Origin of the sequence: Dyadobacter sp. Leaf189 (assembly GCF_001424405.1) — a bacterium.
Taxonomy (GTDB): Bacteria; Bacteroidota; Bacteroidia; order Cytophagales; family Spirosomataceae; genus Dyadobacter.
In genome coordinates this window covers 1-230,686 of the sequence record NZ_LMPS01000005.1, presented here as the reverse complement: position 1 = coordinate 230,686, position 230,686 = coordinate 1, and the positions used below count along the sequence as shown (strand labels likewise).

At 48.4% G+C, this 230,686-nt stretch carries 188 protein-coding genes, 1 pseudogene and 1 riboswitch (1 of these 190 cut by a window edge); of the genes and pseudogenes, 78 read left to right on the top strand and 111 right to left on the bottom strand.

Annotation, left to right across the window (positions count from 1 at the left end):
• Positions 1 to 349: the end of an AraC family transcriptional regulator gene (locus ASG33_RS15410; RefSeq protein WP_056287131.1), read on the top strand. It extends 602 nt beyond the left edge of the window; 349 of the gene's 951 nt are visible here — the last part of the coding sequence; the start codon falls outside the window, past its left edge; its stop codon occupies positions 347 to 349.
• 78 nt (positions 350 to 427) lie between these two features.
• Complete coding sequence (locus tag ASG33_RS15405; protein WP_056287129.1) at positions 428 to 1,180, top strand: SDR family NAD(P)-dependent oxidoreductase; 753 nt, start codon at positions 428 to 430, stop codon at positions 1,178 to 1,180.
• Positions 1,181 to 1,250: 70 nt separating this feature from the next.
• Here the strand turns inward: ASG33_RS15405 and ASG33_RS15400 are convergent, their stop codons facing one another.
• On the bottom strand, positions 1,251 to 2,849 hold the full coding sequence (locus ASG33_RS15400) for a family 43 glycosylhydrolase (RefSeq protein WP_056287126.1): 1,599 nt from the start codon (positions 2,847 to 2,849) through the stop codon (positions 1,251 to 1,253).
• A 258-nt stretch (positions 2,850 to 3,107) separates the two neighbouring features.
• Here ASG33_RS15400 and ASG33_RS15395 point away from each other — a divergent pair, with 258 nt between their 5' ends.
• Positions 3,108 to 3,662, top strand: a complete 555-nt coding sequence (locus tag ASG33_RS15395; protein ID WP_056287124.1) for an alpha/beta fold hydrolase — start codon at positions 3,108 to 3,110, stop codon at positions 3,660 to 3,662.
• On the opposite strand, the gene ASG33_RS15390 is transcribed toward ASG33_RS15395, so the two are convergent.
• Positions 3,640 to 4,914, bottom strand: a complete 1,275-nt coding sequence (locus ASG33_RS15390) for a PD40 domain-containing protein (RefSeq protein WP_082489248.1) — start codon at positions 4,912 to 4,914, stop codon at positions 3,640 to 3,642. The genes ASG33_RS15395 and ASG33_RS15390 overlap by 23 nt on opposite strands.
• 270 nt (positions 4,915 to 5,184) lie before the next feature.
• Between ASG33_RS15390 and ASG33_RS15385 the strand changes: the two genes are divergently transcribed.
• From ASG33_RS15385 to ASG33_RS15375, 3 genes are all read left to right on the top strand, one after another.
• Complete coding sequence (locus tag ASG33_RS15385) at positions 5,185 to 6,063, top strand: DUF808 domain-containing protein (protein WP_056288509.1); 879 nt, start codon at positions 5,185 to 5,187, stop codon at positions 6,061 to 6,063.
• Between the two features lie 134 nt (positions 6,064 to 6,197).
• Positions 6,198 to 6,533 (top strand): PadR family transcriptional regulator, encoded by a 336-nt coding sequence (locus ASG33_RS15380; protein ID WP_056287118.1) that lies wholly within the window; start codon positions 6,198 to 6,200, stop codon positions 6,531 to 6,533.
• Positions 6,530 to 9,154 (top strand): ABC transporter permease, encoded by a 2,625-nt coding sequence (locus ASG33_RS15375; protein WP_082489247.1) that lies wholly within the window; start codon positions 6,530 to 6,532, stop codon positions 9,152 to 9,154. Before ASG33_RS15380 ends, ASG33_RS15375 begins: the two co-directional genes overlap by 4 nt.
• A gap of 30 nt (positions 9,155 to 9,184) precedes the next feature.
• Here the strand turns inward: ASG33_RS15375 and ASG33_RS15370 are convergent, their stop codons facing one another.
• The 5 genes from ASG33_RS15370 to ASG33_RS15350 all read right to left on the bottom strand — a co-directional run bounded on the left by ASG33_RS15370 (position 9,185) and on the right by ASG33_RS15350 (position 17,800).
• On the bottom strand, positions 9,185 to 10,591 hold the full coding sequence (locus ASG33_RS15370) for a sulfatase (protein ID WP_056287117.1): 1,407 nt from the start codon (positions 10,589 to 10,591) through the stop codon (positions 9,185 to 9,187).
• Between the two features lie 26 nt (positions 10,592 to 10,617).
• The gene (locus ASG33_RS15365) at positions 10,618 to 12,177 is read right to left on the bottom strand and encodes a sulfatase (RefSeq protein WP_056287115.1); all 1,560 of its coding nucleotides are present in this window, start codon (positions 12,175 to 12,177) and stop codon (positions 10,618 to 10,620) included.
• Complete coding sequence (locus ASG33_RS15360; protein ID WP_056287112.1) at positions 12,161 to 13,591, bottom strand: RagB/SusD family nutrient uptake outer membrane protein; 1,431 nt, start codon at positions 13,589 to 13,591, stop codon at positions 12,161 to 12,163. Before ASG33_RS15360 ends, ASG33_RS15365 begins: the two co-directional genes overlap by 17 nt.
• Before the next feature lie 11 nt (positions 13,592 to 13,602).
• Positions 13,603 to 16,671: a TonB-dependent receptor gene (locus ASG33_RS15355; protein ID WP_082489246.1), complete on the bottom strand. Its 3,069-nt coding sequence runs from the start codon at positions 16,669 to 16,671 to the stop codon at positions 13,603 to 13,605.
• A 160-nt stretch (positions 16,672 to 16,831) separates the two neighbouring features.
• On the bottom strand, positions 16,832 to 17,800 hold the full coding sequence (locus ASG33_RS15350) for a c-type cytochrome (protein WP_056287106.1): 969 nt from the start codon (positions 17,798 to 17,800) through the stop codon (positions 16,832 to 16,834).
• A gap of 499 nt (positions 17,801 to 18,299) precedes the next feature.
• Here ASG33_RS15350 and ASG33_RS15345 point away from each other — a divergent pair, with 499 nt between their 5' ends.
• Both ASG33_RS15345 and ASG33_RS15340 read left to right on the top strand, forming a co-directional pair.
• The gene (locus ASG33_RS15345) at positions 18,300 to 21,290 is read left to right on the top strand and encodes a sensor histidine kinase (protein ID WP_162242748.1); all 2,991 of its coding nucleotides are present in this window, start codon (positions 18,300 to 18,302) and stop codon (positions 21,288 to 21,290) included.
• A 62-nt stretch (positions 21,291 to 21,352) separates the two neighbouring features.
• Positions 21,353 to 21,985: a response regulator transcription factor gene (locus ASG33_RS15340; RefSeq protein ID WP_056287098.1), complete on the top strand. Its 633-nt coding sequence runs from the start codon at positions 21,353 to 21,355 to the stop codon at positions 21,983 to 21,985.
• Positions 21,986 to 21,993: 8 nt separating this feature from the next.
• On the opposite strand, the gene ASG33_RS15335 is transcribed toward ASG33_RS15340, so the two are convergent.
• The 7 genes from ASG33_RS15335 to ASG33_RS15305 all read right to left on the bottom strand — a co-directional run bounded on the left by ASG33_RS15335 (position 21,994) and on the right by ASG33_RS15305 (position 30,120).
• Positions 21,994 to 23,448 carry a TolC family protein gene (locus ASG33_RS15335; protein ID WP_056287095.1) on the bottom strand — a complete coding sequence of 485 codons (1,455 nt, stop codon included), beginning with the start codon at positions 23,446 to 23,448 and terminating at the stop codon, positions 21,994 to 21,996.
• Between the two features lie 32 nt (positions 23,449 to 23,480).
• A complete protein-coding gene (locus ASG33_RS15330) occupies positions 23,481 to 24,833 on the bottom strand; it encodes an HlyD family secretion protein (RefSeq protein ID WP_056287092.1) in 1,353 nt (450 codons plus the stop codon).
• Positions 24,826 to 25,830: an ABC transporter gene (locus ASG33_RS15325; protein WP_056287088.1), complete on the bottom strand. Its 1,005-nt coding sequence runs from the start codon at positions 25,828 to 25,830 to the stop codon at positions 24,826 to 24,828. Before ASG33_RS15325 ends, ASG33_RS15330 begins: the two co-directional genes overlap by 8 nt.
• Before the next feature lie 421 nt (positions 25,831 to 26,251).
• Complete coding sequence (locus ASG33_RS15320; protein ID WP_056287086.1) at positions 26,252 to 27,091, bottom strand: SDR family NAD(P)-dependent oxidoreductase; 840 nt, start codon at positions 27,089 to 27,091, stop codon at positions 26,252 to 26,254.
• A gap of 87 nt (positions 27,092 to 27,178) precedes the next feature.
• Positions 27,179 to 28,123, bottom strand: coding sequence for an AraC family transcriptional regulator (locus ASG33_RS15315; RefSeq protein WP_056288504.1), 945 nt, complete (start codon positions 28,121 to 28,123; stop codon positions 27,179 to 27,181).
• A 74-nt stretch (positions 28,124 to 28,197) separates the two neighbouring features.
• Positions 28,198 to 29,007 carry an AraC family transcriptional regulator gene (locus ASG33_RS15310; RefSeq protein WP_056287083.1) on the bottom strand — a complete coding sequence of 270 codons (810 nt, stop codon included), beginning with the start codon at positions 29,005 to 29,007 and terminating at the stop codon, positions 28,198 to 28,200.
• Positions 29,008 to 29,085: 78 nt separating this feature from the next.
• Positions 29,086 to 30,120 (bottom strand): SDR family NAD(P)-dependent oxidoreductase, encoded by a 1,035-nt coding sequence (locus tag ASG33_RS15305; protein ID WP_056287079.1) that lies wholly within the window; start codon positions 30,118 to 30,120, stop codon positions 29,086 to 29,088.
• A gap of 182 nt (positions 30,121 to 30,302) precedes the next feature.
• Between ASG33_RS15305 and ASG33_RS15300 the strand changes: the two genes are divergently transcribed.
• Positions 30,303 to 31,301, top strand: coding sequence for a 2-hydroxyacid dehydrogenase (locus ASG33_RS15300; protein ID WP_056287076.1), 999 nt, complete (start codon positions 30,303 to 30,305; stop codon positions 31,299 to 31,301).
• Positions 31,302 to 31,321: 20 nt separating this feature from the next.
• Here ASG33_RS15300 and ASG33_RS15295 read toward each other — a convergent pair whose 3' ends face one another.
• Positions 31,322 to 31,819 carry a DUF1579 domain-containing protein gene (locus tag ASG33_RS15295; RefSeq protein WP_056287073.1) on the bottom strand — a complete coding sequence of 166 codons (498 nt, stop codon included), beginning with the start codon at positions 31,817 to 31,819 and terminating at the stop codon, positions 31,322 to 31,324.
• Between the two features lie 142 nt (positions 31,820 to 31,961).
• Between ASG33_RS15295 and ASG33_RS15290 the strand changes: the two genes are divergently transcribed.
• The 12 genes from ASG33_RS15290 to ASG33_RS15235 all read left to right on the top strand — a co-directional run bounded on the left by ASG33_RS15290 (position 31,962) and on the right by ASG33_RS15235 (position 49,529).
• On the top strand, positions 31,962 to 32,555 hold the full coding sequence (locus ASG33_RS15290; protein ID WP_056287070.1) for an RNA polymerase sigma factor: 594 nt from the start codon (positions 31,962 to 31,964) through the stop codon (positions 32,553 to 32,555).
• 69 nt (positions 32,556 to 32,624) lie between these two features.
• Complete coding sequence (locus ASG33_RS15285) at positions 32,625 to 33,809, top strand: FecR family protein (protein ID WP_082489245.1); 1,185 nt, start codon at positions 32,625 to 32,627, stop codon at positions 33,807 to 33,809.
• 47 nt (positions 33,810 to 33,856) lie between these two features.
• Positions 33,857 to 37,396 carry a TonB-dependent receptor gene (locus ASG33_RS15280; RefSeq protein WP_056287068.1) on the top strand — a complete coding sequence of 1,180 codons (3,540 nt, stop codon included), beginning with the start codon at positions 33,857 to 33,859 and terminating at the stop codon, positions 37,394 to 37,396.
• An 11-nt stretch (positions 37,397 to 37,407) separates the two neighbouring features.
• Positions 37,408 to 38,850, top strand: coding sequence for a RagB/SusD family nutrient uptake outer membrane protein (locus ASG33_RS15275; RefSeq protein WP_056287065.1), 1,443 nt, complete (start codon positions 37,408 to 37,410; stop codon positions 38,848 to 38,850).
• A gap of 13 nt (positions 38,851 to 38,863) precedes the next feature.
• Entirely contained in the window at positions 38,864 to 40,156 is a 1,293-nt protein-coding gene (locus ASG33_RS15270) for a M14-type cytosolic carboxypeptidase (protein WP_082489244.1), read from the top strand.
• Positions 40,153 to 41,658: a PQQ-dependent sugar dehydrogenase gene (locus tag ASG33_RS15265; RefSeq protein WP_056287063.1), complete on the top strand. Its 1,506-nt coding sequence runs from the start codon at positions 40,153 to 40,155 to the stop codon at positions 41,656 to 41,658. The genes ASG33_RS15270 and ASG33_RS15265 overlap by 4 nt, the downstream gene beginning before the upstream one ends.
• Positions 41,659 to 42,205: 547 nt before the next feature.
• On the top strand, positions 42,206 to 43,699 hold the full coding sequence (locus ASG33_RS15260; protein ID WP_056287060.1) for a T9SS type A sorting domain-containing protein: 1,494 nt from the start codon (positions 42,206 to 42,208) through the stop codon (positions 43,697 to 43,699).
• Positions 43,700 to 43,816: 117 nt separating this feature from the next.
• Positions 43,817 to 44,437, top strand: a complete 621-nt coding sequence (locus ASG33_RS15255) for a response regulator transcription factor (protein WP_056287057.1) — start codon at positions 43,817 to 43,819, stop codon at positions 44,435 to 44,437.
• Positions 44,438 to 44,561: 124 nt separating this feature from the next.
• On the top strand, positions 44,562 to 44,957 hold the full coding sequence (locus ASG33_RS15250) for a hypothetical protein (RefSeq protein WP_056287054.1): 396 nt from the start codon (positions 44,562 to 44,564) through the stop codon (positions 44,955 to 44,957).
• 102 nt (positions 44,958 to 45,059) lie between these two features.
• The gene (locus ASG33_RS15245) at positions 45,060 to 46,889 is read left to right on the top strand and encodes an alkaline phosphatase (protein ID WP_056288496.1); all 1,830 of its coding nucleotides are present in this window, start codon (positions 45,060 to 45,062) and stop codon (positions 46,887 to 46,889) included.
• 109 nt (positions 46,890 to 46,998) lie between these two features.
• On the top strand, positions 46,999 to 48,528 hold the full coding sequence (locus ASG33_RS15240; RefSeq protein ID WP_056287051.1) for a SulP family inorganic anion transporter: 1,530 nt from the start codon (positions 46,999 to 47,001) through the stop codon (positions 48,526 to 48,528).
• 65 nt (positions 48,529 to 48,593) lie between these two features.
• A complete protein-coding gene (locus ASG33_RS15235) occupies positions 48,594 to 49,529 on the top strand; it encodes a hypothetical protein (RefSeq protein ID WP_056287042.1) in 936 nt (311 codons plus the stop codon).
• Positions 49,530 to 49,562: 33 nt separating this feature from the next.
• On the opposite strand, the gene ASG33_RS15230 is transcribed toward ASG33_RS15235, so the two are convergent.
• The 7 genes from ASG33_RS15230 to ASG33_RS15200 all read right to left on the bottom strand — a co-directional run bounded on the left by ASG33_RS15230 (position 49,563) and on the right by ASG33_RS15200 (position 61,206).
• Positions 49,563 to 50,363 carry a glycerophosphodiester phosphodiesterase family protein gene (locus ASG33_RS15230; RefSeq protein WP_056287038.1) on the bottom strand — a complete coding sequence of 267 codons (801 nt, stop codon included), beginning with the start codon at positions 50,361 to 50,363 and terminating at the stop codon, positions 49,563 to 49,565.
• A gap of 3 nt (positions 50,364 to 50,366) precedes the next feature.
• Complete coding sequence (locus ASG33_RS15225; protein ID WP_056287035.1) at positions 50,367 to 52,724, bottom strand: ABC transporter permease; 2,358 nt, start codon at positions 52,722 to 52,724, stop codon at positions 50,367 to 50,369.
• A gap of 125 nt (positions 52,725 to 52,849) precedes the next feature.
• Positions 52,850 to 55,192 carry an alkaline phosphatase family protein gene (locus ASG33_RS15220; protein ID WP_082489242.1) on the bottom strand — a complete coding sequence of 781 codons (2,343 nt, stop codon included), beginning with the start codon at positions 55,190 to 55,192 and terminating at the stop codon, positions 52,850 to 52,852.
• Between the two features lie 39 nt (positions 55,193 to 55,231).
• The gene (locus ASG33_RS15215; protein ID WP_056287034.1) at positions 55,232 to 56,710 is read right to left on the bottom strand and encodes a SusD/RagB family nutrient-binding outer membrane lipoprotein; all 1,479 of its coding nucleotides are present in this window, start codon (positions 56,708 to 56,710) and stop codon (positions 55,232 to 55,234) included.
• Between the two features lie 12 nt (positions 56,711 to 56,722).
• Positions 56,723 to 59,908: a SusC/RagA family TonB-linked outer membrane protein gene (locus ASG33_RS15210; RefSeq protein WP_056287031.1), complete on the bottom strand. Its 3,186-nt coding sequence runs from the start codon at positions 59,906 to 59,908 to the stop codon at positions 56,723 to 56,725.
• A gap of 181 nt (positions 59,909 to 60,089) precedes the next feature.
• Positions 60,090 to 60,704, bottom strand: coding sequence for a hypothetical protein (locus ASG33_RS15205; RefSeq protein WP_056287028.1), 615 nt, complete (start codon positions 60,702 to 60,704; stop codon positions 60,090 to 60,092).
• Between the two features lie 10 nt (positions 60,705 to 60,714).
• Entirely contained in the window at positions 60,715 to 61,206 is a 492-nt protein-coding gene (locus ASG33_RS15200; RefSeq protein WP_056287025.1) for an RNA polymerase sigma factor, read from the bottom strand.
• 102 nt (positions 61,207 to 61,308) lie between these two features.
• Between ASG33_RS15200 and ASG33_RS15195 the strand changes: the two genes are divergently transcribed.
• The gene (locus tag ASG33_RS15195; protein WP_056287023.1) at positions 61,309 to 62,487 is read left to right on the top strand and encodes an AraC family transcriptional regulator; all 1,179 of its coding nucleotides are present in this window, start codon (positions 61,309 to 61,311) and stop codon (positions 62,485 to 62,487) included.
• Positions 62,488 to 62,499: 12 nt separating this feature from the next.
• On the opposite strand, the gene ASG33_RS15190 is transcribed toward ASG33_RS15195, so the two are convergent.
• The gene (locus tag ASG33_RS15190) at positions 62,500 to 64,866 is read right to left on the bottom strand and encodes a mechanosensitive ion channel family protein (protein WP_157474792.1); all 2,367 of its coding nucleotides are present in this window, start codon (positions 64,864 to 64,866) and stop codon (positions 62,500 to 62,502) included.
• Between the two features lie 145 nt (positions 64,867 to 65,011).
• Positions 65,012 to 66,049, bottom strand: coding sequence for a fatty acid desaturase (locus tag ASG33_RS15185; protein ID WP_056287012.1), 1,038 nt, complete (start codon positions 66,047 to 66,049; stop codon positions 65,012 to 65,014).
• A gap of 453 nt (positions 66,050 to 66,502) precedes the next feature.
• On the opposite strand from ASG33_RS15185, the gene ASG33_RS15180 reads away from it, so the two are divergent.
• From ASG33_RS15180 to ASG33_RS15170, 3 genes are read left to right on the top strand one after another with little or no spacing between them, the layout of a single operon-like run.
• Complete coding sequence (locus ASG33_RS15180) at positions 66,503 to 69,601, top strand: TonB-dependent receptor (protein ID WP_056287006.1); 3,099 nt, start codon at positions 66,503 to 66,505, stop codon at positions 69,599 to 69,601.
• Between the two features lie 22 nt (positions 69,602 to 69,623).
• Positions 69,624 to 71,219: a RagB/SusD family nutrient uptake outer membrane protein gene (locus tag ASG33_RS15175; RefSeq protein WP_056287004.1), complete on the top strand. Its 1,596-nt coding sequence runs from the start codon at positions 69,624 to 69,626 to the stop codon at positions 71,217 to 71,219.
• Between the two features lie 20 nt (positions 71,220 to 71,239).
• A complete protein-coding gene (locus ASG33_RS15170) occupies positions 71,240 to 72,679 on the top strand; it encodes a sulfatase (protein ID WP_056287000.1) in 1,440 nt (479 codons plus the stop codon).
• 17 nt (positions 72,680 to 72,696) lie between these two features.
• On the opposite strand, the gene ASG33_RS15165 is transcribed toward ASG33_RS15170, so the two are convergent.
• The gene (locus ASG33_RS15165; protein WP_409012529.1) at positions 72,697 to 74,193 is read right to left on the bottom strand and encodes an arylsulfatase; all 1,497 of its coding nucleotides are present in this window, start codon (positions 74,191 to 74,193) and stop codon (positions 72,697 to 72,699) included.
• A 574-nt stretch (positions 74,194 to 74,767) separates the two neighbouring features.
• Between ASG33_RS15165 and ASG33_RS15160 the strand changes: the two genes are divergently transcribed.
• Genes ASG33_RS15160 through ASG33_RS15150 form a run of 3 tightly spaced genes read left to right on the top strand, consistent with a single transcriptional unit; the run spans position 74,768 to position 80,518 of the window.
• Positions 74,768 to 77,962 (top strand): TonB-dependent receptor, encoded by a 3,195-nt coding sequence (locus ASG33_RS15160; protein ID WP_056286997.1) that lies wholly within the window; start codon positions 74,768 to 74,770, stop codon positions 77,960 to 77,962.
• Positions 77,963 to 77,973: 11 nt separating this feature from the next.
• Complete coding sequence (locus ASG33_RS15155; RefSeq protein ID WP_056286993.1) at positions 77,974 to 79,821, top strand: RagB/SusD family nutrient uptake outer membrane protein; 1,848 nt, start codon at positions 77,974 to 77,976, stop codon at positions 79,819 to 79,821.
• Positions 79,822 to 79,825: 4 nt separating this feature from the next.
• The gene (locus tag ASG33_RS15150) at positions 79,826 to 80,518 is read left to right on the top strand and encodes a DUF3823 domain-containing protein (RefSeq protein WP_056286987.1); all 693 of its coding nucleotides are present in this window, start codon (positions 79,826 to 79,828) and stop codon (positions 80,516 to 80,518) included.
• A gap of 262 nt (positions 80,519 to 80,780) precedes the next feature.
• Here the strand turns inward: ASG33_RS15150 and ASG33_RS15145 are convergent, their stop codons facing one another.
• Positions 80,781 to 81,290: a DinB family protein gene (locus ASG33_RS15145; protein WP_056286981.1), complete on the bottom strand. Its 510-nt coding sequence runs from the start codon at positions 81,288 to 81,290 to the stop codon at positions 80,781 to 80,783.
• Positions 81,291 to 81,348: 58 nt separating this feature from the next.
• Here ASG33_RS15145 and ASG33_RS15140 point away from each other — a divergent pair, with 58 nt between their 5' ends.
• Both ASG33_RS15140 and ASG33_RS15135 read left to right on the top strand, forming a co-directional pair.
• A complete protein-coding gene (locus ASG33_RS15140; protein WP_056288488.1) occupies positions 81,349 to 82,317 on the top strand; it encodes a hypothetical protein in 969 nt (322 codons plus the stop codon).
• Positions 82,318 to 82,421: 104 nt separating this feature from the next.
• Positions 82,422 to 82,823 carry a hypothetical protein gene (locus ASG33_RS15135; RefSeq protein ID WP_056286973.1) on the top strand — a complete coding sequence of 134 codons (402 nt, stop codon included), beginning with the start codon at positions 82,422 to 82,424 and terminating at the stop codon, positions 82,821 to 82,823.
• A gap of 196 nt (positions 82,824 to 83,019) precedes the next feature.
• Here the strand turns inward: ASG33_RS15135 and ASG33_RS15130 are convergent, their stop codons facing one another.
• A complete protein-coding gene (locus ASG33_RS15130) occupies positions 83,020 to 85,506 on the bottom strand; it encodes a M1 family aminopeptidase (protein WP_082489240.1) in 2,487 nt (828 codons plus the stop codon).
• 114 nt (positions 85,507 to 85,620) lie between these two features.
• On the opposite strand from ASG33_RS15130, the gene ASG33_RS25810 reads away from it, so the two are divergent.
• The 3 genes from ASG33_RS25810 to ASG33_RS15120 are packed head-to-tail and all read left to right on the top strand — an operon-like array spanning position 85,621 to position 88,469.
• Positions 85,621 to 85,773, top strand: a complete 153-nt coding sequence (locus ASG33_RS25810; protein WP_157474789.1) for a hypothetical protein — start codon at positions 85,621 to 85,623, stop codon at positions 85,771 to 85,773.
• Between the two features lie 2 nt (positions 85,774 to 85,775).
• Positions 85,776 to 86,069: a hypothetical protein gene (locus tag ASG33_RS15125; RefSeq protein WP_056286970.1), complete on the top strand. Its 294-nt coding sequence runs from the start codon at positions 85,776 to 85,778 to the stop codon at positions 86,067 to 86,069.
• Positions 86,070 to 86,096: 27 nt separating this feature from the next.
• On the top strand, positions 86,097 to 88,469 hold the full coding sequence (locus tag ASG33_RS15120) for a prolyl oligopeptidase family serine peptidase (protein WP_056286967.1): 2,373 nt from the start codon (positions 86,097 to 86,099) through the stop codon (positions 88,467 to 88,469).
• A 56-nt stretch (positions 88,470 to 88,525) separates the two neighbouring features.
• On the opposite strand, the gene ASG33_RS15115 is transcribed toward ASG33_RS15120, so the two are convergent.
• Positions 88,526 to 89,020: a hypothetical protein gene (locus tag ASG33_RS15115; protein WP_157474787.1), complete on the bottom strand. Its 495-nt coding sequence runs from the start codon at positions 89,018 to 89,020 to the stop codon at positions 88,526 to 88,528.
• Positions 89,021 to 89,304: 284 nt separating this feature from the next.
• Between ASG33_RS15115 and ASG33_RS15110 the strand changes: the two genes are divergently transcribed.
• The gene (locus tag ASG33_RS15110) at positions 89,305 to 90,063 is read left to right on the top strand and encodes a DUF1080 domain-containing protein (RefSeq protein WP_056288482.1); all 759 of its coding nucleotides are present in this window, start codon (positions 89,305 to 89,307) and stop codon (positions 90,061 to 90,063) included.
• A gap of 55 nt (positions 90,064 to 90,118) precedes the next feature.
• Here the strand turns inward: ASG33_RS15110 and ASG33_RS15105 are convergent, their stop codons facing one another.
• A complete protein-coding gene (locus ASG33_RS15105; protein ID WP_056286962.1) occupies positions 90,119 to 91,399 on the bottom strand; it encodes a sorbosone dehydrogenase family protein in 1,281 nt (426 codons plus the stop codon).
• Between the two features lie 219 nt (positions 91,400 to 91,618).
• On the opposite strand from ASG33_RS15105, the gene ASG33_RS15100 reads away from it, so the two are divergent.
• The 4 genes from ASG33_RS15100 (at position 91,619) to ASG33_RS15085 (ending at position 93,874) form a co-directional block, all read left to right on the top strand.
• A complete protein-coding gene (locus tag ASG33_RS15100; protein ID WP_056286959.1) occupies positions 91,619 to 91,948 on the top strand; it encodes a hypothetical protein in 330 nt (109 codons plus the stop codon).
• Positions 91,949 to 92,033: 85 nt separating this feature from the next.
• On the top strand, positions 92,034 to 92,216 hold the full coding sequence (locus ASG33_RS25885) for a hypothetical protein (protein ID WP_056286954.1): 183 nt from the start codon (positions 92,034 to 92,036) through the stop codon (positions 92,214 to 92,216).
• Entirely contained in the window at positions 92,200 to 92,634 is a 435-nt protein-coding gene (locus ASG33_RS15090; protein ID WP_056286951.1) for a type II toxin-antitoxin system VapC family toxin, read from the top strand. The genes ASG33_RS25885 and ASG33_RS15090 overlap by 17 nt, the downstream gene beginning before the upstream one ends.
• Before the next feature lie 61 nt (positions 92,635 to 92,695).
• On the top strand, positions 92,696 to 93,874 hold the full coding sequence (locus ASG33_RS15085; protein ID WP_056286948.1) for an AGE family epimerase/isomerase: 1,179 nt from the start codon (positions 92,696 to 92,698) through the stop codon (positions 93,872 to 93,874).
• 2 nt (positions 93,875 to 93,876) lie between these two features.
• On the opposite strand, the gene ASG33_RS15080 is transcribed toward ASG33_RS15085, so the two are convergent.
• The 3 genes from ASG33_RS15080 to ASG33_RS15070 form a co-directional block, all read right to left on the bottom strand.
• Positions 93,877 to 96,051: a c-type cytochrome domain-containing protein gene (locus tag ASG33_RS15080; RefSeq protein WP_056286945.1), complete on the bottom strand. Its 2,175-nt coding sequence runs from the start codon at positions 96,049 to 96,051 to the stop codon at positions 93,877 to 93,879.
• Positions 96,052 to 96,098: 47 nt separating this feature from the next.
• A complete protein-coding gene (locus ASG33_RS15075) occupies positions 96,099 to 97,553 on the bottom strand; it encodes a DUF1501 domain-containing protein (RefSeq protein WP_056286941.1) in 1,455 nt (484 codons plus the stop codon).
• Between the two features lie 223 nt (positions 97,554 to 97,776).
• The gene (locus ASG33_RS15070; RefSeq protein WP_056286939.1) at positions 97,777 to 100,098 is read right to left on the bottom strand and encodes a PSD1 and planctomycete cytochrome C domain-containing protein; all 2,322 of its coding nucleotides are present in this window, start codon (positions 100,096 to 100,098) and stop codon (positions 97,777 to 97,779) included.
• 282 nt (positions 100,099 to 100,380) lie between these two features.
• Between ASG33_RS15070 and ASG33_RS15065 the strand changes: the two genes are divergently transcribed.
• Positions 100,381 to 100,992, top strand: coding sequence for a class I SAM-dependent methyltransferase (locus tag ASG33_RS15065; RefSeq protein WP_056286936.1), 612 nt, complete (start codon positions 100,381 to 100,383; stop codon positions 100,990 to 100,992).
• Between the two features lie 17 nt (positions 100,993 to 101,009).
• Positions 101,010 to 101,948 (top strand): nucleoside hydrolase, encoded by a 939-nt coding sequence (locus ASG33_RS15060; protein WP_056286933.1) that lies wholly within the window; start codon positions 101,010 to 101,012, stop codon positions 101,946 to 101,948.
• A gap of 2 nt (positions 101,949 to 101,950) precedes the next feature.
• Here ASG33_RS15060 and ASG33_RS15055 read toward each other — a convergent pair whose 3' ends face one another.
• Positions 101,951 to 103,183 carry a multidrug effflux MFS transporter gene (locus ASG33_RS15055; protein ID WP_056286931.1) on the bottom strand — a complete coding sequence of 411 codons (1,233 nt, stop codon included), beginning with the start codon at positions 103,181 to 103,183 and terminating at the stop codon, positions 101,951 to 101,953.
• A gap of 202 nt (positions 103,184 to 103,385) precedes the next feature.
• Here ASG33_RS15055 and ASG33_RS15050 point away from each other — a divergent pair, with 202 nt between their 5' ends.
• Complete coding sequence (locus ASG33_RS15050; protein WP_056286928.1) at positions 103,386 to 104,243, top strand: dienelactone hydrolase family protein; 858 nt, start codon at positions 103,386 to 103,388, stop codon at positions 104,241 to 104,243.
• Positions 104,244 to 104,311: 68 nt separating this feature from the next.
• Here the strand turns inward: ASG33_RS15050 and ASG33_RS15045 are convergent, their stop codons facing one another.
• The 19 genes from ASG33_RS15045 to hutH all read right to left on the bottom strand — a co-directional run bounded on the left by ASG33_RS15045 (position 104,312) and on the right by hutH (position 120,335).
• Complete coding sequence (locus tag ASG33_RS15045; RefSeq protein ID WP_056286925.1) at positions 104,312 to 104,653, bottom strand: hypothetical protein; 342 nt, start codon at positions 104,651 to 104,653, stop codon at positions 104,312 to 104,314.
• 81 nt (positions 104,654 to 104,734) lie between these two features.
• Positions 104,735 to 104,947, bottom strand: coding sequence for a hypothetical protein (locus tag ASG33_RS15040; protein WP_056286923.1), 213 nt, complete (start codon positions 104,945 to 104,947; stop codon positions 104,735 to 104,737).
• Positions 104,948 to 105,076: 129 nt separating this feature from the next.
• Positions 105,077 to 107,308: a sodium-translocating pyrophosphatase gene (locus ASG33_RS15035; protein ID WP_056286920.1), complete on the bottom strand. Its 2,232-nt coding sequence runs from the start codon at positions 107,306 to 107,308 to the stop codon at positions 105,077 to 105,079.
• 181 nt (positions 107,309 to 107,489) lie between these two features.
• Entirely contained in the window at positions 107,490 to 108,671 is a 1,182-nt protein-coding gene (locus tag ASG33_RS15030; RefSeq protein ID WP_056286917.1) for a DUF2062 domain-containing protein, read from the bottom strand.
• 64 nt (positions 108,672 to 108,735) lie between these two features.
• On the bottom strand, positions 108,736 to 109,089 hold the full coding sequence (locus ASG33_RS15025) for a hypothetical protein (protein WP_056286914.1): 354 nt from the start codon (positions 109,087 to 109,089) through the stop codon (positions 108,736 to 108,738).
• Between the two features lie 15 nt (positions 109,090 to 109,104).
• Positions 109,105 to 109,737: an outer membrane lipoprotein carrier protein LolA gene (locus ASG33_RS15020; protein WP_056286910.1), complete on the bottom strand. Its 633-nt coding sequence runs from the start codon at positions 109,735 to 109,737 to the stop codon at positions 109,105 to 109,107.
• On the bottom strand, positions 109,730 to 110,494 hold the full coding sequence (locus ASG33_RS15015) for a polysaccharide deacetylase family protein (RefSeq protein ID WP_056286907.1): 765 nt from the start codon (positions 110,492 to 110,494) through the stop codon (positions 109,730 to 109,732). The genes ASG33_RS15020 and ASG33_RS15015 overlap by 8 nt, the downstream gene beginning before the upstream one ends.
• Positions 110,484 to 111,461 carry a beta-ketoacyl synthase chain length factor gene (locus tag ASG33_RS15010; RefSeq protein ID WP_056286905.1) on the bottom strand — a complete coding sequence of 326 codons (978 nt, stop codon included), beginning with the start codon at positions 111,459 to 111,461 and terminating at the stop codon, positions 110,484 to 110,486. The genes ASG33_RS15015 and ASG33_RS15010 overlap by 11 nt, the downstream gene beginning before the upstream one ends.
• Position 111,462: 1 nt before the next feature.
• The gene (locus tag ASG33_RS15005; protein ID WP_056286901.1) at positions 111,463 to 112,647 is read right to left on the bottom strand and encodes a beta-ketoacyl synthase; all 1,185 of its coding nucleotides are present in this window, start codon (positions 112,645 to 112,647) and stop codon (positions 111,463 to 111,465) included.
• A gap of 11 nt (positions 112,648 to 112,658) precedes the next feature.
• Entirely contained in the window at positions 112,659 to 112,916 is a 258-nt protein-coding gene (locus ASG33_RS15000; RefSeq protein ID WP_056286897.1) for a phosphopantetheine-binding protein, read from the bottom strand.
• Between the two features lie 42 nt (positions 112,917 to 112,958).
• Entirely contained in the window at positions 112,959 to 113,570 is a 612-nt protein-coding gene (locus tag ASG33_RS14995) for a hypothetical protein (protein WP_056286894.1), read from the bottom strand.
• The gene (locus ASG33_RS14990) at positions 113,567 to 114,649 is read right to left on the bottom strand and encodes a beta-ketoacyl synthase N-terminal-like domain-containing protein (protein WP_056286891.1); all 1,083 of its coding nucleotides are present in this window, start codon (positions 114,647 to 114,649) and stop codon (positions 113,567 to 113,569) included. The genes ASG33_RS14995 and ASG33_RS14990 overlap by 4 nt, the downstream gene beginning before the upstream one ends.
• A 26-nt stretch (positions 114,650 to 114,675) precedes the next feature.
• Positions 114,676 to 115,089, bottom strand: coding sequence for a thioesterase family protein (locus ASG33_RS14985; RefSeq protein ID WP_056286888.1), 414 nt, complete (start codon positions 115,087 to 115,089; stop codon positions 114,676 to 114,678).
• A 17-nt stretch (positions 115,090 to 115,106) separates the two neighbouring features.
• Positions 115,107 to 115,526, bottom strand: a complete 420-nt coding sequence (locus ASG33_RS14980) for a hypothetical protein (protein WP_056286886.1) — start codon at positions 115,524 to 115,526, stop codon at positions 115,107 to 115,109.
• Positions 115,523 to 116,392, bottom strand: coding sequence for a lipid A biosynthesis acyltransferase (locus tag ASG33_RS14975; protein WP_056286883.1), 870 nt, complete (start codon positions 116,390 to 116,392; stop codon positions 115,523 to 115,525). The genes ASG33_RS14980 and ASG33_RS14975 overlap by 4 nt, the downstream gene beginning before the upstream one ends.
• On the bottom strand, positions 116,393 to 116,659 hold the full coding sequence (locus ASG33_RS14970; RefSeq protein ID WP_082489239.1) for an acyl carrier protein: 267 nt from the start codon (positions 116,657 to 116,659) through the stop codon (positions 116,393 to 116,395).
• A 197-nt stretch (positions 116,660 to 116,856) separates the two neighbouring features.
• On the bottom strand, positions 116,857 to 118,074 hold the full coding sequence (locus ASG33_RS14965; protein ID WP_056286880.1) for a beta-ketoacyl synthase: 1,218 nt from the start codon (positions 118,072 to 118,074) through the stop codon (positions 116,857 to 116,859).
• Positions 118,075 to 118,077: 3 nt separating this feature from the next.
• Positions 118,078 to 118,809 (bottom strand): 3-oxoacyl-ACP reductase FabG, encoded by a 732-nt coding sequence (fabG, locus tag ASG33_RS14960; RefSeq protein ID WP_056286877.1) that lies wholly within the window; start codon positions 118,807 to 118,809, stop codon positions 118,078 to 118,080.
• The gene (gene hutH / locus ASG33_RS14955; RefSeq protein ID WP_056286875.1) at positions 118,806 to 120,335 is read right to left on the bottom strand and encodes a histidine ammonia-lyase; all 1,530 of its coding nucleotides are present in this window, start codon (positions 120,333 to 120,335) and stop codon (positions 118,806 to 118,808) included. Before hutH ends, fabG begins: the two co-directional genes overlap by 4 nt.
• A gap of 146 nt (positions 120,336 to 120,481) precedes the next feature.
• On the opposite strand from hutH, the gene ASG33_RS14950 reads away from it, so the two are divergent.
• From ASG33_RS14950 to ASG33_RS14940, 3 genes are read left to right on the top strand one after another with little or no spacing between them, the layout of a single operon-like run.
• A complete protein-coding gene (locus ASG33_RS14950; protein ID WP_056286872.1) occupies positions 120,482 to 124,327 on the top strand; it encodes a 1-acyl-sn-glycerol-3-phosphate acyltransferase in 3,846 nt (1,281 codons plus the stop codon).
• Positions 124,328 to 124,365: 38 nt separating this feature from the next.
• On the top strand, positions 124,366 to 125,895 hold the full coding sequence (locus ASG33_RS14945; RefSeq protein WP_056286870.1) for an NAD(P)/FAD-dependent oxidoreductase: 1,530 nt from the start codon (positions 124,366 to 124,368) through the stop codon (positions 125,893 to 125,895).
• 2 nt (positions 125,896 to 125,897) lie between these two features.
• Positions 125,898 to 127,145 carry an NAD(P)/FAD-dependent oxidoreductase gene (locus ASG33_RS14940; RefSeq protein WP_056286869.1) on the top strand — a complete coding sequence of 416 codons (1,248 nt, stop codon included), beginning with the start codon at positions 125,898 to 125,900 and terminating at the stop codon, positions 127,143 to 127,145.
• Here the strand turns inward: ASG33_RS14940 and ASG33_RS14935 are convergent.
• Both ASG33_RS14935 and ASG33_RS14930 read right to left on the bottom strand, forming a co-directional pair.
• Positions 127,131 to 128,177 (bottom strand): beta-ketoacyl synthase chain length factor, encoded by a 1,047-nt coding sequence (locus ASG33_RS14935; RefSeq protein WP_056286866.1) that lies wholly within the window; start codon positions 128,175 to 128,177, stop codon positions 127,131 to 127,133. The genes ASG33_RS14940 and ASG33_RS14935 overlap by 15 nt on opposite strands.
• A gap of 30 nt (positions 128,178 to 128,207) precedes the next feature.
• Entirely contained in the window at positions 128,208 to 129,845 is a 1,638-nt protein-coding gene (locus tag ASG33_RS14930; protein WP_056286862.1) for a glycerol-3-phosphate dehydrogenase/oxidase, read from the bottom strand.
• A gap of 185 nt (positions 129,846 to 130,030) precedes the next feature.
• Here ASG33_RS14930 and lysM point away from each other — a divergent pair, with 185 nt between their 5' ends.
• On the top strand, positions 130,031 to 130,489 hold the full coding sequence (gene lysM / locus ASG33_RS14925; protein WP_056286859.1) for a peptidoglycan-binding protein LysM: 459 nt from the start codon (positions 130,031 to 130,033) through the stop codon (positions 130,487 to 130,489).
• 193 nt (positions 130,490 to 130,682) lie between these two features.
• Here the strand turns inward: lysM and rplI are convergent, their stop codons facing one another.
• From rplI to ASG33_RS14905, 4 genes are all read right to left on the bottom strand, one after another.
• Entirely contained in the window at positions 130,683 to 131,129 is a 447-nt protein-coding gene (gene rplI, locus ASG33_RS14920) for a 50S ribosomal protein L9 (RefSeq protein ID WP_056286856.1), read from the bottom strand.
• 21 nt (positions 131,130 to 131,150) lie between these two features.
• The gene (gene rpsR / locus ASG33_RS14915; RefSeq protein WP_015811483.1) at positions 131,151 to 131,402 is read right to left on the bottom strand and encodes a 30S ribosomal protein S18; all 252 of its coding nucleotides are present in this window, start codon (positions 131,400 to 131,402) and stop codon (positions 131,151 to 131,153) included.
• Between the two features lie 3 nt (positions 131,403 to 131,405).
• Positions 131,406 to 131,786, bottom strand: a complete 381-nt coding sequence (gene rpsF, locus ASG33_RS14910) for a 30S ribosomal protein S6 (protein ID WP_031530093.1) — start codon at positions 131,784 to 131,786, stop codon at positions 131,406 to 131,408.
• A gap of 135 nt (positions 131,787 to 131,921) precedes the next feature.
• Complete coding sequence (locus ASG33_RS14905) at positions 131,922 to 132,863, bottom strand: hypothetical protein (protein ID WP_056286852.1); 942 nt, start codon at positions 132,861 to 132,863, stop codon at positions 131,922 to 131,924.
• 141 nt (positions 132,864 to 133,004) lie between these two features.
• Here ASG33_RS14905 and ASG33_RS14900 point away from each other — a divergent pair, with 141 nt between their 5' ends.
• Positions 133,005 to 133,679 carry a YggS family pyridoxal phosphate-dependent enzyme gene (locus tag ASG33_RS14900; RefSeq protein ID WP_056286849.1) on the top strand — a complete coding sequence of 225 codons (675 nt, stop codon included), beginning with the start codon at positions 133,005 to 133,007 and terminating at the stop codon, positions 133,677 to 133,679.
• Here ASG33_RS14900 and ASG33_RS14895 read toward each other — a convergent pair.
• Complete coding sequence (locus ASG33_RS14895; RefSeq protein ID WP_056288475.1) at positions 133,671 to 134,738, bottom strand: glycosyltransferase family 9 protein; 1,068 nt, start codon at positions 134,736 to 134,738, stop codon at positions 133,671 to 133,673. The two genes, ASG33_RS14900 and ASG33_RS14895, sit on opposite strands and share 9 nt — an antisense overlap.
• A gap of 137 nt (positions 134,739 to 134,875) precedes the next feature.
• Between ASG33_RS14895 and ASG33_RS14890 the strand changes: the two genes are divergently transcribed.
• Positions 134,876 to 135,253, top strand: coding sequence for a DUF423 domain-containing protein (locus ASG33_RS14890; protein WP_056286845.1), 378 nt, complete (start codon positions 134,876 to 134,878; stop codon positions 135,251 to 135,253).
• 115 nt (positions 135,254 to 135,368) lie between these two features.
• On the opposite strand, the gene rodA is transcribed toward ASG33_RS14890, so the two are convergent.
• The 7 genes from rodA to ASG33_RS14855 form a co-directional block, all read right to left on the bottom strand.
• Entirely contained in the window at positions 135,369 to 136,652 is a 1,284-nt protein-coding gene (gene rodA / locus ASG33_RS14885; RefSeq protein ID WP_056286843.1) for a rod shape-determining protein RodA, read from the bottom strand.
• Positions 136,653 to 136,692: 40 nt separating this feature from the next.
• Positions 136,693 to 138,603, bottom strand: a complete 1,911-nt coding sequence (gene mrdA / locus ASG33_RS14880; RefSeq protein ID WP_056286840.1) for a penicillin-binding protein 2 — start codon at positions 138,601 to 138,603, stop codon at positions 136,693 to 136,695.
• Positions 138,604 to 138,673: 70 nt separating this feature from the next.
• The gene (locus tag ASG33_RS14875; RefSeq protein ID WP_229238656.1) at positions 138,674 to 140,224 is read right to left on the bottom strand and encodes an NFACT RNA binding domain-containing protein; all 1,551 of its coding nucleotides are present in this window, start codon (positions 140,222 to 140,224) and stop codon (positions 138,674 to 138,676) included.
• A 239-nt stretch (positions 140,225 to 140,463) separates the two neighbouring features.
• On the bottom strand, positions 140,464 to 142,038 hold the full coding sequence (locus ASG33_RS14870; protein ID WP_056286836.1) for a DHA2 family efflux MFS transporter permease subunit: 1,575 nt from the start codon (positions 142,036 to 142,038) through the stop codon (positions 140,464 to 140,466).
• Positions 142,039 to 142,072: 34 nt separating this feature from the next.
• On the bottom strand, positions 142,073 to 143,164 hold the full coding sequence (locus tag ASG33_RS14865; RefSeq protein ID WP_056286833.1) for an HlyD family secretion protein: 1,092 nt from the start codon (positions 143,162 to 143,164) through the stop codon (positions 142,073 to 142,075).
• Positions 143,165 to 143,307: 143 nt separating this feature from the next.
• Positions 143,308 to 144,621: a TolC family protein gene (locus ASG33_RS14860; protein ID WP_056288472.1), complete on the bottom strand. Its 1,314-nt coding sequence runs from the start codon at positions 144,619 to 144,621 to the stop codon at positions 143,308 to 143,310.
• Between the two features lie 4 nt (positions 144,622 to 144,625).
• Positions 144,626 to 145,270: a TetR/AcrR family transcriptional regulator gene (locus tag ASG33_RS14855; RefSeq protein WP_056286831.1), complete on the bottom strand. Its 645-nt coding sequence runs from the start codon at positions 145,268 to 145,270 to the stop codon at positions 144,626 to 144,628.
• Between the two features lie 257 nt (positions 145,271 to 145,527).
• On the opposite strand from ASG33_RS14855, the gene ASG33_RS14850 reads away from it, so the two are divergent.
• Entirely contained in the window at positions 145,528 to 148,914 is a 3,387-nt protein-coding gene (locus tag ASG33_RS14850) for a M12 family metallo-peptidase (protein WP_056286828.1), read from the top strand.
• A gap of 2 nt (positions 148,915 to 148,916) precedes the next feature.
• Here ASG33_RS14850 and ruvC read toward each other — a convergent pair whose 3' ends face one another.
• The gene (gene ruvC / locus ASG33_RS14845; protein WP_056286825.1) at positions 148,917 to 149,510 is read right to left on the bottom strand and encodes a crossover junction endodeoxyribonuclease RuvC; all 594 of its coding nucleotides are present in this window, start codon (positions 149,508 to 149,510) and stop codon (positions 148,917 to 148,919) included.
• Between ruvC and ASG33_RS14840 the strand changes: the two genes are divergently transcribed.
• Positions 149,509 to 150,510 (top strand): lysylphosphatidylglycerol synthase domain-containing protein, encoded by a 1,002-nt coding sequence (locus ASG33_RS14840; RefSeq protein ID WP_056286822.1) that lies wholly within the window; start codon positions 149,509 to 149,511, stop codon positions 150,508 to 150,510. The two genes, ruvC and ASG33_RS14840, sit on opposite strands and share 2 nt — an antisense overlap.
• A gap of 12 nt (positions 150,511 to 150,522) precedes the next feature.
• Entirely contained in the window at positions 150,523 to 151,674 is a 1,152-nt protein-coding gene (locus tag ASG33_RS14835; protein ID WP_056288468.1) for a glycosyltransferase, read from the top strand.
• 68 nt (positions 151,675 to 151,742) lie between these two features.
• On the opposite strand, the gene ASG33_RS14830 is transcribed toward ASG33_RS14835, so the two are convergent.
• Together ASG33_RS14830 and ASG33_RS14825 are read right to left on the bottom strand one after the other, a co-directional pair.
• Entirely contained in the window at positions 151,743 to 153,845 is a 2,103-nt protein-coding gene (locus ASG33_RS14830; RefSeq protein WP_056286819.1) for a choice-of-anchor A family protein, read from the bottom strand.
• A 384-nt stretch (positions 153,846 to 154,229) separates the two neighbouring features.
• The gene (locus ASG33_RS14825) at positions 154,230 to 155,048 is read right to left on the bottom strand and encodes a LexA family transcriptional regulator (RefSeq protein ID WP_056286814.1); all 819 of its coding nucleotides are present in this window, start codon (positions 155,046 to 155,048) and stop codon (positions 154,230 to 154,232) included.
• A gap of 125 nt (positions 155,049 to 155,173) precedes the next feature.
• Here ASG33_RS14825 and ASG33_RS14820 point away from each other — a divergent pair, with 125 nt between their 5' ends.
• The 6 genes from ASG33_RS14820 to ASG33_RS14795 are packed head-to-tail and all read left to right on the top strand — an operon-like array spanning position 155,174 to position 160,208.
• Positions 155,174 to 156,079 (top strand): MerR family transcriptional regulator, encoded by a 906-nt coding sequence (locus ASG33_RS14820; protein WP_056286811.1) that lies wholly within the window; start codon positions 155,174 to 155,176, stop codon positions 156,077 to 156,079.
• Positions 156,060 to 157,562, top strand: a complete 1,503-nt coding sequence (locus tag ASG33_RS14815; RefSeq protein WP_056286808.1) for an NAD(P)/FAD-dependent oxidoreductase — start codon at positions 156,060 to 156,062, stop codon at positions 157,560 to 157,562. Before ASG33_RS14820 ends, ASG33_RS14815 begins: the two co-directional genes overlap by 20 nt.
• A gap of 8 nt (positions 157,563 to 157,570) precedes the next feature.
• On the top strand, positions 157,571 to 158,407 hold the full coding sequence (locus tag ASG33_RS14810) for a phytoene/squalene synthase family protein (protein WP_056286806.1): 837 nt from the start codon (positions 157,571 to 157,573) through the stop codon (positions 158,405 to 158,407).
• A gap of 50 nt (positions 158,408 to 158,457) precedes the next feature.
• On the top strand, positions 158,458 to 158,979 hold the full coding sequence (gene idi / locus ASG33_RS14805; protein ID WP_056286803.1) for an isopentenyl-diphosphate Delta-isomerase: 522 nt from the start codon (positions 158,458 to 158,460) through the stop codon (positions 158,977 to 158,979).
• A 30-nt stretch (positions 158,980 to 159,009) separates the two neighbouring features.
• The gene (locus tag ASG33_RS14800) at positions 159,010 to 159,483 is read left to right on the top strand and encodes a sterol desaturase family protein (protein ID WP_056286800.1); all 474 of its coding nucleotides are present in this window, start codon (positions 159,010 to 159,012) and stop codon (positions 159,481 to 159,483) included.
• Positions 159,480 to 160,208, top strand: coding sequence for a lycopene cyclase domain-containing protein (locus ASG33_RS14795; protein WP_056286799.1), 729 nt, complete (start codon positions 159,480 to 159,482; stop codon positions 160,206 to 160,208). The genes ASG33_RS14800 and ASG33_RS14795 overlap by 4 nt, the downstream gene beginning before the upstream one ends.
• Here ASG33_RS14795 and ASG33_RS14790 read toward each other — a convergent pair.
• The 4 genes from ASG33_RS14790 to ASG33_RS14775 all read right to left on the bottom strand — a co-directional run bounded on the left by ASG33_RS14790 (position 160,177) and on the right by ASG33_RS14775 (position 164,448).
• Positions 160,177 to 161,301: an NAD(P)/FAD-dependent oxidoreductase gene (locus ASG33_RS14790; protein ID WP_056286796.1), complete on the bottom strand. Its 1,125-nt coding sequence runs from the start codon at positions 161,299 to 161,301 to the stop codon at positions 160,177 to 160,179. The genes ASG33_RS14795 and ASG33_RS14790 overlap by 32 nt on opposite strands.
• Positions 161,285 to 161,980, bottom strand: coding sequence for a methyltransferase domain-containing protein (locus ASG33_RS14785; protein ID WP_056286792.1), 696 nt, complete (start codon positions 161,978 to 161,980; stop codon positions 161,285 to 161,287). Before ASG33_RS14785 ends, ASG33_RS14790 begins: the two co-directional genes overlap by 17 nt.
• Entirely contained in the window at positions 161,973 to 163,931 is a 1,959-nt protein-coding gene (locus ASG33_RS14780; protein WP_056286789.1) for a UbiA family prenyltransferase, read from the bottom strand. Before ASG33_RS14780 ends, ASG33_RS14785 begins: the two co-directional genes overlap by 8 nt.
• A 76-nt stretch (positions 163,932 to 164,007) precedes the next feature.
• A complete protein-coding gene (locus ASG33_RS14775) occupies positions 164,008 to 164,448 on the bottom strand; it encodes a hypothetical protein (protein ID WP_157474783.1) in 441 nt (146 codons plus the stop codon).
• A gap of 339 nt (positions 164,449 to 164,787) precedes the next feature.
• Here ASG33_RS14775 and ASG33_RS14770 point away from each other — a divergent pair, with 339 nt between their 5' ends.
• Both ASG33_RS14770 and ASG33_RS14765 read left to right on the top strand, forming a co-directional pair.
• A complete protein-coding gene (locus ASG33_RS14770; protein ID WP_056286783.1) occupies positions 164,788 to 165,264 on the top strand; it encodes an Lrp/AsnC family transcriptional regulator in 477 nt (158 codons plus the stop codon).
• Positions 165,265 to 165,270: 6 nt separating this feature from the next.
• Positions 165,271 to 166,221 (top strand): EamA family transporter, encoded by a 951-nt coding sequence (locus tag ASG33_RS14765; protein ID WP_056286779.1) that lies wholly within the window; start codon positions 165,271 to 165,273, stop codon positions 166,219 to 166,221.
• Positions 166,222 to 166,253: 32 nt separating this feature from the next.
• Here the strand turns inward: ASG33_RS14765 and ASG33_RS14760 are convergent, their stop codons facing one another.
• The 5 genes from ASG33_RS14760 to ASG33_RS25805 all read right to left on the bottom strand — a co-directional run bounded on the left by ASG33_RS14760 (position 166,254) and on the right by ASG33_RS25805 (position 169,930).
• Complete coding sequence (locus ASG33_RS14760; protein WP_056286776.1) at positions 166,254 to 166,508, bottom strand: hypothetical protein; 255 nt, start codon at positions 166,506 to 166,508, stop codon at positions 166,254 to 166,256.
• Positions 166,509 to 166,522: 14 nt separating this feature from the next.
• Positions 166,523 to 167,689, bottom strand: coding sequence for a cysteine desulfurase family protein (locus ASG33_RS14755; protein ID WP_056286773.1), 1,167 nt, complete (start codon positions 167,687 to 167,689; stop codon positions 166,523 to 166,525).
• A 136-nt stretch (positions 167,690 to 167,825) separates the two neighbouring features.
• Positions 167,826 to 167,918, bottom strand: a riboswitch (SAM riboswitch).
• A gap of 110 nt (positions 167,919 to 168,028) precedes the next feature.
• Positions 168,029 to 168,940: a ThuA domain-containing protein gene (locus tag ASG33_RS14750; RefSeq protein ID WP_056288466.1), complete on the bottom strand. Its 912-nt coding sequence runs from the start codon at positions 168,938 to 168,940 to the stop codon at positions 168,029 to 168,031.
• A 49-nt stretch (positions 168,941 to 168,989) separates the two neighbouring features.
• Positions 168,990 to 169,184 carry a hypothetical protein gene (locus tag ASG33_RS14745; protein ID WP_056286765.1) on the bottom strand — a complete coding sequence of 65 codons (195 nt, stop codon included), beginning with the start codon at positions 169,182 to 169,184 and terminating at the stop codon, positions 168,990 to 168,992.
• Between the two features lie 125 nt (positions 169,185 to 169,309).
• A complete protein-coding gene (locus ASG33_RS25805) occupies positions 169,310 to 169,930 on the bottom strand; it encodes a hypothetical protein (protein WP_157474781.1) in 621 nt (206 codons plus the stop codon).
• Positions 169,931 to 170,185: 255 nt separating this feature from the next.
• Here ASG33_RS25805 and ASG33_RS14730 point away from each other — a divergent pair, with 255 nt between their 5' ends.
• Complete coding sequence (locus tag ASG33_RS14730; RefSeq protein ID WP_056286756.1) at positions 170,186 to 170,959, top strand: thioredoxin family protein; 774 nt, start codon at positions 170,186 to 170,188, stop codon at positions 170,957 to 170,959.
• Between the two features lie 190 nt (positions 170,960 to 171,149).
• Positions 171,150 to 171,542, top strand: coding sequence for a helix-turn-helix domain-containing protein (locus ASG33_RS14725; RefSeq protein WP_056286752.1), 393 nt, complete (start codon positions 171,150 to 171,152; stop codon positions 171,540 to 171,542).
• Here the strand turns inward: ASG33_RS14725 and ASG33_RS14720 are convergent.
• From ASG33_RS14720 to ASG33_RS14660, 14 genes are all read right to left on the bottom strand, one after another.
• Positions 171,517 to 172,446, bottom strand: a complete 930-nt coding sequence (locus ASG33_RS14720) for a hypothetical protein (protein ID WP_056286748.1) — start codon at positions 172,444 to 172,446, stop codon at positions 171,517 to 171,519. The two genes, ASG33_RS14725 and ASG33_RS14720, sit on opposite strands and share 26 nt — an antisense overlap.
• A 120-nt stretch (positions 172,447 to 172,566) precedes the next feature.
• Positions 172,567 to 173,829 (bottom strand): ankyrin repeat domain-containing protein, encoded by a 1,263-nt coding sequence (locus tag ASG33_RS14715; protein ID WP_056288462.1) that lies wholly within the window; start codon positions 173,827 to 173,829, stop codon positions 172,567 to 172,569.
• A 130-nt stretch (positions 173,830 to 173,959) separates the two neighbouring features.
• Positions 173,960 to 175,588 carry an alpha-amylase family protein gene (locus ASG33_RS14710; protein ID WP_056286745.1) on the bottom strand — a complete coding sequence of 543 codons (1,629 nt, stop codon included), beginning with the start codon at positions 175,586 to 175,588 and terminating at the stop codon, positions 173,960 to 173,962.
• A 30-nt stretch (positions 175,589 to 175,618) separates the two neighbouring features.
• On the bottom strand, positions 175,619 to 175,792 hold the full coding sequence (locus tag ASG33_RS14705; protein WP_157474779.1) for a hypothetical protein: 174 nt from the start codon (positions 175,790 to 175,792) through the stop codon (positions 175,619 to 175,621).
• Between the two features lie 95 nt (positions 175,793 to 175,887).
• Positions 175,888 to 178,860 carry a DUF2723 domain-containing protein gene (locus ASG33_RS14700; protein ID WP_056286739.1) on the bottom strand — a complete coding sequence of 991 codons (2,973 nt, stop codon included), beginning with the start codon at positions 178,858 to 178,860 and terminating at the stop codon, positions 175,888 to 175,890.
• A 171-nt stretch (positions 178,861 to 179,031) separates the two neighbouring features.
• Positions 179,032 to 179,163 carry a hypothetical protein gene (locus ASG33_RS26165; RefSeq protein ID WP_255356508.1) on the bottom strand — a complete coding sequence of 44 codons (132 nt, stop codon included), beginning with the start codon at positions 179,161 to 179,163 and terminating at the stop codon, positions 179,032 to 179,034.
• 60 nt (positions 179,164 to 179,223) lie between these two features.
• Positions 179,224 to 179,868, bottom strand: a complete 645-nt coding sequence (locus ASG33_RS14695; protein ID WP_056286738.1) for a response regulator transcription factor — start codon at positions 179,866 to 179,868, stop codon at positions 179,224 to 179,226.
• Between the two features lie 73 nt (positions 179,869 to 179,941).
• On the bottom strand, positions 179,942 to 181,261 hold the full coding sequence (locus tag ASG33_RS14690; RefSeq protein ID WP_056286734.1) for a sensor histidine kinase KdpD: 1,320 nt from the start codon (positions 181,259 to 181,261) through the stop codon (positions 179,942 to 179,944).
• Positions 181,262 to 181,684: 423 nt separating this feature from the next.
• On the bottom strand, positions 181,685 to 181,897 hold the full coding sequence (locus ASG33_RS14685; RefSeq protein WP_056286731.1) for a hypothetical protein: 213 nt from the start codon (positions 181,895 to 181,897) through the stop codon (positions 181,685 to 181,687).
• A 311-nt stretch (positions 181,898 to 182,208) separates the two neighbouring features.
• Positions 182,209 to 182,589 (bottom strand): hypothetical protein, encoded by a 381-nt coding sequence (locus ASG33_RS14680; RefSeq protein ID WP_157474777.1) that lies wholly within the window; start codon positions 182,587 to 182,589, stop codon positions 182,209 to 182,211.
• Between the two features lie 113 nt (positions 182,590 to 182,702).
• On the bottom strand, positions 182,703 to 183,401 hold the full coding sequence (locus tag ASG33_RS14675) for a hypothetical protein (RefSeq protein ID WP_056286726.1): 699 nt from the start codon (positions 183,399 to 183,401) through the stop codon (positions 182,703 to 182,705).
• A gap of 12 nt (positions 183,402 to 183,413) precedes the next feature.
• A complete protein-coding gene (locus ASG33_RS14670; RefSeq protein WP_056286722.1) occupies positions 183,414 to 184,202 on the bottom strand; it encodes a DUF4097 family beta strand repeat-containing protein in 789 nt (262 codons plus the stop codon).
• A 32-nt stretch (positions 184,203 to 184,234) separates the two neighbouring features.
• Positions 184,235 to 185,020 carry a HEAT repeat domain-containing protein gene (locus ASG33_RS14665; RefSeq protein WP_056286718.1) on the bottom strand — a complete coding sequence of 262 codons (786 nt, stop codon included), beginning with the start codon at positions 185,018 to 185,020 and terminating at the stop codon, positions 184,235 to 184,237.
• Positions 185,004 to 185,522, bottom strand: a complete 519-nt coding sequence (locus ASG33_RS14660; RefSeq protein ID WP_056286715.1) for an RNA polymerase sigma factor — start codon at positions 185,520 to 185,522, stop codon at positions 185,004 to 185,006. Before ASG33_RS14660 ends, ASG33_RS14665 begins: the two co-directional genes overlap by 17 nt.
• Before the next feature lie 209 nt (positions 185,523 to 185,731).
• On the opposite strand from ASG33_RS14660, the gene ASG33_RS26215 reads away from it, so the two are divergent.
• Positions 185,732 to 185,908, top strand: coding sequence for an ABC transporter permease (locus tag ASG33_RS26215; protein ID WP_310589203.1), 177 nt, complete (start codon positions 185,732 to 185,734; stop codon positions 185,906 to 185,908).
• Between the two features lie 3 nt (positions 185,909 to 185,911).
• Positions 185,912 to 188,116 carry an FtsX-like permease family protein gene (locus tag ASG33_RS14655; RefSeq protein WP_310589202.1) on the top strand — a complete coding sequence of 735 codons (2,205 nt, stop codon included), beginning with the start codon at positions 185,912 to 185,914 and terminating at the stop codon, positions 188,114 to 188,116.
• Between the two features lie 49 nt (positions 188,117 to 188,165).
• On the opposite strand, the gene ASG33_RS14650 is transcribed toward ASG33_RS14655, so the two are convergent.
• Complete coding sequence (locus ASG33_RS14650) at positions 188,166 to 188,468, bottom strand: hypothetical protein (RefSeq protein WP_157474775.1); 303 nt, start codon at positions 188,466 to 188,468, stop codon at positions 188,166 to 188,168.
• 19 nt (positions 188,469 to 188,487) lie between these two features.
• Complete coding sequence (locus tag ASG33_RS25800) at positions 188,488 to 188,646, bottom strand: hypothetical protein (RefSeq protein ID WP_157474773.1); 159 nt, start codon at positions 188,644 to 188,646, stop codon at positions 188,488 to 188,490.
• 71 nt (positions 188,647 to 188,717) lie between these two features.
• Between ASG33_RS25800 and ASG33_RS14645 the strand changes: the two genes are divergently transcribed.
• Complete coding sequence (locus ASG33_RS14645) at positions 188,718 to 189,524, top strand: tetratricopeptide repeat protein (protein WP_056286710.1); 807 nt, start codon at positions 188,718 to 188,720, stop codon at positions 189,522 to 189,524.
• Here the strand turns inward: ASG33_RS14645 and ASG33_RS14640 are convergent, their stop codons facing one another.
• The 13 genes from ASG33_RS14640 to ASG33_RS14580 all read right to left on the bottom strand — a co-directional run bounded on the left by ASG33_RS14640 (position 189,525) and on the right by ASG33_RS14580 (position 205,774).
• Entirely contained in the window at positions 189,525 to 191,180 is a 1,656-nt protein-coding gene (locus ASG33_RS14640) for a hypothetical protein (protein ID WP_056286708.1), read from the bottom strand.
• 18 nt (positions 191,181 to 191,198) lie between these two features.
• On the bottom strand, positions 191,199 to 193,403 hold the full coding sequence (locus ASG33_RS14635; RefSeq protein ID WP_056286705.1) for a DUF4175 family protein: 2,205 nt from the start codon (positions 193,401 to 193,403) through the stop codon (positions 191,199 to 191,201).
• Positions 193,396 to 194,601, bottom strand: coding sequence for a BatA domain-containing protein (locus tag ASG33_RS14630; protein ID WP_056286702.1), 1,206 nt, complete (start codon positions 194,599 to 194,601; stop codon positions 193,396 to 193,398). Before ASG33_RS14630 ends, ASG33_RS14635 begins: the two co-directional genes overlap by 8 nt.
• On the bottom strand, positions 194,601 to 195,503 hold the full coding sequence (locus ASG33_RS14625) for a DUF58 domain-containing protein (RefSeq protein WP_056286699.1): 903 nt from the start codon (positions 195,501 to 195,503) through the stop codon (positions 194,601 to 194,603). Before ASG33_RS14625 ends, ASG33_RS14630 begins: the two co-directional genes overlap by 1 nt.
• A gap of 19 nt (positions 195,504 to 195,522) precedes the next feature.
• Positions 195,523 to 196,506, bottom strand: a complete 984-nt coding sequence (locus tag ASG33_RS14620) for a MoxR family ATPase (RefSeq protein WP_056286697.1) — start codon at positions 196,504 to 196,506, stop codon at positions 195,523 to 195,525.
• A 165-nt stretch (positions 196,507 to 196,671) separates the two neighbouring features.
• Positions 196,672 to 197,289: a DUF4159 domain-containing protein gene (locus ASG33_RS14615; protein ID WP_056286694.1), complete on the bottom strand. Its 618-nt coding sequence runs from the start codon at positions 197,287 to 197,289 to the stop codon at positions 196,672 to 196,674.
• A 3-nt stretch (positions 197,290 to 197,292) separates the two neighbouring features.
• Complete coding sequence (locus ASG33_RS14610) at positions 197,293 to 198,630, bottom strand: TldD/PmbA family protein (RefSeq protein ID WP_056286690.1); 1,338 nt, start codon at positions 198,628 to 198,630, stop codon at positions 197,293 to 197,295.
• A 15-nt stretch (positions 198,631 to 198,645) separates the two neighbouring features.
• Positions 198,646 to 200,283 (bottom strand): TldD/PmbA family protein, encoded by a 1,638-nt coding sequence (locus ASG33_RS14605; protein ID WP_056286687.1) that lies wholly within the window; start codon positions 200,281 to 200,283, stop codon positions 198,646 to 198,648.
• Between the two features lie 149 nt (positions 200,284 to 200,432).
• A complete protein-coding gene (locus ASG33_RS14600; RefSeq protein ID WP_056286684.1) occupies positions 200,433 to 201,749 on the bottom strand; it encodes a TldD/PmbA family protein in 1,317 nt (438 codons plus the stop codon).
• 80 nt (positions 201,750 to 201,829) lie between these two features.
• A complete protein-coding gene (locus tag ASG33_RS14595; protein ID WP_056286682.1) occupies positions 201,830 to 203,473 on the bottom strand; it encodes a TldD/PmbA family protein in 1,644 nt (547 codons plus the stop codon).
• Positions 203,474 to 203,667: 194 nt separating this feature from the next.
• Positions 203,668 to 204,021 (bottom strand): response regulator, encoded by a 354-nt coding sequence (locus ASG33_RS14590; RefSeq protein ID WP_056286677.1) that lies wholly within the window; start codon positions 204,019 to 204,021, stop codon positions 203,668 to 203,670.
• Positions 204,022 to 204,247: 226 nt separating this feature from the next.
• Positions 204,248 to 205,231: a TIGR03885 family FMN-dependent LLM class oxidoreductase gene (locus tag ASG33_RS14585; RefSeq protein ID WP_056286673.1), complete on the bottom strand. Its 984-nt coding sequence runs from the start codon at positions 205,229 to 205,231 to the stop codon at positions 204,248 to 204,250.
• Between the two features lie 93 nt (positions 205,232 to 205,324).
• Complete coding sequence (locus ASG33_RS14580; protein ID WP_056286670.1) at positions 205,325 to 205,774, bottom strand: hypothetical protein; 450 nt, start codon at positions 205,772 to 205,774, stop codon at positions 205,325 to 205,327.
• A gap of 236 nt (positions 205,775 to 206,010) precedes the next feature.
• Between ASG33_RS14580 and ASG33_RS14575 the strand changes: the two genes are divergently transcribed.
• The 7 genes from ASG33_RS14575 (at position 206,011) to ASG33_RS14545 (ending at position 213,287) form a co-directional block, all read left to right on the top strand.
• Positions 206,011 to 207,099 (top strand): sensor histidine kinase, encoded by a 1,089-nt coding sequence (locus ASG33_RS14575; RefSeq protein ID WP_056286664.1) that lies wholly within the window; start codon positions 206,011 to 206,013, stop codon positions 207,097 to 207,099.
• On the top strand, positions 207,096 to 208,175 hold the full coding sequence (locus ASG33_RS14570; RefSeq protein WP_056286661.1) for a sensor histidine kinase: 1,080 nt from the start codon (positions 207,096 to 207,098) through the stop codon (positions 208,173 to 208,175). Before ASG33_RS14575 ends, ASG33_RS14570 begins: the two co-directional genes overlap by 4 nt.
• Positions 208,172 to 209,029, top strand: a complete 858-nt coding sequence (locus ASG33_RS14565) for a LytTR family DNA-binding domain-containing protein (RefSeq protein ID WP_056286658.1) — start codon at positions 208,172 to 208,174, stop codon at positions 209,027 to 209,029. The genes ASG33_RS14570 and ASG33_RS14565 overlap by 4 nt, the downstream gene beginning before the upstream one ends.
• 66 nt (positions 209,030 to 209,095) lie before the next feature.
• Positions 209,096 to 210,355, top strand: a complete 1,260-nt coding sequence (locus tag ASG33_RS14560) for an Hsp70 family protein (RefSeq protein ID WP_056288458.1) — start codon at positions 209,096 to 209,098, stop codon at positions 210,353 to 210,355.
• A gap of 110 nt (positions 210,356 to 210,465) precedes the next feature.
• A complete protein-coding gene (locus ASG33_RS14555; RefSeq protein WP_056286655.1) occupies positions 210,466 to 211,065 on the top strand; it encodes an SRPBCC domain-containing protein in 600 nt (199 codons plus the stop codon).
• Between the two features lie 178 nt (positions 211,066 to 211,243).
• On the top strand, positions 211,244 to 212,821 hold the full coding sequence (locus ASG33_RS14550; protein ID WP_229238655.1) for a MutS-related protein: 1,578 nt from the start codon (positions 211,244 to 211,246) through the stop codon (positions 212,819 to 212,821).
• A 73-nt stretch (positions 212,822 to 212,894) separates the two neighbouring features.
• Entirely contained in the window at positions 212,895 to 213,287 is a 393-nt protein-coding gene (locus ASG33_RS14545) for a response regulator (protein ID WP_056286652.1), read from the top strand.
• A 13-nt stretch (positions 213,288 to 213,300) separates the two neighbouring features.
• Here ASG33_RS14545 and ASG33_RS14540 read toward each other — a convergent pair whose 3' ends face one another.
• Positions 213,301 to 217,272, bottom strand: a complete 3,972-nt coding sequence (locus tag ASG33_RS14540; RefSeq protein ID WP_200942781.1) for a two-component regulator propeller domain-containing protein — start codon at positions 217,270 to 217,272, stop codon at positions 213,301 to 213,303.
• A gap of 249 nt (positions 217,273 to 217,521) precedes the next feature.
• Between ASG33_RS14540 and ASG33_RS14535 the strand changes: the two genes are divergently transcribed.
• The 3 genes from ASG33_RS14535 to ASG33_RS14525 are packed head-to-tail and all read left to right on the top strand — an operon-like array spanning position 217,522 to position 225,292.
• A complete protein-coding gene (locus ASG33_RS14535; protein WP_229238654.1) occupies positions 217,522 to 220,533 on the top strand; it encodes a SusC/RagA family TonB-linked outer membrane protein in 3,012 nt (1,003 codons plus the stop codon).
• Between the two features lie 18 nt (positions 220,534 to 220,551).
• Positions 220,552 to 222,279, top strand: coding sequence for a RagB/SusD family nutrient uptake outer membrane protein (locus ASG33_RS14530; RefSeq protein WP_056286648.1), 1,728 nt, complete (start codon positions 220,552 to 220,554; stop codon positions 222,277 to 222,279).
• A 10-nt stretch (positions 222,280 to 222,289) separates the two neighbouring features.
• Complete coding sequence (locus ASG33_RS14525; protein WP_056286644.1) at positions 222,290 to 225,292, top strand: PA14 domain-containing protein; 3,003 nt, start codon at positions 222,290 to 222,292, stop codon at positions 225,290 to 225,292.
• A gap of 84 nt (positions 225,293 to 225,376) precedes the next feature.
• On the opposite strand, the gene ASG33_RS14520 is transcribed toward ASG33_RS14525, so the two are convergent.
• Positions 225,377 to 227,218: a mechanosensitive ion channel family protein gene (locus ASG33_RS14520; RefSeq protein ID WP_056286641.1), complete on the bottom strand. Its 1,842-nt coding sequence runs from the start codon at positions 227,216 to 227,218 to the stop codon at positions 225,377 to 225,379.
• 248 nt (positions 227,219 to 227,466) lie between these two features.
• Between ASG33_RS14520 and ASG33_RS14515 the strand changes: the two genes are divergently transcribed.
• Together ASG33_RS14515 and ASG33_RS14510 are read left to right on the top strand one after the other, a co-directional pair.
• Positions 227,467 to 227,688: a hypothetical protein gene (locus tag ASG33_RS14515; RefSeq protein ID WP_056286638.1), complete on the top strand. Its 222-nt coding sequence runs from the start codon at positions 227,467 to 227,469 to the stop codon at positions 227,686 to 227,688.
• The gene (locus ASG33_RS14510; protein ID WP_056286635.1) at positions 227,685 to 227,864 is read left to right on the top strand and encodes a hypothetical protein; all 180 of its coding nucleotides are present in this window, start codon (positions 227,685 to 227,687) and stop codon (positions 227,862 to 227,864) included. The genes ASG33_RS14515 and ASG33_RS14510 overlap by 4 nt, the downstream gene beginning before the upstream one ends.
• Here ASG33_RS14510 and ASG33_RS14505 read toward each other — a convergent pair whose 3' ends face one another.
• Positions 227,865 to 228,404, bottom strand: coding sequence for a helix-turn-helix domain-containing protein (locus ASG33_RS14505; RefSeq protein WP_409012528.1), 540 nt, complete (start codon positions 228,402 to 228,404; stop codon positions 227,865 to 227,867). It lies immediately after the preceding gene.
• Between the two features lie 326 nt (positions 228,405 to 228,730).
• On the opposite strand from ASG33_RS14505, the gene ASG33_RS14500 reads away from it, so the two are divergent.
• The 3 genes from ASG33_RS14500 (at position 228,731) to ASG33_RS14490 (ending at position 230,337) form a co-directional block, all read left to right on the top strand.
• Complete coding sequence (locus ASG33_RS14500; protein ID WP_157474769.1) at positions 228,731 to 228,955, top strand: hypothetical protein; 225 nt, start codon at positions 228,731 to 228,733, stop codon at positions 228,953 to 228,955.
• Positions 228,937 to 229,929: an ice-binding family protein gene (locus ASG33_RS14495; RefSeq protein ID WP_082489237.1), complete on the top strand. Its 993-nt coding sequence runs from the start codon at positions 228,937 to 228,939 to the stop codon at positions 229,927 to 229,929. The genes ASG33_RS14500 and ASG33_RS14495 overlap by 19 nt, the downstream gene beginning before the upstream one ends.
• 93 nt (positions 229,930 to 230,022) lie before the next feature.
• Positions 230,023 to 230,337 (top strand): hypothetical protein, encoded by a 315-nt coding sequence (locus ASG33_RS14490; protein WP_056286623.1) that lies wholly within the window; start codon positions 230,023 to 230,025, stop codon positions 230,335 to 230,337.
• A gap of 204 nt (positions 230,338 to 230,541) precedes the next feature.
• On the opposite strand, the pseudogene ASG33_RS25795 reads toward ASG33_RS14490, so the two are convergent.
• Positions 230,542 to 230,646: pseudogene (locus ASG33_RS25795) on the bottom strand (DDE transposase); the annotation flags it as partial.
• Positions 230,647 to 230,686: the final 40 nt, after the last annotated feature.

Below are 230,686 nucleotides of genomic sequence, written 5' to 3'. Positions count from 1 at the left end.
TACTTCCCTTTTCCTGGAATTACTGGAAAGACAGTTCCCGCTCGAAAGTCCGCAGCAGAAAGTAATGCTCCGGACTGCCAGCCAGTTTGCAGACCATCTGGCGGTGCATATCAACCATTTGAACAAAGTACTTAAAGAAACCACCGGATTGACCACCACGGAGCTCATCGCCGGACGGATTGTGCAGGAAGCCAAGGCGCTGCTCCGGCATACCGACTGGAGTATTGCCGAGATCGCCGAGAGTCTGGGCTTTTCAGACTTTGCCCATTTCTCCAAATTCTTCAAAACAGAAACCGCCATTGCTCCCGGCGCTTACCGCAGTCAGACAAAAAGTTTGAATTATACATAAATCTGATTGGTTGTAACAAACCGGCTTTTCGACGAACAGGGGACATTTGCATTGTTTTAAAATCAATTCAAAAGTCCCATGACAACTCAGAAAATAGCATTGGTAACCGGCGGAAGCCGTGGAATAGGCAGAGACATTGTACTTAGTCTTGCCGGAAAAGGAATTGACGTCATCTTCACTTACCGCAGCAAGCAGAACGAAGCCGAGAAAACGGTTGCCGCTGTGAAGGCACTTGGTCAGAAAGCAGTTGCACTTCCTCTCGACACCACTGATACCAGCGGATTTGAACCCTTCTTTGAACAGGTTGCAAACGCATTGCAGACTACATTCGGCACCGACAAATTTGACTTCCTGATCAACAACGCCGGGACCAGCCTCACAGCGCCTGTCGCTGAGACCACGGAAGCGCAGTTCGATGAAATGATGAACGTTCATTTGAAAGGGGTTTATTTCCTGACGCAAAAAGCATTGACGCAGCTGCGTGATGGCGGCCGGATCGTCAATATATCCTCAGCGGTAGCGCGTGTCAGCTTTCCGGGCGTATCGGCTTATGCGATCATGAAAGGCGCGATAGACGTGTATACAAGGTACCTCGCACTGGAACTTGGCAGCCGTGGCATTGCTGCCAATGTGGTTGCGCCGGGAGCGGTATTTGGCGGCAGCACCATGGAGGACACCCCGGAAATGCGTGCATTTGTTGCAGGCGCAACTGCGCTGGGGCGCGTGGCTACTCCCGAAGATATCGGCGGCGTGGTGGCATTCCTTTGCAGCGATGAAGCACGCTGGGTGAATGGACAGCGTATCGAGCTGACCGGCGGAATGAATCTGTAACAAGCATCTGCCCAAAGGCCGTGGCAAACCTTTCGCTCAAATCACTGAGCCATGAGGTTTGCCGCGGCTTTTACCTGCTGATATAAGTTTCAAATTTCAGGCTGCGATTTTTCTCAATTGCAAAAGCCCCGTCGGTTTTAACTGCGGCTGCACCTTGCGGATAAGGCAGGGTATCGCTAAACTGAAATCCATAGCATCCTTTCGTTGTTGCGGAAGTAAATGAAACTGCATACTTAGTGCCTTTTTCAACATGGATATCAGGCGCGAAATGGAGCCGCTTTGCAGCCCAGCCTATGGAATCACTTGACGCTACCGTTGAAAACAGCGGCTTACCCTCCGGAATGCCGGATGTTGTTGCGCGGTAAATGTTTAATGTGAGTCCCGCATCAGGAGCGCCGTCGCGGAATGTCGTGATGTTGACCGAAGTCAGCTTACCCGCTTTTGTTGCGGTAAAAGACTGGCTCCGCTCCTTCCCGTTTGCTATATCGCATTGTCTTGTAAAACCATTCAGGCCCGATGAAGTCTCAGGTGTTATCAGGTTGGCCGGACTGCTTTTTTCACCTAACCTGATCCTGATATTTTCAGCCGGATTACACGGGATCGGCTCGATAGCACCGTCAGCAGTGAACTTTAATGGCGCCCAGAAGTAGTTGGCAAGTGCCTCATTCCTGGCTGCATTGTTCCAGAGATCGCTGCCGTACAGGTATACTGTTTCCGAATCAAACTGAATGGTCGAAACGAAAGAAGGCTGCCCGCCGCAGGATTTGTCGCTGATGCGGATACCCTCCGACCACGGCCCGAGTGGCGATCTGGCAGTGCGGTACGAAGTGCCCGTACCCGAGCAATAACCGCAGTTTGGATCCGAATAGAGCAGATAATAAATGCCGTTTCGCTTCATCAAACCCGGCGCTTCCGTCTTGCCCGGCGTTACAGCCTTCACGTGCCTCCCGGTACCTGAAAGAAAATCGGGCGTCAGTTCTTCTATCACGATTGTACCTTTCGTCCGCCAGTCGGTATATGCTACATATCCCTTTCCATCCTCGTCGACGAAAGTATCGTGGTCTCCATTGTTCAAGCCTGCTACTTCTGCATCATTATTGACCGCCAGCTTGGGATTGTCTACTTCGGTAAAAGGTCCCGCAGGGCTGGTGCTTGTAAATACCCTGAAACCGACGCGGTTGTCATACACATTTACCCACAATACATATAAACCTGTTTGTTTGTTGAAGATCACGTGCGGACGAAAGCAGCCGTAAGTACTTCCATTACACCTGCTTTGCCAAACCGGATTTTTGGCGTCAAACAAATAGCCTCTGTCAGTCCAGTTGACCAGATCAGGAGAAGCGTAAACTTTGAAACCGCAAAACGGCGCGGACTTGTTCTGCCAAGCAAAACCGCAATCGTAGCTCGTCCCGTAGAGGTAGTAAGTGCCATCAAAATAGGCGATTTCGCCATCGTGCGCATCCACAGCATCGCCTGCTACGTCAAAGCGTGTCACCTGTTTGCCCGTTTCGTTGAAGTTGACAATGCTGACAGCTGAAAGCGATTTCGTTTTCCTGCCGCGCGACTTCTGCTTTCCCTGTGCATTTGCGTGGTGATTCGAAGCAATGAACAACAACAGGCAAGAGGCGAAAAGCAGTTGCAGAACTGTACTGATTTTAGATTTCATCGGCTTTTTTAAAATACGATCCGGTTAGGAATGCAAACCTAGAAGCCCGGACGAAGGCGACAAATGGCCGAATTGCATGATCTCTTACATATTTTGCTCAGGAACGTTTCAGGTTAACTAGCGACTACCCTCCCAGCCTTACCGGAATATTGGCACGCGCGCCCCCTGAGTTTGGCCGGATTGCCCAGCTCCGCCCGAGATTATAACAGGTAATTTTGATGTATATAAATGGTGTCAAGGTGATTTAACACATTCATTATGAACAGAGAAATTGTTTTCTTTCACGGCGGCGGATCAAAGGAAGATTATGAGGCAGACCAAAAGCTGGTTGATTCGCTAGTTACCAAGCTTGGCCCAGGAACCGCGGTTCATTATCCTTACCTGCCTAATGACGGCACGCCGGACCTGGGCAGGCGCAGACAGATTGGTCAGGAAATTGCAAAAATTGGTGATGGTGTAATCCTGGCCGCCCATTCACTGGGGGCCTCGATGCTGCTGGCCTATCTCTCCGAAAACACAGGTGAAAAGTCAATTTCCGGCATATTCCTGCTGGCAACGCCATTCTGGGACGGGGACGAAGATTGGGTTGAACCGTTCAAGCTGCTGCCGGATTTTGCGGCCAGGCTGGATACGCAGGTACCATTGTTCTTTTACCATTGCCGCGATGACGAGGAGGTGCCATTGGCACAGTTCGACATTTACAAACAACAACTTCCATGGGCTACTTTCCGGCAGCTTGAAACAGGAGGCCACCAGTTCCTTCATGGTTTAGGGGTTGTTGCAGCAGATATCAGGGCGCTACAATCACGCTGAAATAGCCAGGTTTCCCTTGTTGACTACCCATGAATATGAGCTTGTTATTCCCCTGCCAGCGCGGCTGGTAATCCGGTGACGGAATAAGACCCGGCAACAAGCCGACCTGCCTTACCTTGCCTGTCGCCACATCGCGCACCCACAGGCTGTACGCAAATGTAATGGGCTCGGTTCTTGTACTCAGGAATGCAACCTGCTTGCCGTCAGGTGAGAAGGAAGGAGTGGTATCGAGCCAGCCGGGCTGCGTTTCAAAATAGCGCGACTCGCCGGTGCCCTCGGAAGAATAGAATGAAATGGCGACGCGGTAATCTTTCCCACCACCTTCACTGTGGGCCCGGGCTACGGCAATGGAGGCTCCGTCGGGTGACCAGTCTATCTCTGCCCGCCTGATGCCGTTAAATTCACTGGCTGGCATCTCGGGTGTTAGCGGAATCGCACTTCCGCCTGCCGTCGACACTTTCCACAGGCGTGACATTTGCTCCGAAAGCGTTGCAAAAGCCAGCCACTTTCCGTCCGGCGACCAGGCTAATCCATATTGCTGCGCTGGCGGCACACCAGGGATTACCCGCTTCTGTTCCGACGCTATATCGTAAATCACGAACCCGTTTTCTGCGGAAGAATAATAAGCCAGTTGCTTCGCATCATGTGAAAACCTGCCGCCGCTTACCTGCGTGCCGATGCGTTTTGCAGACACCTCTTTTTCATTTTCAAGCTTGGCCAGATACAATGCAAAATCGGACTGACCGGCCCCATTTTGATTGAAAGTGGCATAAAGCGCCCACTTTCCGTCTTCGGTCACATCCCCGCCGCCTACATACTCCGAAGTCCCGAATGCGGGATAAAGCGCAGATTGCGATAAAGATCCGCTGCTAACCATAATCACATTGGAATTCACGTCAGGTGCGCCTTCGGCTTTGGATACAATGCGCGCAACCAGTTGGGCGCCCTGAGCGGCAACGGGGATACTGATTGATTTTTGATCCGCTTTAACGGTCCGGTAAGTTTTGAATGGGCCCAGCTCGTTGTTGGCTATCTGAATCTCATATTCCTCAGCTTCGGTATTTGCAACATCGGGACATGGACTGGTAATGCAAATAATGCGATATTCTTCCCACGTCAGGTTATAATTCCCATCACTAACAGCGATCCGCAGCCCTACCGGCCTCACCAGCCTGGACGGATCCACCGTTTTGTCTGTACATGAAAGGAAGATTGAAAATGTGACGAGCAGAAGTAGGGCGCGGCGTTTCATAGAAGATCGTTTACAGGTTAGCCTTTGCAAGACGCTTGGCGGTCCCAAATGGTTGGTAATGCGCACCTTCAATTCTGCGGGATTCACCGGGGCGGGTATCTCGGTTCACATTTTCTTTCTTTATTGCATATTACAAAGTCGATTCCGGCAATGGGGGTGATTTGAGTATACAGCCGGTTTATTACCTTCGTGCCAAATCAGTTTCCGGAACATGGTTTTGGAGCTACTGGATCAGTTTTTGTTAAAGGATTTGAGGAATTAAAAAATAATATGGCATCAGGATTTTTTGCGATTTTAGACGATATAGCCTTTCTAATGGACGACGTCGCGCTGGCGACGAAAGTGGCGACCAAAAAAACGGCGGGTATTCTCGGTGACGACCTGGCTGTGAATGCAGAAAAGGCAACAGGATTTTTGTCCGAGCGCGAGTTGCCGGTTTTGTGGGCAATTACAAAAGGTTCGCTGCTGAACAAGCTCATCATCGTGCCGATCGCTTTACTGTTAAATGTATTCCTCCCGGTTGCTATTACCTATATCCTCATCTTAGGTGGTTTATACCTGGCTTACGAAGGAGTAGAGAAAATCGTTGAATACTTCTTCCATCATCCCAAAAAGGAACAATCCGTTGTTGAACAACGCGAGCAGGAAAGTCCGGAAGCCGCGGCAATCAATGAAAAAGCGAAGGTTAAATCGGCAGTTACTACCGACTTTATCCTTTCCATTGAAATCGTCATCATCGCATTAGGCAGCGTGCTGGAAGAAAGCCTGGCCATTCAGATTATGACTGTTTCGGCTGTCGCATTAGTAGCCACGGTCGGAGTCTACGGCATTGTGGCATTGATCGTGAGGTCCGACGATGCAGGTTATAAGCTGATCAAAAAATCCGACGACAAAGGTTTCCTGTCCAAAGTAGGCCACGTACTCGTGAAGGCACTACCTATTATGATCAAGGTTCTGGGCTTTGTTGGTACTATCGCATTAATACTGGTAGCAGGCGGGATTTTTGTTCATAATGTCAAATACTTCCATCACATTCTCCCTGATCTTCCTTCTATCGTCAAAGAGGCTGCCCTTGGCCTCGGTGCGGGACTGATTGTCTTTCTGCTGGTAAGCATTTTCCAAAAAGTATTTTCCCTGGGTAAACACTAGGCTGCATTTAAGGCTCTCCTGCCTGTCACGTCAGTAAATTCATTGCGCTGAATAACCCAAAAAATTATTTTACATACAAAACATGAATTTACATTTTCATTTTACATACATTTAATGAATTAATTGCTGATCCAATGAAAGGGACCAATCTGGGTGAATTTGAGGAACTGGTACTGCTGACTATCGCCGCCCTCGGCCAGGAAGCTTACAGCGTCGCCATTTGCGACGAACTGGAAAGATATACCGGCCGCTCCGCCAAACTCGGCGTCGTACATGCGGTATTGAACCGTCTTGAAGAAAAGAGCCTGAGTAAAAGTTACCTCGGCGATGCAAGCGCAACCCGGGGCGGAAAGCGGAAGCGGTTTTATGAAGTAACCCACGCAGGCAAGGTCGCACTCACCCGTGCCAAAGAAGTGCGCGAGAACATCTGGAGGAACATTCCCGGCTTTAATCTCGAAGGCTCAATATGAAAGAGACTACCCCCCGGCCCCCCAAATGGGCGACCGATTTCCTGAGATGGTACTGCCGGCCAGGCCTGGCTGAGGATCTGGAAGGCGATCTGTTTGAGTATTTCACACGAAACGTGCGTAACAAAGGAGCTAGGCGTGCGCGCCTGATCTATATCATAGACGTGATCAAGTTCCTGCGGCCTTATACCATCCGAAAAATAGATCCACTCACCTTTTTGTCTCATTTCTTTATGATCGGCAGCTACTTAAAAACGTCGCGGCGCAGTCTGGTGCGCAACAAATTGTTTTCGATGATCAATATCATTGGCCTGGCTGTGAGTATGTCGGTAGGGCTGCTGGTGATTTCCATTGTGAGCGACCAGCTGGCTTACGATGATTTCCATGAGAAAAAAGATCGCATTTACAGGGTTATTACCCGTTTTCAAAACGACGGACAGTCGCCTATCAACCTGGCTTCTACCTCGGTGAAAGTGGCGCAACGCATTCCTGATGCGGTTCCGGGCATCGAGAACTTCACCGTGATGCGCACGGGCTTCTCGGGTGACGCGCAGGTGGGGCAAAATATCTTTCCGATTGAAGCGACCTGGGCCGATCAGTCCTTTTTCAAAGTCTTCACTTTCCCATTGATCGCAGGCGACCCGGCGACGGCGCTCAAAGAACCCTACTCGCTGGTACTTACAGCAAAAACGGCCGAAAAGCTCTTTGGAAGTACGGACGCGATCGGGCGCACTGTACGTTTCGATTCCCTCGACTACCAGGTAACCGGCATTGCCAAAGATGTACCTCACCTATCCCATATCCGTTTTGACGCGCTCATTTCCTTCGCCTCGGCAGACGCGCTGATCGGCAAGAAGGACAATAACTTTTATGCATGGAACAGTGTATGGTCCAACTACGTCTATATTACGGTTCCAAAAGGCGGCTCAACGGCTGGCATGCAGCGCGCGCTGAATAAGCTGAGCGCGGCAGAAAACAAAGCTTTACAAACCGCGAAAGTGACTGTTTCGCTTCAACCGCTGCACGATATCGCAATGGGGCAGGACCTGTCCAATAACATTGGACCCAAAACAAACCCTATGATCCTGTGGGCGCTGGGCGGGCTTGCCTTCGTGATCATTCTTTCTGCCTGTTTCAATTATACCAACCTTTCCATTGCCCGGTCCTTGCGCCGCGCCCGGGAGGTGGGCGTGCGGAAGCTTATCGGTGCACACCGGAGCCACGTACTGGGACAGTTCATTGCCGAGGCAGTGATGATTGCGCTGCTTGCACTGCTGTTTTCATTCGGTTTATATGCATTCCTGCGCACAGAGTTCCTCTCGCTCGACAAGCACATTGCCCAGCTTTTCACATTGAACCTGTCGCTGGTGACAGTACTCTGCTTTATCGCGCTCGCGGCGGTTACAGGAATCCTGGCGGGCGTATTACCTGCATTGTTCTTTTCCAAAATCAGCGCATTGTCGGTGATGAAAGACAGTGGCGGACTTAAACTTTTCAAGCGGATCGGATTGCGCAAAACGCTGATTGTAGTACAGTACGTGCTTTCCCTGATCTTCATAGCCACCACAATGGTTGGTTACGGACAATACAAAGGCTTCCTGAACTTCGACCTGGGCTTTTCAACTGAAAACGTACTGAATATCAAGCTGCGCGGTGAAGAGGCCGATGCATTGAAGAAAGAGCTGGCCGAGCTGCCGGAGGTAAAAGGGATATCAACATCCAGGATGATCACCAGCGTAGGCAGCTTTTATGGAGAAACAGTGAAGTACAATCCGGGCGATTCCGCATTAGTCTGGCATAATACTGTGGACGAAAACTACATTCCCGTGCACCAGCATAAATTACTGGCAGGTACCAACTTCAAGCTGCGCCCCGAAAAGGGAAAGGAAAGCGAGGTCATTGTGAACCAGCAGGTATTGAAGCGCTTCAATATCGCCGGACAAGATCCTCAAAAAGCATTGGGAGAGTTGATCACGGTGGGCGGAAAGAAGCTGGCGATTGTGGGCGTGTTGAAAGATTTCCATTACGGAACAATGGAAAGCAAGATCGACCCTGTGATGCTCCTCTACTCGGCAAGCGAGCCCAGTGGTTATCTCAACCTGAAAATTACTTCCGGCGACCTTGAAGCTACGATTGAAAAGGTGGAAAACATCTGGAAGAAGTTCGACAAAGTACATACCCTAGAAGCACGTTTTTACGACGATCAGATCCAGGAAGCTTACAGTCAGTTTTCTGTAATGATCAAAATCGTAGGCTTTATCGCGTTCCTCGCGATATGCATTGCCTCGCTGGGATTGTTTGGAATGGTCGTTTTTACAACGGAAACAAAACTCAAAGAGATTAGTATCCGCAAAGTACTAGGCGCAAGCCAGGCAGGATTGGTGTTCCTGCTGTGCCGCAATTTCCTGTTGCTGCTCGCCATTTCGGCGGCTGTTGCATTGCCGGTCACCTATGTGCTTTTTGATCAGATATTCCTGACGAAATTCGTTTATCATCAACCCATCGGCATGATTGAACTGGTAAGCGGCGCCATTGCAGTGATGTTGCTGGCATTGTTAATGATCAGCTGGCAAACGGCCAAGGCAGCCCGGAGCAACCCGGCTGAGATACTGAAAAGCGAGTAGCTCCAGACTGGCGCCTGCAATCAGCTGAGGTTACTTTTTAGCGGCCCGTTTGTCCAGCTCCGCATCTACCGGTACCACTGTAGCAAGATGTTGTTTCGCTGCCGCAGACAGTTCTTCAATCACTTGCGGGTACTTACTGCCGATCTCGAATTTTTCGGATGGATCGTGTTCCAGGTTGTACAAAAGAGGCGGATTGTGCACTGCTGCGGGCTTTTGAGAGTAAGACGCATTTGTCTTAAAATGCAGCTTATAAGGTCCTTTCCTGATGGCGTACAGATCGTTATTCTCATAGTAATAAACGATTTCTGCACCTTTCCCGGACTTGCCTGTCAGGATATCGGCGATGTTACCGCCATCGAGCTGCGTATTTGCAGGTGCCTCTGCGCCGGCCCACTTCAATATCGTCGGATAGAGGTCCATTGAAGTGGTTACGGTAGACGAAACCTGGCTTTTTACAGTTCCTGGCATCCAGGCAATGGCGGGCACGCGCATTCCGCCCTCGTAGGTAGACCCTTTCGCTTCATAAAGCAGCCCCGATGAGCCGCCGTTTTCATCGATCAGACTTTTCATCAGCCAGGGACCATTGTCGCTGAGGAAGACGACGAATGTATTCTGGTCCAGTTTGAGTTCTTTCAGTTTGTTCAAAATCTGCCCGACGCTCCAATCCAGTTCTTCTACCACATCGCCATAAGGCCCGCGCTTGCTCTTTCCTGCAAAATCAGGCGAAGCGTGCAGCGGAACGTGAGGGAACGGACTGGCGTAATAGATGAAAAAGGGTTTGCTGCGGTTTTTGGTAATTAAATTGGTCACTTCGCTGGTAAACCTTTTTGTCAGCAGGTCCTGGTTTGGCTCGGTTTCCACTACTTTGGTGTCGCGGTACAAAGGCAATGCAGGATTGTCAGCAACAATCGGTTTTCCATTCGCATCGGTACGGAAAGACTCTTTGCCCATATCATTGGAATACGGAATGCCGAAGTACGAATCAAAGCCATAGTTGGTCGGCAAAAACTCAGGCAGCGAGCCCAAATGCCATTTTCCAACGATTGCAGTCTGGTAACCTTTCCCTTTCAATGTTTTGGCCAGCGTTGTCTCGTGCAGGGGTAAGCCGCTGGTGGAATTGGTAAAAAAAACCTTGTTGGCCGCACTCGTCCCGAACACGCCGTTTCGGACAGGCAGCCGGCCCGTAAGCAATGCAGCCCTGCTGGGTGAGCAGACATTGGCCGCTACATAAAACTGCGTGAACCGCGTACCTTCCAGTGCCATTTTGTCCAGGTTCGGTGTACGGATCGTCGGGTGACCGTACACGCCCAGGTCACCATAACCCAGATCGTCGGCTAGGATGATAATGAAATTCGGCTGTTTCGATTTCTGGGCAAATGCGGCCGCTGAACTCAAAACCAGGGTAATCAGGAGTGAGTATATGGGATATCTTTTCATGATGATATGTTTTGTCTGATAAGCATTCAGCGCGTAGCGAGCTGGTCAGGCCACGCAGCTGGCATGCCGGTTTTCTTGAAAACAGGTAATTGTGCGTTCCATTTTTTGAGCTGCGCGGTCAGCAATGCGGCTAGCTCCCTTGTTTTCGCAGGATTGGAAGCTGCCAGGTCTTTTTGCTCGCCTATGTCGTTTTTGAGATTGTAGAGTTCCAGCTTCTGGTTCCGGTAGTCGTAAATGAGTTTCCAGTCGCCTTTGCGCAATGCGCTTGCAAAATGAATGTTGGGCCCCTCCTGCGCAATCCAGCGGTTGGGATGATGCCACACCAGCGCGCGCTGATCGTCCTTGAATGCAGGATTTTTAAAGATCGGCAAAAAGGACTTTCCGTCAACCTGCTGGAACAGTTCAGGACTTTTTACACCGGCTATTTCCAGTATGGTGGGAAAGAAATCTTCCACAATCACATACTGCGCCGCGGTAGTCTGCGGCTTCACCACACCCGGCCAGCGCACCAGCATTGGCTCGCGTATCCCCCCTTCATACACAGAACCTTTTCCCGCTTTGAGCGGCAGGTTGTGCGTCCACGCTTTGCCTCCGCGCTGCGGCTTGGTGCTCAGCCCGCCATTGTCGGACATAAACAGGATCACTGTGTTATCAGCCAGCTTTTGATCGTCCAGGTATTTCAGCAAATCCCCCAGGCTCTTGTCCATTCCCTCGATCAACCCGGCGTACTTCGCTTCCAGACTGTCCAAACCCAATTTCAAGTACTTGTCGACATAGCGTTTATCAGCATCCAGCGGCGTGTGTACCGCATAATGTGCGAGGTAAAGAAAGAACGGCTTCTTCTCCGAAACAGGCTTTTCCAGCGCCTTTATAGCTTCCATTGTAATTGCGTCACTCAGAAAAGTGCCGGTACCGTGGTAAGCTTCCAGGCCGGGTACCGCATTGCGGTTGGGCTTTCCATTGTTTGGTTTGTCATAATTGTTCTCGCCTAAATAACTCGCTGGGTGCCCGATCTCGCTCCCCGCAATATTGACCTGAAAACCCAGATTAACAGGGTCTGCGCCCGGCGTACCCTTCGAGCCGAAATGCGCTTTTCCGCTGTGAATCGTATAATACCCATTGTCGCGCAAAACCGCAGGAAGAGGTGTTCCGTGAAAAGTATGCGGCACATTGGCTTCGGGACTGAAACCATTGATGTTCCAGTCGACGAACTGCATTGTCGTGTCTGCAAAATCAGTATTGGTGTTCTGGTTGGGCGAGGTCCAGTGTGTAACGCGGTGATGCGCCGCATTCACTCCCGTGATCAGACTCACGCGCGTGGGGGTACAAACGGGCATTGCATACGCATTGGTAAACTTCATTCCCTCCTGCGCCAGCCGCTCCATATTGGGTGTGTGGTAACGTTTGTTAAAGTCTGTTACCTTCTCCCAAAACGGCACAGAAGTATCCTGCCAGCCCATATCGTCCACCAGGAATACCACAATGTTCGGCTTCGCAGTTTGAGTCGATACTGGTTTCGGTACCGACAAAGCTGTCAGTACCAAAACCATTGCAATGCAATTCAATAACTTATTTGTAACCTTCATTCTGTTTGAGGTTTGGATTACGGTCGATCTCGCTTTGCGGCAGCGGGAAAAGTACCTGGTGATCAAATGCAACCTTGCCCCGCGCCTTTGCCCATTCGATAAACTTGCCGTGGCGGATCAGATCCTGGCGGCGCAGCTCTTCGGAAAAGAACTCCCACCCTCTTTCTTTCAGGATCTGCGCACGGAAAGCTTCTTTCGTCGGAAGCTGAGCCAGTGTCAAAGCAGCCAGACCAGCTTTTACATGAACCTGATTGAGAAGGCCAAGTGCCTCCGCTGTCGGACCATTCAGCTCATTCAATGCCTCCGCCTTAGTTAAAAGGATATCTGCGTAACGTACTACCGGAAAATCGTTTCCCAAATCGGCGGCGGTTGCATTCAGGTCTTCTTCAAACTTGAAGCTCCTTTTGTCATCTTGTCCCAACACAATGTGCTTGCCGCTCAGGTCATCGTACTCCGTCAGGAACACCTGCCTGCGCTGGTCTTTGGGATCGAACGAATCGTAAAATGCAGACAGCGTTTTCAGTTGCGTCGCGTAGTTGGCCTTGGGGTTACCCTTGAATTTGTAGCTGGGCGGCGCGGCGTGTGCCAGATAGTTGGTACCCAGGCCCGGCTGCGCAATGTGCGGCCGCACGTAAATGAACTCACTGTTCACCTCATTGGCCAGTTTGAACAAATCGGCGCGGTTAGCACTGTTAAACAAACTGTAAGTGTTCAGATCAATTACTTTCTGGGCTGTTTCGCTGGCTTTTGCCCATTCTTTATTATTAAGATAAAATTTGGCAAGAAATGCGAGCGCAGCGCCTTTGGTCGCCCTGCCATAATTTTTGGCTTTTACAGGAAGGATCTCACTTACTGCATTCAGCTCGTCCGTCACAAACCTGACGAACTCTTCTTTGGTAGCACGCGCCGGCCGGTCTTCACTGCTGCTGATACTACTGGTAATGAGCGGCGTTGGCCCGAAAAGATCATACAGATAGATGTATCCGCTGGCGCGCAGGAACCTGGCTTCGGCCACGATCTGCTTTTTCCTTTCCTCGTCCAGTTCTATTGCAGGCACATTGTCGATCACGAGATTGGCGCGGTAAATGCCACTGTAGTACCGCGTCCACGCTACATCGAAAAATTCGTGGGAGGCATTCCAGGTAAAATCTTCCAGCGGCTGCGCCAGCCCGCGCAACCCGCCCTCCCGGATAATGAGCAGGTCGGTAGTGACTTCGGCCATCACAAAAATGTTCCGGAATCCGTCGGTACCCTGCTTTTGTTCCAGCGCATAAGCCGCATTCAGCAGCGCCTCGGCATCGTCAGCCGTTTTGAAAAAATTATTAGGACCGAATGAAGAAAAAACCTCTTCTTCCAGCGGCTTGTCGCAGCCTAAAACACTGAGCAATAAAAAGATATATAGCAGCTTTTTCATTTTTATCAATATCAAAGATTAATACTCAAACCGGCCGTGTAAGTACGTGAAAGCGGAAATGCATTGTAATCCGCACGCACATTGGAAGTTCCGAATGCACTCACTTCGGGATCGTAGCCCGTGTATTTCGTAATGGTAAACAGGTTCTGGCCGGTTATGTAGATCTGCACATTGCGCACATATTTCCATTTGGCAGTCGGGAAGTTGTAGGTGAGCTGCAATGTTTTGAGGCGCAGGTAAGAGGCATCTTCCACCGCCCGGCTGTTCACATTACTCGTGTAAGCCACCGCGACGGGGACAGCAGAGGAGTTTTTATTCGTCGGATTGGTTGGCGTCCAGCGGTCGGTATAGGTTTCAAGCAGCCGGTTGCGGCGGAAAGAAATCGGGTTTTCAGACTCGGTCCGGTTCAGGTTAAACATCTTGCTGCCCTGCACCCCCTGGAAGAAAAACGACAGGTTGAAAGGTCCGTAAGTAAAATCGTTGTTCAGCCCGTAAGTGAATTTGGGAAATGGCGAACCGAGGATCGTCCGGTCCTGCGAGTTAATCGCCCCGTCGCCATTTACATCCCGGTACTTGTACTCACCCGGCCGCGACAAAGGCTGCGCCGAAGAAGCGATATCCTCGCCGGTCTGGAAAACACCGTCAACAATGTAACCATAGTAGGCATTGAGCGGATCGCCTTTGCGGATGATCGTAAAATCGTTGGTGAAGCCCGCCGAGCCGCCCAGAATAAAAGGCAATGCACCCAGATCGGTTACCTCGTTTTTTATGGTCGAGAAATTGGCCGCAGTCCGCCAGGTAAATGGCGCAGTAATGTTGATCGAATTCAGCCCCAGCTCAAATCCCGAGTTTTTCAGGCCGCCCACATTTTTGAATGTAGTGGTAAAACCCGTCGTACGCGGCACGGGAAGTTGCAGCAGCAGATCTTTGGTTTGCTTATGGAAATAGTCAATACTCCCTGTGAGCCTGTTATCCAGCACCCCGAAATCGATGCCCAAATCGAGCTGCGTGGTGGTTTCCCATTTCAGGTCCGGGTTGGGGAGCTGGGTAGTAGAGATACCTACATAGGGAGCGCCGTCAAAAATCGCCTGTCCCTGCGGGCCGAGCAGCACCAGCGATTTGTAGCTGCCGATATCCTGGTTGCCGGTTACCCCATAGCTTGCGCGGAATTTCAGATCAGTGACTGAGCGGACATTTTTGAGAAACAACTCGTCCTTAATGCGCCAGCCCAATGCAACAGAAGGGAAAACGCCGTATTTGTTATTATCCCCAAACCTCGACGAACCGTCGGCGCGAATGGAGGCGGTAAGCAGGTATTTGTCAAAAAGATTATAGTTAATGCGGCCGAGGTAGGAAAGCAGCTGGTTTTTAGTGCGACCCGAACCAAGCGAAAATGTGCTTTGTGCACCGGCAGCAAGGTTATCCGTACCCAGCGCGTCGAGGGGGAAGTTTTGCGCCCCCGCCGTAAGTGAGCTTGTTTCAAATTCCTGGAAAGTGTACCCGCCAAGTATTTCAAGCTGGTTGTTTTTATCCAAAGCTTTACTGTAACGCGCTGTAACTTCGATCAGGTTATTGTAAGAATTGCTCGTGAGCACATTGGCAACGCCCCTGGTACCTTCTGCCCTTTTGGTAAGCCTGGAAGTGAAAATGTCGCGGCGCGAATCCTGGCGGTCTGTTCCGAAGTTGATTTTGGCAGATAGCGAAGGCAGGAAGAAGTACTCTGCAAATACACTCGCGAATGTGCGGTTGGTAGTGGCAAAATCGCTTACCTCGCTGGCCAGTCCCACGGGATTTTCGAGGTTAACGATCTGTGTCTGCGCCCAGGTACCATTTGCATTCCTGATCGGGAGCGTGGGATCCTGGAAAATAGCCGTGTTGATCACACCCGCGCTCTCATTGACGCTCACGCCATTTGGTACAAAATCATCCTTTACATTGCTGGAATTCAGACTGAGTCCGAACTTGAACTTTTCATCAGAATAATTCAGGTTGACGCGACCTACATACTTTTTGATCCCCGAGCTGATCACCACGCCTTTCTGGTCAAGGTAGTTCAGCGAAGCATAGTAATTGAATTTGTCCTGCCCGCCCGAGAAGCTCAGCTGATGGTTTTGAACAGACCCTTTTTGAAAAATCTCATCCTGCCAGTAAGTCCCCGCTCCTATTTGCGCGATCTGCTCGGCAGAGAACTCCGGTGCCTGTTTCTGGTCGGCGCGCAGGTCGTTGAGCAGACTCGTATACTGCTTTGCATTCAGCATCGGCACCCTTTTCGTCACTTCTGAAATACCGCCGGACAGCGCGTAATTCACATTCAATTTTCCCTTGGTCCCTTTTTTGGTGGTAATCAGAATAACCCCGTTCGCACCACGTGAGCCGTAGATCGCCGTCGCAGAAGCGTCTTTCAGGATTTCGACGGATTCAATATCATTGGGGTTCAATGCATTGAGCGGGTTGCGCGGAGCCTGTTCCGTGACCACCGTCGAGCTGGGTACCACCGAAGTGTTATTAATCGGCAGGCCGTCGATCACATACAAAGGTTCATTATTGGCATTGATGGAGTTGGCCCCACGAATGCGGATCGTTACCCCGCCGCCCGGCTCAGAGCTGGACTGGGTAACCTGTACCCCTGGCGAGCGCCCGGCAATCAGCTGGTCGACAGAGGTTTGTACCCCTTTGTTGAAATCCCTGCTATCCAGCGAGCTGACGGAGCCTGTCAGGTCACGCTTTTTCTGAGTGCCGTAGCCGACCACCACCAGCTCATTGAGCTGGCGCGTATCATCGCTCAGCTGCACATTGACCTGAGAACGGCGGCGCACAGGCACTTCCTGCGTCAGGTAACCAATGCCGGAGATTACCAGTACCGCCTCTTCACCGGCCTGGATTTCGAAAGTACCATCCGCATTGGTGGAAGTACCCGTAGTAGAACCTTTGATCAGAATATTGATCCCGGGCAATGCCGACTGGTCAGTGGAAGATGTAACCTTTCCTTTGACCAGGCTTTGTGTAAATCCCGGAAAAGCCAGCAGCAGCAAGCCCAGGGTCAACATGCTGAAAGGAGAAACACGCAAATGTTGAGACATAAGAATTGGATATAGTTTATGTAAATCGGAGCGCGAATTTACTTAAACTATTTAATCTACCAAGTTTGTAGATTATAAATTCTTATCTGAAATTTTCTGCGTTTCTGAGAGATCAGTGATGATTTGTGTTGTTGAAGCAGCTGGTTAACTGCTGAGGAGCTTACCTTTTCTCCATTCGGACAACCTGGTGTTCGATCGGTTTGACGGTATTCAGATAGGCGAAGATTGCACTCAGGTCCTGCTCCTTCATGCCGCCGTACATTGTCCACGGCATAGGTGAGTTCAGGTCACCGGGTGCAACTTTGGGGGCAACATAATTGCTGTCTGCAAATGCTTTGAAGCGCGCAACGAAAGCTTCTCTGGTCCAGTTACCAATGCCGGTTTCCTTGTGCATGGTGATGTTCGGCGAGCGTACTACGCCATTCGGACTGCTAAACTCCATTCCGCCACCGAACTCTGTGCCCGGCACTACACTTCCTTTTTCAGTTTTGCTGTGGCAATCCACGCATCCTGTTGCGGTAATGAGGTATTTGCCGTAGGCAACCTGGTCGGTTTCGGCGGGCCGCTTCGTAAATGCAGCTTTCTGGGGCATGGTGTTAATCAAAAAATTAACCGGAAAATCGGGCTCGGATTCCGGCACATCATTCTTGATCGGCGCCAGTCCGCGGATGTAGGCGATCACCGAATAGATATCCTCCTGGTCCAGCTGTCCGAACCGGTGGTAACCCATTACAGGAAACAGCGCCTTTCCATCCTTGTTCACACCAGTGGTAACGGCACGGAAGATTTCTCCGTCCGTCCAGCTGGCCAGTGTGTAGGGTGTGATATTAGGTGCAAAAAACTTACCCGGGAATCCCATTTCCTGCGTAAAAGCTTCTCCGCCCCCACCGAGACCGCCCGATAGCGGCCCTGCGTACCGCGACCAGTCGCGGGTACTGTGGCAATCCATACAAACAGTTACATGGTTGGCGAGGTACTTGCCCCTTTCAATGCGAGCTGGTGTCAGTTCTACTTTCAAGTCAGGAGCGGGACCGGTATCAGGTAATGCGGCTTTAACGTAAATCATAGCGGCGACAACAACTATCACCAGTCCGGCGAGGATCTTACCTGTAATTTTCAATGCTTTCATGTAACTGTCAGATGTTCGTTTAGGCAGCTGAACTTGCCGGTCCGTGCGGATTTGTCACTGTACAGCCAGCAGGTTTCGTCACCCGCAGCCTGCCCAGCGCGTCCGTACATCATGGAAGTTCAGTGTGGTGGTTGAAAAAAGTTGAGTAAAAAAGGAATAACGTTGAGTAAAAAATTGGTTCAGAGCTACTTAATCCGGAAGTAACCAGGTAAACAGCCTGCCTGAATGTCGTTGCAACTTGTGGGGACAAAACAAAGCATGCTGTAAGCAAGGCGCAATAGCAAATTCTTGCTATATCCACTATTTCAGGCAGGTTTTGGCAGGTAATTTGTCGTCTTTTTTAAATCTTCCTCTCAACTCCGTTCTTCATTGCATGCTGCGTAATTTGGTTTTGTTTGCTCACCTGTTATTTCGGAGCAAAATTTGGGTTTTCACTCTGATTGTCTTTCTGGTACATTCTGGCATAATCACCTGTCCGGCGCAGGGGCCTCAAACGCGCGTGAACATCCAGCTGCTTGGCCCTGAGCAAGGGTTGCCCAGCAGGAATACACGCTGCCTGGCAGAGGATGGGCGCGGGTTTATTTGGGTAGCGACCGGCCAGGAACTGTGGCGCTACGACGGGTACACATTTCAAAATTTCACCTCCCTCCTCACCCGCTCGATTGGTGGCGGCACGCTGATCAACCAAATGCGGACCGGCGCCCGCGGGGATATCTGGCTCGCGCATAACAATGGCGTCAGTGTGATTGACCCTGTGAATCTGCGCTGCACGACCATTGATCCTTCCAGCAATCTGAAAGGAGCGGCTACCAGGCAAAATCTTGATATTTTCTTCGACAACAATCAGGACACATGGACGGCGATACCAGGTGGCAAGCTCGTGAAGTTCAGCAAAAAGCGCGTGCCGGTCGCATTGTATACGCCGCCGGCTAGCCCTGGACATTCGCCTGCATTCGAGTCACAGGTAACCAGGCTCTTTTTTGATAAACAAAACAATGGATATGCATTTACAGGCAGTACATTCCTCGATAAGGTAGATGCGAATGCGCGACTCATCCGGCGGATCAACCTGTTGGATAAAGCGCAGTTGAACAGTGATATCGTAATTTCCAGCCTCGTGCAGTTTGCCCCCGGGGAGCTGACTATTTATTATGAGAAAAAAGGCGGTAAGGATCCATTTTCGCGCAAATACGTGTTCGAAACACAACAGCTTGGTCCGGCTACTGCAATTGACACGCCTTTAATTCCCGACTATATCGGTCACGATTCAAGAGGTTACAGCTGGTACAAAGCCTCCGAGAACATTGGTTTTTTAAACAAAAAAACAGGCAAGTTCACCGACCTGACTTCCCAGCTGCAGCAGAAATCCGGTGCTACCAGCTACTTTTTCGCCGCTTACCTTAGCTCCGATGACAGCTTCTGGATCTCGTGCGTAGACGGACTTTTCAAGATCACGCTGACCGAGGAGATTTTCCGGAAATACCTCAATGTACCCCTGGAAAAACCGGGAGATATCGGCAGCAGCATTCGCGGGATTACGGAAGACGATTCAGGAAAAATATGGGTATGTTCTTACGGTTTCAATCGGGATGGAAGAACGTATTTACTTCACCAGATTGATCCGGTAACTGGAATGCGCCGCCATATGGCGCTTCACCGGCCGAGTAATCTGCCCGGCGACAATGTAATTCCCTATAAAGTGCTCTTTGCACAAGACCAGATTTACGCAGTGACAGACGGCACCCAGTTTATTAAAATTGATCCTGCAACAGAGGTCTATTACCCGGTTGCATTCCCCGCAGTAAGCGGCCGCGGTTTTACTACTTTTTACAAACTGAATGAACATACGCTCTGGATGGGAACCTGGGGCGGCATGGCGACGATAGATACCCGCGACCTGAAACCCGTTTTGCTCAACGACAAAGCAGGCGCCTACATCAAGAATGTGAGGGTTAACCATTTTATGGCTTGGAAAGACGGCAGCATTCTGGTGAGTACCACGAATGGTTTGTATGTGATTAACAAGAATGCAACTGTCCGCGAGCATTTCGGACAGAATCCGAAAGACAAGATCCAGCTTCCCGCCTTGCAGATATTCCACACGATCTGGCATGAAAATGCATTATGGGCTTCTTCCGGCCAGGGTTTGATCCGCATTGATCCGGTTCTGAAAAAGGCGCGGCTTTTTACTATGCAGGACGGTCTGCCTGATAACAACATTTACGCAGCCCTGCCCGACACGCGCGGTAATCTCTGGCTGAGCACGAACAAAGGTCTCTCGCGTTTCAACATCCGCACACAGAAGTTTTACAACTACAGTACCAGCGACGGACTTCCGCACATGGAGTTCAACCACGGGTCTTACCTGAAATCTCGGGATGGTACATTGTACTTTGGCGGATTAAACGGGATTGTCGCATTCGATCCCGCGCGCATTGACCTCAGTGCCCGTAAAGAACGTCCGTTGCAGCTGATCTCCTATTCCAAATACGATGCAGACCGGAACCGTACCGACACTGTAACCAACCATCGCCCCGGCAGCGAGATCGTGTTCAACCCCGGCGACCGCCTTTTTGCATTCTCATTCATGAGCCCCGATTACCAGAATACCGCGCGCAACCGCTTTCGCTACAAACTGGAAGGCTGGGACGATGACCGCTGGCAGATTTTTGAAAACGGGAACAAACTACTGCTGAACAGTTTGCCGGCAGGGAACTACAAGCTCCGGGTACAGGTATCCGCAGCAGGCGCTGACTGGAGTAGCCAGGAGTGGCAGGTACCTCTCAGGGTGATTGCGCCCTGGTATAAATCGGTGTGGTTTTACCTGCTGAGCATGCTTTCCATCGGGCTGGTACTCTATCTTTTTTACCGTTATCGCCTGCGACAGATCCTTCAAATTCAGCAGATCCGAAACGGGATCAGCGCCGATATGCACGACGAGATCGGCAGCACGCTCAGCAGCATTACCTTTTATAGCCAGGCGCTGTTGATGCAAATGGAAAAGCCCGAACACCAGCAAGTGGTACAAAAGATCAAAAACAATGCACAGCAGGTGCAGGAAGGGCTCAGTGACATTGTGTGGAGCGTAAAAGCGGGCAGTGACGAGATCGAAGATGTGTTTGCCCGCATGTTCCAGTTTGGCAGTGCGCTGGCGGAGTCCAAACAAATTGCATTCCATTTTGAAACAGATCCAAGGCTCGAAAACATGAAACTGGATATGCAGAAGCGCAAAAACCTGTACCTGATCTTCAAAGAGGCACTCAACAATGCAGCCAAGTACGCCGCTTGCACGAGTATGCGCGTGGTCGTCAGACAGGAAGAGAACCAGGTCAAAATGGTGATTGAAGACAATGGAAAAGGATTTGATCAAAAATCCGCGAAGCGCGGCAATGGGCTCGCAAACATGCAGCAGCGCGCATTACAGATCAAGGGGCAACTGACAATAGAGTCGGCAGCAGAGCAGGGAACTGTAATCACCCTGATTTTTTGAGAAGGTTGCAATAACAAATATTTGCTATATCATCCCAGGCATTGATCCCGTAATTTTGCACGATGGCTTCAAGGATCATTATTTTCGACGATAACCAGGAACGGTTGAGCAGCGTGGCAATGCTGCTTAACCTGTCCGGCGATTTTACATGTACAGGCACTTTTCCCAATGCAGTCAACCTGGTTGCAGATATTACAGCTTCCAAACCCGACCTTGTACTGATGGATATTGACATGCCAGGCATGGACGGGATCGAGGCAACTCGGCTTGTCAGAAAGCATTTCGGTGCTTTGCCGGTATTGATCCAGACCAACTTCGAAGACGACGAACGAATTTTTGAAAGCCTGAGGGCTGGCGCAAATGGGTACCTGCTCAAAAAAACAAGTCCGGAGCGGTTTTTAGAAAGCTTAACAGAGGCACTTGAAGGCGGCGCTCCGATGACGGGCAGCATTGCCGCCAGGGTACTCAGGTATTTCTCGGCAGAGTCCACAGCCAAAAAGGACTACCACCTGACCGAACGTGAAAAGCACATACTGAGCTTTCTGGTTAAAGGGTACAGCTACAAGCTGATCGCTTCCGAATGCCGCATTACCTATAATACTGTGAATAACCACATCCGCAATATTTACGACAAGCTGTATGTGAACAGCGCTACGGAGGCCGTCAGTCTGGCCATCAAAGAGCGGCTGGTGTAGCTACCGGCTTACCTGTCGGTTACCGTTCCCACCGAATAGTACAGCTGTGCGACTGCCTTCTGGTAGCCCGCCACAAGCTCCGCCAGCTTGATCTTCATATCAATCAGCTTCGTTTCCCTGCTGTTGATCAGGAACAATGTACTTTCCCCAAGGTCAAATTTGGCCAGTTCGCCATTAAGAAGTATCTGCTGGTTATCGATGCTTTTGGACTGAATGACCAACTGTGATTCGTAAGCTTGCAGGCTGTTGAAGGAGCTCAGGATCTTGGTGTTGATCTCCCGGCCCGTTTGCTGAACATCGTATTGCAGCGCGCGTTGTTTTACTTTGATCTCATTCAGCTTTCCTCTCTGGCTGCGCAAGAATAGCGGAAAGGAAAAATCGACCCCAAGCTTATAGTTGCTCCATTGAAAATCATAATATTCAGGAACATAAGAGCCAAAATCGGTTCTGGTGGTAATAAGCGAGGCGCTCACGTTGAGCTTGGGTTTCAGCATTTCCCTGCGGTAATTTCTTTCGAGTTGAAGCTGCAAACCTTTATTTTTCAGCAACAGCAGCTCAGGATGCGAGGTGGCTGCATTGCTGATCAGTGTTTCCAGCTGGTTTTTGTAAAAATCCGCACCCGGCTGTTCTGTATCCTGCGGGACGGAATTTTCCGGTAATTCCAGCGGCTCTTCGCGCTCATTCCACAAATGGTTTGACATTACCAGACGCGAGTTATTCAGCTCCACGCGGATCTTTTCAAGCTGCAGGCTGCGCTCCTGATAGGTAATGGCTGCTTCTACGGAATCAATGGCTGGCTTATCGCCGATCAGTACCTGATTTTTGACAAACAGAAATCGTTTTAAAGCCAGGTCGGTACCTTCGCGGATCAATGTAAACTGACGGTACGCATAAAACCAGTCCCAGTAATCTTTCACGGCTTCATACCACACCAGGTTGATCTGCTTGATCTTTTCTGCCTCGGCATAGCCGACCATTACCCTGGCCTGCCGCAATGTATTCCGGCGCGCATCGATCAGGAAACCCTGGCCAATCGGAACACTCAGCCCCACCCCTGCAAGTCCCGGCTGGGCTGTGCGCGTTTCAGGATTGGTGTAAGCACCTACATTGCGGTCGTAACCGATTTTCAGGTCTGCACCTGCCAGCCAGAGCGGCACTTTGAGCTCGTTGGACCAGTTGTTATAATAGTCGGTACCACCGAAGGTTTTTCTGCCAAAATAGCTTTTGAGGTTGGGGTCAAAATCACCCCAGGCTTGCTGCACTTTCGTCCTGGCCTCTTCGCCGAGCAATCCCGCCTGCTTTACAACAGGGTGATTGGCCAGAACGATCTGCTCAAAATCCTTCAATGCAAATACCCGCGCATTTTCGGGAATGGTATCGTTCTGAGCGTGGCCTGTTACCTGAAAGGCAACAAGCGCCAGCAGCAGGAAGATCAATCGCTCCCCTTTTATTAAGTAATCCATGTTCAACAATGTTACGGCCACTCTCTTTTTCATCACTTCGCTCCTACCTGCACATCCGGCTCCTTTTGCAAGCTCGGCGGGAATCCGTTAAGCAACCGCCATATTTCGTACCAAAGCGGAACAGACCGCAGGATCACGCGCCCGTAAACGCCCGAACCCTGCCGCAGCTGCTTGGGCCAGGGCTGGTCTTTTTCCGGGACCGGATCGGCCGGCTTCACCAGAAGCCGGTATTTCCCACCTTCGCTGCTTACCAGGTCAATCACCGATACTGTACCCGCGAAAGTTCCGACTGCTACTGACGGCCAGCCTGAAAACTGTACCGAAGGCCAGCCTTCAAACTGCAAACGCACGTCGCTGTTGTTCAGGATCAGCGGCACATCCATTGCATCCACGTAAATCTCGGCTGCCACCAAAGGCGCATCAGGTTGAAGTGTGGCAATGGATTCGCCTTCCTTGATATTTTCGCCAATACCCGCTTTCAGCGTTTTGACTACAAATCCATTCTGCGGCGCACGTACCACGTACAGCCCGCGGCGAATATTGATATTGGATATCTCGTTGCGAAGCTTGGCTATTTCGCCCTGCGCGCTTACCCTGCTCGACAATGCCGAGCTCAGGTCCGATTGTGCTTTCGCCAGCGACTGATCGTACTCTGCCTTGATGTTATCTAGGTCGATCTGCGCATTGCGGAGTGACTGAATGGAGTTGTTCAGCTTGTTCTGCTGGCTGATCACTTTGGCATTATCCTCCTGCAACTTCAATCTTCTTGATTCAATGTCAGTCAGCGAAAAGAGCCCGTTCTGATAACCGGCTTCATACCGCGCCAATCGTGACTTCGCTATTTCGTAAAAACGCTGCACTGCTACCAGGTCGGCGCTGTCGATGGTCACGTAGTTTTCTGCCTGGCGTACCTTGTTGCGCGCCGCATTCAGCTTGATCGACAGTGCTGTGGTAAGCGCGCGCATTTGTGCGTTGGTCGCTTCCATTTTCTGTGCAGCTGCATCTTCACTGCCTTTTTTGGCAGACAGCTGCTCCTGTAAACGCACCGGCAGTTCAGGATCGAAGTACGACTGGCTGGTTTCGGAAATTACCAGGATAGTATCTCCCTTTTTCACCTGCTGACCTTCCCTTACCGCCCAATGCTCAATGCGACCGCCAATCTGGTTTTGTACAGTTTGTGGCCGGTCTTCCGGCCGCAATGCAGTCACGTAGCCGCGGCCCGGGATGGTTTGCCGCCACGGCAGAAACAGCACGATGATAAATACCAGCAGCAGGCCGATCATGATCTTGCCCAATGCTTTCGGAGCGCGGGTGGTCAGGATCTGTTCCCGGGAGTGTACTCCCATTTCTTCCCACCGGTTTTGTTCGAGCATTTCGTTAGCCATGTCTCACCTCACTTTCTTCAAGTTCAAGATCTGTAACAACAGCAAGCTTCTCGCTACCAGTTACCATATCAAAGAGTGTATTCAGATTGGTCATGAATTTTTCAACTGCGTAGCTGATTTGCACGATGATCACCTCGGCGGCTACAAATTGCCCGAGTGTCATTTGTCTTTCAATTACGTAATGTGAACCTAAAAGCAGGAGCCCTCCCATTAACGCAGTCCGCAATGCTACCGAACTCGCAAAAAACTTCCGGAGAATCCTGAAATGCTCATTCCTGGCCCGGAGGTACCTGGAAGTAAGCTTGTCTGTTTCCATGATCACCTTGCTCAGCTGAGCAGGCTGGTTGCGGTACCTGTCCAGGTCTGCCGCGACGGATTCGAGATAAGCCACCACCTCATACTTGTACTCCGATTCCTCAATGCTCGTCATCAGGCCCTGCTTGTAGAATAGCCCTAGCATGAGCAGGATTACCAGCACGGTTATCACACCAAAAACGATAAACACAGGGTGGTAAAAGGAAAGCAGTATCGCCGCAAAAAAGATCTGCACCGTAGATGCGACCACGTCGACGAGGAGCTTTGTAAGTCCTTTCTGAATAGTAGTGACGTCAAAAAACCGGTTAACCAGTTCAGGAGGATATTCACCTTCCAGCTCCGATTTTTTGATCCTCGGAAAGCGATAGGCAAATTCCAGGGCGGCTCTTGTGAAGATTTTCTGTTCAAGTACCTCCACGAGCGTCAACTGGGCGATCAGCAAACTCCCACCGACAATCACCCCCAGTAGCACCATACCGATCAATATATACGTAGAACTGAATAATGCGCCATTGGATAAGAAGTTAAAAACGGCTGTTGTACCCAGCGGCAAAGTGAGCCCGATAAGTCCAATCAGAATGGCGTAAATGAAAATGAAATTGATTGTCGATCTTTCAACATAAAGCATTCCCACTAATCTCTCCCAGGCAGTGGGAGCTTCGACATGATGTCCCTTCTTCATTAATCTAATATTCGTTTAACATGGTTTTCCAGCTTCCCATTTTACCTGTTCACGGCAGAAGACTGACGAGGAGCTTTACTCTCATAAAGCCGGGTTAATAGATCATTCCCGATAAACGGAACCAAAAAATATGCCAAAAGTCAGTTTGTCAGGTTCTTTTCTCAGATGCATCCAAGATTTTCGGCTCATAACCCAACGAAGGCAGGGGTGCGTCAGGGCAATGTCAGTCTGGTTATACCTGGCAGACCTGCGGCATTCTTACTCAGCGACCGGTTACAAACGCCAGGCTTGTAGAAGCTGTGTGTAACTGATTATACAGTTTCAGGCTACAACCTCAAAAGTGGTTCTTGCCTGAATCCCTGCAAACCAAAGCAACCCGGCACAGGGTACCGGGTTGCTTTTAAGATAGAATTTGGATTTACTAAAAATCAGTTGACTTGCTCACATCTTCAAATGTGGCCAGATCATGCTGAACAGCCTCGATTTTGCTGTGCGCCATTGCGAGTGCGTCGGAGCCCAGGAACAGGTGCAACGGCCGGCTTTCCATTGCTGCCACCCGGATTAATGCGGCGGCAGCTTTTTCTGGGTCGCCCGGCTGGTTACCTATGATCTGATCATTGTGCAGTACTTCCAGGTCACGGGCTTCCTTATATGCGGCGATCGGGCTGGCGGCTGTCCGCAGCGACCCCTGCAACAGGAAGTTGGTTTTGAAATAACCCGGATACACCACCGTTGCTGCTACCCCCAGCGAAGCCGCTTCTGCCGAGAGCGCTTCGGTAAACCCGGCGACTGCAAACTTGGTCGCATTGTAAATCCCCCAACCCGGAAAAGTACCCAGGTAGCCGGCAATAGACGAGATGTTGAAAAATGCACCTGACTTCTTGTCACGAAAGTGCGGCATGACGTGACGGATCACATTCAGCGAGCCGAACACATTGACATCGAAGTTCTTGCGGGCTTCCTCGTCGGTAAGCTCTTCCAGGGTGCCGAGCTGTCCGTACCCAGCATTGTTGACCACCACATCAATGCCGCCCAGCTTGCCGATAATCTCGGCTACGGTTGCTTGCACAGCAGCGTTGTCCGTGAGGTCTACCTGCAAAGGCAAAAAATCACTTCCCTGATATCCCGCTTCTGCGCGCAGTGCTGCTACATCCCTCGAAGTAGCAGCTACCTTATAGCCTTCGCGCAACAGATCTTTTACCAGTGTTAAACCCAATCCTTTTGAGGCTCCTGTAACGAACCATACCTTTTGTGTTTCCATGTTTGTGAGTTGTTAATTTGTATGATACAAAGTTGCTCACAAGCTTCGGAGAGGCACTTATTCGGATCACAGGTGAATTTGCGACTTTCAAATATGGGCCGGCACAAACGTACTTTTCCTGAAAGCAGAAGGCGAGGTATTCGTTTTTTTCCGGAAAAACGAGGTAAAAGCCGCCTGACCAGAAAAACCCAGCCCGTCGCTGATCTCGTTGATCCCCCAGTCGGTTTGCACCAGCAGGGACTTGGCTTCGTGCAGCAAACGGTCCTGGATATGTTCCCTCAGAGTTTTTCCTGTCTGGCTTTTCACCAATGCATTCAGGTAGTTGGGATGTACCTGCAATTCGTCCGCGAACTCGGCCGCAGTTTTCAGTCTGGCATACGAACTCCGTTCTTCCACCTGGAATGCGGATTCGAGCAGTGACAAAAAACGATAGATATGCCCGTAACCCTCGGGAGTTGCGGCGGTAGCCCTGTTCTTTCCGGCCCTCTGACTTTCCAGGAGGAGCATCTGCAAATGGAGCAAAATAGCCTGCTTCTTATCTTCACTGCTGCCCCGCTCTTCTCTCAGCATTGTTTTAAAGTAGCCGTCAATCCGGTCGGACTGCTCGTCTGTGAGCTGAATAACCGCTTTGTCGCTGGCGAAATAGGGATATTGCCGGAACAGTTGAAGCACATGATCTGCTTCGCGACCGAAGTAGCCGGGGTGAATGAGACAGAAATGCCCGCCCGTTTCGCTGGAAGTAGTTTGCCACGACATGATCTCATCGGGATGAAGGAATGCGATTTCATTCGGCCCCATTTCATATCTGTGCAACCCAATCGTGAGCACACCGGTACCGGAAGTCATGTGAAATATCTTGTAAAACTTCCTGCGATGCGGCGATATGTAGTTCCTGACGGGATAGTTGTCTCGGTTTTCTATTACAAAAAAGCTGGAATCAACGGGGTAATGCGTCACGTCAAGCATAGGCACTTCGTAGCTGTCCTGCGCAAAAGCTTCGAGTTCAAGCCGGGGGATCGTTGCGTTTTCCATTTGTGTTGACAATTTTGCTTTGTCCAAATATAACAGCCGCCCGAACTGATACAAAATGCGCTGGCCGGTTCATTTTACACCTGCTGCACCTGCGTTGGAGCAACTCCGTATTTCTTTTTGAATGCAAATGAGAAATGCGAAAGGTCTTCGAAACCTACTTCCAGGTACACTTCAATCGGCTTCTTCTTTTGCTGCGCCAACTGGTAATGTGCCAGTTCAAGCCGCTTTTCAGTAAGCCATTTCTGGGGTGTCACATTGAATATCCGTTTGAAGTCACGGTTAAAAGTCGACAAGCTCCTTCCGGTGAGGTAACCCAGTTTTTCCATTGACATATTGAACATAAAATTGCGCTGCATGAAATCAACCAGGTCAACCTTACCGGGATCGTCAAAATTGGCCAGCACGCTGTCTACATTCCTGTCGATCTCGCGCAGGATCGTGATCGCCTCGGTGATTTTGAGCGAGGCGATCGTCTCCGGAAATTCACCTTTCACATCAAAGTAAGGTATCAGGGAAGTCATGCAGCTTTCTAGCAATGGATGGTTGTTGAAGCTGAATATTTTCTGGGCAGGAACTGCTTGCCGTCTTACTTCCACTTTGTCATAAAACGCCCTGAGCCGGCTGGTCGACAAATGCATGACCACCGTTTTATGGGGTAAGCCATTTTTGGGATAATTAACGATTGTCGCCAGCTGGTTTCTGGGGATCAGGAAAATGTCGCCTGTCCGGAAATAGTAAGTTGCGTCTGCCTGAATAATCTTGGTTTCTCCTGAAATAAACCAGATCAGCATATGATCGTCAAACATCAGGTCCGACTTGAAAAGCTTGTCGTCGTAGCTGGAAAGTTTGATTTCTTTTGTCAGGTATTTTGAAATGTGTTCCATAAAAACGGGCTTTCCGCCGGCCAGACTTAAACGATTGAATCAAGATAACAAAAACATCCACAGCAAACCTCGGCCGACTCAAAGCTGGCTTTGTGCCACTTCCGCATTGCGTTCCTCCCCGAACGAAATACCCGTTATTTCCTCACTCCATTTCCAGAGCTTTTTGGCATTTGTTTCATCCAGTGAATACAATTTGACCCCGCGCTGCGTTTCTCCTGCATTCCCTTCCAGGCTCAGCTCAGCTACGTCCGCATCCTCGCAGTAAACACCCCCGATATGATCAAGCAGCGGACTTGTGGCGCACCAGATCGTTGTGGCTGCACCCTGCGGGACCGTTTTCAGAGCGGCAACTACTTCGGGCAACAAGTTACCCTCGGCATCCATAAAGCCCATTTGCTGAAAAAGCTCCAACGAAGCCTCCCGGCCAAGTTCCGTACCGTGAATAGAACCTGGGTGCAGCGAATATGACCTCACACCGAAAGCTTTTCCGAAGTGGTCAAGTTCGAGCGCAAATAAGTTACTGGCCGTTTTCGACTGTCCGTACGCTTGCAGGGTTTCGTAGGCACGATGCAGGAAATTGGGATCTTCAAAGTCAAAAGGCGCCCTTTGGTGACCCAGGGAAGATACATTGATAACCCTGGCACCGCGCGCTCTGACCAGCGCAGGCCACAACCTCGCAGTGAGATGAAATGCGCCGAGGTAGTTGGTGGTCAGCTGCGACTCGATCCCGCGGCTGTCGCGCCGCAGCGGTACCCACATAATACCCGCATTGTTGATCAGCAGGTGGAGCGGCCGCCCGCTTGCCAGAAAAGCAGCCGCAAATGCATCGATCGAATCCGGGTCCATGAAATCGATTTCCCCTAATTCCACATTCGGAATGCCTGCCAGATTTCTCCTTGCCTTTTCTACGTCCCTGGCCGGAACGATCACGGTAGCTCCGGCTGCTGCCAAAACTCTGGTGGTTTCCAGTCCGATACCCGCATTACCGCCGGTCACGATCGCGGTTTTTCCTGTGAGATCGATGCCGCTGATTACCTCACCTGCTGTCGATGCTGCATGGAAGCCTGAATTTAATTTCCGCTGTAAAGCGCCCTGATAATTGCTTTGTCCCATTTGAGGTTTTGTTTAAAAGTGATAGGACAAAATTACCCGGTGCGCGCCGACCGCATTTTGTTAGGAACGTCAATTTACTTTGTTAAGAACGTCACCGATTTTGACAATACCCGATTGTTTTACACATTTGAGGCTGACGTTGCTCCGCAGCCTTGCACTTTTTACCATCTAAACCCATTCGTATGAAGGTCCTGTTCTTTTCTGCCAAACCTTATGACAAGCAGTTTTTCAATGCCTACAACCAGTCTTTTGGTTTTGAAATTGAATACCTGGAAACCCATTTGGGGCCGCATATCGTCAATGCAGTTCAGGATGAAAAGGCGGTTTGTGTTTTTGTAAATGACAAGGTCAATGCGGAGGTAATTGGTGTTTTGGCTGAAAGGGGCGTCAAGATCATAGCATTGCGTTGTGCAGGCTTTAATAATGTTGACCTGGAAGCTGCCCGGTCGCACGGGATCAAAGTTTGCCGCGTACCTGAGTATTCCCCTCAGGCAGTCGCCGAACATACCGTGGCCATGCTGCTCACCCTCAACCGGAAAACGCATAAAGCTTACAACCGGGTTCGGGAACAAAACTTCTCCCTGAACGGGTTGCTGGGTTTCAATCTTTTTGGCAAAACAGTTGGCGTGATCGGTACCGGGAAAATCGGCAGTGCGTTCTGCCACATCATGAAAGGTTTTGGCTGCAAAGTGATCGCCCACGATCTTTACCCGAACGAAGCGCTTAAAAATGCAGGAGTCGAATATGCGCCGCTCGATGAGGTACTGGCTACCAGCGATATCATTTCACTGCATTGCCCGCTGAACGGGGATACGCATTATATGATCAACGAGCAGTCACTCGGGATCATGAAAAAGGGTGTAACATTGATCAACACAAGCCGCGGCGGATTGATCAACACCGCCGATGTGATACAGGCTTTGAAAAACAAGCACGTGGCTTACCTCGGTATTGACGTGTACGAACAGGAGGATAAACTGTTTTTTAAAGATCTTTCAGGCAGCATTATCGAGGACGATACCATTCAGCGTCTGATGAGCTTCCCGAATGTGCTTGTAACCGCGCACCAGGCGTTTTTCACCGAAGAAGCACTGTCTGAAATTGCGCAGGTCACCCTGAAAAGCATTGATCAGCTCAGCAAAGGTGAGACACTGGAAAATCAGGCAGTGCTTCTTGTATAAACAGAAATAAGGGTCGGGACTTAGCTTACGCGCCGGTACACCGTTTCAGTCGCCATATCTTCCTGGCCTTCCGGTGAGATATTGTATGCAGTTATGGTAAGCTGGTCGGGTTCATTGAGCTGCACCACCGTGCGCCAGCCCCAGGGAACAGGGATACCCGGCCCGCCATATGCGCCCAGCACTGAAAACCCGTGCTCGACTGAGCTGCCTTCGGAAAGCATGATCGCAGTTCCCATGTGAAAGCTGTCCACCCAGGCTACCTGGAATCTTTCATTGCCAATGTCGTACCCGATCGTCGCTGAACCTTCAAAAGGTTTGCCGGTCAAAGTACCCTCGTACTGGTACAACAGGAACCTCCCGCCCAGGATAGGCTGGATACTGCCCGACATGGGTGATTCGTCGGCGAGTACGCCGGGCTCGAACCAGGTTTTGGTAACACCCTCCCACTTCCCGACCATTGCATGGATGTGCTGGTGAATGCCGGATTCCAGTGAGATCTCGAATTTGGACTTGCTCATATGGGTTGTTTATGTCATTTTTTCAAAACAAAAATAAGAATATAAGCCTCACAAACACTCAGCAGTAGAATGGAAAATACAAGCTCTTTGTTAACTTCCGCCACTAACCCATTTTCATCAAACCATTCGCCCATTCACCAAAATGCCCTACCTCACTGCTATGCATCGGGAAAGCGAAGTTTTGCGTCGGGTGTCCGAGGGTGACGAGCGTGCATTTGCTGCGCTTTTCAATCATTACCACCAGCGGCTGGGGATGCATATCTATCGCATTACCAGGTCAGAAGAGCTGGCAGCGGAAGTAGTACAGGATGTTTTTCTCAAAATATGGCTTAACAAAGAACTGCTCGCGGAGGTGAATAATTTCCCGGTATACCTCTACGTGATCTCAAAAAATGCAGCATTGAATTGCCTGAAAAAAGCGGCCAGCGAAAGCGCCAGGATCGTGGATGTGGATCTGCATTCGGAGCATTTCCCGGTGGCGGATACCATTGAGGAAGACCACCGCTACCTGCTGATCGACGAGGCGATAGACCTCCTCCCGCCACAGCAGAAACAGGTGTACCTGCTGAGCCGCCACCAGCGCCTTTCTTATGCGGAGATCGCCGCGCAGATGAATATATCCAGGGAAACCGTGAAGAAATATCTTCAGATCGCAACCGAATCGATTTCTTCACATATCCGTAACAAATTGATAATAAGCTTTCTGCTCGCAGCTCATTATTTTTTTTCAAAATAATTCCATTGCAATAGCCCCTTTTCGCCTGCCCGGTTTGTCCTGTTGGTGAAGTTCGACAATCAACTGATAATGGATAATACCGAACGCAGGTTGCACGACCTGTTTGACCGCTACTACCACGGGAATGCCACCGAAGACGAGACACAGGAACTCATGGACCTCGTTCGCGCCGGCCGGTATGATGCACTTTTGGAACAGTATCTCAAAACTAACTGGCTGGAACAGACAGGCAACGAGACGCTTTTTACAGAAGAAAAAAGCAATGCTATGCTGAGCGCGATCCTGGATGCAGCCAGCCAGCAAGCCGCTCCCGAGAAAAAGGTGGTACGCCTCAACTGGCTGCGCTACGCCGCTGCGGCAATGCTCGTGCTCACCGGTTTAGGAATCTGGTACAATGCTAAAAACAGCCTGAAAGACAGCGATTCCGTCGCGGGTGTTACCCACACGGCCGACGTAAAACCGGGCGGCAACAAAGCGCTGCTCACCCTGTCCGACGGCTCTGCGATTGCGCTGGACCAGGTAGAAAGCGGCTTTGTGGCGCGCCAGGGGAATGCGGAGATCAGGAAAGCGCAGGAGGGTATCCTGGTGTATAATGCAAAAGCGGACGAACGGACCGGCACCATCAGCATGAACACGCTGTCGACCCCGAAAGGCGGCCAGTACCAGGTGCGCCTGCCCGACGGCAGCAAAGTGTGGCTGAATGCGTCTTCGTCCATCCGGTTCCCGTCGGCATTTGCAGCCTCGGAACGGAAGGTTGAAATTACCGGCGAAGCCTACTTTGAGGTTGCCAAAGACAAGCGCAAACCATTCATCGTGAAGTTCAACCAATCGGAAGTACTGGTACTTGGCACGAGCTTCAACATCATGGCGTACCCTGAGGAAGGCGCTTCCAAAACAACGCTCGTGGAAGGTTCTGTCGACATTAAAAATGTAGGTCAGAACGCCCGCCTAAAACCCGGCCAGCAGGCTGCCATCCTCGTTACGGGGCAGATCAAAACAAAGTACACACCTGTTGAAGAGGCAGTTGCGTGGAAAAATGGCGAGTTCTATTTCCAGGATGCCAGCGTGGAAGAAGTAATGCGCCAGCTGTCACGCTGGTATGATGTCAGGATCAATTACAATGGAAAAATCCCCCTGAAACAGTTCACGGGGCGTGTGTCGAGACAGGTTAGCCTGTCGGAAATTGTAGGTATGCTCCGGTATGCGGGTGTGAATTGCAAACTGGACAACAAGCAGATCATCATCGACCAATAAGCGCGTATATAGTATTACGTTTAAACTATCCTAAACCTTTAATTTTTATGAAAAACCACTACTTACCCTGCGTAGCAGGTCGTAAGCGGCCTTATCTTGTTGCCCAAATTTTTATCGCGATGACCCGGATAATGCTTTTGCTGATCGTAACACTCTCACAGGTCACGGCTGATGGTTTCAGCCAGAAGATTTCGATCCATGCGAAAAACACACCGCTGAAAAGCGTCCTGAAAACGATTGAAAAGCAAACGAACTACCTTTTTCTGTACGACAAGCTCGACCTGCCCGAGGGCCAGAAGGTTTCGGTGAAGGTGAAGAATGCAGATATCGACCAGGCGCTCGGCGCTGTCTTCCGGGACCTTCCGGTCTCCTACAAGATTTTCAATCAGAACATTGTCCTGAAAGCAGTCTCCAAAAGGCAGCCGCAGGAAAATCTGATGCCCGTAAAAACGCCTGAGATCAAACCGAACATCCAGCTTAATTACCGGAGCATTGAAGAGCCGCCGCACAGCCTCGACCGGCTGATCCGCGGAAGGGTAACCGACGAAAACGGCAATCCTTTCCCAGGCGTGAGCATTCTCGTGAAAAACACGCAGAACGGGACTACTTCCGACGCAAATGGAGAATTCAGGCTGAATGTACCTGAAACGGACGCTCAGGAATCGCTGGTTTTGATCGCCAGTTTTGTAGGGTATAAAAGTCAGGAAATTGCGGTAGGCAGCAGGCAGGAAATCAGTTTCGGCATGTCGGTGGATACCAAGTCGCTGAATGACGTGGTCGTAGTAGGCTACGGTACCCAGAATAAAAGCAGCATCACAGGCTCAGTGGCTTCGCTTCCGATGAAAAGCATTTCAAATCAGCCGGTTACCAGCCTCGACCAGGCGCTGGGCGGACAAATCGCAGGTGTGAATGTAGCGCAAACCAAAGGCGCGCCGGGCGGCGGCGTGTCGGTACGTGTGCGCGGAACCGGGTCCATTGGCGCAGGCAATGAGCCGCTGTATGTGATCGACGGTTTTCCGGTATCTGCCGATTTCAATGGCAGCTTCAATGCACTTTCTACCATTAACCCCAGCGACATTGAATCCATCGAAATATTAAAAGATGCTTCTGCGGCGGCCATTTACGGTTCACGGGGAAGTAACGGGGTGGTACTGGTTACTACCAAGCGCGGTAAGTCGGGCAAGTCGGTTGTCCAGTTTGATGCTTATTTTGGTGTTCAGGAGGTGGCAAACAAGATTGAAATGCTGGATGCCAGCGAATATGCAGCGTACAATACCGAGGCGCGGAATAATGCGTGGGTGGATCGCGGCGGCAAAGCAACAGATCCAAACAGCGCGCGTCCGGCCAATTTACAGATCCCTGAAATGTTCCAGAACCCGCAGTCGCTCGGCAAGGGTACCGACTGGCAGGATGAAGTTTTTGTAACTGCGCCCATCCAAAATTACCAGCTCTCGGTAGCGGGTGGAACTGACAAAACGCAGCTTTTTATGTCAGGCGCCTACTTCCGCCAGGATGGTATCGTGATGAATACGGGCTTCGACCGCTACTCGGCACGCATTAACCTCGATCACCGCGTTTCTAAAAAAATGAAGGTTGGAATGAACTTGTCGCCTTCATTTTCGTCAAACAAGCTGCTCCCGGTAGAAGATCAGGTTTTCACAGGCGGGATACTCGGCTCGGCGCTGTCGCTCCCTCCTACTGTACCCGTTTACAATCCCGACGGTTCGTTCACTACTTTACTGGGACCTTCGCCTTATAACATTGGTGTGATTGACAACCCCGTTGCGATTGCCAGCAAAATCAAAGACAAAAAGTCATTTTTCAGAACGCTGGGCAATGTGTATGCCGAGATTGATATTATTGAAGGCCTGAAATTCCGTACATCATTCGGCCTGGATTATGCCGATTCGCGACAAGCTGCTTTTTACCCGTCCAACCTGGGCTGGAATGGAGTACCTGCGCCGGTGCAGGCCCGCGCCACAGCAAGCAGTATCCGCGACCTGAACTGGCTCAATGAGAATATCCTGACTTATAAAAAGACCTTTAACGAAAAACACGAACTCGACCTGCTGGCTGGTTTTACCTCCCAAAAAGCCAAGTCTGAATACTCTTCCATGTCTGCTACCAACTTCCCGACTGACCTCGTACCTACCCTTAACGCAGGCCAGGTTACTGCCGGTGGAACAGGCATTTCGGAATGGTCGCTGCTCTCGTACCTGGGCCGCGTTAACTATACTTTTGCAAGCAAGTACCTGCTTTCTGCGACGGTCCGCCGCGATGGTTCTTCCCGGTTTGGCGCGCGTAACAAATGGGGTACATTCCCTTCTGCTTCGGTGGGCTGGTACCTGTCTGAAGAAGAATTCATGAAAGGCCAGCAAGTGGTAACAGACCTGAAATTCCGTGCGAGCTATGGATTGGCGGGTAACAACACGATAGGGAACTACAATCACATTGGTCTGCTTTCCAACCGCCGGTACAGCCTGGGCGCGGGCACGGGCACTGTCGCCTACGGATTATATCCGGGCTCCATCACCAACGAGCAGCTTGGCTGGGAAGTAATGCACCAGATGGATATCGGAGTTGATTTTGGTATTTTGAGAAACAGGCTGACATTTACAATTGATTATTATAACAAAAACACAACAGACCTGCTGCTGAATGTGCCTGTACCTGCCTCAACCGGCTACGAAACGGCATTGCAGAACATCGGCAAGCTGAACAACCGCGGCTGGGAATTCAGCGTGAACTCTAAAAATTTCACGGGTGCATTCAAATGGTCGACGAGCTTCAATATCTCCTTCAACAAGAACAAGGTTGTCAAGCTTGGCCCGTCGGGCAATGCGATTATCTCAAAAAGTCCTTCTTTCAGTCCAAATACGCACACTACAAAGATCGGTTCACCTATCGGAAGCTTCTGGGGGTATGATGCGATCGGTGTGTACCGCGACGCGGAAGACGTAAAAAACAGTCCGGTTGTACAGGGAAGCACAGGCTCCCGCCCGGGCGACCTCAAATTTCGCGACATTGATGGTGACGGCGTGATCACTCCCAGCGATGTTACGATCATCGGGGACAACAGTCCTGATTTTTTCTACGGTATCACCAACAATTTCAGCTACGGTCGCCTGAACCTCAGCATTCTGGCAGACGGCGTGCAGGGTATCCAGCTCCTGAACGGATCACGCAGGAACATCGGTCTGGTGAATGGAAGTTACAGCCGCAAGGATGTACTCGGCCGCTGGCAGTCGCCCGAGAACCCCGGTGACGGCCGAACGCCACGCGCCAATGTGTCGCCTACGGGAGGGAATGTGAGCTATGTATCGAGCCTGCTTGTTGAAGACGCTTCGTTTTTCCGCATCCGGAACGTGAACCTGCGTTATGCATTGCCTGAGAAAGCCGCCAAAGCCATTTTTATGCAGCAGGCAAGCGTAAGTCTTTCGGTTCAAAATGCATTGACTTTTACCAAATACCTGGGTTATAACCCTGAGCAAAGCCTGAACGGAAGCAGCTCGCTGACACCCGGCGTGGATTTCAATGGATACCCGCTGGCACGTACCTACACCCTCGGCGTAAACCTCACATTTTAACTAAACCCATTATGAAGCTCTATAAAATAACACTTGCCTCACTGGTCTTTTTGTCCGCCGGCTGTTCCGATTTCCTTGATCTTTCGCCAAGAGACACGGCCAACGTGGGTAATTTTTACAAAAACGCATCCGATATGCAGGCTGCGCTCACCGCGGCTTACGGAATGCTGGCCTCGCCGGGAGAATATGGGTATGCGTACTACAATGTTTCCGAAGTAAGGTCGGATAATACGATGAACTGGGAAGGCGGCGGCAACCTGCCCGATGCGGAGCTGGACCAGTTCAAAATGTCGTCAACAAACGAGATCATCCGTCTGATGTGGATCGATACTTACCGGGGTATCCTGGCGTGCAATGCGGTGCTGGACCATATTGGTGGAGCAACCATGGACGACACAATGCGCCAGCGTTTCATAGGAGAAGCGAAATTCCTCCGTGCGCTGATGTACTTCAATATGGTACGCACCTTTGGCGACGTGCCGCTGGTGCTGTCTGAAACCAAATCCGTAGACGAAGGGTATAGCCAGGCGCGCGTGCCGCAGTCGGAAGTGTACGCACAGATTATCACAGACCTGACAGAAGCTTCTGCACAGCTGCCGCTTACTTACACGGGAAATGATGTTGGAAGGGCGACGAAAGGCGCTGCCAAAGCGTTGCTCGGGAAGGTATATCTCACGGTACGGGATTATGCCAAAGCGAGGGATATCCTGAAAGAAGTAATCGCGCAGGGTACTTATAAGCTGCTCGACGATTACGCTGCATTGTGGCCGGTCGCGAATGCGAACAACCAGGAGTCGATTTTTGAGGTTCAGTTTAAAAAAGGCGGAACGGGCACGGGAAGCAGCTTTTACAACAACTTTTCACCCCGTAACTCGGGCAGCTCGGTTATCCAGATCGGATTTGCAGGCGGACGCAACATTCCTACCACCGACCTGATCAATGCCTACGAAACCGGCGACGCAAGAAAGGCAGCCTCGCTGGCGGTGGGTTACACGGATAATACGACGGGCAAATTCGTTGCCGATCCCTACACTTTGAAATACCGCGATACACCGTTTGCCGAAGGCGATGCTGACAACAACTGGGTGGTTTTGAGATATGCGGACGTGCTCCTGATGTACGCCGAGGCGATCAATGAAGCCGGCAATGGAGCTACTGCCGAAGCTTACGAGGCGATCAATGCGGTTAGAAAGCGTGCCAAGCTAGCGGTATTGCCTGCTGGCCTGTCGAAAGCTGCCTTTGCGCTTGCGATAGAGCACGAGCGGCAGGTGGAGCTTGCTTTTGAAGGCCACCGCTGGTTTGACCTGGTGCGCACGGGCCGCGAGGTAGCTGTGATGAATGCACATTTCAATGCACCGGTAGTCGCCGAATTCAATGCTGTGTTCCCGATCCCGCAAACGCAGATCGACGTGAACCCTGCAGGAATTAAACAAAATCCAGGCTATACTTTTTAAATGAGCTGATGTTATGAAATGGAAATTGAGTCACTTATTGTCATTGGTGCCAGGCGGCCGGACCCTCATTTATAGTCATTTGTTGTTTTTGGTTGCGGGTGCATTTGGTAATTTTTGTTTTGGGAAAAATGCACTTCATACTTTGGTTGATACGGCAATTGCGCCCAAAGTATTTATCAATACCGGATTCGAAAACGCTTCTCCCATGAACTGGGAAATCGATGCGCAGGGGCGGGTACTCGGCAGTTTGGTCTACGATCACGAGCGCTTTGCACAGAACCGGGCCAATAACCACTGGCATTTCAGAGTGGAGGCGCAAACGGGAATGGAGGTGACGGTGATCCTCCAGAACTTCGATAACATCTGGAACAATACCCACGCCAGCCCGATCTCGAAACAATCGCCTATTGTGGTTTCCTTTGACAACAAAACCTGGGAAACGCGTCCAGCCGAATTCCTGCCCGACAACCGCCTGCAGATCAAGCTGAAAATGAATGGGCCGAGTGTTTACATTGCCAGTATCGAACCATACCGCATCAGCGATCTGGACCGGTTTTTGGCCAAAATCAAAAGTAACAAGCTGGTAAAAGTGGAACGCATCGGACAAACTGCCGAGGGCCGCTCCCTTGAAATCATCACAGTCGGAAACGAAAAGGCGCCTAAAAAGCTCTTCCTCCGCGGTCGCGCGCATGCCTTTGAAGCTGGCGGTAACTGGACACTCGAAGGTTTTGTCAACAGGCTTTTACAAAATGATGAGGCGTCGAAAAAATGGCTGAAAAGATACTGTGTGTACATTTTACCAATGGCCAATAAAGACGGGGTAGCTCGTGGGAAAACGCGCTTCAATGCAAATGGATACGACCTCAACCGCAAATGGGACAAGCCCGCAGACTCGCTGATCGCGCCCGAAAACTTTTATCTTGAAAAGTGGCTGCGTAAAATGGTCGATGAAAAGAAAAAGCCCGATCTCGCGCTGGATGTACACAATGACAATGGCGGCAACCTGCACGTAAGTCGCCCCGACGGCGATATCCGCGCCTATCTTGCCAATATGGCCAGGCTGGACACACTTTTAAGAAAGCATACCTGGTATACCGAGGGCTCCACAAAGCCCGGCTTTCGCAACCCGGGCACATTGGGAGAAGGTTTTATGGAAAGGTTCGGTATCGAAGCCGCCGTTTATGAGCTCAATTACGAATGGGTGGAAGGTTTGAAGAAAGCGCCGGTTGCCAAAGACTGGCTGTTGCTGGGAAGCCAGCTGCCGAATGTCTTTTATGATTATTTCGAAGACCGCCCGGCGAAATGAAAAAGTGGATCTTTGGCTCCTGCGTGGTAGCTGCCGGGTTGGCGACCTGCCTGTTTTCGGCAGGCTACCGCGCAATCAGAAGCAACTTTACCGCAGGTTTTGAAATTGAAAAATACGAGCTCGACTCGACGCTCCTGAAACTTGAAACTGTGGCCACAAACCTGAATGTGGTGTGGGATATGGCGTGGGGACCTGACAACTGGATCTGGTTTACGGACCATGACGGAAAAGTAAGCAGGCTCAACCCGAAGACGGGCCAGGTAATCGACATTTTACAGATTGAAGACTATTACCGAAAGCGGCTGGGGCTGATGAGCATGGTACTGCACCCCGATTGGCAGAAACACCCGCACGTGTTCATCAATTACAGCCACATTCAAAGCGACTCGGCGATTGTATCGAAGCTGGTGCGCTATACTTACAATGGCAAAAAGCTGGTGGAACCCAGGCTGCTGTACCAGATTCCCGGCTACCTGGGCCACAACGGATCGAGACTGGTGATCAGTAAAGACAGGAAAATCCTCTGGGCAACGGGAGATCTGAAACACAAGGAAACGATCCAGAATCCGGCATTTGCCAATGGAAAAGTGCTGCGCCTCAACCTCGACGGTAGTATCCCCAAAGATAACCCCTACCCCGGCAGTCCCGCCTGGGCGATGGGCTTCCGTGTGCCGCAGGGACTTACCTATTCAGCCAACGGAAATCTCTTCATCGCCGAGCACGGTGACGCGACAGACGACGAGGTGAACTTGGTGCAAAGAAGAAAAAGCTACGGCTGGCCTGCCATCGCAGGGTTTTGCGACCTGCCCGAAGAGCGGGACAACTGCCCCGACTCGGCCGTTGCGCCGGTGATAGCATGGACGCCCACGATTGCGCCTGCCGGAATGGATTATTATAAAGGCAATATCTCCGAATGGAACAATGCATTGCTGCTCACGACCCTGAAAGACCAGAGTCTGCGCGTGCTCAAACTGGACGCGAAGCAGCAGAAAGTTACCGGTGAGGACATTGTTTTCAGCAAAAAATACGGCAGGCTGCGCGATGTGTGCGTTTCACCTTCGGGCGAGATTTACATTTCCACCAGCAACCGCGACTGGAACCCGGCCCCCAACTTCCCGATCAAGACCGACGACCGCATTATCCGGATCACCCGCGCCGGTACTATCCCGAAATCTGCCCGGCATGCCGGTAAGAACACGCAAAAAGAAGTCGGTGATGCAGCTTCCTTGTATGTGAACTTCTGTGGATCCTGTCACAAGGCGGACGGAAAAGGTGTACCGGGTTCGTTTCCCTCGCTCGTCACGTCCAGGCGGCTTGCCGGCGATAAGGATGCATTGATCCGCTTTATCCTGAAAGGGTCGCAATCATCGACCGGCGAGGCCATGCCCGCATTTGGTTTTATGACCGATGCGCAGCTTGCCGCAGTAAGCAGCTACGCCAGGAAGCAATTCGCAAAAATCCCTGATGAAATCAGCGAGGCAGATGTAGCGAGGGTGCGGTAGGCATTCATATTAAATCTTGTACGAGAAATTACCGATGTAGCAAATTCAATTATAATTAAGAACAAACGAAAATTTCGTTTTATTCTTAATTCACTTTAATTATATAATAACTCTCATTCCTATTTTATTTCTTAATTAATCGATAATAAAACTTACCTTTAATGAAAATAGATCGGCATTTAATTGTCGGTCTATTTTTATTAAAATACTTCCCTGTTTTATATCCTGCACCTTGCTAATTGCATTCCGATCTGTCATATAAATTGATGTAAAGCTTAATGACTTTCGCACACGCTAATACATCTTTATCAGCAACTTGCAAAATTTCAGCCCTATTTTCCGCTTCTTTCTACAATACCCATAAAGCGAAAACAGTCGCTATGTAGTACAACTTCTAGTTGTTTTAGAGATGTGTCCAAATTGGCCATTTCTCCTACAACAAACTCTCCCCGTTCTGGAAAAAAACCTAGTTTTGGCAATCAAAGTAACTCGCAATGTATTTCTACATGCCACACAGTTCTTTATTGTTTTACTAGTTGAATTAGTTATGAAAACAACATCTACAAAATCAATCGTGTTAAACCTGGCGCTATCGCTGGGCTTGTTAACAGCCGGTACTGGCGCCTATGCACAGTCGCTGCCGGTACTTCCATCACCAAACCACGAAACTGATCACACAGCGCTTATCAATGGGGTTGTAACAGTTAACGGAAGCGCACAACAAATTGCAGGCGTTGTAGCCAGACTGAGCCGCGTAATTCCAGGTTCGCCTGAAACGCTGGTACCAGTTTCTTACGCCATGTCCGATGCAAACGGAGCATTTACATTGACTGGTCAGCCAGGCGTTACGTACCGCATCAGCTACGAATTTCCTACCGCTGGTTTTACTGCGCCACAGGGAAATCCTTCCGAAAACTTCATACCAGCAGACGGTGCAAACACAGCCCCGAACGGTGGCATCGAGCTATTCAGAAATTTAAATACCATCACAAACTGTAATGTAACCGCACGCCAGGCAACAGACTGGACCACAACCATCCAGGTTGCCAAAGCGGTGCAAATCAATCCGAGCGCTATCCTCAACAGCGTCACCGTTTTCGGCTCCACACTGGCGGCGCATCCAATGATCGAAGTTACCGCTACGACCGCCTCCAATGTGCGTGCGCTACGCATAGGTGCGGCCATTGACCTGGACGGCCCCAGCTACTTTCAGGCACTGGAAGCAGTGAAAAACTTTGCAGGTGCCTCCCCTTCCCAGAACATTGTTCTGAATGCAGACCAGACCCTGACCTACTATGATATCAGCTCTGCAGGCACATCAAACGAGCCACTGAGTTCAGTACCAGTGGAATATACAGGCACCGGCACTGTGCCTTTTCTAGCCAAAGCGTATGGTTCAAAAACGATCACAACAACGGGTGGAAACACTTCCAGCATGGAGCAAACCTTTGCATCTGCGGGCGTTTGTCTTACTTACACCTACAATTCTGACCCGCTTCCTGTCACATTAACTTCATTCTCGGCCACGAAATCGGGTGAAAATGTGAACGGCACGAAGCTGGAATGGAAAACAAGTGCGGAAAGTCAAAGCGACCGTTTCGAAATTCAGCGGAGTAACGATGGTAAAGCGTGGGAACAAATAGGTACCGTGCTTGCCAAAGGTGAAAGCAGCATTATCACACACTATGAATTTGCAGACGAAAACCCATTTGCTGGCGAAAACCTTTACCGCCTGAAAATGGTAGACGCAGACGGGACATTTTCTTTGAGCTCAGTAAGAAATGTCCGGTTTGAAATGACAAGTCAGGTAGTGCTGCACCCGAACCCGGTTTCGGATATGCTGACTGTCAAAAGCACCGCTTCGGACCAGGTTGCCGAGGTCATTATTTACAACCTGACAGGTATCCCGCTTTTCTCGAAAAGGGTAAACAACGGCGATAACAAGATCGATATGTCGCGCTTGTCTCCCGGCTTGTACATGGTGAAAACTGTTTCGGATAATGGATCTTATAATACTCAGAAAGTGATTGTTACAAAATAAGTCCGTGCGATTAGGGACACCAATTTTAACGTTGAGTAAAATCTTACACCTCCTGAAAGTTTTTTAGGAGGTGTTTTGTACATTTTAATTAACCCACATGTTTCATTTGATTTCGCAATGAGAGTACTGATCATCGATGACCATCAACTGGTTTATCTTGGATTGAAATTAATCATCGCCGAAATCTACCCGCAATCGGAGGTATTTCAGGCTTTGACATTTGAAGAAGGATTAGCGCTTTTATCCATTCAGAAACTGGATCTTATTGTACTTGATATCGGAATTCCGGATGGTGAAAATGAAAAAATGATTGCAAGAATAAATAGCATTGACAATGAGGTTCGAATTCTGATTAATACCGGGTTTGATGAAAAAATATATGCAGCAACTTATCTTCGTGCAGGGGCTGATGGATTTATTTCAAAGAATGCGGATTCCGATACTTTAAAGAGTGCATTGGTGTTAATGGCGAAGAAGAAAAAATACATTAACCCCGAATTACTTTACAGTTCCAATAACGAACCCAATTTAATAAGGATCAAAGGATCTGTTACATTATCTCCGATAGAAGCCCGCGTGGCAGAGCTGTTACTGGAAGGAAAATGGCTGAAAGAAATCGGTGCTATTCTGGATATTTCACCTTCCACTGTCAGCACGCATAAACAAAGGATTTTCACAAAACTCAATGTAAATAATATCATTGATCTTGCGCGAAAATTCAATTTATTAAAGCGATAAAAATAGTTGGAATATGCATTGGAAAACGGCTGGCAACTCCTGAAATTTCCGCCGTCGCAGTGCTAAGCTGGTAGATACGCGCTACTTGTCTTAACTTTACCGGAATACCAACGATTTTCAGGAATTGAAAAATAAAAAACTCATATTCGTTCTGCTGCTGGCCGCTTTTCTGGGCTATATCATTTACGATTCTACATCGCAGCCAGGTGTCACTGACCTTGCCGGCAACTTCAAGGAGGCCGCCGTTTACAGAAACGAGAACAACACCGGCCCTATCGTGCGGATTTATGCGGTGACAGTGGAAGGTACCCCCTGGGAAGAAATGGAAAAATACGGTGAACTGATGCCTTACACCAAATACGGCAGTACAACAGTGTACTTTTTTGACGCCTCCAAGCCCGCGCCCACCAAGCTGATCCCCATTGAGCCTAACTTCGATCCCGATTTCAGGGCAAATTGCCTGGCCGTTTACACCAAAGACCAGAATGGCTCGGTGACTTTCAGGAAATCGCCGCTGTGAACTTTTTGATGCGCCGGTGAGCATGTTATCTTATTGTTAACCCTCGCGCAGGAAAGTAATGCGACTGTAACTTTACCGGCATTAAAGCAAAATATGCCTGTAATGACCATCACGAAAATCAGTCAAGTTCTTCTATCTCTCTTTCTTTTTGCCTGCACCGGAACATACGCACAGCAACTGTCCGGCGCGTTTCCTCAGGGACATTCCCACAACGATTACCTGCAAGCCGCTCCGTTTACGCTGGCTTATAAGCAGCAATTGGGCTCCATAGAGGCCGATGTTTTTCTTCGAAATGACACCCTCTTCGTGGCGCATACTTTCAATGAGATTGAACGCGGGCGGACATTTGAAAAGCTGTACCTCGCGCCCTTGATGCAGGTTGCGGCCAGAAATGGAGGCAGGATTTACCAGCAAAAAAGTTTACAGCTGCTGGTCGACCTGAAAACATCCGGCGAGCCCACGCTTCAAGCATTGGTCAGGCTGCTTGAACCACACAAGCAGCTATTTGGTGAAGGTGGCGCAGTAACGCTGGTGATCAGCGGGAATACACCTGCGCCGGAGGCATTCAGGCAATATCCCGGGTACGTACTGTTCGACGGCCGCCCCGAGGTGAGCTACACGCCTGAGCAATTACAGCGGGTTGGACTGATCAGCCAGGCTTTCGGGACCTATTCCAAATGGAATGGCAAGGGTATACCTGTGGAAGCCGACCGCGAGAAACTGCGTGCCGTGATCCAAAAAGCGCATGCAGATAAAAAACCTTTCCGCTTCTGGGCGAGCCCGGATAACATCAATGCATGGAAAGTGCTGATGAACCTAGGTGCCGACTACATTAATACAGATAAGGTAACCGGGCTGGGCACTTTCCTGAATGGTCGCCATAATGCAGAGTTTAAAGCGCAGGGGTTTTATGAACCTTATAAACCTTCCTACAAAAACAATGACAGCAAAGGAACTGTCAAGAACATCATTCTGCTGATCGGCGACGGAATGGGACTCGCGCAGATTTACGCGGGACTTACGGGGAATGCGGGCAAGCTCAACCTTGCCAATTTTCTCAACATCGGCTTCTCCAAAACAGCTTCATCGGACAATTATATTACCGATTCGGCCGCGGGCGCTACTGCCTTTGCCACGGGCAAAAAAACGAGAAACCGCGCGATTGGTGTGGACTCCAACCTGGTCCCGGCCCGTTCGATCATGCGGGATTTCCAGTTTGCCGGCAAGAAAACGGCTCTGATATCATCCGGTGATATTACCGACGCAACACCGGCCAGCTTCTACGCCCACCGGCCAGAAAGAAGTATGCAGGACAGCATTGCGAAAGATTATCTCACGTGCCAGGCAGATATCCTGATCGGTGGCGGTTTTGCGCATTTCCAGCGCACGGGGGTAGTCGATTCTCTCCGGAAATCGGGCGTATCTGTTTCTGATCAATGGAAGGATCTTGCGTCGATCCGGACACCGTTTGTTCTTTTGGATGAACAGAATGCGCGCCCTATGAGCAAAGGCCGGGGTGATTTTCTTTCAGCTGCATTCAAAAAGTCGGTACAGAGCTTTGCCGGCCACAAGCCCGGATTTTTCATCATGGCCGAAGGCGCGCAGATCGATTACGGTGGTCATGCCAATATAGTGAGTTACGCGGTTACCGAAATGCTGGACTTCGACCAGCTGGTAGGAGAAGCGATGCGCTTTGCCGACAGCAACGGAGAAACCCTCGTGATCGTCACCGCAGACCACGAAACAGGCGGACTTACCCTGCTGGATGGGAATTTGCGCACGGGCTATGTTGACGGGCATTTCAGTACTGACGATCATACGGGCATTATGGTACCCGTGTTCGCCTACGGCCCGCGTTCGCTGGATTTCCGCGGGGTATACGAGAATACTGAAATTCACCAGAAGCTGATCCGCATTTTGAAGGGCAGGTAGTTACAGCATCTTGTGCACGTAAATTTTGGTTTCCCGATAGTTTGGGTAAATTTTGCTGAATGAAGCTGAGCGCAAACCATGCTCAGACAGCAATTTTTTCACTCCATTTATGAAAGGTTACCTCAACCTGTTTGACTTCTCACAAAAAATCAACTACAAAACCGAGATCCTGGCCGGCCTTACCGTGGCGATGACCATGATGCCGGAGTCGCTTTCGTTTGCAATTCTGGCGGGGCTGCCTCCCCTCGTCGGACTTTATGCTGCATTTATAATGGGGCTTATCACCGCGGTTTTCGGGGGCAGGCCGGGACTGATCTCCGGAGGTGCCGGTGCGACGGTGATCGTGCTGATCGCCTTAATGCAGTCACACGGGATCGAATATGTATTTGCGGCCGTGGCACTTGCAGGCATTGTGCAGATACTCGTCGGCGTTTTCAGGTTCGGGAAATTTATCAGACTTGTTCCGCAGCCGGTGATGTACGGATTTGTAAACGGGCTTGCGGTCATCATCTTCATGTCGCAGCTGCAACAGTTCCAAACCGTCAGCAATGGGGAAGTTACCTGGCTGAGCGGCACACCACTGCTGATCATGGCCGGACTTGTGCTGCTTACCATCGCCATCATCATTATTTTGCCAAAATTCACAAAGGCAGTCCCGCCTTCGCTGGTGGCGATCATCATTGTATTTGCGGTTGTGCTTGGCTTTGATATTGACACCAAAACAGTGCGCGATATTGCGTCGGTGGCAGGCGGCTTTCCACCGTTTCATATACCGCAGGTCCCGTTAACACTCGCTACCCTGCAAATCATCTTTCCTTACGCGCTGATCATGGCCGGCGTGGGTTTGACGGAAGGACTTCTCACCCTGAACCTCGTAGATGAACTGACCGCCACGCGCGGCAACAGCAACCGCGAATGCATTGCGCAGGGTACTGCCAATATCGCCAACGGGTTCTTTTTTGGAATGGGTGGCTGCCCGATGATCGCGCAGACGCTGGTTAACCTTTCAGCCGGTGCGCGTGCCAGGCTTTCGGGCGTTATCGCCTCCCTTACGATCCTGCTGATCATCCTTTTTGGTGCGCCGGTAATCGAGCTGGTACCGATGGCGGCGCTCACGGGCGTGATGATCATGGTTGCTTTCGGGACATTTGAATGGGCCAGTTTCCGGATTATCAATAAAATGCCGAAACACGATATTTTCGTGGGGATACTTGTCGCAGCGATCACGATTTACCTGCATAACCTGGCGCTTGCCGTGCTGGTGGGGGTTATTATTTCGGCCCTGGTTTTTGCGTGGGAAAGTGCCAAAAGGATCCGCGCGCAAAAATCGGTTGACGAACACGGAGTGAAGCATTACAAAATCTATGGTCCGCTTTTCTTTGGATCGGTAACTGCATTTAACGAGAAATTCGAGATCGAGAAAGATCCGCAGGAGGTGGTCATTGACTTTTCAGAAAGTCGCGTCGCAGATATGTCGGGCATTGAAGCATTGAGCAAAATTACCGGGCGGTACCAGCAGGCAGGAAAAAAGGTACACCTGAAACACCTCAGCCCGGACTGCCGGAAACTGCTCAGCAATGCGCAGGATGTTATTGAAGTAAATATCCTGGAAGATCCGACGTACCCGGTCTCTATTTAGGTTGGTAAAATGCAAATAATCAGTAAATTAGTGCATTCCCTGACCTATCTACTCAAACGGCACTTATGAGATCATTTTTCTGCGTCATTTTACTTGCTGCACTGGCATCCTGCGACAAAAGCGGCCCTACTTACAGCATTATACCTTCCGGGACAGGTACGCCGGGCGGCTCAGGTAACCCGGTCGTGGAAATCGATTCAACCCGGTTTGATAAGCCTGAATTTGGTGATCCGGCTGCAACAGTACGCCAGTTTCCCTACGGACCAGGCAAAGCATATTCCGGCGATGTCCGGCTGGTGGCAACAAAGCGTGATGGGCTACGATTCGAGCAATTCATATACGATAAATCAGGAAAGCTGGTTGAAAAGAAAACGTATGCAGGCGATGGTAAACACGTCTATACATCACAGAAGTATGTGTATCATACAAATGCAGGCATTGCTAAAATCGAGTACTGGATCAATGTAATAGGGCTCATGCCGGAAGGTTACCCGACTACCGATGAGCTGTACTTGTATAGTTCGACAAAATTCGAGAATGGTTATATTGAGGGTACTTTTGACAAAGTTAATCAGCGTGCAGAACGGCAGGAAAGTTACTATTCCCCGGACCCGGTGGAACTTGGTTTTGATAAAAAAGGCAGACAGGTTTGGGAAGGAAGGACGCAGGACAAATCCCATTACTTCTCATATACCGCAATAGAAAGAGCTGATAATGGAAACATTGTCAGGATTAAGAACCGCTACTATTCAGATTACCAGGTAGGAAATCAGACGGTTTACACTTACGACGACAAGAAGAACCCCTACTACACCACAGGCGACCCTGCCGACTGGAGCAACCTGAATAGCAACAATGTGATCGCTTCCAAATTCACTAACAACCAAAAATACAGCCAGACTGCCACATTCGAATACACCTATCGCCCTGATGGTTATCCTCAATACCAGATCGATCCCGCAACGAAGAAAGTGATCATGGAATTTATCTATAATAAGTAGTCAGATTAATGCCTGGTAGTGAGCAGAGGGTGGTTATTTTGAATCTTCCACAAGGAACCGGCGGAATTCCGAATCGATCTGGAAACTGGTTACACCTATTGAAAGCATTCGCCGGCAATCCCGGGCAGCGTCGGCCATCATATCGGCAGATTGCCTGTAATGATACTTGTTGATCGCAGCCACAACCATTATTCCATTCTTGCGCGCCCATTGTACATCTGCATCGGTCAGTCTGGACGGGCGCTCAAAGAGGAAATAGTTGGTAACCTGATAGCCGGATTTCCGCATATTCTCTTCCAGCTGGGCACGGGAGCAGCTTAGCCTGATTTTCCCGGTAAAAAAATCAGTAGACTCGTCGGTACCGATCATGAATGCCGATTTTCTCAACTGATATTTATCCAGAAGATCAATCAACTTCATGAAAGCAGTGGAATCAAACCCTGCTATTTTGTTGTCGAGCATAATGCCCAGCTTGTTTTGAGCGCAAAAGCGAAGAATATCTTCCAGCAGTAGTGGGCTATCTCCATCAAGCTTACTTTTCAGCTGACTGGCCTCCTGCCAATTCGTCTCCACAACCTTTTTGTTGAGTCCGTAAAATCTTATGAAATCGGCATCGTGATTTGCGATCAAAACACAATCCTTCGTGACGCGCACGTCCGTTTCAATCGATTTGTAGCCGTCCCGAACTGCCGCTTTGAGCGCCGAAATACCGTTCTCCGTAAAGGAACTATCCACTACCCCGCCCCGGTGCGCGATCAGGGTCAGTTTTGTTTTTTGTGAAAAACAGAAGGTAACTGAGAGGAATGCAATGGTAAATGGAAGGAGGAATTTCATATCTTATTCATTTTGTAATGCCTCCACGGGATTGCCGGTGGCGGCGCGGTAAGTTCTGGTGCTGATGATCAGTCCGCCCAGGAGCAACAATACCCCCACGCAAAGGCCGAGTGTTTCAAAGCCGATTGATACGTGGTAGGCGAAATTGAACAGGAATGCGAACCCCGCCATATACCCCAGCGGCAGCGCGATAATGGCGGCTATAATCAGCAGCTTGACAAAGTCCCGCGACAGCAGCCAGATGATCTGCGCGACCTCCGCTCCCATTACTTTCCGTATTCCTACTTCTTTAATGCGCGTTTGCGTGTTGTAGGTGACCATCCCGAGCAGGCCCAGGCAGGCGATTAAAAACGATATCCCCAAAAGCAGCCCCATAAAGCTCAGGTCATCGAAATGGGAATGGTGGCGGTAAAGAAAGTCGTCGTACCACTCACCTTCAAAGCTTCCATACGGACTGCTCTTCTTCCAGAGCGCCTTGATATCTGCCAAAACCTTGTCGCGTGCGCCGGGTGCAACTGCCACGTGCATATAGCCGATGCCGTCCGTTTGCTGCTGCAATACAAGCGGCATGATTTTCCAGTTGAAACTGGTAAACCGAAAATTACGGAGCACACCTGCCACCTGTACTTCGATGCTGTCATTGAGCCACAGGGATTTCCCGACTGCTTCTGCATTGCTGCCGAGATTGAATTTGCTGACGGCCTCTTCATTGATAAAAACAAACCTGCCGGAAGCAGATCCTTTTGTAAGATCTTTCCCCGACAAAAGCTTCAGGTTCAAAGCCGGTATGAAGTCGGGCGCCACATTGAAAATAAAACTGCTGGCAGAATTGACAGCTCCGCGGCTGGTTTTAATTTGACCCGTTTGTCCGTAGTGACCGAAAGGCTCCGAGATACCCGACACATGTTCCACTCCGGCCAGCTTGCCAGCTTCGTTTGAAAGCCGCTCGTAAGACAGCGCATTAAGCGGAATGTTCAGTACATTCTCACTGCGAAAGCCGTAGTCGCCTGTCGCCATGTAGTTTTGCTGGCGCATGACGGTTACCAGCGTGATCATCGCGATCAGAGAAATGGTAAACTGCATTACGATCAACGTTTTACGCAGCGAAATGCCTTTGATTACTTTCAGCCCGTTCTGGCTGCGAAGTACCTCCGCCGGTTGAAAACCGGAAAGTACCCTGGCCGGGACAATGCCTGCAAGCAGCCCGGTACCAATGCTAAATGCAATGATAGCCCCCCACAATTTCCAGTCCCATACCACCCCGCCGATCAGCCACTGTTGCACAAAGCTCATGGGCTTCACAATTTCAAGCATGATATAAGCCAGCCCCAATGCGAGCAGCGAAAGAATAACCGACTCTGCCATAAACTGCCCGAGCAATTGCCAGCGGAGCGCACCGGATGTTTTTCGGATTCCAACCTCCCGCGCCCGGCTCATGGAACGCGCCAGTGTGAGGTTGATATAGTTAAAAGCCGCCATCAGCAGCGTAACAAGTCCCACCGCCATTTCGGCCATCAATCCACTGATCTGCGGCTCGTAGCTGCTGTTCATCAGCTCTTCCGTGGCTGGCGAGATGCTTTTCAGCGCCTGCGTGCGAAAGCCGAGTGCGCGGGTTGGACTACTGCCCAGGGCGGCACTTCCTGTTTTGGCAACCCCAGGCAAAATGATGTTCAGCTGCGCCTGGGTAGTGCCCGGTTTGAGCAGAACATACGTATAGCTTTTCATATGATCCTTCCAGCCAGCATTATCGCCCCATGCGCTGAGCTGATCTTCGGTCAATGCAAACAGGATATCAAAGCGCAAATGCGAATGCGATTCTGCATTGGCGACTACGCCTGTGATGATCGATGTACCTGCTTCCCCCTGTTCCAGCACCTGGCCGACCGGGTTCATTTTGCCAAAAAGCTTTTCCGCCGCTTTCTCACTAATGACCGCATTGCCCGGAGCGGAAGGATACTGACCCGATACAAGCGGATAACTGAAAAGCTGAAAAAAGGATTGGTCGACGGCGAAGGTAAGAAAATCGAGCTCCCTGGAATTGCCCGTTACCGGCCCGTAAGTACGCACCGCGCGCGCTGCTTTTTCGACAATCCCGTAATCCTGCTCCAATGTACCCGCCAGCGGAAGAGGTGAAGTAGCAAATGCAGATTTATCGCCGGTTTTGCTGGTTGCATCTGTGATAATACGGTAAATACGGTCCGCATTCGTGTGAAAATGATCGTATTCCAATGCGCCTTTGATGTGCGCAATTGCCAGGAAGCAGACCATCAAACCAGAGGCAAGCCCGAAAATATTGATGAATGCAAAAAGCCGCTGCTTCCAGATATTCCGCACGGCGATCTTTGTATAGTTTCTCAGCATGAAAAAGGGATTGGTATAAACCTGTTACAATGACGTAAAAGTTTATACCAATCGGAAAAACAGCTCAGAATCAATGCAGCGAGTGTTTTTCAGACTTAATGCTGTACGATTCCGAACGTAATTGTTCACTTTTTTACAGTTTCAAAACGCGTACGCTCGGTTTTCGTGAAATCGACGTAGCGGTATTGATCCAGTACCGACATTTCAAGCGAAAGCTTGTAAATACCCCAGGGATACCTGGCTTCCGTCTGCACCTTCTCCTTTTTGGAATGCGCGGCGCTTTTCGCGGTTTTTGTATAAAACTCTTTCATTACGCGCCCGTCCATTTGCTTGGGTACCTGCATACCGTACAGGCTCAGCACGGTTGGCGCGATGTCCACATTGGAAGTTGGCAGCCCGCCTGTGAATGCATCTTTGAAATCGGGACCATCGGCAAAAAACGCGATGTTGATCTCGTACGGGCTGGATCCGCCGTGGCCTGCTACCCCGCCGGAGAAATCTGTCCCCGCATACCCTTTTTCATTTTTATCATCATTCCAGTTGGGAGCGACCAAAATGTCGCCTGAGCGCGTCGGGTGATTATAATGAATCGCGTCGAAAGACAAGGTACCGTCCACCCAGCCAGTGAAGCTGCCTTTCTTTTTAGGTTTTGTAAAAACAGCGCCGATCCAGTCTTCCTTATGTAATGCGGCGACGATCTTTCTGATCAAATTTCCATCATGGTTTTTTACATAAACAGCACCTTCCGAAATCACCACATCGTCAGACTCCTTGTCTTTTTTCAAACCTTCCGCTATGAGCAAGTCGCTCAGGTTTTGCTTGCCTGTGTGGGTTACAAAACCGTGATCTGTGGAAATCAGAATATTATACTTGTCCCTCAAACCTCTCGCATTCAGCGAGTCGAGTATCCTGCCGAATTGCGTATCGACATACCTGATCGCCGCAACAGCCTGATCGGAACCGATACCATACCGGTGGGCAGCCCCGTCTGGATCTGAAAACCAGACTGCGCTTACCAGCGGGCCGTCGTTTTTCAAGCCGTAATGCAGCAATGCGTCCGCAATCCATTTGTGTTTGATAAAAATATCGCCGGTACCCTTGGGCATAGGGCCCAGTTCGGCCATTACCTTCGTTTTCAGAGATTCAGGCAGGATCAGTTCGTGGTTGATAATGCCGCCGCTGCCGATTTTATGGTTTTGTAAAAAGGCCTGGCCGGTGGTACCGGAGCTAAAAACCATCATCTGCTCGCCCGCCGCTTCCAGTACCTCGCCCATTGAAACAGCTGTCAGCAACTGCCCCGACTCAGATTCCTGCACTTTCATCAGATCCTCGTAAGTGGTGCCAATCGCTTTGTTAGGACTCACTTTCGGGAAGTAAATGGAGTTGCCCAGCAGTCCATGCGTGCCGGGATAAGAACCGGTCGCGTAGGAAGAAGAGTTTACGCGGGTCACAGTCGGGAATACGCTGTGGTGCTCCTTCCCGTGCGAAGCTTTCTGTTTGAATGCAAACAGGTTCGGCATCTGCTCTTTGGTAATGTAATCCGGCCGCAGTCCGTCGAAGAAAACGATCAGCGTTTTGTTTCTTGCTTTCCCATTCTGTGACTGCTTCCTGGCAGGCCCTTTTGCATTGGAGTAAGCGGGTACCACCGGATTGATGCCAAGCTTTTTGGCCTCCGGAAGAAAGTCTGACACGTTATTGACCAGAACAAAGTCAACACCTTCCGCATACAGCTTACCCAGCTCGTCGGGCGTTCTAGCATAAAAGTAGTTGACTTTAACTTTGTTGTTTTTCAAATCCTGCATCACCTGCTTACGGTCTTCACCCGGCTCGTGGCGCAGGAGCTGGATAAAGCCAGCGTGCATATCAATGGTAGCCTGGGCGTACTTAGGCGTGTTTTTCCGGTAGCTGTTTTCTCCATTGCAGATCTGGATTCCGGGAACAACTTTCCTCGCAGCTCCTGCCGCCTTTTCAGAGCAGGTCAGGAATGCCTGGTGCAGCCGGCCGGACTTCGCCAGCATTGCCGCCGCTTTGGCCCCTACTGCTTCATCGCCTTTCAAATGACAATTCAGCCACACATTAGTCGGCATCATCGCCAGTGTTTCTTCGAAAGTAGGTACCTGCGTTCCTTTGAATTGCTCCGACTTTTTTACACTCGCATCCAGCGCACGGATCTGCGCGAATGTAAGATCCGAAACCTTGCCCATACCGTTCGTGGTACGCTCCACCCCATCGTCGTGCATGATCACCAGCGCACTGTCTTTCGTAAGCTGGATATCAAACTCGATCATCTGGGCACCGAGCCGGACCGCCTCGCGGAATGCAGGCAATGTATTTTCGGGATGCGTGTCCATGCAACCGCGGTGGGCGCACAAGCCGCGTTCCGGCATTTCTATTTTTTGCGCGTAAGCTGTTAATCCTGTAAAAAGCGACAGCAAAACAGCAGCAAACCTGAATCTGTATTTAAACATTGTACTTGAAATTTAACCCCACTGAAAACCTGAACAAACCTATTTATCCCACCAAACCTTAATGTCACTATCGTCGCCGCCCATGGAAGCCACCGCGCCGGCGAGCGCCTCGGGATTGAGCGATTGCAGGTAGGTAGGGTAAGGCACGCGCGCAGGAAATTTGTTCTCAGCTGGGATACCCGTGCCACGCGGCAATGCAGGATAGCCGGTGCGGCGCTTTTCAAACCAGGACTGATAATCGACAAAAAAGTAAGCGTAGTACTTTTGCAGCATGATCTGTTCCAGCTGCTTTTCAGGTGTCGCTGCTGCATTGTAGGCGATACCCGGCTGCGCCAGAAAACCCGCCGGCATGGTTACGCCCCATTGCGTCATGGAAGCGGCAATACCTGCTTCGTAGTGTTTGTCCGGCGTCGACCCGGTGTTGTAACCCTTCAATGCAAGCTCGGCTTTGATGAATTCCACCTCGGCGAGCGTCATCATCACCCCCAGCTGCGGCAACGTTTTCAATGCATCGGAGTAGCTTGAATTGCTTCCTACTGCATATTCAAGCGTGGTCGGGTAGCCGCTTTCGATGCCGCGGTACACACTCTCGGTCCCTGCTTTCACCTGCGTAGCCCAGGATGCGCGGCGCGGGTCGCCGGTCTGGTTCATAAAATCCATGAAGAACTTGGTATAGTAATTCCCGTCGCGCCAGTCCACCTGCCTCGCATTGTAGAATGGATTGAAAAACGGAAATGTACCCGGATACCTGAAAATAGCTTCGTCTGCATTCGTTGCAAATACAGGGTTTGCAGCAGGATTTGCCAGTATCGCCGAGATCTGCTCTTTTACATTCACCTCTCCTTCTCTCTTTAAAATTCGGAGCAGCAATCTCAGCCGCAGCGAATTGCAAAACTTCTTCCATTTCTGGATACCCGGATTTTTGCCGCCCGACAATGCGTTCGAATTATACAGCATATCACCGCCGTAAGTAAGCGCCTTGGTATCGTCGAGCAGGCTGTTCGCCGTTTCCAGGTTTTTCAGCAACGCTATGTAAATGTCCTTTTGCTTGTCGAAAGTCGGCTTGAAATTTCCCTCGATCGCTTTGGTGGCCTGCGAGTAAGGCACGTCACCGTAGAGATCCGTGAGAATCGAGTAGCTCCACGTTTTGTAGATCAATGCGATTGCCTTGTAATTGTTTTCGTTGAGCCGATCGGCAATGATGTAAATATCCTCTATATCATTGAGATACGTATAGAAATTACTCCATACGCCCGACCCCGGATTAACCAGGTACCGGTGCAAACCGCCGCCGCCCGCGCTGGCCCTCGGCGCGTCTACCTGCATCAGTTCATGCGTAAAATTGCGGCTCGCATTCACGGTGCTGTTCACGATCTGGTATTGCAGCTGCCCCAGCATAACGCCCGGCGTGATTTCCTTCGGGCGGTTCGGGTCCGTATTGAGCTCTTCAAAACCGTTGGTACAGGATACCAGCAGTACAAGCAGCATTAAAAAAGGGATATATGCTTTCCTAAACATGATGACTTTCAATTAGAATTTTAATGTAAGGTTCATTCCCATTGTCCTCGTGGAAGGAAACTGTGCGAGCTCCACGCCGGGCGTGAGCGTTCCATTATTGAGGTTTCCGCCTTCGGGATCAAAGCCGGGGAATTTGGTGAAGTTGAACAGGTCTCTGCCAAAGAATGCAAGGCTCGTCTGGCGCACGCCCACTCTGGTGAGAAGCGCCTGCGGCAGATTAAACTCTACGCGCAGCTCCCTGATTTTCAAGAAAGAAGCATCGAAAATGTTGGTCTCCGCATTCGCGATCTGGTAGTAGTTGTCGTAGTAAGAGCTTGCCGGGACCTTCACGGTATTAGGCGTAAAACTTCCGTCGGGCTGCTTTACCACGCCCTGGCCCACGATCCCGTCTTCCCGCCCGGGCAGGGTCACTTTCGTTTTGCCCAAAGTATTGTTCTTGTGATTGGTTTGCGAGAACATACTGCCGCCTTTCTGCCCGTCGAGTAACAGACTTACCCGCACGTTTTTGATCGTAAATTCATTGGACAAGCTCGCTTTCCAGTCAGCGAATGCGTTACCCCATTTTTTGGCTGTCGGATCCAGTGCGGCAGGCAGTCCAACCGACGAATAAATGATCTGTCCATCTGGCGACCGCTGGAAACCACGTCCGTACATATCGCCCATTAACCCTCCTACCCGCGCCTCAATGCTCACGTTGGTATTATGCGCATAAATCACCTGGTTGGTAATGCCCGATGCGAGCTCTTTCACATAGCTGCGGTTTCTCGACCAGAGTAAAGTCGTGTTCCAGCTGAAATTTCTGGCAGTTACAGGTTTACCTGTCAGCTTGATCTCCACGCCGCGGCTGTTGATCAACCCTGCATTAATCAATGCATTCGAATAACCCGACACCGGATCCAAAGGAATGGCCAGGATCTGGTTGCGGCTGTTGTTGTTGTAATAAGCCACATCAAGACCGACCAGGTTTTTGAGCAAACGAACATCCAGACCGAATTCGTAGCTCGCTGTGATCTCAGGTTTCAGGTCGGCATTGAAAAGTGTATTGGAGTTGGTAAAACTGTTTCCGTAAATCCGATCGTAGTAGCGGGCGGTCTGGTAAGGTCTGGTATCATTTCCAACCTGTGCCCACGACGCGCGCAGCTTTGCAAATGAAACCGCACGCGGCAATGTAAAAAGCTCATTCAGCAAAAAGCTGGAACTGACAGAAGGATAGAAAAACGAATTGTTCCCGTAAGGCAGCGTACTCGACCAGTCATTCCGGCCGGTTACGTCTACAAAGATCTTTTCATCCCACGAAAACTGGGTCGCTGCATAGATACTGTTGATCGCCTTTTTGGTTTTCAAAGGATCGGCAACCGCCTGGTCAAGACTGTTGGAAATCTGGTAAATACCGGGCTGAGCGAGCTGGTCGGCGTACATTCCTGCAAAATCATACGACTGCCGCATTGCATTGCCACCAGCCGAGGCAGTAACATCGATCAGTCCGCCGATCTTGTCTTTGTAATTCAGTAAAAAATCGGTGTTGGACTCGTAGGTGAATACATTCTGCTCGCGGTACATCCCGCGCGGGTAGCGCGTCATACTGAACGGGCGCTGCTGTGACCGGAATTCAAAGGCCATATCGAGGCCTGTGCGGACAAGCAGATCAAACTTCTTGGAGATCTCGTAATTCGCAGAAACATTACCGATCACGCCGTGCTTGTTCATCTTGTTCAGCATTTCGTACATACCCAGGTAAGGGTTGTCGGGCGTCGGGTTGAACGGACTTCTTTGTTTTACGTTTTCCAGTCCGGGCTCCCAGTAGGGCTTAAACCACTCAGGTTTGATATTGGGCGTCGTGCCCAGGATCAGGAAGTACATCAGCGACTGGTTGTTATATCCCGCCATCGGCAGGTTGTCGCTTTTCTTATTGGTATAGTTAACCTTTCCATTGATTTTCAGGCGACTTGATACTTTCTGACTCACTGAAAGCGCGGCATTCAACCTTTCGAAACCGGTGTTCGGAATGATCCATTTGTTTTTCAAATGCGTAAGCGACAAGCGGGCAGAACCGTTTTCACTGCCTCCTTCAATGGAAACGCTGTTCGAAAAAGTAGTACCTGTCTGGAAAAATCCGGAGATATAATCTTTATTGGCAACCCAGGGTGTACGTTCAGTCGGCCTTCCATCCGGTGAATTCGGGTTAAACTGATAGTACATTTGTCCATTGAACTTGGGCCCCCAGGCTCTTCCCGCTGCTACTGTTGTTGCTGTATTCGGTCCGTCCTCGCTGTCGAGGTAAGAAAAATACGCGCCGCTTCTTCCTTCCCCATATTCAAACTGGTAGTCGGGATAGCGGTTAATCTGCTCTACGCTGAAATTGGAATTGACGGTAATACCAATGCCTTTGTCTTTGCGAACACCTGATTTGGTGGTGATAATGATTGCCCCGCCTGCTGCCCGGCTGCCGTACAAGGCCGTCGCACCGGGACCTTTGAGCACGGTAACTTTCTCAATATCATCAGGATTAATATCGGATAGACTGGAACCGTAGTCTACCGGGCTGTCGGCAGAAAGGTGAGAATTAAATCCGGTCCCGGTAATCCTGCTGCTCACAGGCACACCGTCCACGACGATCAACGCCTGGTTGTTGTCGAGGTTCAAAGACGATTCACCGCGCAGGGTAATCCTTGCCGATCCCATTGGCCCGGCGCCCGCACCCTGGATATTGAGCCCTGCTACTTTACCAGAAAGTGTATTGACCCAGTTGTTGGATTTGGCATCTTTTACCGCATTTTCATTGATCGTCTGTGCAGCGAAGCCCAGCGACTTCTCCTCGCGCCTGATCCCAAGCGCCGTTACCACTACTTCATTCAGGATTTTGGTATCTTCCTTTAATGTAACATTGATCACGCTCTTGTTACCCACTGCCTCTTCCTGTGACAGAAAACCGATCGCTGAGAAAATCAGTGTTGAGCCGGGTGCCGGGATGGTCAGGGAAAATGCGCCATTGGCGTCGGTGGTGGTACCTAAGCTCGTTCCTTTTACAAGAACGCTCACGCCCGGCAATGGGTCCCCGGCTGGTGCGGCACCCGTTGGTGCGGCACCCGCTGGTGCGGTAACCTTACCGTTGATGGTAAAAGACTGGGCAGACGAACGCATAGGCATGCAGAGTCCGGCCAGCAAGGCAAAAAATGCCAGCAGTAACCGTGTTTTCATATTCTTTTATCAGAGGTTAGTGAGAGTGCCGGCGCGGAATGTCCGGCATTTTGTTTTGTTAAACCCCAAAGATATCTGACGGTTACTGCCTGGATATTAAGCCTGCATTATGCATTTGTTACCGAATAAAACACGCCGATTAAATTGCCGTAGCCAGCGACTCCAACCCGGTATTGGTCACTCAATCAGCTTCCAGCTCCGCCAGGGTAGCCTTTATGCTGGCCAGCTGCGGGTCAGGCAGATTTTGTAAAAGCCGGCGTGCGGCGGCGTACACGAGCAGGACAATCAATGCTTGTGCAGCTATCACCAAGGCGATCTTCTGGCTACTGAAAGCTTCATAACGCGGGGCAAGCAGCGAGATCCCCAGCAGAAAGCCCGCCACCAGGCTCAATTTCCAGATCTTTGCCGCGAGCCGCTGGTACCTTTCGTGTACGCGGATTACGGAAGACAGGCTTTCCCGTAAATCAGTGCCGGTGAGGTTGACCCGACGTAAAAACAGGTACTCGTTTACGGCGACCGCCAAAGCGGCTGCAACTACGAGCAGATATAAGAATGCAGGCAGATAATGAAGCCAATGCGTATAATCAAATGGATTACCGGCCAGTATAGCTGTAAAAAGCGCGAGTAGCGCGGTAAAGAACATTGCTATGCGGGCGGTTTTGGACTGCATGATCGCGAGCGTCCCGCGAGAGCGGTCTGTCAGCATGCTGCGCAGCATTTTCTCATTGAACTGGCAGGTAGCCAGCAGGTTCTGATCCAGGGTATTCCACTGTGTTTTAAGTTCTTCAAGTATCATGATTTTGTCGTTAAAGTTTTACGGATTTCATCAGGCTTTCCAGTTTCGTTTTAATCCGGCTGAGCTTTACGCCCACATTCGTCCTTGTGATCCCCAGTATAGACGCAATCTCCTCGTAGCTTTTTTCTTCCAGGTACAGCAGTACCAATGCCTTTTCAACCATAGAAAGCTGGTCAATGGCCACGTACAATCGGGCCACCTGATCGGGTGGTTCCGGCTCTTCCAGTAGGTCGGGGATCGGAAATGCCAGGTGCGAAAATGGCGTCGGGCTTGTTCTCCGGATATCTTTCCGATAGGTTGAAATCGCCGTATTCATCGCAACGCGGTACAGCCAGGTACTTGCATTGGCTTGCTTGCGGAAAGTCGGGAAGGCGCGCCAAAGTTGAAGGACGATCTCCTGGAAAAGATCCTGGCGGTCCGGCGGCTCACGGGCATATATCTTGCAAACCTTGAAAAGAATGCCGCGGTGTTGGTTCAGCAGGTCGACAAATTGTTTTTCCACGATCAGATTCAGGACAGTTATACATCAATTAGTCGCATCGGGCATTCAAAAATTACATGGAGGCCGGTTTATTTTCAGATAAGGGTTTAAAATTTTTATCTATTGTTTAAAAGCAGTCTAAATACAGGCTATTTTTGTGGCAGGTACCTTTCCGAGAATGCATCTGTGGCGACAATAGAAAAAGAATTAAAGTATCAGGGAGTAACGAATGCGGAGCAAGGAGCTGGCGATACATATGCGCATAACAGCTGGACCTTTCCTGAATTCGGCGAACTGCATGAAGAAGAACTCACAGACAATGAGCTGCTTTACGATAATGCGCACACAGCCGGCGCAGGCAGGGAGTTTATTTCCAAAGCGTTTTATATATGGTACGGCAAGTTCCGGGTGCATTCAGAAGGTCCTGTTGTGGTCCATTCATCGGGTGACCGGATACAAATGCTGTTTTGCCTGCAGGGTGTAGCTACCTATTTTCAGGAAACTGCTTCAAAACCTTTTGTGCGCTTCAAACCGCAGCAGCATAACCTGTTTTTGCTGCCGGACAAGAATGTAATGATCCAGTGGAAGCCGGGCGAGGAAGTGGAGACTTTTGCGATCAGTATGGACACGCGTTTTTTCTTTGAAAACCTGCCTGCTTCTCATCCGATCTGCACGCATTTCAGGAGCGGGATCAGCAGGTCGCTGCCTGCTTTTATGCTCAGGAGGAACCTGCCCGTCACCAGTAAAATGGTTTCGTCCCTTTTTGAGATACTTAACTGCACTTACAGCGGCTATTACAAGAGTCTTTTCATCAAGGCGAAAGTAATCGAGCTGCTGGCATTCCAGTTTGAACAATACGAACATTTGCCCGTGCCGGATATCTCGGTTAACCTGAAAGAATCGGACAAAGACAAAATGCATCTTGCGCGCAGGATATTGTCAGAAAACCTCGATAAGCCGTGGTCGCTGCGGGAGCTGGCGCACCAGGTGGGCACCAATGAATTCAGTCTGAAAAAGTATTTCAAGGAAGTTTTCGGAAAACCTGTTTTTGGCTACCTGCACGATCTGCGAATGGAAACTTCGATGCAAATGCTGAAAGAGCCCGGCAACCGGGTAGCTGAAATCGCCCAGCGCGCGGGCTACAAGAATGCAACCCACTTCACGGCTGCATTCAAAAAGTATTACGGGATCTTGCCCAATAAGATCAGGATATGCCTGCTGCACTTGCTGCATCTCTCTGATGTACTCGCCCAGCTTTTTACGCAGGCAATGGAAAAAACCTCCTCCGTGGAGGCACTTTGAGGCTAGTTAAGGCTACATGATCTTGATCCCTTCTGCCTTGAAACGGATCAGCGTTTGTTCCAGAACGTAGCTTTTAAATGTCGTTTCCTGGTACACATCATTCAGCCAGACCAGGATTTTCAGCTCGATATTATCCGCAGCGATCGCATTGAAGAGGATCTGGCGAGGTGCGTTCTTGACGGTACCCTCCGCATTGTCGACAATATCGTGTATCACTTTCTTGACACGCTCTAAATCAGCCTCAATGCTGATTTTAAATGTGATTTCCGCCTTTAACCTGGCGTCACTCGTTGTGTAGTTTACCAGCCGGCCTGAGAGCAGGTCGCCGTTGGGAATAATGACCTTTGAACCCAGCGGTGTGAGCAGCCGGCTGGACCGGATACCGATGTCGAGCACCTTGCCTTTCTTATCTGCCAATTCAATGTAATCGCCTATCGTGAATGGTTTTTCAAAAATCAGGATGATCCCGGATACGAAATTGTTGACGATGTTCTGCATACCAAGCCCGATACCTACGCCCAATGCACCAAGGAGAACGGTGATCCTTGTCAGCGGTACGCCGGAAACTGTTACGGCAATCAGAAAGCCGACGACAATGATCAGCAGCCGGATCAATGCGAGCTTTGAACCCTTATGTCCCGAATCCGCAGCAAAGCTTACATCGTGGCCGGAGAAGAAGTAGCCTACATTTTTTTGCAGGCTGTTGGCAAGCCAGATCGTAACAGCAAAAAACAGCACGTTTTCGAGGGTAAATGTCACGCTGCCGAAAGTCCGCTCTTTTTCGAGGATCTGTAATGCAAAGTCGAATACCGCACCGATGATATTGAGGTTGATACAGAATACCATCAGCCAGAGCACAATGGAAACAAACAACACCAGCCGCTGAAAATACAATCTTGTACGCTGCGCACTGACGCGCGAAAAGAGCATTTTTGCGGCTGTACTAACGCGGATATGCAAGTCAAGCGCCTCGGTGAGCATGTGCACGAAAACTGTCAGGCTGACCACCTGGATCAACCCGCTGATAGCAGTAATGCTGAATGCTTTGGCCAAAGAAAGCCGCCCGAAAACATTGAGCAGGATTGCCAGTACGTGCAGTACGATGTAGATGATCACCACCGGCTTGATCAGCCTTTCACCCAGATTGGCCTTTTTGACAATCTTGAAAAACCACCATCCAAATGCAATGGAAGCGGCACTAAGCCCCAGAAATGCAAACCGGAGCAGAAAAGATCCGTCCACAACCACATTGGCACCGACTGTGAGCAGGTACAAAACGATGACGGAAAACCACCACGCAAGCTGCTCGCGCGGCAGCATTTTCAGGAAGAAGAATGTAAGTGTGATGACCAGCAGAAACTGGTTGAGCTCAATGTAAATGGAAGGTGAACGGGGCTCAAAAAGCGGCGTGATATTGAACAGTAAAATTAGCGTCGCCAGAAAAGGTTTATGCCCGATGAATTTGAAATCGGTCGGACCTACCTCCTTGCTCAGCCTGGCACTTTTGGCGAAGTTGAAATTAATGTAAATCCATGCGAAAAAACCAATGCAGAGCAGCAGCAAAAACACGCGGTTGTCCCAGGTAGACTGCAGGAAGTACCGCAAAACCTTATTCTGGCCGGCATAAGAGACTTTGATCAGCCGGTTCATATTGTCGGAGCTGTCTTTCTGGCGGGCTTTCCAGAGATAGCTTGATTCCTGTCCGAGCAGGTTTTTACCTGATTCTTTGATGTAATCGTTGATCGTGCCACTTAGATCGTTGGCCGCAAAATAGACCTCCGAAACATCGGCGAGCAGGTTACTTACGGTGTCCAGGTTGGCAGTGGTCGTCTCCCCTGCCTCCTGCAGCTTGCGCCTCAGCTCGGCTATCTGACCTTTGTACAGCTTCTTTTGCGTAGAATCGCCATTGTCGATGGTGAGCAGCGAATCCCGGCCAAACTCGATCACCGACGACGACATACTTTGCAGCTCGGCATTATAGCGGGAAAGCTGCTTGCGCCAGGCACTTGTTTTTTGCTGAATATCGGTGAGCATCAGCCGGTAATTGGCCAGACTTTTACTATCAGGAGCCGTCTTCTCTACTTTGATCGCCTCCTGTATCTGGCTTACATTGGTTTTGGCAACACCCAGCTCGCGCCTGATATCGGCGCTTCCGTAACCCTTTTTATTGGCTGCATTGATCTGCGTGATCACCGCCTGCGCGTTCTCGATCTTAAACAGCAGCGTGTCCGGTATTACCACACTGGGGGTTTCTTTTTCCGCAGGCTTCTGTGCGAGTAGCGGCAATGTGCTGGTGAGCAGCACAAGCAGGATTAAAAGGACAAAGTCCCTGACTTTTTGTGAATTGAAGAAGGAAATGCGGGTAATAACCGGTGTCATAGTCTGGATTTTAGCCAAGATTCTAGCTGCCGCCGGGTTGGCGACATCGAATTTGCTAAACTTCCATACCAATAAACGTCAATGAGAAAGAGAGAAACTTGTGCCCCGACAGCCGGAATTGAACAAACAGGCGTTTGTCAGCACATCAATGTACTTGTTCCTCCTTTTTGACCGGCTTGTAATAACGGTCGTAGAAAACCTGCTTTGAATCATTATAGCTGCTTACCGCGCCCAATTTGCGCATCAGTTTGATATAATAAAAAGCAAGGTCAACCTGGTGTGGCTGGAAACCGCTGCGTGCACTCTGCGGGAACAAATGGTGGTTATTGTGCCATTCTCCTGCCACCAGGCCCGGCCACAGCTGGTTAATGGATCTGTCTTTGTTGTTGTAATCAACGCCCGGCCGCTGCTTGTCCTCGCCTTTTCCGTGGCCTTCGTAATTGAAAGTCCGCACACCAATTGCCCAGAAGCCCGCCGCTCCGAACAACGTACAAGCCAGCGCGTGCCCGCCCATCAGGTAAAATGCGAGGTACCAGAAAGACCAGTTGAAAATCCAGTTGATCACCGCGTCGCCCGGGTTAACATAAGAGCCCCATTTCAGGTATTGCTGATAGGTATTCCCTTTCACGCCGGTGTGCTCCATCAACTTTGTGACACGCTGGTAATCCGCCTCACTGAGATCCTTTGCAATCGGCTGGTGATTGACATCCGCCAGGAAACAGTACAAAAAGCCCGCGCTCGCATTATACGGATCGCCGGGCTGGTCGGACTTCAAATGATGAACATGGTGAGAAATGGCGTAGATCTCTTCGGGAACGACAGATACCGTCAGATTCTTGGTAAAAAACCGCCAGAATGAGTTCCTGAATTTATAGGCGCCGTGCGTACAGTAGCGATGGTGCCAGATAGTCCCGTGGGTACCCATGATGATCATGCTGTATAGAAATGCAGCAGCGAGCATCCACAGACTGAAAAATTTAAAAACGAACAGAAAGAAGAATGGCATCAGCAGCAGCACCCGCGCCCAGCTGAAAAACGAAAGCCAGTTCCTCCGGTCTTTCACCACATTGAGCCTGGAAAAGAACTCACGCAGGATCTGACCGGTGCTCGGCTTGACAAGATCCCCTTTTTCATCCTTCCACCCGTACGAAGGGACCTGCAATACATAATCAAAAAAAGCCATTTAGAAGAGTTTACGATGAAAGGTGGGTTACGAAAAGTTCTGTATTTCAGCCTAATGTAGGCTTTAATCCGGATAAAACCCAAAAGTAGCTCGCAACAAGATCACACCCGCATGAAAACGCTGGGTTTGACACGCTGGTATTTTTTGAGCAAAAGATTGTAAAAAAGCTTTCAAACTATTCCATAGGTACGCCGGAAAACTACTGTATCTGCTACCAAAATCCGGCAAAAGCACATGTTTTCATTGAACTTTAACTGCTTTAACTATAATCAATCCCGGATTGTAAGGTAAAAAACAGGAATTAAATGCGGGGCGGTTGCTTGTTCGCTAAACTGTACTTTACTTTGTCTATCAGATTAGTAGGTTAAGTATGCTAATCAGCATCCCAGTCAAAACAAGCACCAGCATGAACTGCCTTCAAACAAGGGGCTAGGCGCTATTTCCCTAATTTTTATGTATCAAAACTCTTCCCTCAAACCGCTGTATCGCATTGTCAGCGTGCAGCTGGCGGCGATGGTGCTTTTTGCACTTAACGTCTTTGCACAAAATGGTGCTGTCTCAGGAACGGTCACGTCGGCCGGCGACAATTCTCCCGTTCCAGGTGTCAACATCGTCATCAAAAATTCACTAACCGGTACTTCTACCGATGCCGACGGTAAGTACGGAATCACCGCGCCCGGTGAGGCTACCCTTGTTTTCTCGGGTATCGGGTACGTAACCCAGGAAGTGGCTGTAAACGGCCGCAGCGTTGTGGACGTGAAGCTCGCGGCTGATACCAAGCAGCTTGAAGAAGTTGTCGTAGTAGGTTACGGTACGCAAAAGCGCAATGCGCTTACCAACTCTATTTCGCAGATCGGCGGCGAGGCCATTACACGGCGACCGGTCTCCAACATTCAGCAGTCGTTTCAGGGCTTGATGCCGGGTGTGACCGTGCTCGACCAGGGCGGCTCTCCGGGTAAATCCAATGCCAGTATCCGGGTCCGCGGTATTACCACTTTCAATATCAATGGAAGCAGTACAAGCGGATTTGATTTGGGTAAAAATGATGCATTGGTGATCGTCGACGGCATTGAGCAGCGGCTGAGTGATATTAACCCTGACGATATCGAGTCTGTTTCGGTGCTGAAAGACGCTTCTTCCACGGCGATTTACGGTTCACGCGCCACAAACGGAGTTATTCTTGTAACAACAAAAAGAGCGAAAGGTGGCAAGGTACAGGTGGATTATCACGGCTACTACGCAATCCAGAAATCCAATAATGTGCCCAAAATGATGGGAATCGAGGCTTACATGCGGGAGCAGGTAGCGGCTTACACCAATGCAGGCGTGACTTTGCCTGCGCGTTTTACAGAAGAATCCATTCAGGCTTACGTGAATGCAACAGACCGAGAGAAGTATCCTTTGCCCAACACCTGGTTTGAAACCATGCTCCGCGCTGCGCCGCAGCAAAACCATACGATCTCCGTTGCAGGCGGTACTGACGTGCTGCGCACCAGATTGAGCGCAAGGTACCAGGATCAGCAGGGCGTCATTGCGGGCTACTCCAATACAATTGGTGAGTTCAGGCTGAACACCGACTATGATGTTTCAAAAAGGATCCGTGTAAGCGGCGATATCAATTACCGGTACAGCCGCACATTGAACCCGACCGTAAACAATGCAGCCAACAACCCGCAGCCGCTGAACAACTTTTTCCACGGTACATTGTGGGCAGTTCCCAAATATCCCGACGGCACTTACGGACTGAGTACACAGGGAAACAACCCGTTGATGTTTAACGAAATAGGCGGCCAGTCGCGGCAGAACACGGACTATCTCGCGGGTTACATCAAAGCAGACATCGACCTTGCTGAGGGCCTGACATTCTCGACGCAGATTGCGGGCCGGGGTACTTTTGTATCTCAAAAGAACTTCACGAACTCCTATACAAACGTTGACAAAAATACCAATGTAACCAAAACGGTTGCGATCAACTCGCTTACGGAAGTGCGCAACAGCTTGCGCGAGTACACTATCAACAACTTGCTTACTTACGAAAAAGGCTTTGGCGAACATAACCTGAAAGTACTGGCGGGCTACTCGCAGATCGGAAATACGCAGACTTTCCTGTCGGCCTACCGGGAACGTTTTTACAACAACGACATTGGTTCAATCGGGCAGGGCGCAAACGACGGAACGAAAAGCAACGGCGGCAATGATGCGGAATACGGGCTCAGGTCGTTTTTTGGCCGGGTAAATTATGACTTTAAAGAAAAATATCTTTTTGAGGCAAATGGGCGCTATGACGGTTCATCCAAATTCACAGGCAACAAGCAGTACAGCTTCTTCCCTTCCTTCTCTGCCGGCTGGCGGATCTCGAAAGAAGCTTTCTGGGGTAGATTGGAAAATGCGGTTAATGATCTGAAACTACGTGGTTCATGGGGTATTACGGGAAACCAGTCGGTGGACCTTTACAGCTACTATTCCGCGCTGACTGCCTACGGATATACATTCGGCGGAACGCCCGCCCAGGGCTACCGGCCTACCACACTGGCCAATACAAATCTCGGATGGGAATCGACCACGCAGCTTGACCTCGGAATAGACGCTGCATTGCTAAACAGAAGACTGACTTTTACAGCTGATTATTACCGCAAGCTGACCGACGACATTCTGCTTAACCTGGATATCCCTGCCACCATCGGGTTGAAAGCACCGCCCCAGAATGCGGGATCGGTAGAAAACAAAGGTTGGGAATTCAGCGCCAACTACCGCGGTGGCCAGAGTACTTCCAGCTTCCGGTACAATCTGGGTGCCAATTTGAGTATTAATGAAAACAAAGTTACTGACCTGAAAGGCACAGGCCCCTATATTACCGGTTCCGATATCGACCCGAGGTACATCATTGCAAAAGGGTTACCGATCAATACACTCTGGGGTTATCAGACCGATGGCTTGTTCCAGTCCGAGCAGGAGATTGCAGAATACAAGGCGACTTACGCAGCGAACACCAAGCCAGGTGACGTCAAATACGTAGACAGGAACGGTGACGGAAAGATCAATGCAGATGATATGACCGTAATAGGCAACTCTTTCCCGAAATATACCTTCGGCCTGAACACGGATTTTTCTTACAAAGGTTTTGACCTAAGTATCCTTTTTCAGGGAGCGGCGAAAGTAGACGCGCGGCTCGCAGGTGCATTGGCCGAAATGGGTAACCAGGAAGGATTCACGCATGAGATTTACACCAACAACTACTGGACTCCCGAAAACCCCGGCGCACGTTTCCCCCGTCCGGTGAAATTTGACCTGCGCAATGTGGCTACTTCTGACAGACTGGTGATCGACGGATCGTACCTGCGCCTTAAAAACGTGCAGCTTGCTTATACTATCCCGGCGGACATGGCAAGCAAGCTGCGCCTGAACAAAATCCGCGTGTATACTTCTGCGACCAACCTGCTGACATTCTCCAAGCTGAATGAATGGAATCTCGACCCGGAAGTACCATCGGGCCGTGCGGTATACTTTCCGCAAACTGCATTGTACACCTTCGGCTTAAATCTGCAATTCTGACCCGCATTCAAAAGCATTGATCATGAAAACAAATACCATCAAATACCTCATATACTCGGGAGTTGCGGCGCTTGCATTGAGCCTTTCTTCGTGCGACTCCAACTTGCTGGAAACAGTGCCGAATGACCGTCTTTCCGAAGATTTGTTCTGGAAAACAGAAGGCGATGCGCGGCTGGCTGTCAACTCGCTCTATACCGATCTGGACAGCATCAATGTCATTTCCTGGGACGGCGTGACCGACATTGCGCACATCAACCAGAGCTTCAATATCGACGCATACATTGAACAGGGCAGCTACGATGCAACCAGCTCGAAAATTTACGGAGAATGGAGAAATGCCTACCGCGGGATCCGTTCCGTGAATTACTTTCTTGAAAATGTTGATAAAATACCAACTGCAAATACAGCACTGATCAACCAGTTTAAAGGTGAAGCGAAAGTGTTGCGTGCTTATCAGTACATCAAGCTCGCCGGCTTGTTCGGCTCCGTTCCGCTGATCACTTCCACACTGACCATTGATGAAGGCCGCACATTGAAAAATGCTCCTGTCGAAGAGATATGGGGATTTGTTGAAAAAGAACTGACCGAGGCAGCTGCATTGCTGCCCGCTACTTACGGCCCGGCTGACAGAGGAAGAGCGACGAAAGGAGCGGCTCTGGGTTTGCTGGCTCGTGCGCATTTATATGCCGGACATTATGAAAAGGCAGCTGCGGCAGCCGATCAGGTGATCAAGCTGGGGGTTTACAGTTTGTACGATTCGTATGAAAAACTCTTTACCTACGCTGCCGAAAATAACAATGAGGTAATCTTCGACAAGCAGCATCTAAAAGATGTGTATCCGATCAATGTGTTCGCTTACCTGGCGCCTTACAGCCAGAAGAATGGCGGCAGCACGGTTGTGCCAACAAAAGCTTTGGTGGATACCTACGAAACGATTTCCGGTAAAAAGATCACGGATGCAGCCAGCGGCTACGATCCTGCCAAGCCTTACCTGAACCGTGATCCCCGGCTCAGATTCTCCGTATTTCTGGAAGGTGACGCGCTTCCCAGCGGGATTTCCTTTCAGCCCCGTCCTACCAGCGGCACAGCCGACGCGATCGGGAGTACTTACATTGCTTCCACGACGGGTTTTAACATCAAAAAATATTTCAACGCCGAAGATTACGCGAACCCGGCAAACGGGGGGATCAACATCATCCTGCTGCGTTATGCTGAGATCTTGCTGACATATGCCGAAGCGAAGATCGAGCTGGGGCAGATTGATGCGAGCGTTGTGAATGCGATTAATCTCGTGCGGAATGGACGGACAGACGTGAAACAGCCCGCAATCAAAGCCACAACGCAGGCTGATTTACGTGAGATCGTTCGCCGCGAACGTACTGTTGAGCTGGCGTTTGAAGGGCAGCATTTATTTGATATCCGCCGCTGGAAAACAGCCGAGCAGGTCATGAAGGGCCCTGTTTACGGCATTACCTATACTGACAATGCAGGTAAGCTGGTTACTGTGCAGGCCGCCTCGTCAAACCGTGTTTTTGACGCAAGCCGTCACTATCTTTGGCCGATTCCGCAAAAAGAACGGGACCTCAATCCTAACCTGACACAAAATCCTAACTGGTAAGCTCTTGTAATTTCATTCTTATGTCAAAATTATTTTCTGCATTGTTTGTCACTTTGGCCGCATGCATTTTACTGGGTTTTCAGTCCAAACAGCCGGCTGCAAAAACGCCTAACATTGTACTTTTCTTTATCGACGATCTTGGCTACGGCGACTTGTCGGTAAATGGCGCATTGGGCTACAAAACGCCCAATCTCGACAAAATGGCTGCCGAAGGAACGCGCTTCACGAACTTTATGGCAGCGCAGGCTGTGTGCAGTGCCTCGCGTGCAGCTTTACTCACAGGCTGCTACCCGAACCGGGTTGGCATTTATGGCGCACTCGGACCAGCGCAGCCCATTGGCCTGAACCCAAAAGAGGAAACAATCGCTGAGCTCCTGAAAGCGCAGGGTTATGCAACCGGCATTTTTGGTAAATGGCATTTGGGAAGCGAACAGGAGTTCCTCCCATTGCAGCAAGGTTTCGACGAATATTACGGCGTACCTTACTCCCACGACATGTGGCCGCTGCACCCATGGCAGGAAAAAGCCAAGTACCCGCCTTTGCACTGGATCGATGGAAACAAGCAGGGTAAGGAGATCAAAAACCTGGACGATGCCAGCGAGCTCACCCCAGCAATTACCGAGCATGCCGTTTCATTCATCAAAAAGAACAAGAACAAACCTTTCTTCCTGTACGTACCGCATCCGCTGCCACACGTTCCCCTTGCTGCCTCCGCAAAGTTCAGGGGTAAAAGTGAACGGGGTATTTTCGGGGATGTACTCATGGAGCTTGACTGGTCTGTAGGCGAGATTATGAAAGAATTGAAAGCGCAGGGACTGGATGAGAATACATTGGTCATTTTCACGAGTGACAATGGCCCGTGGCTCAACTACGGTGACCATGCCGGTTCATCGGGTGGTTTCCGGGAAGGAAAAGGCACTTCCTTCGAAGGCGGGCAGCGCGAGCCTTGCATTATGCGCTGGCCGGGCGTGGTACCCGCAGGCAGGGTATCGAACAAGCTTTTATCAACCATCGATATCCTGCCCACAATTGCCAGGCTAACCGGCGCAAAACTGCCCAAAGAGAAGATCGATGGTATCGATTTCACCGACCTTCTCAAAGGCGACGACACCAAGACACCGCGGGAAAATTTCCTCTATTATTATCGCAAAAACAGCCTTGAAGCTGTGCGTAAAGGCAACTGGAAACTAGTGTTTGCGCATCCTGGCCGAACTTATGAAGGTTCACTACCCGGGAAAAACGGTCAGCCTGGTCCTGCTCCCGAAGACCACGCAATTGCGAGGGCACTGTATAACCTGGCGCGCGACCCGGGTGAGCGTTATGATGTGCAGGAACAAAATCCTGAGATCGTAGCCGAGCTAGAAAAGATTGCAGAGGCTGCACGTGAGGATCTGGGAGACGATTTGCAGCAACGTCCGGGCAAAAACCTGCGCCCGGTCGGACAAGTTGCCAGAAAATAAATGCTAAGGCCCGGTTGTTACTTTTTAATGACCGGGCCTAAAAACTGCCAGGCAGCCACTTCCGGCTCCTGGTGTTCTTTCCTGAGTATTGCATCAAACTCTTGCAGCAGTCCTGGATTTTTCGCCGCCACATCAGTGGTTTCATTTCGATCTTTTTTCAGGTTAAAGAGCTGCCAGGGATTGTCCGGATTCTTTCTCAAATCGGTTTTTACAGCCTTCCAATCGCCCATTCTGATCGCCAGCTGACCTCCCTTTTCAGGATACTCGAAATACAGGTACTTATGTTGGGGCTGCTTTTTGCCCAAGAGTGTTGGCAGAAATGAAATTCCGTCTGTTTTTGCAATTTGCTGACCGGTAAGCTCAGCAAGTGTGGCCATTAAATCGTACTGAATGGAAACGTGCTCGCTGACACTTCCTGCCTTGATCTTACCGGGCCAGCGTGCGATAAACGGCTCGCGTATCCCGCCTTCGTAAACATCCATTTTCAAGCCCCGCAAACCTGCGACGCTGTTGAAGAACCTTGCATTTACGCCACCATTGAAAGTAGCCCCATTGTCGCTGCTGAACATGATAATTGTGTTTTCATCCAACCCCAGCTCTTTTACTTTTTGCATTACTATGCCCACCTGCTCGTCCAGGTAAGTTATCATGGCGGCGTAGGTGGATAGCGGGTATTTGTTTGCCGCATATCCTTTCGCACCATAATAGGGCTTCTCATCGAACTGCCCGATGTATTTCCGAACGTAAGCATCGGGAGCCTGCAATGCAGCGTGCGGGATGGTATAGGGCATATACAGGAAAAACGGCGCGCCTTTGTTCTTTTCAATGAATGCAAGCGCTTTTTCAGTCATTTTGGCCGGCGCATATTCTTTGCCTTTAAAGGAATCAAAATCTGCATTGGTTGCCTTCGTGGAGTCTATTTTTCGGTGCACATCAAACCAGGGCTGAGCAAGTGTGTCCCACTCGCCGTTCTCCCAGAGGTGTGAGGGATAGAAATTATGTGCCTGCTTTTGGTCGAGGTAACCATAGTAATAATCAAAACCTTGCTTGTTTGGAGCGCCTTCGGTATTGTTCATTCCGAGGCCCCATTTGCCTGTAAGCGCGGTGGCATAACCTTTTTGTTTAAGCATTTCGGCCACGGTAAATTCCCCTGCCGGCAGCGGCTTCTGGCCTCTTTCTTCTTCATCCTTAAAACCGCCCAGCTCAAAATTGCCCCTTATGGCCGAATGGCCGCCGTGCTTTCCTGTCATAAGCATAGCCCGGGCAGGCGCGCACACGGGCATGCTGGTATAGTGCTGCGTAAAGCGCATTCCTTCTTTCGCCATTTTATCGAGGTTCGGCGTCTTGATTTTTTGCTGACCATAACAGCCGAGCTCACCATAACCCAGATCGTCGGCGTAGATGTAAATGATATTGGGTAACTTTTGCTGCTGGCCCTGGCAATGTGGGGGAAGAATTATCAGGAGAATGATTAACAAGCTGATGCTAAGCAGGTAGTCGGGGCGAAATGTCACGATGGTTCAGGTTGAGTTTTCAGGTTGTTAAATATATCCATTTAGCTTTTGCAGACCAATAATGCAGCTCTAAACAAGCCGGTTGAGATGATAATTGCGGACTTAATTTATTTCGATCTGAAAACAAAAACCCGACGCTCACATGCCCTACACTCTGGCGATATATTTCAATTATTTGCCTGATTAATGACAAAATACATCAAAATACAGTTAGTACTAATCAAATACTTCCGCATTTTTAGCATTATTTTGGTTTAAAATTGTATTGTGAAAATCGATCGGTTTTAATGATAATTATTGACTTGTGAAAAAGAACGTAGATCAATCAACAGCAACTATGCCTATGGAAAATTCCTAGACTTCCTCTCAATGCGTGTACCATGTACCGTTAGCCGGTTAGCGTTGTTTTAGTGAGCTGGCTGCACTTAATGGTACAATCCCTGCTGATTTAACAAAATCAGTAAACAGGTTTCCTATGTCTGATTTTCATTCAAAAAACTCACTTTATCCGTAAAACAACAGGCAAAATGATGTAAAAGCAGTTAAGTACTCACCTTTCTTTAAAAACGAATCTATGGACCTAATTAGACGAAATCCTTATCCGGGACTTCGCAGAGCACTTTGTGCCTTAGCGGTAACAGGAGCGCTGCATTTTCCGAGCATTGCCAGCACCAGTCCCACGCACTGGTCAGGCCCGTCGCGCCTTCATCAGCGTATTGACAAAACCCTCACGGGCAAAGTGATTGATGAAAACAACAATCCGCTGCCCGGCGTAAGTGTGATCATCAAGGGAACAAGTAAAGGAACTACCACCGGCACGGATGGAAATTTCAGTTTGTCGGTTGATGATGCTGCGCAAACGCTCACGTTTTCATTCATTGGCTACACTTCGCAGGACATTGCGATTGGTAACCAGTCTGCATTCAATGTAACATTGCTACCCAGCAGTGAAGAGCTTACCGAGGTGGTTGTTGTGGGTTACGGCACACAGTCGACGGCGGCGGTAACGGGAGCTGTGAGTAATATTCAGGCCAAAGACCTGATCCGCACCCCTTCGATTGGTACTTCCGATGCGCTGGTCGGTCGCGTGCAGGGTATTACAGCCAGGAAAGCGGATGCACGTCCGGGCGCTGCCACTACCATTCAGATCCGGAATATGGGCACGCCCCTTTTCGTGATTGACGGGGTACCTTCCGATGCGGCCAACTTCAATAACCTGGGCCAGAATGATATCGAAAGTGTTTCCATTCTGAAAGACGCTTCCGCTGCGGTGTACGGGTTGCGTGCTGCAAACGGGGTAATACTGGTAACGACCAAGCGCGGAAAAGCGGGCGACGGTCCGGCCAAGATCAATATCAATGCGTATTATGGTTTGCAGAACTTTACCCGCTACCCGAAACCCGCCAGTGCTTACCAGCATATGCGCGGACTCGTGGAATCGGATGTAAACCAGGGACGTACTCCTACAATCACGCCCGAAGAGCTTGAAAAATGGCGGGTAGGTACGGAAAAAGGGTATCAGAGTTTTGACTACTACAAAATGGTGATGCGCCCGAATGTCCCGCAGTATTCGGTGAATGCCAATGTTTCCGGCGGTACCGAGAAAATCAGCTACTTCCTCTCAGTGGGGCACCTTAACCAGGATGCATTGATCAAGGATTACAATTTCAAACGGACGAACATTCAGGCGAATGTAGAATCTTATGTTACCAAGAAGCTGAAAGTGGGCGCGCAGATCAGCGGACGTATCGAGGACCGTTTTCAGGTGGGTGTGCCGGGACTGGATGATTACTTCAATCCTTTCCTGAGTATTTTCACCATGTGGCCTACCGAGCGTCCGTATGCAAACGATAACCCGAAATACATCAACCAGACCCACAATGTGAATGTGAACCCGGCGACCTATAAAAAGGAGGTAACGGGCTACATTGACGAGATCACGCGGGTGGTAAAAGGTAACTTCTATGCAGAATACGATTTCGCATTCGGCCTCAAAGTGAAGGGTACTTACTCCTATCAATATCACAATTTCGATTTTGACGGATTCGAATACACGTACGATGCCTACAAATACGACGAGGCTTCGGACGCTTACAATGTGGTAGCCGGCGGCGGTAACCAGAATCCCTGGCGCGAGCGGCGGAAACGCAATATAGTTGACCGTTTTGCGCAGCTGCAATTGAACTACAACAAAACCCTTGGCGACCACGAACTGTCGGCTGTGGCGGCTTACGAGCAGTCGGACAATGTAAATACCTACATGGTGGTACACACGGTACCTCCCAATAATTACATTCCGCTGATGTCATTTGCCAACCAGGATCTGCTGATCGATGAGTGGAGCACGGAGGCGAGAGCGGGTTACATTGGCCGGGTTAACTATAATTATAAGCAAAAGTACCTGCTGGAAGCGGTTGGCCGTTATGACGGTTCGTTCCTGTATGCGCCAGGAAAACGCTTTGGTTTCTTCCCGGGTGTTTCTGCCGGCTGGCGGATTTCGGAGGAGAACTTCTTCAAGGGAAAACTGGAAAATGTGTTCAGCAGTCTTAAAGTACGTGCTTCCTATGGTCGCACAGGTAGTGATCGTTTGAGCAATGATGCTTTTCTGGTGGCGCCTTTCAGCTATTTGCCGGGCTATAACTTCCTGCAGGGAAGCGCGATTTTTAATGGACAGTACAATATTGGTGTGAGGCCGCGCGGGTTACCCATTACTACGCTTTCGTGGATTACCAACATTTCCACCAACGTAGGTATCGACTTTGGTTTGCTGGGCGGCAAGCTGAACGGACAGTTTGATCTTTTTGAAAGAAAGAGAGAAGGTCTTCCCGCGGCGCGCTATGACGTACTGCTGCCTTCGGAAGTGGGTTATACTTTGCCTAATGAAAACCTGAACAGCGATACGCACCGCGGTCTGGAAGGTGTGCTGACTTACAAGAGCAATATCGGACAGATCGATTACGCGATCAGTGCAAATGCAACTTTGTCACGCCGCCGCGATCTGGATTTTTACAAACCACGTTTTGGAAATTCATATAACGAATACCGCGATTCGTATGTAGACCGCTGGGGAAATATCAACTGGGGTTACCAGGTGGTGGGCCAGTTCCAGTCGCAGGAGCAGATCGAAAGTCACCCGATCAACAATGACGAGCAGGGTAATCGCACGCAGCTTCCAGGGGACTTTATTTATAAAGATGTGAATGGGGACGGTATCATCAACAACCTCGACGAGCGCCCGATCGGCTATGCGGAAGGCGCGAATCCGTACGTCAGCTTTGCGTTGAACGGCAGTGTGGCTTACAAGGGTTTTTCGCTGTTCTTTGATTTTGCCGGAGCGTCGCTTCAAAGTTTCCAGCGCAACTGGGAGCTGAAAATTCCTTATCAGAACAACGGTACCTCGCCGCATTTCATGCTGGAAGACCGCTGGCACCGCGCTGATCCTTTTGACCCGAACAGTGAATGGATCCCGGGCACTTACCCTGCGCTCAGAAAAGACAATTCGAGCCACGTCAACTTCCGAAAAAGTGATTTCTGGATCACCAATGTGCGTTATATCCGTCTGCGCAACATTGAGCTCGGTTACAGCTTCGATTCAAAAGTTTTCAAGAAAATCGGCAGCAACGGTTTACGGATTTACGTGAATGCGAGCAATCTGTTCTCGATCGACAATGTGAAAAAGTACGAGATCGATCCGGAAATTTCGTCGGGTAATGCGCTGGTTTATCCGCAGCAGCGACTCTTCAATGCCGGTTTCAGCATCAATTTTTAATTCAATCTGTTATGAAACGAATTTCACAATATTTACTCGTGCTGGCGATATTCATCCTTTCCGGATGCGCCGAGCAGTGGCTTGACAGAAAGCCACAGAATATCATCCTGGAAGAGCAGGTATGGAACGATTCCAAAATGATCACGGGGCTTCTTGCCAACTACTACGACCGCCTGCCGGCGCATACTTCGCTTACCACAGGCTGGGCTGAGTTTGCCGCATATGACGAAGCAATGTGGTCCAACAACGACGACGGCCGGAACAACATCGTTTCCTATCCATTTGACCGCTGGCGGCTTTGGGATTACGGCCTGATCCGCGATATCAACCTGGCGATCGAAAACATCGAAACTTACGGGACTTCCCTGAATGAAGGACAAAAGACGCAGTTTTCAGCGGAGTTCAGGTTTTTGCGTGCCTTCGTTTATTTCGAGCTGGTAAAAAGAATGGGTGGCGTGCCGCTGGTGACCAAGCAGCTAATTTACGATTTCAACGGAAATCCCGCTTACCTGCAGCAGCCCCGCAATACCGAGGAGGAGGTGTACGACTTCATCGCCAGCGAGCTGGATGCAGTGAAAGACCAGCTGGGCAATGACGGGAGCAACACGCGTGCAAACAGGTTTACCGCAATGGCGCTGAAAAGTCGTGCGATGCTGTACGCAGGTTCGCTTGCTAAGTATAACAATCTGATGGCCTCGCCTATTGCCACGCCCGGTCGCGAGGTAGGTATCCCGGCTGCGCGTGCCAATGATTATTATGCCAAATCGCTTGCAGCTTCCGAGGAGATCATCAACAGCGGCAAGTACCAGCTTTACAAGACCAACCCTAATCTGGGTGAGAATTTTTATGACGCGATTACCAAGAAATCTGCCAACCCGGAGATCATTCTTGCGCAGGATTTTCTGGTAAGTAAAGACAAAAGGCACGGTTTCACTTACGACAACATTGCCCGGAACGTGCGTGAAGACAACCTTTCATCTTCCTCCATTACACCGTCGCTCAACCTGGTTGAAGATTACGAGTACCTCGACGGAACTTCGGGAGAGCTGAAAACGCGCAATGCAGGCAACACGGATTACATCTATTATGACAATCTGCAGGATGTTTTTGCGAACAAGGATGCGCGTCTTTACGGAACGGTTATCTACCCTGGCACTTCTTTCCGCGGCACTCCGGTGCAGATCCAGGCTGGCGTGAAGGTCTGGAACCAGGCATCAAACAGCTTTCAGAATGTAGAATCGAATACGCTGGGCTCGAACTATGACGACGGGGGCTTGCTTACAGGCTCGTCGGGACCGCAGCGCTCACAAACGGAGGTGACCAACTCAGGTTTCTATCTCCGGAAATATGTAGACCAAACTGCCATGTCGAGTACGCGCGGTATCCGCAGCGATATGTGGTGGGTACGTTTTCGTTTAGGTGAAATTTACCTGAATGCAAGCGAGGCTGCATTGGAATTGGGCAAAGCGGCTGATGCGATTAAGTATGTGAATCTGGTGAGAGAAAGAGCAGGATTTGGGGCAAACAGTCTGAAAACGCTGACATTGGCCCGTTTGCAAAACGAGCGGCGCGTGGAGCTGGCTTTTGAAGATCACCGCGTGTGGGATCTGGTGCGCTGGCGCATTGCGCATGAGGTTTGGAATGGAAATGCTTCCAACCCTGATGCGGTGATTTACGCACTTTACCCATACCGGGTTGTACGTCCGGGTCATCCTACGCATAATAAATATGTGTTCGATAAGCTGGTAGCACCCCGTTTCCGTGCACCACGGTTTTTCCAGATGGGCAATTATTATTCGTCCATTGAGCAGATCGTGATTGATAACAATCCTAAAATTGTCAGGAACCCATTCCATTGATCTTATGAAAACGACTAATCATTTCTTCAAACCAATGCTGCTGGGCCTGCTTTCGCTGGTGGCTTTATCTTCCTGCGAGAAGGATAACCGGGCTGAGCCGAAGTCTGAGCTGAAAGGCCGGATCGTGTATGAAGGTGCGCCGGTAGGTGTGCGTTCCAACGGTGTTCAGCTGGAAATCTGGCAGCGCGGGTACCAGCTTTTTACCAAAATCCCTGTTTATGTAAATCAGGATGGTACTTTTTCGGCTTCTCTTTTTGATGGTAACTACAAGCTGGTGAGGCTCCGTGGGAATGGCCCCTGGGTTGATAATACAGATACAATCGATGTGGAGCTGCGGGGCACAAAGGAGCTTGATGTGCCGGTTAAGCCTTACTTCGTTTTTCAAAATGATGTTTATTCCAAAGGCGAAGGCAAAGTTTCCGCCACATTTAACCTCAAACAGGTTGATAATTCACGAACGCTGGAAAGAGTCAATCTATATGTAGGCACAACCACGATCGTGGATCCTAACAACAATGCAGTCAATGTGCAGGAAATAGCCGCCAACATTACGGATCTGTCCAAACCCATTACCCTGACAGCTACATTGTCCCCCACCCTGGCAAAACGGGAGTATGTGTACGCACGCATTGGCGTGAAGACTTCGGGTGTAGGTGAAATGCTCTTTGGCGCTCCGCAGAAGGTGATGTTGAGGTAAGAAATCTTAATTGTTTAATCTTATTAAAATCAATTAATTAAGATTACTACAATCATTTAAAAAACAAAACAGCTAAGCCGCTTCTTGGAGCAGCTTAGCTGTTTTTATCTGGGACCGTCGGTTGAAACCGACGGCAAGTGGATTGATTTTGATTTTTGCTTTTACTCATGGCTCCCGATTGCGATTGATGGCAAGTGGATGGCTTGATTAGCTAATTCCAGTCGATTCCACCGACAAGAAATAAAATCCCTACCCGTCGGTTTCAACCGACGGAATAACTCCTATCATCAGCTGACGGGCCGTAAATGGAAGGCACCATAATATCATTCAGCCGCATGTACACAGTGAGCTGGCCCCGGTGGTGGACCCAGTGATTGAGGGTTGAACTTACGCCTTCCAGAATGGGTTGCGAGTAGAGTACTTCTTCTCCGTTTTTGAGGTAAAATGTACCACTAAGTGACTCGTTTGTTGCACGCTGGAGTGCGCTTTTTGCTCCCGCTATATTGTCTTCAAAATAGCTGAGCAAGTGTTCGGAAGTAGTTACATTGACTCGCTCATAGGTGACGAAGTTCACCTCCCCATCTTCAACCATCAACTTGATCCATTTAGGAATTTCGGCAACAAGCAACGTGAGGTAACCCATTTGCATGGACTTTGGATGCGGCTTGTAATCAGACAATTCGAAAGGAATGCGTTCAAGACATTTTTTGGTAGAACTGTACTCTGCTTCCAGTTCTTTCACATAAGCGGCTGCAAGTTCGGTGTTGTCCATAACTGATATTTTGTTTATGTTCAGGCTGTTAAAAAATAATGCCTGTCGTAATATCAGAATGAAGCAAAAAAGTGCCTTGATAGGCAGCACCGTCGCATTGCTGTTTGCATTGACGATCTACTGGGTTTTCCGTAGGAACTGGTGGCAGGAACTATTTGCAGTAATGACGCTCTCCTTCCTGTTATGCATGCCCTTCGGAATGGGTTTCCTGACCATTTACTTCCGCGGCGAAAGAAATGCGGCAGGGAAACGGGACGCTATTTTGATCCCCTGGCTGCCGCTGTCTGCCTTTGTAATCCTCACATTGTTCTGGCAGCTGGAAGGTTGGGCGTGCTGGGTAATGATATTACCGCTTTTCATGGCTGCAAGCTCCCTCGGCGGACTCGCTGGACGAAGCTTCTTGCATAAGTTGAAGGACAAAGACAGCAAGCTAAGTGTCTCATTCATTGTATTGTTACCCCTCATTCTAGCTCCCATTGAAGCATTGATTGGCAAGATACCGGGGACATACAAAGCCGATACACATATTGATATAGCTGCGCCAGCTGCTGCGATCTGGCCGCTGGTTACGCGTGTGAGTACGATTTCTGAGCAGGACGATACTGGCTGGCTGAACAAGTCGCTCGGCTTCCCCCGACCGGTCAAGGCAGAGCTCAACTACGAAGGTGTCGGTGCCTACCGCGAAGCTATTTTCACAGGCGGTCTGATCTTCCATGAGACGGTTTCCGAATACAACCACGAGTCGAAAATGGTATTCTCAATCAAAGCCAACCCCCACGAAATTCCTTCAACAACCATGGACGAGCATGTGGTGATCGGCGGCGACTATTTTGATGTTTTAAACGGCACCTACGAGCTTGAAAAACTAAGTCAGAACCGCTACCGCCTGCATTTATACAGTCACTTCCAGCTCAATACCACCTTCAACTTTTACGCAAGCTGGTGGGCGAAATGGATCATGCAGGATATTCAGAACAATATCCTCGGTGTTATCAAAAGCCGGGCTGAAAAGACGGAATCCATTTGAATTTTGCGAGATATTCGCCACCGCAGGATAAATAAAATTGTAAGCGGGAGGCTGTAAAAGTATTTTGCCGATCAAACTTTCAGTTAAATAGGCATAAATACATTATGGAGATTTATCGCTGTCTAGATACGATTAACCCTACAAACGAGCAGGTAATATTGTGGGCCTATGATTTAGATCTGTATCTGACAGATCAGGATGAAGATCTGATTCTTCATTCAAATCAATATCTAGCTATACTCTGTCAGCTTGCCTGCGACCACAATTGTCCAAAAAAGGAATATTGTTTTTCAATACTAAAACACCACATTCAACATCTTTTAGCCAGGCGTGATATCGAGCAGATTAACGAAGCAGTAATAACAATCGCCCAAGTGGAATGTGTATCAGATATCGATGTTTGTGATTGGAGAGCCGATTTCCATTGGATTGCAGAACTGATCACAAGACCACGGAAGCTGAATTTAGAAGACATGCAAAATCGCCGGCTTCATTATTGGTACTGACAATGAGACTCCCATATTAACGACAGTAAGTGCATCCGGATATTTCCAATTCGAGCAAATTTTCGAGGTATCCAAAGACTATCTATATATCCACCCCTCTACATCAGATTGGAAATACTTACATATACTTCCAATTGAAATTGACTAGCAAGGTTAAACAATTCGTGCTTCTTCGTGCATTCGTGGCAAAAAAACATCACCGTCGCACAGCCCGCTGCAACATATCCGTTTCCTGCAAAACCTTATTCTTTAAAAAGCCCGGATATTCAGGATTAGCTTTCAAAAACGCATTCACAACAGCGGCAGCTTCGGGGGATGAATGTCCGGAAAATGTGCTGTGCAGCCAGCGGGTTGGGAAGAAAATATCGCCGGTAAGCTGGATTTCCTGCAAAAGATCCAGAGAGGGACGCAGGTACTTTACCGCACTTTGGCCGCGCAAAGGATGATGCAGATATCCCAGCGCCTCAATAACCCAAGCTTCCTTTTCGCGACTGCTCTCCCTCTTCAAAGATTCAAAAAAAGCGTCCCTCACTTTCTCAGCAGGATTCAATGCAGGTATCACAAACTGCATTTTGGCTTTGCGATCGGGATTTTTGGTATTCAATATCTGCTCATTCAAAACTTCCGCGGCTGCATCCGGCTGTTTCAATGCCAGTTCATAAGAAAGGGAAATCTTGTCATCTTCCGACAGTACCAGATCTTTCACAACCAACTTCCCATTCCAGAGCGACCGCATTTTTTGCAGCCCGTCCGGATTTACCGCAACGTTTTTAAAAGCACGGAAATAGGAAGTTTTGATTCCCTTATCCCGCGTTTCGTTCAGCAGTCGCCAAAGCAGCTGTTCGAGCTGCACCTGCCGAGAAGCCCGGCCGCGTTCATCCAGGAAAGTCCACCAGGTCGTTTGTAACACACCCAACATGTAGTCGATCAGGAGCGGATTACTTTCTTTCGGCAATGTTGCCAGCAGTTTTTGAAGCAGATCCTCTGCGCCTGCATCCTTGCCCCGCAGGAAACCTTCCCAGATGTTCACCAGCATTGCACCTTTAAAAACGGGTTCGTCGAAAATGGAATCGGGCTCGTTATAGTGTGTAAAAAAGTAATTTTTACTTAAACTATCCATTTCAAAATAGCCGTAACCAGTTCCGTCTCCATTTGGAAAAACAAGCCTGCCATCCTGCGTATCACGTTCCTTTGAGTTGAGCGGCTGTAACCATACCCGCGCTGAAACCGAATCTTTAACCTGCTTCAACACCGTTTTATAATGCTCCTCGCCGGTTGTGTAGACCGGCATTCCTGCCGTTTTTACCCAAACATTACTCCATGCTGCAATATCCTCGGGCGTTTTGCGGTCTATAATCGCGATCAGATCGTCCCAGCGCGCATTTTTGAATGAAAATGTTTTCAAATATTCACGCAAACTTTCCTGCATTAAGTCAGCGCCAATGATCTTTTCGAGCTTACGCATGACAATCGGCGCTTTCAGATATATAATGGCGCCGTAAAGTGTCCCGGCATTTTTAAGGTTGCCGAGCTGCTGCAAAATCGGGTTTGTTCCCTGGGTCCGGTCGACTTCATACGCCCCCGGATAATGCGCGAGCAGGAAGCGAAGCTCGTGATTGATTTCGGGGAAACTGGGCTGCACGATCTTCGCCGCCATAAAATTGGCAAATACCTCTTTGAGCCAAACGTCGTTAAACCAATCCATTGTCACCAGATCCCCAAACCACATGTGCGCAGATTCGTGTGCGATCACGCTTGCTCTCGCCATAAGCCGGTTGACGGAAGGGTTTTCATCCAGAAACAAAGCAGATTCATTGTAGAAAACCGAACCCGGATGCTCCATGCCGCCATACTGAAATGAAGGTATCAATGCAAAATCAAACTTGCCGAACGGGTACGGAATGCCGGTATATTCTTCGAGCCAGGCGAGGGATTTCGCATGCAACGCAAATACCTCATCCCGGTTGCGGTTTACTTTTGTTGTGTCTGTCTCGCGGTAGTACATGGTCATTTCCCGACCGTCGACCGTTTGCGTAGCTTTAAAAAACTGACCCGCTGCAAACGCAAACAAATACGAGCTGACCGGCCTGGTTTCGGCAAATTGATAGATACTCTGGCCGCCCTCCTTCGTTTTTGATTTGAGCGCGCCATTTGAAACAGCCTCCCATTTCGCAGGTGTTTTTAATGTAAGCGTGTACTTCGCCTTCAAGTTGGGCTGGTCAAATAGCGGAAAGCAGGTTGATGCGCGGTCGGGAACGAATAAGGTATAGAGGTAATCGTCGCTCCGGTTGAGCGAGAGGTCACCCGCAATAAAGGATATCTGGATACTGTTTTTTCCTTTGTTCAAATGTTTTGGCTGAATAACGATGTGCTCATTTACAAATTGATATTTAATCTTTTTACCTTCACTATTAACGGCCAGAATGTGACTGCTGTCTGTATTAAAATCAAGTACAAGCGCAGAGTCCAATGATTTAAGCTCAAATGTAATCGTCTCCTCACCCTTGATCTGCGCGCTTTTCCCTTCCGGAATATCCAATGTAATTGCATAGCGAATGCTGTCGATATGCTGCTTGCGGTATTGGTTCAGTGAGAAAGAAACGCCTTTTTCGGGAGGGGTACTGTGCTTTTGGCATGCAGTAAAAACAAATAACAACAGGAGGAACTGAACGAAGATTTTCATTACTATTGGGGCTGATTGTTCCAAAAATAGTATTTAAATACCAACTTAGGGACAGCAAGATATTTTTGTTACGTCTCGTAACAATTTGTATATTGAACAACTAAACACACACTGATGAACGAATTTGACCTTAGAATACGCCTGGCGGCGCTTCGTCAGTACTTGAGAGACAATGAGGATACACTGACGTCTGAGAAGATCGACGAGATCCTGGATGTAATTGCCAAATTGTTACAGGTTTTAAATGAACTGGAAAAGAGACGATAGATATGACAGCTGCAATCACAAAATCGAAAGAAGACCTGGATTCTTTGCTTTCTGAAACAAGAAATGCAATTAGTGAGGCCCAGGATTATCTCTCCAAAAATGGGGTCAGATATGAATTACATGACTGGGTTACCATTGCTGAATACTGCAAAAGATTTAATATTCCGAACACTCAAACGGTGAGCAACTGGATCAAACGGGGCATTGTACCCAAGGAGGATACAGTTGTCATTGAAGAATACAACAACATCCGCCTAATTAAAGCCATCCCTTATAACGAGACTCTTAAGCAATAGTAACCAACCTGTTGCCAACCTGATTACATGAAAATTATTCTACGATTTGCATTGATTTGCCAGATCGCAGTTACTGGTACTGCTTTCTCCCAAACCCTCTCACCTCTCACAGTTGAAAAGATCATGCGGGATCCTAAGAACTGGATCGGGACTTCGCCTTCTGACATTACCTGGGCCGATAATTCGAAAACCATTTACTTTAACTGGAACCCGGACAAAAATATGTCGGATTCGCTGTATGGCTATTCGCTGGCGGGCAAAGCGATCTCCAAGGTTAACATTCATCAACGGAAAGTGCTTGCAGGAAGAAATGGGACGTATAACAGGAACCGGACTATCCGTCTCTATGAAAAGAATGGTGACATTCACCTGATCGATTACAAAGATTTCCGTATCCGCACCATCACTCAAACTGTCGAGAGGGAAAGCAATCCCGTATTCAGCGGTGATGAGAAGCGCGTGATTTTTGAGCGTGGCAATAACCTGTTTTCTGTCTCACTTGAATCGGGCTTGTTGGCCCAGCTGACAGATTTTAAAACCGGAAACAAGAAGCCAGATCCCAAACCAGGCGAACAGGAGAAGTTCTTAAAGGAAGATCAGCTGGCTATGTTTGAGGTTTTGAAAGAGCGGAAAGAGAAAAAAGACGCCGGCAAGAAGATCTCGGATGCTGAAAAACCTGCATTGCCAAAGGAGATATATCTCAATGAAAAATCAATTTCAAACCAGACAGTAGGTCCCGATTCGCGGTTTATCACTTACAGACTTACCCAGCCTAATAAGTCAGCCAAGCAAACCATCGTACCCAATTACGTTACCGAGTCGGGTTTTACCGATGATATTTCGAGCAGAACCAAGGTCGGCGCGCCTGGCTCTTCCTACGAATTTTGGGTGTATGATGTAAAAAAAGACACGGCGCGCAAGGTCAGCGTGAAGGATATCCCCGGCATTCACGATAAACCGGACTACCTCAAAGACTATCCTGAACTAGATACTGCCTGGAAAAACAAAGAGCGCGACGTAATCATCCACGGACCGTTCTGGTCAGAAAACGGGAACAATGCCGTGGTGGTGATCCGCTCGCTGGACAGCAAGGACCGGTGGATTATGCGTTTCAATGCAGATTCCCTTTCATTAAAGTTACTTGACCGACAGCGGGATGAAGCCTGGATCGGTGGTCCCGGAATCGGAGGCTATCCGATGAGTGCAGGTGAAATTGGCTGGCTTAATGAAGAGACTATCTACTTTCAAAGTGAGCAGACGGGGTACTCGCATTTGTATTCGATCAACGTAAATACAGGCAAAAAGACCGCCATTACTTCGGGCAGCTTTGAGGTTCAGAATGTAACCTTATCAAAAGACAAAAGGAGCTTTTACATTATAACTAATGAAATCCATCCGGGCGAGCAGCATTTGTTCCGCGTAGCTGTTACCGGCGGCACCCGCACCAGGCTCACGCACAATCCCGGCGCGCATGAAGCCACCCTTTCGCCGGACGAAACCAAAATCGCGATCCGATATTCCACGAGCAATGCGCCCTGGGAATTATACGTAATGGATAATCCCAAAGCAGGGTCAAAGCCTAAGGAGCCTCAGCGTATCACCGCTTCGGTTTCCAAAGAGTTTCTATCCTATCCATGGCGAGAGGCGAAAGTGGTGACGATCACTGCGACAGATGGTAAGCCTATTTACGCGCGCGTTTATGAGCCAGCCAAATCAAATGGAAAAGCAGTGATTTTCGTGCACGGCGCAGGGTACCTGCAGAATGCACATAAGTGGTGGAGCCAGTATTTCCGGGAATATATGTTTCACAATTTGCTGACGGACAAAGGCTACACGGTGCTCGATATGGATTACCGCGCAAGCTCCGGCTACGGCCGCGACTGGCGCACGGGCATTTACCGGTTTATGGGAGGCAAGGATCTGACGGACAATACTGACGGTGCAGCCTGGCTTGTAAAAACATACGGGATTGACCCAAAAAGAATAGGAATTTACGGCGGATCGTACGGAGGTTTTATTACGTTAATGGGACTTTTCACCACGCCTGACGTGTTCAAGGCGGGCGCCGCATTGAGGCCCGTGACAGACTGGGCCTCTTACAATCATCCTTATACCGCGAATATCCTCAACGAGCCGCAGGCGGACAGTGTGGCTTATCGTAAGAGCTCTCCCATTTATCACGCGGCAGGTCTAAAAAACCATTTACTGATATGTCACGGAATGGTGGATGTGAATGTACACTACCAGGATGTGGTGCGGCTTTCCCAGCGGCTGATCGAGCTGGGAAAAGATAATTGGGAGCTCGCCTCCTACCCGATGGAAGACCACGGTTTTGCAGAAGCTTCCTCCTGGACAGACGAGTACAAAAGGATCTTGAAGCTATTTGAGGAAAATCTCTAAAACAAAATCGCCGGCAGAAGTCTCTGCCGGCGATTTTGTTTGAATGTAATAGTGGATCAGGCCGCGTTGTTAATCCTGCGGATTAATGGATACCCTCCAAAATCTTCCCATTTATGCAGGATCAGATTCTTTTCCCTGCTTGTATGCAGTCCGAAATCGATCAGGATCTCGCCATCTGTGAGGCGGTTTTGGAAGTACTCCGCGTATTTATCAGATAATACAGAACTTGCCAGCGCACGTGCGCCGCTTGTTGCCATATCGCCTGCCACTACAAGGGCCAGTCCCGGAATCGCCACGAATCTTCCCATCACATCCAATGCTTCCGAGATCCTGGTTACCTGTAGTTTCTTTCTTGTGGTGTTGCTTTGGTAAAAATGGTTACTCTTATGTTCGTACAATCGGTCAAATGTATCTTCCGACATGATCAATGTGATCTCGCCTGCATTATATCCTAACCGCAGCAATGTCTGATATGCATTTTCTGCGTCTTCCCTCGTGGCAAATACTCCCGTTACAGTATTGATGCTCTTGTTTTGCTGTATAGAATCCATAATCATTGGTGTGTAAAAGTTCAAAAAGTACTTATCATATAGAATGTCTGATAAGAATGACACGTATTAGTAAAATCCGTGCCAGCATGCTTCTACAACGTACTGTTTTAAAAAGCATTGAGCGGTTCGGAATCTGTAACCAACCTTTTACTTTCGTGGTATTTCTTCTACATAAAACAAAACTTTTGCCTGATAACAGTATTTCAATTTGCCCTTCGACTTATATTTCCAGCCTTAAAACCAACTTAGCTCAAACAATGCAAAGCACCTTTTACCCCATTAAAATGATCGCTATGACCACCGTCGCAGGTGTGTTCGGAACCTGTATAACTGCATTCGCACAAGTTGGCGTAGGCGTAAAAGCTCCGAAGGGAGCAGAAGTGTACCTCGACGGAAGCCGCAAAATGCTCGACGAGAAATGGATTTACTGGGAAGGTCCGCGCTTCGCTGCAAAGCCGCCAATCAAGTGGACCGTAGTAAACGACCCCGTAGACAAAGGTACCGTGATCAACTGCAACGATCCTGCATCGGCTGGTGGTTTATACGGTGCAGCTGATATTGTTACCAAGAAGGAGTTTAAAGATTTCCGCGCCCACGTGGAGTTCCTGATCACAAAACCAGGCGGCAACAGCGGGGTATATCTGCAAAACAGGTACGAGATCCAGGTACTTGACGGAGATACTACTTCTCACGGAATGGCGGCAGTGATCAATGAATCAAAATCACCCTACTACGCCTACAATGGAATAGGAAAATGGAATTCTTACGACATTCTGTTCCGCGCGGCTCGCTTTAAAGATGGGAAAATGGTGGAGCAGCCGATGGTTACCCTCTATTTCAATGGTAAAAAGGTGCATTCCAACCAAAAGATCTCACAGGTTTGGGGCGGGCCTAATTCCGGGATTGATGGTGGAAACAATGGCGGCAAGGGAATCACCGACAAACCCGGCGGTTTGAAGCTGCAATCGGAAGGACACGACGTGTATTACCGGAATATCTGGATCAAGGAAATGGAGCTTGATAAAGCGGACACGAGCTTTTAAAACGAAAAAGACCTGGCAACTAAAACATGCCAGGTCTTTTTTCTAGCTCAAATTCTTACTTGTTGTAGGCAATTTTGAAAATGGTCCCGTTCAGATCGTCGGTCACGTACAATGCGCCGTCGGGTCCCTGGGCCAGTCCGCAAGGACGGTGCTGTATTGGTCCCGTAGGTTTCACCAGGTCCACACCTGCGAAATTGTCCGCAAAAATCTCCCATTTACCCGGCTTGCCATTCACAAAAGGCACAAATGCAACCAGGTAACCCTTTTTTAGCTCAGCCGACTGACTGTGAAATGCGATAAACGCGCCGTTCTTATATTTGCCAGGAAACATATTTCCTGAATAAAACAACAATGCATTTGGGCCAAGGTGAGCCGGAAAGCCCACCAGCGGATTGACCGCCTTTTCACCGGCAGTCTTCTTTCCATCGCCACCGTATTCAGGCGCAAGCATTTTTTTGTTTTGAAAATGATCGTAGTAGATGTACGGCCAACCCGCATCGTCACCTTCTTTCAGGCGGTAAAGCGTCTCGGCGGGCAACTCTGCGCTTTGTTTCGGCGTGTAGTACTGCGGATACATGTCGTCAAACTTGCCGCGGCCGTGAACTGCTACGTACAATGCGTCTGTCTTGTTATCCCAATTAATCCCCACCGCATTCTTCACACCGGTAGCAAAGCGGGTACCATCTGAAAACTTCTGGTTCAGCTTATCAGCGCTGAATTTCCACACCCCGCCTGCCGAATCGAGGATTGTGCAAGGCGACATACCTTTTCCTGATCCTGTTTCACGGCAATTGTCGCTGTAAGAGCCTACGGTAACATACAGATTGCCCTTATTGTCGAGTGCGAGCGGTTTTGCATTGTCGCGCCCTTTGTCAACCAGTCCGTCAACGATCAGTTCCGGCTGGTCAAAATCGATTATTTCTTCCTTTTCGTTCAGCTTATAGCGGTATACTCCCTTATTGGAAGAGCTGTACAGGTAGCCGTTTTTGATCGCAATACCGGTTCCGGGATAGTCGCCGAAAAGCTTTTGCTCGTCTATCTTACCATCCTTATCCGAATCGCGCAGCAGGTAAATGCCTTTTCCATCTTTCAGCTTGGAAAGCTTCACATACATATCCCCGTTCTTGCCAACTGCCATATGGCGGGTCGGGCCGAGATCAGTAGCCAGGATTTTGGCATAGAACCCGGCTGGAAGCTTAATCTCTTTGGCATCAACAGGTTCAATCACGCTGCTTTCAGCTGAGAGAGTGCCGGTAGTACTTGTGTAGGCAAAAAGCGCCGATGCCCCGGCCAATCCCAGGAGGACGCCCGCTGATTTAAATAACTTTCTTTGCATGTAAGGTTTGAATAGAATTTAACTTAGATAATCTCAGATAAACACGTTTGAGATGCATTTAAAAGCATACAGGCAAAGTGTTGCTACTTTCTTCCTGATTTATTTTTCTGCCCCGGGATGTAATTTGGAATAATTTTTTTTAACACCTTTGGTCCTTAATCAGCAGGTCACGTAAACTTTTAAAACCAACAACCAATAATCTTTTTAACCTCAAAAGCTATGAATCCATTCGATGATGATGACGATGAAGTATATGATGACGACCTTCCAGGCAACTATCCTTCAGAAGAGGATATTTTCAGAAAAGGGCTAATCGAGGCAGATATTGATCCGGAAGATATAACCCGCATGAAGCGTCCGGCCGAGCTGGAAGCAGATGACTGGAATGAAAAAACTTTCGAAGACGACCTGACAGGAGAAGATCTTGACATTCCCGGTTCTGAATTTGATGATGAAGACGAGGAAATCGGTCGGGAAGACGAAGAAAATAACTATTACAGCCTCGGCGGTGACAACCACGAAGCCCAGGAAGAAAATCAGGGCGACTAATCAGTTGCGAGATACATTAGATAAGCCTGGCAGAAATTGCCAGGCTTTTTTTGTATTTTCGAATCGAACAAACACAAACACCACTATGAAAACAGCCAAGAGCAGTTCTGGTAAACTTGCAGAATTCAGCACTTCACAGCCAGTGACTGGTTTAACAATTCAGGATTTTTCTTTTCTTAAATCCAGGAGACTGCTCAAAAATTTGAGAACCTCCCTTCAACAAGCTGTGATCGAAGAAAGAAGACCCAATAATGAATCTCTTTCTTGACACATCTTCGCTGGTCACATTGTACCACGAAGAAGCTGACACCGAGATAATGGATGCATTATTTCACCACAACATGGTGACTAATATATTTCTTTCCGAAATCTCAAAAATTGAATTTTCGTCTACTTTTTGGAAGAAAAACAGGACTGGCGAAATCAGCCGGGAGCTCGCGGAACAGATCATCTCAGTATTCGAAAAAGATTGTGCGACCTTCATTTTTATACCTGTCGACTATCAGATAACTGAAAATGCGAGACGATTACTAAGTAAGTATGGTAACTACGGATTGAGAACTTTGGATAGCATTCAACTTGCCACTGCGACTTGTTTACGTGAAAAGGTAGATTTCTTTAAATCAGGTGATAAGCTGTTAGTCTCATTCATGAATAAGGAATCACTTCCAACAAGCATATCTTAACATAATCAACCACAAGTATGAAAATCCAGCGATTCGCTTTTTCCTAAAAAGCTGACAAATTATGGCTGCATTTACTGCCGAGGCATTCAGGAAAGAGTTGATTGCAATCCTTGATTATTGGGCAAAATACGGCCCTGATCAGGAAAAGGGAGGATTTTACGGCAGGGTAAACTATGACAACCAGCCGGTGAAAGACGCCGAAAGATCGGTCGTGCTCACAGGGCGCATTCTCTGGACATTCTCATTGGCGCACCGCCTCTTCAAAGAAGCAAAATACCTTACGCTCGCCGATCGCGCCTATCAGCAGCTTTCCAAGAATTTCATTGATCCCGAGCACGGAGGTGTGTACTGGTCCACCACCGCAGACGGCGCTCCCAAAGAAACCAAAAAGCAGATTTACGGAAATGCATTCGCGATGTACGGACTGAGCGAATATTACAGGGTTACCCACCATAAACCTGCACTCGAACAGGCGATCGCACTTTTCAATATCATTGAAAAACATGCATTTGACCCAAAAAACGGTGGCTATCGCGAAGCGTTTGCAAAGGATTGGTCTGAAACCGATGATTACATATTAAGTAAAAGTCCGTGGGTGAAAAGCATGAATACGCATTTGCACCTGGTAGAAGCTTATACAAACCTGTACACGGTTTGGCCAGACAAGAAGCTGAAAAAACAGACTGCGAATATGCTGGACACGATTATTACGCACATCGTCAATCCGCAAACCAACACAATGCAGCTATTCTTTGATGAGCAATGGAAAGCAAAGGATGATATTATTTCTTACGGTCACGACATTGAAGCTTCGTGGCTGCTTTTTGAAACTGCCGAAATCCTGCACGACGAACAGCTGATCGCCAAAATGAAGCAGAAGTCGATTCAAATGGCGCGCGCTGCGAGTAAAGGACTGAGTTCCGACGGCGCACTTAACTACGAGTACGATCCTGCAACAAAACATACCCAGACAGACCGCAGCTGGTGGGTAGGCGCAGAACAGCTGGTGGGTTTTTACAATGCCTATCAGCTTACCGGGGAAGCACAATTCAGGGATAAAGCTGAAAAAAGCTGGGATTATGTTGCAGGCAAGTTCATCGACCAGGAACGAGGCGAGTGGCACATGACGGTGAAAGAAGACGGAACGCCCGTGAAAGGCGACAAAATCAATTTCTGGAAATGCCCCTATCACAATGCGCGCGCCTGCGCCGAGATGTGGCGCCGCATAGAAAAAGGCTAATCTCAGTTAAAGAACATTTCGTCGACGAGCAACAATGCGCGGTTACCCTTCGCACCATGCCACTCCGGAATTTTCTCAACGGGCTTTACCACCACTTTCACAAACGAAACTTGCTGCGGCTTAAACTGCCCCTCCACCATTTTCAGGGTTGCTTTGTCCCCTTTTGACGGAAGCGGCGCTTTGAAAGTGGATATCAGTTTCAGATTATCCCGGCTGCTGCCGCCCCAAACTTCCACGAGTTGCGGAGGGAAAATACCGGTCGCTTCCTCGATCATATAATGCAACCCGACCGACGACAATGCGATCGGCTTCTTAAATTCGGACATGAGCACCATATCGTTGTTGCGCACACCTGCCCAATTATTGGCCCAGGCAGGATTATTCGCTCCTATCACACCTAACTTCTTATCAAAAAACGTTTTTGCACCTTCGGCCTGGTGAACGCGGTTAAGCGGCTGCAAGAGGTTGACACTGTCTGGATTGTAGGCACTTTTGAAGAAATCGAATGTAGCCAGTTCGCTCCCATACCAGCCATTTTTATAAGCTCTCGCTTTGACGGTCGCACTGGTAGTTAGAACTGTTTTGTTATCGAAAAGCGGGGAATTGATACTATCGGGCTCCGTTCCGTCCATGGTAAAGCGGATATCCACTCCTTTGATCGGGTGTCTCAATTCCAGCGGCGCGGTTTTGGCGAAAATCATCGCACTGTTTTTCACCTGCGGCGGGTTTAATCTCAATGGATTTTTACCATCATCCTTGAAGCCACCGATGATTTCTACATTTCTGATTTCCTTTTGCAAAGTGGCCACATCTGCCGCAGACAGCTTCGTATCCCACACAGCGACCGTTTTGAGGCTTTTTAATGCAGGTAACAAACCCTTCAAATCAGCCAGATTAACCTTGGTACCTGAAAGGGTCAGATTTTGAAGGTGTTTCAATGAAGAAAGCGCTTTCAGTCCGGCCGCAGTTACCTCGGTAAAGTTGAGATCCAGTTTTCGCAGATTTTCAAATTGAGTAACGCTTTTCAGGTCGGCATCCTTTACCGGCATTTTGTTGAGGTTCAATGACACAATCTGCTGCCTGATCTTATTCAGCTCATCCAGCTGCCTGGGACTATAACTTGCCGCATTGTAAATGTTCACTGCAAGTGCGGGCGATTCGCGAGCTAGCGGCAGGATGGTCCGGTAATCTGAATTCAGTTTGGCAACCTCATCTTCATCCGCCGCGTCAAAGTTAAATTGCTCTTCTGCCTGAGCAGGTTTAAGATAGGCGGTTGCCAGCAGCCGCAATGAATCAGAAGTGCCAAGATCAACCAGTTTTTTGTTGAAATCCGCCTTCTGATTTACCCATAATGTGAGCAAAGAGATTTCCTGCAATGTAAGCTGTGCTTTGCCCGAAGGCGGCATATGCTTTTTTTCTTCCATTGGTAAATGCACCCTTTGCAGCAGCAGGCTCATCGCCGCATTGCCCGGCACGATCAGCTTGCCTGACTTCCCACCTTTCATAATCGAAGCCGGGTCTGTCAAGATCAACTCCCCTTTGAGCTTATCAGGATTGTGGCAGCTGGTACATTTCTGTTCCAGAATGGGCTGTATTACATTAGTATACACCACAGCTTCGTTGAGCGGTACCGCAGCCATTTCATTTTGCTTCGACACTGGCTCCCAGATAAAGTTACTTCCATGCGTAAGCGCCGCCCCGTAATGTCCCGTAAGTACCAATGCAATCACAGTCACAAAGGCGCCGGCTTTGGCGACAGGCGCTTTGTACCAGCCCGTATTCCTGACAAAATAGATGAGAGAAGCAATAAAGAAAATACCGGCACCGGTCCATTTATGAAGCGTCAACACTTCGCCGGCATATCCCTCTTCTTTTGACAGGAAAAGCCCCATGATCACTGTAATTGCTGCGAACAAAGAGCCTATTAAAAGCAGATTTTGAAGAAAATTCTTATAAAACGCATTGGTTGCATACTCGGGCTTGAACCTGAAAAATTCAAGCAGCATGGCAATCAGCAGGATCACAATGGGAAAGTGCAGGATCAGCGGGTGCATTCTTCCGATTGTTTGCAGCCAGGCGGGAACCACCAGCTTGCTTTCAAAAATCAGTAAGAACAGAATGAAAATATTGGAAGCAACAAGTACTTGTTCCGCAAAAAACCTGAATCTTAAATACATTTAAAGTCTCACCAAGAATTTGATCAATAAGAATTTACCTGAGCCGGTCAGCTGATTATATCACGCACTACCCTACCCGAAACATCAGTAAGGCGGTACCTTCTTCCAAGATGTTTGAAAACAAGCTTCTCGTGGTCCAAACCCAGCTGATGTAACACAGTAGCCTGAAAATCATGCACATGTACGGGATCTTTGGCAATGTTATACCCGAGCTCGTCGGTTTCTCCGTAAACCATTCCCGGCTTGATACCTCCACCTGCCATCCAGATCGTGAAGCAGCGGGGATGGTGATCACGGCCGTAATTATCCGCTGTCAGTTTGCCTTGTGTGTAGCTCGTGCGGCCGAATTCACCGCCCCAGATCACCAGCGTTTCATCCAGCAATCCTCTCTGCTTCAAGTCAGTAACCAAAGCTGCCGACGCCTGGTCCACGTCCATTGCCTGCTTGGTAATTTCGTAAGGCAGGTTACCGTGCTGGTCCCAACCCTGGTGATAGAGCTGCACAAAACGCACGCCGTTTTCAGACAGTTTGCGCGCTAGCAGGCAGTTAGCAGCGTAGGTACCCGGCACCAGACATTCGGGGCCGTAAAGCTTGATGATATCGTCCGATTCTTTGGATAAATCCATTACCTCCGGCACCGCAGTCTGCATGCGGTAAGCCATTTCATATTGCTTGATCTTGGCTGTAATTTCGGGATCGCCGAATTCCTGATAGGATAGCTCGTTGAGTTGCGACAAGTTATCCAGCATTTCGCGCCGCTCTTTCCGGTCCATTCCGTCGGGATCGCGCAGGTACAAAACGGGATCTTCGCCTTTGCTGAACTGAACACCCTGGTGCACCGAATCGAGGAAACCATTGGACCATAATTTGGAATAAACCCCTTGTCCATTACCCACGCCACGTGAAAGCAGAACAGTGAAATTGGGCAGGTTCTTATTTTCATTTCCAAGTCCATAACTCAGCCAGGAACCCATACTGGGGCGATTTCCCTGCTGGGAGCCGGTTTGTAAAAAGGTCAGAGCCGGATCGTGGTTGATCGCTTCCGTATACATGGATCTTACGATGCATATATCATCCACAATCTTGGAAGTATAAGGCAGCAAGTCGCTCACCCACGCCTGAGACTGACCATATTGCTTAAAATCCACGAACGAACCAACCAATGGGAATGATGCCTGATTGGCCGTCATACCTGTAAGCCGCTGATTCCCGCGCACGGACGGAGGAATTTCCTGCCCCAGCATTTCACGCAGCTTGGGTTTATAGTCGAAGAGCTCCTGCTGCGAAGGTGCGCCATTCTGGAACATATAGATCACGCGTTTGGCTTTCGGCGCAAAATGCGGAATGCCCGGCGCAAGTCCCTCCTCTTCCAATCCGCCACCTTTCAGCAGATCAGGCATTAACAACGACCCAAGCGCCACACTCCCGATTCCCAGGCTCATAGTAGATAAAAACCGCCGGCGATTAAAGTTGAACCCGTGTTCTATGATTTCTTTGTCCATATCTTTTTGGCTGTTAGCTGTTAGCTGTTAGCTGTTAGCTGTTAGCTGTTAGCTGTTAGCTGTTAGCTGTTAGCTGTTAGCTGTTAAGTGAAAGTCCGTATTTCGAGATATACCTATCAGCTTTGGTTCTTTTTATAAAGTCACAACTTCTCTATTTTTCTCACATCATAAAAGCAAAAAACTAATAGCTTGTAGCTAATAGCTAATAGCCAACAGCTACCCCCTAGCTTTTCGTTATCGTCTCCTCCAAATTGTAAATCGTCGAGATAACCCTCATCAATGAGGCCAGGGCTTTTTTGTCGACGTTTCTTGTCAATGGATATTCCCCGATCGCGATCATTTTTTCGGCGGAACCCGAACTGATCGTTTTTAGCTCTTTTTCATAATATCCTGTCAAAACAGCAAGCTCCTTTTCGGAAGGTTTGCGGCAGACGATCAGCCTGAATGCTTTGGTGATCTTTTCGCTTGCATCTGTCTTCTCCTGTAAAAGTTTTGCAGAAAGCACACGCGAAGCTTCCAGCACTGCAGGATCGTTCATCATCACCAGCGCCTGCAATGGTGTATTGGTTTTCAGCCTTTTTACTTCGCACAGATCCCGGTTACTCGCATCGAAAATGCTCATTGTAGGTGGTGGGACTGTTCTTTTTATCAGCGTGTACATTCCGCGGCGGTAAAGGCTCGGACCGTGATCCTGATTGTACACGGACAATAATCCACGACCCGACGTGGCGCCCTCCCACAAGCCGGCAGGCTGGTAGGGTTTTACGCTCGGCCCTCCGATGGTTTTGTTTAAAAGTCCGCTGCTCGATAGCACCAGGTCTTTAATAAACTCGGCATGAATGCGGTATCTCGACCCGCGTGCCAGCAGGATATTATCGGGATCAACTGCGAGTTTCTCCTTGGTAACTACTGCCGACTGCCGGTAAGTAGCCGAGGTAACCATTTGCTTTACAAGCCTTTTGATATCCCAGTTATGCTCCATAAAGTCAACAGCAAGCCAGTCGAGTAATGCAGGGTGCGAGGGCAATTCTCCCTGCATTCCAAAGTCACCGGAGGTTTTTACAATGCCCTTTCCAAAGAATTCCTGCCAGAGAATGTTGACGTAAACACGGGAAGTCAATGGATTTCGCTTATCAAATAGCCACTGTGAAAGTCCGAGCCGGTTTTTAGGATATTTGCTGTCAAAAGGCAGAATTGAACTTGGCGTACCGGGCTGCACTTCGTCCCCGGGTGCGTCGTAAACGCCTCTTTTCAGAATGTAAGTTTTCCGCGTTGAATCCAGATCGCCCATCACGGAAACGATCAACCTGTTTGTATCAGGCTTATTGACGAAGCTGAGTATGCTTTTCACATCCTCGTCGCTGATTTCCATTAAAGGCTTTTTGGCATAAGTTTCGGGCCCGCCGATCACGGATTCGATACCTACTTCATTCACATTGTTAAAGAATGCGAACATCTGATAATATTCCTTCTGCGAAAACGGGTCGTATTTATGATCGTGGCAATGCGCGCATTCGAGTGTGACGCCCAGCAATCCTTTTCCAAAAAGATCATTGCGATCGGTTACGTACATAATGCGGTACTCCTCGGGAATCACACCACCTTCCTCGGTTATTTTATGGTTTCTGTTAAAACCAGTCGCAAGAAGCTGCTCTTTTCCCGAATTCGGGAGCAAGTCGCCCGCCAGCTGCCAGGTTACAAAATCATTGTAATGCATGTTTTTGTTAAATGCATGGATCACCCAGTCGCGCCAGGGCCACTGTGTGCGGTAACCATCGTCCTGGTATCCGTGCGAATCTGCATAACGTGCCAGATCCAGCCAGTGAATGGCCATTTTTTCACCATAGGCAGGGTTTTTCAGAAGCTGATCAACCATTTTCTCGTATGCCTCCGGACTTTTATCAGCCAGGAATTCATCCATCATTTGCAACGTCGGCGGCAGACCTGTCAAATCGAGGCTAAGGCGTTTTAGCAGCCGCTCTTTGTCAGCTTCTTCATTTGGCTTTAAGCCCTTTTGTTCCTGTTTTTCAAGAACGAAATAGTCGATCTCGTTTTTCGGCCAATCCTCATTGTCAACCTCCGGCACTGCAATTTTCCGCGGCGCGACAAATGCCCAGTGCTTCTCATACTTCGCTCCTTGCCTGATCCACCTTTCAATCAGGTCAACCTCACGTTGCGACAATTTGAGGTTGGAAGCAGGTGGCGGCATCCGCAGGGAAGTATCTGTGGTAGTAATGCGCAGGTACGCTTCCGAGAGTTCCGGTTTACCCGCGACGATCGCGTGTGCTTTTGGATTGTCCTTTAATGCCTTGAATGCAGCCACAGGATCGTCAAGACGCAAGCCGGCTTCTCGCTTGTTCGCGTCAGGACCGTGACAAGCCAGACATTTATCTGAAAGAATGGGACGTATATCGAAGTTGTAGCTAACCTGCTCAGGTAATTTTTCGTCAGTAGCCTGGTTCGACGACGTATTGTTGCAGGATTTAAAAACCAATGCGCTACATACCAGGAGTATGGTGCAAATTATTCTTGTCTTAAATGTCATGGTACGAGGTTCAGGAAACTGCTTGTACAATTACGTCAGCTAATTCAATTAACGCAAAATTGTACACTTATTTATACAATAATGAACATTTTACATACAACAACTATCCTGCACTATACTGCCTGTACCATATTTTAAATAGAGAATGCAATTCAGTTTATCCTATCCATTGAATTCTGTCAAAAAACCGGTTTGCGAAAGCTGCGCGAAGTAAGAATTTGGCCTGCTACTATGAAACCCGGGCAATGAAGGCTAATTTGCGCGCTGCAACTATTCATCATTATGGGACTAAGGACCTACATCAGGGAAAATTTCATCCTCGATATAAAACCATTTAAACCGAAAAATCTGCGCCGACCGGCCAATATGCTGGAAGTGGTTTCAGCCTGGGAAGGTTTGGAACTGATCATACCAGATATCATAGACCAGTTTCACCTGGGCAATGAGCGCTGTATTGAATTTGGGGTGGAATTCGGGTATTCCTCGGTGGTATTCTCCAATTTTTTCCAGTCGGTAACAGGTGTGGATACCTTTGAGGGCGACGAACATACGGTCAACAAAAGCGAGCATTTCCGAGATACAAGTGCACGTCTGGCACCTTATCCGAATATTCACCTGGTTAAATCTGATTACCGCGACTGGATCAAAACAGACCGGAACCGGTACGATCTAGCGCACGTGGACATTGTTCACAACTACAAGGAAACATTCGAATGCGGCCTTTGGGCAGCGCAGCACAGCGATTGTACGATCTTTCATGATACCGAAAGTTTTCCGGCTGTAAGGCAGGCGGTCAAAGACATTGCCAAACAAACCGGGCAGACTTTGTACAATTATCCCAAACACTTTGGCCTGGGAATTCTGGTAGATAAAAAATCCATTTCCAGGAAATAAATAGCTGTATTGCAGGTATGGAAAAGATTCCGGTCATCATCGATTGCGATCCCGGGCAGGACGATGCACTGATGCTGATGCTGGCATTCGGCAGCGGACAACTGGATGTAAAAGCGGTAACGGTATCGGCAGGAAACCAGACGCAGGACAGGACTTTTGCCAATGCAATTAAGATCCTTTCCCTGATTGGCGCCAACGCACCCGTATTCCGTGGTGCTGAGAAGCCATTATCCTGCGAGCTTCTTATAGCAGATGAAATGCATAGCGAAACCGTGCTTGATGGACCTTTATTCCCTATAATTACTACCCTGCCTGATACACTTCCCGCCGCAGCAGCTATTGCCGGCATCTTAGAAGAAGCAACCACGAAAGTGACGATCGTAGCGACAGGCCCGCTTACCAACATCGCCACATTCCTGAGCAGTTATCCTCATTTGAAGGCTAAAATCGAGCGCATCGCGCTCATGGGCGGAGGTATTTTCCGGGGTAATATGACGCCACTGGCTGAGTTCAATATGTACGTAGACCCGGAGGCAGCCGCCATTGTTTTCCGGGCCGGTGTTCCTGTTACCATGTGCGGCTTGGACGTAACACACAAGGCGCTGGTTTATCAGCGTGACATGGAGCTGTTCCGGACTTTCAAGAACAAATCAGGCGAAGTAGCAGCAGGCTTGATGGAATTTTTAGCAAGAAACTACCCTGAGCAAACGGCTGAATCGGAAATAGGAACCGCGTTACACGATCCCTGCGCCATTGCCTGGCTTCTTAATCCCGGCATATTCAAGACAAAAGTGTGCTATGTGGATGTGGAAACGAAGGGCGAATTGACGCGCGGCGCTACTGTGGTGGATTTTTACAATGTACTTCATCGGGAACCTAACACCATTGTAGCCTACGACGTCGACAGACCGGCTTTGATCGATATGCTTTTCAATGCAGTGAGGAACCTGCCCTGAAATTAAAGGAGCACAGAAACTTCGTCTTCCACGCTTCTGCGGCTGGCCTGGTGCCTTACCACGATATTCCCGGTGTACAAAATAGCCAGCCCGGCAACAGAACAAAACGCCATCATCCCTACCATCGGAACGGCTGTATTATTGTGAAAGAGGCTGACCAGCGCAGAAATAATCGCTCCCGCGCCCATTCGCCAGCTGCCCATCAAAGCCGAGGCGCTGCCCGTGTGTTTATGAAAGGGAGCCAGCGATAATGCAGATGCATTCGGGCCTGTTAAGCCCTGTCCGCAAAGGAAAAGGAACATCATTCCAATCAATGGAAGCAGGCTAAACCAGCTATTATAAACCCCCACGATCAAAACCAGTCCTACTAAGCTCTGACTTATGAGCGTAGTTTTAATGATCTGCTCGCTTGTAAATTTCTTTAAAAGAATGTGGTTCAGCTGCGTGGAGCCGATCATCGCAAAAGCGAGGAATGCGAAAATCCAGCCGTACTGCTGTTCGGACACTTTGTAAATATTCATAAAAACGTCCGAGGAGCCGGCTATATAGGCGAAAGGTGCCGCTGTGGCCAGGCCGCCTGCCAGTGTGTACAGTAAAAACTGCGGCTGGCTCAACACAATCCCGAATCCTTTCATCACGGCACGAGGCTGCAGGGAAACAGAGGGATCTGCCGCCCTCCCCGTAGGTAGAAAAAAGTAAATTGCGAGCATCATCGCACCTACAATGCCAGCCAGGATTACGAAAATCCATTGCCACGCGATCGTGGAAGTTACATAGCCGCCAATAGTGGGGGCTATCATTGGGGAAACGGCGATCACAAGTGTGATCAGCGAAAATACTTCTGCCCTCTTTTGAGGAGCAAAAAGGTCACTCACCAGCGCCTGCGACGCCACCAGACCTACACAACCGCCCATCGCCTGAAAGAACCGCATCGCGATCAATGCATCTACGGAGGAAGTCAATGCGCAGCCGATGGACGCAATTACGTACAAGCCCAAACCTACGTAAAGGGGCTTTTTACGACCGAAACGGTCAAGCAACGGACCGTATAGAATTTGTCCTAAACATATCCCGATCAGGTAACTGGTTAATGAAAGTTGTACCCTGTCGATTGTAGTGGCGAGATCCGAGGCTATCCGCGGAAAGCCCGGCAGGTACATATCTATCGAAAATGGGCTGACAGTCGCCAGCGAGCCCAAAATCAGGATGATATAGAAATATTGCTTTTTCTCCATGGCTGTCTATAATACTAATCTTTTAACGGGTCAAAAGCGGGTTTAAGTTCCGGCCTTTCTATAAGTACAATCTTTTCATCAATGATGAATATCAGGCGCATCCAATGTTGCGGTATCTGCGTATAGTACAATATCGCTGCGCTTCGTGGCGCAATATTTTTCTTATATTTAAATCAATTGCACTAATCAATCCATTCAACCTATGAGAACAATCTTCTTATTACTGACATTCTTTATGCTGAAAACATTTCTACCCCGGCACGCGGAAAAAGTCAATTCCATTCCCGTTTGTCACACAGTGGCCATTCCGGGTAATAGCATGTCTGCGCTTGCAGCAGATCCCAGTTTTCAGATGCTACACGAAAATCCTGCCGCTTTCACTTACCAGGGCGCTGGTGAAACAGTTTCGTTTGCTACGCCGGATGGAAAAACGGCCAGCGGCTTTTTGCTGAAATCCCCGAAAAAGTCAGATAAGTGGCTGTTTGTGTATCAGGAATGGTGGGGATTAAACGATTACATCAAGCAGGAAGCAGCCAAACTGTACAAAGACCTGGGGGATGTAAATGTGCTGGCGCTGGATATGTATGATGGAAAAGTGGCGACTACCCGTGAAGAAGCGGGTAAACTAATGCAGTCCTCACCTGCCGAGCGGCTGGCGGCGATCACAAAGGGCGGACTTACTTACGCTGGTACAAATGCAAAAGTGGCCAGTATCGGCTGGTGTTTTGGTGGAATGTTGTCGCTGCAGAATGCGATTGAAGGTGGCAAGCAAGTAGTCGGCTGCGTGATGTACTACGGCCGCCCGGAAACGGATATTGAGAAATTGAAGAAGCTGAATACGGACGTGCTCGGAATTTTCGGAAGCCAGGATCAGGGCATTTCACCGGCTATGGTAAGCAAGTTTGAAGAAGATATGAAAGCTGCCGGCAAAAAGGTTACTATCAAAATGTATGACGCAGTGCACGCCTTTGCGAACCCAAGCAATGCGAAATATGATCCGGCAGCGACTGCAGATGCATACAAGCTGACGATCAGCTACCTGAAAAGTAAACTATCTTAAAACGTAGAACAAACAAAATGCCCGCCGGATAACAACTATCTGGCGGGCATTTTCATAATTTTCCAGACTTATTTATCGTCTGTTTTCTTCTTAATGTCACGCTTAACTTCCTTGGCTTCGTCCTTGGTGGCATTGTAGGCTTTCTCAGTTCCACGTTTCGCTTTTTTGGCGCCCTTTTCTACGCCGTCTCCTACGTATTCCGCACCTTCCTTGGTTTTGTCACCAACGTACTCAGCGCCGTCTTTGGTTTTCTCGCCCACAACTTTTGCGTCTTTCTTAATCTCCTTACCTGCTTTCCGTCCGGCAGATTTGGTCTTGTCGACAGCTTGTTCAGTTTTAGTTTTTGCATCCTGCGCGTAAGCAGCAGATGAGAATGCGATTAAAGCGGCTAATACAAATACTTTTTTCATGATTTCAGTTTGTTCAAATGGATCGCCCGAAAGTGGGGTCGATGAAACAGAGCAAAAATCATTCCGCGGGAACAACCCGCGTCACAAACTTCGTTCTGTTCTGATCTCTGAAATTTCTTTGAAAATGTCTTCTTCGGAAATCTCAGTGATGTTCGGGAGCGTATTCGAGAAATTACTCCATCGTTCGTTCCAAGAAGGTTTTGTTTCCTTTACCGAGATCAATCCCAGCGCCGCCATGTCATCGATCAGCCGTTTCACCTCGGGATTACTTATTTCAATCGTTAGTGTTTCCATAAGAGACTATTTACACCAATTTAGGATTTTACATTGGGAAAACAAAAAGTGTATTTCTCAACTCCTAAACGAATAAACCCGGCCGTTTGTGGCCGGGTTTATCTTCAATGCAGTCAAGTTGCTTGTTCTTTACTTCAATTCCTTGGAAGCAGCTGCGAATACCTCGGTAGATGCGCTACCAGTCTTTTTTGCTTCGAATGTAGTTACCTTTTCGGTTTTAGCCTTCTCGTTCATTCCATGCATATCCGCGTGCTCCACTGCAATGTGCGGCGCGATTACCAGGGAAACGATCGACATCAGCTTGATCAGAATGTTCATTGAAGGCCCGGATGTATCTTTAAACGGATCTCCCACAGTATCTCCGGTTACTGCCGCCTTGTGCGGTTCTGATTTCTTGTAGTAAGTCTGTCCGTTAATTACCGCGCCTTTTTCAAAAGACTTCTTGGCATTATCCCAAGCGCCGCCTGCATTGTTTTGAAAAATTCCCATCAATACGCCCGATACAGTCACACCCGCCAATGTACCTCCGAGTACCTCTGGCCCGAAAAGAAAGCCGACCAGTACAGGCACAATCAGGGCGATAAGGCCAGGCGCTACCATTTCACGGATTGATGCCTGCGTGGAGATAGCAACACATTTGTCGTACTCCGGCTTAGCCGTACCTTCCATAATACCCGGGATCTCGCGGAACTGCCGACGTACTTCTTCCACCATTTTCATAGCCGCGCGACCTACCGCCGCAATGGCGAGCGATGAGAAAATAAAAGGTATCATCGCTCCGACAAACAGCCCGGCGAGCACATTGGCTTTATAAATATCAATTGAATTGATCCCCGCCACACCGCAGAACGCAGCAAAAAGCGCCAGGGAAGTAAGTGCCGCCGAAGCGATTGCAAAACCTTTTCCGGTCGCAGCAGTGGTGTTACCTACTGCGTCGAGCACATCTGTACGCCCGCGCACTTCCTCGGGCAAATGCGCCATTTCGGCAATTCCACCCGCATTGTCGGCGATCGGTCCGAAAGCATCGATCGCGAGCTGCATGGCAGTTGTCGCCATCATACCTGCCGCGGCGATCGCCACACCGTACAGACCTGCAAATTCATAACTGATAAAGATACCCGCTGCCAGTACAAGCGTCGGGATTACGGTTGATTCCATTCCTACTGAGAGACCACCAATAATATTGGTTGCGTGGCCCGTAGAAGACTGGTTAACAATCGACTGAACTGGCCGCTTGCCCATTGCAGTATAATACTCAGTAACCATCGACATAATCGCACCCACAACGGAGCCCAGCAGAATTGCCCAATAAACGTCCATTGCCGTAAAATCAACCCCTCTGATCGTGAGCGTACCCTCGGGCAGCATCCACATCGTCAAAGGATAACTTACAACCAGCACCAGGATAATGGAACCCCAGTTCCCCCGGTTTAATGCTGCCTGTACATTGCCATTATCATCAGCAACACGCACAAGCATCATCCCGATGATAGACGCAATCAAGCCCATTCCAGCGATGACCATTGGAAGCAGGATCGGTGCAATTCCACCGAAGTTATCCGTTGAAGTAGCGACAATCTCCCGACCTAAGACCATGGTTGCCAGAATTGTAGCCACGTATGAACCAAACAAATCGGCGCCCATTCCGGCTACGTCTCCCACGTTGTCACCAACGTTATCCGCAATAGTAGCTGGGTTGCGCGGATCGTCTTCGGGGATTCCTGCTTCAACCTTACCGACCAGGTCGGCACCCACGTCAGCTGCTTTGGTGTAAATACCGCCGCCTACACGCGCAAAAAGCGCAATCGATTCAGCACCAAGCGAAAATCCGGCGAGTACTTCCAGCACTTTTTCCATTGCCAGCCCATTCACGTCTGTGCTGTCGCCTACGAATGCGGAATATAAAATGATAAAGAGTCCGCCCAGCCCTATTACCGCAAGGCTTGCTACGCCAATCCCCATTACGGAACCGCCTGTAAATGAAACTTCCAGTGCTTTTGCAAGACTGGTTCGCGCAGCCTGGGTGGTACGCACGTTAGATTTTGTAGCGATATTCATGCCGATGTACCCTGCAAATGCAGATACAAAAGCACCGATTACAAACGATATTCCAATAAATGCACTTGAATTTTCAACGAGGGTACCCGAGTAGCCCAGCAATATTGCAACTATAATTCCAAAGACGATGAGTACACGCCATTCGGCTTTCAGGAAGGCAAGGGCGCCATCTGCGATAGCATCCGCTATCTCTTTCATTTCAGGACTTCCACCATCCTGTCGGACAACCCAGCCTCTTTTGAAGAACATAACCAGCAGGCCAACAAGACCGAGAACCGGTACTAAATAGGTAATGACACTCATGCTATATCCAATTTATTGTTAAAATGTTTACAATTCCGTAAATATAGAAAATGAGACCTCATAACAAAATCCAAAAACCCGCTTTTTGGTTAATTCTTATAGATTTTATAAAAATTTAATGAACATAGCTCAATGGGAATGCCTCAGAAATTGAAGCATTTTACAACAAAACCCGACCTAACTAATTAGTCTCCAGCGCCTTTGAGCCTGCCGGACGGAAGATTGCGAGAAGAAGCAGACTGCCCAGGAACCCCGCCAAACCGGCAGCTATCGCGAGCATTGTTCCTCCCAACATGTATTGCACAAGATTGAGGTGAATGGATTCGAGCGTCAAGTTATCGAAAGAACTGATTTCCACACCTTTCTCGTAGAACAAACCGCCGAATTGGTAGCTGGCGAAGATGATGAATGGAATAAATGGAGGAATACTGATATGGGCGGCAGTGAGGAAAAGGACTTTGTTCATCCGAAAGAAAATCGAAAGCGGGATCCCGATCAGCAGCTGAAAACCCCAGACTGGTAGAATTCCCATAAAAAAGCCGAAACCAATGGATCTGGCCTTGTCAAAATTGGATTCGCCCGGCTTGACAGCTTCCTGTTTGATCAGGTTCCACAAACCTTTCCGCCTCACTTGCAGGATCAGCCGTTTGGGCAGATAGTAAAGCAGGGTAAGTATTACAAGCCACGTATTAAGAATACTAATGCGGGTGAAGTCGCGGAACGGACGAAAATGCGTAACCCGCTCATTCTTATCATAAATAACCTGTATGTTAATAGGAACAATGGGTACATCACGCCAGGCCATTTTCACGATCACTTCTATCTCGGTTTCAAATTTCCGCGTGAAAAGCTTCATGGATTCAAGCGGCTGCAATGGGTACAGCCTGAAACCCGTTTGTGTATCGGGAAGCGTGATCCCGGTTTCAAACTTGAACCAGAAATTGGAAAATTTGTTGCCAAACGAGCTTTTGCCCGGCACCCCCTCCTGCTCCATATTCCTTGATCCCATGATCAGTGCACCCGGGTTTAAATGCGCGGCTTCGATGAAAGCAGGTATGTCGCTCGCGAGATGCTGACCGTCCGAGTCGAGCGTGATTGCATTCTGGTAACCCAGCAGAATGGCCTCCTGAAAAGCCCGCCTGAGCGAGTAGCCCTTTCCGAAATTTTTGAAATTGTTTAAAACACGCAGTTTAACGCCGTACGAGGACAGTATGTACTTGGTATCATCCGTGGAACCATCGTTGACCACAATCACCGTCTGCCCGTCCGCGTAAAGAAGCACAGAATCGATAACCCTCCGTAATGTGTTCTGATTGTTGTAAGTAGGAATGATAATGCAGCACTTGATCTCCGAAAGAGTCATTTTAGTTACGGGACTGATAAAAAATTTCTTTATGTCCGTTGAGTCAAAAAAGAGAGTAAATAACTCAGATGAATGTTGCTTGCAGCTTGAAAAAAACTGAACCGCCACTTTCCCCGGAAGCGATAATATCCAGCGTATCCTGCATCTTGTATTTGATAGAAACCGTCAGTTCTGTATGCATTGATGGATCGAGTACTTCCAGAAACTTACAGGTTCTCAGCGTTTTTAACTTCACCTTTCTGCCTGTATGCTGCGCCAGTGTCTCCTGCACCATTTCCAGCTGAATCACCCCCGGTACCACCGGCGCACCTGGAAAATGTCCGCTAAAAAGTGCGTGTGCTGGATCGATTGTCACTGCCCCATTTACGCCACCGTCTGTTTGTTCGAGTGCCCCGATATGGTAAATTCCTTGCTGCATCCTGTTCAAGTATACTTATAAATTTTGGAAGAGACTATCGTTAATCGACTGATTGAATTTCTCAGATGAAAATTTCATCACGCTTTTGTCACCTCCCTTTTCAAAAAACGTCAATTCTTTCACCCTGAGGGAGCTTTTGGGAAAAACCATCGTGATTTTTGAATAAATATTTTTAAGCCGCCGGTTAATGGGGGTCAGCACGATCTGGTACTGATCTTCATTCCCCAGACAAGCAATGGAAAACGCTTTGTTCTGCTGGAAATCGCCGTTAACAAGCCCTATCATAAGCTCTTTAATCTGCGAAGCCATTCTGCCCGCCTGGCCCACATTCTTCTCTTTTCCGCCTTCCTGGATGCGCAGCTTATCACCGTTAATTAATATGACGTATTTAGAAGGAGTCTTCTGTTCCCAGCGCATTTTGTCTTTTTGCTGAAAATAGAACAAACCTGAGGAACGCTCGGGCTCTTTGAGAACTGCCAGGAATTTTTCTTCTGTGAATGCTGCCTGAATGGATGTCGTAGCTTGTGAAGTTTTACGCAACTCAGTCAGGACTTTTTCCTGATCAGCCACCGGCTTGAAAGTTTGTGCGTGCAAAACATGTGTAGCCCCAATGCAGAACAAGCACAAAACGAACCTGAATTTATTCATAAGCTTCTTTTTCAATGAGTTGGGAGAGAGGTATAATCTTGATCCCCTTTTGCAGACAATGCTCGATCACATCTTCAACAGAATCGGCAGTAACGCGCAGGTTGTCGTGCAGCAACACTATATCCCTCGTTTTTAGCCGGGCTATGATCTTGTTGATAATCTGGTACTTATTGGTAGCGCGCGTATCCAGGCTCCGCAGCGACCAGCCTATTGAATGCAGCCGCAGCTCTTTCAATACCTTCGCATAAATGGGGTTTGTGACGCCAAATGGCGGTCTGAAAAACACGGGCGACTTTCCTATGGCAGACAAAATCGCCTCACTGCATTTTTCAATGTCGTGTTTCAATTTTGTCCCCGGGAAAAACCCGAGGAAATAACTGTGGCTATAAGTATGGTTGCCGATAATATGTCCCTCACTTTCAATTTGACGAAGCAGTTCCGGGTATTTTGCAGCCTTTTTGCCAATTACAAAAAATGCTGCTTTCACATTCTTTTCTCTTAAAGCTTCCAGGATACGCGGTGTCGTATCAGGGTCCGGACCATCGTCGAATGTAAGCGAGATAGCCTTTTTCCTGCCTTGGTTAATGGACTTGAAAAAGTAGTTGGACTGGATTTTAAAAGATCCGTAAGCGGTAATTGCGAGGTAAGCCACCACAATAGCCACAAAGACTAACCATGCAAAGCCGGTCTCCCAAAAGATGATCCCGCTCAATGCAAACACAGTAATAGATGTGAATGTGACGATGTTATGCTTCAACTGATTGTATCAATGTTAATCCCAGGTTCTCACTTCTCAATGCATTTACGATGAGTATATTCCGAATCGATCTATCAGTTCGCATCAGATCTGCCGCGTAGTGCATTCCAAAAGCAGCGGCAGTTGGGTAAATGCCCGAAAATGCCAGATAGTCAATGCATCGCTCTCCGCTCATACCAGCCGAAGTAAATAAGTCCACCAACTCTCCGGACTGTTCCGGCAGCAGCGACGCAAACAAGACATAGTCAACCTCAGCTGCATTCAGTTCATTCCTTTGCAAGAAATCGTTGATCGCCGAAGTCTTGCTTTCCGGGAATGCAATAGGCCAGCAATCTTTTACACAGGCAACCGTGTCGCTTTCGGGTGCATTGGAAACAATAAAAAATGATGCCGCAGAAGTAAGCTGACGCGCAGGACGCACGTTCAGTTCGCCCGCTATTTCCGTCAATATCTCAATGTATTCATCCGCCGCTCCCACCAATATGCTGGCTTCTCCGTCATCCAAAAGCATCATCGCGTCCAGCAATGCATGCTCGAAAGAGAGCGTGTTCTGCGTGTGGGTCATATTGTAGCCGTGATTGCTGATGCTCAGCGAAATCTGGCCGGCCATTGTATTGTGCGTCGACTGGATAAAAGAAGTGGGCGGCAGCAATCCCTCAACGGTTAATGAGGTATTGAGGAATTTTTCAGTGTCGTGCAGGCAGCCCAGACCCGTTCCAACAATGATCGCATCCGGCTGTTCCAAGTGCGACTGCGCAAGGCAATCCTTCGCACAAGCCACAGACATACGCAGGATCTTGCTCATGCGGCGAAGCAAACCCGCATCAATAAACGCCTTGAAGTCAGGAGTTATCAAAGAGGAATCCGCTTCCAACGCACAGATCGACTTCGAAAATCCTGCATTTCCAAAGGTAGGCTGGTGCGAAATCGTGGAGGCGGCTGAAATATAGTACACGCTTTTTTCCATATTAAGCACGATCTGAAAAGACCAGAGATGAATTATTACCGCCAAAACCAAAGGAATTGGACAACACAGCCCGCACTTCCCGGTCGGTTTGCAACGTTGTGACCGGCTCTAATCCGGTCTCTTCGATGCTGTTTTTGAAATTCAGGTTTGGGTAAATGAGGTTATTCTGAATGGATAAAACTGAAAAAACAGCCTCAATCGCGCCGGCGGCGGCAAGCGTGTGACCTGTAAATGCCTTTGTTGAACTGAATGCGGGAACCTGGTCTGCAAAGACATTCTTCAAAGCGACAGATTCTGATAAATCATTGTTTTTGGTGCCGGTACCATGCGCATTTACATATGTGATCCCGGAAGTATTCAAACCGGATTTCTTCAAAGCCTGCGCTATCGCCAGGGTAGCACCTTTTCCTTCCGGCGAAGAGGCGGTCTGGTGATATGCATCTGCCGCATTCGCCCAGCCGCTTAGATAGGCGATCGTCGCGTTTCCTGAGAATTCAATGCTTTTTTCATTTTCCAGCAACAAAAAACCAGCGCCTTCACCCAGGTTCAATCCACTTCTCGATTCATCGAAAGGGCGGCACCATTGATCGTCATAAATCATCAGCGACCGGAAACCATCGATGGTAAAGCTCGCCAATGCATCCGAGCCGCCTACCAGCACCCGATCCAGTCTGTTTTGCAGGAGCAGCCTGGCACCGAGCATGATCGCATTGGCACCTGACGAGCAGGCAGTTGACAAAGTATTAACGTAATCTTTAATACCCAGCTCAGCGGCGATCCGCTCAGTTGTTGATCCGCTGTCGTGTGTTTTGAGCAACCGGAAATCCGGATTTTCCTTTGCGAGATAATCTTTGTAAAAATGTTCGCTGCGGTCCATTCCGCCTACCGAAGTAGCCGAGATAATGCCTGTCCGCAAGGATTTTGACAACCTGTTTTTACCCCAGGCCTCGCGTGCTGCCAGCAGCCCAAGCAGTGAAGTACGGGACACATACCTGGTACCAATATGCAATGCAGCTTTCAGGTCTTCATTTGAAATCTTGGCCTCTCCCACCAGCAATTCCGAATTTTCTTTCAGAAAAGCCATTTTACCAATTCCCGATTTTCCCTCTTTCAATGCACGCAGGTTTTCTTCAACCGTTAATCCAATTGCAGAAACAACACCGATACCTGTGATCCGGACTCCCATTGATTGTTCGATCAGCTTTTGCGTTTGCGGATGTATTCCGCCATTGTGTTGACAGACTTGAATGCTTCTTTGCCTTCCTCGGGCTTGGTAACCTGGATACCATGGTATTTTTCGAGCAGAACGATTAGTTCGAGCGCGTCGATAGAATCGAGTCCGAGTCCTTCGTCGTTGAAGAGCAGGCTATCGTCGGCAATGTCCGCAGGCGTGATATCTTCGAGGTTAAGCTGTTCTATGATCTGTTTTTTAAGGTCTTCTTTGAGCGTGTCCATTGCCTTATAAATATTGAGTGTGAATTTTAGTTTGTTGGAAAATTATGTCAGCGACAGGTTTAACAGGTTTTCTGCATTCAGTTCCAGGCTGTCCGTTCCGCTTTCCTCAACGAGAAAAAGTAACACGTCGATACTGCCTTCCAGAACTTCCAGCCACCCGCAAAGTGCGGCCTTCGCGCCTGTTGATCCTATTACCTGCAAATAATTGAGGAAGAATCCGGGAGCGAATTTAGGTAAAACAGCAAACATATTTTCGCCGTACCATTTGTTCAAAATGGCTATTTCACCCAAAACAATGTTGGGCAAGGTATAAACAAACACAGACGGACTTGGTGAATCGCTTCCTTCGTAAGACTTAATAAAACGCAAGTCCGTATCAGTGCTGGACACGCTATTCGCGAAAACCAATGCAATTTCATCGTCTTCGTAATTCGTTGCAAAGTCCGGATTAGCACGCTTGATCAGCTCGGAAGCCAGGTAACCCGCCTGTGAGAGCGAGTCCATTTTATAGAATTTGGGGTAGACGAATCCCTGCTCCTTGTAAATCTGCTTGAACCAGGAATCGGACGATGCTAAGTCCCTGCGCGCCACCTCGGCGCCATTTACTGCACAATAATCCTCTTTTAGCCGGCAATATGCTGTAATACGCTTCATATTTTTCGGATGATCAAAGAGGCATTTCCGCCGCCAAAACCGGATGCAGTTTTCAATATTGTTCTCAATTCTTTCTTTTCATTTTCCAAAACCACATGGAGCGGCTTTGAGGTACCCGCATTGCGAAAACCCAGGCTTTTAATGAGCGCTCCATTTCTGATCATCTGCATGGAGGCTGCGGTTTCAATAACGCCGGCTGCACCCAAAGTATGTCCGAAATATCCTTTGAAACTATTTAAAGGAACATTGCTCATATCCAGCCTGTCGAATGCAATGGATTCCATCTCGTCGTTGAATACCGTCGCAGTCCCATGCGCCGAGATAAAATCGATATCGCCGGGTTGTACCTGATTATTGGCGAGCGTCTTTTTCACACTCCTGTACAAGCCTTCACCAGTCCGCGACGGGCCCGAAATGTGGTTAGCATCGTTGGCGCTTGCGCCGGTCAGAAGTTCAAGCGGCGCTTCATAAAAAATGGTACTCGATCGGGAAAGAACGACAGCACTGCAACCCTCGCCCAGCGTAATCCCGTTCCGGGCCACGTCGAACGGAGCACAAGGCTGGTCACTTGCCGCGAAAAGCGACTGAAACCCGTTTATAACAAAGTCCGAAAGCACATCACAGCCAATAACAACGGCGTGATCATACAGATTTGACTTAATAAAATTACTAGCCGCATTAATCGCCAGTACTCCCGAAATGCATGCATTTGAAACAACAACAGGCACATTGACCAGCGAAAACCGTACGCGCATTGCCTCCATTACGGACGCAAACTGATCCTTCACATTGACATCCAATGCACCTTTGGTCGAACTTATAAGTACAAGGGTTCGGTCCGAGGAAAGAATGGCGGGATCAATTTTGTGGGAAATAGCAGTGAGACTGTCCGTAACAAGCTTTTCAAATCTATTTTCGACTGAAAGTGAATGCATTTTGGCCAAATGGATGCTTTCACCTGAAAAACCAGCACCTGCTACCAGCGAGATGCCCGATCTGTTTTCCATTAATCCGCTCCAGTTTTGCTCCGTCGTGTCGCCCAGAGGCGTAATCATTAACTCAGCCCCGATATAAATCATTCTGATGTTACTTTTTGAAAATCAGGCTAAACCTGGTTTTTTACTTTCCATTCCTGGTAGAATGCGGGCGTGATCAATTCCAGCGTACGCGTTTCCTTGTCCAGAAAAACCTGCATGGTTTTGCCTATCGCGCACAATTCCCCAGTTGTCAAGTTGATCACTTCATATTCAAACTGGATTTTGGCCGACTTGACAGGCACATATCTGGTTACAACTTTGATGGCTTGTCCGTAGTATACCGGCGCTTTGTGGTCTATTTCGGATTTAACGATCGGTGTAAAATAACCTTTATTAAAAATGGTCAGGTATTCTAATCCGTAAGTCTTACCAAATGCCTCTCTGCCGTCTTCAAAAAATTTAAGGTAGTTACCATGCCAAACTACGCCCATTGCGTCGGTTTCGCTGAACCGTATGTCTATTTCGATTTCCGAAGCAATCATTCTGTACTTTTTAGGGGTTATTCCGCAACAACAATTTTCATCTCACAACCCAGCAATATACGTCCTTCCAGGAAACTTTCACCTTTCACCAGGTAAATATTTCCAAGTTGGTGCAAGGGTGAAACGCGCGTCCGGATGGTCGTGGAAGCGGGTGGCAGCTCGAAAACTTCCAGCTTGCTGACTGCGCCTATAAAGCCGATTTTAGCCTCTCCCCCCTCCTGCCTGCCCAGATATCCGAATGAAAGCGCGCACGTTTGCGCAATATTTTCTATCAACCCGCTTGCCTGGAAAAAACCTTCTTCCACCAGCATATTACTGCTTTCAATGAAGAAGTCTGTTTCAAATAATTCCTGGGTAGCATGAAGCAGATTGTCTACCATAATAAATGGCGCGCGGTGTGGAATGTAAGCTGTGACAGATTCTCTCGAAACGATCATTCGGCGAAGAAGTTGAAGTAGTTAAACCATTGTTCCGGGTACTGGCGGACCTTTTTTTCCAGCTCAGCTACATACAGCTGCGCAATTGCTTCCGGTTTCATCTTATCGGTGATCGGTGCAGTCGCACTCAGATGGTAGCTGTACTTACCGTTTTTGGCAGCAAAAACAAAGGTTACCGGCGCCTGAAATTTGGAGGCAATGACAAACGGACCAAACGGAAACCGCGCCTTTTTACCTAAAAAATTCATTTCAATGAATTTCGAACCTTCCAGGTAACGGTCTGAATGTATAGCAACAAATTCGTTGTTAACCAATGCGTTCCGGATAGCAATAACGTGCGAGAGATCGTCCTTGATTGCAATCACATTGAACCGCGAACCTCCTGTAGAAAGGTCCATATACTGCTTAATACTCTCAACTTCGGCATCAAGCATTACAATATTGATAGTCGGCGTAACCCTGCCTTTCAGCAGGTTACCTGCCGTTTCCCAGTTACCCAGGTGGGCGCTGAGCAATATCCCGCCTTGACCCATTTCGCGGATGTCGATCAGGTACTGCTCATTCTCGAAAGTATGCGTGAATTGTTCGGTCTTTCCCAGCAGAAAAGCAGCGCGGTCTACCAGCGTTTGTCCGAAGATGTAAAAGTTGGCACGGACGAGCTTCTTGGCAGCCCGCTCCGAAACATGAAGGGTATTTTGATAAAAATCGAGGAGCGCACGTCTGGGTTTGGCTGCAAACAAATAGTAATAAAACGTAACTACTCGCAGCAAGAGGTAAGCAAAGTTCAGCCCCAGGGAATTAATGAAAAAGAGAAAAATCTTGTACCCTGTTAAAGATCCTTTGGTCTTACCGTCCCAACGGCTCATTTACAAAGCAAGTTTCTTGCGCACTAATCTATAAAAATCGCCAAAGGTCACGATTTCCTTGAAGTCCTCCCCTGTAAGCTTCACATTGAGATTTTCCTCGATCAGCACGACAAGGTCCACATAGTCAAGGCTATCCAGGTCGAGTGTATCTTTCAGACTGTTTTCAGGAATGATTTCACTCCTGTCCACCTCGAATTCCGTTGACAAAAAATCCCTGGTTTCTTCAACTATTTCTTCCCAACTCATTTTTACTTCGTTAGCATGCATAGCAGTAAAATTAATTTATTCTCACTGATAGTTTGAAAATCCTTACACTTTTAAATACATCCGAAGGCTGGCACAAAGAGAGCGAAGTCCATTCGAAAAGGTCCGTTCAGAGATTTGGAGGAGAACAAAATTACAAAATTTCAGGCATTAAGAAGCGGCCGTTTACGAAGTATTTAACTGCGCACGATTACGGCTGTCTAGATTTTCCTGATGATCAGCGTAGAGTTTGTTCCGCCGAAACCGAATGAATTAGAGAGAAAACAGTCGATATTCTGTTCTCTGGTTTCAGCGATCACATTGATTTTTTGAGAGTCTTCATCGGGGTTCTCAAAATTGATGTTCGGGGCAATAAATCCGTTCTGCATCATCAGCAGCGAGTACACGATCTCGCTTGATCCTGCCATCCAGCATTCGTGGCCCGTCATGGATTTGGTGGAACTTACAGGCACATCGCCGCCAAAAACCTCGTAAATGGCACGCGCCTCGCTGCCGTCACCAACAGGTGTAGATGTGGCGTGTGCATTGATATAGTCAACCTGGCTGGTTGTGATACCTGCCTGTCTCAAAGCCATTTGAAGCGACCTGATTTGTCCGTCAATACTTGGGTTGGAAATATGATCCCCGTTTGAAGAAAACCCGTATCCAATGAGCTCACCCAGAATAGGTGCGCCGCGTTCCACTGCAGATTCATAGGATTCGAGGATTACCGTTGCTGCGCCGCCGCTGGGGATCAATCCGTCGCGATCCCTGTCAAATGGCCGGGAAGCCCTGGCCGGCTCAGCTTCACGCACGGAGAATGTACCCAGTCCATCGAAGCTCGCCATCGCAGCCGCATTGATTTCCTGTGCGCCACCGCAGATAATGCGCTCCTGTAGTCCCTGGGCAATCATCAGGTATCCCATTCCGATCGAATGCGATCCCGAGGCACAAGCCGCGCTGAGTGTGAAATTGATCCCTTTCAGCTTGAAAATCGTCGAAAGGTTCATATTCACGGTACTGTTCATATTCTGGAAAATCGCACCGCTCCCGATCAATGTGGTATCTCGCTTTTCCTTGGCTTTATCCACCGCCTCTACGACAGAGGCCGCAGTACTATCGTTTCCGTAGATTATTCCGGTTTCTGTTTTATCAAGATAATCAATGTCGAGTCCCGAAAATTCGAGTGCCTCGCGCGTCGCCATATATGCATAGATAGCCGGCTGGTGCATTCCCAAACGTTGTCTTCTCGAAAGATAGTTTTTCAGTTCAGGCTCCTCTACCATACCCGTCAACGCCGAGCGAAAGCCGAAATCTTTTCTCACCTGATCAAATACAATCCCGCTTTTACCGGCATACAGCGATTTAGCTACCTCTTCCAGATTCTGGCCGAGGCAGGAGTAAATTCCAATTCCGGTGATAACAACTCTGCGACTCATTTGTTACGAATAAATTCCTCCGTTGATATTAATGACCTCGCCGGTAATGTAGGCAGCTTTGTCGGAAACAAGGAAACTAACCAGGTGCGCTACTTCGGCAGCCGTACCAAAACGGTTCATCGGGATCATTTGTTTCAATTCAGCTTCATTTAAATCCTTGGTCATATCGCTGGTGATAAAACCGGGCGCAACTGCATTCACGGTGATCTTACGCTTTGCAACTTCCTGCGCCAGCGCCTTCGTCGCCGAGATAACAGCGCCTTTCGCCGCCGAGTAATTGGTTTGTCCGGCAACCCCTTTCATCCCCGAAACCGAGGCAATATTGACGATCCTGCCCGATCTTTTGCGCAGCATCTGCTGGATTGCATTCTGGGTTACATTGAATAAACCTTTGGTCGATATATTCAGCACATCGTCCCAATCCTGCTCTGGCATCCACATAAACAAACCGTCGCGGGTAATGCCTGCATTGTTCACCAACACGCTGATCGTCTTGTCTTCGTTCTTTTCTTTCCAGGCATTCAGGGCAGTATCCACTTCTGATTTTGTCTGCACATTAAACTGCATCAGCTCGCCTGTACCGCCATTTTCTTCTATTTCTGCAAGTGCTTCCCTCGCTGCCGCCTCATTGGAAGCATAGTTCACGAGAATGTGCAAGCCGTGGTCTTTCGCCAGTTGTACCGCAATTGCCCTTCCGAGTCCTCTGGAAGCTCCTGTTACCAAAGCACAGCTCATAACTTAAAAGGGGTTTCTTTGATATATTCAAAAACTGCGGCTATACTTTCTGACTGCGGCAGATCGTCTTTCACGAAATGAGCATATTGGCGGATCTGACTGTAAATAGACTTCGCATTAGGCGACAGCCGCTCTTTTTCGTCTGGTTCCAGCAGATCAATCGCCTGGCAAATGGCCATAATATGAATGGACATTACCTGAAATGAGTTTTCCAGCACCTGCTTTGCGATGACGGCGCTGTTGGTACCCATACTCACAATATCCTGATTGTCATTATTATTCGGAATGCTGTGAACATATACCGAGCTGGAAAGTGCCTGGTTTTCAGCGGTTGTTGAAGTAGCGGTAAACTGCACACCCTGGAACCCGAAGTTCAGCCCCCAGGTACCTGCATTCAAAAACGGCGGGAATTTTCCATTCAGCTTGCTGTTCATCAGGAAGTTGAGCTGTCTTTCCATCAACATAGAAAGCTTCGTCAGTACGATTTTCACTTTGTCCATTTCGAGCGAAATATAGTCGCCGTGGAAATTACCTCCGTGAAATACATTGTCATCTTCCGGACTTACGATCGGATTATCGTTGGTAGAGTTGAGCTCATTTTCAACTACTTCCTGTGCATAATGGATCGTGTCGAGTATCGGTCCCAATATTTGCGGAACGCAGCGAATGGAATAGTATTCCTGAATTTTCCTTTCAAATTCTTTCCGCTGCATTGCGGTATCATCCTTGAAAAGCTCTTCGCGGCTGCGAATCATTTTACTTCCCGCCACAAAATCCCGCATTTGCTGCGCGATCAGCTGCTGTCCCTTATGATGTTTAACCGCATTGAGTTCTTTGGAAAAGGAATCGTCAAATGCTTCTATCACTTCGTTGAGCATGGAAGAAGCGGCGATCGCCCATTGCAAAAGCCTCTTGGCATAAATCAGGTTGATTGCCGCCATACCTGTCATGCAGGAAGTACCATTGATCAATCCCAATCCGTCGCGTAATTCCATTTGAAGCGGCGCGATTTCTTTAGCGGCAAGTACCTCGGCAGTTTGCTTCCTGACACCATTGTCATAAACACAGCCCTCGCCGATCAGGTTAAGTCCCAAATGCGACAATTGCACCAGGTCGCCGCTTGCGCCCACACTGCCATGTTCGAAGATTTCGGGTACAATCCCATTGTTCAAGAAAGCAACCAGCTGCTTTATTACTGCAGTGCTTACGCCGGAGTTGGCCTGCAAAAATGAGTTTAGGCGCGCCACCATCACACTGCGTGCGTAAACCTCGGAAAGTGGCTTTCCAATCCCGCTGGAATGGCTGCGGATCAGGTTATATTGAAGGTTGCTAAGCTTGTCGGTCTCAATCCGGTACTGCGCCATTGGGCCGAACCCGGTATTGATGCCGTATATAATTTTATCTTTGGAGAAATTCGTTAAAAAGGCAAAGGATTTCGATACTTGATTAAGAATGTCGTCAGCGAGAATAAATTCCTTTTTTTCAAAAGCATATTGCTCGATCTGAGCTAATGAAATACGATTCATTTAAAGATAGAGTAATTGAATATTGTGTAAAATAAACCTTTTTTTGCGGCTTTGGCAAACCACTCAGTCAGCAGCACCGGCTTGCCGGAAGTTGCCGGATTTGTACATTTCATTAATTTTGTCTGACACTCACGCTTTCCCCGCCGATGATCGGAGATTTACTTTTAAGACTAAATAAATTCCTTTCCGGTCACAAAACAGCATTCTATTTCAGCTTAATACTGCTTTCCTGTTTTCTGTTTGCGGGTATCTTCCGGCTGCAGGTTACCGAAAGCATTTTTGCTGCATTGCCAAAAGGTAAAAGTTTCGAAGAATTCAACCGGCTCGTCGAAAGCAAGAACATCATCAATCAGATCGTGTTCTCCATTGATATTCCGGCGGATACAGATACCGAAACCGCGCGTCTGATCGCAGAAGAGCTTTCCGATTCACTTACCAGGCACACCAGCGGTTATATCCGCAACATCCAGATCGAGCGGCCCAATGTGCAGGAGGATTTGTATCAATATGTATACACCCACTTTCCGGAGCTGATTGATGCCCCTTATTACAATCACATTGAGTCAAGATTAAAGCCCGATTCGATCAGGACAGCAGTGGCAGCAACTTACAGGCAGCTGCTTACGCCCGGCGGTTCTTTCCTGAAAAGGTTTATCCTCAACGATCCCCTGGGTATCACCGGCAAATACTTCAGTGAGCTTAATGCAAACAACAATGCAGGCAACCTCCTGATAGAAGACGGGATCATGTTTTCGGCAAATCGGAAAAGCATACTGGTCTTTGCATCAACAGCTTACGACTCGGGTAATTCCGATAAGAATGTAGCATTATTTGAACTTACCGAGCAGATCAGGGAAAAGTGGAACAACCGCTACAGGCACAACCGGCTCAGCTACTTTGGCACATTCGAAATCTCGGCCAGGAATGCAATCCAGGTCAAACAGGATACCTATTACACCTCGTTCATTGCGCTGGGCTGCATTCTCCTACTGTTGATCGTTTATTACCGGAAGCTGCTTACACCTGTTTTTATGCTGCTGCCAGGTTTATTCGGTGCATTGTTTGCATTAGGCACGATCGGCTACCTGCGCCCGGAAGTATCGGGTATTTCGCTGGCTACCGGAGCAGTGATTTTCGGTATCCTGCTCGATTATGCTTTTCACTTCTTTACGCACCTCCGGCATACCGGTTCCATTGCGACCGCCGTGAAAGAAGTGAGCGCTCCATTGCTAACTGGCAGCTTCACAACGGTGATGGCATTCAGTGCGCTGCATTTCGCCAACTCGGCCGTTTTACAGGATTTCGGTCTTTTTTCTTCGCTGGGATTGCTAGGCGCGGCGCTTTTTACATTGATTGCATTGCCGGTCATTCTCGAATCCACACGTTTTGATTACAAGAAACTGCCGGCCGAGCGGCAGTCTGTCCACCTGCCTGCTATCCCGGCAAAATGGCGCTTAGGATTGCTGGGGATTATAGGGGTCCTCACTTTCGTCTTCTTATACTTCGCCCAGTTTACTGAGTTTGACAGCGGGTTTGATAACCTCAGCCTGCAAAATGAAGACCTTTCATCACGCGAGCAGTCGCTGACCGGCATTGATCCCAAAAAGCAGAAGCGGATCTATGTTTTTGCTTCCGACACCAGCCGCCAGGTTGCAGAAAACATCAATTATAAAGTCTACCAAAAACTCGCCGCATTGCGCAAGCAGGGCAGCATTACCAGCTTTGCAAGCCCGGGCTCGCTGCTGGTACCGCGGGATATCCAGTTTCAGCGAACCAGAAAGTGGCACGAGTACTGGGACCTGGGACGAAAAGAAAGTGCATTTGACGTCATGGATAAGGCAGGCGCCAGAAACGGTTTCAATGCATTTGCCTTTAATGATTTCAAAAACTGGGTCGCGGGACAATATGAACATTCCGTTTCACAGGATACGCTTTTCGCAGAGCTGGGTATAGACAATCTGGTGGAAAGAACAGCCGGCAAAACGACCTACATCTCCACTGTAGTAGCGCCTCAAACCAACCTGGATGCGGTCAAAAGCGAGCTCCGCCAGATTCCTCAGGCGGCCTTGTTCGATCGGGGTGAAATGGCGGGTGAAATGTTGTCGATGGTCAAAGACGATTTCAATTACCTGCTCCTGATATCGGCATCCATTGTTTTCCTGACGCTCCTGGTAGTTTACGGAAGAATTGAACTCACCCTGCTTTCCTTTCTCCCCATGGTAATCAGCTGGATCTGGATACTGGGCATTGCTGCGATTTTTGGAATCAAATTCAACTTCGTCAATGTCATTGTTACCACATTCATTTTCGGGCTCGGAGATGATTTCAGCATTTTCGTGACTGATGGGTTGCTAAGCAGGTATAAATACAAGAAAGACACGCTGCACTCCTACCAGTCTGCCATTATCCTTTCGGCCACCACCACCATTATCGGTACTGGCGTGCTGATTTTTGCCAAACATCCCGCCATTCATTCCATTGCAGTAATCAGCGTTTTGGGTATTGTTTGCATTCTCTTTATCTCATTTGCTTTCCAACCCATTCTTTTCGATTTTTTTGTACAAAACAGGATTGCCAGAAAGAAGGCGCCTGTGACGATGCTGCCCTTCCTGATCAGTATTTCAAGCTTTACATACTTTCTTTCCGGCTGTCTTTTCCTGCATTCCAAACTGCTCACGATCCTGATTTTACCGGTTTCAAAAAGCAGGAAGCGCGCAATGATCAACAGTTCGCTCTCGTGGTTTGCCAAATCGGTCATTTACTCGGGGCCACATGTGAAGAAGCGGTTTTCAGGACTTGAAAATCTGCAGATGGATAAGCCTGTGATCTTCATTGCCAACCATACCTCTTTCCTCGATATTCTGCTGGCTATTATGCTGCACCGGAAAATCGTGTTGATGGTCAAAGGCTGGGTATACAAATCTCCTTTTTTCGGTCCCATTATCCGGTATGCAGGCTATGTATACACCGACGATGGAGCCGAGCAGAATATTGAAAAAGTCAGAGAGTTGGTGGCAGAAGGATATTCCCTGCTGATTTTCCCGGAAGGCACTCGCTCGGAGGATGGTGAAATTGCACGATTTCACAAAGGCGCATTCCATCTGGCCTCGCAGCTCGGTCTTGACATTCAACCCATTCTGATCCACGGCGCGCACGATGTACTTCCTAAAAACGACTTTTTGATCCGGCCAGGCGCGCTGAACGTACGTGTACTGCCGCGCATTCCGCAGTCGGATCCGTTGCTAGGCGGCCAGCTCAGAGACAGTACCAAGAATATGTCCGCGTATTTCCGGGCACAGTTTGCGGCTTATACAGATGAAATGGAGGATACCAGCTACCTGAAACACAAGATTTTCACCAATTACGTTTTCAAAGGGCCGGTGCTTGAATGGTATTTCAAAGTGAAATGGAGACTTGAAAGCCGGAATTTCGCCAGCTATAATGAGCTGATCGGTGCGCGAAAGAAGATACTGGACCTGGGTTGCGGATATGGATATTTGTCTTTTTATCTTCATTACAAAAATGCGGAAAGGACGATCAGGGGAATTGACTATGATGAAGAAAAGATCCGGATTGCGGAAAATAGCTACCGGAAGTCTGACCAGTTGCATTTTGAACAGATGGATGTAATGGAAGCCCGCCAGGAGGAGCAAGACGTGATTTTCCTGAACGATATACTACATTATCTGTCGAAAGAAAAACAGCGAAAGCTGCTCGACAGATGCGCTGCCGCATTAAATCCTGGCGGAATTATATTTATTCGCGATGGTATCACTGATCTCAGCGGCCGTTTTGAAAACACAAAAAAAACCGAAGCTTTGTCGACCGGCATTTTCTCGTTTAATAAAAAGGAAGAGGAATTTCACTTCTTTTCGTCTCGGGATATTGTCGACTTCGCGCGCCGTCACCATCTTCACTACGAGTTAAAGGAGCATTCGAAAAAAACGTCCAATGTCCTTTTCATCCTTCGAAAAGCAGGAGACACTTTATAGTAGCAAATCCTTCAATCAAACATTTCCCAGGCTGTATAATGCAAGCTGCACCTTTTGAAAAAGAATACGATTTCGTAATTGTCGGAAGCGGGCTCGGTGGCCTGGCCTGCGCGCTCATTCTCGCAATGGAAAATTACAGCGTGATTGTACTCGAAAAAAACCATCAGATTGGCGGGCATTTGCAGGTTTATAGTCGCGGCAAGAGCATTTTCGACACCGGTGTGCATTATGTGGGGAGTCTGGACAAAGGCGAAAACCTCTATCAGTTTTTCAAATACTTTGGCATTTTTGACCAGTTGAAAATGAAGCGGCTGGACGAAGAGTTTGACGTGATCAGGTTTGAAGATGGATCAGAATACGCTTATGCACAGGGTTTCGAAGCATTCGCGGCCAAACTGATCTCTTATTTTCCCGACGAGGCAGAGGCAATCAATACTTATTGTGAGAAAATTCTTGAAGTATGCAGCAAATTTCCGCTTTATAACCTGGAAACTTCCACGGAAGGTTATTACATGGAAAGTGAAATGCTGACCATCAATGCGCACGATTACATTGCTTCTTTGACGGACAATGTCAGGTTAAGGAACGTGCTTGCAGGCTCCAACCTGCTTTATGCCGGATCGCGCCGCAAAACGCCATTTTACGTGCATGCGCTGATTATGAAGAGCTACTTATCAGGCGCTTACAAATTTATAGATGGCGGATCACAGATAGCGATTCAGTTCAGCCGGGCGATCAGGCAGCGCGGCGGGCTGATTGTAAAACATAAAAAAGCAGTTTCTGCCAATTACCACGAGAATGGACTGGTGAAAGAGGTGGTGCTTGAAAACGGCGAGGTAGTAAGAGGTAAACAGTTCATTTCCAACGTACATCCTGCGGTTACCATTGACATTTTCGGAGAAGATCGCTTTCTGAATATTTATAAAAACAGGATCCAGGGACTTGAAAATACAGTATCTACTTTTCTGGTCCACGTTACCTTTCACGAAAAATCATTTAAATACCTCAACCACAATATTTATTTTCACGATACCGATAACGTTTGGGATACAGTGGACTACGAACAAGAGAACTGGCCGCAAACAAGCTTTATCTGTACGCCCTATATCTCCAAAACAGGCGAGTACGCAGATTCCATGTCAATCATGACCTACATGCGGGCTTCGGAAACTGCGAAGTGGGAGGAAACGTTCAGTACCATCGCGGAGCCGGGGCAGCGTGACGAGGAATATAAAGCATTCAAAAGGCAGAAGGAGGAGCAGGTAGTTAATAAGATTGAGTCGGTTTTTCCGGGGATAAAAAGCAAGATTAAAGCAGTGCACAGCGCTACTCCGCTCACTTTCCGCGATTATATCGGCAATAAAGACGGATCTATGTACGGTATTATGAAAGATTCCGTTTCACCAGCCAGAACACAGATCAATACAAAAACCAAAATACCAAACCTGCACCTGACGGGCCAGAACATTTCATTGCACGGGATACTGGGGGTTACTGTAAGTGCATTTATAACCTGCTTCCCATTTGTAGATAAAGAAAAACTCATTCAAAAAGTAAAAAACGCGTGATCATGCAAACAGTTGATGTGGTAGTCATAGGAGCCGGCCCGGCCGGAACGGTAGCAGCTTCGTACTTAAAGAAAAAAGGCTACGATGTCACAATCCTTGAAAAAGAAAAATTTCCCCGCTTTCAGATAGGCGAAAGCCTGCTTCCATGCTGCATGGAGCACCTCGACGAGTCGGGGCTGCTGGATGCGGTGCGCGAGCGGCATTTCCAAAAGAAAACCGGTGCAGCTTTTATGCGGGGAGACAAGCGCTGCGAGTTCTTTTTTTCCGAACAGTTTACAAAAGGCTGGACGTGGACCTGGCAGGTGAAGCGTGCAGACTTCGACAGTACACTCGCAGAGGCGACCCGCGCCAAAGGCGTGGATGTCAATTTTGAATGTGAGGTACTCAGCGTCGAATGCAGCGCAGACAAGCAGGTGCTGGAATACAAAGATGCAGAAGGCCATTTACATACCATTCAATGCCGCTTTATCATCGATTCGAGTGGATACGGGCGGGTTTTACCGCGTTTGTTCGACCTGAGCAAACCCTCTGCATTCACACCGAGGGGAGCCATTTTCTCACATCTGGAAGACAAAAACCGGTCGGAAAAGGCGAGCAACAACATTTTTGTACATTCATTTGACAACAACAAATCCTGGATCTGGGCGATCCCTTTTTCTGACGGGTCTACGTCAGTGGGGATTGTGAGCGACAAAGAGAAGGTAATGGAGCTTGCAGAGAATGGCGGAGAGAAGTACAAGGATTTCATTCGCAACTTCGAAGACCTGAGAGGCAGGTTCCAGGATTCGGAATTCAAGTTTGAACCGCGGCATATTTTGGGATACTCCGTTGGTGTTAAGTCGATGTTTGGCGAAGGTTTTGTGCTTTCCGGAAATAGTACCGAATTTTTGGACCCAATATTCTCCTCCGGCGTGACATTCGCAACAGCATCCGGCTTGCTTTCAGCGAAAATGACAGACCGGCATTTACAGGGCGAGAAAGTGGACTGGAAAAATGAATACGAGCGCGTGGTGCAACGGGGTATTGATGTCTTCAGAAGCTACGTTACCGGCTGGTACAGCGGTGATTTCCAAACCATTGTATTTGCAAGCGAAATCGAAGATGATATCAAACACCAGATCTGCTCTGTGCTGGCAGGTTACGTTTGGGACCAGTCAAACCCGTTTGTCAAGAAACACGATACCATTCTTCCAACGCTGGCGAAGGTGATCAGAATGAAGGAAAGAGCGGCCGGCTTAGCTAGCTCCTAACAGGATAAACCCGTGTTGCAATCCTTTGAAATGATTATAGATGAGGATATTACGGGGCTCCTTTTCTTCTGAAAAAGCATATTTGCATTGGTCGGGAAGCTTTTTCCCGGCCAGCATTTGTACGCCGAGCCAGGTTGCAAATGCCGAGGCAGTCGGATAATCTCCCACAAAGTTTTTGTAAGAATAACAATTACTCCCGCCGAATAGCTTTTCACGCATGCCTGTGTAAAGATAATCCGTGCGGCTATCGCCACTAATCCCGATAAACAGCGTGTCGATATCCTCCGGTGTTAGTCCGTTTTTTGCAAGAAAAGATTGAATGCGGTCATGCAGGCCACTCTCGGGAAGGTAGCTGGTTTGGTCCACATCAACGATCCTGGCAATGCTCTCCGCAGACCTGCTCTCTTCCATAACAAACATCACCGCTCCTTCACCATTCACCGAACCTGGTGTATTGGAAGTAAATAACTCCTCGGATGTAAAGTCTCCTTTCTTGAAAGAGCCGCCGAGCGAATCGATATTATGATTGTAATCGGAAATTTCCTCAACTGTACCCACCAGTAGCCTCTCCGCCCTTCCCTCCTGTAAAAGCATCCAGGCATCGAGCAATGCAGCTTCGAATGCAAGCCCGTTATGAACGTGCGTGGTATTGTAGCCTGTGATCTTGCTCATCAGCGCCAGGTTCCCTGCTACTGCATTGGGCGTGCTTTGAACAAAATTCGTGGGGGTAAGTGTACCTTCATTGTAGTCGACGATCTGGTTGAGGAATTTAAGACAATCTTCCAATCCGCCATTTGCAGTTCCCAGAATAATACCGTCAACCGGAGTCTCCTTAATCAAAGGCAGCCCTGCTCCCACGCCCATTCTGATCGCTTTGCCCATTCTCCGCAGTAATCCTGCTGGTATGAGGCCATTATATTCTGGTTCAATCGCCTGGTACCGGATGCCTTTGTAAGATGCCACGTTGCCTTCCAGAAAACCATTGTCGAAAGTGCGTTGCGGCGAAATGCAGGCTGATTGCTTAATGTACATTCTAAAAATAACGATGTGTTGCCCGATGCACTAAGCTAGCTGTGCTCCGGCGATAAATTTTTGTATCAGAGCTGCATATTCCGCCAGCTCCTTTTTTTCTTGCTCTTCAGTCCACTCCAATTCCCGTGCCATCAGGCTTGCAACAACGGGCAGTACATTCAATGTTTCTTTCCAGTCGGTAATTTCCATTCTGACGCGCCTTGCCAGGAAATCCCGGAGTGTTACTGCCATTTCAGTTCTTACCGCATACACAACCTCCGCTTTCAGGTAAGGGTACTCCGGGCTGAGCTTCTCAGCGAGTAATGAATTATCTCTTGCAATGGTAGCTACCTTACCGGCCCGACTTCCATATTTGGACATCAGGTGCCGCGCAACTTCGTCAGACAAGGCAAAGTCCGTAGCCAGCTTCCTCCACGATTCCCGATCGAAATGCTCTCCGCCTGCCAGGATATGAGCGTCGGTGATACATGGTTTTTGTTGGGAGAAAATAGCGTCAGCCTCGTCAATTGTATCTTTCGCCATTAACCTGTAAGTAGTCCATTTTCCTCCTAACAGACTCAACAAGCCTGTTTTTTCATCCAATTCAATCTCATGGTCACGAACAAGGCTCTTGGTAGACTTCCCCGGATCGGCAGATAGCAAAGGCCGCAAGCCGCCAAAACCTGACCGAAGCTCACTAAGCTCGACGGGCTTCGCCAGGTAAGGGTTTAATGTGGCTGCCAGGTATTGTTTTTCTTCCTCATTGAGCATCGGCTCTTCCGACACCTTATTGTACTCTGTGTCCGTAGTCCCGATCATCGTAGCGCCTTCGAAGGGTATCGCAAAAACAACACGGCCGTCGGACGTTTTCGGGATCAGCATGGCGTATTCACTGTTCAGAGTTTTGGCAGGCAACATCACGTGCACGCCCTTACTCGGCCTGAGCCTTTCCGGGAGCGCAGGATTTGCGAGCAATCTGATATGATCCGCAAATGGCCCGGTGCAATTGATAACGAGCTTTGCTTTAATCGTATAGTTATTTCCTGACCGGGTATCCACCGCATTGACAGCAACCAGCTTCCCGGATTCATTTTTTTCGAATCCGTTAACTTCCATATAGTTAGCCACAGCTGCACCCTGCTCTGAAGCCGACTGTACAATCGCCAGGCAGTAACGCGCATCATCCAGCTGACCGTCATAATAAAGTACGCCGCTATGCAGCTTTTTCGGATCAAGCGTAGGTATTTTGTCTAAAACTTCCTTTTTACTCAGCCACTTACTCTTGGGAAGGGTATCGTTGATCGCAAATGCATCGTAAAGCTGCAAACCGATTTTGAAATAAAGACCTTCAAACCAGGAACTGACGGGCGTCATCAATGCAAGAGGACGCGCCAGGTGCGGTGCATTTTTTAATACAATATGCCGCTCTTCCAATCCGTGGCGGACTTGTTTGAGCTGCGCGAAATCCAGTTTCTTGAATGCCTGTTCCAGGTAGCGTACACCGCCGTGGATCAGTTTGGTGGAGCGGGAAGAGGTTTCGGAAGCGAAATCCTTTTTGTCTATCAATGCTACTTTATAGCCTCGTAATACTGCGTCGAGCGCACAACCTGCACCACTTGCGCCCGCTCCGATGATACAAATGTCAAACTCTTCATTATTAAATCTTGTGAGCGAATCAGGGCGGTTCATTGAGCAGGAGTAACAGCGTCGGCGTTGGTGGTGATGTTTGCAAAAGTACGAAGTTGGGGCTTAAAACAAATGCTGCGCAACATTTGATCCGGCGACGTACTTGGTATAATAATTGCTCGTGACATTAGAATGAGGCTAGAGACATTCTCTCCTGTAATCAATTACTCACTTTTAAACTCGAAATCATGGGTCTATTTTCATTTCTCAAAGGATCAGGAGAAAAGGTATTCAAAAACGAAACTGCCGCTGTGCCGGCTCCTGAAGTTGAACCGCTGCGCGCAAGTGCATTACTTGCTCACGTTAAAGCACTTGGACTTTCCTATAAAAGTCTGACTGTAAAAACCTCAGGTGACACTGTAACTTTGGAAGGGGAAGTAGCAAATCAGGAAGATGCCGAGAAAATTGCGCTGGGTGTGGGGAATGTAGAGGGAGTTCAAGTGGTAGACAACCGGTTGAAGGTAGCGACACCATCCAAAGAAGCTTCTTATCACACTGTTGAAAAAGGTGACACACTTTCCAAGATCGCGCAGACAGTTTACGGCGACATGATGAAATACCCCATTATTTTCGAAGCCAACAAACCCATGTTGACTCACCCAGACAAGATATATCCAGGACAGGTATTGAGGATTCCGGCGGTTTAGCAACTCAGCATTCCCGGCACATCGGCTTTCAGCAGCCAGCTTTCGGCTTTTTTGAGGGCAGTTTGGAAAGAGGCCAGATAGCTGGCAGCCAATTCCAGCCAAAAAAGTCGATTGCCGTAAGCCGACAGCCGAAGTAATAAAATGAAAAAAGGCAGCCTTTCGAGCTACCTTTTTTCATTTTACCAATTTCCACTTAATCTTCCGCTGCAATTACATTCAGGGAAACTTTGTGTTTTACTTCTTTGTGAAGATCGATTGTCGCAGAGTAAGTACCGATTGATTTTACATCGTCAACAGTAATTTTCTTACGATCGATATCAAATCCTTTTGCTTTCAGGATATCTGCAACCTGAGTATTGGTTACACGGCCGAAGATACGTCCGCTTTCCCCTACTACAGTTTTGATGTCAATTGTCATATCGCCAATTGCCGATGCGATATCTTCTGCATCTTTTTTCAATTTCTCTGCTTTGTGAGCAGCCTGACGTACGTTTTCCGTAACGATTTTGCGGTTAGACGTGTTAGCCAGCAGCGCAAATCCCTGAGGAATAAGGTAATTACGACCGTAACCTGCTTTCACAGTCACGATATCGTTCTTATAACCTACTCCTGCTATATCAGTTAAAAGTATGATTTCCATTGTTTGTAGCTCTTTACTGTATTATTTCAATTGGTCAGCAACAAATGGCAGAAGAGCCAAGTGGCGTGCTCTTTTAATCGCCTGAGATACTTTGCGCTGATATTTCAGGCTTGTTCCTGTCAAACGACGTGGCAAAATTTTACCTTGCTCGTTTACAAGTTTCAGCAAAAAGTCAGGATTCTTGTAGTCGATATATTTGATACCAGCTTTTTTGAAGCGGCAATATTTCTTGCGGTTAATGTTCTTTTCAACCGGTTCGTTAACTAGTGACATAGCTTATGCGTTTTCGGTTTTAGATTCAGTAGATTCTTCTCTTTTCTTACCTACCAGTCCTTTGCGTTTTTTCTCGTTGTAAGCAATTGAGTGCTTATCAAGGACGATAGTCATAAAGCGCAGGATACGCTCGTCACGACGGAATTCAGTTTCCAAAACATCTACCACGTTTCCTTCATTTGCAGTGTATTCCACTACATGATAGAAACCAGAGTTTTTCTTTTGGATGGGGTAGGCCAGCTTGCGCAATCCCCAGTTCTCTTCATGTACAATCGACGCACCGTTAGAGGTAAGGATTGTAGTGAATTTTTCAACGGCGTCCTTTGCCTGGGCCTCAGACAAAATGGGAGTTAGAATGAACACCGTTTCATACTGTTTAGACATACGGTAATTTGTTAGTATTTATAAAAGTAAAAAACCCTCACTTTGGTTTGAAGCCAAAATGAGGGTGCAAAAATAGGGTTTGTAAACCGAAATTCCAAACCTTGAACGTGATCATCTGTAAGTTACAGCCGGATCTTACTTGACAGTGAAATCGCCCTGCCCTATTTTGAAGCCTTCGCTGTAAAGTTCAATCGCATATTTTCCGTCTTTAAGCGGAATCCCGCCTCTTCCGTAGAAGATATCGACCGACTGATTGGTATTGTTAAATGGAACAACCTGGGACGAGCTGTAAATCAACTCTTTTCCGTTATGTACAAATGAACCTGAGCCAGTTGCCATATCGGAAAGTACAGCTCCGTCGGGATCAAGAATGCGGAGGTAAATTTCCTTTTCGTTTTGCTTGGCAACAGGATTTTCGGCCAGTTTGAAGTTAATGCGCAGTTTATCAATGCGTTTCGCCTTGTATTTACCACCTTCGCGCTCTTTGCCTTTTGCCGAAACTGCATTCACTGTAAGCGCCTCCGCTTTCAAAGCAGATGCCAGGTTTACTTTCTCGCTCAACTCCCTGTTTTGCGCAGAATAGTTGGTAACTGAATCTGCAAGCTGCTGTTTTTCACTTTCCAAACCTGTCAGCTGCTGGCTGAGCTGCTCATTCTTATTATTGGCAATACCCAGTTCCTCTCTCAGTTTGGCAATTTCACCATCTTTTTCAAGCAAAACTGACTCGTAACCTCTGATCTTCTTATTATAGGTTGCAGCAGAATAGGTACCCGCATTTTTAAGCTCCTGCTTGTCTTTTTCGAGCTGCGCCTTCAATGCTACCAGCGAATCGACACTGCCTCCAAGTTTCTGGATCTCCGCTATTTTTACATCCAGCTCAGCAGAAATGGAATCCAGCTTCGTTTTGATGGACAACACCTCCTCCGTTTTGGCAGTAATAATCTCATCCTTCGCCTGGTTTTCCTGTTTTTCGTGGTAAATGAAATAAACGAGCACTAAATTGAGGATCAGCAATACTGCCAGAGCGGCCCATAAAAGTGTCTTTCTGTCTTGCTTTTGTTCCTGGTTATAGTCCATACAGAAGGTTTAATTTTGAATTTAGTTGGTAAAAGAAATATGTTTTTTTCAATTTTGAAATATGTCTACATCTTATTTCTGGCCGCGATTTTCCAAACCGCTACTTTAAAACATTAACATTCAAAAATTTAGCTTCTGCTCATGTCTTCAATTGCCGATAACATTGCCCGTATTGAAAAAGGATTAAAACAGGAAAACGGTTACCAGGCCAGACTGATCGCAGTTACAAAAACCAAGCCTGAGTCGCTTCTCCTGGAAGCTTACGAAGCTGGCTGCAAACGGTTTGGCGAAAACAAAGTCCAGGAGATGGTGGGCAAATACGAGGCACTCCCAAAAGACATTGAATGGCACATGATCGGGCACTTGCAATCCAATAAGGTCAAATATATGGCGCCATTTGTTTCGCTGATCCATTCGATAGATAGTTTCAAGCTATTGAAAGAAGTAAACAAGGAAGCTGCCAAAAACAATCGTGTGATCGATTGTCTGCTTCAAATATTCATAGCCAGCGAGGAAACCAAGTTCGGTTTGTCACCCGAGGAAGCCGAAGAGATCCTGACTGCACCGGAACTGACTTCCTTACAAAACATCCGCATTGCCGGGTTAATGGGAATGGCGTCAAACACGGAGAACGAAGAAGTGATTAGGGCAGAATTCCGCGGCCTTAAAACTCTGTTCGAATCATTTAAAAAATTCAGCAGCGACCAGGTACAAATGCGCGAACTCTCCATGGGTATGAGCGGCGACTACCTGATCGCGGTGGAAGAAGGAAGTACGCTGGTACGCGTGGGCAGCGCCATTTTCGGCTCACGCTAACCTGCTTTCGGCCGACGCTTTGTCGAGCACTTCCTGCACTTTCTCTTTCACAAATTCAAAGGTAAGATCGCAGCAAGGCAGGTTGGGCTGTCTGACCAGCACGACGTTGTCGCCGCTACCATACTTACCAGAATAGGGATTATAATTCAAAAAGTTATTCAAAGCACCCATCAGGATCATTCCGAATGTACCTGATGCATTCGCCAGGTGAGAAGGCCCGCTGTCGAGACCAATGAAAAACTCAGCCCGGCGGATTACCTCCGCAGTTTCCAGAATGGACAACTGCCCGCAAAGGCTGCGGTATGCATTTGTTTTAGCTGTCAAGCTACTCGCCATTCCAACTTCGACAATCTGATAATCGTAGCTTTCTGAGAGCCAGTTAACAAGCATATCCCAACGCTCGGAAGGCCAGTCTTTGGGTTTGTAGTTGGATTGGCAATGCAATACAATGTAACGGTCTGCCAGACCAAGACTATCGACCTTGCTTCTATGCTTGTCCTGCAAGTACAATCTCGGATGATCATCAGCCGGGAACGTTGACTTAGGCGGAATCAGATCTCCCGTTTGCGCAAAAACTTCCAGCAGGTTACCATAATCGAAATAGTTGAAAATGGTAATATCGCGTCGCACTGCAACCGGATTGTCAATAAAAACCTGGCATTTGGGACAATGGTTATTGTTACTGAATTGCAGCTCTATGACTTTATCAAATACATTGCCCGCAAGTAAAGTCTGCCGCTGGGTAACGCAAAACTCAGGAAATACTTCGTTGATCTCGGGATTAACAGCAACCAGCTCCTGAAACACAGGCCTGACAAACCAGACAATGTACGCATCTGGATGCAGCGACCGGACGTAGCGGGATATCGGCTCGGCCGCAATAATGTCGCCGAAGTGTTCGGTACGTATGATGGCAACAAGCTGTTTACCGGGTGCTAATTTCTTCTTAACAGACTCGAAATGCCGCCTGGCCTGGTAGCCTTTCAAACGGGCTTCAAAAATGTGGGAGTATTTGTGATAGCGGTGTGTCCAGAGCTGGATAAAGCGTTCTAAGGTCATTTGAGTAGCTTGTAAGCGATCCGCGGAGTGAGTTAAAACCGCGTTTTCCTGAGCTGCAATATAATAAAATTGAAATAAACCGTTGGTTGCACTTTCGCGACCGGCTAACTTTACCCCTTCCATTATATCCCATTTCTATGAAATTTATGATACAGGCAGGCGGTATCCTGGGTGCGCTGGCAGTGGCACTCGGCGCATTCGGAGCACATGCATTAAAAGGAATGCTGGAAGCTTCCGGCCGGTCCGAAACCTTTGAAACTGCGGTTAAATACCAGTTTTATCACGCCATTGCAATGGTGCTGGTTGGTTTGCTGATGCAACGTGCAGGCGCAGATGCTATCAAGCTCCTCGGCTGGTCGGGTAATGCATTCGCGATCGGTGTGATCATTTTCTCCGGCTCATTATACGCTATATGCTTCACAGGCATTACCAAATTCGGCGCAACCGCCCCCATTGGCGGACTTGCGTTGATAGCAGGCTGGGTACTGTTAATACTAGCAGCTGGGAAGATTTAATTTTGAATGATTGAATGGAGGAATGATTGAATGATTTTTCCTCGATTCAATCATTCATTCATTCAATAACTCAAAATTCCTCCATTCACTCATTCACTCATTGACTCATTTAAAATTATCCTCGCGAAAGCGTAAACGGCCGCTGCGCGTCTATTTTCAAAAAGATAAACAGCAATATTGAGAATGACCATAGCGAGGAGCCGCCGTAGCTAAAAAATGGTAGTGGGATCCCGATAACCGGCATGAGCCCGATTGTCATACCCACATTTACCATAAAGTGAAAGAATATAATCCCGGCAACGCAGTACCCGTACACTCTCGCAAAACGGCTGCGTTGCCGCTCTGCCAGCACTACAAGCCTGGAAATCAAGCACACGAACAGAAATACTACCACGGCGGTGCCCACAAAACCGTGCTCCTCTCCCACTGTACAAAAGATAAAGTCGGTGCTTTGTTCAGGGACAAAATCGAATTTGGTTTGCGTTCCCTGCAAAAATCCCTTTCCGGTAAATCCACCCGAACCAATCGCGATCTTGGATTGAATTACATTCCACCCAATCCCGCGGGGATCTGAGTCGGGATCAAGCAGTACCATGATCCTGCCCCGCTGGTGCTTTTGAAGCACGTTATTCATAAAGAAATCGACACCAAAAACGATCCCGATCATCACCAATGAGATTACAATGGTAGCCCACAGCCCGCCGCGCCGCCTGGTCATTACCGGCATCAGCCAGATCACCAAACCAGCGATCACGATAATAGCGGCAGCGATATACCATTTTACAAAAAGCAATGTAATGATCAGCAAAGCCGCCATAACCATCCCGATCGCCGGGATAAAGCCGGGCATTCCTTCACGATAGAGAACAATGGCAAACGAAGCGAATACCAGCATGGAACCCGTTTCGTTCGACAACAAAATCAGGAATGCAGGTAAAGCAATGATCCCCATGATCGGATAATAATCTTTCAGCTTCCTGGAAAGGCTGATCGCAGGGTCACTCAGATACTTAGAGATAGCGAGGCTGACTGCAAGTTTGGAAAACTCGGCTGGTTGTAGTGAAAATGCGCCGATCTTGATCCAGGAGCGGGACCCATTGATATTGGAACCCGCAAAAAGTACCAGTATCAATAAGACGATAACGACCGCGTAGATGATGAACGAGAATGTTTCATAGAATTTGTAATCAATCACCAGTATACAGATGATCAGCAACGCGGCGGTACCAATCCACATCAGCTGCTTTCCGGCGTTGTTGGACAAGTCGAACATGCTGGTCCTGACTTCCGGATTATAGACAGCCGCATAGATATTCACCCAGCCGATCAGCAGGCACGCAATGTAGATCAGGACAACCATCCAGTCTACATTCTTGGTGATGGGTTTATTCTCAGGCATGTATCGGGTATTTGAACAGGTGAATCCTTTTCAGGGGAAATTATGGGTTAACTGCCACAGGCTTGTTTTGGGCAGAAGGTTTTTCAGGCGCTGGCTTTTTCTTCGTAGTATCCGCAGGAACCGGCTTTTTCTGACCAGGCAGCACAACTTTGCTCATAAAGTCTGCCTTGAACATTCTTTCTTCCAAAGCCTTGTTGGTGATTTTCCTTGTCAGGTATTTTTCAATAACAAGGTTGGCAATAGGTGCAGCGGCCGATCCACCTGCTCCCGCATATTCAACGAAAACAGCAATGGCGATCTTGGGATCATCTACCGGCGCGAATGCAATGAAGATGGAGCTATCGTCGCCGCGCTTGTTTTGGGAAGTACCCGTTTTTCCGGCAATGGTAATACCCTCCACACGCGACCGGCGTGCCGTACCGCCTTCCACAGCTCCGATCATACCTTCAATCACGGGATCAAAATTGTGCGGATCTACTCCGCTATCATGCCTGACGAGGTACTCGGGTTTCACAAACTTCTTATCCCCAATCCCGTGGATCACGTGAGGTGTATAAAAATAGCCGCGATTGGCGATAATAGCTGCCACGTTGGCCATTTTCAATGGAGTGATGAGCAACTCTCCTTCTCCGATACTCAAAGAATAAATATTGGAGAATTTCCAGCGGTACTCGCCGTAGAAACGATCGTAGTACTTCTTGTCCGGCAGGTTTCCCTTGTATTCACTGGGCAGGTCAATCCCCAGACGCTGACCAATCCCGAATTTGCTGATCGCGTCGTGCCAGGCGTCAAGCCCCACAGCCGAGGCGCGGAATGTGTTTGAGATATTGTTTTTATAAATCAGTCGGCGGAATACATTGTAGAAATAAGGATTGCAGGAATGCATTACTCCCAATGCGACGGTCCCGGTAGCCGGGTGATTATGGCAGCCCATCGGACAGTTGGCATGGGTAAACCCACTTCCGGGCGTGATCACGCCCTCCTGTAAACCAATCAGCGCCTGGATCAGCTTGAAAGTCGAACCCGGGCGGTAGCTCGCCATCACCGGCCTGTTGAAAAGCGGCTTGTACGGATTTCGCGCGAGTGCCGCGAAGTTTTTGGAAAAATACCTGCTCGCAAGGATATTGGGGTCATAGGTAGGTGCAGATACCATCGTAATGATCTGCCCGGTTTTTGGATCAATAGCGACAACACTTCCCACCTTGTTGACCATCAGACTATCTGCATATTGCTGGACTTCCAGGTCTATTCCGGTGTACAAATTCTCCCCTGCAACGGCCATGGTATCCAGCTCCCCATTCTTCCAGGGACCTTTGTATACCCCGCTTACATTTTGCATCACGAATTTTGTGCCCCGTTTACCACGCAGCTCATTCTCATAGATCTTCTCAATCCCGCTTTGACCAATGTAGTCACTTTGCCGGTAGTAAGGCTCTTCCTGCTTTTCCAGCTGGGATCTGGTAATTTCACTCACATAACCAAGCGTATTGGCGAGTGTGGGCGCTGTATAAGTCCGCAGTGAGCTTTTGGCAAATTCAAATCCTGAATAATCGACCATAACGTCCTGAATAGACGCAAAGTCCTCCTTCGAAAGCTGCCTGAGAAAAAGCGATGGTTTGTTGCGGCTATATGCACTCGCTGCCGCCATTAAGCTGTCAAAATCCCTTCTTTCAATCCCTAAAACCTGACAAAGACGTAACGTGTCTTCCACTCTTGCCTTATTGGGCGTCACCAGCAAGTCGTAAACGGGCGTGTTATATACGATCAGCTTTCCGTACCGGTCATAGATCTGGCCGCGGAAAGGAATTTCTATTACTCGTTTGATGGAATTGCTCGACGATTCAATGGAGTAGCTTTCGTCGAGAACTTGTAGGTAGAAGAGCCGCAATAAGTATATTAAACCTACTAATGAGAAAAATCCAATAATTACAAATCGACGATTTTCAAGCATTCTGCACTATATATTCCGGTTCTCTATTTTCACACGAAGTTCGTCATATCATCACACATATCAAAGCCGCTCATTCGCCTTTTGCAACAACCATAATCACCGATTCTTTGTCGATTACGACAGCTCCTTCCGGCAGCCCTTTTGGTTTTCTCACGTATTTTTTCGGCGTGTATATCACAGGGCAAAGTGAGTCGTTTTTACGTTTGGAATAGAATGCAGCCAGCTCTGCCGCGCGTTCGATCACAGGCGCCGGAAACGTTTTTCCGGATTGATTTTTGACAACCACGTGCGACCCGGTTACGTCTTTTGCATGCAGCCAGAGATCTTCTTTTGATGCATATTGCTTCGTCAGCACATCATTGTTCTTCGCATTCCTGCCGACCAGAATCGTGTAGCCCATGAAGTCAATGCGTTTGAACAACTCGCTGACGGGTACTTCCACTTTCTTGCTGTCGAGTTGATTGGCTTTGATATAAGTCCTCAATTCCCTCAACGAATCAAATGTTTCTATGTTTCTCAAATGCACATCCAACTCTCCGCGTTCTTTTTCCCTGAATGCGAGACTGTCATTAAGCCGGGCAATCTCAATCTTCTCGTTTTTTGCCTTTCTATAATAGTTCTCCGCATTCTTTTGAGCCGAAAGTTCTTTTTTCAGCTTGATACGAATCGGGGCTTCCCGGTAAAAATCAAAGAGTTCTACCGTTTCGGCGCGTTCGGGGATCGCGTGCATATTGGCCATGATGATATTCCCGATCTCGTCGTTTTTAACCGCACTTTCCAGCTCGACCAACTTCTGAAATGTATTTTCAAGATAGTTGTCTGTCTGCTGCATGCGCTTCCGAAGTACCCTGATCCATTCCGCTCGTTCCCGTTCGATTCCGCTCAGTCGGATGTAGGTAATGTAAAAAGCGTTTAACGCCGCAATAGGGTCGGTAAACTGCTCCATCGGCTCGCCTGTTTCAATGAGCGACAGTACAGGTTCCCCATCCACTTTCACCAGGAAAAAGTGTGGAGAGTCTAGTTGTTCCAATGTATCCTGAATTACCTTCCAGCGTGATTCTGCTGCTTCAATGCCATTCAATTTTTCAGTCAAATATGCATTAACCAGTTTTCCGAAAGTCGGGAACAGGGGCTTGTGATCCAGCTCATTTCTGACGTAGGCAGGAAAAGACTGGTCTATCTGGCGGTCAAGCGCAGCGATGTTCAACGATTTGTCCGCAGCCAGTTTATTATTAAAAAGCTGCATTACATTCCCCGAATTATCGAATGAAATCAAATTAGAGCGGTTACCAAAAAGCTTGAAAACCAATGCATCACCTGCTTCAAACCGGATTTCAAAAGCGCGTTCATTTTTAAAAACGCGAACGTGATCTATCTTTTGTGATTTAAAATCGGTAAACAGGTTGACCGAATTCTTGCGGGCGCGGTCGAACCTGTCGGGAAAGCTGAGGCAGGCAAACCGGGAAGTAAGAGTGGCTTTGATGAAGAAAGGCGATAACAAAGTCTCGTCCTGCGCGGAAGCTGCAAAAACAAGGATCAGCTCATCCTTCTCCTGACTGAATGCTTCAATAAAATATTTACCCGCAAGTTCCTGATGGAGCCTGGCAGCGAGTTGTTTCAAAAAGTAATAATTCTGATACACGGTATTTTTTCAGTGAGGTGGTAAAAGTAGGGAGAATGGAGGAGGGAGGAAAGGGAAGATGGAGGAAAGGGAGAATGGAGGATGTAGGAAAGGGAGAATTGAAAAACAAAAATCCTTTTCCCTCCTCCTTCCTCCCCTTCCTCCTTCCTCCTTTTTAAAAAAAGAGAAGCTCCCCGGAGCCGGAGAGCTTCTTCCATAATACTACTACACTTAAAAAATTAATGCGCTGCTGACGTGTCAACCTTGCCTTTGCCGCTTTTGGTCCAGAGTACAAATGGGACACATATCAGGAAAAGAACGCCCAGGTAGAGGAACACATCCATATAAGACATTACCTGCGCCTGTTTCGATACCGTAAAATCAAGAATTTTGTAGCCGCTTTTCAGCGCAATATCCGACGTCATTCCTTTGGCCATAAATGAGTGCTGTAATCCTTCCACCCGCTGCTGAACAGCCGGGTTATTCACATCCAGCTTGCTAACCAGATCATTCCTGTGCAGCATATTCTGGCGTGCGATGAAAGTCGTGATCACTGCTACACCGAATGAACCGCCGAGCTGGCGCATCATTCCTGTAAAAGCGGCGCCTTCACCAATTTCCCGTCCTTTTAGTGTCGACAATGCAAGCGTCGTAATCGGAACAAACAACAGTCCCAATCCGATCCCGCGTACGATCAGCATGTTAAAGAATGCATCTGATCCGGTATCAGGAGTGAGTACGAGGTATCCCCAATAACTGTAAATGAAGAAGAATATCATCCCGATCGCGACCAGGTACTGCTGCTTCACACCGCGTTGCAGCAGCTGTCCTACCACGGGCATCATCATCGCAGTCACGATAGCCGCCGGCACCATGAGCATCCCGGACTGAGTGGCAGTCCAGCCCAATGTAGCCTGGGTATAAAGTGGGATAATGAATGTAGATCCATATAAGCCGAAGCCCAGGATAAACGAAAGTATAGTTCCCACACGCAGGTTTCCATTCGACAAAACCCGCAGGTTCACGATTGGATTCTTATAAGTAAGCTCACGCCAGATAAAGAAAAAGAATGCGAAGACGGTGGTAATGGAAAGTATCAGGATAATTTCATCATTAAACCAATCTTCCTCCTGCCCTTTTTCCAAAACATATTGTAAGGAACCTACTGCAACCGCCAGGAAAATAATCCCCCACCAGTCGATCTCGCTGCTGCTTTTCTTTTCAGCGAACCTAGGGCTTCTTACATATTGCAGCGTAAGCATTGCTGCTATAATCCCCAGCGGGATGTTGATGTAAAAAATGTAAGGCCAGCTGTAATTATCGACAATGTAACCTCCAAGCGGCGGGCCCAAAGTTGGCCCTACGATCACACCTAGTCCGTAAATGGCTTGCGCGATACCGCGTTTTTCCGGTGGATAGCTTTCCGTGATCAGCGTTTGTGCAGTTACCAGCAAAGCTCCGCCGCCAAATCCCTGTATCAGCCTGAAAAATACCAGCTCCCAGATATTGTTTGCATTACCGCAAAGAAACGAGGCGACCGTAAAGATGATAATCGACGCTGCAAAGTAGTTTCTGCGGCCAAACTGCTGCGAAAGCCAACTGGTCATCGGTACAATGATCACGTTACCAATTGCGTAAGCGGTAATTACCCAGCTTACTTCGGACAATGTACCACCAAGGTTACCGCGCATATCGTTCAGGGCTACGTTGACGATCGTCGTGTCAACGATTTCCAGAAGCGCACACAGCACAGCGGTAATGGTGATAATCACCCTTCTATACCCGTATTCTACGAGCGATTCCTGTAATTCCATCCTGATTGATGTTCAAGATTATCAATTGAGTACCTTAATCCAGCTCTACATCCACGAACACGTTCATGCCCGGGCGCAGTTGGGAAATAACCTTATCGTCAGCCTTCGCAAATTCAATGCGAACCGGCAGACGCTGCACTACCTTCACGAAGTTACCACTCGCATTATCAGGAGGAAGCAATGCAAAGCGGGCGCCCGTAGCAGGTGAGAAAGAAGCTACGGTTGCTTCAAATTCATGCTCAGGATAGGCGTCCACGTGTACCCGTACTTTCTGGCCAAGCTTCATTCTGGTCAGCTGTGTTTCCTTGAAGTTGGCAACAACCCAAGGTTCTTCTGTTGAAATAATGCTGAATAATGACTGGCCAGCTTGCAGATACTGTCCAACCTGCGCATTCACTTTTGAAACGCGGCCCGCACTCGGCGCGGTGATAACCGTATATGAAAGGTTCAACTCGGCATTCGCGATCTCCGCCTGGCGGGCTTTGATGTTCGCATTAGCAACCTGGGTCTGACGAGAAGTTGCACTTGTTTGTTTCCCTGCTGCTTTCGCCTGACGCTCTGCTGCATTCTTTTGTGCTACCAATACAGCGAGGGCACGTTCCGCTTTTTGCTTCGTCGCCGAGGCTTGTTCAAATTCCTGTTGTGTGATCGAATGGTCTTTGATCAGGTTTTCATAACGTGCATAATCCTGATTGGCTCTCCATACATTTACTTTGGCTTCCTCAATCTGCGCCTCTACAATGGAGATATTGGCCTCATAAGTAATGCCGCTTGCAGCAGTCGCGCTTGTTGTTGCATTCGCTACAACCAGGCTTCCCTCCGACCCTGCCAGCGCAGCTTTCGCCTGTTCCAGTCTGATCAGCTGATCGCGGTTATCGAGTACGATCAGCGTATCTCCTTTTTTTACTTCCTGGTTGTCTTTTACCTTAATTTCTGTCACATATCCCGATGTCCTGGGAATAACAGGACTGATGTTCGCATCGATCTGCGCATCGTCTGTTTCTTCGTGGTGCAATCCGTGGTTGTACTTGGTAAATCCCCAGGTCCCCCCGGCAATGATCAACACGGCAAGAATGATCATAAAGCGGTTGCTCTTCTTTTTCGGTGTGGTTTCTTCGGCTTCCATTATTTTAGTTTTGAATGATTGGATGATTTTTTTTCTATGGAGGAAAGGGAGGAGGGAGGAAAGGGACGAGGGATTCGCATTTCTTGTATAATTAATTTAATTCCTCCTTCCTCCCCTTCCTCCCTTTCTTCCCTTTCCTCCTTCTACTGAATTACACCCGCCGTCTGTTCGAGGCGCTTGAATGCGACGATCGCATCGGCCTTGGCGGCTTCGTAGTTGATCTGGGATTGGACTTGCGCCACGTCGGCGTCGAGGAGTTCGGTAGTTGTTACCAAACTGTTATCATATTTATTTTTTGTTATTCGATAATTTTCACTCGCTTGCTCCACTGCCTTTGCGTACACATCTATTTTTCTTTTGCTCAAAACATAGTTGTAATAAGCAGTATTGACTTCCAGGTGAATGCGGTCCAGCAGTATTTCCTCGTTGGTCCGCAACTGATAAGCGTGGGTGCGGGCCTGGGCAATTTTCGATCCTGATTTCCAGAGTGAGGCCACATCGTACCTGATTCCAATACCTGCATTCACTGTATTCGGGATCACCGCCACGCCGGGAATGTTGAGTGCCACATAACCTGCTGTTAGTGCAATGCTCGGGTAAAAGTCCGACTTGGCACCTTTGATATCGATGTTAGCAGCCTTTTGGCGAATGGTATTGGCAGCGATATCTTTTCGGTTTATCAAAGCCTTTTGTTCCCAATCGCCTACATTACCTTCTTCCTGCAACTGGATAAAGCTGGCAGAATCAGCAAGCAGGGACGTATTCTCGGGTAAGCCGAGCAGCAGGTCCATATTGATCGTGGTTACTTTAAGATCATTCTCCGCGTCCAGCAGGGTCAGCTCTACATTGGATTCCTGCAGTTTGGCTTTCATGAGGTCGTTTCTGGCCAGCATTCCATTTTTCTCACGGTTGGTAAACTCCTCTACACGCTGCTTTTCTCTCAGCAGGTTCTCGGCAACGAGGTCCACCGATTTTTTTGCTTTGTAAAGATTGCTGTACGCTGCAATCGTATTTTGGATCACCGCTTCCCGGTCGCCTTCCGCATCCAGCTTGGCGGCTTCTTCCAGGTAGTGAGCCGATTGCAGTCCGTACTTAAACTTAAATCCCGAAAACAGCGGCAATGCAGCGCTCGCCATTCCATACATCGCCTGGTGAACTTCCGGCGTAGCTGATCCCTGTGCCGTACTGTCGCTGGTACTTGGCCTGAATTTCAGGTTGATGTTCGGTGTATTTACGCGCAGGTAAGAACCCGAAATACTAAAACTTGGAAGCTGGTTTTCCTTGATCTGGCGGATACTGAGACCGGCAAGATCTACATTGGTCTGACTTAATTTAAGCTGCTTGCTGTTTTTAAGGCTCATTTCAATGGCCTCTTCCAGGGTGATCGTGCGTGCAGTCTGAGCAAATGCCTGGCTATTTGATGCGAGCCAGAACACGCCGGCTGCCAACCAAATCATTCTCCTAATTTTGATTGTGGTGTTCATTAGTTACTGTCGATTTAAATAAACTTTTTAGGTGCTGGCTCAATTTGCCTTTGAGGTGGTTCAAAAATTCAGCCTGGTCCATATGTTCCAGGTTGTTGATTTTTTTATAAAAATCCTGGGAGGCAATGGCGTAATTGACTGTCCCGTACAGGGTTGTTGTCATCAGGCTCATATCAATATCATCGCGAAAAACACCGGCTGCCTGCCCCTCGCGGATCAGCTGCTGCATTAGTTCGATATTTCTCATTTTCAAGTTCATGATATGCTCAGAGATCGCTGCATTCCGTTCCGATGACAGCGTTTCCCGCATCATGATGTTGTGAAAACACTGGTTACCGGTAAGCCTGTCTATCACACTGTCGATCAACAAATTGATCTTCTGCATTGGCACCAGCTCCGCATTCGTAATGAGTGTTTCCAGCCGCGACCTGGATTCGGTCATCCTGATTTGAAACAAGGCTTCTATCAACTTTTCCTTTGATCCGAAATAATAGGAGATCATCGATACGTTCACGTCCGCTGCCTGGGCAATGTCGCGTACCGAAGTACCCGCAAAACCCTTCTGAGCGAATAGCCGCTCAGCCACTTCTATAATCTGTATTTGTTTAGCGTTGTATTCCATTTGTTTAGCTTCACCGGCAGAGTTTTGATTATCACGCCTGCCGATGACCTTACAAAATTACCCGATCACAAAACAAAATTCAAACGATCGTTTGAATATATCAAACAAACGTTTGAATCGTTGCATCATTTATTGATTTAATACCATTAAAAATTTTTAATATTGAGATTAAAGTGAGGCAACGTCTTGCGCCCGGTTTTTGTCATGTACTGGCATTCTATATTTCCAATCACCCTATCTTTTTGTTCGTCCTGCTTATGAAGCCACATTTTACCAGCAAGCTTCTGCTTCTCACGTTGTTCATTTTCATCTTCAAACCAGCTTATTCCCAGAAACTTCCACCTGCGTGCGGCACCAGCGATTCTGTTACCGGCGCTGTTCTTGCAAAGTATGCCATGCTGAAAGACCTCACCCGCGCACGGACCAGCGCCGGTGAAAAATTGGAATACAGGCTTGCACTGGACGTCAATTATGAAACTTACCTGATTTACAATGGCGATAAAGAACGGATTACCCGGGAGGCATACCGGTTCATACAGGCTGCTTCGGATATTTTCGAGCGGGAGATCAATGTAAAACTGACTGTCAGCTTTATCCACATCTGGGACAAGCGTGAACCCTACGTGCTGAATGAAGATTTTGATTACTTCAATAATGTGCTGAACTACTGGACTACAAACCGTTTTGAAGAAAGGGACGCCGTCGTAAGCCTGTCATGCAGAAGCGGCTGGTTTTATGGCGGCTACCGGATGTGCAGCTCTAACTTTCCTACACCTGGCAACAACACCAACATTGATGTAGACCTGCTTGCGCACGAACTCGGGCATACACTCGGCTCACCGCACACCCATAGCTGCAGCTGGCCGGGCGGACCGATAGACCGCTGCACGCTGGTGGAGGGCGCACCTTACGAATGTCCCGACGGCGGCTACACCGAATATGTAAATGGGTCCATTATGTCCTATTGCAGAAGCGTTCTCACCTTTCATCCGCTTTGCCGCAACCTGATGCGCGACTACGCGGAAGGTAAAGTCATTCCAGATTTCAAGCTAGGCGCTTTCTCCGAAAAACCCGATAATGCGACAATCCTCACTTTGAATGAACCCGACCAGAATGCCGTTACCAGCACACCTGCATTCAAATGGGAAGCGGCTAAACGCGCTGATCAGTATCGCTTCCAGTCTGCTCGCGATCAATCGTTTACCCAAATCATTGAAGACGTTGTAACAAAACAAGCTTATGTTCAGTCTAACGGGCTTGCTGAGGGAGTGTACTATGCACGGTACCGCCCCGAAAATGAGCTGGGTAATGGAAACTGGTCTGAATCGGTCCCCTTTTCAGTGCTGCCATTTTCAGAAAATACATTACCTCCATTATTGTCAGATATTAAACTAAGCAGCAATGGCAGTCTTTCGGGGTATTTTCAATGGTTTGCAGGTATCAGTTCCTATGAAGTCCAGGTAAGGGATTTAGGGGAAAAGCCGATCGAAACGCAGGTTCTGACACCCACATCGAATGGTCGGCAATTCTTCATCTATCCTCAGAAATTGGATTGGTTCCGCAATTATGCAATCCGGATACGGGTAAAAAAGAATGATATCTGGAGTAAATGGTCACAGGAAACCTTCACTTCGCCCGTATGGTACAATGAGCTTATGCAGCAATACCCGCAAAGCCGCATTTCCGCTTCCCCTATTCTCGCCAACATCTTCGACAAACGTGCACTTTATCCGGAATATGTAAAAAGCGACTTACAGGTCGCAACTGATGCCGATTTCAAAAATATCATCGCAAACGACTCGGTCAATTCCAATGGACTTAACTCCTGGTATACCACCAAGACGATCCACAGACCTGTTCTGGATGAAAACAAATACTACTTTGTACGCTCGCGGCTGCGCTGGAATACCTCTTCAATGACCGATTGGACAACCGGGCAACTCACAACGGGCTTCCGGGACCAGCGATTTGAATTCCTCGGGCTGGTATCTCCTAACCTGCAAAGCCTCAACTCCGCCCGTAGTGGAATCCCGATGATCAAATTTTTCAAAACGGCAGATAAGCTGTATGTACACGAGTGGTATAGCGGCTACTATGAAACCGGGGATTTGAAAGAATGGAAGGCAAATACACCCTCCACTTCCAGCGGCTATATCCCGACAACTATTGCCTACTTCGGTGCAAGCCAGAATGGAAATGTGTTCCTGATCGATGGCCAGAACAAGCTGATCGAACAATCCCGGCCAACTTACGAGTATGCAAGGTCGCCTCAGAAATTTTATCACTCACAAAACGGCACGCTCCTGGTTTCCCAAAAAGATGGGATTTTCATGCGGTCAGACAACGCTGGCGTAGTGCGCTTCTTCAATGGAGAGTGGTTTTACTACGATCATACCACGCTCATGACCGATCGCGCGCTGGTGGTAGCTGCGGATCCCGACGGACAAATCTGGGCTTTGATGGATGGAGGAAATGTTTGGCGGTTTAACAATGGCTGGTCGCAACATTCGTACATCCGGGATGCCCAGCTCGTTTCCGGGATTTCGTTTGACAATGATAAAAATGCGTATGCGTACGGAGAGTTCGGCGTTTTAAAATTCAACTCCGGTTCCGGCGGTTGGGACCCGGTGGAGCAGCTGGCTTCCATTCCTGTTAAAAAAATCGTTTTTGATAAAGAAAACAGAATGTGGGCTGCCGCCTACAAACAATACGGTGCTGATATGATTTATCACGCGCTCATCAAATACAAAGAAGGGCAGATCAATGTATATGCCGACGGACTTAATATCCTGCGGGAACCGTTCGATGTCGAAGTTTTCAAAGACAAAGTCATACTTCTGACCAGCGGCGGCGAGCTGCATTCATTCGAGGAGAGCGCGATTCAGCGTTTTACGCCTAGGCCAGCCTACTGTACGGAAGATGAGCTTACCTCGACAATCACCTCCAATTCCTTCTTTTCAAAGGATAACAGGACATTGATCAGGTTTAAAAAAGAGGACAGTGCTTCCATCCTGTCTGTTCCGGCTGGCGTGGAGAGTAATTTGGTCCGCTTTAAAATACCCGATTCACTTGCCGCAGGATCTTATACCCTACAAACGGTTACCACAAACCCGGCGATAGAAAGCAATGAAAGCGCTCCTTTTATGGTATACAAACCCGCGCCTGCATTAATCACACTTGCGAAAAACAGTGCATCGAAAGCATTACTGAAAGCAAATGAAGGCGAGGCGCTGACTTATCAATGGCAGTTTAACGGTAAAGATATCCCTGGTGCAACAGGGTCTACCTTTTCAGCTGTGGCCGCCGGCAATTACCAGGTTGTCGTAAGCAATGCGGGCGGATGCAGGTCACGATCGGCCGAGCTGACGGTTGCTCTGGAGACTCCCTCAGGAATTACATTGCTTCAAAACACGCCGAATCCGGTGATTTCTTCCACCGACATTTCATTTTACCTACCGGAATCACAGGAAATTGAACTCGATGTTCTGAATGTACGCGGACAGGTAGTGCGTCACGTTGAAAAAGGGAACAAGCAAAGTGGCTGGCATCTGGCAACCCTTGACGCCGCGCACCTGCCCTCTGGCGTTTACATTTACAGGCTGAAAGCAGGGACTGTTACCAGAACAGTCAAAATGGTACGTTGATGTTATTTAATGCGGCTGGGGTTTTCACTTACAAACGCACCCCAGCCGCCTTTTTTAGCCTTTTTTGAAGATCCACTGGCGGCTGCCGCCGGTGAGTTGGCGTGGTATTGATGACAAATTGCGATAGCAATTCCGTCGGTGGCATCCATAAATTCGCGGCTCAATTCCATTTTCAGGATCTTCTCCAACATATAGGCTACCTGCTCTTTGGAAGCACTTCCGCTTCCTGTAACCGACTGCTTGACTTTCTTCGGCGAATATTCAACGATGGGTATGTTCCGGGCGAGCGCCGCCGCCATTGCCACACCCTGGGCACGTCCGAGTTTCAGCATTGACTGCGCGTTTTTACCATAAAACGGATCCTCAATCGCCATTTCATCGGGCAGGTAATCCTCGATCAGCTGCGTAATGCGCTCAAAGATTTTCTTTAACTTCAACTCGTGCGTGCTATATTTGCTTAAATGAATTACACCGTATTGAACGAGGGTAATCTGCTGATTTTTGACCGAAATCACGCCATAACCCATTACCTGAGTACCGGGATCAACACCAATAATTATCTTCTCGGGAGCTTCGGGCTGCTGCAATTTTATCATGGTGCAAGATAACGAACTCTCCCCTCCCAAAGAAAAAACTAGTCGCTTAAACCTCCTATGGGGCGTCAAGCTGATTGTGACTTTTCTGATCCTGAGCTACATCTACAAAACCTTTCAAAGTGAGCAAAAAGTTGCCGGTGATGTAGGTCAGGTGCTGAGTAATGCCTGGAACACCGCCAACCTGGCCCTGATCGCATTGATATTGATCCTCGTTCCGGTAAACTGGGCACTTGAAAGTTTAAAATGGCGCAAGCTGGCGCAGAAAGTACTTCCGATTACATTCAAGGAAGCTTTCCGCGGCACACTTACCGGACTCGCAGTAGGTGTGGCTGCGCCTGCCCAGCTGGGAGATACCATCGGCCGGATTGCTTCCCTGAAATCGGACAAGCGGCTCGAAGCAATCGGGGCTGCATTGGTTTCGAATGGGATACAGTTCAGTGTGTCTATGATAGCAGGTGCGGCTGGCTGGTTTCTGTTGAAAGATCAGCTGCTCATTCCGGAGCTTACCAAAACAATGGTAAGCAGGCTTCTGATTACAATTTTCGTCCTGAGTTTCCTGGTAGTCTGGTTTAGAAAACAGCTGACTAACTGGCACCCCGCGCGTCCATTTTTTCAAAAACTACATTCTTATATCCGCATCATAGGCGCCTACTCTGCACCTGAACTACTCTGGGCTTCGCTTTACGGCACTTTGCGCTACTGCGTTTTCCTGAGTCAGTTCGTACTTGCATTGTCACTTTTCGATCTTTCCATTGCAGTCTCTGACCTGACTGCCTGCGTTTCGTTGATCTTTCTGGCGAAAACCCTCATTCCTGCAATTAATGTTCTCGGTGATCTGGGCTTGCGGGAATTCACTGCACTGGTTGTATTTGCGTCTTATAACCTGCCGCCTGAAAAGATCATCGCGGCAACATTCATGGTCTGGATTGTGAATGTACTCGGACCGATCCTCGTCGGCATTTACCTGATCTGGAAATACAAATGGAGGCAGAGCGCTTAAAAAATGCACCTTATGATTGAACAATACCTGCTTTCCTGGCTTATTCCTTTCATCTGGATTCTCACGGGCAGTTATGCCGTTTTCACGGTTGTTCTTTTGTTTTTTTGGTCAAGAATCAAACAACCAGCGCGCAACCTTACACGGGACTTACCTACTATTTCCGTCATTATTCCGGTCAGGAACGAAGCAGCAAATATATTGTCACTCTTGGCTGATCTCGCCAAGCAAACGTTTCCCGCATCTAAATTTGAGGTATTTGTCATGAACGACAACTCAACAGATCAAACTGCCGGGCTTGTTCGTGATTTTGCAGGAAAAAGTGAATGCAACATCCAATTGATCGATCTGCCGGATACCGCCACCACTTCACCAAAAAAGCGGGCGATTGAAACAGCGATTGCCGTCGCGAAAGGAGAATGGATAGTCACGACGGACGGTGACTGCCGTGTAGGTCCTGACTGGCTGCATACAATCGCAACCAGCCAGGCCGCGAGTAATGCAAAACTGATCAGCTCTCCGGTGACATTCTATTCGCCAGAGACTCTGACAGACCATTTGCAAATTGTTGAATTTTCAAGCCTGATCGGCAGTGGCGCAAGCGCTATTGAAGCGGGATTTCCTTCCATGTGCAACGGTGCCAATCTTGCTTACGAGAAGCAGACGTTTTTTGACGTAAATGGCTACGATGGAGTGCGTCACATTGCCTCGGGCGACGACGAATTTTTAATGCACAAGATAGCCGCCAAGTTTCCCGGTTCAGTCCGTTTCCTGAAAGATCCCGCTGCGATCGTCACTACTGCCCCGCACCGAAAATGGTCTGATTTCTTTCGCCAGAGAAAACGGTGGGCGAGCAAATGGAAGCATTATCAAACTGCAACTCCGCTCGTACTCGCCGTGTACGTATTTCTGTGCAACCTGTCTATCATTTTGGCCGCAGCGATTTGGCTCGCCGGCGCCATCCCGGCAAGCAGCTTTCTTGCAATTGCGGCTTTGAAAAACATACCCGAAATTGTTTTCCTGGGCAGCATATTGAAGTTCCTGCGCCAGTCGCGTTCCATTGCCTTCATTCCATTGACGCAGCTTTTTTATCCGTTTTACGTCTGCTTTTTTGGTCTGGCTGCGCAAAAGCCCGAGTACCAGTGGAAAGGCCGGAAGCTGGTCTGAGCAAATAAAAAAAGTGCCCGCAAACGCGGGCACTTTTAAGTTTCACATAACGCTATAAGATCTGATTCTTACTTCTTTAAAATCTTTGTGGTGTGTCTGCCTTCCGCATTCACAACATTCACAATATAAATTCCCTGGGCCAGATTCTGAACATTTACTTTGAATTCTGTCTGGTTAGCAGCTGGTGCTGCACTGTAAACAGACTTTCCTGACAAGCTCACGATTTCCAGCTTTTGAACAGCCGAGAAGCTTTTTACATTCACTTCATCCTGCGTTGGATTAGGGAAGAAGCTTACAGCCAGTCTCGCGTCGCAAGTTCCGCAGTCAACACTTTTGATCGTGCTGTAATCAAACGATTCGTCTGTATCAACTTGTTGCAAACGATAGTAATAATATTTTGCAGGCGCAGCCTCACTTGAATACGGAGCATCAGAGAAGGTATATTCAGTTTGGTTCGACTTGTAATCAATGCGCGCCAATGAGCTGAAATTCCGTGCGTCTGTTGACCGCTGTACTACGAAATGAGAGAAATCAGATGCTTCCGATACAACCCATTTTAATTGATTGTTACAATCTTTGTTCTGCGCAGTGAAACTTGCAAGCTTAACAGGCAAAGTAGTGCTCGGAGGAGGGCTGGTGTAGCAAGCGCCTACCGAAGAAGGATAGTTAACGCTGATCTCAGTCCAGGGATCAACAGTCACGCGGATTTTCGCACCTTCATTGCGCAGCGATCCGAAACGATCTTCTACTTCTTCCCATTTCTCTCCATTCTTTGTCCAACCTGGCCAGGCAATGCCATTTCCTTCCAGGTCAACCGCCGCACCGGGGAACAAGATGCTGCCGCTTAGTGGCTTGTCGCTGTCTTCCTGTACTACTTTACCGTCGCTGTTGATCCACTCAATTTTGGCTGTTTTCTCCGATGCATCAAAGTTTGAAGGTGTAATCGTATAGTCCAGATAAGGTGCATTCTGGAAGCATTTCGTAGTCACTTCAACAGATATTGTTTTTACTGCCGGCTCCGGGATCGAAGGAATAAATGGCCAGAAGTGGATTTCGTCACCATTATGGGCGAAAGTTTTTGCGATGATCTGTCCGTTGATGTTTCCATTATTCCCTTTTGTAAGCTCAGCCTGCGGCGCAAAAATGGTACCGTGGATTACACTTCCTGTTACCGTCAACGTTTTGGTTGCGTCCGGGAAGTTGTAGATTACATAACTGCCCTGAGGGTCAGACAATCCGCCAACATTCGGGAATTTAATGCTGCTGTTACCGCCTCTGCTCGCGCAGTAAGTCGGGAAATCGATGATATTGATGATCAATCCAAACTTGCCACCGCCAGCTGCATACTGCTCGTCGGTTGTACCCAACTGCGGACCGGAAGGAATGTTTTCAAAATTGATATTATTGATGCTGTTCCAAACTGCCGCTGAAACGGTCAGTACATTCAGTGCATTCGGGTTAACACGGATCTTTGGGTTCTGATCAAATTTAGACGGATCATTGTAAGGTCCCATTTCAGCGCCTGTGATTACGCCGCCATTCTGGTTGAGGATCGGAAGGTTATCCGCCAGTTCTTTCAAATGCCCTGATCTCTTGATCAAAGTAGTGAATGCGCCGTCGATATCGATTTTGCCTTCACCTGTTCCAAATACGTTTTCGAAAATCGGGTTATAATCTTCTCCCACTTTTCTTCCGGCTTTGAAATCATTTACGTTCGCATTCAGCTGCATATTTGGCTGACTATCCCAGCCACCGTTAATGTCAGTAATTCGGATCGTCGATTCTGCATTGTTGCGGTCTTTGTACCAAACTTTCAGATTATTTAAAGGAGCGCCGTTTGGTGTTCCGTTTCCGATTTTCAAATAATTCTGTCCGTTGATCTGCAGTGTTCCGCTGTTAAGCCGTACACCACCGCGGACTGCCAGTCCGATCGAAACGCCGTCGACAAAGAATGCGCCGTGGGCTTTGTTGAAACTGATCTGATACTGATTGGAGATTAAATTTCCTCCCACTGCAATCGGCCCTTCGGTTTCATTTGGTGCAAGTGTGAGGTCTCCTAAAACAAAGATGTTGAACCGGTGTGCGGCTGCGGTAGGACTTTGAGCCTGGACTTGACTTATGTTTAATGCAAGCGAGGCAAGAAGATAGAGGAGTAGACGTTTGGAGAACATTGTTGAGTCGAGTTTTTAATTGACTCGACGAAATTATGTCGCCTCTAAAAATCTGTTATCCTTTTTGTGACCACGGCAGTGAACTTTGGGGTAACTCTCAGGTTTTTGGGGGTCTTAAAATCTCAAAAATTGCACTATCTCAATATAGTACGTATATAGCTCCGGAAATAAATTGACTACAATCAAAACTTATTCCCGACAGAAACCTGCATTTATTCTACATAATACACGCAATTAAGCCGTATTTATGTCAAATTACTCAGGTGTTTAATCATTCGCGATTACCAACCGGTCTTTACTCTCCTTTCAATAATTGAACTATACCGGGATAACGCTTCTTCCCGCAAAATCAATATACCTGTGTCCGGCAGTGTACCTATCCAATTATTTGTATGCTGTCCGGCCTTTGATTTCTTTGATTTCGTTCTGCATTTCCTGCAACATCCGCATCAGTTGCTGCATGTCAGATTGCGGCTCGGGAAGCTCCTTACTGTGGAAGCTGTAATATTCCCAAAGCTCAATTACATCGGTAATAGGAACGGTGTAGGCGAAATACTGCTTGTTAAAAGATTGCAGCAACACAGTACCATCCGGATTGATCGTGACCTGCTTAAAGACAAAATCCTGGTCACCTCGTAAAATAACAATGCAGGGCGTCTCGGGCTTGATCGTAGTCCAGTCCTGTACGTACTTGGTGATGATATCCGCTCCTTCCGGCACAGGCAGCATGGAATCCCCTATTGTCGGGAACATCCGGAACGTACCGTTCTTGGGGACCGTAGGAAGGTTAAAACGCGGCAGCGTCGCCAGGAACTCAGGATCACTGTATCCCGAACGGTATCCCGCTTTGGCATGAACCGGAACATACTCGATGTTCTCCTGCTCTTCCTTATCCACAGTAATAGCCAGTACGCGGATCTGGTCGCCTTTCATAAAGATCTCACTTCCCTCTTCCAGATCTTTCAGCTTCTTTTCTGACAGCTTCGCCAGGTCCATTTTCAGGATACTGTCAATGCTCATTCTGAAAAACTCTGAAAAATTAATCAGATCATCGATTGTCGGGTTCGCAGTTCTGCCACTTTCGTGTGCATTCAATTTCACCCTGCTGATACCCAACTTTTCAGCCAAAGCCTCCTGGCTGAGCCGCTGACGAAGACGTAAAAACTTAATGTTTGCCGACCAAAAGATTTCCTGAGCTCTCATAAGTGTTGATATTTAAGAAATCAAATATAAGATATTTTTAATATCAATAAAATCCTGGCACTTATTTTTTATAAAAATCCATGAAAAAATTTTTGTTTAACTATTTTTGAAAAAAGTTAAACAAAATGTCATCGTATTCTATCAAAGACCTCGAACGCATTAGCAACATGAAAGCGCACACAATCCGGATATGGGAGCAACGGTACGGCTTGTTTTCGCCGGAAAGAACCGGGTCCAATATCAGGTATTACGATGACGATCAGCTTAAAAAGCTTTTGAATGTGTGCACGCTGCTCAATCAGGGAATGAAGATTTCCAAAATCAGTCAGCTCAGCAAAGCCGAGATCGCCGATGAAATCGAGCGGATTATCGCCGACTCTGCCCAGGCTGATGCGCAGGTCGAGGCAATCGTGAACCAGGCGCTTGTCGCTGCGTCCACATTTGACGGTGCCCTTTTTGAGGAAACATTTAACCAGGCCGTAAAAAGTTTGGGAATGCGCAAAACATACGAGAAGGTGATCTACCCGCTGCTGGTACGTACCGGTCTGATGTGGATCAAAGATGATCTGCTGCCTTCGCAGGAGCACTTCCTGTCCAACCTGATCCGCCAAAAACTGCTGGCAGCGATTGACGCGCTGCCTTTACCTGCCCGACCTGCGCAGAAGTGGCTGCTTTTTCTGAATGAGGAGGAAGATCATGAAATCGGCTTACTATTTGCGCACTACGTGATCCGGGAATCGGGCCAGAACGTAGTATATCTGGGAGCCAGAGTGCCGTACAGGGACCTCAGCAAGGTGGTACAACAATGCCAACCCACACACATTTATTCCTTTGTTGTCAATAACCAATTCCAGGAACAGCTTCCCGGCTTGCTTGAAAAACTTACTTCCGACTTCAATTCGTGCAACATATGCATTTCCAGCGGGAGTCAATTCGCACAGCAAACCATTGAACAATATCCCGTAACACAGATCGGCTCTATCAATAAGCTGATCGACATAATAAACAGCGATGCAAAACACAGATCCTAAAATGAATGGACACGCACACGAGATCGCGGTGATCGGCTCGGGCTTTTCGGGCCTTGCAGCAGCGGCGGTTTTGGCCAAAGAAGGCGCAAGGGTAACTGTGTTTGAGAAAAACGATACCATCGGCGGACGCGCGCGCAGCTTCACCGAGGAAGGGTTTGTGTTTGATATGGGCCCCAGCTGGTACTGGATGCCCGATGTGTATGAACGTTTTTTTGAGCAGTTCGGAAAATCAGCCTCCGATTTCTACGAGCTCAAAAAGCTTGATCCTGGATTTGCCGTTATTTTCGGTGAAGGTGAGGTAATGGATATTCCGGAAAATTTTGATGAGATATGCGCTCTTTTTGAAAGTATTGAAACCGGCAGTGCAGCCAAGCTCAGGAAATTCATAGAGGAGGGTGAATTCAAATATAATGTGGGTATGCTCGACATGGTTTATAAACCGGGGCATTCAGTTACCGAGTTTTTCAGCTTCTCGCTTTTGAAAAAAGCATTGAAAATCCAGCTGTTCAAATCCTTCTCCGACCACGCAAGACAGTATTTCAAAGACCCTCGCCTGCTCGCGCTGATCGAATTCCCGGTTCTTTTCCTGGGCGCTATGCCGAAGGATACGCCTGCATTGTATAGCCTCATGAACTTTTCAGGACTTAAACAGGGAACCTACTACCCTATCGGTGGATTTGCGAGAGTGGCCGAGGCATTCGGCAAAGTTGCGGAGAGTGTCGGCGTTTCATTTCGTACCGGTCAGAAGGTGGAAAAGCTTGAAATCACTGATGACCGGATCCGGCAGATCCGCTCAAACGGGATCATCAGGAATGTGGATGGCGTAATAGGCAGCGCGGATTACCATCATATTGAATCGACCCTGCTTTCGCCGCAGCACAGAATGTACCAGGAGTCTTACTGGGAAAGCCGCACATTCGCGCCTTCCTGCCTGCTGTTCTATCTGGGTGTGGACAGGAAAATTGATCGGTTGAGACATCACAACCTTTTTTTCGACGAGGATTTTAGTCAGCATGCCGTTGAAATATATAAAGATAAAAAATGGCCGTCGAACCCGCTGTTTTACGTATGCTGCCCCTCCCGCACCGATCCTACCGTAGCGCCTGAGGGCAAAGAGAATATTTTTGTTTTAATGCCCATTGCAACCGGACTTACGGATCCCGAGGAAGTGCGCGAAAGTTATTTTAACTTGTTAATGGACAGGCTTGAAAAGTTTGCAGGCGTGCCAATCAGGGATCACATTATTGTGAAGAAAAGCTACTCGGTATCCGACTTCAAAAGTGACTATAACGCCTACAAAGGCAATGCGTACGGACTTGCAAATACATTAATGCAAACCGCCATCTTCAAACCAAAAATGAGAAGTACGAAAGTGAAAAACCTCTATTACGCAGGCCAGCTTACCGTTCCCGGTCCGGGAGTACCGCCATCGATTATTTCCGGGCAGATTGCCGCTGCTGAACTACTCAAATCCCTAAACTGAATCGCACCATGAAAATGCTCTATGACAACCTGTCGGCATCGTGCAGCAAAAAGACGACCCAATTATACAGTACCTCATTTTCATTGGGAATTTATTTTCTCAAGCCTGCGCTTCGCGCACCTATCTACGCCATTTACGGCTTCGTGCGCCTGGCAGACGAAATCGTTGACAGCTTTCATGACTATGATAAGGAAGCGATGATGGCGGAAATCAGGAAGGCGACGGTGGAGGCAATTGATAAAAAAATCAGCATTAATCCGATCCTAAACAGTTTTCAGCATGTTGTCAATGCTTACCAGATTGAATGGGAATTGATTGATACTTTCCTGAAAAGCATGGAAATGGACCTTCAAAAAAAGGATCACACGCGCGATACATTTCACGAATATGTGCTCGGCTCGGCAGAAGTGGTTGGACTGATGTGCCTGCGCGTTTTCACAGAAGGTAACAAAGAGAGTTTCAATGAGCTAAAACCTTACGCGATGAAGCTGGGCGCTGCTTTTCAGAAGGTTAACTTTTTGCGCGACTTAAAAGCTGATTATCAGGACCTCGGCCGGACTTATTTCCCGGGCGTCAACTTCGACCACTTTTCGCATGTTGATAAAGAAATTATTCAGCAGGAGATACAGCAGGATTTTGACCAGGCGCTGATCGGCATCAAAAAGCTGCCCGGAGGAGCCCGCCGCGGGGTTTATCTTGCCTATTATTATTATAAAAAGCTGTTTCTGAGAATCAAGGCGACGCCGCCGGAAAAGGTGATGAATGCAAGGATACGGATCCCCGATTATGACAAGTTCGGATTGATGTTTCGATCCCTTTTAAGGCACCAGTTTGACCTGTTATGACGTTGTAACTTTGACATTCAGGCAACGCTAAACCCGATAACCCACATAATATGGAAGATCAAGTAATACTGGTCAACGAAGAAGATGTTGAAATTGGCTTGATGCCAAAACTGGAAGCGCACCAGAAAGGAATGCTGCACCGTGCATTCTCGGTTTTTATTTTTAATACAAAAGGGGAAATGCTGTTGCAGCGCCGCGCGTTCGGCAAATACCATTCAGAAGGATTGTGGTCGAACACCTGCTGCAGTCACCCTTTTCCAGAAGAATCTGCCAACCGCGCTGCCTCCCGAAGGCTGAGGGAAGAAATGGGGATTTCCGCTGATCTCAACTTCCTGTACACTTTTCAATACCGCGTTCAGCTCGAAAACGGACTTACAGAAAACGAGCTCGACCATGTGTTCTGGGGGATATCGGATGAAAAGCCGTTGATCAATACCGATGAGGTAAGTGAATATAAATACATGACAATGAACGACGTCAAAGCAGACCTGATCCTGAATCCCGGAAATTATACCGAATGGTTCAAGATTTGCTTTGCTGCCGTAGCTGAACAACTCAAACTGAAAATTTAAGCCGGCTGGTCCGGGTAGCTTTACGATTATATGCCAATCTGGTTTTCAAATACGCTCATAGTAGCCGCCGCCTTCATCGGCATGGAATGTGTCGCCTGGCTGGCGCATAAGTACCTTATGCACGGTTTTCTGTGGTTCCTGCACCATGATCACCACCAGCGTGATGACGGGGATTTCTTTGAAAAGAATGACTACTTCTTCGTCATTTTCGCAACGCCGGGGATTACCTGTCTTGCCGTTGGTTTGAACCAGGGATTTAATTACCTTTTCTGGATCGGCCTGGGCATTACATTATACGGGTTTACCTATTTCGTGGTGCACGATGTATTTATCCACCAGCGGTTCAAAGTTTTCCGGAACACCGATTCTGTTTACCTCCGTGCAATCAGGCGCGCCCATAAAATGCACCACAAACATCTGGGCAAAAACGAGGGCGAATGCTTTGGAATGCTGTGGGTACCTCTGAAATATTTCCGCGAAGCCAAAAAAACACTTGCTAAATGAATTACCTGTACCTGGTGGTTGATCTCGCCTCCATTTCAGTGCCGTTACTTGCTTCTTTTCACCCAAAAATCGGCTTGTCCAAACATTGGGATATTCTCTGGCCGTCGCTTTTGCTATGCGCTGTTCCATTCATCATCTGGGACAGCTTCTTTACCCAAATCGGTGTGTGGGGATTTACACCAAAGTACCTGACGGGCATTTACCTGTTTCAGCTGCCCATTGAGGAGATCCTCTTCTTCATCTGCATTCCTTATGCCTGCGTTTTCTCTTATTATTCATTCAAAATCTTTCACAGGGAAGGTTTTAAGGTACGTGCAGAAGGTTTTATCACCTTGTTCTTTATCAGTCTGGCGCTGGTTTCAGCTGTGATTTTTCATGAACGCGCGTACACTTTTTCAACTTCAATCCTGCTGGCCGCATTCCTGCTGTACCTGCGATTTGTCGTAAAACCACGGTGGCTGAGTATGTTCTATTATGCGCATATGTACCTGATTATCCCGTTTGTGATCGTAAACGGAATACTGACCGGCACCGGGCTCGATGAACCGGTTGTATGGTATAACGATGCTGAAAACATAGGTGTGCGATTTCTTACCATTCCGGCAGAAGACCTTTTTTACGGATTGCTGATGCTGATCCTGAATGTTTTTGTTTTTGAAAAACTATTGGAAAGAAAGCTGTCCGCGACAACCCCTAAAACGCTGGCCCGTGAGTTAAACCAATGAGCTTGTCTGTCAACGCAGGCGCATTGTGCAGAAACCGCAATGCAAGATCCGTTGTAACTTTTTTACCAAAAAGATTTTGCAGGTAGTAGCCCGCAGTAATTCGGTTTTTGAATGCACGGTCCCATTCCCGCTTGTAATTGGCAGCCAGTTCTGCGGCAGACTGCTGATTTTGAAGGTACCTTACAATTTCGACAGCCAGTAATTTGGAAGCGCGCATTCCCATGCTCATTCCATTTCCGCAAAGCGGCGTGATGGTGCCGGCCGCATCACCGAGGAGCAACACGCCGTTTAAAACAGTTTGCTTTTTCTGAAAGTGAACATTGCTGATCACCAGCGGCTGTTTGTACAGAAACTCAGAATTGAGAAAATATTTCCTTAGAAACGGATTTTTGAACAGGACGTGTTCTTCCATTTGTCTGATATCCTTTCCGTTTTCCTGCAAATTCCTCGAAGTTGTGAGGTAGCACAGACAATATTTATCCCCTTCCACTTTGGAAATTCCGCAGTAACCATCTTTGAAGTTGTGCAACTCAATGCGGTCAGCGGGAAAGTCTGTTTTAATGTGGTATTTGACGCCGATATAGTTATTGTCGCCCCCGCTTTTCGGCTCATTGATATACTGCGGCGCGTATTTCCCGTAGCTCCCGCAAACAACTTTGGCCATGAATGTACCCTGCGTTGTTTGCAGGAAATAGGCTTTGCCCTCTTGTTTTACGTCGTTCACCCTGCATTCTTCCATGATCACCACACCAAGCTGTCGGGCGCGCAGACTCAGTTCATGATCCAGCAAAAAGCGGCTGATACCAAAACCACCGGATTTTAGATTCTGATTGAGCATAAAACCACTTTCGGAGCTGATCCCGAGCTTGCTGATCATCGGTATCCCGGCCTTTTCAAATGGGAAGCCAAGCGTGTGCAGGAATCCGTAGCTTTCCATGGAAATGTACTCGCCGCAAACTTTGTGGAACGGGTACCGACCTTTTTCGAAAACAATAACAGACCGCTCCTGCCCGGCCAGCTGGATTGCGAGACAAAGTCCCGAGAGCCCGCCGCCGATAATAGCGCATTCGTATTGTTCAGTCTGCATTTCCATAAACAATCACTTCGTGCCTAAATGCCCATTTATTATGCACCGAATATCGCCCGGCACCAGCTTCGCCTAGGATAGAAAGCCACTCGCGTTTCTTGAAACCTCGCAATACCGAAAGCGGTGCGTCGTGTTTCACCAGGTATGATTTTGAAAAAAGACGGGTAAGAAAACGTATCGAATAATGCGCCAATGCATTCCTTTCCAAATCGTTGATGATCAGAACGACTTTGTGCTTCAATGCAAAGGAGACCAGCTCTACCAGCTCATTGTCGGTAAGATGGTGACAAAAAAGACACGCGTGAATGATATCTGCATTTTCAACGTGATTGAACAAATTCCGGTAATCGTCGCAGATCAGATCAATTTTCAGATTACCAATGTTTTGCTTTGCATAATCAATGCAAACAGGTTTGATATCAATGCCACAGAGTTCCAGCTTGTATCCCGCCTTTTTGTTCCAGGTCGCTATTCTCTTCAAGGTATCCCCTCCTCCGCAGCCGATGTCAACCAGTTGACAGGATCTGTCTCCTTTCAGTACCTTTTTCAATGCTGAAAACGAGATATCATAACCTCCGAGCCAGTGGTTAATGAAATCGAGCTCCCGAAGATTCCGGAAAAGAGCCGCTGGCGGGATATCGTCTTCGTCCAGTAACTCCTTACGTGGGCTCCGCGACTTAAACATACCGCAGCTGCATGGTTTCGATACTCAGACCGGGACCGAATGCCGCGCCGAAGATCCGGTCACCCTGATGTTCCGGTTTAGCCTTTTCCAAAACTGCTTTCAACACGAAGAGTACGGTTGGAGAAGACATATTCCCGTAATCCTTTAACACCTGGTAAGTGGGCGCCAGCAGGCATTTGTCGAGGTCGAGCGCCAGGGCAAAATCATCCACAATGCGCTTGCCGCCCGGGTGCACAGCCCAGTGTTTGTAATCGTCGGCCTTCAATCCGATCGCCTGCAGCATCGGCTTGATATTCTTACTGATCAGATCAGGTACATAAGATGTAAGCTTCATGATAAAACCCGTCTCTGAAAGCTGCCAGGCCATATCAGAATACCCATTGTGCAATATCATCGAGTTAAATGACTCGATTTTAACCTGGTGAGCAAAGTCGCCGGAAGGCTGAGAAGTAACCAATGCCGCAACTGCGCCGTCGCCAAAAAGCAGGTTGGACAACAAGTAATCTTCATTGTACTGCCTCTGAAAATGAATGGTGCACAGCTCGGTACACACCACCAACACAGTAGCAGCCGGGTTACTTTTGCAAATGGCATCTGCATTCTTCAATGCAATGATAGCCGCATTGCAGCCCATAAAATTAACGCTGCTGCGTTGTACCGAAGGGTTCAGGTCCAGTTCCCGCATAAGCTCCACATCCAGACCGGGCGCGAAAAGGCCTGTACAGGTTACTGTAATCAAATGCGTAATGTTTGGTTTGATAGCCTCGAAATCCTTGATCTTGTCTATCGCTTTTCTGGAAAGTTTCGTAGCGTGCTGCTGGTAAAGCTGCATCCGCTGACTAAGCCCGGGTTCCGGAAGCAGGTCACGGGTTTTATTAAAGAACTTAAACTCTGCGGGTTCTTTATCAAAATCACTTATGACAGAATACCTCGTTTCAATCCCCGTTTTTCCGGCCACGATCCTGATTTTTCGCTGCGTAGTCAGGTCATCGGTGGATCCTGAGTAAAATGATGTGAGTGTTTCCTGGGAATAACGATGATCGGGAACGGCTGTCTCAATTGCTGATAGATAACTCAAGGGAATTCTGTTAATGATAATTAAAACGATGAAACAACTATTCATGCAAATCGCCGCTATCCAGTTCATACGCATGGTATTTCTGAAATTGGCCTCGCTATGGTCTTTTTTTACCTTATAAAACCAGGTTGCGAAATAGATCACAATGGGAGCGAAAAACACCTGGATCATGAAAAAAATCATTCCCAGCTCCAGCGCTGTAAAATACAGATAGTAGAACAGGTTACAGAGCAGGAACATTACTGCTGTGAACGCGAAAGTTCCTGTGTATCCCAGCTTGTAGCTTAATGTAATTACCCTGTTTTTCAGATCCTGCTGATGCTGGTATATCTGCGTCAGCGGATAGGCACCGGCGATCTGAAAGGAGCAGCCCAGAAGTACAAAGCAGTTTGCCTGTGTCAGTTCAAGCGCTTGTCCGGAGATTCCGGCGATGGACATGTAATAAGTAAATGCGCCCTGAAAAAACACCACCGTAAGAAAACCGCCAATCGGATATTTTTTGAGCCTGATTGATGGTGAACTGTAAGCGCGGGAAGCGGCTATGTACAGCAGGAGACAGCCTGCAAAGAATGCATTGATAAAAAAGAAGGCGATCAGGATGGCAGCTATATCCATCAAGATGGTTATATAAAACAGCTCCGAGGTAGGAAGCGGAGGCTTTTCCAACCCGCCGACACTCTCTTCATCTTTGTCAATGTAGCTATTGTAACCATTGCTGGCGGGATATACCAGCAAGTGAATAACCAGCAAACTGAGCAAGGCCTGGTGGTGCACAACCGTTTCGGCCTGACTGTATGCAAAAAGGAATAATGGAAGAAGAAAAAAAGAGAAAGGGATTCTCAGCAGCCTGATCGTATCGCCATGAATGAGCATGGCGTAATTTAGCAAGTCGTGATTCAAAAAAAAAGCCACACGGAGAGGTGTGGCTTTTTACAGTACCAAATACAATTTATGGATTGGAAATAATTGAATTTACATTACCATAAATCACATTTCCATTCTCGAGGATAGCGTATGGTCTGTAGTAGATTTTTTTAAGCTCAGGAGTTACAACTTCAAATACGCCAAAGATTTTAACGGCGGCAGCCTCGTTTGATATAATCTTTTTGTCATCTACTGTCGGAAGAATACCAACGCTGTTGACGTCTGCATTTACCCTAACAATCCCATGCTCCATCACAGGTACCATACCGAGCGATCCAAATGTGTAGTTATAAATAACTAGATTAAATGCAAGACCCGCGCTTGTTGATGTGAATGCCGTTACCGGCTCTTCCGTAGGCTCTTCCGGTACCACGTGGTCGTCACAGGAAAATGCCATTAGAAAAATGGATAGAAACAGACAGAGCGCTGTGGCAGTCTTTTTCAAAGTAAAAACCCTCGTTTTCATAAGTTGCTTTTAAGTTACGTTTTCCGGCAATTTATGCTCTTCCAATTCTTGCATTCAACTCAGGCGCGCTCACGATTATTCTTCGGCAATAGCAGATTTATCCACCGGTGGATACTACACCACAATTCTTCCAATGCGACAAAATCATCAGCAAACAGAGACTTATTGCACTCGCATAGCGGAGAGAGGAACACGTTTTTTTACCGTTAAAAAAGATTTTACAAAAAATTCGAAGCTACTCCGAACTATACGCACCTATCAAGTGTATAAACAGTACGAAATTCAGCTTTGACGCACGAAATTCGAATATTATTCACGCATGATGGAATATCGCAGAACATGGGCAACAACGAACTGATACTTGATAAAACGGATCTCCACATTCTCCGACTTATGCAGGAAAATGCGAGGATCACCAATGCCGATCTGGCCAGGGAGTTGGAAATGGCGCCTTCTGCGGTTTTGGAGCGGGTGAAAAAATTGGAACAGAAGAATGTGATCAGGCAATATACCACGCGCATTGATCCCGCCGCACTCCGCCAGACGCTGCTCGCATTCATATCGATCAAATCGGCAGAGGGAATGGGCAGCAATGCTACGGCCAGGGAACTCGCCAAGATTCCCGAAGTACAGGAAGTCCATCACATTGCCGGGGAAGACTGCTATCTCGTCAAAGTGCGCACTTTTGACTCAGCCTCGCTGATGGAGCTGATGCGGAATTCGTTCAGCAAAATCCCCAAGATCATTTCGACCCGCACTACGATCGTCCTGGAAACTGTCAAAGAAGAACAATTATTAGTCATTCCTGAAAAATAAAAGCGCATGAAAACGGCAAACACTACTCCGTCAACCGCCCTGATTGTACTGGCTTATGCAACGGTTTACATTGTATGGGGCTCCACCTATTTCTTCATCCAAAAGGCACTTGCAGGCTTACCCCCATTCTTTTTGGGCGCATTCCGCTTCGTAGCATCCGGTCTGATTATGCTGACGTGGAGCATTTTGCAGGGTGATCAGGTATTTTCCCGGAAAGCGATCAAGCCAGCGATTGTAACCGGCTTGCTACTGCTTTTTGTCGGAAACGGGATTGTGATCTGGGTAGAACAATTTCTGCCAAGTGCAATGGTCGCCATTATGGTGTCCTCTGCCCCACTCTGGTTTGTATTGCTCGATCAGCCGAAATGGGCGCAAAATTTTAGCAACAAATCTACCATAGTCGGACTTCTGATCGGATTTGCGGGGGTTATCCTGCTTTTCAGCGAGAAAATAATGGCTTCAATGAGTTCCTTAAACAGCTCACGCGATTTGTTTGCAATGGCGCTGGTAGTTGTTGGCTCAATGGCCTGGGCCGGAGGATCTTTGTACTCCAAATACAATTCAGGCTCAACCTCTGCCACCGTCAACTCCACCTGGCAAATGTTTGCAGCCGGAATCGCATTCACGCCTGGCATTTTCCTGACGGGAGAACTGGAAGGTCTTGACCTTGCCACTGTACCCGCAAGCGTCTGGGGGGCTGTCATTTACCTCATAGTATTTGGCTCCATTATCGGATACAGCGCTTATGTGTGGCTGTTGAAAGTCCAGCCTGCTACCAAAGTAAGTACCTATGCATACGTTAACCCTGTTGTTGCGGTATTGCTCGGGATATTTTTTGCCAAAGAAAGCATTAGTCTCCTGCAGATCGCAGGCCTTGTGGTCATTCTCGGAAGTGTGTTGCTGATTAACTTACATCAATACAGAAAGCCGAAGGTACTCGCAGGAAATGCTGTCTAGGATCATGTGTTGGTACAACATAATGTGATTACTCAGCTACAAAGCGTGAGGTCCGACACTCTTTCTACCTCTGAAATATCCCTGTTGCGACGGATCAGGACAATGATACGTTCAAAATCGATTAACCTTGAAACTTCAAATGCAATAATACCGACGAAGCTTTTTCCTTTGCTGCGGAAGTTCAGCCGCTTGATTTTTGCACCTTCAACCGATTCCACCGTAGCAGTAATTTTGTGTAAGCTGGCCGCATTGCGGTAATTAATCCTTAATAGAAAAGTGTCATTCATTTGGCTTGACTAATTTATATGATGGCTAATCTGGATTCATTGTAAAAGGCAGGCACCCCTTCGTAGATGCCTGTCAATACCTTAACGATATAATCTACCTCGTCGAAGGTGTTCAGCTTGCTGAATGAGAAGCGTACATTTTCTTTGTTTTTCTGACAAGGCAATGCGGCGATCACGTGTGAGGTACCCTGGCTCGAACAGGCACTCCCGCCCGAAGCGGCAATCCCCGCCTGATCGAGTTGCTCCACAATGCTGCCCGCTGACAGACAGGGGAATGAGACATTAAGTACATTAGGAATGCTGTTCTCGACCGACTTGCCGTCCCCATTGTAACAAATACCTTCTATCCTGCTGACAGCCAGTTTGGAAACAAGGTAGTGTTTCAGTTTACTGACCTGCAATTGATCTTCATCCAGGTCGCGGTAAGCTACTTCGAGTGCACGCGCCAATCCTACAATCCCGATTACATTCTCGGTACCGCCGCGCTGACCCCCCTCTTGTCCGCCACCCAAAATCAATGGCGCAATCCTGTGTTTTTTGTTGATATAGATAAATCCTACGCCTTTCGGTCCATGAAATTTGTGCGCAGATCCCACCAGAAAATCGACATTCTCGCGGCTCAGATCAAACCGGATCTTGCCGATTGTCTGGGTAGTATCGGTGTGGAATATAGCATTATAACGTTGAGCAAGAATACTGATGGCGTGGATATCGGTCAGGTTACCAATTTCATTGTTGGCGTGCATTAAGCTGATCAATGTCCGTGGATTGGCCCGGAGCAGATTTTCCAGATGGTACAGATCGACGTTGCCCCGCTCGTCCAGGCGAACAAAGCTGATCTCGATATCCCCTTCTTTTTCGTATCGCGCCAATGTTTGCAAAACGGCTTTGTGCTCGATTTTGCTGGTAATCACGTGACTGATTTCGTAGGCACGGATTGCACCGGTCAGCGCCAGGTTATTGGCTTCGGTTGCCCCTGATGTAAAATAGATTTCCGCGGGTGAAGCTCCGAGTAAGGCCGCAACTATCCTGCGTGCACTTTCAACTCCTTCCCTGGCTTTAATGCCCGCCCAATGGGTGGATGAAGGATTTCCGTAGTTTTCGGAGAGATAAGGTATGATCGCATCGATCACCTCGGGATCAAGCGCTGTGGTAGCGGCGTTGTCACAATAGATTTTCATACTTTCAAATGCTTTAATTTGGTTTTTGTCTCAGCCAAATACGTTTACTGCACGCGAACGTCATTTATAAGCAGCGCAATTCAGCGCGGCATTATTCAATCATTCAATACACTCGTAATCCGGTGGCTGGATTCTAGATTTATCAATAGAATTAGGTTGGGGCACCTTAAAAGTTTTAGGTTGCCAGAAGATCATAGAGCCTAACCTCTCCCTTCCTTCTTTATAAATCTACTAATTCGATAGACAAAGATGAAATAAAGAATCTGAATATCCAAATGGGCATTGAAAAATTTAGGGAAGATTATTCCTGAACAGGATTGTAGTAGCGCAGCACGAATGTTATTCCATTCGCTTCGTCAGCGCATTCAGCTCTGACTTTGTGGGAGTTGCGGAAGGGATTCCGTTGGCAGGGACCTGGATCTTGGCCGACCAGGCGATCGCATTCAAAACCAGTTTGCGGAAATTATCATTTTGCCAGTTCTTATGCATGTGTCCGCCTGTAAAGCCAAAGCCCCGGCCGCCGTCGGGCCTGTCGAAAGCCCAGGCGAGGGTTTGTAATTCTTTTCTTTCCAACACAGCTTCACGCACAAACTTGTTATTGGAGTGTGTACCGTCGGGCTGTTTCAGCGTAGATTCTGGCGGAAGTGCCTGCAAAATGGGTGTGATGTCCTTCATATCCTCTGCAAAGCGCATGTGGTAGTACCATTCATCCACAATGGAGAATGGCTTTACGCCATTTGCAACAGGATGGTCAGGGTAGCGCGCGAATGCAGCTTCCCAGACCGGGTTAACTGACCAATTGGTCTCAAAATAGCCGCCGATCCATTTTCTGAACTGATCGCCCGGCGCTCCTTTTGGCACTTCCAGTGAAAAATGCAGAAAAACCAGACCAACTCCTTTGTTAGTCAGCCGGTTAACCTGCTCGGCGTGCAGATAAGCCATGTGATTGGCGTCACCTCCATCGGAATAAATCACAATGGCATCTGCATCTTCTAATATGCCGGGATCGGCAGGCCAGCCATTTCTTACAATGATCGCGGAAGCTTGCGGCACACTGTCGTTCAATGCTTTTGCAAGAAGAGTTGCGCCTCCATTATGCTCATGCTCACCTTTACCGTGACTGTCAGGGCCAGTGATAAAAACAATCTTCTTCTTTGCCTGAGATTTCGCCTGCCCATTTTGAACTGGCTGGGCAATGATATTTGTGTAAACAAGTACGAAAAACAGGATTGCTTTAAGCGCTTTTAGCATGGTTTTCTTGTCAAAGTGAAACATACCGGCCGATCGTAGCTGCGGTTGGCTATCCCAAACGGATTTCATAAGTACCGCTTTCACTTTTTTCCGGCACAGCTAACTCAAATTGTTCAGTTTGCTTTTCGCGCAAGTAGTTTTCTACTGCCAGGATTGCATCATTTTCATTTTCAACGTCTGAAACAGAAAGGATAACGCCTTTTTCCAGCTTTCCTGAACTGTCTTGATTTTTAACACTTGGCATAGCTTTCGATTTTAATGGTAAAAACTTAGATAACGAATTGAATAGTGTGCGGGGTTGGATATAGATAAAAGCGGCCAGCATGAAAGTTCAGACTGGCCGTTTTTAACACTTAACATTGGTTCAGATTACCTTCTTGGAATTGATCCACCTGTACTTGCGCCACCTGATGACGGTGTACCCGTGCTTCCTGGTACTGTTGATGAAGGTGATGTTGTGCTACCTGGCACGGTCGAAGGTGACGTAGTGCTACCTGGGATATTCGTGCGAGGTACATTATTGGTACCTGGAGTTGTAGTGCTTCCAGGGATAGTGCTTGATGGTTGCGTTGTGCTACCTGGCAATGTGCTCGAAGGCTGAGTAGTGCTGCCTGGCAGGGTCGAAGACCTGTTTGTTCCCGGAACTGCCGTCGGATCTGTTGTTGTACGTGGTACATTATCAGTTGACTGCGTAGTACCTGGAGTTGTGCTGCCCGGCATTGTCGTCCGCTGCGGAGTTGTTCCCGTTGGCTGCGTGGTGCTGCCCGGTAAAGTTCCTGTTGACTGCGTTGTGCTACCTGGCTGCGATGTTCCTGGCAATGTGCCCGGTTGTACAGTGCTTCCAGGAACCGTTCTTGGCTGCGTACTTGATCCCGCGCTTCCAGTGCCAGTCGTCGGCGATGTAGTGGAGGTAGCAGGAGTTGTTTGCGCAAAAGCAACTGTTGTACCCAACAATGCTAATCCTAATATGTTCATTTTTAATGCTTTCATGACATTTATTATTAAGTGAATAATCTGTTAATGAATGTGATAATTTGAAACAGATACAAAAAAGATCGTACCAGAACGAAGCGCCACAAACTGCTACGCGCTATACGTTTCCGCTTGCATTACTATACGTTAAGGTGCTATTCGGGCACATTTAACACCATTATTTATGTCCCGAATACCCCTCCTATTCGACCGATCCACACACCAGATTTAAGGTTTACTTTATCGAGATTTGATAAACAAAATCAAAGCACTATGGAGAAAACACAGGAGATATTAACGGGAGATAAAACAAGCTCAGCCATTGAAAGCCAGGTTGTTAACAAAGAAGATTGGCTGCAAGCCCGTCTTGCATTGCTTGAAAGAGAAAAAGAACTGACCCGCCTGACAGACCAGATCGCCGCCGAGCGCAGGAAGTTGCCGAGAGTAGTTGTTGATAAGGATTATCAATTCGAAAGTACCGTAGGCACGGTCTCGCTTTCAGAACTGTTCAATGAAAATAGTCAGCTTATCGTTTACCATTTCATGTTTGCACCGGAATGGGAAGAAGGTTGCCCGGGTTGTTCCTTTTTTAGCGATCATATCAGTGGTCCGGACCTGCACATCCCGCACCACGATGTGTCAATAGTGGTGGTATCCCGCGCGCCTCTTGCCACGATCTTGCCTTTTAAGAAGCGAATGGGTTGGAATTTTCAATGGGTATCCTCTTACGGCAGCGATTTCAATTACGATTACCACGTCTCATTTACTCCCGAACAAGTTGCAAATGGGCAGGTATACTATAATTACCAATATCAGGCACTCGATTCGGTAACCGAGTTACCGGGTGTGAGTGTGTTTTACAAGGACAGTAACGGAGTGATTTACCATACTTACTCCACTTATGCAAGAGGATCGGATACGCTGCTCGGCGCTCACGCGTACCTTGACCTGACACCAAAAGGGCGAAATGAGGATGCAACAATGGACTGGATGCGCCATCATGATAAATACGAAACCAATAAGGGCAAAAGCAGCTGCTGCCACTAGCAACATGAATGGAAGTTATCCTTCCTCATTATGAGGGGAATAACTTCCACAAATCACAAATCAATGCAGATCAGCGCTCTTTCATTACCAGATCCACGCGTTAAGTCACCAGGTTTACGGCAGAAATGACTACCTTTACTAACAAAATGTAAGCAGTATACAAAAGGTTAGTCAAATAGCTATTCGAAAAATGGAGACAAAATTGATACAGCGGATTTCCAAAGTAGAATGTACAGGAAAGCTGAACGCATTAGGCGACGCACTTTATGTAATCGGTGGAAAATGGAAGTTGCACGTGATTATCGCGCTTACGGAAGGAAACAAGCGCTTCAACGATCTTCAAAGAACCATTACCGGCATTTCTGCGAGAGTACTTTCCAATGAGTTGAAAGAATTGGAATTGAATGGATTTGTAAAGAGGATTGTACATACCGAGCCGAATGTACTGATCGAATACGAGCTTACTCCATACAGCGACACACTTCAACCCGTATTGAATGAGCTGGTAAAATGGGGTGAAATGCACCGGTCGAAGATCCGTAGCGAGTGGGAACCTGCTACTGTGCTGGAAGCGTCACTGTAATATGCCACATATCTCCTGAGTTGGTTACTTTGTCGGTACCCCAAACGCCAGGTCCGCCGTCTGCCCTGAGATAGACGCCAAAGACCAGCGTGGTGATATTGGATCCTTTGACCAGTACACTGCCGCAAGCTGCTCCCCCGCCGCAATTGCCGGTGATGGGACTTTTATCGTGCAGGATTTTGGTTTGCGCATCATTGATCACCATTTCCCGGTTTCCCGAGATTTTAGTCAATGTCAAATCAGGCGAGACCAATTCAAGTTCTGTTGCAAAACCCAGTCGCTTGTCGCTGAAATTGGTCGTTGCGCCCAATCCTACAAAAGATAGCACGGGATTATTAACCGGCCTGCTGAATTGGAGCCGAAGCTTGCCGTAATAGTAGCGGCTGGTGTCTGAGGTCGGGGCCTTGGCTGTGATCAAAGGCTTGGCTGAAAGGAATATTTGCACACCAGGATTGGCATACAGATTAACTCCCCGGCCAACCGGTCCATTCGGATGTGCGGTAAAAATAGAACGGGTTGTGTCGGTAAAATAATAGTTGCTGTTCACCACCGGAACTTGTCTCACGTGCGTACTGCTTGCACCAGAGGCTGCACCGAATGTTAACCCGGTAACGTGCTGCGGAATATTCACGTAAGTCTGATCATCGAAGCTGAATGTCAGTGTAAGTTCTTTCTCCGGCTTTTGAAAGTAAATCCCGTCATCGGTATTACCGTTCCTGTTAAAGAAAAATGAGAGCGTCTGCGGAATGGAAGTGGGACCTTTCGGAACAGGTGGCTTGTAGCTGTTACTGACGCCATCCTGTACAAATTCCAATGTATGCTGTGCAAAAACGGACGGGATTGAACCCAGCAAGAACAGCAGCAGGCCCGAAAATCGGGACACTCTGGTAAGTGAAGAAAGCATGTGTACTTATTTAAATATCGTTGAGAATGCCAATTGCACAGGCAATATAGGATTTATGATGCACGGTTAGGAAGATTTAATACAAAATTTACCTTCCCACACCTGCACGGCTGGCGTAATTTAAACAGCTGTATGGTCACCGAGCAGCTTTGCAACCCGCGGGTCAAGCGGCGGGGTAAGACTCGCGAAAAGCCACCAGGGATGAATTCTGGCACCTGCTTTAACCAACTTTTCAATAATAGATAAGTGATGCGGGGCGACACCTTCGTGTACAGTTGCCCACAGCGTTTGATCCAGCACCGTTCCGCCGAACTCATTCCTGGCTTCCAGCGGCGCTTTTCTGCGCAGTAAGATCTGACATGTTTCCGTACACCCATAGTAGGCTGCCCAGTGCAGCGCAGTCCACCGGCAGAAGTCTGTGGATGCAATACTCACTCCCTGATCCAGCAGGAACTCGACCACTTCGGCCCTGTTGTGCATTGCAGCCCACACCAATGCAAGTTCGAGCTGCTTTTCGGGATTGCTCCTGCAATCTGCCCAGGGTACCTGTACAGTTGGCGTTTGGGATTTCAACATTCCTCTTCCTCTTAAATAACCGGAAACCTCTCCAAGGTGCCCCAATGCAGCGGCCGCGACGATGGTATCTACCCTTGCGCCACGGCGCACCAGGGTTTCGGCGGCGAGCGGGTAATGAAATGAAATGGCGGTAAGCAATGGGGAACAATCGTTGTTGCAGCCGTTTACAGCCGCGCCGTAATCGAGCAGTTTTTCGACCAATGCAGTCTGCACACCTGCGCGCGCGGGATGCACGCTGGAAACGAGCAAGTCAAGCGTCGTGTGCCAGTTACTTCCATAAACATCCGCTGCAGCATCCACTTCGCTGCCTGCATCAAGCAGGATTCCGGCAATTGAGGTCGCATTCGTAGCAGATTTTTGCCTGAATTGTTCCACCCCGTTGGCAGCCAGGTAATGCAGAAGTGTCGCCCTGTGAGTGCGCGTGGAGCGGGTACTGATTAATGCAGGATCATCGGCAATCAGCCTGCTGAGTGTATGCACGTCACCGCTCACAATTGCATCTGCCGCCTGCTCAAACCGGCAGGTAAGAGAACTTTCATCGTCAAGCTCGGTAAGGTGGCTCTTAAATACACGGTAGTCTGCAAAACCATGCTGCCGGGCAATGGTCAGTCTGGCGTCATCCATGTTAAACTCGCTCGACGAAAGGTTAACCTCATTGAATTTGTGAGGATCAGGGTGGTATTTCAGCACGTACTTAACGGAGTGGTCATCCAGCTGAAGGTATGACTTCAGCAACTCCCGCGACTTTTGCTCGTAGCTCTCCAGCGTTGGCTGGATGACGAGAGGGATCACATCAGTGGTATTCATAATCGTTGCGGAGAGGTTGTAAAGGCTGCTGAACATGACCGGAAACTAAATTCTTGCACGTTCAGCAGCCGTTTAGGCAATAAAATAGGCCGGAAATCAGATTCTATTGATCCAACCTCCCACAAACTTATTATTCGGTAAACGCCCGAAACCACCGATACCCGTAAGCTTCCAGCGTAATGGTATGATTACCCTCGCTATCCACCTGACTTTCAATATTATTCATTAAATCAATGAGCCGTCCTGTACCTGCCTGCTCTTCGGGCACTACCAGCTCCAAAGATTGTGCCTGGAAATTGTGCCACACGAAGAGGATTTTGGACCGCCAGGTATATTTCATGCCGAGTATCTGCTTGTGGCCGGTATCCAGGATCTCCCAGTTACCGTAGCCGATTTCGGGACATTCTTTACGTAGGCGGATCAATGTCGTCATCCAGTTGAGCAGCGAGCCCGGATCGCGGCGCTGGCGCTCCACATTGGTATGTTCATAGGAATAATAACCGTCGCGCACCACCGGATTGACAAGTTTTTCTGCTTTTGAAAACCCGGCGTTATTTTCGGCTGACCATTGCATCGGTGTTCTTACTGCTGCACGCTCCGGCAGGGTAAGGTCCTCCCCCATTCCTATCTCATCCCCGTACCGGATCACCGGCGTACCCGGCAGGGAGAACATCAGGCTGTATGCAAGCTCGGTCTGCTGCCGGTTACCGAGCATCGGCGAAAGCCGCCTGCGGATACCTCGTTCGTAAAGCTGCATTTCCGGGTCAGGCCCGAAGCGCGCAAAAACCGTCGCACGCTCTTCTTCTGTGAGCCTCCCCAGATCCAGCTCGTCGTGGTTCCGCAGAAAATGGGCCCATTGACTGTTTGCCGGGATTTCCCTGGTTGCTTCCAGTGCTTTAATTAACGGTTCGGTATCAGACGTAGCGAGTGCCAGAAAGGTATATTGGTTTACAAAAAAATTGAACATCAGGTGGATCCCGTCCCCTTCGTCACCAAAATATTGCTTGCTCTCTTCGGGAAGTACATTGGCCTCGCCCAGCAAGACCGCATCGCCACGCCGCCATTGCAAAAACTGCCGCATCGCTTTGAGATGTTCAAAATGCATGACAGGCTTTTTCTCGTCCGGCCCCTGAGACTCCAAGATGAAAGGTACCGCGTCAACGCGGAAACCGGCAATGCCGAGTTCCAGCCAGTATCCCATAATGCGCGCTATCTCGGCACGTACTTCCGGATTATCTGTGTTCAGATCCGGCTGAAATTCATAGAAGCGGTGAAAATAGTAGCTGTTGGTTTTTTCGTCAAGCGTCCACGTGGCTTTTTGGACACCGGGGAATACCATTCCCTTGTTCCAGTTTTTAGGTCTTTTGTCTGACCAAACGTACCAGTCACGTTTCGGACTGTCTTTGGAAGACCTGGCATCCTGAAACCAGAGGTGCTTGTCGGAGGTATGGTTAACCACCAGGTCAATAATTACTTTGATACCCAGCTGCCTGGCTTTGTGGATGAAATTGACAAAATCCCCGCTCGATCCGTGCCGGGGATCCACGCCATAAAAGTCACTGATATCGTAGCCATTATCGCGGTTGGGTGTAGGTTGAAAGGGCGCAAGCCAGATCGTGTCGAGTCCCATTGCATGTAAGTAATCCAGACGGTTGCATAATCCCTCAAAATCGCCGATACCATCATTGTTACCGTCCATAAATGTTTCAAGGTCGAGGCTGTAAATGACCGCGTTCTTGTACCAAAGCTCTTCAAGCATCTTGTTTTAAGTTTTGTTGAGAAAAGAATTTTAATCAAAATCGGCCTGTACCCACTCTGCAATATCATTGGTATTGTGTGTAATCAGCTCGGGCGCATATATTTCGACAAACATCTGATTTTGTTCATCAAACTCACCCTCGCGCCATTCTTCTTCATCGTGCCGCCTGAATCTGACAAGCGTTCCATTTTCCGGCCATTTCATTTCCATAAATTAAAAAGCTGACAAATGCATGGTAACGTCACCATACTCTTGCCAGCTTACTGCGAAAACCTTGCCGGGCGTCCCTAAACTCCCGTTCAATTTTCCCTGCTATACATATTAAAGGCTAATAGATGCTTCTTGAAAATGGACTCAAACCGCCGCGCCTCATCCTCTTGCTTCGCCCGTTTGCATTCCTGAGCAAGGGTTTGCAGAATGTATAAATCTGTATTGACCTCCCTGCTCGCAGCACCTCCGTTTGCTTTGATCCACGTCAGGTTATCATCCGCTCGCAGCGCCATTGTTCTCGCAGAATCCAGCGCTTTCTTTTTCTCCCCAACGTCAAATAAGACACCCACAAAGCCAGCCGAAATCTGGTCGAACGGAATGGTATCGTCGGGCATTACGCGCATTGCTTTGTCTGCTACCTGGCGTGCCTTTTCTACTTTCCGCTCCGCAATCAGCTGCTCGGCAAGCCGCAGAAAAGATAGTCTTGCTGTAAACACCGGCGAGCCCCGGTAGGTATCGTCATAATAAACGCCTGGGTTACCGGTTTCTCGCCAGAAGGTCTTGTGCATCATGTTTTCGAACATAATATCAGAATTGACGTAACCGTCAGTGGCACCCGGAACACGCACAGGCAACAAGCGGTAGGCATATCCTTCAAGCTGTAAATACTCCTGCAAGCCGAGGTTATGCGAAGATCCCATGGTAGAGGAGAAATAGACAGGCCTTTTCCAATTGTTACTTGCAATGATATCCAGTATCACCAGATCACTTTTGATCAGGTCCTTGTTCCCGATCTGCCAGCTCATGGAGTCGGCAACAAATGGGACCAGGTCTTTGCTGACGATGTTCATTGCTTTCACATGCTTTGAATCAACGGGCAAAAACAGGTTGGCGGAAGGCAGGATCGAGGTCATATCGCCACTGGTAAGCGGCACCTGAATGGCCTTATTTTCCTGCTGGACCAGTTCCAGATATTCTTTCAGGTTTATCCCGGCTTTCACAGAGGGAATCTCGTAAAAAGGAATGAACTCGTTTTTGCCCCTCGCGTAAGCATTGCTATCGAGCGACAGCGGCAGTGCTTCCGATTTGTTTGTTTTCCTTTTCAGCTGACTGATGTACCAGTCAATGCCCAGGAAAGTCTGCACGCAAACACGCACATCCGTCCTGAAACCTTCCACCTCCTGAACATACCACAACGGAAACGTATCATTATCTCCGCCGGTAAACAGGATTGCATTCGGCGCGCAGGAGTTGAGCAGGTTTCTTGCAAAATCAACAGAGTGGTAGCGATTGCTCCTATCGTGGTTATCCCACCCTTTTGCAACCAGTATCACCGGTACCGACAAGCCCGCCGCAAATGCGATACTTGTCCTCAACGCATTTTTCCTGACCAGCCTTGCAAGCAGCGAAGCAACAGCCAGTACGCCGATCCCGATCCACATGGAAAAGACGTAAAAGGAACCCACGTAAATATAATCGCGCTCCCGCGGCTCGCTGGGTGGGGAATTCAGATAGAAAACCAATGCGAGTCCCGTGAGAAGAAACAGCAGGCCAAGTACCAGGAGATCTTTTCGGCTGCGCCGGTACATATAGAGAAAACCTGCTATCCCAAGCAAAAAAGGCAGCATCAGAAAATTATTGTGTCCCCGGTTCCCGGCAATGGACATCGGATAACCCGCCGCTTTCCAGGGCAAGAGCGTACCCGCTCCTTCCCGGTCACTTTCGCGGCCGACAAAATTCCAGAGAAAATAGCGCCAGTACATGTGACCGAACTGATGCGAAAACATATACGAAAGGTTTTGTCGCATGCCCGGTTGCTGGCCCGGGGCCAGTCCGGTCATTTGCTGGTAGAGCTGCGGATGCCCGGGCTGGGAGCTGTACATGCGCGGCAGAAGCATTTTGCTCCCGGGTGCGTATTCGTATTCCGGCCGGTAGTCGATAATGACATACTTTCCATCCTTTTTTGCGTAAACCGGTTCGCCGCGCTTCTGGCTTACCGGATTGGAGACGAAAGACGGGCCGTAAAGCAATGGGCGGCTTTCGTACTGCTCCCGTTTGAGATAAGATACAAAACGCAGCACGTCACTGGGATCGTTTTCATTGATCGGAGGATTGTACCCCGAGCGAACCAAGACCAGCACGTAAGATGAATAACCTGTCAGCAAGAAGGCAAGTGACAGCAAGGCGGTGTTCAACAGAACCCTTCCGGCTTTTTGTGACGAAAAGATTCCCCACGTCAGAATGCCCAGGAACAAGAATATGAAAACGGCAATTCCATAGTTATAGGGCAAGCCCAATGTGTTTACAAAGAAGATCTCGAATTTGCCTGCCAGGCCGGGAAGTCCGGGAATGATGCCTGTATTAATAATCCCCAGGATAGCCAGACCGATCAGAAAAGCGGCGGCACCACCGAGAAAAGTTGGTTTCGGGTATTTTTTGAAATAATAAATCAGTGCAAGCGCCGGTAATGCAACCAGGTTCAGCAAATGCACGCCAATGGAGAGCCCGACCAGGTAGGCAATGAAGATCAGCCAGCGGTTGGCCAGCGCAGGATCTTCTATTTTCTCCCATTTAAAAGCAGCCCAGATCACTACTGCTGTAAAGAAAGAGGACAGTCCGTACACCTCCGCTTCCAGGGCCGAAAACCAGAACGAATCGGACCACGCGTAAGCCAGCGCGCCTACTACACCGGATGCAATAACAAGTACCGATTCGTTGGGCAATAACTCACTTTCTGCTTTACCAATGAGCTTTAATGCGAGCAGGACAATCGTCTTGAACAAAAAGAAAATCGTGAAAGCGCTGCTCACGACTGACACCATATTGACCCAGTAAGCAACCTGTGTAGCATCGCCCAGAGCGAGCAATGAAAACAGGCGACCGATAAGCAGGAACAACGGAGAGCCGGGCGGATGCGGGACCTGCAATTTGAATGCGCAGGCAATAAATTCACCACAGTCCCAGAAACTTGCCGTACGCTCCATTGTCATGACGTAAGTGACCATTGTAACGGCAAAAAGCGACCAGGCGGTGTACAGATTGAGTTTTCGAAAGGGGATCATCGCGAATAGTTTTGGCCGGATTAGAAGATGGGCCAAAACTATTCAATGCATTTCTGCGGGTGTGTACCGGGTTTCTTAAAAAAAGTTAAGCCGATTAAGCAACTGCCGGGCTTTAACTTTCTTTAACAGAGGCAGCTGGCAATGTGGTTGCGCAGCTGCTTTAACGAGCGGCTAGCTGACAATAAGGAAGAAGATACTGTAAATGATCGACATCCAGAGCAACGAACCGGTTAGTACGGTAAGCACGACGGTTCCAAAGAATGGTAGCTCCGCAGGTTTCGCGTAGGTAATTGAGGTTTCCATTTCAAACAACACTTATTGATGATAGAAGAGATAATTGGACTATAAAGAGATAATACTACACTATGCTACTTTCCTGTTTTTGTAAATTTCGACTTTTTTAAACAATTCAAGAATATTTGTAACATTTAGCTTTTCAAAAATCCTTGCCTTATAAGTACTTACCGTACTTTCCTTGATATTGAGATCAGTTGCAATATCTTTTGTCCACTTACCTACAAGCAGCATATCCATAATTTCAAGCTCCCTGTTGGACAAGATTTCAAGCGGACTTTGTTTACTGTCTTTTTCAAGCATACTGTTGCTTACCAGCTGATGCTGAACAACCTTACTGATATAAGTACCGCCGCTCATAACAGCCGTAATTGCTTTTTCAAGTTCGTCATTGGACGCGTCTTTGGGCAGGTAGCCGCTCGCGCCGGCTTTATAGTAATGCAGGGCATACAGCTCCTCGTCCTGAGATGAGAAAATGAGGATTTTTACTTTGTTTTGAATACTCCTGATTTTGCCGATCATATTGAATCCTTCCCCGCCTGGTATCTTGATATCCAGTATCACCAGATCAAAGAACCGGCTTTGCAGGTGCCGGAGTGTTTCATTGAAACTACCGGACTCGACAATCGACACTTGCGTCATAAAATCTTCGATCAGCAGCTTCACACCCATTCGCACAATTGAATGGTCTTCAACAAGTAAAATTGTTTTCATCAAATAGATAATTGCTTTAAACCAAGTTAAAGTTAACTCATCGCAATGAGAAATGTTTGTAGAAATTTAACGACTAAGGATTATTCTTTGAAAAAATGATGTGAATCGAAGTTCCACGGGGAGTAAACGGCTGGGCCAGAAGCTTGGCGCGTATCAGCCCGCTGATTTCCTTTACGATCAGCAAGCCCATTCCGAAGCTCTGCGGATTGTGTTCCGGACCGGGAATCCTGTGCGGACTGTTGATCCATTCCATAATCCCAGGATCCATTCCGGGGCCGGTATCACTGACGATCAGGTGCAGCTGGTTGCGATGGTCTTCGCAGGTAATTTTGATTTGACCCTGAGAGGTAACCTTGTTCGCATTGTCGATCAGGTTGTGCAGGATAATGCCCACGAGTTGCAGGTTGCTTTTGAGGATTACACCTGATTCAACTGCATTGACAAGTGAATTGCATTGACTTTCCGCCTGTTCAGCAAAAATATCCAGCTTTTGCTCCACCAGTTCACACACATCCAGGTAAGCAAAGTTTACATCCGTATTCTTGTACCTGAACTCTGTGTATTCCAGCAGGTTTTTCATGAAATTATAAAGCCGGTAACTCGACTGGCTGATCGCACGCACCGTCGGCAGGTCGGGATAATTCTTGGCGAGGCGAGCGGTTGTAGTCATCAAAAAACGAAGCGGACTTTTGATATCGTGAGAAATACTCGCGAGCAAATGCTTCTGATGCACGAATTCCTCCTGCTGCTTGATCTGTGCCTGTTCCAGCTTTCCGATATTTTCCGTCAATTCAATAGTACGCGCGTCCAGCACTTCCATCGTCGCATTAAAGGAGCTGAAAAAGTAATAATGGATCAGTACCAGGAAGAAGAAATCATTGACAAGGAAAAGAGCCGCTGCAAAGCTTCCCGAGCCAAGCGGCCCGAGCGGGATCTCCGCCCCCACTGTATTCCCCAGGGCCAGATACAGGACAAATGCAGCCAGCGCGATGGCAGAATAGATGAGCCCGAGGCGGTTACCCAGTCCGTAAAAAGCACAAACACTGGCGATACCGGCATATTGTATTGTGACCAGGTTCAGCGTCTTGTCGACAATGAACAGGTTGGTCCAGAGGATGAACAGGAAAACGTTGACGGCTATATGAATGGCTAAACGCCAGTGTAATCCCAGGGTTAACGCAATGTAGAATAACAACGAAACGCAGAAGAGAACAGCGATCCTGACACTCTGCTGCTCGTAATCCTGTAAGAGAAAGAAAACCAACAAAACGCCGGTAGACAGAATCCTTAAATGAAGGATGTAAGCCAGCACGCGTATACGGACCCGATCTAACGTATTTACCTCAGTAGCTAGTTGTTTGCGGACCGGCCATTCCAGAAATGATGAACTCATGCGCAAAAATTACATAGTCGTCCCTTGTACCAACATTCATATACAAAGGGAGGGCAAAAGAATGCACATAAGTATGCAGACAGCCAAAACTAGCTAAAAATAACAAATAGCCATGTAGGGAAATTTCTACAAAAGAAATTAGCCAAATCCACGAGTAAAGTTCAGATGCTGTGCTATACTTGTATTGACAATGGTTACTGATACAAGCTATCGCAAAGGCGCATTGATGTGAACCGGATTGATTTGTTTATAAACGTTGAGTATATCTTACACCTTCCGGTTTTGCCGCGAAGGTGTTTTGTATTTGGCCGGCTGCCAAAAAGTTATTGTAATCGGAAGAGGAACGAGAGTACTTAATGCGGGATTGTAATGCAGGGCTTCTGGAAAGTCCCGGAAGATAAGCCAGTTTGGAGTCGGAAGCGGCTAGTTACCTTTGTCAGAATTTTCCTTAGCCTGCCTTTTCGATTTTTTCACTTCTCCCGGCGTGAATTCTCCATTAATCCATCTCACAAAATTCTTGGATTGAACCTGGTACACCTGCGCGGACAATGGTTTCAAATCTGACTTTTCGATCTCTGTAAGATAGTCGGCAAGAAGCCTGTTAATTTCGTCTAGATACTTACTCTGCGTTTTCATGCGGGTTTGTTATAGTGGTTACTGATTAAAGGAATTTTCCAACACTGAATGGACATTTTCGGCTAACTAACCGGTTACAATTATACTTTATTCATATTAAAGGCGGAGTGAGTTTGTGGTGAGGCGGCCAAAATCAAGGGTGTAGCGGCCCCTTCATGGGGGCACAATTATCCGGAGCCGGAGCGTGGCTGTTAACTGTAAATTCTAAATGAAGCTTTGCCCGCCTCGATTCAGCTCAGCGGGGAGACGCGAAATACTTCGGAAAGTCTGTTATTAAGGCTTTACATCAAAGCGATTGGCAAAGCGCCGACTTAGTCGCACACGCAAAAGCAGGCAAGCGCGGCCTTAACGCGCGTAAAGTTGAACTCTTGTGAATGTGCCGGATTGGAAACTTTCAGCTTGCTTCCGTCTGCCGACTTCTCGATAAGAAGCTTGATAGGATAGTTGATCATTTTAGCGCCGGTACCCGTGAAGTAAACCGCCGTAATGGAGCGCTTCTCACCTGCCGGAAATTTCACAGCACGAAAAACAATCTCGTAACAGCACCCACCTACAATCTTGTAATTGTCTCCGTCAGGCACCATTGAAATGCAACCCTCGGACCATTGTTCAGTTGGGGTGATCTTATCATCGGACTTACATCCGATAAACAGGACAATTAAAAGGGACGTGATGGATGCCAGCTTTTTCATATTGCAAGTGTTAGGAACAACCATGAGACCAGCATTTCGGCCAAAAGGTTGGAAAGCAGCAATGCCGGAATAAATCTTCCGGCATTGCTGCTTTCCATGGCTAAAAATGAATGCTACTTTCTCTGTCTCAGATACACATTGTTACTGATGGATTCCAGCCTGACGTCGGGCCCACCTCCTTTAAAGGTACCTTCCAGCAAGTACCCTACGATCGGGTTTTTGTCCTTTTTGGTTTTAAAATCAATATCAAGATCTGAATAAACTTCGCCGGTGATGGTCTTCATAGCCACGTTCGCCCCTTTGGAACCCAGCCAGCTCATATCCACATATCCGCTGATCGTTTTGGCGAGTACCGGGCTGCTCGCATCCTGGATATCAATGTTACCGTCTATCGTTTCCAGTTTCAGCCGGGCATTGCGCGGCAGGAAAACGTGGTAGTGGATTTCCTTGCAAACATACCGCGCATCGCCGTCCTTGTCTGTCCAGTAACCCGACTTGGTATCCGGACAGTCCGACTTACGGCTTTGTTTCAAAAGTTGCTCATCAAAATCGGTACTCAACTTCACCTCGTCGGCTGTCTGGCTGGACCGGATCAGCAGTGCATCATTCAGCCGGCCACCATTGATGGTAATATCCATTTTTACAAGCGCCTCCTGCTTATCCCAGTAACGCACCACGATACTATCGGCAAATTTCAGTTCAAGATTAACAGTTTGCCCGGTCTTAAAAGGCAGTACTTTTTCTACTTTCTTCTGCGCCAAAAGCGGAGCAGCAAAGAAGCACAGGCAAATGATCAGGTTTAGATTTTTCATGGTGGCTCAGGTTTATTTCTGTTTACGGATATATATGTTGCTGCTGATCGTATTGAGCTGAACTTCAACGCCGCCTCCATTGGTGCTGCCTTCGATGTTGTTCGCTCCGCCCAGTCTGGACAGCCCGTCTTTCGCGTTCTTCACGCCCAGGTCAAAGTCCGTATACATTTCGCCATTGATGGACCGCAGCTTCATGTTCGACTTTGCTGTGGCCGGAAGCGAAACGTCAATTTCTCCGCTGATCGTCGAAATAGCGGTCGGCTTGCTTTGGCTTAAACCGGAAAAAACCACATTTACATTGCCGCTCGTGCTGTTTGCGACAACAGGTCCGGTGACCTTGTTAAGATTGATATTCGCATTGTTGGTTCGGATTTCGAGATCTCCGTCCATATTAGCAACCACCACATTGGAGCCGCCACTCCAGTTGGTTTCCTGGAATAATACCGCGACCTGTTTCGGCAAGCGAATGGTATACTTGACGTCTTTGCGGGTAACTTTATCCACTTTCAAGGTATTGCCTTCTGTCACTACCGACAAGCCGATACCCGTGTTATCTACGCCAGAATAGTACAATGGCTTCAATCCCTTTGCTCGGTCAGGCGGGGCTTCATAGCCGGACGAGGCGGCGATAAATACTTCGTCACTGTTGTGGCCTTCGATTTTAATATCGGCGGCTGCCATTTCGATGACCACCTTCTTTTCTTTTGAATTGGCCAGCTTTGTTTTGAATTCAAGGTTCTGAGCGTCTGCCCGGGAAAGGCAATACAGTACACCCACACCTAATAACAGTGCATTTTTCATGGTTTTGATAAAAATTATGGATTGAAATTCGACTATAAACTTTGCGTATTGACCTGATTCAGCTCGCTCCACCCTTCTTCCGCTCTCAGGCGCACCACTTCCATTACCTTTTGGTTCTGAGCAATTTCCCTGAACTGGTCACTGGCGCGCTTTTCCTTGATCGACACCAGCGCCTCGATCAACGAGATCTGGATATTCGGGTCGGTCTGGATAGCCAGGGAGCGGATGAGCGCTTCATTCACTTCGGGCTCATTTTCAAAATGCACCAGTGCCTGACAAGCCGCGAGGCGCACATTGATATTCGGGTCAAAATTGAGGGTATTGATCAGCAGCTGCGTGATATCCCGGTCTACATTCGTAAGCTCGTAGCTCTGGTTCACCGCCTGTATCCGCTCGCTTGCCGAGGTAACATTCATTTTCTCGAACGAAAGCACATTCTTCATCGCTATCACCGGCGCGTCGCCATTCTCCGCCAGATCCGGGTTGCTACCCTTCATCTTGCCAGACTGAAAAAACCAGCCGCTCGCGAAACCAACAATGAGAAGCGCAACGCCCGCAGCTATCCTCACGAGCCAGCCTGCAAACCGCCGCACCGGTCCCTGTTTGGGTGGGTCCATTTCCAAAGCCAGCTTGCTGGTAAATGTAAGCGAGGGAAGCTCCTGGCTTGCTTCGGTAAAGTAGCCGAACTGGGCAGCGTGGCTCTTCAAATGAGGCGGTACCTGTTCATCGCGGAAGAACCTTTTAAGCTCCCGCTCCTCCTCCACACTGGTTTCCCCGTCGTAATATTTCTCTAATAACTTTTCAATATCCACTTTCATAATTGCTTGCTTTAAGGTAAGTCTCCCGTAGCTTCTGCCTGGCCCGGGAAAGGATTACACGAATATTCGCATTGGTCAGCCCTGTTACTTCTTCTATCTCTTCAAACGAATACTCCTCCACATCCCGCAGGTGCAGCACTAGCCTGTATTGCTCGGGCAATGCGTCAATAAGCTTGTGTATCAATGCAGTACCATCGTTGCTTTCCAGCTGCCGGTAAGGCGACAGTTCCAATGTTTGCACCTCGGCCAGATCAGCCCCGCGTTCTACCTTTTGGCTCTGGTGGGATTTGAGTTTGTCAAGACACAGATTTCTCGTCATCTGAACAGCCAGCGCTTCGATGCTCTGGTAAGTTTCAAGCTGCTGCCGGTTGGTCCACAGCCTCATCAACACATCCTGAATGGCATCCTCAGCCTCCTCCCTGTTGCGAAGGAACATCTGCGCCAGTCGGAACAGGCGGCCTTGAACGGGCAATATGCGTTGATTGAAAGCTTGTAAATCCATTTCAATGACAAAGACGATCAACCACGAATTTCGTTACAGACTACTCAGAAATATTTTCGGGAGACGTTCGGCTACGAACAAAATCCGTCCGCTTTTGAACAGAATAACATAGCAAAAAGGCGCTTTGAAGACGCCACGAGCAATTTAAGACAGGTGGCAAGACATTTGTCGACTCAGCTTATTCTTACACTTATCATCTTAGCCCGGGAATGATCAAAAACTACTTCAAGATCGCATTACGGACGCTGACCAAAAACAAGGTTTACAGCTTCATTAATATCTCCGGACTGGCTATGGGAATGGCCGTAGCGATGTTGATAGGATTATGGATCCACGACGAGCTATCCTATGACAGGTACTTCAAAAATTACAGCCGCATTGCCTAGGTCATGCAGCATCAAACGCGCAACGGAGACATCGACACCCAAAACTCGAATCCCTACCCGCTTGGCGAGGAGCTGAGGAGAAGTTATGGCAGCGACTTCAAGCATGTATTAATGTCGACCTGGATCAGCCCGCACATACTCACGTACGGCGAGACAAGGATCAGCAAAACAGGCCACTACATAGACGAGTCTGCACCGGAGGTATTTAGCCTCGAAATGATGCGGGGCACCTGGAAAGCGCTCAAAGAACCTTATTCGATCATCCTTTCTGAATCCGTAGCCAAAGCTTTCTTCGGAGATGCAGACCCGATGGACAAGGTTATCAAGCTGGATAACAGCACCAACTTGAAAGTGACCGGAGTTTTCAAAGACCTTCCCCACAATACTTCCCTGCATCAGGTGCAGTTCATGATGCCGTGGTCGCTGTACGAGATCGCGAATGCTTCGCTTCAAACGATGGAAGATCCGTGGAGGCCAAACAATTTCCAAATCTATGTGCAGCTGACGGAGCAGGCCGACATTGAAACTGTTTCAACCAGGATCAGAGATGTTAAAAAGAAACATATCCGGCCCGAGCAATTGACGTTTAAGCCCGCAGTTTTCCTTCATCCAATGGAAAAGTGGCACCTGTATTCGACCTTCAAGAATGGAAAACAAGTAAGTGGAAAAATCGAAAATGTCTGGCTTTTCGGACTGATAGGCACGTTTGTACTGCTGCTGGCGTGCATCAACTTTATGAACCTGAGCACCGCACGTTCCGAAAAACGTGCGAAAGAGGTAGGGATTAGAAAAGCGATCGGATCTGTCAGAAACCAGCTGATTGTCCAGTTTTTCAGCGAATCGTTTCTCGTTGTCGCATTTGCATTCACATTTGCATGCCTGCTGGTTTTACTGATACTTCATTTCTTCAATGAGGTAGCCGACAAAAAGCTCGACATGCTGTGGACAAACCCTGTATTCTGGCTGATCGGCCTCGCTTTCAGCCTCTTCACAGCCATAGTTGCGGGGAGCTACCCTGCGCTTTATTTGTCTTCTTTTCAGCCCATTAAGGTACTAAAAGGCACATTCAGGGTGGGGAGATTTGCGGCCGTCCCGCGGAAAGTGCTGGTAGTTGTACAGTTTTCAGTATCAATAGTATTGATTGTCGGCGCATTGGTTGTATACCGGCAGATTCAGTTTGCCAAAGACCGGCCCGTAGGATACGATCGCTCGGGCCTGATCACGATCTTTCTTTCCACGCCAGATATTCATACTCATTTCGACGTGGTCAGAAACGAGCTGAAAGGAGCCGGCGCGATTGCTGAAATGGCCGAATCCAGCAGTCCGGCCACTAACTCCTGGTCGTCTACAAGCGGACTCAGATGGAAAGGAAAAGACCCTGCATTATCCGTCGATTTCTCCTACAATGAAGTATCTCACGATTACGGAAAAACGGTCGGATGGAAGTTTATCGGCGGGCGCGATTTCAGCCGTTCCTTTGCCTCTGATTCCAGCGGCCTGGTGATCAATGAAGCAGCCGCGAAATTCATGGGACTGGAAAATCCGGTTGGTGAAGATTTAATGTGGTTTGATGAGCCTGTGAGGATAATAGGCGTTATCAAAGATATGATCGTCGATTCACCTTATGAACCTACCAAGCCCCTGATCTACAACCTGGGCAGGGAGCAGGGAGGTGTGATCAATATCCGGCTTGCTCCGGGGCTGAGTGCAAGTGCCGCTCTGGCGCAGGTAGAGCATGTTTTCAAGAAGTATGATCCCGGCGTGCCATTCCAGTTCAGCTTCGTTGACCAGGATTATGCATCCAAATTTTACGACGAAGTGAGAATTGCCAAACTGACTACTTTCTTTGCTGTCCTGGCCATATTGATCAGCTGCCTGGGACTTTTCGGGGTCGCCTCATTCATTGCAGAGCAGCGCACGAAAGAGATCGGAGTACGGAAGGTGCTCGGCGCAACGGTACTGAATGTCTGGGGAATGCTTTCCTGGGATTTTGTGGTGCTTGTTATTGTCGCATTCGTCATCGCAGCGCCTGTCGCTTACTATTTCCTGAATATCTGGCTGCTTAAATACAAATACCACACAAACATTTCCTGGTGGGTGTTCGCGGTGACGGGATCGGGAACATTGCTGGTAACCCTGGCAACAGTCAGTTTCCAGGCTATCAAAGTAGCCATGAAAAACCCGGTCCGCAGCTTAAAATCTGAATAGCAGCTTACCTGGTGCCAAGCAGCAACCGCGTAGCGTTTCACGCTTGTGATCAGGTGTTAATTTTGGGAGAAGACTTTGTGTTGTACGGAATTGCCTTAATCAGCCTTGTATGATTAAATTCTTCAATCGTGCGAACGTTTTCAGGTGAGATAATCCCCCTGTTGATCCAGTTGACAACAGTTTCAACATTCCGTATATTGAACCGGCTGCAATATTCTTTGATCGTGACCCATTCAGTAAGGTCTACCAGCTCACCCTGACTGATCAGAAATGACTGTGCCTCCCGGATCGACTCATCTGCGGCAGCGAGCAATTGCTCAATTTCATATGCCAATTCTGTTTTTGTTTCCATGATTCTGGGTTTTAAGATTTCAGCGTTTTTCAAGTTTTTCCAATAGCTCAATCGCGTCTTGCAAAGTCTCAATCTTTTGCCAAACCTTTAATCGTTGATCTTCTGTCATTTCAGAAGAACGATCATTAAGAAGCTGCTTCAACGCAGCCAGGTGCATTCTGAGAGTAAATAGATACATAGTGCGCGTTATTTAACTAAAAATAGGAATTGTTTGGTTAGCAAACAAAAGTTTACACCTGACCGGAAGATATGCGATTGTTAATTCTAGTTCTGGCAAATATCACGACTGTCGCATTCGGGCAAAGTCAACCTGATTGTGCTTCGGAAAGTTACCGGGACAGCCTTTTTGCACTCTATTCCCGACGCGCAGATCTGTTTCCTATTGAGCACCCGGGCCGCGCGCAGACTTACGATTCCCTCATTTCCATTTGTCCGAATATCGCAGAAGCCTATCAGGAAAAGGCCCAGCATTATATGGTTCTCAAAGATTTTGAACAGCTGTTCGCCAATATGGACAAAGCTGTTGAACTTGATACAAACCGCTGGCTGCCTTACCGCGGCTATCTGCATTGCATTGTGGCCGGCAATTATGAAAAAGCCATCGCAGATTTCCAGGAGGCTGAGAAGCGAATGCCCCACGCATTTACAATGGATCATTCTTTCTCGTTTTACAAAGCCATTGCCTGGATGCAGCTCGGTGATTTTGAGAAGGCGGAGATTAGCTTTTTACAAGATATAGCTACGCAAAAAAGAGGCGAAGGCAAAAACGATATCCACTATAACACATTGCTGTACTTCGGGATCATGTACTATCTGTCGGGGGAGCTTGACAAGGCGCAGGAGCGGCTGAATGAATGCCTGCAACTGTATGAGCAGCACCCTACCGCCAACTATTACATGGGACTGACGCTCAAAATTATGGGTAACAATCGCCAGACCACGTATTTTCAGAAAGCCCGGCAGTACATAGAAGAAGGCTACCGGATCAATGAACCCAATTCGCACTTTGCACCATATCCGCGGCAGGTAACGCTTAATGATCTGGAAAACCAGTGATTACGAAAACTTCTCTTCGATCCAGAACGCAGCGAAGCAGATCATCAGCCACATAAACCATACCCATCCCGGCAATGCACGTGAAGCAGTCCTGGATGTTGATTCAGGTTCGCCGGTAACCCCCGACTGCCTTTCGTAAGTACTTACCAAAGTGGATATGCGAGCCAGCTGTGCTGTTTCTGAATCATTTTCAACAAAAATCTCCGCCGGCACTGAATCCTGTAATGCGACCCAGCCCGATTGCACCGGTATAAACTCCGCGCTGCCCGCACTGAGATTAAAAGGCGATTTGGAAGGAAAAAGGGTATCCGACCCGATTGGCAAAATGCGCGGCAATGCAGCGAAACTATTCAGGTCCAACCGTGCTTTTACCCCTTTAATAACCGGTGCTTCAATTTCCAGATTGTGGGTCCCGACGGGTTGTAAATTGGCCAGAATGGTATCCCAAACCTTCTGGTATGTGACCGAGTCACCTGCCAGTTGCATCGGGAAAGTTTCATTCAGCAGACTTACAGCCACATTACCGCGACGTTTCTCAACAGCAACCGGCATTCCTGCAACTTTGATCTGATTAGCAGCAGTAACGAATTGAAAAGGCAGAGCGTCCAGCTGGGGCAGCACTTTTACGGCAGGCTCGTTTGAAATTTTGCGCACCTGAAAACGGGTACCTACAACCTCATTAATGCGCCTGATTTCAGATTCAGGATCGGTGAGGCCAATAAAAAGAACACTGGCTCCGCCTGCCAGTGCCTTCTTCACAGCCGCGGAATTAGCATTGGCTGCATTGGTGATGACCAGATCGGGCGTCTTGGCCGCATTGATTTTAACACTCGATTTCAGATCCTTCGCAATCGCGACATCATATACCACGGCATGTCCGCTCGTACCCAGCCAAGCAGCCAGGTTCCGGCTCTCAAAGTCGGGACTATCCAGGATAAAGCGCGCCGCGAGCGGAGTAGCAGGCCTGGCAAAAAAACGGAGCGTATCCTGTTGCTGACCATCAATCCCCAATGTGACCATTATCCTGCCTGCTGCAAATGCGGAAAATCGGAGCTTAAATTGATTTTCACCCTCGATCAGCTTGGTACTATCCAGTGTATTCCTGCCAAACCCAAGTTTAAGCACCTGCTTTTTAGTAGATACAAGCCGGCCGGACACTTCCTGCATTTCACCTTTGCGCAGTATTCCCTTCCATTGGAGACGCACAAACCGGTCAGGCTTATCATACTGTATCCACCTGATCACCGGCGGCGCCACAGACAATGGTAAGCTGGTAAACAAACGCGGCGGAAACTCTGTCCCCACGAGCAGCAAGGTATCCACCCCCGCATGCGCAATTTCCTCAACTGTAACCACTTCCGCCCGCCTCAGACTATCCTGCAAATGGCGCAGAAAAGCAGCCGGAACTTCACTTCCGGCCAGGATTCCGGTAGTAACTCTCGCCTTTAAGGTGAGCTGTGGCTGTAATATAAACGCGATCACACTCAGCCATAAAATTACATTCAGTAGCAGCTTCAATCCAGCTCTCCTGCCATTGACAGGGCGATTCTTGAAAGCGAAAATCCCCCGCAGCAATGTAGCCAAAGCCGCGATGATCGCCGCTGCCAGGGTAATCAGGCTTAATGTGTCAGACCAGTCGAAATCAAGTTGGATCATTCAAATTCAATTTGTCAGCTACTGAAGCTTTTTCCAGAAAGCTTCTTCCAGCTTTTTGTCAGCCGCATACCCTTTATATCCCTGCACCCCACGGTTGGCATATTTGTACAGGCCGGTTTTTAATTCTTCCTTTTCTGCCTTGGAGAGCACTTTACTGCTCACCAGTTTTTGCAATGCGGCAATCAGCGGCCAGTTCTGCAAGCCGCCATTAAACGGACCTGCCGAGATCAGCCGGTCGCTCAGCTCACTTCCGGCGAGCCGCAAACGTGCCTGACTGTTTTTATCGGTTTTCACACGGTCCACAAACCCGAGCACTTCGGCGGCAAGCTGCGCAGTTTGCTTTTGGTCATAGATTTTTTCGGAGGTAAAATCCGCCGCTATATCTTTTAACTCGCCCGTAAGCCGCTTCTCTTTTTCCTTGATCGGCGGCGGATCGTAGCCGCTCTTTTTGGCGTAAGTCCGCGCTTTCTGTTGTGCCGATTTCAGGTATTCTAACGCCTTATGCTCAAATGGAAGCGCCTTTTCAGGTTCGTACATCCGCAAATGCAGTTCCGACTGCCACATTTGTTCCAATGCCGATTTCAGCAAACTCCTGGTCGACTGCTCGTAAAAGGTATTTGTTTCGGCATCGTCGTGCGAATGCGTGTACTGCTCCATTAAAGCAGCCAGCGGGTCTTTCGATTCGGTGGGCGGCGCAGTTTTCCCGTGATCGTGTCCATGGTCACCGGCATTTCCCTCCGCCTGGTGCTGTTCGGCTGCTTCTCCTGTTCCGTCAGAATGGTGCGTGAATGCGTCTATGATATTACCTTCCGGGATTTCGCCGGGAGCCCCACCGCCCCCAATATTGGTTTCAAACTCTTCTCCCAAATATTGTCCATACCGCAGCCGTAGCAGCTTCTGATCATACCCTATCTCATTTGAAGCCGCGTTAAATGGCTTTTTCTCCAACTTTCTTCTTTTTGCAATCAGCTTTTCAGTATCAATAATGATCTGCCGCTGGCTCCGGAAATATTCGGGCATGATGTTGACTGCCATCGTAGCTAGTTCCGCTTCTTCAATCCGCGCAGTGTCTTTATAAACCAGGAAGTAGGTATCCGATTTGGTAAAATTACCCTCGGGCAACCGGTTATCTACCGCCGCCCAATAATAGTAAAGTTCATCGCCGGGTGTAAAGTTGAGCTCATTCAGGTTAATTGTTTTCTGAACATTGGCTTCTTTGAATTGATTGGGACTCAACGGAAATCGCATTTCCCGGAACTTCACATTCTCCCCCGAACCCCGTGCGACCGTAGCAACGATAAATGCCTGTCTGACCTGAAAATCATCCGATATCCTGGCTGAAACGCTGAGTGTTTTACTGTCTTTCAACAAATGGTATTTATACAACTCCTTCGAAGCCGGCTCTATCTTGGGGGCAAGGTCGGGGATTGCATCAAGCTTGTAAAACTCTGACTGGTAAACCAGTGAATCCTTCCAATAACCTTTAATGGAGTACAAACCCGAACCTGCAAGCCGGTCGGAATATTGAAAAACAGTACCTTTCCTGACAAAGCGCACTTCCTCTCCCCGTGCATTGGCCAGCTTAACAGTCAGCTTATTTGTGTTGCTAAACTCCACCTCCCAAACTAGCTTCGAGCCGGTAATGGCCGACACATTCAAATCTTTTGAATCCGTTTGCCGCAGCCCGGTGTATGCAGGCGGACTTACAGACACTTCCGCCCGCACGAGCCGGGGCGCAATTTCGGGCGCGTTCGTCCGCTCCTGCTGAACAAGCCCGGTATTTTGGCCCGCCGGTTTATCAACTGAATTCCATTGAGGATGGAGAAAATAAATGGTGGCAGCTATTACGAGTACGCCAGCATAAGGCGCCATTCCGGAGTACAACTCACGGTAAGGAAAGCTGATCTGGTTTTTCGAAATCCGCTCCAGCTGCATTTGCTCAGCCAGGTTCAGCTCCTCTTTTTCCAGCAAATGCAAGCTGTATTCGGTTTCGCCCGTGTAGCGATGGATCAGTGCGATTGCACCGGATTTTTTGCTTTCATATAACTTATTTTGCCAGATAGCGAATGCAAAAACAAGTCCCGAAGCAAGCGCAGCATACGCGACAGAAGCAAATGTAAAAACAAGCAGAAAGGCCGCGACTGCGAGCGATACACAGCGGATCAATCCGGCTGCAAAAAGCTGCACCGACACCGAGCTGATCAATTTGTTCAGACTATGCATAACGTGCAAGGGTCGATTTACGCAATACAAGCCACCTTTCTAACGCTGTTAGTAAAACGAACGCAAGCAAGAGCCACTTCCGGAGTTCAGCTGCTTCCTGTGTTTGTGGCATTTCAACTTCTTCAAATAATAAACTTAACTGCTGTCTGCTAAGCGGCTCTTTCCTGTTTTTTAGTTGGTAAAAAGAAGTAAATATCTCCCCTAGCCATTCCGGCAACCTCCCATTCCGAACCAGGTCGGACGAATTCAAAAGCAGGGAGTCAGTTACGTAAACTACATTACTATGTTGCGGCAAATCCGCTGTTTTTCCCGAGATCACATAGAGGGTTTTTGCCGCGGTCTTTGCTGGTTTTTGATCAGACAATATCCAATCGTACACATTGTCTGCATTTGCTTTCTCATCCATTTGAAAAGGCAAGCTGTAAACCTCAGTAAGTGCCTTTACAGCTGCCATAACAGACTGTCTTTCCGCAGGATTTTTATAGTCAATCAATAGTTTCAGATCACCAGAATGCACCGGCTTCGAAGCGAGCCGTACTGTTGATGCTCCGTTCTGCGCAACTTCCAACAGGCCACTACCAGGATTGACAAACAACCTTTTACCATCATTCAACTCCATATAACTAGCCGGCTGCATCGAAGCAGAATCAGTGAGCATATACAGGCTGAACTTACCTGGCACAACTACTTTGGGTATAGAAAGCAGCTGCTGGTCTGCCACGAGGTAGATGCTCGTTTGTCCTTTGGCCAGCTTGTTAATGCTTTTCTGAATGTATTGTACAGGATTACCCACCTGAGGTATCTCCGAAGTAGAGCGCAGTGCCTGCTGATCGGGGCTGATCCAAAAAACGTGCTCGCCTGCCTTCAATGCATTTTCAATCTCAAACCGGTAATTATTCACAACCCTGGCATCCGCCTGCACGAGATGCACGCGCTCTTGTGCTGCATTGCTTTCCCACCCATGCAAAACCGGCTGACTGAGTAACAATGCAAGCAGGATAATCAGCAAACAACGAATGAGCAGCAGCAGGATCTCGTGCAAACGGATACCTCTGTGTTTGAGCGAGCTTTCGTCCACCAGCCACCGCGATGCTGCCCAGGCAATTACCTCCCCTTTTTTTTGGTACCAAAAGTGAATAGCGATCGGCAATGCGACCCCTGTAATTCCCCACAGCATCCACGGTTGCAGCAATTCCATCAGCCTTTTCTTTTGGTTAAAAATGTTTTTAACACCATTCCGATCGGGTCGCTTAATCTGGCTGTGATCAAATGCACAAACGGGATCTGCAAGTCACTTTTAAGTTTCTCAAAATATGCCTGTGCCGACGTCACGAATTTTTCGCGGACAGAAGCAGCGTCAAGCTCCATTTCTCTCCCGGTTTCCAGATCTTTAAATCTGTAAAAACCACTTAATGTAAAGTCAAGCTCCTGATCGCCCAAAATCTGGAAAATCACGATCTCGCGATGCGGGTTTGCCAGTGAACGTATTACTTGCATCCATTCCGCATCAACCTGCAACAGGTCACTCACCAGAATCAACTGCTCCTTCTTATTTGATCGCAGCTCGGTCAATTTCCCTTCTTCCCCTTCCTCCATCCTCCATTCTCCCCTAGCCTCCGCCTTTTCCAGTCCCACCAGCATCTTCTGAAAAGCCTGTTTGCCCGAAGCAGATGAACCTGCCGCGCATATGGTTTCCAAACTGCCGTTTTTCAAAGCATACAAGCTCATCTGGTCATTTTGAATGTAACCCAGGTAAGCAAGCGAGGCAAGCAGTATCTGTGCATATTGAAGCCTGCTAACGCCATTTTCGGCATAATTCATGGAGCCGGAAAGGTCAAGTAAAAAACGTAGCTGGCGGTCGCTCTCGGTGGAAGACTCGCGGACAAGATGTTTGTCGGTTCTTGCAAAAAGCTTCCAGTCGATCCGCTTGGGATCGTCGCCAGGCTGGTAGTGCCGGTATTGTTCAAATTCAATGCCTATCCCCGACCGTTTGCTGGCGTGTATACCGAGCATCAGCTCCTCGCTCACCAGCTTGCCGGTAAGTTGGAGGTTTTTGAGCTTTACCAGATTCGCTGCCAACAAGCCGTTTTGCTTTGCCATACCTGAATGTGAATTGGTGTCAGGGTTTGAGCGTAGCAAGCAAATCGCTGATCACCTGGTCACTGGTGATATTCTCAGCTTCCGCGCGGAAGTTCATAGCAATGCGGTGACGAAAAACGGGATAGGCAAGCGTTTGTATATCTTCCGGAATAACCGCGAAACGTTCGTGCAACACAGCCCTGGCTTTGGCACAAAGTACAAGTGCCTGCCCCGCCCGCGGACCGGCGCCCCAGTCACACCATTCCTTAACAAACGCCGACGGGCTGCCCTCAGGCCGGGTAGCGCGAACCAGCTTATTGATCCACACAATCAGCTCCTCACTGATATGCACCTGGCGGACAAGCTGTTGCAAATCCCGGATATCGGTATCCGAAAGAACCCGCTCCACCTGCGCCCTGGCCGAGCCGGTTGTACCTTTCAGTACATCCAGTTCCTCCTGTTCGTTGGGGTAATTCAGTTTAATATAAAGTAAAAAGCGGTCAAGCTGCGCCTCGGGCAATGGATAGGTACCGGCCTGCTCAATGGGATTTTGGGTGGCAATGATCAAAAAAGGATCAGGCATCTGATAGCTTTCTCCTCCGTAGGTCACGCTTTTTTCCTGCATGGCTTCGAGCAATGCAGCCTGCGTTTTTGGCGGGGTTCGGTTGATCTCATCCGCAAGTACCACATTGGCAAATATCGGCCCGCGATTGAATTTGAAGAACTTCCTGCCTGTGTCATGGTCTTCTTCCAGGATTTCAGTACCCACAATATCGCCCGGCATCAGGTCGGGTGTAAACTGTATCCGTTTGAAGCTCATGTGCAAAGCTTCTGACATGGTTTTTACCATCAAAGTCTTCGCAAGCCCAGGCACACCTTCCAGCAGGCAATGCCCCGATGCAAGCAGTGAGATCAATATTTCATCAATCGCTTCCCGCTGCCCAACAATCACCTTCGCAATCTCCCTTTTCAGGAGCGGAAGCTTGGAAACAAGTGATTTGTAATGTTCTGGTGAAGTATTCAATGTGGAAAAAATTAATGTTAATCGGCTATTTTTTTACTTGTCACCCTGAGCGCAGTCGAAGGGTAGAGCGACCACGCCATTCCCTTCGACTCCGCTCAGGGTGACAAGGCATATAATGATGTTCCTCTTTCCTCTTTCCTCCATCCTTCCCTCCGTTCTCCTTTCCTAAACTCCCAACGCATAAACCACAATATTGACCCCGAACCTTGTATTATCCACGGCCAGAAACCGTTTGTTCCGGAAATCGTAGTCCCATTCGCAGCCGTAGTCTTTATTGCTGTACAAAACGCCGATGCGGCCATTGATCGTGATGGCTTTGAGGTAATCGTGGACCAGGTCGTCGCCCCAGCCGTTTAGCTCGAATGATGTAGTTGGAGGACCGTCTTCGAATTTGAAGAAGGAGTTGTAAATCGGGTGGTTGTTCGGGATTTTCTGTAATGCTTTGGGGCCAAAAGTGCGTTCCATTTCCTGCTCAAACGACTTGGCAAACAGTCCGTCAATATCGTGGTTGCAATCGTCTACAAAAACAAAGCCGCCATTTTGAACATACCTGCGGAAATGATCCCGTTCCTGCTGTGAAAATTCAACCAGTTTGTGACCGCTTAAATAGCAGAATGGACTCTTGAAAAGTTCGTTACTGCTAAGCTGTACAACTTTTTCTTTCTCGTCGACCGGGATTGTGGTGTACTCGACCAGCGAATGCAACAGATTGGAAGGCATTCGCTGATCGGTATCCCAGTTACCCGAAGTGTATTGAATTCGTGTGAAAAAGAAAGGCTTCAATACTTAAACTGCGTCGGAAAGTGATGAAAATGTAAATTCCCTGATCTTCATAGGTGGTATCAGATAGTTACGGTCTGACTCCGTACTTACCACCCGCTCAGATTTCCCAAGTGTTTCCAGATTGTTCAGCATGATAACCGGACTTTCGTTGAAGCGGAAATTCTTGATCGGATGTTTAATAACGCCGTTTTCAATGTAAAAAGTACCGTCGCGGGTCAGGCCCGTTTGTAGTAAAGTCTGCGGGTCAACCTCCCGGATGTACCAGAGTTTGGTCACCAGAATTCCCTGCTTCGTCGACTTGATCATTTCCTCCAAAGTGGCTGTCCCGCCTTCCATGATCACATTCGTAGGGAATGGAACTGGCTTGACATTGTTTTTCTTGGCCCAGTACCTCGAATAAAACATGTTTTTCACCACGCCCTTTTCGATCATGCTCATTTTATTGATCGGCTGCCCGTCTCCCGACCAGGGTGACGAAGGAAGGTCCGGATTTGCGGGATCGGTATAAATGTTCACACGTTCGTCCACGATCTTTTCGCCCAGCTTGGTTTTGCCGCCCGGCTTGCTCAGGAAAGACCGGCCTTCATCGGCACTGCGCGCGTCCATTGCGAAGAAGATATTTTCCAGCAACACCACAGCCGCAGTAGGTTCCAGAATTACGGTATACTTACCCGGCTCCAAAGCCTTTGCTCCCACTGAACCTTTGGATTTCAGGATCGCAATCTTCGTTGCAGCCGCCGTATCCAGCTTTTTAGCGTCGCTATATCCTCTCGCCACATAGCCGGAACCCGTTCCGTCCGGTGTGCGCACGGTGAGTGAAAAGTTGATATTGGTGCTGGGGTAATACGCAAACAAACCCTTGGAGTTCATCATCGCGCGGTAACCTTTCTGGTTTTCCAGAAAACCAGCCGCAGTCAGGTTCTGAGCGCGTGTCAATTCAAGACTTTTGGCAACAGCATCGGCCCTGAAATCGGGGTTAATGGCGGCAGTAGACTCGAAAAAACCGGTTGATTTACCATAAGTCTGAGGTTCGAGAACACCTACATACTCGGGATTTTCGGGAGCGAGCTGCGCGAGTTCTTCGGATCTTCTCACACATTTTTCAATTGCCTCGTCGCTGAATTCGTCCACAGTGGCAACGCCTACTTTTTGCCCGAATGCGGATTGCACTTCCAGGTTCTGATTGGTCAAAGCGCCGCTGGTCGACACTTCATTACGGGCATAGCGCAAGTTGCCCCGCTCCTCGCCCATTATATTGATTTCGCATTCATCTGCTTTGGAATATTTCAAAACCTTTTGCAGCAATGCCTTTGCTTCTGCTTCTGTTAAGATGATGGCCATGGTGGTGTTTTTGTTTTAAATCTTCCTTGCCGTATTGATCACATTAACTCCATTGAAACGCGCAGTTGAGCTTCCGTGAGACACTGCGCTTGACTGTGAAGGCTGACCCTTCCCGTCGAAGAAAGATCCGCCTAGGCGATAATCCCTCTCGTCACAAACCTGCACGCATGAATTCCAGAATTCCTGCGTGTTAGACTGATAAGCCACATCTTTGAGCATACCGACAATTTTTCCATCCTTAATTTCATAAAACAGCTGTCCGCCAAACTGGAAGTTGTAACGTTGCTGATCGATTGAGAAGGAGCCGTCGCCGATGATATAAATGCCTTTTTTCACATCCTTGATCATCTCGTCTACCGACAATGGCGTTTTGCCAGCTGCCAGCGACACATTCGGCATCCTCTGAAACTGCACCGAACTCCAGCTATCCGCATAACAGCAACCGTGTGACTCCTTTTCTCCGATGATATGTGCCTGATCGCGGATCGCCTGGTAGTTAACGAGTACACCATCTTTGACTAAGTCCCATTTCTTGGTATTCACCCCTTCATCATCCCAACCTACGGCACCGAGCGAGCCAACCTGCAACTTGTCGGCGATCAGATTAACCTGCTTGCTTCCGTATTGGAAATTCTTCGACTTCCATTTGTCAAGTGTCGCAAAAGAAGTTCCGGCGAAATTGGCCTCATATCCAAGTACGCGATCCAGTTCAAGCGGGTGACCTACTGACTCGTGAATGGTCAGCCACAAATGCGACGGATCAAGGATCAGATCGTACTTGCCTGCTTCCACCGACTTGGCTGTAAGTTTCTCCTTGGCCTGTTTGGCAGCTGCGGTAGCATCTTCCAGCATATCATATCCCATATTATAGCGCGTGGTAATGCCGGTTACCTTATCTGCCGGATTTGCCTGCAGATAATCGTAACCCATTCCCATTGGTGCGCTGAGTGCATTCCGGGTTTCAAACTTGCCGCTTTTCGGGTCAATGGTCGTGATATTGAAAATCGGCCAGATCCGGTGTACATCCTGATCAATGTAAGACCCGTCTGTTGATGCGAAATATTTTTGTTCGTTTACCAGAAAAAGAACCGAGTTCACATAGTTGGCGCCATTCTTCATCGCCGCATCGTTGACAGAAAGCAGCAGGTCTACTTTTTCTTTTATAGGTACTTCAAAACCGTTTTTCTTGATCGGGGCTTTCCAGCTTACTTCACCAAAACCTTTCTGCGGTGCCAGCTGAACGGGCTCTTTCATCAATTTGGAATTGGCCTTGGCGATCGCAACAGCGTCTTCCGCAGCTTTCGCCATCTGGGCTTCATTATTCACATCTACAACCGCTGCAAATCCCCAGCATCCATTTGCGATCACACGCACACCCACTCCGTAAGACTCGGTGTTGACGATGTTCTGCACCTTTTCTTCCCGGGTAACTACAAACTGATTGAGGTAGCGCCCGATCCGCACGTCGGCATAGGAGGCGCCTTTTGCTTTGGCAGCATTCAGCGCTGCATCGGCCAGCCGCTTCTTGACCGCCACATCGGCTCCTGGCTGGAGGAATGCTTCCGGGGAAACAACTTTGCCCATTGCCAGGCCAGGTAACATGAACGCTCCGGTCCCTAACCCAGCCAGTTGAATGAAATCTCGTCTTTTCAAAGTATGTAGATGTTTGCTAATAGTGGCATGATTAACAATCAGGATATAACCCAATTCATAAGTTAATGAATCGGGTTACCCGGATCAAAAGTCTTGTTATGTATGGCAGATTTTATACTTAAATGGTTTTGCCTGCGATGAGCTCGGGTTTAAACCGCGTCTGAAAGGCTGGTAAATGTAAAATCGCGGATTTTAAGAGGCGGCACGAGACTTCCGTTCGCGCGCACGGGCTTGCCGATCGCCTCCACATTATTGAGCATAATGACCGGACTTTCATTAAACCGGAAGTTTTTGACAGGATACTTGATCTGGCCGTTTTCAATGTAAAAAGTACCGTCGCGGGTAAGTCCGGTATAAAGCAGCGTTTGCGGGTCAACCGCGCGAATGTACCAGAAACGCGTGACCAGAATCCCCTTTTCAGTCCCTTTGATCAGATCGGCGATGGACTCATTGCCTCCCTGAAAAATGAAGCCTCCTGCCGGCGGCACCGCTTTAACACCCTGCTTTTCGGCCCAGAAGCGCGAGTACGACATGTTCTTGATAACCCCATTCTCCACCCAAACCACTTTCTCCTGCGGCCTTCCGTCACCCAGGTAAGTAGCGCCCGGGATTTCGGCATTCATCGGGTCGGAGTAGATCGTGATTCTTTCGTCAAAAAGCTTCTCGCCCAGCCGGGTACCACCGCCTTTTTTACCCAGAAAACTCCTGCCTTCATCCGCACTGCGGGCATCCATGCTCCGCATCATATTCAGCAGCAGGTCTGCACCGGCAGTTGGTTCAAGAATGACGGTGTATTTGCCCGGTTCCAATGCTTTGGTATTGGTGGAAGCAAGCGCCTTTTGCATGGCTATCTCCGTAGCCGCCAATGTATTTAGCTTGGACACATCATTATAATCGCGGGACACATAGCCCGATCCTTTTCCATCGGCAGTGCGGACAGTAATGGAGAAGTCCACGGAGGTACTTTTGTTGTAGCCAAACAAGCCTTTGTTGTTGCCCATCGCTGAAAACCCAGCGCTGTCTTCCATATAGCCGGCGGCTGTGAGGTTCTTTTTCACGCACGGATCAATGCTATTGAATGCGGCCTGCGCACGAAAATCAGGGTTGATCGCCGCTGTACTATCGGCAAAAGCCTTGCTTTCAGGGAAGTTCGCAGCGCCCAGCATCGGCATATACTCCGGATTTTCGGGAGCCAGCCGCGCGATTTCCTCAGCTCGCCGCACCGTTTTTTCCAGTGACGCATCATCGAACTCATTAATAGTCGACGTACCTGATTTTTTACCAAAAACAGAGGTAACCGACAAGGAAAGATCGGTCGTTTCCCCGCTGGTCGAGACCGAGTTCCGCGCATAGCGGATATTCCCCGTCCGGTTGCCCGACAATCCTACACTGACTTCATCAGCCTTCGAAAATGCCAGGACTTTATCTATGATTTGCTTTGCTTCGTCTTTTGAAAGGATTGCCATTTTACCTGTTTTATAATCGTTTGTCACGAAATGGTTTAGTCTGTTGTAACTTCGAACCTCCTCCTTTTCCTCCTTCTTCCCTATATCTTCCTCCCCGTATTAATCACATTCACTCCGTCAAACCGGGTGGTGGGGCTGCCGTGGGATACGGCGCTTACCTGACCGGGCTGCCCTTTTCCGTCGAAAAACGAGCCGAATGTGCGGTAATCGTCTTTGTCGCAGAGCTGAGAGCATGAATTCCAGAACTCCTGTGTATTGGATTGATAGGCTACGTCGTCGAGCATTCCGGTGAGTTCGCCGTTTTTGATTTCATAAAACACCTGACCGCCAAACTGGAAGTTATAGCGCTGCTGGTCAATGGAATAAGAGCCGCGCCCGATGATGTAAATCCCCTTTTCAACACCCTTGATCATATCGAGCACGCTGCGTTTTTCTATTCCCGGTTTAAGGGAAATGTTGGGCATCCGCTGAAACTGAACCGAAGACCAGTTATCCGCGTAGCAGCATCCGTGTGATTCTTTTTCGCCAATGATTTTGACCTGATCACGGATCGCCTGATAATTCACGAGGATACCGTCTTTGATAATATCCCATTCCTTGCAGGGTACACCTTCATCGTCGTAACCGACGGCACCCAGCGTATTGGGTTGCGTTTTGTCAGCTACGATATTGACCAGCTTGCTTCCGTATGCAAAGTTCTTGGATTGCCACTTATCGAGCGTGGCGAAGCTGGTACCTGCGTAGTTCGCTTCGTAGCCGAGTACCCTGTCCAACTCGGTCGGGTGCCCTACCGATTCGTGTATGGTGAGGCCCAGGTGATTCGGGTCTAGCACCAGGTCATATTTACCCGGCTGCACTGTTTTTGCGGTTATTTTTTGCTTGGCCTGTTTGGCAGCCATGATCGCATCTTCAACCATATCGTAGGAATTACGATAGCCTACCAGCCCGTTCGGACCGGCTATTTTCTCAGAGGCAAGTCCGTCGAGGTACTCGTATCCCATTCCCATCGGCGAGCTGATGGCATCGCGGGTCTTGAACTTACCAGCTGCTTTGTCCGTGACTGTCACCGTGAAAGTGGGCCAGACGCGATGGATATCCTGATCAATAAAGGAGCCGTCGGAAGAGGCGAAATACTTTTGTTCGTTTACAAAAAACAGGTTGGATGTAACGAAGCTGGCGCCGTTTTCGAGCGCTTTTCCATTTACATTCATCAGCAGGTCGATCTTCTCGCGAACGGGGATTTCGAATGCATTTTTGGTGATGGGCGTTTTCCAGGTTTGATCTCCTACGCCCTTCTGCGCGGCAAGCTCCACAGGCTCTTTCTGGAACTTTGAATTGGCTTTTGCAATGGCGACTGCGGTAGCGGCGCATTTGGCGATACCATCGGCAGTAACGTCACTTGTGGCTGAAAAACCCCAGGTTCCGTTTGCGATCACGCGGACTCCGATCCCGTAAGATTCTGCATTGACGATATTTTGTACCTGCTTTTCACGCGTAAAAACGTATTGCTGCAGATAGCGGCCGATACGTACATCTGTATAGGTAGCGCCTTTGCTTTTTGCCGCGTTCAATGCCACTTCTGTCAGCTTCTTTTTGGAGGCTGCGTCCATCCAGGGATCAAGCAGGTGTGCTTCCGAAACCGGATTGCCGATGACAGGCACCTGGGACAGCATCATAGCGCCAAAGCCCATACCTGACATTTGCATGAAATCTCTTCTTTTCATTTGATAATGTTTGGCCTTTCTGAAAAAAGATGAAGGATAATTTTGCCTGAGAAAGGCTTCACAATGTAATCAATATATTTTTCCAACAAATATTGCTGTGGCAATTTTTTGAAGCAAAAAGTGATTTAAACACAGGTAAGTCTCGCGGAGAATCGCGAAAAATATGACTAAAAAGAAGAAAGAGGTTCCCTGTATCAGGAAGCAGGTGAGACGATTAAATGGCGGAGCTGCTGCTCGTCCCAGGGTTTATTGATGTAGGTGTGAAAATAACCTTTGCCAGCCGCAATCCTGAACTCATCGGTGTATGCATTGCCTGTCAACAGCACACGCACTGCCCCGGGGTACTTGTCGGAAGCCAGGCGGAGAAATTCCAGACCGGTCATTTCGGGCATTTGGTGGTCTGCGAAAATGACGTCAATTTTCTGTTCGTCCAATATTTCCAGGCCCTCTTCGGTTGTTTCTGCCAGGTAAATTTCAGCGTCGCGCCTGAATGTAGCTTTAAAGGAATTCAGATTATTGACTTCATGATCAATGTAAAGTATGCTCATTGGCACCTGGCTGATAGATGGTTTTCTGGGCACAAAATTCAGAATTAATTTCGTCGTAACCCAGTTTTCGGCCTTTGTCTTAAAAAAAATCTTCCAGCCGTCCCATAAAAATAATTTATCCCGCCAGTAACTCTGCTTATCTACCTAATAATCAGATCCATTTACAACATACAACTTATTAAACGGTAAACACTTTCATTAAAAAAGCCGCTTTCGCGGCTTCGGGTTACAAGCTTGCTACTTTCAGTCCCGGCAAAACATACTTGCCGAATACCTCTATAAATTCAGCCTGGTTCTTCCCTACATTATGGACCATGATCTGCTCAAAACCGATCTCCTCCACACTTTGCAGGTGCGCGATGTGCGCCTCAGGATCGGTCGAGATAAAAAGATGCTCAGCCATATCTTCGGGACGCATATCAGTAACTGCATTTTCAAAATCTTCCACTGTCCTGAAATTCGCGCATTTCTCGGGAGATACCGTATTGGTCCGCCATTGCTCAAAGGCATTTTGCGTTGCTTCCTCCATTGTTCGAGCCCAGCTCACATGCACCTGTACGTACTTAGGCTTATCTGCGCCGCCGCCTTCATTGAATGCAGCCACTACCTCGCGCAATTTCTCTTTTGAATGATTTACAGTCACCAGCCCGTCAGCCCATTCGCCCATCCACCTAGCCGTTTTCGGAGTCAGCGCGGCCCCAAAAATCCGGGGCGTCTGCTCCGGCAGCGACCAGATCTTCGCCTGATCAGCATAATGGTAACCTTCCCTGCTGGTCACAATTTCCCCTCTCCAGAGCGCACGTATCATTGCCGCGGCTTCCTGCAAACGTGCATTCCGCTCCTCTTTGGAAGGCCATTCGGGTGAAAGCACCGCTTCATTCAATGCTTCGCCGCTGCCCAGCGCAATCCACTGGTACCTGTTGGGGAACATATCAGCGAGTGTCGCCGCCGCCTGCGCAACCATTACGGGATGGAACCTCGCACCGCCGGGTATCACCAGCGAACCGAAGGGAATCGTGCCGGCAGCCTGCAGCGCACCGCCCAGCCACGACCAAAGATGCCCCGAATGCCCCTGATCGTGGCTCCACGGATTGAGGTGATCGGAACACATCGCCGACTCGAACCCGCTCGCCTCTGCCAATTGCACCAGGCTCAATAGTTCAGCAGGTGAAAACTGCTCGTGTGAAGCGTGATAGCCAATTACTGCCATAATGGTTGAAAATTTAGGATAAGATTTGTCCGGCCAAAAAGTACCGGTGCCGCGGGCCTAAAAATTTTGTGCCTGGCAGGAGGCATGCCGCTCTTATCTGGATTTTCCTGGCCCCGTCATCATCACTTTGGTAATTGCCTCGGGTACCTTCGCCACCTGCAGCTGGATCAGGCCGTCGGTAGTTACATTGAATTTATTGGGACCAGCCTGTATTCTCTGGATAATAAACCGCTTTGAAAAACCGGCCTGGCATAGCTGAATGATGTTTTCGTTTTTAAGTACATCTGTCGGAGTTGTTGAGGCCAGCATTACTTCCATGATCGGCTCGGGAAGCTTGACACTCTTCAAAGCCAGCAAACCAGGTACCGACATATCGAATTTACCTTTGCTCAGGTTGATCTTCTGGATGATCAGCTTACCCGATACATTTGCCTGATACATAGAGACAATGCTGTTGTTCGTGAGCGTTTCGCCGGTTTGGGCAAACGATAAATGGGTTACGGCCATTAAGACCAGCAGCAGAAATACGCTTTTCATTTTCATTCGTGATAGAGAAGTTAGTTTTCAAACAAAGAGAAACATTTACTTCATACCACTCGCGTGAGCGCTTGTAACAGTTTTTTCAGGCCATGAAGAAAATAAAGCATCGAATGGCCGCTCCGCCCAACTCCATTTCAAGACGATAACGTGACAATTGAGTGATGAATATTGACTGTTTGGCAAGCTGCGATTTACTCTGATGTAAATGCCGCTTAATTTTATGGTCACATTCAAAATCTATGACCACAGGCAGTATCCTATCTTCCATTCATTATGCAGACTCGATCCGGCGAAACCGGGTGAGCCTGAGTCTGATGGTACTGATACTGGCGGCCGTAGTACCGCTTGCGGGAAATCTGATCTGGGGTGCAGCGTACTTTACCGACGTGCAGATTCTCCTGGGCGGCAGCGTGTTGAACCTGCTCTTTTTCCTGACTGCCTTTTTGATCAACCGCAAATTTTCACCGGCGGTCACCAAAATTTATCCGGAGCCCGGACAGTCGGTACGGCGGGTACTTTCCTGGTTTGTACTGTATGGAGCAGTAAGTGTTACAGCGTTTCTATTAGCCATGATCATATATAGCCAAACGCATTTGTTTGGCTACCATTTTAACCTCACACACACGCTTTGGGCTGTGTTTGCGATCGGGAGCGGGTCGCTGACAGCCGCGGGGCTTACCGAACTCATTTTTGCATTCAGTCAATGGAAAAATGATTTGCAGGAACTGAACCAAATGGAGCAAAGGCAGTTACAGGCAGAGCTGGACACGGTTAAACAACAGGTGAACCCGCATTTCCTGTTCAACTGCCTCAATTCCTTATCGGTACTGATCTCGGAAGCCCCTGCCACAGCCGAAAAATTCGTGGATGAAATGTCGAAAGTGTACCGGTACCTGCTCAGCGTTTACGGGCCAGACAAGGAAGATGACCTTGTTCCACTTGAAGCTGAGCTTCGCTTTATCCGGTCTTACATTTACCTGCTGGAAACGCGTTACGAAAACGGGATCCGGTTTGTGGTGGAAGTGGCGGATATTTACCTGAGCGGGCAAATCGCCCCACTTAGCTTGCAGGTACTTGTAGACAATGCAGTGCGCCACAACATCATTTCCCCCGAGGCCACATTGCAAATTTGCATTAAAACCACTGCGACGGGACAGCTTGAAGTAAGTAATAACCTGCAAAGGCGCGTGGTAAGTATGTCGTTCACGGAAGCGGGCCTCGCCACGCTGATCTCGCGGTATAAGCTGCTGTTCAACCAGGCCGGCACGATCCAGGTCAAGGAAGAACCTGCCCGTTTTACAGTGATTTTGCCATTGATTTACACATGATCGCCTCTTTGCAATTCAACAATATCGGTCGGCTTATCTGGCTCAGCCTCTTTGGCAGGTGGATGTTTGCGCTACTGATCCCCTGGTTTGTACCCACGATCAGCTACCTGCTCATCGGAGAGCCTTATTTTGCAAGTTTGTCCAATTTCATCCTGGGCACCTGCATGATTTTCGTGATGACCACGCTCGCATTTGTTCCCCACGACTGGGCCGCGCAATATCTGGCGAGAAAGTACCCGGCGCTGCATTCATCCCTCAAACGCGGCTTCCTTACCGCAGTCGCATTCTGGATCATTACGGGGGTATATGTAACCGTTTACGGCATTTTTATTATCCACTACCGGCCTGTGGACGCGGAGCTGGACTTTGAGAAAATGGTCGATGTTTACATTTTCGAATTCGTCGCGGTAATCGTACTTACGCTGCTTTATGAAGGCAATTACTCGCTCAAAAAGTGGAAGGAAATCAAGGTAAACAAAGAACAAATCAAAAAGGCGGGCATGCAGGGACAGCTGCAAAGCTTGAAAAGTCAGGTCAATCCGCATTTTCTGTTCAACAGCCTCAATACCCTGTCTGCATTGATCACCGACGAGCCCAAGCGGGCCGAGCAGTTTGTAGACGAAATGGCGCAGGTTTACAGGTATCTTTTACAAAACAACCAAAGCGAGCTGACGACGCTGGCGACCGAGCTCAAATTCATCCGCTCCTACTTTCATTTACTGAAAACGAGGTACGATCAGGGATTGGACCTGGTGATCCGGGTGGACGAGGCGGATCTACACAAATTCATCCCGCCGCTTACTTTGCAGCTTTTGGTGGAGAATGCGGTGAAACACAATGCGATTTTGGAACAAACGCCATTGCTTATCAAGATCACATCTGCCGGCGACGATTGGCTGGAAGTGTGTAATAATGTTGTTACCAAATCAACACCTGTCAAATCGACAAAGCTGGGGCTCGCTAACATTTTTGCCAAATACAACCTCCTTTCTGAAAAACAACCGGTGATAGACGTGGCTGCGGCACATTTCAAAGTACTCCTGCCATTACTTGCCGAAAAATCTGACAACCAATGAATGTATTAATCGTTGAAGACGAAAAGCTGGCGGTACGCAAACTCACCAAATTACTGGAAGAAACTGCGCCTGAAATGGTCATCAAGGCTGTTACTCCGAGCATTGCCGCCACAGTGGAATGGGTGAAAGCGAACCGGGAAAGCGGGGAAAGTGAGCCGGATCTGATCTTCATGGATATTGAGCTCGCTGACGGACAAAGTTTCGAGATCTTCAACCGCGTATCGATTCAAAGCACGGTGATATTCACCACTTCCTACGACGAATATGCTTTGCAGGCGTTTAAGGTCAACAGCATCGATTATCTATTAAAACCCGTGCAGCAGGAGGATTTGCAGCGCAGCATCCGCAAATTTTATGAGCTCACCGGAATGCATAAAAACAAATCCCCGACGGAATCTCGCATGGATTCAAGGACAGAATCTGAGGGAGCATCACAATTGCACCCGCATTCTGCGCTTTCCGCCAGTCTTGAAAACATCCTGAAAACCTTGCAGATCCACCAGCCGGCCGCATCGTACCGCAACCGTTTCCTGGTAAAGCAAGGTGGCAGGCTGCTCTCCATTGAGGTAGGGGAAATCGCATTCTTTTTTACGGAAGAAAGCATTAGTTTTTTCAAGAATCATCAGGGACAAAAATTCGTGGTCGATTACAGAATGGACGAGATAGAGCAGTTCCTCGACCCGGCGCATTTTTTCAGGATCAACCGGGGCATTATCGTCACCCACAATGCGGTAACGCAGATCCAGCCTTACTATAACAACCGCCTGGCGCTCACATTGAAGCCGGCCTTTGAGAAGGAAGTGATTGTAAGCCGGGAAAAGTCTAACGATTTCCGTAAATGGATGGGAAAATAAAAGAGTGCAGTTTGACATAGAAAAACCGGTAAATAATCAGAAATTGCGCCCCCAATTTTTGAAATGATGACAACTCCTGTTTTTTGCGGCATAGATTTCGGCACTTCCAATTCAAGTCTGGCGATAGCAACCCCATCCGACGTTTTCCTGATCCCGGTTGAAAACAATCACAACACCATTCCCAGTGCGATGTTCTTTGCGCGAAAGGACAATGCAGCATTCTTTGGCCGCGAGGCTACGGAACGCTTTCTCTCCCGCCAGCCAGGCCGGCTGATGCGGAGCTTAAAGCGTGTGCTGGGTACTCCGGCCATGCGCCAGGGAACGATGGTCAATGGAGAGCTGATGAAGTTCGACCAGATCATTGCGGCCTTTTTGCAACAAATGAAAGCAAAGGCAGAAGCCGACTGCGGTACCGAGCTGCGGCATGTTGTAATGGGCAGGCCCGTGCACTTTATTGATAACGACCCTGCCGCAGACCAGCGCGCTGAAAATGAACTGAAATCCGTAGCCATGAGCATTGGCTTTGAACACGTGGGTTTTCAATATGAACCAATCGCAGCCGCATTCGCGCACGAAGCGAGGGTATCAGGCGAAAAGCTTGCAATGGTGGTCGACCTGGGCGGCGGAACCTCCGACTTTACCGTGATCCGACTCTCTCGCGAGAATGCCAAAAAACAGGATCGCGACAGTGATATCCTGGCTAATACCGGCGTAAGGCTGGGTGGAAATGATTTTGACAAAGACCTCAGTCTGGCTGAAATGATGCCCGAGCTGGGTTTCCGCTCGCGGTATGGTGCCAAAAACCTGGAAGTACCCTCCTACCACTATTTTGATCTGTCGGAATGGAGCAAGGTCAACTTCCTTTATACGAACAAGACCATCTTCCAGGCCAAACAATTACTGCGGGAAACGCACGATCCGGTCCGTTACGGCAGGCTGATCAATGTGCTCGAACAGGAAACCGGCCACGCCGTACTGGCCGAAACCGAAAAGATCAAGATCGGTCTTGCCGGCAATGAAAGCTATGCTGCGTCACTGGATTTTATCGACGAAGACCTGCGCATTCAGGTTGACAGGGAGAATTTCAACATCGCGATCAATACAAAAGCGGAACGCATTGTTGCAGCGGCGCGGGAATGTCTGCTTGCTGCGGGCATTGCCCCTGAGGCGATCGGGCTGGTGATCATGACGGGCGGCTCCACCGAAATCCCGCTCATTCAGCAGCAGTTCAGAAGGTTGTTTCCCACGGCTGAATGGTCGGAAGAAAACAAGCTGTCGAGCGTGGGGCTGGGCCTCGCCTACGACGCCCGGAACCGGTACTCCTGAAACTCAATGCATTCCCGGACATTTACCTGAATCTGCCGCCAAGGCACAATTATTATGAAGTAGCGGTGCATAACATTGCCTTCAATAATCAACAAACGAAAACCAGGAAAATGGAGACGGGTCAAAAAACACATGTAATCGAAATAGAGCGGCAGTTTGATGCCGATGTGGAAACGCTATTTAAAGCCTGGACTGAGGCTGAACATTTGAAACAATGGTGGAAACCAATGGGTAACCAGCTGGTGGACGTCAAAAATGAGCTGAAAGAAGGCGGGGCGGTTGAATACTACGTCGGAGATGCGGGCTTACAGATCACCGGGACTTACAGCGAGGTGGTACCCAATGAAAAGCTGGTGTACTCGTGGATATGGAACCTGAATGATGAAGGTTCGGAAAACGGATATACACTCCATATCTCATTCGCACCAGAGGGAGAAGGCAGCAAGCTGCACGTGGTACAGGAAGGATTCAAGGGCGAAGAATTTTTGAAAACGCATCAGGATGGATGGGAAAAAGAGCTGGATTCGCTGAGTTCATACCTCTCTTCCTGCAGTTCCAACACACAAAGCGGAGCTTCCGGGCAAGGCGAAACGAGCCAGCAGCCAGCCGGGCAGGACAACCTGAAAAATGGTGATCAGATGAATGACCGGTCCGGCGGATACAATGAGGCGCCTGACCAGGTGAGAGTAGGCGGCGCAGAGCCTGAATGACCGACGTCGCATTTGCATTCAAAAAAGCCACACAGGCAGGGATATTTCCCGCTCCTGTGTGGCTTTCTGCTTTATACCACAACGTAAATGCACTATCCTGGGATTAACGATAAATTGGGACTGAATCGATGTCGGCGCGTCGCCGGCTGCCTGCGCTGACTTACTCCATGGACGGACAATGATGAAAAGTGATATAGAGAGCCTTACTCTGCAAAAGATCAAGACTGGCCCGTTCAACTTCGACCAGATCGGAAAGTATTTTGCCAAGGCGGGACAAGAAGAAAATACGCAGACAATTTCGGACAGGACGTACCACGATCTGGACCTGGAAGATGTATTTAAGTTTGCAGACCGCACCCTATCCTGCCCCGGCCAGCAACTGCTCTATCACGTTTTAAGGACCATCCCGAAGACCAATGTGCGCGGTCAAAAGCTGGAAAACCTCATCTCCATATTCAGCAACAATGCTGCGCTGCGGGCCAGCATAGCCGCTCAGGTTGCAAAACTGAACAAGAAAGACGCATACTACCTGCCCGGGCTTTTTCAGGAAAAGTACCTGCAACGGCCAAAATGGTTCTGGCTGGTTCAAATCCTGTGTGGCATCAGTGTGCTTTCGGTATTTCTGTCTTTCTTTTTTCCGCAGCTGTTTATCTTTCTGATTGTCTTGCTGCCGGTCAATCTGGGCATTCATTACTGGAACAAAAACAATCTGTACCAATACGGTAGCTCCATTCCGCAGCTATTGCTGCTAAACAAAACCGCACGTAATATCCTGGTCAACCGTGAATTTGACGACGCTTCCAAAGAACTCGGCAAGTCAATAGCTACCCTTGACGGATTGGGGCCTGCGATGTCCATTTTCAAGATTGAAGCCAGTCTGCAAAGTGAAATCGGGCAGTTTGTTGACTATGTCATCGAGCTGATCAAGGCACTCTTCCTGATAGAGCCGGTACTCCTTTTTACCACATTAAAAATCCTCGAAAACAGAAAGGCGGACATCAGTGCTGTATTTCATTTTGTTGCGGAAACTGACCTGGCACTTTCCACGCTTGCTCTGCGGGAAGACATTCCCTATTACTGCATACCGGAGATCAATGCGTCTGATAAACGGCTTACCGTGAAGGACATGTACCATCCGCTGCTATTTGGCGGCGTTTCAAACGACATCGACCTGAACAATAAATCTGCTTTGCTGACGGGTTCAAATATGTCGGGCAAGACCACTTTCATCCGCACGGTCGGGATCAATGCCATTTTGGGACAAACCATCAACACCTGTTTCGCCAGTTCCATATCAATGCCACCGATGCAGGTTTACTCTTCCATCAGGATCTCAGACGATCTGCTCAGTGAAAAGAGTTACTACTTCGAGGAGGTACTCAGCCTGAAACAGCTGCTGGAACATAGCCGTAATGGCGAATACAACCTGTTTTTGCTGGACGAGCTTTTCAAGGGGACTAACTCCGTGGAGCGGATTGCCATCGGGAAATCTGTGCTTACCTATCTCGCGGGCGGCAAGAACCTGGTATTGGTTTCTACCCACGACAGAGAGCTGGCAGATTACCTTGCGGGCGACTTTGAGATTTTCCATTTTACGGAAGTGATTGACCAGAACGATATTCATTTTGACTACAAAATCAAACCCGGCAAGCTGACTACGACCAATGCAATCCGGATTCTTGAATTAAACCACTATCCCGCTGCGGTGATTGAAGAGGCGCATCACCTCTCACAAAAGTTAAAAAGCGGTGACTAAATTTTATTTGACCGCGCACTTTTGCACGATTTTTATAGCAGTTCAGACGACTGCAACCAATGTATAAGACATTATGGGAAACAAGGGACTGTTTGTACTGATCGACGATGACACCGACGATCACGAAATTTTCAAAATGGCTCTCGATGATGTAGATAAAAATTTGGAATGCCTGTTTTTTCCGGATTGTGAATCTGCATTAGCGCATTTCGACAGCGGGCCGGTGATGGCGCCCGGGTTTGTATTTGTGGATATCAGCCTGCCCCGGATCAATGGCGCACAATGTCTGCAGCAATTACAGCGTCTGCAGGAATTTGACAGTCCGGTCATTATCATTTACTCCACAACCATTCCTGAGGAATGGAAGCCGCAACTGGAAACAATCGGAGTAGATAAATTCATCGAAAAAACCGGACCTATTTCGGCACTTACCACACAATTGCAGCACCTGTTGCAAGCGGGATGATCCGGCTTAATAGTTACGAAATCCCTTTTTGTAGTTTGGAGAGATAGTTGGACGGGCTCACGCCGAACTGCTTCTGAAAATCACGCGAGAAGTTGGTAGGAATGCTGTAACCTACCATATCAGCTACCTCGTTGATCTTGTATTTGTTCTCTGCGAGCAGCTCGGCCGCCTTTTTGAGGCGCGACAAGTTAATGAGCTCATTGGGCGTCATATCAGAGATACCCTTGATCTTGCGGTACAAAGTCGGTCGGCTCATGTTCATCAGCGATGAAAGCAGGTCAACATCCAGGTTGCTATCGGCAATGCGCCTGGTGATAATGCTGTTGAGCTGTTCCAAAAATTCCTTATCCGCTTTCGAGAATGCAATCCCTTTGATGTGCGTCAATGGCGAGCGTGCGAAGTATTCCTTGATGATATTCCGGTTATTAATCAGATTGGTGATCTGTGCGGCGAGGTGATCAAGAGAAAAAGGCTTCTCAATGTACGCGTCAGCGCCGACTTCCAGCCCCTCTATCTTCGAATTGATCGAGTTTTTGGCAGTCAGCAGTATAATGGGAATGTGGCTGAACTGCACATCGTTCTTCATCCTTCTGCAAAGCTCAATTCCGTCCATTACCGGCATCATAATGTCGCTGATCACCAGGTGGACATTTTCATGCTGCAGGATCCCGACCGCCTGCTGACCATCCAATGCACGCATTACATTATATGACCCACTCAGTTCGCGGCTCAGGTAGCTGAGGATTTCGACGTTATCTTCTGCAAGCAGGATCACCGGTTTAGCAGGATCAGCCGATTGATTGGGTTCGTCGCTCAAAAAAACATCTGCATCAGCCTCCTCATTGCCGCCTTTCAGGTCCATTTCGTAATCCTGGTGAATAGGCAGAGAAAGCAGGAAGGTATTCAGCTGCATATCCTGGCGCCGCAGTTCCAGCTTCCCTTTGTGCAGCTCGGCGAGCGAGCGTGCGAGCGGAAGACCGATCCCGGTACCTTCCTGTTTTTGGCTGGCTGCCACGCGATAAAACGGTTCGAATATCTTGTCCTTATCTTCTTCTTCGATAATGAAACCGTCATTGGTAAACTCAATGTGAAAAAGAAGATCGTCGCTGCTGAAAGGCAGCAATTTCACTTTCACCGAGTTATCAGCATATTTGATTGCATTGTTGATCAGGTTGCTGGTGATCTTTTTACAGGCTTCAATATCAACGAAAGCCTGCAATGCAATCCTGGGAAGCTCGATCTTATAACTCAAATTCTTCTGCTCGGCGGCGGGCCTGAATGTTGAGAATACATCGCCAAGCAGCTCGTTTATATCTGTTTTGGTAAAATTCAGACTAAAATTATTCGCCTCGGCTTTCCGGAAATCCAGCAGCTGATTGGTCAGATCAATGAGGCGATTGGCATTTTTATTAATCATGGTCAGGTTCTCAAATGTTTCCGCATCTGCTTTTTGATCTGCAAGCAGCTTGTCAAGCGGCATTTTGATCAGCGTTAGCGGGGTTCTGATTTCGTGGGCTACGTTGGTAAAAAAGTCAATTTTCGCATTATATATCTCCCGTTCTTTCCCGATTTCAATGGCTTCAATCTCGCGCTTGTTCTTCTCGCCCATTGCCAGGTGATAGTACCGGAAAACAGTAATGCCGATGGCGGCCACAATCAGGCCATACAGCAGATAAGCCCAGCTTGTAGCCCACCAGGGAGACAGAATGTCGATGTTCAGCCGCGCTTCCCGGCTATTCCAAACATGATCGTTGTTCGCCCCCTTTACCCGTAACACATAATGACCGGGCGGGAGTTTTGAGAAGGTGATTTTTTTGCTGTCAGTCAACGTAAACCACTGCGAATCAAAACCCTCCATTTTGTACTTATAGCTATTCATTTCCGGGATCACGTAGCTCAGCGCCGCCACATCGAAGCTGAGGCTCGAACGGTCGTAGGGCAACCTGATCCAGCCTGTATAAACGGGCGACTGGGTCAGCGGCGAATCCTTCCCTCCTATCCGGAGCTCCTGGTTGTTAGCCTGAATCCCGGTGAGGTACACCGGCGGTACGTAGTTGTTTGTGTTAAATGATCCCGGTTTGAAGCTGATCAGGCCCGCTACTGTTCCGAAAAACAATGTCCCGTCGTCGTTTTTAAAGGATGAATTGTAGTTGAACTGCTCGCTCGGAAGTCCATTGGCTTCGTTGTAGTTGGTAAAGCGCCCGGTTTTTGAATTCAGCATCGATAAGCCCCGCGAGGTGGAGATCCAGAAGTTTCCCAGATCGTCTTCCACGACACGGAATACCTGGTTATCAGGCAGTCCGTCTTCAATGCGGTAATTTCTGAACTTCTGCGTCACTGCATTGTATCTTGATAGTCCATGCTCGGTACAGAACCAGAAATCGCCGTTTTTACTTTGGTAAAGACTGTTGATGTAATTATCGGGCAATCCGCTTTTCTTGCCTGCATCGTATTGAATCCTGCCTTTTAAACCGGTTTTTGGATTAAAATAAAAAATGCCGCCTCCATAGCTCGCTACCCAGAGCGTACCCTTTTTGTCTTCGTGAATGCTCTGTACCTGCGTATTCACAAATGTGACCGGCGTAAAATCGTCCGTATCCCGGTTGTATTTGAATAGCCCCGACCAGGTACCAACCAGGATGTCCGAACTCCGCGTTTTGTACAATGTAACAATGAAATTGCTTCCAAAAGAATTGGGCTTGCTGGTGGTATAATGCCTGATCACCTTATTGGTTTTCAGGTCCATTACATCCAGCCCATGCTCGTAGGTCCCGATCCAAAGCTTATCCCCGTCGGCGACGAGGCCGTGCAGGTTGTGGTAAGCAATACTCCCCTTTTTTCCGTCAGGCAGAAATGCCCTGAATTTGCCTGTTTGCAGATCCAGCTGATTGAGGCCGGCATCTTCCGTCCCGATCCAGAGCTTACCGTATTGATCTTTGGCTATTTCGTGAACGAGGTTGCCGCTGATGCTGTTGCCGGGCTGGGGAAAGTACTTTTGAAAACGGTTGTACTCCGAAGAATAATAGTTAACCCCGCCAAACTGCGTGCTGATCCAGATTCCGCCTTCCCTATCCTTGTAAATCGCATTGATAATGTTGTCGGTAATCGAATAGGGATTGAATTTCTCTTTGACAACCTGCTTCATCTTTTTTCTTTTCAGATCAAGAATGAACAGTCCCGACTCCGAGCCAAGCCAGTATTCGTCTTTACCATTTTCGAAAAAAGTATGAATGTAAATGTCCCTGTCCGGCGCGGCTTGCTGTGAAATGTCTGTGATCTTATCCGTCCGGTAATTATACAGCAGAATGCGCTTCATATTCCCGACCAGTAAGGTGGAATCCGAGACGGCATGCAGCCGCATATTGGAAAAAATCTCATTAACCCGCCCCGACAGATCGTATCTGGACACGGTACCTACCCCGGGATGATAGCGCCGGATCATTCCGTTGCTAAATGATGCCCACACTTTCCCACTAGCCGAAACGTGAACTGAAACGGTGTTTGCCGCATCGGGAAGTGCGGTTACTGTGCCTCTTTTGGAGTCAAACCGGTAGAGCTGGTTGTCGGAGATGATCCAGACGCCGCCTTCCCGGTCGCCCCGGATCAGCCGTACCTCGCCGGAAGGGATCAATTTGAATGCGGAGAACTGGTCTAAAATAGGATTATAGATATAAACGCCTTTGTGCGTCCCGATCCAGAGTTTCTCGTCATCATCTTCGTATAGTGAAAAAACCGAGTTGCTCCCGATACTGGTTGAATCTCCTTCCTTGCTCCTGAAAATCTTGAAAGAATTCCCATCAAAACGGTTCAGCCCGTTGCGGCTGGCGATCCAGATAAAACCCTTTTTATCCTGGATAATATCGGTCGTCGCATTGCCCGAAAGTCCGTCCGAAACCGTGTAGCTTTTGAAATAATACAGCACGCTCTGCCCCGGGCAGGTCAGGGACAAAAACAGGCAGCAGAACGTAAATAGCAGATTTTTCACACGTGCATCCAACCAAAGCCGGCGATCATGCCGGGCACTTTTCCATTCAATTTTTTATAAATATATCCCTGCAAAATCATTGGTAAGTAACATTTATAAATGATGAGACATTTTGATCTGAAATTGAGACTCACAGATCATTCCGTTAATCAACAAAGCAGGAACTTCGCAAAAGTTTAAATAAGTCCTATTAATTAATCAGATAGTAACAAGTTCATAAGCAAAGAACCAGCTTAAACAACAATTTTGATGAAAAATAATTTGTACAAAACGGCACAAGCTGCTCAAAAGCCAAGGCGCCTGCTATGGTCTTCACGGACTATGCTCGCGATGCTTTTAGGCATCTTCGTAGCTTTGTCCGGTGCCCAGGCTCAGACCGGCTCCTCAATTTCTGGTAAAGTTTCCGATAAACAAGGCGCTTTGCCGGGTGTTTCCGTTGTCGAGAAAGGCACATCCAACGGTACCACGACCGACTCCGAAGGAAAATTCACATTGCAGCTTTCAGCAGGAGCCAAAACGATTACGCTTTCCAGTGTTGGCTATGTAGCTCAGGATGTGGATGTAGCCAACAAAACGAATGTAACTATCACCCTGGAAGAAGATCAGAAAACGCTTAATGAAGTGGTGGTGATCGGGTACGGTTCGCTGAACAAAAAGGAAGTATCCAGCGCCATTACCCACCTTTCGTCCAAAGACCTGCTCCGCGTCGGCGGCAATAACCCGATGATGGCGATCCAGGGTAAGGTGGCGGGACTTACCGTAACCAACACTTCGACTGCGGATCCGAACTCTTCGCCTAATATCCAGTTGCGGGGTGCATCGTCGCGCAGTGCGGGACTTGGTCCATTGTTTGTCGTGAATGGGATTCCTGGCGGTAACATCGACAACATCAACCAGAACGAGATCGAATCCATCGACGTGCTGAAAGGCGGCGCAGCTTCGGCGATCTACGGAACGCGCGGAAGCAACGGGGTAATTGTGATTACGACCAAAAAAGGCTCCGGCGAACCGCGTTTGTTCTACGATGGCTACACTACTTTTGACTATCTGGCCAATGAGCTTTCAGTACTTTCGAAAGATGAATTCCTGGCCAACAAGCGGGGTTTTGACTTTGGCGGAAATACCAACTGGCTCAAAGAAGTAAGCCGCCAGCCTTCGTTCTCGCACAAGCACACGCTGCAATTCTCTGGCGGAAACGGGCAGACCAACTATTTCACTTCTGTGGATTACCGCGATGCGAATGGTATTGACCTGCGTTCCGGCAAAAGAGAATATGGCGGCCGCGTGAATATCAACCACACCACAGCCAATAACCTTCTGGCACTTACATTCAGTGTAGCGCCGCGCTATGCCAAGATCAGCGAGGCTGATTACAGTGCATTCAACTACGCATTGACGCTGAACCCGACAACTCCATTGCGCGATTCAACGGGTAAATACAGCTATATCAACTCCGGATTCTTCGCGAACAACCCGGTGGAATATGCTACCAACGTTTTGCAGGACCGTGAGCAGAAATCACTCGATCTGAATGGATCTGTCAAACTGAATATCATTGAAAACCTGAACACAACCCTGACTTTCGGGGAGGTAAGCTCGTCTAGACGGATCATGGACTTTGTGCCGTCCAATATTACGCCGGTCATCAATGGAAATGGCCGCAATGTGGGTTACCAGGGCCTGGAAGACAGAGACCAGAAAAGCCTTGAATGGTTAGGAAACTATTTCCTCGATCGCGGCAAACATTCCGTAAAGCTGCTCGCAGGTTACTCTTTCCAGTATTTTACAGCTTCGGGATTCAATGCCAGAAACGAAAAATTCCCTTCAAATATCCTTACCTATAATGCACTTGGGACCGGACTCTGGAATTTGGAAAAAGGTATCAACAACGTAGGTTCTTACAAAAATAGCTCCAAACTGATCGCCTTCTTCGGACGGGTAAACTACGATTTTGACCAGAAATACTATTTCTCTGCCAGTCTTCGCCGGGAAGGTTCTTCCAAATTCGGTTACGACAACAAGTGGGGCTATTTCCCTGCTGCATCTTTCGCATGGCGGGCAACACAGGAAGGGTTTTTGAAAGATATACCCTGGCTGAACGAACTGAAACTGCGTGCGGATTATGGTGAAACAGGTAACCAGGATTTCGGCAGCTATATGTCGCTGGATACCTACGGCGGCTACGGCTACTATCCTTATAACGGAAGCTCGTACCAGGTGTGGGGACCTAACCAGAACACCAACTACGATCTTCGCTGGGAAAAAGCTTCCAACTTCAATGTGGGTCTTGACTTTGAATTGCTCAGCAGCAAGCTTACAGGTAGCGTGAACTATTATGTACGTACCAATAAAGACCTTTTAGGTAATTACAACGTATCCAACCCGCCTAACATCCAGGGTCAAACCTTCGCGAACGTGGGTACCATGCGCAACACGGGCGTTGAATTGCAGTTGAGCGCGGCGATTGTCAACAAAGGTGCGTTCAGCTACAACCTGTCGGCAACCGGCGCATTTAACGACAACAAATTTGTCTCGTTTTCAAACGACCTCTTCACCGGTCAGAAATACATTGACGTGGTAGGAATGCCAGCGCCGGGAAGTCCGGGAACATTGCAACGTTTGCAGGAAGACAAGCGGATCGGAAGCTTCTACGCATTGAAATCTGCCGGAGTGAATGATGCCGGCGCATTGCTGGTGTACAACAAAGAAGGCGAAGTAGTACCTGCCAATGAAGCAAACAATGACGACAAGCAGTTTATCGGGAATGGGCTTCCGAAGTTCACGATGGGTATTACCAACAATTTTACCTACAAAAACTGGGACCTGAGCGTGTTCCTGCGCGGCGCATTCGGCTATAAGCTGTTCAATACCTATGCATTCTATCTCGGCACACCTGCTGCACAGCAGAATGCCAACCTGCTTACCTCGGCATTTGACGGAGGTAAATATTCGAAGCTGACCAGTACTTCTACGTACTCTTCGCTTTCGGATTACTTCCTGGAACCGGGTGGATTTTTGAAAGTGGACAACATTACGTTGAGCTATACGCAGCCGATAAAATCGAAATTCATGCAATCGGCGCGCATCTATGCGACCACCAGGAACCTGGCAACCTTTACCAAGTTCACCGGTGGAGATCCTGACCTGATCCAGATCAACGGGTTATACCCGGGTGTAAATACCAATCCGGATAACAACGGTACGCTCAATTACTATCCGTCGACAACACAGCTGTTGCTGGGATTACAACTTACATTCTAATATCCTGATTTAGAACAAATGAAAAGAAATTCGATTTCAAAATATATACTCCGGTTTGCTGCCTGCGCACTGCTTTCGGTGACGGCAGGCTGTACCAACCTGGACGAAGAACTATACGACCGGATCACGTCAGAAAACTTTCTGCAAACGCGTGAAGACGTGATCCGCGATTTTCTGAGAGCATTCGAGCACAGTTACTGGAGTATCCAGGGCGGTAATACGTTTATGCTGCAGGAAAACAGTTCCGACGAAATGATGACCATTAACCGTCAGGGCGACTGGTTTGACGGCGGACAGTTTCAGCGGGTGCATTACCACACCTGGACACCGCAGGACGGCTTTACCAGCGATCCCTGGAACGCGCTTTACGGCGGTGTGACACTGGCGACCAACTCGCTGGAAGATCTGGAAGGGATCACGGATCCTACCAAATTTGACATGACGCGTGCAGAACTCGACGGGATGATCGCCGAGCTGAAAGTACTCCGCGCTTGGCTGAACATTCGTTTGCTGGATTTTTATCGCAACATTGTGATTGTAACCAAAGTAAAAGGCCAGACAACAGGCGGCCCGCAGGTCGCTCCGCAGGAAGCATTTGCATTCATTGAGCAGGAATTGAAAGATGCGCTCCCGAAACTACCGACCAATACAACCCTTGGCGACAATGTAGTAGGACGCTGGACACAGGGCGGCGCGGCATCGTTGCTGGTTAGGTTGTATTTAAATTCAAAAGTGTACACCGGTACGGACCGGTTTGCTGAATGTGCGAAAATGGCACAGGAGATCATCGATGGAAAGTACGGCAACTATGCATTGGAAAGCCGCTGGGACGCACCATTTGATTACACCAACCCAACTTCGAAAGAAACCATTTTTGGCTTCCCCGGAAGTTTTGCGCAGACGCACTGGCAGTATGACGGCGGAATGTACTTCTGGATGCTGCCTAACCTGGCAACAAACTACTTCGGATTCACCGATTTTGGTAATGCCAATCCGAAGTATGCCATGCAACCTGGCCGCGACGTGGATAGTGTTGAGTACAACTTTACGCTTGGAAAGCCTTTTCTTAAATTCCAGAAGTACAAGGATGATGTACGTTTGAAAAAATACAAAAACCTGGGCAACAGCCAGCGCGAGGGAATGTTCCTGTACGGTTATTTGCCTTATACAAATCCACAGGGCAAAGCAGATACCGTGAGAGGCTTCAAAGGTCCTTACCCGCTGTTTTTGCGTGACCAGGTTGGTAAGTTTCTGGATGCAAAACCAGGTACCAAAATTGCTGACAAGGTTTCCAACATGAACAACGGAGATAATAACTCTGGTCTGTACCCGGTGAAATATCCTTACTACCCGAGCAGTGATCCGAACAAGATTTCTTCGGCTTACGCGGAGGTTCGTTTTGCAGAGATCTATTATTCTCTGGCAGAATGTAAATACCGCGCAGGCGATAAGGCGGGAGCCGCAGTATTGCTGAATGCAGTGCGCAAACGCAATTATCCGGCCGGTTCACCCAGTCTTTACAAAGCAGACGGAAGCCAGCTGACAGACAGCGAAATGCTGGACGAATGGATGCGGGAGTTTTTGGCGGAAGGCAGAAGAAGAACGGACCTGGTTCGCTGGGGCGTATTCAGCACCGGCACGTGGTGGGATAAAAAACCTGACGCGGACAACCATACCGACATTTTCCCGATCGGTCAGAATGTACTGAATGCTTCACCTCAGTTGAAGCAAAATCCTGGATATTAATTTTAGATAAATGAGATTTCACAAACTCCTGGTGGGATTAAGTGCCGCGACATTGTTCGCGGTACTTGGCTCTGCCGCATTCACCGGCCCAAAGCCACAAAAACATGCCGTAGTTGAACGTCCCAGGGAAGCCTGGGTTTTGCGTTCGGTACTTGATGGAAGACCGCGTATCCTCAGCATTGCGCTGCATGATCGTCTCTGGCTGGCTTACAATACCAAAACAGCCGCATTGTACAAAGCGTGGACCGGGAAGATCAACTTTGGCGGCCCGGTTTATACCTCTTCTCACGGGCCGCAGCCTGTTTCTGCCGGGGTAACCTATATGGAAGAGCCGGATGAAAATCCGTGGCGCATTATGGCAGACAATAAGGAAATTACTCCCGAGGTCAGCTACAAAGGCCACACGGTCATGGACAATCAGGTTATCCTGAAATATGACCTGGAATATCAGGGCAAGAAGATCTCTATTGAAGAGAAGCCGGAGTTTTTCGATGCAGGAAGTGGCAAAACGGGGTTTGAGCGTGTATTTACGGTTTCCAATGTACCTGCGGATGCAGAACTATCCCTGAATGTGCACCTGAATTCGATGGCAGCAGATACTGATTACAAAACCGATGGAAAATACCAGGGCGTGATCAGCAAGGAAATGGCGGGTAATCAATCCCTCATTCCGATGAATGGGAAATTGATACTGAAAAACAATGGAAAAACTACTTTCTCGGTAAACCTGACCAAAAAACCGGAACAGCCGCAAGCTTCTCAGAAGGAAAACAGGACAGATATGATCGCCGGCCTCTTTGCCAAAAGCGATTGTAATACCTGCCACAACCAGGAAGTGAAAACGGTAGGGCCGGCTTACAAGGCCATTGCTGAACGTTACGAAAACAACGATCAGAACAAGAATGCATTGGTTACCAAGGTGATCAAAGGTGGCGCTGGCAACTGGGGACAAATTGCCATGTCGCCGCACCCGGACCTGAAAAAAGAAGATGCGGAAACAATGGTATCCTATATCCTCGAACTCGATGCAGAGAAAGAAAGAGCACAGGCAGCCAGCAAACTGATGCCCAAACCCGCCTACCCTATTTCCATCAAAACCGTAAATCCGGCACAGGTAGCGGGTGCAACTGAGAAGCCAGGCCTAGCGAGGCCCGGCATCGCAGTGAATATTTACCAGTTCGCCAGCGGGATCGGCAGTGTGCCGGAGATCAATGATGAAATGTTGCCTGTTAAGTCTGGTACGATCAACGCGCTGCATTTAGATGATCAGGATTTTGGTGATTTGAAGGACAACTTCGCGATTTACGCAAGCGGATATATCAATATCAAGAAAACGACTAATATCGTATTTCGTCTGGTGTGTGACGATGGCGGCAAGCTGTATATCGATAACAAACTCGTAGCCGACAATGGTGTTAACCACCCGCTGCAATCCACCGACGCGGAGATTATTTTGAAGCCGGGCAAACACCCGTTTAAGGTAGAATATTACCAGGGCGGATTTGGAAAGGGGCTTTCCCTGCAATGGAGACCTTACGGCAGCAAAGAATTTACGGTGGTACCTCCTTCGGTTTTCACTTACAAAGGCGCGGATATAAAAAGAACGGGTCAGACTGCTATTGAAGTGAAGAAGACGGACGTTCCAGGTGATCAGTCGCCGCTTGTTGACGTGCACCCGAGCTTTACATTATCGCAGGCGCGCCCGGATAACTTCCAGCCAAGAGTAGGCGGAATGGACTTCCTGGCCGATGGAAGAATGGTAGTAAGTACCTGGGATTCGCTCGGCTCTGTTTACATTGTCGACGGCCGCAAAGCAGCTTCACCCAATGATATCAAAGTGAAACGCATTGCTTACGGCCTGGCCGAGCCGCTGGGCTTGAAGGTGGTGGATGATGAAATTTACATCATGCAAAAACAGGAACTGACCAAGCTGGTAGACCTGAACAAAGACGAGATCATTGATGAATACCAGACTGTCTGCAACGGCTGGAAAGTATCTGCCAACTTCCACGAATTTGCATTCGGGCTGGTTTACAAAGACGGATATTTCTATGGAACGCTCGCTACTGCCATTAACCCGGGCGGCGCCAGTACCAAGCCACAGATCCCGGACCGCGGTAAGGCTGTGAAAATCTCCAAGAAAGACGGTTCGTTTACATTCGTTGCGTCAGGATTGCGCACGCCGAATGGAATTGGGCTGGGCGTTGACAACGAGATATTTATCGCAGATAATCAGGGTGACTGGCTTCCTGCCAACAAGATCATCCATTTGCAGGAAGGCGCGTGGTATGGTTCACGCTCGGTCGATTTTGAAGGCACCGCAAATAAGAAAGAAGCGCCACCGGTAGTTTGGCTTACGCAGGATGAAATCGGTAACTCACCAAGTCAGCCTGCAAGACTGAATGTGGGACCTTACCAAAACCAGATGATCCACGGCGACGTGACGCACGGCGGTATCAAGCGGGTATTTGCCGAAAAAGTAAATGGCGTGTACCAGGGAGCTGTCTTTCGCTTCACGCAAGGACTGGAAGCAGGTGTCAACCGGCTTGCCTGGGGACCTGACGGTTCACTGTATGTGGGCGGCGTAGGTTCGACCGGAAACTGGGGACATACCGGCAAGTTGGGCTATGGCCTTCAGAAGCTGACCTTCAACGACAAGGTTGCATTCGAAATGCTGGCAGTACGTGCGAAATCAAATGGGGTGGAAATAGAATTTACTGAACCTTTGAAAGAAGGTGTTGGTGAAAGTGCATCCGACTACGAGATCAAGCAATGGTGGTTTAAGCCTACTGCTGAGTACGGCGGCCCTAAAATGGATAATGAGAACCTGGCGGTGAAAGCGGTCAAAGTATCGCCGGATCGCAGGAAAGTAACTTTGCAGCTGACGGGAATGAAGAGCAAACACGTTGTTTACATTCATTTAAACCGGAAAACAATCGTGAGCCAAAGCAGCAAAAATCTTTGGAGTACCGAAGCCTGGTACAACATGAACGAGATTCCACAGGGTATTTAATCACCCTGGTTAACATAAAAAAAAACGGACTATCCACCTGCTGGTTGATAGTCCGTTTTTTTTAATATAGATCAGTACCCTGAATTAAAGCATTTCCTTTCTCTTGCTGGATCCTTCCGGCGGATAACTGATCGTGTCCTTTAAGGTTGAAACCTTCTCCTTGGAAAAGGAGGGAATGGAAAGTTCGCCGGATTCCTGCCATTGCTTTACCTGCTCGCTGGCTTTCGCGGCTTCTTCGGGAGAGTAACCCTGATCCTGGGCAAGGTAGACGGTCTGCGAAGGCAATGCAAAGCTGGTTCCGCTTTTGGTAACCAGTTCCATCATCCGCAGCAGCAGATCCTCCTGAATTTCGAGAAAATCATCATTGTCAATGGTATTGATATAGGCAAATACCTCGATTTTGAAAGAAGTTGCGCCAACTTCGATCAGCCGCACGCGGGCAGGCGATGAATTCACTTTCGGATGTGCATAAAGGATCGCTCGGAGTTCTACGAGCAGGTAGCGCAACTGATCCGGCGTAGTCTCCATGCGCAGATTGAACACAGGGTGAAACCAGAATTTCTCCCGGTAAGCCAGGTTTTCTATTTTCAATGAGGACAAATCTCCATTGGGGATACTAACCACCGTACGATCATTTGTCCTGACACGGGTTGCACGCATTCCGATCTGCTCGATGGTACCGGCTATGTCGCCTATCTTACAAAAATCCCCTACCCTGATCGGCTGATCCGCGATAATGGTCACACTGCCGATAAAGTTCTCTACCGTCTTTTGGGTACCGAGCGCCAGCGCAATTCCGCCAATTCCCAATGCGGCCAGCCCGGTGCTTACATCGAAGCCAAACGTATCCAGTACCAAAAGGATCCCTCCTACGACGATAGCGATCTTCAATGCACGCCGGGAGAAAAGTATGGCAGAAACAGCAGCCTGGTTCCTGCGCCTCGCCATTCTGCGTTCCGTGATCCGCGTGGCAACATCCACCAGCTCCCAGATCAGAAGAAGCGCAGCTGCCAGGCCGACGATCAGTGTCAGGTTACTGAACCATTGCCGCACTACGATTGAAATTCCCGCTTCCCGGCTGAGGGAAACAAACAGCAGAACAGCCAGATACAAGCGAGCCGGCAGTGAAAAAGCCTTTAAGACACCTGATATAGGCTCCTCCCCAGCTTTACGGTATACTAACGGAATTGTGCGCAGGAACAGTCTTGCGAGCAGACTTGCCGCGACGAAGGAAAGTATGATCAGCAATAGCATGGCGACCCAATGCGCAATCGGTACGCCGCCCCAGTCATTTTCTATCAGGATTTTGGGAGAAAGCTTGCTCAGCAGCGAGCTTGACGCGATCTGGGCTGAATCAAGTGGAATACGTTCAATGGTCTGCGTAGAGAAAAGCCATATTGGCCCTCCCGATGCATCTTTGGTGCTTTCAAGGATCAGCTCCACCGACTCGTTATTAACCTCCACTGCCCCGATCCGATCCAGATTGGGGCCAAGTTCATCATCCGTTTTGCCTTCATAATCGTTGCTGATCCACGAGTATGGGTAAATGCTCCCTTTCGCTTCCACAAGCGCGTTCAATGCCTTCGCCTGCCGCGTGCGGTCCTGTTTTTTCTTCAACGCGGGATCCCTCCTCAGGTACAATGCGGCTTTCTTGAAGTTGTTTTGAGAAGCGGCACGCAAAAAACCATCAACTGCTCCCCGGGGAGTCCGTCTGCCTAGTGAATCGGGTGGGTAAGTGACTTCTGATTTGCCTGCTTTGGTGGTATCCTGGGTAGTAGCAGGGAGTTGTGCATGCAGGTTGGAGCCCGTGAGGCCCAGGAATATAGAGAGAATAAATATTCGGAGCACGCTGCCTTTTTTGAAGAGCCGGCGGGCTTCATTGGAAAATGTAATCGGAAGAAAATCGGAGTGAATTGTTATCGACATTGCATTTTTTAATCAGGTGGATGAGCAGCTGTTTTCTATCGCTATACTCCATGCCAGTCAAGTTTGAAGTTCGGCAGAACCTCTGTTTTGAAAAGCTTCTGAGTTTCCCGTACAAATTCAGTGCCTCGGCAAAAGTAAAAAGAGCGGCAGCGAAAATGTGTGACTTATGTAACTATTGCCATTTAGATGTAACATTCCCGGCGGCTGACTGATGAACTTTACAGTTATTATCATTAATATTTTCAATTATGACAATCAGCCGCATACTCGGGATAAACAGCAGAGAAGTAGGAAAACGCGGCATTTTTTCGCGCACGGTACAAATGGTAACAGCCATCATGAATGATATCATTGCTGGTCTTGGCAATGTCACCAATTACCGCGAGAGCTGCAACGCAGTGGACATCGAAAAAGGATTAATGGGCATGCAAGTTGTCGTTCAAAGGGTAAACGGACCGACATTCAAATGAAAGCGATCGATTTGAATGGAAAGTACGCTAGTGGACAGAAGGTGTTTGCTCTGAAAAAACCGGAGCAAATGCTGGTTATCCGCCGGTACTATGGAAGAATTTACTACTGCAATGCGGTGAGTGGCGAAGACGGGGAATATGCCTACTTCGAAAGCGAGATCAACGCGATCAGCTAATTATATATTTTCAAGATTGTTGTCTCTTTTCTGCCTGAGCTTTTTATAGAAAGAAGGCGACAATCCTGTAATCTTTTTGAATTGATTGGACAAATGTGAAACGCTGCTGTAATGCAGATTATAGGCTATTTCTGTGAGATTTAGCTCATCGTAAAGCAGCAGCTCTTTCACACGTTCAATTTTGTGGTTGATGATGAATTGCTGGATATTGATCCCTTTTACTTCCGAGAAGATATTAGATAAATAGGTGTAATCATATCCTAACTTCTCTGCGATATAATCCGAGTAATTGGTCTTGGGAAGCGCGTCCTCGTGATGTACCATATTCACAATCACATTCTTGATCTTTTCGATCAGGATACTCTTCTTATCATCCAGCAATTCAAGTCCTGACTTCAACAGGTTTTTCCGCAACATTTCAAATTGGTCTTTCGATAGGTCATCATTGACCTGTACCGACCCGAGCTCCACAACCTTGTAGCTCACGCCCAGCTTTTCGAGCTCCTCCTGCACCATCATTTTGCAGCGTAGGCTAACCATGTATTTGATATATATCGTCATGAAATACTGTCTCTAAAACTTAACGGAGTACAAATTTTTCCCTTATCAGCAATATAGCACCTGGAACCGCCGATTTCACACGAATCAGGCATTTAAGGAGTAATTATCTTTATCAATGCCTGTCTACACCTCTGTTACTGATATGATTCTCTGATTGGAAAAGGTGTGAATAATACAACTATTACTACATCTTTCACAACAATACATGTACAAAATGGAATCACCTTTGAGTGTGAAAATCCTTTCGCCATTATTCCATGTATATGAAACACAAATTCCTCAACATTCTAATAAATAGTGCACTAATGGTGACTGCTTCTCAGATCATCTACGCACAAACGGCTCCAAACATAAGTACAGCCAGCAGTTTTGCACTTTATACCTCCGTCGGCGGCTTCGGGAATACAGGGACAACATCCATAACGGGCGACGTAGGCAATGGGGCTGGCGCCGTTACCGGTAGCGCTGTAACTGTGACAGGTCAAACCCATTTTGGTGATGGTGCAGGAGTTTGGCGGCCACCGGCGTAGCGACGGCTTATGCCTTTCTGGCCAGTGAGACTGACAATCCGTGTGGTAACACAATTACATCGCCACTTGGGGAGGGAACAACGCTAAATGCAGGCGTACATTGTAGTACAACAGCTACTGCACTAACAGGCACTTTGACGCTGGATGCAGAAAATGACTCCAATGCAATTTTCATTATCAAAATTAACGGCGCGCTATCCGCAGATGCGACTGCTGACATTGTGCTGGCTAACGGCGCCCAGATCAAGAATGTATACTGGCAGGTAAATGGCGCATTCAATGTGGCGGCTGATGTCGCGTTTCTTGGAACAGTCATCAATGCTGGTGCTATTTCATTTGAATCAGGCGCATCGCTCTCTGGAAGGGCACTTTCGACAGCAGGTCAGATTACTTTGAACAGTAACACCATCTCTAATGCGGATGTTTCCCTACCGGTCACGCTGGTGAGCTTTACCGTCAGAAAAGGGGAAAATGCAAATGCAGAACTGCAATGGTCAACCACTTCTGAGGTAAATAGTGATTACTTTGAAGTTCAGCATAGTCTGCTTGGAAAAGCGTGGACAAAGCTCGCTATCGTCAAATCACATGGTGAGAGCACTGCATTCATGTCTTATTCCTTCTCTGATTTATCTGTTCGTTCAGGAGATAATTTGTACCGTCTGAAAATGGTGGATAAAGACGGGACTTTTGCATACAGCAGTATCAGGAGCCTGAATGTAGAGAGTGGCAGCAAGATTGTACTCTATCCTAATCCCGCGATTAGCAGCCTGACCTTGTTAACAGCAGATATCGGTCATATTCAAGGTGTCCAATTTTTCAATACCGCCGGCAAACTGGTGCTGGACCGGACACATTCAGAAGTGGCAGATACGACGTCGGAATTTAACATCAACCATTTACCAAACGGGCTATACATTGTTAAAGTGAGTTTTGAAAATGGAAAGACTGAGAATGCCCGGATTATAAAGAGATAATGCCTCGCCATTCAGTTGAAAGAGACAACTATATGCACATTATTCTTCTTAATATCAGCCACTAAGCTACTATCCCGAATAAACCCTATCTAAATGGAAACTTTTCACGTCTTACTTTTCAGCCACCGCGACAGGACCGACGCAATTATTAATAAGTATGTTGAAAAATACAAGAATTCCGGTGAGCCTGTCACTATGGATGTGTGGGTTTCTTTCATTATAGAAAATGCACAAGATGTTATTGCAGAGCTAACCCAGAGCGGCGCCGATGTATTTCACGAGGCTATAACCAATGGAATTAACTTAGAAGTTGAAGACTACGACGCGATCCGCGAAGTAAACCTGAATGCTGCCTCCAAGTACAAATTGGAGCTAAAAAGTATATACGAACGCATTAGTGCGGCTTAGCTGGATCATCACGCTAACCACAACACTGCCATAGCTGGTTCGTAGTAATTTGTCTGAACATCAAAAAGGCACCTCGCTCTCGCAAGGTGCCTTTTTGATGTTACGTAACGATTCGAATCGCACCGGCGACCCGAAATGACCTGCTGCTTAGAAGCGGACGCAGCACCTTTTAAGTTGGGATCAAGCAGAATTCTTGGGGTGAGATTAAGCATAAAGTTTCGTGATCCTGAATAGGAAGAACGGAATATCCCTCACACCTCTGGATGAGGCCCTGAAAGCCTTGATTTTGGCGTTGAATGACTCAGCGGAACCATATTCAAGGAAAGTATCGTTTCTTTACGGAAACCCG

Excerpts from the sequence above, each read along its gene's own strand:
- ASG33_RS15405 (WP_056287129.1), top strand. The coding sequence starts at position 428 with ATGACAACTCAGAAAATAGCATTGGTAACCGGCGGAAGCCGTGGAATA.
- ASG33_RS15400 (WP_056287126.1), bottom strand. The coding sequence starts at position 2,849 with ATGAAATCTAAAATCAGTACAGTTCTGCAACTGCTTTTCGCCTCTTGC.
- ASG33_RS15395 (WP_056287124.1), top strand. The coding sequence starts at position 3,108 with ATGAACAGAGAAATTGTTTTCTTTCACGGCGGCGGATCAAAGGAAGAT.
- ASG33_RS15390 (WP_082489248.1), bottom strand. The coding sequence starts at position 4,914 with ATGAAACGCCGCGCCCTACTTCTGCTCGTCACATTTTCAATCTTCCTT.
- ASG33_RS15385 (WP_056288509.1), top strand. The coding sequence starts at position 5,185 with ATGGCATCAGGATTTTTTGCGATTTTAGACGATATAGCCTTTCTAATG.
- ASG33_RS15380 (WP_056287118.1), top strand. The coding sequence starts at position 6,198 with ATGAAAGGGACCAATCTGGGTGAATTTGAGGAACTGGTACTGCTGACT.
- ASG33_RS15375 (WP_082489247.1), top strand. The coding sequence starts at position 6,530 with ATGAAAGAGACTACCCCCCGGCCCCCCAAATGGGCGACCGATTTCCTG.
- ASG33_RS15370 (WP_056287117.1), bottom strand. The coding sequence starts at position 10,591 with ATGAAAAGATATCCCATATACTCACTCCTGATTACCCTGGTTTTGAGT.
- ASG33_RS15365 (WP_056287115.1), bottom strand. The coding sequence starts at position 12,177 with ATGAAGGTTACAAATAAGTTATTGAATTGCATTGCAATGGTTTTGGTA.
- ASG33_RS15360 (WP_056287112.1), bottom strand. The coding sequence starts at position 13,591 with ATGAAAAAGCTGCTATATATCTTTTTATTGCTCAGTGTTTTAGGCTGC.
- ASG33_RS15355 (WP_082489246.1), bottom strand. The coding sequence starts at position 16,671 with ATGTCTCAACATTTGCGTGTTTCTCCTTTCAGCATGTTGACCCTGGGC.
- ASG33_RS15350 (WP_056287106.1), bottom strand. The coding sequence starts at position 17,800 with ATGAAAGCATTGAAAATTACAGGTAAGATCCTCGCCGGACTGGTGATA.
- ASG33_RS15340 (WP_056287098.1), top strand. The coding sequence starts at position 21,353 with ATGGCTTCAAGGATCATTATTTTCGACGATAACCAGGAACGGTTGAGC.
- ASG33_RS15335 (WP_056287095.1), bottom strand. The coding sequence starts at position 23,448 with ATGGATTACTTAATAAAAGGGGAGCGATTGATCTTCCTGCTGCTGGCG.
- ASG33_RS15330 (WP_056287092.1), bottom strand. The coding sequence starts at position 24,833 with ATGGCTAACGAAATGCTCGAACAAAACCGGTGGGAAGAAATGGGAGTA.
- ASG33_RS15325 (WP_056287088.1), bottom strand. The coding sequence starts at position 25,830 with ATGAAGAAGGGACATCATGTCGAAGCTCCCACTGCCTGGGAGAGATTA.
- ASG33_RS15320 (WP_056287086.1), bottom strand. The coding sequence starts at position 27,091 with ATGGAAACACAAAAGGTATGGTTCGTTACAGGAGCCTCAAAAGGATTG.
- ASG33_RS15315 (WP_056288504.1), bottom strand. The coding sequence starts at position 28,123 with ATGGAAAACGCAACGATCCCCCGGCTTGAACTCGAAGCTTTTGCGCAG.
- ASG33_RS15310 (WP_056287083.1), bottom strand. The coding sequence starts at position 29,007 with ATGGAACACATTTCAAAATACCTGACAAAAGAAATCAAACTTTCCAGC.
- ASG33_RS15305 (WP_056287079.1), bottom strand. The coding sequence starts at position 30,120 with ATGGGACAAAGCAATTATCAGGGCGCTTTACAGCGGAAATTAAATTCA.
- ASG33_RS15300 (WP_056287076.1), top strand. The coding sequence starts at position 30,303 with ATGAAGGTCCTGTTCTTTTCTGCCAAACCTTATGACAAGCAGTTTTTC.
- ASG33_RS15295 (WP_056287073.1), bottom strand. The coding sequence starts at position 31,819 with ATGAGCAAGTCCAAATTCGAGATCTCACTGGAATCCGGCATTCACCAG.
- ASG33_RS15290 (WP_056287070.1), top strand. The coding sequence starts at position 31,962 with ATGCCCTACCTCACTGCTATGCATCGGGAAAGCGAAGTTTTGCGTCGG.
- ASG33_RS15285 (WP_082489245.1), top strand. The coding sequence starts at position 32,625 with ATGGATAATACCGAACGCAGGTTGCACGACCTGTTTGACCGCTACTAC.
- ASG33_RS15280 (WP_056287068.1), top strand. The coding sequence starts at position 33,857 with ATGAAAAACCACTACTTACCCTGCGTAGCAGGTCGTAAGCGGCCTTAT.
- ASG33_RS15275 (WP_056287065.1), top strand. The coding sequence starts at position 37,408 with ATGAAGCTCTATAAAATAACACTTGCCTCACTGGTCTTTTTGTCCGCC.
- ASG33_RS15270 (WP_082489244.1), top strand. The coding sequence starts at position 38,864 with ATGAAATGGAAATTGAGTCACTTATTGTCATTGGTGCCAGGCGGCCGG.
- ASG33_RS15265 (WP_056287063.1), top strand. The coding sequence starts at position 40,153 with ATGAAAAAGTGGATCTTTGGCTCCTGCGTGGTAGCTGCCGGGTTGGCG.
- ASG33_RS15260 (WP_056287060.1), top strand. The coding sequence starts at position 42,206 with ATGAAAACAACATCTACAAAATCAATCGTGTTAAACCTGGCGCTATCG.
- ASG33_RS15255 (WP_056287057.1), top strand. The coding sequence starts at position 43,817 with ATGAGAGTACTGATCATCGATGACCATCAACTGGTTTATCTTGGATTG.
- ASG33_RS15245 (WP_056288496.1), top strand. The coding sequence starts at position 45,060 with ATGACCATCACGAAAATCAGTCAAGTTCTTCTATCTCTCTTTCTTTTT.
- ASG33_RS15240 (WP_056287051.1), top strand. The coding sequence starts at position 46,999 with ATGAAAGGTTACCTCAACCTGTTTGACTTCTCACAAAAAATCAACTAC.
- ASG33_RS15235 (WP_056287042.1), top strand. The coding sequence starts at position 48,594 with ATGAGATCATTTTTCTGCGTCATTTTACTTGCTGCACTGGCATCCTGC.
- ASG33_RS15230 (WP_056287038.1), bottom strand. The coding sequence starts at position 50,363 with ATGAAATTCCTCCTTCCATTTACCATTGCATTCCTCTCAGTTACCTTC.
- ASG33_RS15225 (WP_056287035.1), bottom strand. The coding sequence starts at position 52,724 with ATGCTGAGAAACTATACAAAGATCGCCGTGCGGAATATCTGGAAGCAG.
- ASG33_RS15220 (WP_082489242.1), bottom strand. The coding sequence starts at position 55,192 with ATGTTTAAATACAGATTCAGGTTTGCTGCTGTTTTGCTGTCGCTTTTT.
- ASG33_RS15215 (WP_056287034.1), bottom strand. The coding sequence starts at position 56,710 with ATGTTTAGGAAAGCATATATCCCTTTTTTAATGCTGCTTGTACTGCTG.
- ASG33_RS15210 (WP_056287031.1), bottom strand. The coding sequence starts at position 59,908 with ATGAAAACACGGTTACTGCTGGCATTTTTTGCCTTGCTGGCCGGACTC.
- ASG33_RS15205 (WP_056287028.1), bottom strand. The coding sequence starts at position 60,704 with ATGATACTTGAAGAACTTAAAACACAGTGGAATACCCTGGATCAGAAC.
- ASG33_RS15190 (WP_157474792.1), bottom strand. The coding sequence starts at position 64,866 with ATGACACCGGTTATTACCCGCATTTCCTTCTTCAATTCACAAAAAGTC.
- ASG33_RS15185 (WP_056287012.1), bottom strand. The coding sequence starts at position 66,049 with ATGGCTTTTTTTGATTATGTATTGCAGGTCCCTTCGTACGGGTGGAAG.
- ASG33_RS15180 (WP_056287006.1), top strand. The coding sequence starts at position 66,503 with ATGTATCAAAACTCTTCCCTCAAACCGCTGTATCGCATTGTCAGCGTG.
- ASG33_RS15175 (WP_056287004.1), top strand. The coding sequence starts at position 69,624 with ATGAAAACAAATACCATCAAATACCTCATATACTCGGGAGTTGCGGCG.
- ASG33_RS15170 (WP_056287000.1), top strand. The coding sequence starts at position 71,240 with ATGTCAAAATTATTTTCTGCATTGTTTGTCACTTTGGCCGCATGCATT.
- ASG33_RS15160 (WP_056286997.1), top strand. The coding sequence starts at position 74,768 with ATGGACCTAATTAGACGAAATCCTTATCCGGGACTTCGCAGAGCACTT.
- ASG33_RS15155 (WP_056286993.1), top strand. The coding sequence starts at position 77,974 with ATGAAACGAATTTCACAATATTTACTCGTGCTGGCGATATTCATCCTT.
- ASG33_RS15150 (WP_056286987.1), top strand. The coding sequence starts at position 79,826 with ATGAAAACGACTAATCATTTCTTCAAACCAATGCTGCTGGGCCTGCTT.
- ASG33_RS15145 (WP_056286981.1), bottom strand. The coding sequence starts at position 81,290 with ATGGACAACACCGAACTTGCAGCCGCTTATGTGAAAGAACTGGAAGCA.
- ASG33_RS15140 (WP_056288488.1), top strand. The coding sequence starts at position 81,349 with ATGAAGCAAAAAAGTGCCTTGATAGGCAGCACCGTCGCATTGCTGTTT.
- ASG33_RS15135 (WP_056286973.1), top strand. The coding sequence starts at position 82,422 with ATGGAGATTTATCGCTGTCTAGATACGATTAACCCTACAAACGAGCAG.
- ASG33_RS15130 (WP_082489240.1), bottom strand. The coding sequence starts at position 85,506 with ATGAAAATCTTCGTTCAGTTCCTCCTGTTGTTATTTGTTTTTACTGCA.
- ASG33_RS25810 (WP_157474789.1), top strand. The coding sequence starts at position 85,621 with ATGAACGAATTTGACCTTAGAATACGCCTGGCGGCGCTTCGTCAGTAC.
- ASG33_RS15125 (WP_056286970.1), top strand. The coding sequence starts at position 85,776 with ATGACAGCTGCAATCACAAAATCGAAAGAAGACCTGGATTCTTTGCTT.
- ASG33_RS15120 (WP_056286967.1), top strand. The coding sequence starts at position 86,097 with ATGAAAATTATTCTACGATTTGCATTGATTTGCCAGATCGCAGTTACT.
- ASG33_RS15115 (WP_157474787.1), bottom strand. The coding sequence starts at position 89,020 with ATGGATTCTATACAGCAAAACAAGAGCATCAATACTGTAACGGGAGTA.
- ASG33_RS15110 (WP_056288482.1), top strand. The coding sequence starts at position 89,305 with ATGATCGCTATGACCACCGTCGCAGGTGTGTTCGGAACCTGTATAACT.
- ASG33_RS15105 (WP_056286962.1), bottom strand. The coding sequence starts at position 91,399 with ATGCAAAGAAAGTTATTTAAATCAGCGGGCGTCCTCCTGGGATTGGCC.
- ASG33_RS15100 (WP_056286959.1), top strand. The coding sequence starts at position 91,619 with ATGAATCCATTCGATGATGATGACGATGAAGTATATGATGACGACCTT.
- ASG33_RS25885 (WP_056286954.1), top strand. The coding sequence starts at position 92,034 with ATGAAAACAGCCAAGAGCAGTTCTGGTAAACTTGCAGAATTCAGCACT.
- ASG33_RS15090 (WP_056286951.1), top strand. The coding sequence starts at position 92,200 with ATGAATCTCTTTCTTGACACATCTTCGCTGGTCACATTGTACCACGAA.
- ASG33_RS15085 (WP_056286948.1), top strand. The coding sequence starts at position 92,696 with ATGGCTGCATTTACTGCCGAGGCATTCAGGAAAGAGTTGATTGCAATC.
- ASG33_RS15080 (WP_056286945.1), bottom strand. The coding sequence starts at position 96,051 with ATGTATTTAAGATTCAGGTTTTTTGCGGAACAAGTACTTGTTGCTTCC.
- ASG33_RS15075 (WP_056286941.1), bottom strand. The coding sequence starts at position 97,553 with ATGGACAAAGAAATCATAGAACACGGGTTCAACTTTAATCGCCGGCGG.
- ASG33_RS15070 (WP_056286939.1), bottom strand. The coding sequence starts at position 100,098 with ATGACATTTAAGACAAGAATAATTTGCACCATACTCCTGGTATGTAGC.
- ASG33_RS15065 (WP_056286936.1), top strand. The coding sequence starts at position 100,381 with ATGGGACTAAGGACCTACATCAGGGAAAATTTCATCCTCGATATAAAA.
- ASG33_RS15060 (WP_056286933.1), top strand. The coding sequence starts at position 101,010 with ATGGAAAAGATTCCGGTCATCATCGATTGCGATCCCGGGCAGGACGAT.
- ASG33_RS15055 (WP_056286931.1), bottom strand. The coding sequence starts at position 103,183 with ATGGAGAAAAAGCAATATTTCTATATCATCCTGATTTTGGGCTCGCTG.
- ASG33_RS15050 (WP_056286928.1), top strand. The coding sequence starts at position 103,386 with ATGAGAACAATCTTCTTATTACTGACATTCTTTATGCTGAAAACATTT.
- ASG33_RS15045 (WP_056286925.1), bottom strand. The coding sequence starts at position 104,653 with ATGAAAAAAGTATTTGTATTAGCCGCTTTAATCGCATTCTCATCTGCT.
- ASG33_RS15040 (WP_056286923.1), bottom strand. The coding sequence starts at position 104,947 with ATGGAAACACTAACGATTGAAATAAGTAATCCCGAGGTGAAACGGCTG.
- ASG33_RS15035 (WP_056286920.1), bottom strand. The coding sequence starts at position 107,308 with ATGAGTGTCATTACCTATTTAGTACCGGTTCTCGGTCTTGTTGGCCTG.
- ASG33_RS15030 (WP_056286917.1), bottom strand. The coding sequence starts at position 108,671 with ATGACTCTTTCGGAGATCAAGTGCTGCATTATCATTCCTACTTACAAC.
- ASG33_RS15025 (WP_056286914.1), bottom strand. The coding sequence starts at position 109,089 with ATGCAGCAAGGAATTTACCATATCGGGGCACTCGAACAAACAGACGGT.
- ASG33_RS15020 (WP_056286910.1), bottom strand. The coding sequence starts at position 109,737 with ATGAATAAATTCAGGTTCGTTTTGTGCTTGTTCTGCATTGGGGCTACA.
- ASG33_RS15010 (WP_056286905.1), bottom strand. The coding sequence starts at position 111,461 with ATGGAAAAAAGCGTGTACTATATTTCAGCCGCCTCCACGATTTCGCAC.
- ASG33_RS15005 (WP_056286901.1), bottom strand. The coding sequence starts at position 112,647 with ATGGGAGTCCGGATCACAGGTATCGGTGTTGTTTCTGCAATTGGATTA.
- ASG33_RS15000 (WP_056286897.1), bottom strand. The coding sequence starts at position 112,916 with ATGGACACGCTCAAAGAAGACCTTAAAAAACAGATCATAGAACAGCTT.
- ASG33_RS14995 (WP_056286894.1), bottom strand. The coding sequence starts at position 113,570 with ATGAAGCGTATTACAGCATATTGCCGGCTAAAAGAGGATTATTGTGCA.
- ASG33_RS14990 (WP_056286891.1), bottom strand. The coding sequence starts at position 114,649 with ATGATTTATATCGGGGCTGAGTTAATGATTACGCCTCTGGGCGACACG.
- ASG33_RS14985 (WP_056286888.1), bottom strand. The coding sequence starts at position 115,089 with ATGATTGCTTCGGAAATCGAAATAGACATACGGTTCAGCGAAACCGAC.
- ASG33_RS14980 (WP_056286886.1), bottom strand. The coding sequence starts at position 115,526 with ATGATCGTTTCGAGAGAATCTGTCACAGCTTACATTCCACACCGCGCG.
- ASG33_RS14975 (WP_056286883.1), bottom strand. The coding sequence starts at position 116,392 with ATGAGCCGTTGGGACGGTAAGACCAAAGGATCTTTAACAGGGTACAAG.
- ASG33_RS14970 (WP_082489239.1), bottom strand. The coding sequence starts at position 116,659 with ATGCATGCTAACGAAGTAAAAATGAGTTGGGAAGAAATAGTTGAAGAA.
- ASG33_RS14965 (WP_056286880.1), bottom strand. The coding sequence starts at position 118,074 with ATGAGTCGCAGAGTTGTTATCACCGGAATTGGAATTTACTCCTGCCTC.
- fabG (WP_056286877.1), bottom strand. The coding sequence starts at position 118,809 with ATGAGCTGTGCTTTGGTAACAGGAGCTTCCAGAGGACTCGGAAGGGCA.
- hutH (WP_056286875.1), bottom strand. The coding sequence starts at position 120,335 with ATGAATCGTATTTCATTAGCTCAGATCGAGCAATATGCTTTTGAAAAA.
- ASG33_RS14950 (WP_056286872.1), top strand. The coding sequence starts at position 120,482 with ATGATCGGAGATTTACTTTTAAGACTAAATAAATTCCTTTCCGGTCAC.
- ASG33_RS14945 (WP_056286870.1), top strand. The coding sequence starts at position 124,366 with ATGCAAGCTGCACCTTTTGAAAAAGAATACGATTTCGTAATTGTCGGA.
- ASG33_RS14940 (WP_056286869.1), top strand. The coding sequence starts at position 125,898 with ATGCAAACAGTTGATGTGGTAGTCATAGGAGCCGGCCCGGCCGGAACG.
- ASG33_RS14935 (WP_056286866.1), bottom strand. The coding sequence starts at position 128,177 with ATGTACATTAAGCAATCAGCCTGCATTTCGCCGCAACGCACTTTCGAC.
- ASG33_RS14930 (WP_056286862.1), bottom strand. The coding sequence starts at position 129,845 with ATGAACCGCCCTGATTCGCTCACAAGATTTAATAATGAAGAGTTTGAC.
- lysM (WP_056286859.1), top strand. The coding sequence starts at position 130,031 with ATGGGTCTATTTTCATTTCTCAAAGGATCAGGAGAAAAGGTATTCAAA.
- rplI (WP_056286856.1), bottom strand. The coding sequence starts at position 131,129 with ATGGAAATCATACTTTTAACTGATATAGCAGGAGTAGGTTATAAGAAC.
- rpsR (WP_015811483.1), bottom strand. The coding sequence starts at position 131,402 with ATGTCACTAGTTAACGAACCGGTTGAAAAGAACATTAACCGCAAGAAA.
- rpsF (WP_031530093.1), bottom strand. The coding sequence starts at position 131,786 with ATGTCTAAACAGTATGAAACGGTGTTCATTCTAACTCCCATTTTGTCT.
- ASG33_RS14905 (WP_056286852.1), bottom strand. The coding sequence starts at position 132,863 with ATGGACTATAACCAGGAACAAAAGCAAGACAGAAAGACACTTTTATGG.
- ASG33_RS14900 (WP_056286849.1), top strand. The coding sequence starts at position 133,005 with ATGTCTTCAATTGCCGATAACATTGCCCGTATTGAAAAAGGATTAAAA.
- ASG33_RS14895 (WP_056288475.1), bottom strand. The coding sequence starts at position 134,738 with ATGACCTTAGAACGCTTTATCCAGCTCTGGACACACCGCTATCACAAA.
- ASG33_RS14890 (WP_056286845.1), top strand. The coding sequence starts at position 134,876 with ATGAAATTTATGATACAGGCAGGCGGTATCCTGGGTGCGCTGGCAGTG.
- rodA (WP_056286843.1), bottom strand. The coding sequence starts at position 136,652 with ATGCCTGAGAATAAACCCATCACCAAGAATGTAGACTGGATGGTTGTC.
- mrdA (WP_056286840.1), bottom strand. The coding sequence starts at position 138,603 with ATGCTTGAAAATCGTCGATTTGTAATTATTGGATTTTTCTCATTAGTA.
- ASG33_RS14870 (WP_056286836.1), bottom strand. The coding sequence starts at position 142,038 with ATGGAATTACAGGAATCGCTCGTAGAATACGGGTATAGAAGGGTGATT.
- ASG33_RS14865 (WP_056286833.1), bottom strand. The coding sequence starts at position 143,164 with ATGGAAGCCGAAGAAACCACACCGAAAAAGAAGAGCAACCGCTTTATG.
- ASG33_RS14860 (WP_056288472.1), bottom strand. The coding sequence starts at position 144,621 with ATGATTTGGTTGGCAGCCGGCGTGTTCTGGCTCGCATCAAATAGCCAG.
- ASG33_RS14855 (WP_056286831.1), bottom strand. The coding sequence starts at position 145,270 with ATGGAATACAACGCTAAACAAATACAGATTATAGAAGTGGCTGAGCGG.
- ASG33_RS14850 (WP_056286828.1), top strand. The coding sequence starts at position 145,528 with ATGAAGCCACATTTTACCAGCAAGCTTCTGCTTCTCACGTTGTTCATT.
- ASG33_RS14840 (WP_056286822.1), top strand. The coding sequence starts at position 149,509 with ATGGTGCAAGATAACGAACTCTCCCCTCCCAAAGAAAAAACTAGTCGC.
- ruvC (WP_056286825.1), bottom strand. The coding sequence starts at position 149,510 with ATGATAAAATTGCAGCAGCCCGAAGCTCCCGAGAAGATAATTATTGGT.
- ASG33_RS14835 (WP_056288468.1), top strand. The coding sequence starts at position 150,523 with ATGATTGAACAATACCTGCTTTCCTGGCTTATTCCTTTCATCTGGATT.
- ASG33_RS14830 (WP_056286819.1), bottom strand. The coding sequence starts at position 153,845 with ATGTTCTCCAAACGTCTACTCCTCTATCTTCTTGCCTCGCTTGCATTA.
- ASG33_RS14825 (WP_056286814.1), bottom strand. The coding sequence starts at position 155,048 with ATGAGAGCTCAGGAAATCTTTTGGTCGGCAAACATTAAGTTTTTACGT.
- ASG33_RS14820 (WP_056286811.1), top strand. The coding sequence starts at position 155,174 with ATGTCATCGTATTCTATCAAAGACCTCGAACGCATTAGCAACATGAAA.
- ASG33_RS14815 (WP_056286808.1), top strand. The coding sequence starts at position 156,060 with ATGCAAAACACAGATCCTAAAATGAATGGACACGCACACGAGATCGCG.
- ASG33_RS14810 (WP_056286806.1), top strand. The coding sequence starts at position 157,571 with ATGAAAATGCTCTATGACAACCTGTCGGCATCGTGCAGCAAAAAGACG.
- idi (WP_056286803.1), top strand. The coding sequence starts at position 158,458 with ATGGAAGATCAAGTAATACTGGTCAACGAAGAAGATGTTGAAATTGGC.
- ASG33_RS14800 (WP_056286800.1), top strand. The coding sequence starts at position 159,010 with ATGCCAATCTGGTTTTCAAATACGCTCATAGTAGCCGCCGCCTTCATC.
- ASG33_RS14795 (WP_056286799.1), top strand. The coding sequence starts at position 159,480 with ATGAATTACCTGTACCTGGTGGTTGATCTCGCCTCCATTTCAGTGCCG.
- ASG33_RS14790 (WP_056286796.1), bottom strand. The coding sequence starts at position 161,301 with ATGGAAATGCAGACTGAACAATACGAATGCGCTATTATCGGCGGCGGG.
- ASG33_RS14785 (WP_056286792.1), bottom strand. The coding sequence starts at position 161,980 with ATGTTTAAGTCGCGGAGCCCACGTAAGGAGTTACTGGACGAAGACGAT.
- ASG33_RS14780 (WP_056286789.1), bottom strand. The coding sequence starts at position 163,931 with ATGCTCATTCATGGCGATACGATCAGGCTGCTGAGAATCCCTTTCTCT.
- ASG33_RS14775 (WP_157474783.1), bottom strand. The coding sequence starts at position 164,448 with ATGAAAACGAGGGTTTTTACTTTGAAAAAGACTGCCACAGCGCTCTGT.
- ASG33_RS14770 (WP_056286783.1), top strand. The coding sequence starts at position 164,788 with ATGGGCAACAACGAACTGATACTTGATAAAACGGATCTCCACATTCTC.
- ASG33_RS14765 (WP_056286779.1), top strand. The coding sequence starts at position 165,271 with ATGAAAACGGCAAACACTACTCCGTCAACCGCCCTGATTGTACTGGCT.
- ASG33_RS14760 (WP_056286776.1), bottom strand. The coding sequence starts at position 166,508 with ATGAATGACACTTTTCTATTAAGGATTAATTACCGCAATGCGGCCAGC.
- ASG33_RS14755 (WP_056286773.1), bottom strand. The coding sequence starts at position 167,689 with ATGAAAATCTATTGTGACAACGCCGCTACCACAGCGCTTGATCCCGAG.
- ASG33_RS14750 (WP_056288466.1), bottom strand. The coding sequence starts at position 168,940 with ATGCTAAAAGCGCTTAAAGCAATCCTGTTTTTCGTACTTGTTTACACA.
- ASG33_RS14745 (WP_056286765.1), bottom strand. The coding sequence starts at position 169,184 with ATGCCAAGTGTTAAAAATCAAGACAGTTCAGGAAAGCTGGAAAAAGGC.
- ASG33_RS25805 (WP_157474781.1), bottom strand. The coding sequence starts at position 169,930 with ATGAAAGCATTAAAAATGAACATATTAGGATTAGCATTGTTGGGTACA.
- ASG33_RS14730 (WP_056286756.1), top strand. The coding sequence starts at position 170,186 with ATGGAGAAAACACAGGAGATATTAACGGGAGATAAAACAAGCTCAGCC.
- ASG33_RS14725 (WP_056286752.1), top strand. The coding sequence starts at position 171,150 with ATGGAGACAAAATTGATACAGCGGATTTCCAAAGTAGAATGTACAGGA.
- ASG33_RS14720 (WP_056286748.1), bottom strand. The coding sequence starts at position 172,446 with ATGCTTTCTTCACTTACCAGAGTGTCCCGATTTTCGGGCCTGCTGCTG.
- ASG33_RS14715 (WP_056288462.1), bottom strand. The coding sequence starts at position 173,829 with ATGAATACCACTGATGTGATCCCTCTCGTCATCCAGCCAACGCTGGAG.
- ASG33_RS14710 (WP_056286745.1), bottom strand. The coding sequence starts at position 175,588 with ATGCTTGAAGAGCTTTGGTACAAGAACGCGGTCATTTACAGCCTCGAC.
- ASG33_RS14705 (WP_157474779.1), bottom strand. The coding sequence starts at position 175,792 with ATGAAATGGCCGGAAAATGGAACGCTTGTCAGATTCAGGCGGCACGAT.
- ASG33_RS14700 (WP_056286739.1), bottom strand. The coding sequence starts at position 178,860 with ATGATCCCCTTTCGAAAACTCAATCTGTACACCGCCTGGTCGCTTTTT.
- ASG33_RS26165 (WP_255356508.1), bottom strand. The coding sequence starts at position 179,163 with ATGGAAACCTCAATTACCTACGCGAAACCTGCGGAGCTACCATTCTTT.
- ASG33_RS14695 (WP_056286738.1), bottom strand. The coding sequence starts at position 179,868 with ATGAAAACAATTTTACTTGTTGAAGACCATTCAATTGTGCGAATGGGT.
- ASG33_RS14690 (WP_056286734.1), bottom strand. The coding sequence starts at position 181,261 with ATGAGTTCATCATTTCTGGAATGGCCGGTCCGCAAACAACTAGCTACT.
- ASG33_RS14685 (WP_056286731.1), bottom strand. The coding sequence starts at position 181,897 with ATGAAAACGCAGAGTAAGTATCTAGACGAAATTAACAGGCTTCTTGCC.
- ASG33_RS14680 (WP_157474777.1), bottom strand. The coding sequence starts at position 182,589 with ATGAAAAAGCTGGCATCCATCACGTCCCTTTTAATTGTCCTGTTTATC.
- ASG33_RS14675 (WP_056286726.1), bottom strand. The coding sequence starts at position 183,401 with ATGAAAAATCTAAACCTGATCATTTGCCTGTGCTTCTTTGCTGCTCCG.
- ASG33_RS14670 (WP_056286722.1), bottom strand. The coding sequence starts at position 184,202 with ATGAAAAATGCACTGTTATTAGGTGTGGGTGTACTGTATTGCCTTTCC.
- ASG33_RS14665 (WP_056286718.1), bottom strand. The coding sequence starts at position 185,020 with ATGAAAGTGGATATTGAAAAGTTATTAGAGAAATATTACGACGGGGAA.
- ASG33_RS14660 (WP_056286715.1), bottom strand. The coding sequence starts at position 185,522 with ATGGATTTACAAGCTTTCAATCAACGCATATTGCCCGTTCAAGGCCGC.
- ASG33_RS26215 (WP_310589203.1), top strand. The coding sequence starts at position 185,732 with ATGATCAAAAACTACTTCAAGATCGCATTACGGACGCTGACCAAAAAC.
- ASG33_RS14655 (WP_310589202.1), top strand. The coding sequence starts at position 185,912 with ATGCAGCATCAAACGCGCAACGGAGACATCGACACCCAAAACTCGAAT.
- ASG33_RS14650 (WP_157474775.1), bottom strand. The coding sequence starts at position 188,468 with ATGGAAACAAAAACAGAATTGGCATATGAAATTGAGCAATTGCTCGCT.
- ASG33_RS25800 (WP_157474773.1), bottom strand. The coding sequence starts at position 188,646 with ATGTATCTATTTACTCTCAGAATGCACCTGGCTGCGTTGAAGCAGCTT.
- ASG33_RS14645 (WP_056286710.1), top strand. The coding sequence starts at position 188,718 with ATGCGATTGTTAATTCTAGTTCTGGCAAATATCACGACTGTCGCATTC.
- ASG33_RS14640 (WP_056286708.1), bottom strand. The coding sequence starts at position 191,180 with ATGATCCAACTTGATTTCGACTGGTCTGACACATTAAGCCTGATTACC.
- ASG33_RS14635 (WP_056286705.1), bottom strand. The coding sequence starts at position 193,403 with ATGCATAGTCTGAACAAATTGATCAGCTCGGTGTCGGTGCAGCTTTTT.
- ASG33_RS14630 (WP_056286702.1), bottom strand. The coding sequence starts at position 194,601 with ATGGAATTGCTGCAACCGTGGATGCTGTGGGGAATTACAGGGGTCGCA.
- ASG33_RS14625 (WP_056286699.1), bottom strand. The coding sequence starts at position 195,503 with ATGGCAAAGCAAAACGGCTTGTTGGCAGCGAATCTGGTAAAGCTCAAA.
- ASG33_RS14610 (WP_056286690.1), bottom strand. The coding sequence starts at position 198,630 with ATGGCCATCATCTTAACAGAAGCAGAAGCAAAGGCATTGCTGCAAAAG.
- ASG33_RS14600 (WP_056286684.1), bottom strand. The coding sequence starts at position 201,749 with ATGGCAATCCTTTCAAAAGACGAAGCAAAGCAAATCATAGATAAAGTC.
- ASG33_RS14595 (WP_056286682.1), bottom strand. The coding sequence starts at position 203,473 with ATGAAAAGAAGAGATTTCATGCAAATGTCAGGTATGGGCTTTGGCGCT.
- ASG33_RS14590 (WP_056286677.1), bottom strand. The coding sequence starts at position 204,021 with ATGAGCATACTTTACATTGATCATGAAGTCAATAATCTGAATTCCTTT.
- ASG33_RS14585 (WP_056286673.1), bottom strand. The coding sequence starts at position 205,231 with ATGGCAGTAATTGGCTATCACGCTTCACACGAGCAGTTTTCACCTGCT.
- ASG33_RS14580 (WP_056286670.1), bottom strand. The coding sequence starts at position 205,774 with ATGAAAATGAAAAGCGTATTTCTGCTGCTGGTCTTAATGGCCGTAACC.
- ASG33_RS14575 (WP_056286664.1), top strand. The coding sequence starts at position 206,011 with ATGACCACAGGCAGTATCCTATCTTCCATTCATTATGCAGACTCGATC.
- ASG33_RS14570 (WP_056286661.1), top strand. The coding sequence starts at position 207,096 with ATGATCGCCTCTTTGCAATTCAACAATATCGGTCGGCTTATCTGGCTC.
- ASG33_RS14565 (WP_056286658.1), top strand. The coding sequence starts at position 208,172 with ATGAATGTATTAATCGTTGAAGACGAAAAGCTGGCGGTACGCAAACTC.
- ASG33_RS14560 (WP_056288458.1), top strand. The coding sequence starts at position 209,096 with ATGACAACTCCTGTTTTTTGCGGCATAGATTTCGGCACTTCCAATTCA.
- ASG33_RS14555 (WP_056286655.1), top strand. The coding sequence starts at position 210,466 with ATGGAGACGGGTCAAAAAACACATGTAATCGAAATAGAGCGGCAGTTT.
- ASG33_RS14550 (WP_229238655.1), top strand. The coding sequence starts at position 211,244 with ATGATGAAAAGTGATATAGAGAGCCTTACTCTGCAAAAGATCAAGACT.
- ASG33_RS14545 (WP_056286652.1), top strand. The coding sequence starts at position 212,895 with ATGGGAAACAAGGGACTGTTTGTACTGATCGACGATGACACCGACGAT.
- ASG33_RS14535 (WP_229238654.1), top strand. The coding sequence starts at position 217,522 with ATGAAAAATAATTTGTACAAAACGGCACAAGCTGCTCAAAAGCCAAGG.
- ASG33_RS14530 (WP_056286648.1), top strand. The coding sequence starts at position 220,552 with ATGAAAAGAAATTCGATTTCAAAATATATACTCCGGTTTGCTGCCTGC.
- ASG33_RS14525 (WP_056286644.1), top strand. The coding sequence starts at position 222,290 with ATGAGATTTCACAAACTCCTGGTGGGATTAAGTGCCGCGACATTGTTC.
- ASG33_RS14520 (WP_056286641.1), bottom strand. The coding sequence starts at position 227,218 with ATGTCGATAACAATTCACTCCGATTTTCTTCCGATTACATTTTCCAAT.
- ASG33_RS14515 (WP_056286638.1), top strand. The coding sequence starts at position 227,467 with ATGACAATCAGCCGCATACTCGGGATAAACAGCAGAGAAGTAGGAAAA.
- ASG33_RS14510 (WP_056286635.1), top strand. The coding sequence starts at position 227,685 with ATGAAAGCGATCGATTTGAATGGAAAGTACGCTAGTGGACAGAAGGTG.
- ASG33_RS14505 (WP_409012528.1), bottom strand. The coding sequence starts at position 228,404 with ATGGTTAGCCTACGCTGCAAAATGATGGTGCAGGAGGAGCTCGAAAAG.
- ASG33_RS14500 (WP_157474769.1), top strand. The coding sequence starts at position 228,731 with ATGGTGACTGCTTCTCAGATCATCTACGCACAAACGGCTCCAAACATA.
- ASG33_RS14490 (WP_056286623.1), top strand. The coding sequence starts at position 230,023 with ATGGAAACTTTTCACGTCTTACTTTTCAGCCACCGCGACAGGACCGAC.